This window comes from Exiguobacterium antarcticum DSM 14480 (assembly GCF_000685865.1).
Classification (GTDB): domain Bacteria; phylum Bacillota; class Bacilli; order Exiguobacteriales; family Exiguobacteriaceae; genus Exiguobacterium_A; species Exiguobacterium_A antarcticum.
Genome location: NZ_JMKS01000003.1, coordinates 807401 through 1038086, shown reverse-complemented (window position 1 = coordinate 1038086; position 230686 = coordinate 807401). Strand labels below are relative to the sequence as shown.

The window sequence follows — 230686 nt, the reverse complement described above, 5'->3', positions numbered from 1 at the left end:
CGACGGTAGATCAGATTTTTGTACGAGACCTATCAGAAGAAGGGGTTGGGCTAGCAGTCCGAAATCGGCTCCATAAGGCAGCAGGTGGTCGGATCATTCGCCCGTAAAGAAGGAGGATACTGAGATGAGCACACGTCGTGTATTGTTTATCTGTACAGGAAACACATGCCGAAGCCCGATGGCGATGGCGTTACTTCGTTCAAAAGTCGCTGATCAAGAATTTGATGTCCGTTCGGCTGGATTACGTTCGATGCAAGGATTTGATGCTTCTGAAAACGCGTTGCAGGTCTTGCGTGAACGGGGTATCGAGCTGGAACATTATACGCAAGTGTTTGACGACGTCCTCGGACGTTGGTCAGATATCATCTTGACGATGACACGGAGTCATAAGCAAGAAGTCGGCGAGCGGTACCCGGAACTGAAGGACCGGACGTTTACGCTGTATGAATACGTGACGGGACTTGAACGGGACATCAATGATCCATACGGTGGATCGATGAATGTCTACCGGCAGGTCCGAAACGAACTCGAACCCCTCGTCAACCGTCTTGTGTTAAAATTAACGCAGAATGGAAACGGAAGAAAAGCACCGGACAACCGGAAACTTCCGAAAAAACAACCTAAACAAACGGGGGAATAGTAACAATGAAAGTAGCAATCGGAGCAGACCATGGTGGTTTTAAGTTAAAAGCAGAACTGACTGAACTCTTACAGGAGCTCGGAATGGATTATACGGACTTCGGTACCTATTCATCCGACTCAATCGATTATCCGGACGTCGCGATTCCGGTCGCGGAAGCGGTCGCGAACGGTGAATTCGACCGCGGGATTTTAATTTGCGGGACGGGGATCGGAATCGGTATCGCTGCGAACAAAGTCAAAGGCATCCGGGCAGCACTCGTCCATGATACGTTCAGCGCAAAAGCGACACGTCAGCACAACAACTCGAATATCTTGACGATGGGCGAACGTGTCATCGGACCGGGTCTTGCGCGTGATATCGCGAAGATTTGGCTTGAGACCGAGTTTGAAGGCGGACGTCACGAAAACCGTGTCTGCAAAATCTCGGATTATGAGGTGAAGTAAATGGATATAGAACAAATCAAACAAAATCTGGAGGCTTCGTTGACCGAGCTGAATGAACGTTTTCCCCTCAAAGGAAAATTGCTTGTGATTGGTTGTTCGACAAGCGAAGTCATCGGCAAACAGATCGGTAAGGCCGGTTCACCTGAAATCGCAGAAGCATTGTTTGACGTGTTCGACGCATTCCGTCGTTCGCATCAAGTCGATCTTGCGTTTCAAGGATGTGAACACATCAACCGTGCGTTGACACTGGAGCGGCAAATCGTCGAACGTTTAGGACTTGAAGCCGTGACGGTCGTCCCAGTGCCGGAAGCCGGTGGCTCGATGGCAAGTGTCGCTTATCAACGGTTTTCTGCTCCGGTCGTCGTCGAGACGATTCAGGCGGATGCCGGCATCGATATCGGCGATACGTTCATCGGGATGCATTTGAAACCGGTCGCGATTCCGGTTCGTCTGCCGCACCGTGAAATCGGTGAAGCGCACGTGACGGCCGCCGTCACACGACCAAAACTGATTGGTGGCGCTCGCGCTAAATACGAATGATTTGCGCAAGGGGTTGCACTCCCCTTGCTTTTTTAATGTGTTTTTAGAGGATGCACGTGATCAATTATTCGTGTTAAGATAGTCCTATCGAAATGAATGGGGGAATTCAGATGGAACAAACACCGCTTACGTATCTGAAACAGCAAGATGAGGAACTCTTTTCGGCCATGCGCAAGGAACTAGGACGTCAACGCGATAATATCGAGTTGATCGCTTCAGAAAACTTTGTCTCACAAGCTGTCATGGAAGCTCAAGGCAGCGTGCTGACCAACAAATACGCAGAAGGTTACCCGGGCCGTCGTTATTATGGAGGTTGTGAATTCGTCGATTTAGCAGAAAACTTGGCACGCGACCGCGCAAAAGCGATCTTCGGAGCGGAACATGTCAATGTGCAGCCGCACTCAGGTGCACAAGCCAACATGGCTGTCTACTTCACGATTCTTGACCAAGGTGATACCGTCCTCGGGATGAACCTCTCACACGGTGGTCACCTGACACACGGTAGTCCTGTGAATTTCTCCGGTGTTCAATATAACTTCGTCGAGTACGGCGTCGATCCAGAAACAGAGATGATCGATTACGATGTCGTCGCGAAGCTTGCGGAAGAACACAAACCTAAACTGATTGTTGCGGGAGCATCGGCTTATCCGCGCGTCATCGACTTCAAACGATTCCGTGAAATCGCGGACAGCGTCGGCGCTTATTTGATGGTCGACATGGCGCATATTGCAGGACTCGTCGCAGCAGGTCTTCACCCGAACCCGGTCGAACATGCGCATTTCGTCACGACGACGACGCATAAGACACTTCGTGGACCACGTGGTGGAATGATTCTTTGTAAAGAAGAACATGCAAAAGCAATCGACAAATCGATTTTCCCGGGGATCCAAGGTGGCCCACTCATGCACGTCATCGCAGCGAAAGCCGTTGCGTTCGCGGAAGCACTGGCACCGGACTTCAAGGACTATATCCAACAAGTCGTCACGAACGCAAAAGTCCTCGGAGAAGAGTTGACGGCACGCGGTCTGCGGATCGTCTCGGGCGGCACGGACAACCACCTGTTGCTCGTCGACCTGCAACCGCTTGGCATCACAGGGAAGCTGGCGGAACATGCGCTGGACGAAGCCGGCATCACGGTTAATAAAAATACGATTCCGTTTGACCCGGCAAGTCCGTTCGTCACGAGCGGCATCCGGATCGGAACGGCGGCGATGACATCACGTGGTTTCAAAGAACCCGAGATGAAACAGATCGCAGAACTGATCGAGCTTGTTCTGAAAAATCCAGAAGACAACGAAACACTGACAAGTGCCCACAAGCAAGTCGTGGCTTTGACAGGTCGTTTCCCGCTTTACCCGGAACGCGGTTAAGTTTCGGATGCCTCAAGACCACCTCGACCTTTTCGAACGATGAGAAGTGCGGGGTGGTTTTTCTGATGCAGCCGGTTGGATTCGAAAAGGAGGAACACACCATGAAAATCCTAGTAGTCGAAGATGATCCAAACATCCAGCAACTGATTTGTGAAACGCTTGAAGCGGATGGACACGGTGTCCGGGCGACGGCGGATGGCAACGAAGCAGCACGTTGGATCGGAGAAGAGGTATTTGAAGCCACGGTTCTCGATGTGATGGTCCCGGGACGAAGCGGCTTTGAATTATGCGCTCTGTTACGAGCAAGTCAGGAAATTCCGATTTTGATGCTGACAGCACTCGGCGAGCTGACGGATAAACGGGAGGGATTTACAGCCGGAGCGGACGACTACATCACGAAACCGTTTGATCCGGAAGAATTGGTATTTCGTCTTCATGCCGTCGCGCGGCGTTATCAAAAAGCGGGCATGCCCGTCATTCGGTTTGGTGACGTCACGATCGATAAACGGAGCCAACAGCTGATGATCGGCACGACCCAACTGACGATTCCCCGGCGTGAATTTGAACTGTTGCACCAGCTGGCCAGTTTTCCGGGACGGGTTTTCAGTCGCGAGGAATTGATTGAACACGTCTGGGGACTCGACTTCATGGGGGACGACCGGACGATTGACGTCCATATCAAACGACTGCGGAGTCGCTTGGAAGGAACGGACGCGATCGAGATCCGGACGGTCCGCGGACTCGGCTACCGATTGGAGACCCAGTCATGAAATCGTTATATACGAAGATTGTTGGTCTCGTTTGCCTCGTCTTGCTGGGCTCGGCCTTGATTGCTTTATTGATCAGTAATCTGTTGTATTACACCATCTTACAAGCTTCTTATAGTAAAAAGGTCGAAGAGGCGGTTCAGACGTCTTTTGCCTATTATGAACAACATGGGGACCAACAGATCGACTCGTTTTACGAAATGCTGAGTGCGACCGGCTTTCAATTATATGTCGTCTCGGATACAGGAGAAATCGAGCGCTACGGTAATCCGTTTCGGGATGAGACGATCGCACCTGACATCGTCGAGATGGTTCGGGACGGTCAAGTCTATCAAGGGATGCGGGAGTATCCGTTTCATCTGTTTTTACTCGGACTGTTTGATAACGAAGTCATCAATACGTATGGCGCGGCCTTACAAACAGACACGGGAACGGACGCTGTTTTCATCCGTCCTGATTTAAGCCGGCAGATTCGTGAGTTGCATTTGTTCGTCGGTGCCTTTCTCGGGTTACTCGTCCTGATCAGTTTTCTGCTGCTTGTCTTTTCAATTCGTTATCTCGTCCGTCCGATCAAACGATTGACGAAAGCGACACAACAGATGACGACGGGAGATTATTCCGTCGCGGTCGCGACGACGGGACAGGATGAAATCGGGGAACTGTCGCGTCGGTTTGACGAGATGGCGCAAGCCGTCGCAAAATCCGATGCGGAACGAAAAACGTTTGTCGCGAATGTCTCCCACGAATTCCAATCCCCACTGACGACGATCAAAGGGTACGCCGGACAACTTGAACAGACGGTGCAACCGGACGACCGGGCGAAACTGGTGACGATTGGTCAGGAAGCAACGCGGATGGCGGAACTGACACGGCAACTGCTTGTACTCGCCCGACTAGACGAAGGACGGCAACTGACACGGAGTCCGATGGAGCTTGGTCACGCCATTCAGTCGACGTTACAGACACTCAGCTATCAACTGGACGAACAAGGGGTTGCCGTCGCGCTGGATGTACCGGACGGGACGCGTATCCTTGCGAACGAGCTGGCACTGGACCATATTTTCCACAACATCATCCGCAATGCACTGCATGTCTCGACCGACGGACAACTGATTTCGATTCAAGCCGAGACCACAGGAAAGACGGTTACGGTCCGGATCAGGGATGAAGGACCAGGGATGACGCCTGACATGATCGAACATGCCTTCGAACGATTTTATCAGGGAGACGCGGCGCGCGGGGCGGCCGGGACGGGACTCGGTCTTGCGATCGTGCAGGAAACGATCCATCAACTCGGTGGAGAGGTCTTTATCGAGTCGACACTTGGAATCGGAACGACGTTTGTCTTAACTTTTCCCCGAGCCGAGTAACTTGTTCATGTTCCGTTCATCTTCCCCCTCTAAGATAAGACTTGTAATGAACAAGCAGGAGGGATAACAGATGAAGATGGGGTGGCGTGAATTAATTCGGATGAAACAACGGTTCACCTTGATGGCAATCGTGACGACCTTGATCGTCTTATTGATTTTAATGATTTCCGGTCTTGCGGACGGACTGGCGTATGATAACGGGGCCGTCGTCCGGAACTTACCGGTCGAACAGATGGCGCTCAGCCAAGACGCCGAAGGACAACTGACACGATCGTTTTTAGATCAAGCCGATCAGCCGTCCGGAACGGAAGCGTTAGGGGTCCAAAGTATGGTCCTTGAGAAAAAGAATGGCACAAAAGATGATGTGACGGTATTTGCGTCTCCAGCCGACACGACCTATGGACCAAGCCAATTGTCGGAATTGAAGACGAGACAAGTCTTGGTCGATACGGAGTATGCAAAACAAAGCGGAACAAAAGTTGGTGATACGATCACGGACTTCCGGACGAAGACGACGTTTGAAATCGTCGGGACGGTCAGCGATGGACGGTACAGTCATGCACCGGTTCTCTGGACGACACTCGAGACGTGGAACACATGGCAACACAAGATGAAGACAAGTTATGTGTCAGCGTTCCTCAGTCAGGTTCCGATCCAGTCGGACCTTGCGACGTACACGAAACAACAGATCGTCGAGCAAGTGCCCGGTTATGCGGCAGAACAAAATTCATTCCAAATGATGCGGGTTGCCCTCGTCTTGATCGGTTCCCTGATTTTGACCGCCTTTTTCTACATCTTGACGATGCAGAAGATGAAACAGCTCGGCATCTTAAAAGCGATCGGGATCCGGACACGAACGATCGGACAAGGACTCGTCTTGCAAATATTTGTTTTGACGGCCGTCTCGTTTTTAATCAGTCTGCTTTTGACCTGGACGATCGGTCAGCTCTTGCCGGACGATTTACCGTTCCGGTTTGAATGGGCAACGAGTTTCGGATATGGGGGTTTGATTGTCGTGACCGCCTTACTCGGTGGATTGATTCCGTTACGTGCCTTGAAAAAACTCGAGCCGGCTGATGCGATGGGAGGAATGACGGGATGATTAAGATGACGCACGTCGAACAAACGTATGGAGAGATGAAGGTTCTGCACGACATCTCATTTGAAGCTGAGACAGGTGAGCTGATTGCCCTCGTCGGACCGAGTGGAAGTGGCAAAAGCACGTTACTCCAATTGCTTGGTCTACTGCAGACGCCTTCCAGTGGTGTGATTCAGTTTGATGGCACGAATGTCAGTGATACATCGGACGAGGGACGACGTCAGATGCGACTCGAAGAAATCGGCTTCATCTTCCAAGAGTCACACCTCGTTCCGTTTCTGACGGCAGCAGAACAACTCGAGCTCGTAGCGGAAGAAGCAGGTCGAACGATTGATCCTGCTGCCCGATTAGACGTGTTTGGCTTACACGATAGACACGATCACTTACCCCACGCCTTATCCGGTGGGGAACGGCAACGGGTGGCGATTGCCCGCGCCCTCGTCAATGATCCACGCCTCGTCTTAGCGGACGAACCGACGGCGAGCCTTGATTATCAAAACGCACAACAGGTGATGGAATTGTTGCGTAAGCAGGCACATCAGTACGGAAAAACCGTCATCGTCATCACCCATGACGAACGGATGCTGACGTATTGTGACCGTATTTTGCGGATGGAAGATGGACAGATTCAAGAAATCAATTAAAACAGGATACTGCTCTGACTTTTGTTTTCACACTAAAAATAAAAGTTAGAGCAGTATTTTTGATATACTGAACTGAACACGAATAATCTAAGGGTGGATTTAAACGATGAACTTATCTAAATTCATACAGTCGGAACTAGAGACGATTAATACTGCACAAATTACGAAATGGTTGGAAGATAAAAGTTTATCAAAACGTGATTATAAACGCCTGATTGAAGATTTCAAAGCAATTGTCATCATGGAACAAGCGGGTTTTTATGAACAGGCCGATGCACGATTCATGCAATGGAAAAACCTGCCGTTACCGGCAGAAATCTACCGTTATCGATTAGCGATTGCAGGAAAAATCGGCGGGAAACGATTAATCCGAAAACGCTTCTCGACCTTTCCTGCTGCGGTACAAAACCATCCGCAACTCAAGCCATGGAAAAAAAATCTTCATTCCAATCCGTTGTGGTTAGGCGGGATCGTCGTAGCCGGTCTATTCGTCATCGGGGTCACTCAATTTGATTTTTCCGAGGAAGCTGCGCCGAAAAAAGTTTCGGAACAAACGAACGTCGAACAAAAGCTGGCGTCTTTAGAAAAAGAAGTCGAACAGTTGAAGCAAAAAAATGAGAAGCTGGCGACGTCTGAAGCAAAAAAGACGGAAACCCAAAAGCCTAAAGCCGATCAATCGAAAGAAAAGCAAACAGAGGAGCCGCAGGCGTCAACGAAGGACCCGAAGCAAGCCCTTAAAGAGGCAGTCTCTTCTGTTCAGTCCAAAGAGTATGAAACGGCGAACCAACTATTGACCGGAAATGTCCTGACGAATAAAGAGACAGCCGGTATGGCGCGTTTCTATAAGTTGATTGCAGCCGGAAAGCTGAAGGAAACAAAACAAAGTGACTACATGGCCTACCGGAATGACTTTCCGGAATCCGGTTACATGAGTGATGTCTTATGGATGCAGGCTGTTTACGAACAAAAAAATAAAGTCGGAAACTATAAAACGACGTTACAGGAATTAGCGAAACAACCGGACAACGAATGGTCTTATGCTGCGAAGGCAATCCTGGAAGGGAAGAGTACGCTAGGGGATTGATTCGAAGAAAACAGTTCCCAAGCGGTCGCTTTTTAGAGTACAATGCGAAAAGAGAATGGAGAGGAGATGCAAAACAATGAGTAAAGTACATGTATTTGATCACCCATTGATTCAGCACAAGATGACGATCATGCGTAAAGTCGAAACAGGAACGAAACAATTCCGGGAGCTTGTCGACGAAGTGGCTTCATTGATGGCATATGAACTCACGCGTGACCTTCCACTTACCGACGTTGAAATCGAGACACCGGTCACGAAAACGACGCAAAAGATGATCGAGGGCAAGAAACTGGGGATCGTTCCGATCCTTCGTGCCGGTCTTGGGATGGTCGACGGAATGCTTCGGATGATGCCGAACGTCAAAGTAGGGCATATCGGTCTTTACCGTGATCCGGAAACACTTGAGCCGACAGAATACTATCTCAAATTACCGACAGACGTCGCAGAACGCGATTTCGTCGTCGTTGATCCAATGCTTGCGACAGGCGGTTCTGCTGCTGACGCAATCTCCTCTTTAAAGAAACAAGGCGCACAAAGCATTAAGCTCGCGTGCCTCTGCGCAGCACCTGAAGGCGTCAAACGCATTCAGGAAGAGCATCCGGATGTCGATATCTATCTCGCGGCACTCGATGAGAAATTAAATGACCATGGTTACATCGTTCCTGGACTCGGGGATGCGGGTGACCGTCTGTTTGGTACAAAGTAACCGGCAGAATCAAAGGCGCTTCCTGCGAAGGGAGCGTCTTTTTTTGTAAACTCGTCACGGACGTGCACTGCGCACGTGACATGGAATATGTTTTAATGAAAACAGAAGCAAGAAGGAGGAAGTCCGTATGCCCATCAAAGTCATGCCGATTTTCGGCACACGACCGGAAGCCATCAAAATGGCACCGCTCGTCAACGTCTTAAAGAACAATCCTGCGTTTGATGTCCATGTCACGATCACAGCCCAGCACCGGGAGATGCTCGATCAAGTCTTGGAGCTGTTCGAGATTACGCCCGATTACGACTTGAACATCATGAAAGCACGGCAGACCTTGGTCGATATCACGACGCGAGGTCTTGAAGGGCTCGACGCCGTCATGAAGGAAGTAAAACCTGATCTTGTTCTTGTTCATGGCGACACGACGACGACGTTTGTCGGAAGTCTCGCTGCCTACTACAACCAGATTGCCGTCGGTCATGTCGAAGCTGGGCTTCGTACATATGACAAGTACTCACCGTTCCCGGAAGAAGTGAACCGGCAGTTGACCTCGACGCTGGCCGACTTGCATTTTGCACCGACCGAGCAGGCAGCGGCGAATTTAGCGTCGGAAAACCGACATGCGGGCGTTTTCGTGACCGGAAATACGGCGATCGATGCCCTGCAAACGACGGTCCAACCGGATTACGTCCATCCCGTCCTCGAACAGATCGGTTCGAAACGACTCGTCCTGATGACGGCCCACCGGCGTGAAAATCTCGGTACGAAGATGCATCAGATGTTCCGGGCGATCCGGCGTCTCGTCGATGACCACCCGGATATTCATGTCGTCTACCCGGTCCACTTGAATCCGGTCGTCCAGGAAGCAGCGAATGATGTTTTTGGAGGACACGACCGCATCACCTTGATTCCACCGCTTGACGTCTTTGACTTCCATAACTTTGCCAGCCGGGCCCATCTCATTTTGACGGATTCCGGCGGCGTTCAGGAAGAAGCCCCGTCACTCGGTGTGCCGGTTCTCGTCTTACGCGATACGACGGAACGTCCGGAAGGCGTCAAAGCGGGAACGTTGAAGCTGGCCGGAACGGATGAAGAAACGATTTACCGTCTGGCGAGCGAGTTGCTTGAAGACGAAGCGGCGTATAAGAAGATGGCCCGGGCCTCGAATCCATACGGGGACGGTCATGCCTCAGAACGGATTGCGGCGGCGATTTTGCAACATTTTAATCAAGGACCGGTAGTAGAACCGTTTCGGGCAAACTAGTTTGTGACACGAGTTATTCTTCATGAACGTTCATGACAGGTGAATCACTCGATGTTCTGATCTTGATTCAGTGATGGAAGCAGGATGATTTTGACCGATGCGACTTGCGTTTTGCCCGAGGAAAGCGAGATGAGAAAGCGAGGTCAAGTCACTCACCTATAGAAATGAATATATGGTTTTTGTTAAAAATAGCTGACATATGACCTCGAAACGACAAAACGACCGATGACATTTTACGCTGTGACAACGGACACACGAGACCAATTGGAAATCGTCCGCCGTAGTTGTTACAAACAGATGTCAGAGGCGTTTTTTCGTCCCGAAACGGAAGCGTTTACAATTGTGAATAAAAATTGTTTTTTCACAAAATCGACACAAATCAAATTTAGACGACTTGTTTCTCATTCCGAAACACGATATAACGTTACTGTTCAATGGTTTTGTTCACCTAGTGAACCATCTCGCTAAACGTTGATAGCACTACATATTTTCTTCACATCTTCGTGAAAAGAGTGGCATGGGATACCTCTGTGAAAACCTTATCAATTGTTGATATACAATGGTTTTGACGCTCCATTTTAATTGTGAATTCATTTGACTATGAAATGGTTCTCATTGTATTCTTGACTAGTATGAAAATCCGCAAATTGTGGGAAAGAAAAAGAGCTCACAACTGGGAAAAGGGGGTCGTCTCTAGTGCGCCAAAAAGGGCTCGCGACGAGTATGGTCATGGCCTCGCAAATTTCGACGGCACTTGCCGCACCGATCGTCATCGGCTTTCTTGTTGGGAACTATGGGGAACAGCAGGACTGGTGGCAAAAGATGGGCGCGACGTTTTCAGTGTTCATCGGGATTTTCATCGGAATTCTCTGCATGATCGCAATGATCAGGCACTTGTTAGGAGACAAGACATGAACATCATCCTTCAAGATGCGTTGTATCGTGCGTACTTAAGATGGTTCGGACTCTACTATGGAATCCTTGCCGTCCTGTTACTTGTCGGTTATCCGAGTGATCCAGTGATTTATGGGCTGGCATTAGGTGGGGCAGGTAGCTTCATGATTTTGACGCTTCAGCGATTAAGCGTCGATCGAATGTATCGTGTAATCGAGCGGGGGCGTAAGCCAATGTCTCGAGGGACCGTATCACGCATGGCGGTCGCGGTACTCTGTGTGATGATCGGTTTGAAGTATGAAACCGAATTGTCATTAACTGCGGTGGTAATAGGCCTTCTCGCCGGCCACGTCATACAATTTTGTGAGTTTTTTACTCACGAACTTAAGCGGGAAAAGAGGTGAATAGTCAAATGAACCACGAAATGCCACTTTACGAAATCCCACTCTGGGGCGACTTCGTTCTGTACGGTAGTTGGACAAACTTGATCACAGTGCTGATTGCAGCTGCTCTCGTTTTCCTGATTGCCGTGGCCGGTACGCGACGTCTTGCGATGAAGCCAACCGGTTTTCAAAACACGCTGGAGTTATTCCTCGAATTCGTTCGCGGAATCATCAGCAGTACGATGGACTGGAAAACAGGGGGTCGCTTCCTAACTTTCGGAATGACACTGTTCCTATTCATCATCGTGTCCAACTTAATGGGTCTTCCCTTTAACGTTGTGACGGGTCACTACATTTGGTTCAACTCACCAACTGCGGATCCGTACGTGACACTTGCACTTTCATCTATGGTAGTGGTCATGAGCCATTATTACGGTGTGAAAATGCGCGGCTTCGGCGCTTATGCGAAAACGTTTATGACGCCGATGTTCATCATCACCATCATCGAGGAGTTCGCAAACACGTTGACACTTGGTCTTCGTCTTTACGGTAACATCTTCGCGGGTGAGATCATGATTGGTATCATTCTCTCGATCGGAATCATCTCTGGAACGAACGATTTCCAATTCTTCGGACCAGTCGGTGTCATCCTGTCAGCGATCCCAATGATTATCTGGCAAGGATTCTCGCTCTTCATCGGAGCAATCCAAGCGTATATCTTCCTTATCTTAACGATGGTTTACATCGGGCATAAGGCAGCGCACGACCATTAATTCGAAGGTAAAGCATCTGCTTTTCCGATAACGGTACGACCAAATTTCGAACACAATCTAGGGAGGCAATTCATCATGGAACTTATTGCAACAGCGATCATCATCGGACTCGGCGCACTTGGCGCAGGTATCGGTAACGGTCTTATCGTAAACGGTACAGTATTAGGACAAGCACGTCAGCCAGAACTCAAAAACGAACTTCGTCAAACAATGTTCATCGGTATCGGTCTCGTTGAGGCACTTCCAATCATCGGTGTAGCGGTCGGTTTCCTTCTCCTCAACTCTTAATCCGTATTTAATCTTACGTACAAAGAACTGAGCTACATAGGGCGTTATTCGTTCAGCAAGAGTGAACCGTCACGGGAGCTTTGGCTCCCTTATGTAGATATTGAAGTAGGACCAACCACGAGGGGAGTGTAATCGAATGAATCTCACGTATCTTGCGGCAGAGGCAGGCGGCGAAGGCAGCCAACTCTTACTTGCCAATATGATCGTCACGATCGTCGTTTTCCTCTTGCTCCTCATCCTCTTGAAGAAATTCGCATGGGGCCCGCTCATCAACATGATGAAAGCGCGTGAAGAGCATGTGGCGAGCGAGATCAATTCGGCTGAAAAAAGCCGGAAAGACGCTGAAGTCTACGTAGAACAACAACAAGCAGAACTTAACAAGGCACGTACGGAAGCACGTGACCTTTTAGAAGCATCACGCCGTCAAGCTGAGGCAGAACAAGCACGTGCGATGGAGCAGGCACGTGTTGAAACAGAATTGAGCAAGGAAGAAGCCCGCCGTGCAATCGAACGTGAACGCGCTGAAGCACAAGCTGCTTTGAAGAACGATGTTGCTCTTCAAGCAATCGCTGCAGCACGCCACGTCATGAAAACACAGCTTGCGACAGACGAAGCAGCACAACGTGCACTCGTCGATCAATTCCTTGCTGACACTAAGGGCACGAACTAATGCGTGACCACGTAGCGGGACGCTACGCAAAAGCGCTCTTCGATCTTGCACTTGAGCACCATGTGCTCGAACAAGCAGAAGCTGATGTGCGAACGCTCGGCGAAGTGCTCCACGCAACACCAGAGCTCGCATCGGTGTTAGACAACCCATCGATTTCTGCAGAAGAGCTGAAGCAAGTACTTCATACGAGCTTCACAGGCTTCAACACGATTGTCTTGAATACGATCCTCGTCATGGTCGAAAACGACCGCGCGGCGGAAGTATTATCATTGCCGGAGCATTTCATTGCGTTGTTAAATGAGCACCGTAACGTTGCGACAGCAATCGTAACAAGTGCATACAAACTGTCAGACGCAGAACTCACGAATGTGAAAGAAACGTTTGGCCAAAAATCAGGTAAAACGCTTGAAGTAGAAAATGTTGTTGATACGAACGTAATCGGTGGACTTCGTGTTCAAATCGGTTACACGACATATGATGGCACGATCGAAACGAAACTAACGCGACTTGAGCGTGAGCTGTTAAAAGCGTAAGAAAATAGGGGTGAAACGCATGAGCATTAGAGCTGAAGAAATCAGCGCCCTGCTTAAAGCGCGTATCGCGCAGTACGGTTCTACGATGGAAGTGAACGAGACAGGTACAGTCATCCAAATCGGTGATGGTATCGCTCGTGCACACGGACTCGACAACGTCATGTCGGGAGAGCTCGTAGAATTCGCTAACGGCACAATGGGCTTGGCGCAAAACTTAGAAGAAGGCAACGTCGGTATCATCATTCTTGGTGACTACCTTGAAATCAAAGAAGGCGACTCTGTTCGCCGTACGGGCCGCATCATGGAAGTACCAACAGGAGACGCACTCCTCGGACGTGTCGTCAACCCGCTCGGTATGCCGATCGATGGTCTTGGTCCAATCGAAACAGAACACTATAACCCAATCGAGCGTAAAGCTTCTGGTGTTATGGCACGTAAATCGGTTCACGAACCACTTCAGACGGGAATCAAGGCAATCGATGCCCTCGTTCCAATCGGTCGCGGCCAACGTGAGTTGATCATCGGTGACCGTCAGACGGGTAAGACGTCGATCGCCATCGATACGATCATCAACCAAAAAGAAGAAAACATGATCTGTATCTACGTCGCAATCGGACAAAAAGAATCAACGGTCCGTGGTGTTGTTGAGACACTCCGTAAAAACGGTGCACTTGATTACACGATCGTCGTTTCGGCAGCAGCTTCACAGCCGGCGCCACTTCTTTACCTCGCACCATTCGCTGGTGTAGCGATGGGTGAACACTTCATGGATCTCGGCAAGCACGTTCTTGTCATCTATGATGATCTTTCAAAACAAGCAGCGGCATACCGTGAGCTTTCGCTTCTTCTGAAGCGTCCACCAGGCCGCGAAGCCTACCCGGGTGATGTCTTCTACCTTCACTCACGTCTCCTTGAGCGTGCAGCGAAATTGAATGACGGACTGGGTGGCGGTAGCTTAACAGCACTTCCGTTCATCGAGACACAGGCGTCGGATATCTCGGCTTACATCCCGACAAACGTAATCTCAATCACGGATGGTCAAATCTTCCTTCAATCGGATCTCTTCTTCTCAGGTGTCCGTCCAGCGATCAACCCGGGTCTCTCGGTATCGCGTGTAGGTGGTTCGGCTCAAGTAAAAGCGATGAAGAAGGTAGCGGGTACGCTCCGTCTTGACCTCGCCTCTTACCGTGAGTTAGAAGCCTTTTCACAGTTCGGATCTGACCTTGATAAAGCGACACAATCGAAGCTTAACCGTGGTGAGCGGACAGTAGAGGTTCTGAAACAGGATCTCAACCAACCGTTGACTGTCGATAAGCAAGTCATCATCATCTATGCCTTGACTCGTGGTCACCTTGATGATGTTGCCGTTTCAGATATTCGTCGTTTTGAAAAGGAACTCAACCTTTGGCTCGATCAAAACCGCAAACAACTTTGCGATGAGATCCGTAAAACAGGTAACCTTCCAGCTGACGAAGAAATCGTTACTGCAATCTCAGAATTTAAGAAAACGTTCCAGCCGACTGTCTAAGAGGTTTCTCTTAGGCTCGGCCGGACGCTCTTGATACTAACAAGGTGGTGAATCGAAATGGCATCGTTGCGCGAGATACAAATGCGGATCAACTCGACGAAAAGTACGAAACAGATCACGAAAGCGATGAACATGGTTTCGGCGTCGAAACTGAACCGCGCTCAAGCACATAGCGCGAAGTTCCAGCCTTACATGCTGAAAATGCAGGAAGTGCTCGGAACCATTGCGAATGGCACGACAGGTGCTAGCCATCCGATGCTCGAAAAACGTCCTGTCAAAAAGACAGGCTATATCGTCATCACATCGGATCGCGGCTTAGCTGGTGCATATAACGCCAACGTGCTGCGTGAAGTCTACCGGGAAATCAATGAAAAGCATACTACGGACAGTTACGTCTTGTTCGTGGTCGGTAAAGTCGGTGTCCAGTTCTTCCGTTCACGCGGAATCACGGTCACGGACGCGATCACAGGACTAAACGATTCTCCTTCGTATGTCGATGTCGCAGAAATCGTGAAGCGTACAGTGAGTGCGTTCACGCTCGGCGAAATCGACGAACTCAAGCTGTGCTACAACCACTTCATGTCTGTCATCAGCCAGGAAGTGAAAGTCGAAACCCTTCTCCCACTCGGAGAAATCGAAGCTTCGTCTTCGACGACTTATGAGTACGAGCCAAGTGAGGAACAAATCCTTTCTGAACTCCTTCCGCGTTATGCGGAGAGCTTGATTTTCGGTGCGCTTCTTGACGCGAAAGTAGCAGAACATGCGTCACGTATGACAGCAATGCAAAGTGCGACAGATAACGCAGATGACTTGATCGGTCGATTGACTCTCGTCTACAACCGGGCTCGACAAGCTGCAATCACGCAAGAAATCACAGAGATCGTCAGTGGAGCCGCTGCCCAGCAGTAATCCACTCGGCGTAATGATAGCTAGGAGGAAACACGATGAACGAACTCGGTTTAAAAGGCCGCGTCGTCGCGGTCATGGGACCTGTCATCGACGTTAAGTTCGACGGACACTTGCCGAACATCTACAACGCGCTTCGTATTCAATATACGCCGCAAACAGTAGAAGAAGTGGCTATCGACTTGACGCTTGAGGTCGCCTTGCACCTTGGTGACGATGTCGTCCGTACCATTGCGATGGATTCTACGGATGGTGTACGCCGTGGAGTGGAAGTACTGGACACTGGTGCTCCAATCTCGGTACCTGTCGGAGAAGCAACGCTTGGTCGCGTCTTCAACGTACTCGGTAACCCAATTGATGAAAAAGAACTCGATGCAAGCGTGGAACGTCTTCCGATCCACAAAAAAGCACCGACGTTTGATAACCTTTCAACAAAAGTTGAAATCCTCGAAACAGGAATTAAAGTCGTTGACTTACTCGCGCCTTACATCAAGGGTGGTAAGATCGGTCTCTTCGGTGGTGCCGGTGTAGGTAAGACCGTCCTCATCCAGGAATTGATCAACAACATCGCGCAAGAGCACAGCGGTATCTCGGTATTCGCAGGTGTTGGTGAGCGGACGCGTGAAGGTAATGACTTGTACCATGAGATGACGGATTCAGGCGTTATCAAACAAACGGCGATGGTCTTCGGTCAGATGAACGAGCCGCCGGGCGCACGTCTTCGTGTTGCCTTGACTGGTTTGACGATGGCGGAATACTTCCGTGATGAGCAGGGACAAGACGTTCTTCTCTTCGTCGATAACATCTTCCGTTATACACAAGCAGGTTCAGAGGTATCGGCCCTTCTCGGTCGTATGCCATCTGCCGTTGGTTACCAGCCGACACTTGCTACAGAGATGGGTATGCTCCAAGAGCGTATCACGTCAACAAACAAAGGTTCGGTTACATCGATCCAAGCGGTTTATGTACCAGCCGATGACTATACTGACCCGGCTCCTGCGACGACGTTTGCTCACTTAGATGCAACGACGAACCTTGAGCGCCGTCTCTCTGAGATGGGGATCTATCCTGCCGTGGATCCACTTGCTTCTACATCACGTGCCCTTTCACCGGAAATCGTCGGCGAAGAGCATTACGGCGTAGCACGTCAAGTTCAGGAAACACTTCAGCGTTACAAAGAACTTCAAGATATCATCGCAATCCTCGGTATGGACGAGTTGTCTGAAGAAGACAAATTGACTGTACACCGTGCGCGTCGTATCCAGTTCTTCTTGTCGCAGAACTTCCACGTAGCTGAGCAGTTCACAGGACAAACAGGATCGTACGTCCCGGTTAAGGACACGATCCGCGGCTTCAAAGAAATCCTCGGTGGGAAACACGATGATTTGACGGAAGAAGCATTCCGTCTCGTCGGTCCGATCGAAGATGCGATTGAAAAAGCGAAGACGCTTGTCTAAGTGACAAAGCATAAGGGGGACTTGAGATGAACACACTTCATGTCAATATCGTCACCCCGGATGGCGAAGTGTATGATGGCGATGTCCGTATGGTCGTTGCGAAAACGATATCTGGTGAGATCGGGGTTCTCCCGCACCACGTACCGCTCGTAACACCACTCGACATCAGCATCTTGAAGTTGCGCCACGAAGATGGCGGACGCACGTTGATCGCTATCAGCGGTGGCTTTATGGAAGTGCGCCAGGATACAGTGACGGTTCTTGCGGAAACGGCTGAAGCAGCGGATAAGGTCGATTATGACCGCGCCTCTGCTGCAAAAGTCCGTGCAGAACGTCGTCTCCAGGACACGAAATTATCAGATCTTGAGTTCAAACGCGCTGAGCTTTCATTGAAACGCGCAATCAACCGTCTCAACCTAAAAGAGTATGGTCGCGATTGAACCAAGTAAAAAGACCCGGTTTCCGTCAATGGAAATCGGGTCTTTTTTTTGATGACTGGTCAATAAAATCCGTTGGGACAACCGTTCTCATAAAAGAGTGAAGGCATTCAGGTTTAACAACGGTCAAAAACGTAAAAGTACACTATATGTGTCCTCTTCACACATTTTTCAATCTTATTATGCGGAATTTTCCATAATCATCTTCCAATAATATATTTTATACGCTAAAATAAATTATCTTGTGTCATTTTGTTTGCGCAATCATTCATTGTATGAAATCATGGTAAGGTTGGGAAAACCTAAAACAGAAACAGAAGAGGTGCAGGAACAGTGACGTCAATCGGTTTAAGTGCATTAGTCAGTATGCTCGTCTATCTCACGGCGATCGTCTTCGCCTGGTGGGCACTCCTTCCGGTCAAATGGGAGAAGTTCCTGCAACATCCTAAAGGACCACAGGCGGTTGCCTTGCGAGTGTCACTTGCCATTGCGCTCGGTTCACTTGTTGCCCGCTTTTTACTCGATTATTCCGGATTCGCACAGCGTCTCCAGTTCTTAGTCGGGTGAACTTGTAACTTCATTGTAAACCCTAAATTGGAAATCTGATTTAGTATGGAACAGGATAGTAATCTTATAATGAAGAAACAAAACCATTGTAAAGCTGAAAAGTCGTGTTGGATTTGGAACGAGAGATAAACTACAGTGTGTTTCTCTTCTATCATGCGTTGGTCTTCAACTATGATTCACACCAATCGCGAATTATAAATAGTAGAACAGAAACGAAAGCAGAGGAGTATGAGTAATGGAAAAAATTGTTGTCCGTGGCGGACGTAAACTAGCTGGAACGGTAAAAGTAGAGGGTGCAAAAAATGCAGTCTTAAAAACATTGGTCGCAACATTGCTTGCTTCAGAAGGAACATCAGTCCTTCAAAATGTCCCACGTCTTGCAGACGTCTATACAATCAATAATGTCCTACGTAATTTGAATGCAGAAGTGATATTTGATGCCGAAGCAAACACGGTGACGGTTAATGCGGAAGCAGAACTAAAAGATGAGGCACCACTTGAATACGTTCGTAAGATGCGTGCGTCGATTCTCGTCATGGGACCACTCCTTGCTCGTCTCGGTCGCGCGCGTGTCGCGATGCCGGGTGGCTGTGCAATTGGTTCACGTCCAATCGATTTACACTTAAAAGGTTTTGAAGCAATGGGTGCGAAAACGATCATCGGGAACGGGTTCGTTGAAGCACAAGTCGATGGCCGTCTTCAAGGCGCAAAAATCTACTTGGACTTCCCATCCGTCGGTGCGACTGAAAACATCATGATGGCAGCAACACTTGCTGAAGGAACAACTGTCATCGAAAATGTCGCCAAAGAACCTGAAATCGTGGATCTCGCTAACTTCTTGAACGCAATGGGTGCAAAAGTCCGTGGTGCTGGAACAGAGACGATCCGTATCGAAGGTGTCGAAAAACTTCATGGTGGCAACCACTATGTCATTCCAGACCGGATCGAAGCGGGTACGTTCATGATTGCAGCCGCCATCACAGAAGGTGACGTCGAAGTCATCGGGGCAGAGCGTGAACACCTTCGTCCATTGATCTCAAAAATGGAAGAGATGGGCGTCAAGATCTCGGATACAGAAGAAGGACTTCGTGTCATCGGACCGAAAAAGCTTGTTGCGATTGATGTCAAGACGATGCCACACCCTGGTTTCCCGACAGATGTCCAAGCTCAAATGATGGCATTGGTCTTAAAAGCAGAAGGTACGTCAGTCATCACGGAAACGGTCTTCGAAAACCGCTTCATGCATGTCGAAGAATTCCGTCGGATGAATGCCGATATCAAGATTGAAGGACGTTCATCCATCATCACAGGCGGCATCCAGCTCCAAGGCGCAGAAGTTCTCTCAACGGATCTTCGTTCAGGAGCAGCACTTGTCACGGCAGGATTGATCGCTGAAGGCGAAACACGTGTCGGAGCCTTACACCATATCGATCGTGGATATGTTGATTTCCACCTTAAATTACAAGCACTCGGCGCAGATGTCGAGCGGATTACGGAAGAAACGGTTGCGATTGAAGAAACAGCAGCTACGAAGCTTTAAGCTCTTATTTCATTCCCTATATTCTTGACGACTTTCTCAAAAAGAAAGTCGTCTCTTTTTGTTTTGCTGTGCTAGAATTGAAAGGTATGTATACATAAATGGGTTAGACGTCCAAACGACGCTCTATATTTTGGAATAATAGCCAGTGGATAAAGGAGATCACGCGAGATGTTTTTTACAAAGGATATCGGGATTGACCTAGGGACGGCAAATGTCGTCATTCATGTAAAAGGTAGGGGCATCGTGCTCGATGAGCCATCGGTTGTCGCCATTGATAAAGCAACAGGAAAAATTCATGCCGTCGGAACCGAAGCGCACCAGATGGTCGGTCGGACACCAGGAAACATCGTCGCAATCCGTCCACTTCGGGATGGAGTCATTGCCGATTTTGAGATGACAGAAGCGATGTTACGCCATTTCATCGACAAGATTGAAGTCCGGAGTATGTTTGGTGGCGTCCGGATGTTGATCTGTACACCAGCGAGCATCACGACGGTCGAAGCCAAAGCGATTCGCCAGGCTGGAGAAAAATCGGGTGCCAAAACCGTTTTCCTCGAAGTCGAACCAAAAGTCGCGGCAGTTGGTGCCGGAATGGACATTTGGATGCCGGCTGGTCATATGGTGATTGATATTGGTGGCGGTACGACGGATGTCGCCGTTCTTTCGATGGGAGATATCGTCTGTGGCGAAACGATAAAAGTGGCGGGTGACCGGTTTGATCACGATATCATTCGAGCGATCAAGGATAACCATAAACTCATCATCGGGGAGCGGACGGCTCAAAACGTCAAGATGACGGTTGCAACCGTTTCAGACGAAGGGCGTCAAGAAGAGATGGACATTCGTGGTCGTAATCTCGTGACCGGTCTCCCGGACAACATCACGATTTCTTCACAAGAGATGCACGAAGCGTTGGCGGAAGCGGCGATGGAAATCGTCGAAGCGACGAAACGTGTCCTCGAGAAAACACCACCGGAACTGGCAGCAGACATCATCGACCGTGGCATCATCCTGACCGGTGGTGGAGCATTGCTCGACGGGATCGATCAGTTACTCGCGAAGGAACTGGGACTGCCGGTCTTGATCGCAGAAGATCCGATGTTATGTGTCGCGCGCGGGACAGGCATCATGCTCGATCACTTAGGAAAATAAGATAAATCAAAACAAGGGGTCATTCCAATCGCGGAATGACCCCTTGTTGTATGGAAAACGTAAGAAAAAGTGATAATTCTGGAACCAATCTTTCCTGATTATTGCGTACTCCGCATGAATGCCTGATACGCTTCAAAATCATGGTAGACGATGGCACTCGGCGGCAGCGAACTGTTCATCGTCTGATTGATCAGTTGATTGAGTGTAGTCCGTGTCTTCCCATAAAAGGTGATGCTCGGTGTTTCCGGCAGTTCCGTGAATTCCAGTGCATAGGACAGACGGTGCTGATGACTCGCGGCATATAAGGCATCGGTCATCGTAATCGCGGCAAGACCATTTCCACCGCCATAGACCGTCCTGTAACTCATTAGTGTTACTTCGTCGGCCAGTTCCATCGCCCATTCACTGAGCGGGCGTCCGGAGACGTCAGTGACCGTATGGAACCAAAAGGGTAAGAACAGTTGCAACGGAAGCCCGCGAAACGCGCTGACATCATGAAAAGCAGTCAAAAGTCGTTGATAAGAAGCGATGACGGCAGATTGGTCCGTTTCCCAGGCCGGTAAGGCATACGGCTCGAGGTCGACACTGATGCCGTCCGGACGCTCCATCGTTTCCTGCAGATAGACGTTGATCCAGGCTAACGGATCTTCGACGTTCGGCCGGTTCGTCGTCCCTTCATTCGTAATCCAACTGGGCTGACCGAATAAGAAATAAACTTCGATTCCGGCAAGATGTGCTTTTTCAACGAATGTACGGTAGAGAGTTCGATCACCCTCGACAGCGACATGCAGGTAGACACGTTTCATCTGTCTGTTTGCCAGCTGTGTGACTTTCGTTGAAATTTGTTTCGCTTCAGGAATGGACCACATCACGGTATGGCGCGTGACGGTGACGGCCGCTTCGGTTCTGGCAGGCAGAAGCGTAGCAGCCATCGTAAGACAAATCAGACTGATGATGAAGCGTTTCATATCGTTCACTCCCTTATTGAGTTACCTTATTATCGGTCGTCCAGCGTGATTTGGATATAAGCCAATAGTCCGGGTGTCCTTAGGGTCAGTTCGAATACTATACATTTTACTTTATGAAGTGTATATTAGAAGTTGTTGTATTGAACCGGAATTACCATTAAAAAGGAAGTGATGCCACAATGCCATTATGGAAACGAAATTTAGTTGTCGTCTGGATCGGTAGTTTTTTGACCGCTGCCGCCTTGAGCTTAGTGTTACCGTTTTTGCCCTTATTCATCGAAGAACTGGGCGTGAATGGTCGCCAGGAAATCACGACCTGGTCCGGGGTCGCGTTTGGTGCGACATTCCTCGTCGCAGCGATCGTCTCGCCGATTTGGGGACGGCTCGCGGATAAAAAAGGACGGAAATTGATGTTGCTCCGAGCGAGTCTCGGGATGTCGATCGTCATGTTCTTGATCAGTTTCGTCCAGGATGTCTATCAACTGGTCTTCTTACGGCTTGTCATGGGTGCGGTTTCCGGATTCATCTCGGCCGGAATCACCTTGATTGCGTCACAAACCCCAAAAGAGAAAAGTGGCTGGGCGCTCGGTACATTATCAACCGGTGGGATTGCCGGTGGCTTGCTCGGACCTCTGATTGGAGGATTCCTTGCCGATATGATTGGGCTTCGACCCGTTTTTCTCTTTACGAGCATTCCGCTCTTCTTGACGTTTCTCGTCACGTATTTCTTTGTCAAAGAAGATTTCGTTCCTCTACAGACGAAGTCGATGGCGTCAGCCAAAGAAATCATTCAATCTCTGCGTCATCCAGAATTGATCCTAAGCCTCTTCTTGACGACGTTTTTGATTCAGTTCGCCGCTCAATCGATCAGTCCGATTTTGTCGCTCTACGTCCGGGAACTCAGTCCCGGTACGGAACGGCTGGCGCTGTTATCCGGCATCGTCGCGTCAGCTCCTGGGATTGCCGCCTTGCTGGCGGCGCAGCGGCTTGGTCGCCTGTCGGATAAGATCGGGGCGGAACGTGTCCTGTTCTACGCTTTGCTGATTTTTGCGGCCTTCTTGATTCCGCAAGCCTTCGTGACGGATACGAGTCAATTGATCATCTTACGGATGGGAATCGGTTTTGCGACAGCGGCGTTGATGCCGTCCGTCCAAGCGTTGCTTCGGAAACATACACCGGCGAATGCGGCAGGGCGGATCTTCGGTTATAATCAGTCAGCCCAGTTCATGGGGAATTTCCTTGGACCACTGGCAGGTGGTCAGATTGCCGGTCACTTTGGTTTTGAAGCGTTGTTCCTGTTCACGGGTCTGATCGTCCTCACGAATGCGGTCCTCGAGCGGACACAAACAGCCGTGCTCAGCAAAAAACATTCATGACGTATAGGAAAAAGGCTGTTTCGATTTTCATCGGAACAGCCTTTTTGATGTATTATCAGCGGATTGCGGGTCGTCAGGACAACATGAAGAATTCATCGAGCTTCAGTTGCTGGGACGTTTCAAGTGCTTTCATGATTTGACTCGACTGGGCCCGAATCTTATAGTCAGCCGAATAATGGAACAGACCATTATCGAGTTCGGTCAGGGCAAGGGGTTCGATCAATGTTTTGGGATGGACGACATCCGTCAGCTGTAAGGACAACTCGATTTGGTGATTGACCGGTAGACGGATCGATGCGTAAAAATGAACGGATCGGTTCGTACTCCGGGTGATCAGGATCGGGGAGGAACCGACATTGACATCCTTTCCGTTTAATCGCGTGATCGAGATGTGCCCATGGAGCGATGGTAATGGTTTTTTCGGCGATTTTTTCATCGACTCCATCGGCACGAGAACAGCCTGTTTCAGAACAACCGGTAACTGCTCGATACCAACTGGCCGGCTGAACAGATAACCTTGGACGGCGTGGCATTCGAATTCCCGGAACTGCTCGAGCTGCTCGAGCGTCTCGATTCCTTCGGCGACGACGGTCAGCTGAAACTCCTTGGCTAGATAAACGATACTTTTGATCAAGGGCGCCGGACTGTTGTCTTCTTCGAGTTGAGCGACAAACGACCGGTCAAGTTTTAGGCTGCTGATCGGATACGTACGCAGACTATTCAAGGAAGACACGCCACTTCCGTAGCCGTCGAGTGTCAGTTCGATTCCCAGCTGATGGAGCTGTTGCAACGTTTCCTTGATGAACTCACTTTCCTGAAGCAAGGCGGTCTCCTGAAGTTCGAGCTGGAGATACCGGGCGGGTACTTGATACCGGTGTAGACAAGTCCGGATCGTCTGAACAAAGTCCCGATGGAGCAACTGCTTGGAAGATAAGTTGATGGAAATCGGGACGACCGGTAACGCGTTGTGCAACAAAGATTGGAGGGTCTGACAGACGGTTTCAAGAACCCATTCGCCAATCGGTAAATAACAGTGTCCTTCCTCCGACAAAGGAATGAAATCTTGTGGGGGAATCCGTCCCCATTCTGGATGGTCCCAACGAATCAGTGCTTCGCACGTCAAAATCTGACCGCTCCAAATATCGACTTTCGGTTGGTATTCAAGAAACAATTCTTTTTGTTCGATGGCATTCCGTAAACTTTGTTCGAGTTGATGCCGCCGGTAAATTTCTAAATCGAGTTGTGACGTATAAAATTCATAAGCGGGTTGTGGTTTAAGTTTCGCCCGGGACAACGCCCGATTAGCGGTATGGAGTAGTTCGGTGGCGGTTGTCTCCTCAGTTTGAAACGGACTGATGCCGATCGCGAGTTCTGCTGCGAGCTCGTACCCTTCAATCTGAAAGCGGGTCGTGTTCACCGAGAGAAGATCAAGACACGTTTTTTTCAATTGTAGTTCATCAAACGGTTCTGTCCATAAAGCGGCGTAATGGTCGCCGGCAAGGCGGGAACAATACATGTCCGGTAACTGTTCCGTCAAGAATTGGCTCGTTTGCCGTAACCACTGGTCCCCGATGTCAAAGCCGATCTGTTCATTGATCTGGTGCAGCTGATTGAAATCGAGCGATAAAATCGTAAAGGGATGTTTTTTTCGGGTCAGGTGCTCGATTTCCTCGAGGAACAACATCCGGTTCGGCAGGCCGGTCACGTGGTCATACAGCGATAACTTCCGGATGTCCTCTTGTTGTTGCATGAGGGTGCTGTCGGGCACATCGTCCTGCTGTGAGCGGTCCGTCTTCTTCGTTCCGTCAAGCGGCGTGTGCCGGGCTGTTTCCCGGAACAAAAAGCTGAACAGTTCCTGACGCTCGTCCTCAACACGGACACCTTGACACTGCACCTGTTGCGTATAGTGTTGTTTTTGATTCATCCGTAAATGACAGGAGACTGTGGACGAACCCTCTTTTTGCAGGAGAGTCAGTTGTTCTTTGAATACCGATCGATCGTCCGGATGGATTTCGAGTAGAAACTCATCGTAATCGAGTGACGCCAATCGATGATGCGACACATCCAATAAGGTTGCGAAATGAGTCGAGAGAGACAGCCGGTCAGCCGTTGTTTCATACTCGAAAAAGGCGAGACCTGGCAGCGACGCCGTCAACTGTTCTTTTGCAGACAAACGGGTATGTTGGAGTCGGAGTTCAAGATGTTGCGAGATGTCTCGCGCAATTCCGTAAATCCCGATGATGACATGATGTTGATAGATTGGAATGTTGGTCACGTTCATCGTCAACACATGACCTTCACGATGCAAGACGTCCGCCGTGAAATGGATGGTTTCGCCACTTAAGGCCCGTTGTTTGAGTGGGGCGATCCGTTGCGCTTCTGCCGGACTGATGAAGTCGCTGAAATGCTGGTGTTGGAGTTGTTTTCCCCCGTATCCTAAAAGAAGCGAAAGTTTTTGATTATAAGAAACGATCTGACCGTCCAGATTCAACGTATAGACGGCATCCGGATGATTCTCTAAAAAATGTGTCGCGTCGACAAGCTGTTTGAAATCCAAGGAGCCATTGATGAAGGATTCTGTATTCTTCCTTTTGAAGAAGGGCATCATCTCACCTCGTTTCGTATCGTCATAGTGTGATTATAACAATTTATGGGAGTTGGAAATATCAAATCTGTTGAAAAATAAGCAAATGTTTTTGAACGAAAGGGGTAGGTCTTTCGATGCATCTACGTTTTTCATTCCCTTATTTTGAAAAAAACATCGAATTTCCAAAAAATTGACCGATATACTATAAAGAAGAGAATTGAACAATAAGTCAATGAGGAGCCAACACATATGTTACGAGGAATGTACACGGCATCCAATGCCATGCAGTCGTTACAACGGCAACAAGAAATGTTAAGTAACAACCTGGCGAATGCCCGGACGCCTGGATTCCGCGCCGATCAGGCATCCCTTCGGACATTTCCGGAGATGATGATCCAGCAGTCGGCTGTCAATGAACAGTCAGGCATCCGGTCACGCGGAACGGTCGGGAAACTGGCGACAGGTGTCTTCATGCAGGCAGCGACGCCGAACTTTGCCCTGGGGTCGATCACGGAGACGGGAAATGCGACAGATATTCAAATCAGTTCCCTCGAAGGAGCTGCCTTGTTTACGGTTCGCCATGCGGACCCGACGACCGGTGAAGAGGAAACCCTTTATACGACAAACGGTCAGTTCGCCGTCGGACAGGATGGGTTCTTACGGACGACTGAAAATGATATGGTGCTGGGTGAGGATGGACGACCGCTGAACGTCGTCAATGAAGACTTCGTCGTCAGCGCAGACGGTGCCGTCACGGACGGGAATGGGCAAGCGATCGGGAACCTGGGTCTTGTCGTGACGGATCAGCCGGAGACACTTGAACGGACAGGGAACGGATTGTTCCGGTCACCGGATGCCTTGAACGCGGGTGCCGTCAAAGTGGACCAAGGTGTACTCGAATTAGGAAACGTTGAAGTCGAGCAGACGATGACGGAGATGAACGCCGGTCTCCGCCAGTTCGAAGCCAACCAAAAAGTCATCCAGGCCTATGACCGGACTGCTGAAAGAGCTGTCTCGGAAATCGGACGTGTCCGTTAATCAAGGAGGAAATCCATGCAATCACTTTATACATCCGCCAGTACGATGGCACAGCTCCAGAAGCAGCTTGATACGACAGGACATAATTTGGCGAATGCCAATACGAATGGTTATAAACGACGTGAATCGCAGTTTAATGAACTGCTTGTGCGTAATCTCAACAACCAACCGGGAGGACTTGCAACGGGTCCGTTGACGACACCAGCGGGACTTCGCCTTGGCGTCGGCGGTTATGTTGCCAATGAAGCAACACGCTTTACGATGGGGACGTTCCAAAATACGGGTCGTAATCTTGACGCAGCTCTCAGTGATCCGCATCACTTTTTTGGTGTGATCGATGCAGATGGTGTCACGAAGTTTACGCGGGACGGCAATTTTGAATTGTCACCGCAAGCAAACGGACAAGTCCTGTTGACGGATGATGCGGGACGGTCTGTCATCAACCAGGCTAACGAACCGATCACGTTACCGGACAATGCGACCTCGATCGAACTGAACAAAGACGGGAACATCACGGGTATCCTGAACGGGGAACGGCGTGTCCTCGCCCGGATCGGCGTTGCCGATATCCCGAACCACGGTGAATTGACCGAAGCAGGAGCAGGGCTCTACACGGCGACGGGGCAATATCAGAATGCAACAGGTAATCCGTTGACCGTCGGGACCCTTGAGACGTCAAACGTCGACATGGGAACAGAGATGACGAACTTGACGCAGATTCAACGGGCGTACCAGCTCAATTCAAAAGCCTTGACGACATCGGACCAGATGATGGGAATCGTGACGTCGCTTAAATAAGTCAGTTGGATCAATAGCAAAGGGGCTGACTCGAAAGTAAAGACGTCTCTCGATTAAAATGAATGAAGGGAGGTGGATTTCCGGTGTTTGATCCGGAAATCCACCTCCCTTTTCTTTCGTGAACAATAAGAATTTGCATAGAAACGGCCGATGACCCCGTGAAAAGATGGGATCATCGGCCATTTGATTGATGGAGGACGGAAACGTTCATCCGCGGTTTACCTTCCGCCCATGGAAAGCGAGGATGTCGAAACCGTCCGTCACAAGGATTGATTTTGGCCTGACTTATGAGTCAGTCCCTTTGTCGTCTGCATTATTCTTCGTACGTCAGGATCGTCGAGATGACAGCAATCGGAAAGCGGATCGTAAAGGTAGATCCGACACCGACCGTCGATTCGACGTCAATCGTTCCGTTGTGATGTTTGACGATTTCTTTACAGATTGATAAACCAAGTCCGGTCCCACCGATTTTGCGGGTTTCCGAATTGTCGACACGATAAAACTTATCAAACAGTTTCGACATCGCTTCTTGTGGAATACCGATTCCGTGGTCACGAATCGTGATTTCTGCGAATCCATCCTGATTTTGGATCTGGATCGCGATATCCCCACCGTCCGGTGAGTACTTGATCGCGTTGCTCAGCAGGTTGTTCAGCAACTGTTTGATTTTTTCGGAATCGGCATCGATCATGATCGGACCTTCTGCCTCGAACGTCAACTGATGGGTCGTATGTGACGCATCATGGAAATCAATCAGTTCGCTGGCGAGCTGGACGAGATCGAACGTCGCCATTTGGTAACGTTGTTCGCTTGATTCCATCCGCTGAACGTCAAGGAAATCATTGACGAGAGTCGTCAGGCGTCCGGTTTCCGAGTGGATCGTCGTTAAATATTTGCGTTGTTTCATCGCATCGATTTCACGGTTCAGCATCAGTTCCGTAAAGCCATAGATGGAAGATAACGGTGTCCGGAGTTCATGGGAGACCGTCGAGACGAACTCTTCTTTCATCCGGTCCGCTTCCGTCTCTTTTGTGACATCACGCAAGACGAGCATCGTGCCGACCCAAACCTGATTGATTTGAATTTTTTCGGCATAGATTTGAATGTAGGCATTATGAGAGCGAATCGAGACGACAAGACTTTCGCTCGGCAGGTTTTGTTCGACGATCTGTTCGATGTACTGTTCGAACGGTTCCGGCTCATCGATGATCGACGACAAGGCCGACATCGCTTGACGGAACGACGACAAGTTGCTTTCGTCCTGGTACTCCGTCTGGACTTCCGGGAACAGTTTCATCAACGGTTCGTTGACGAGCAGCTCGTCGGATTCATGTTCGATATAGACGACGGCCTCGCGAATCGAGTTCAGCAGTTGGCCCGTCTTGTTTTTCTCGTGCATCATTTTTTCGTAAATCCCCATCCGCATCAAGGAAAGCGACAACTGATGCGAGAACGAGAGGATATCGCCCATTTGTTCCGGTGTGAAGGCATCGCGGTAACGGACGAGATAAACGCAGGCGATGATTTTTTCTTCGTTCGGATCAAGAATCGGAACAGCGACTTCATACATATAATATGGATACGGCAAGGGACTGTCGTGTGCGACTTGTTTCGACGAGTGGACCGGTCGTTTCAAGACACGCGCCCGGTGGAACAGCGACTGGTCGTCTTTGACCAGTTGACCGACCATCTCTTTTGTCATCCCGTATTCGATCGTCGAGCGGACATCATGCTGGTCAAGGAACAATAAGGCACCGATTTCCGAGTGGGTGATCGAGACGAGCTTCTCGATGATTTCCGGGTAAGCGGTCAGTGTCTCGCGGGAGGCGAGGGTTTCCGTCAACTCGTTTCGGTACTTCAAGTGCTGTTCGCTTCGTAACGTGATTTCAAGGGCTTCTTCAAGTTCTTCCTGCTGCGCCTGCAGTTCTTCCTGCTGGGCGACGAGTTCTTCTTGTTGTGCTTGTAATTCTTCATTTTTCGCGAGCAGATGGACCTTGTTATCGGCGATGGACGCTGCCATCTGATTAAACGAAGTGGTTAAGGTATACAGTTCATCCTGACGTTTTGGTAACGGGATGGCGGCAATGTCCTCACCGCCCGCGAGTGAGGCACTGTCACGTGATAATGTATTGACCTGCTTCGTCACCCGGCTGATGAACGGGCGGACGAGTAGGAGCAGGATGATGACGAGGACGACCAGGTTCGATAACCAGATGATCTGGGCGACACGCATCTCATCTAACAGACTGGTCTTCGCTTCGACTTCCTTTCCTTGGATCAAGGTCAGGTAGTTCGCGAGCAGCGTATCGATTCCCGCCGCATCGGCATCGGTCGTCAATTGACTGTTCGTCCCTTTTAAGGTGCCGTTTTGATTAAACAAATCGTCACCGTTCGATAAGGAAGCAAGTGTTTTAGGGTCGAGGAACGCTTCGTCGATGGCTCCCTGTTTTTTACCTGCGACATATTCCGTCAGGAGCGGTAGAGCAGTCCCAAAATAATCGTCATAGAGGGTCCGTGTTGCGGCGGCATATTCTTTTCCTTGGGTATAGATGGCATTGTCTTCGAACCACGTCGTTAAGCGATCGATTTCACGCTGATTGCTTTTGATTGTATCGAGCATTTCCGGTGTTCCGAACAGCACATACGATTTTACGTTGCTCTGCACAAGTGTCCATTCGTTGGCTAATGCGTTAGCATTTGTCCGGCGTTCCCGTAGATCGTCGAACGTCGCATTCGTTTGATCGATCTTGCGTTCGGTGTAGTTATAGACGATGGCTGATGTCAGGCTGAGTGCGATGAAAACCATATAAAAAGCGAACATCAATTGTCGACCAATTTTTTGATTAATCCATTTCACGTATTTATCCTCCGTATGTGGTTTTGTTAGGTTCAAAAAATTAATCCAGTATTTTAATAGTACTTATTAGAAGCGTCTCCATCAAACTTTAACACTTAAAGATGCAAAAAAGATATTCTAATTACTAGTTTTTGTGCAGAAGATCAAAAAGGGTGAGCAATCGAAGGGAATCAGCACTCATAGTCGCTTAACTATTTTTTGAAAATAAGGATTAGAAGAACCGGGATAAAGGGAAACTAATGAAGGAGACGCCATTATTTTAATCATAAGGAAGTGACAAGATGCAAAAAATGTTTGAGAACAAATGGTACCGTGGTGCCTGGTGGATCATGACGCTATTGATCATCGTCTGGGTCGGCAATCATGTGACGTTTTTATTCCGACCGTTAGCGATTTTATTGCAGATGGTCGTGCCCCCACTGGCGATTGCCGGTATTCTCTACTATGTTCTGCTCCCGATCGTCGAACTGCTCGAGAAGAAGATGAAGCGGCGACCAGCCGTGATTGTCGTCTTGCTCGGATTGATCAGTATCTTGACGACGCTTGGATTCATCTTTGGTCCGATGTTATCGGATCAGATTACGGAATTCGTCAACTCGATTCCGACGCTTGCGTCACAGTTCCAGCGTCAGCTTACCGATGTCCGGGACCAATTACAAAACAGTGCCTTTTTCTCACGTTTCTTAGGGGGACAGGACGATCTGTTTAATAAGTTTTCCGGAAACATTTCCGAATACGCTTCGTCGTTCCTGAAAAACATCGGAACCGGTGTCGGCGGATTCGTCAGTGTCATCACGACGACGGTCGTCACGATCATCATCATCCCGATCATGTTGATCTATATGTTGCTCGATGGGGATAAGTTAAAAGGGAACCTCGTCAAGATGATGCCTTACGAATACCATAAAGAAACGAAAAAAATCCTCAGTGACGTCCACTTGACGATCATGAGTTACATCCGTGGACAAGTCATCGTCAGTATCGGTGTCGGGATCATCGCCTACATCGGTTATCTGATCATTGGGATTGATTACGCACTGTTGCTTGCCCTGTTTGCGACGATGACGAACATTATCCCGTTCCTCGGACCGGTCATCGGAGTCGTACCGGCACTCATCGTCGGGTTCATCCAGGATCCGATTCTCGCGGTGTATGCGGTCGTCGTCATGACCGTCGCCCAGCAGATCGACTCACACATCATGTCACCGCTCGTCCAAGGGAAGACGCTGGATGTTCATCCGCTCACGATCATCATCGTCTTACTGGTTGCCGGTAACATCGCCGGTTTCTTTGGTGTCCTGCTCGGTGTACCGTTCTACGCCGTCATGAAAGTCATCATCTTGAATATCCGCCGTCTGTATCATCTGCGTTCACAGAAGAAGATGGTCGTCGCGGAAGACGAGAAGTCGTTTAGCACGATCGTAACGACAAAAGACTGACTTTGAATTTTTGGGTCAGTTCGGTCATACTGAAAAGGTAGTGTATCGTGTCACGAAAGGGGTATGCGCCAGATGGATCAACGTCATGTAGAAGAACAGGCCGATTTATTAGCACTCCAAAAGTTTCAACACAATTTCGAGAATAGTCTCAAGTCGAGTGTCATCTATGTGTTACGGGATGAAGCCTTGACGATCGGGGAGATTGAACAGCGTCTCGATCAATCCCACGGTCAGATTCTTGAGCAACTGCAGGAACTGATTGAAGATGGACTTGTCCTTCAACAGATGTCAGAAAAGGTCCAAGGCTTAGCGTATTCCTTGACGGGACCGGCGGAAGAACTCGTTCGCCAGTTCAAGGAATCGATTTCCTGGAGTAAACAGCACATCACGTACTGATTGAATTTACCCTTGAGCAGATGCTCGAGGGTATTTTTTTGTTAATGCAATTGTGAAAAAATGTATAATTATTAGATTTTAAAAGACATACTAATACTAAAGGAAAGATCTAGACGTCAAAGTAGGGGAGATGGAGCTGTAATGAAAACCATCCTGTTGTATGTCCTGATACCAGTCTTGTTCATCCTGTTGATTGTCAAATGGGTTATTCCGGCGATTAGCTGGGAGGAAGAACAACGACCTAGCGAGCAGAAACCTGCGCAAACGATTCTACAGTGGGAAGAAAAACAGCTCAAACAGTTTGATCTGGAAAATCGATTAGGTGTCCGTTACACACTGGGTGGACTGGAAATCGAGACGTTGGAAATCGAACGACGTGAGACAGTCCGAACGACACCGCTGTTGCGTGTCGCCATCTCGAAAGAAAAAACAGTCCGAATTGGCGCAGCTTCCGACTGTTTACTGGCACTGACGGTGACGATTAAAAATCAATCGAATGATCCGATTGAGCTGTCAGAAAAAATCGGAGAGTACGAAACAGGTGGAAAAACGGTCCCGGTCATGCATGAGCAACATCCCCTCGCTGGTTCTTATCGTGCTGGAGAAGAACGAACGGGAATCATGTTTATCCCGACAAATCAGAAGCAAGTGACGGCCGGACATCTTGATTTGCGCTACAAAACGATGTCGGGCGAAAAACAATTACGGATTTCGCTTCATCAACCAAAAAACTGAGCGAATCATGCAGACATCTGCACGATTCGCTCAGTTTGATTATTTTTGAACGGCACTGAAGGCTTCTTCTGATTCAATCCCGGCTTTGTTGACGGCCGTGATGATGAATCGTCCTGTAGCGTCTTTTGGTAACGGGAAGGCTTTACGTTCGATGGATTCTGTCGCACCTAACTTTTTCCGTTTCCCGTCCTGTTCCTGATACACGTTGTATTGTACGACTTCTTCATCCTTAGATGCATACCAGTTGACGAAACCGCCGGATACTCGGACGTTCGTCGCCGGTTTCGGCGGTGTTTTGACGGGATCTGAAGCCTTTTCGTCCAGTTCCGTGAAGACGACGAGACGATTGTCGTATGTGCCTTCGTTCTCATCGTAAACACCAATGCAAGTAATCAAGTTCAAGTTACGTTGATCGGACGCTCCGAAGATTTTTTCGAGTGGCGCGTCGAGGTGTCCGTATTCGACGAGTTTTTTGACACGGAAAACAAGTGTCCGTCCAGACTCATCCTTGATTTTGATCGTGTCGCCTTTTTTGAGATCGTCGAGACGGTTAAAGACGGCAGGTCCGGTCTTCGTGTCGGTATGCCCATCAATGACGGCGTTGCCGACGTCACCGGGACGAGGTCCGAACTTGTACCAACCGACTTGTTGTTCATTTTTCGGAGTTCCCATGGCGCCTTCTTTATCCAAACCAACCTGCTCGACGTTCGTTTTGACGTCGATTTTATCGATGGTTAATGTTTTTGGAAGTTCGACTTCATTGGTCGAAAGACTTTTGAATTCTTTTTTGAAGATTTCTGATGGTTTGAGTGGGTCTTCCTTTGTCTCGGAAGATGCCGCAGATTCTGTTTTTGCATCGCCTTGTGTGATAGTTGTTTTCGTTTCATCTGTGTTCCCGAACAATATAAAAATTAACGTACCGATTGAAACGAGCATCAAGAGGATGCTGACCGGTAATAACCATTTTTTCAAGACACGTCACTCCTTTCCGAGACAAAGTCTCTTACGCAGAAAAAGGATAGTGCCGAGGCGCTATCCTTTTTAGTATACCCAATTTCTTATGCGTTTTGACGTTTGCGAGCAAGTACGATTCCAGCTGCTCCGAGAGCAAGACCGAAGAGTGCGATCGCGCCAGTCGTTGCTGCTGTATTGTTGTCACTCATACCGCCGTTACCTGTGTTCGGCATTGAGCCTGGTGTACCGTCCATGAACTTCTCTGGTGATTGTTTGACGATTGCTTCACCGAGGTTCGCACCGACGCCGTACATGTAAGCGTAAGACTCACGGAACGTGTCGACCGATCCTTTGTAATCGCCTTCGGCATATTGCATGAACGTATCTTGGACGTACGTCTCATGACCAGAAACTGCTTCTTGTGCTGCTTTTGTCGGAAGGTTTTCTTGCGTCGCTGCACCGAGGAACGCGCCGAAGTCATTTGAGAACATTTTGAGCATCTCTTGTGCGTCACCCATCAATTTTTTGTCATCGTTGATCGCTGCTGTGACGAGGTTCGCTTGTGCTTCGATGTGGTTTTTCGTCCAGACTTGCTCGAACTGATCGGCACCCGCTTGACCGTAGACCGATTTCATAGCTGCTTTGAAGTCTGCTGTGTGCATGTCTTCAGCCCAGTTTGCAGCATCGTAGTCTTTCGCTTGATCGACGCCAGCTGTCATGCTGATGTTCGCAAGAGCGACGTGCTCCGCTGCGAGACTGTTAAGTGTTGACCGGAGGTCAGCTGCTTTTGTATCGGCTTTCGTGTTGTCGAACTTCTCAGGCATTTGTGTTGTGATCGCGACTGAGAGGGCTTTTGAGATGTCATACATGCGGCTGTAACCTTCACGGAACGTGTTGTACGATCCTTCGTAGTCACCGGCTGCATATTGTTGGAATGTTTTGTAGACGTCTGCTTCATGGGTACGGAGGACTTCTTCCGCTGCTGCCTTCGGCAACTTACCTTCTGTTGCTGTATCTAAGAAACTTGAGAGATCTTGGACGAACTCTTCCGTCTCTGCTTTTGACGCGTTGATGCCGTCTTGGTCGTCTGCTTTGACGGCCTTGACGAGATCTGTCGTGTATTTGTTATGGTCGACGAAGATTTTCTCGAACTGTTTCGCGCCTTCTTCACCGTAGACCGATGCGATCGCAGGTGTCATGTCGAGGGCGTTCTGTTTGAGTGCTGCTTCGTAATATTTAGCATCTTTTGATCCGTCATATTGTTTTTTCATGTCCATGACGGCGAGCACGAAGTGCTCAGAAAGTAACTGATCAAGTGTTGCACGCAGGTCAGCGGCTTTCGTGTTGACCGTGACGTTTTTCGCGTTGTCCTCATGCATCATCTTGTCATCTGACGAACCGCCGGAAGCGAATGCTGCCGTTCCTGGTAATACGAGTGCTGCTGCCATGGCTGTTGCTGCGAATTTTTTAGTATGTTTCATCTTGATATCATCCTCTCAAATTTGGGTGCATCTAACATGTATTTGGTAGTTGTTGTCTGTATCGTTCTGAACAGCATACGCGCCCGGATTTTATTTGGATTGAAAAATCGATAAAGTTTTTTTGAAAAAGGGTTCGAATCCACTTTGCTTCCTTATATAGAAATTGTGAAACTTTTTTTACAAGTTCATCGTTTGTGCATGTTACACTTGAAAAAAGAACCGATTTGTAGCTAAACTGCAACTGTTTAATACCAGGTACTAATATGCTATACTGTTCTTTAGACTGAACCAATGAAAGGTGATCAAGATGGTACAAAATCAAGCAGGAACGGACCAGCCGACCCGTGAACGTCTGAAACGTAATCAACAGATAAAGAACGAGCAACAACAAGAGCAGGAACCAAAGCAGCGTAAAAAAATACGCGAGTATTCCTCACGCCGCGTTCCGATCATTGCGCGTTTGTTGATCATTCTTCTTCTTGTCGTCCTTGCGTTAGTCATCGGTGCGATGGTTGGATATGCGACACTTGGTGGTGGCGAAGCGATGGATGTCCTCAAGCTCGACACATGGACCCGCATCACCGATTTTTGGACGAAATCTTAAACTAACCAGTGATTGGAGCTGTGTGATATGTATACGATTGAACAAATCAAGGAAGTGATTCCGCACCGTTATCCGTTTTTACTCGTCGACCGGATTTTAGAAGTCGAAGAAGGAAAACGGGCCGTCGGCATCAAAAATGTCACGGCAAACGAAGAATTCTTCAATGGTCATTTCCCGGATTACAATGTCATGCCGGGTGTCTTGATCGTCGAAGCCTTGGCACAAGTCGGTGCCTTTGCTGTCCTCAAGATGGAGCAGAATCAAGGCAAACTGGCTTTTTTTGCCGGAATTGAGAATTGTCGTTTCAAGCGTCAAGTCGTCCCCGGCGATCAGCTCAAACTGGAAGTCGAACTGACGAAACTGCGTGGACCAATTGGTAAAGGGCGTGCTACAGCAACAGTCGATGGGGAAGTCGCCTGTACTGCTGAACTGACTTTCGCGATTAAGTGAACATGTGATGAAGCGCTGGCTGATTCCATTGGCGATTTCGTTGCTTGTCATTCCTGGTTGTCAGCGTGCGGACAAGGTGGAGACCGCTTCCCCGACGGTCATCATCGATCCTGTCAAACGCGCCGGACAAACAGAAAACATCTCAGCTCAGATCTCGACGACGGAAAACGATCGGATGCGCCTGACGATCCGGACGGCAAACGATATCCGACTCGACGACCAACAAGTCGACATTCGTCTGGATGTCGCCAATCAGTCGATTCCGTTCCCATTTGTTTCATTCGAAGCGAAAAAAATGGGTGAAGTCAGAACCTATACGTCGGATACGACGATTGAAGAGCAAGTCTTTGATGAAAACCGTTTACCGGTACTCATCATTGATGCAGGTGCAGGACGTGGGATTGAAATCCCGCTCGAAGTCGTTCGCTGAACCAAAAGAAGCATACGATAGCCATGTGTTCCCCGGTTATCGTATGCTTCTTTTTTTGTCTGAACGGATTGAAATCTTGTTATTTTTTTAAAATATACTGGTTTATTTTGCCTGCTTTGTTTAAAATTTAGGTAGCACATATTTAAGGAATGGAGCGAAAACAAACATCATGCGAAAAATCGGAATGTACATACTCGCTTGTTTGCTCGTCTTTGGTGTCATCACACCTGCACAGGCAGAGACGGCATCAACATGGGACGTCAAAGGAACGGGGACGAATCCGTATACACTGACCTTTACAGGAGAAGGTGTCGTCAATCTCGAGTCGGAAACGGAACTTGTCTTCGCGGACGGTCTGACAGGACAAGCGATTGATATGACGAAAACACCAACGGTCACGTTCACGGCAGAGACGGCACCAATCGTCAAAATCATCTCGGAGGATCAAACAAAAACGGTCTTGATTGAGTTTGGCCGTGAAGTCAAAGAAGAACCGACTCTAGAGGAACCGGTGACGGCAGAACCACCTGCAGAAGAGCCGATCAAGGAAGATCCTCCTGCAGAGGAGCCCGTCAAAGAGGAGCCCGTCAAAGAAGAACCAGTGAAGGAAGAACCGAAGCCGGAGACGGAGCAACCGGTCGCAACGACAGGGACGATCAACGGAATCATCTGGTACGATGAGAACGAGGACGGCATCCGTCAGGAAAAAGAGACACGGATCAATGACGTGCCGGTCTATCTCTTGAACAAAGAATACGACGTGGTCGAAGAAGTCTATACGAAAGACGGTTTGTATACGTTTACGGATATCAAGCCAGGCACGTATTACGTCGAAGTGTATGGCATGGATATCGGCTACTACTACACGTCCCCTAAGCATCAAGGGACGGATCCAACGATTGATTCCGACCTGGATGATGAAGACCTGGCACGCGTCAAACTCAAAGCAGGTGACATCGTTCAGATCGATGCCGGTCTGTACGGTCAAGATGAGGAAGAAATGGACTTTGCGAATCTCTTGCTTGTCACGAACTTCTTAGACGCGAATGAAGACAAGATTCCGGGTTATTCGGAGCAGACGATTCCTGCGACGTACACAGTGACGGATGCCATCACCGGAAAAGACGTCTATACGGAGAAAATCGGAAAAGACGATGCTTTGATGATCGAGATGACACCAGGAACGTATACGATTAAAACGGAAGTGGCGGCCGGGTACACGGTCGAAGCGATGCACCATGTGTCACTGGACGATTTGATGGATTCACTTGACTTGGGATTGACGAAGGCAAATGTGAAAGCATTAGCCGTCGGGATGGCCGGTGAAGAGGAAGAAGAATTCCCGGAATACGATGAATTCCTCAAACTGTTTAAACGCAAAGCAACGACGGATTCGGTCACACTAACGGAAGATACGATGGGATATTTCCTCGTCGCAGAAATCGCCAAGGCGAAACCAATCGTCGAACCGAAACCAAAACCGACCCAAACGTCCGTCAAGACGGTCGCAGCACCGGAGACGAGTGTGGCCGATCAAAAAGCAACGAACACGACGTCAAACGAACGTCTCCCGCAAGCGGGGGAAGATGAACCATTCCCATATGCAGCAACAGGAGCAGGTCTTGCAGTCGTTGGACTGTGGTTGTTGTTACGACGTGCTGGATAAGACAAAAGCCCTCTGGACCGTAATGGTTCGGAGGGATTTTTGATGTGTGTATCGATTGACACACACGCACACACGTGTGTATAGTAAAGGTATCAAATGAATCGGAAAGAGGGATAACGATGTTAACGACAAAACAGATCAGTGAATTGTTACGCGTATCAGAAGAGACGGTCCGCCGTTGGATCCGTACGGGAGAGTTGCACGCCGAGCAGGATGGTAAAGGCTATTTGGTCGACGAATTAGCACTCAAACGTCTGGTCGATGAGAAGTCACAAATTCCGGGCAACGCGATGAACAAGGTCCTGCCGATCATCAACGACCTGTTTGGCCCGGAAGCGGCGAAGTTTGCCAAGTCGAACCTGTTTGACCCGCTCCGTCAATCGATGGATCAATCGGCACCGCCACGTCCGGAAGCTTCACCGGAATCGGTCGCAGAAGAACTGAGCCAGCTGAAACGGAAAAAACGTCGCCTCGAACTCGAACACGAACTGAAGCTGCTTGAAATCGAAGAGAAGATTGCTGTCCTCGAACAAAAAGCATCACGCCTCTGATTCAAAATAGTGGAACGATTCCGGTCAACTAACCGGGGTCGTTTTTTTGTAGGTTGAAACCCTGGTATAAGCAAACGAGTACGGCTTAAGGACGCGGCTGTGCGACAATAAAAATATGATAAGTAGAGGAGATAAAGAGATGTTCAAACGTGATATCAAGAACCACTGGCAAGTGACCTATCAACAAAATGGGTATCCCCATGTGCAGCAAGGCTGGGTCCTGTCACCGGACCGGAAAGATGAGTTTGATCCGTTCATCCTGATGGCGGAAGATTGGTTCAAACGCGGGACGTTTTCCGATCATCCCCACCGAGGTTTTCAGACGATTACCTATGTCATCGATGGCCGGCTCGAACATATCGATAATCATGGCGGACATTCGATTTTAGACGCCGGAGACGTCCAGTACATGAATGCCGGTTGGGCGGCGCGGCATGCGGAAGAAGCGGTCGACGACGACTTGATCCATACGCTCCAACTCTGGCTCAATCTGCCGAAACGTTTGAAGGAGACGACGACGTCGTATCAAAACGTCCTGCTGGAAGAGGCACCGGTCGTTGCGTTCGACGGGGGACAGGTCAGGGTTTATGCCGGGGAGATTGCCGGCGTGACGGGACCACTCGACAGCTTGGTTCCAATTACGATGAGTGAGGTTTCATTGGCTCCGGGAGCAACGTATCGTCATGTCTTACCGGCGAACCATAATGCTTTTTTGTATGTCTTAGCGGGAGAACTCGAAGTCGGATCAAGCCAGACGCGACTCGCGAAGACGATGGCCGCGACATTGACGTTTGACGAACAGGCAGAAAATAGTGAACTCGAATTGACCGCTGTCAGCCGGACAAAAGTGCTGATTTACTCCGGTCAACCGATCCGGGAAGAGACGATTGCCTACGGCCCGTTCGTTATGAACACGGAAGACGAGATTCGTCAGGCGTACCGGGATTACCATGACGGGAAATTTGGACCACCAGCCGTCTTATGACAAAAAAAGACCAGTCCCGCATGCGGCACTAGTCTTGTTTGATTGATGTGCGGACACCGCTCGACCTCAAGGAGAGGTAGAATCGGTCGTCCGTTTTTTTTTACGACGCCAATACCAGTAGCCAAGTCCAAGTGTAATCGGGATGGCAGCCAGGTAAGGATTGGCTTCTAGATAACTGATGATCTCAAACAGCGCGAACCATCCACTGAGTAACCCGAGGATGAGTAAGATCGTCCGAATCGCTTCAGGAAGCTTGCGGATACGATATGCGAAGAGACATACGAGGCAAAAGATGATAATCGCCACGAGCATTCCTCCCATTCCCGTATCCAGTATAGCGTATTCGAAAAGCTTTTTCGATGCACAAATCGCTTTCGCTCCCGTATAGTGAAGACAGGGAAACTGACGAAGGACGTGATGAGATGCAAGTAACAGTAATTGGAACAGGGTACGTGGGTCTTGTGACCGCGATTGGACTAGCCGATGCGAAACATGATGTGGTTTGTGTCGATTTAAATAAAGAACGGATGGAGCAACTGTCGAACGGGGTGGCTCCGATCACCGAAGAAGGAATCGAAGGGGCGTTACAACAAAATCAAAGTCGTCTGACCTTCACGACGGAGTATCCGGTGTCTGACCTGTACCTGGTAGCCGTCGGGACACCGGAACGGGCTGATGGGAGTTGTGATTTATCGGCAGTCGAAGCGGTGGTTAAGTTAATCCATTCGATTCAGCCGCATGCTGCTGTCGTCATGAAGTCGACGATACCACCGGGAACGACGGAGAAGTTACAGATGGCCTATCCATCGTTACGTTTTGCGATGGTTCCAGAGTTCTTACGAGAAGGTACAGCGATTCGCGACATGCGAAACCCGCATCGTGTCATCATCGGGACACACGATCAACAGTTAGCAAGTGATTTGACGGAGTTATTCAAGACCAATGCGCCGATCGTGCATGTCGATCCGACGACGGCCGAGCTGACGAAATATGCGGCAAATAGTTTTTTGGCCGTCAAAATCAGTTTCATCAATGAGATTGCGCGACTTGCAGATATCGTCGGAGCAGACGTCGAGGACGTAGCGCATGGGATTGGTCTCGATCCACGAATTGGTCCTGCCTTTTTAAAAGCGGGTGCTGGTTATGGAGGCTCTTGTTTTCCGAAGGACATCGCGGCGTTGACGACACTGGCGCAACAGCACGGTGAGCATCTGCATGTGATTGAAGCAGCAGACCGGACGAATGAGGCGCAACTGGAATACGTTTTACAAAAAATCGCTCCTAAACGAGGGCTTCGTGTCGCGTTACTGGGTCTTGCCTTTAAGCCGGGAACGGATGACTTACGTGATGCTCCGGCGTTACGTTTAGCGGAGCGTCTGACTAAAATGGGCGTCATCGTTACAGGATACGACCCGGCAGCCAAGACGTTGCTTGATCAAAAAGACACGATTGAAGAAGCGGTTACAGGTGCTGAGATTGCAGTCATCATGACCGAGTGGGATGAAATTAAGCATGTCACTCCACGACGACTTACGGATAACATGAAAACAGCACGTCTGATTGACGGTCGAAACTGTTGGGCATTCGTCGAAGAACCGGGGAACGTCCAATATGAAGGAATCGGTCGTCCGAACAAAACATTTTCGAACAATCCAACCTCTTGAACTGTCAAATAGGATGAGTCCACCGTGGATTCATCCTATTTTTTATACAGAAAAGGAGACGGACGTATGAAAATCGATTACTTTACTGTCATGCCAAGCGGTCCAAAAGGCGCACTTGAAACGCATTGCCTGACGAACGGAAACTGGTACCAACGGATTAGTGAAGAGTGGGAACGGGCGATTCATTACGGGGCGGGAGTGATCCGGATTAAAGACAAGGGAGCTGAATTACGGATTCCGATTGAATTCGGACTCGGCTACGTCTTACAGTACTTACGGCAATTCGTAGCAGCAGAACGACATACGATCGATCACGCAAGACGACAATTGCACCAGCAACTCGAATGGATTGGACGTGGTCTGCCGATCCAGTTGCGTCGTTTGGAAAACATGATCGAACTAACATCTGACGCCGATCATCGGTTTCAACGTGAACCGTTTTTGGAAGCCGTCGAACAAGCCAATCAAAGTGTATCTTGATGTAGAAAACCACCACTTGGGATAAAGTGTGTGGTTTTATTTTATTTCACAAAAATATTGACTTGCATGAAATTCTATATATTTGTAAGCGTTTTCTTAAAAAGGGATGGTTAGATTTTTAATTTCCATATACAACCTGTAAATATATTTTACTAGTTACTACTATTCCCCTATTTTTTACAAAAAACCTATTGTCGTTAGTTTCTGAGTTTTGTATATTTGACCTGTAGCTAAGTGCTTCACTTACTTACAAGTGAGACTTGGTACGAACCTACCACATACGGAATGTCCTTATAAATAAGGCGTTCGACAACATTTTTCTGTTCATCCCAAACTGGATACATAATGGATCACTGACGATCGTCTACTGAGCTAGGCGATGGATCGGCGTGTGAAACAGAACGTATTCCTCCGAAGAAAACAGAACAAATGTTGAATGGTTTAAAGTAAATATTTTCAAATATTTTACTTTAAGTGTAGGTCATCTGGTTGGGATTGTCGCATTTAGTTTTGAAAGATAAGAGGAGGAATTGTAAACATGGCTTACACGAAAAAATCAAACAAATTGTACGCTGCTGCAGCTGCTCTCGCAGTCACTGCATCTGTCGTCGCACCGGTTGCTGCTGACGCGGCTTCAAAGGTCTCTGTTAAATACATCGCACCAATCTTGATGAAACATGCGGGTGGTTCGAAGTATGCCGTCAAGAAATTGATGTTGCCGACAAAGGTCAAAGTCAAGCTGACAAACGGCAAGTACGAAATGCGTTCAGTCAAGTGGAGCGGGTCCGTTAAGTTTGAACAGAAGTACATCAACAAGTACCAAGTGCTTTACGGTACAGTTGCCGGAACTTCGAAAAAAGCAATCCTCAAAGTAGAACTTCAGAACTATCCAGTTGATGTCCTCGAACCAGTCCTCGAACCAGTTGCAGTCGGAGGAAAAATTGTTCTTCCAAGCACGATCAGCATTCGTTACAAATCAGGCATCGTCGTCAAACGCCCGATCAGCAAATTCAATATCAAAACACCGGACACATCAAAAGCCGGTAAATATAAAATTGCTTACTCCTATAAAGGTGCGAACTCTGTCGTGACAGGTTCGATCAACTATGAAGTCAAAGCAGCTGACATCACGAATGTCATGGGAAGCGTCGATGATCAGACACTTTCTGTTAAAGCAGACGTCATGTACGCAGCATCAGGCGCGATGGCTGACCTCTTGATCTACCCGGGTAAAGATATGTCGAAAGCACCGATCGTCGCGAAAGGAACGCTCTCAAACGGGAAATTCATGGCTTCGCAAGCAGGAATCCCTGAAGGCACACACAGCTATGTCGTGAAAGTCGGCGATGTGAAATCACCAGCAATGGACTTCACGATCGCAAACACGATGTTGACGTCTGCAAAATCCATCGGCAACAAAAAAGTCGAAGTGTCGTTCTCACGCGCGGTTGATAGCGTTTCAGTCGACAACTTCAAAATCGCCGGCGGAACAGTTACAGCTGTTAACCTCAGCCCGGACAAAAAATCAGCACTCCTCGACGTGTCTGGTCTTGACTACGACAAAGACTACACAGTGGAAGCGAAAGGTATCTTGATCGGCGGCGTCGCACGTGATCTTGGTTCAATGAGCTTCATGACACAAGGCGTCGAAAACCTCTGGATGCTTGAAGTCTCACCAAAAGCGTCGACAATCGTCGCAAACGGTGCTGACAACACAGAAGTGACGTTCTTGCTCAAGGACAAAGCAACTGGTGAAGTCGATCAGAATGCAGACGACATCGTTCTTAAATTATCGACATCATTCGGAGCGCTCGCGAAAGATCGTGTGACGATCCAAGATGGTAAAGCAACGGTCCTCCTTACTTCAGAGTTCAGCAACACGGATCTCGAAGCGATGATCAGAGCAGAAATCATCGAGACGGCAGCAGGCGATTACAAAAACCTCATCGGTAAAATTTCTGGAGAGACGAAAGTCAAATTCAGCACAATCGCTGTGACTCCGGCTCCGATCGAGATGATCAACGTCCTTGCAGCGGAATCGAATCAAGCCGATCGTGTGACGGTGTTCCTTGATAAAGCCGTTTCGCGTGAACTCTTACTCAAATCATTCGGACTCGATAAAGTCATGCAAGGTCTTCATGAAGAAGATTACTTGGCAAACGACAACATCCAAATCGAGCAGTTTGATGGTATGAAGCGTGTCATCGGGGTCAAAGCGATTCCTTCAAACCCGAAAGCGTTCGAATTGATCTTGGACAAAGAAACACCACTCCAAGACAACGCAGTCGTCAAATTGACAGCGAAAATCACGAGCAGTACGGATACAGAAGTCAAATCAAAAGCTAGCTTCAAATTGACAGATGCTCGTCCGGCAGAAGTAACGTCGGTCAAAGCAGTTGGTCTGAACCAACTCGAGGTCAAGTTCTCTGAAGCTGTCGACTCTGCGAAATTCAAAATCGATGGACAGTACGGTGAGAAGTACTTCACAGTCCTCCATTACGGATTTGACAACAAAACAGGTGTCGATCGCCGCGATACAGTCCGCATCATGTTGGATGACGACTATCCAGGCGTCAAAGAAGGCTACTTCGCTGCAGGTAAACACTCACTTCAAGTCTGGGATACAATGGACTTCGCTGCACTTTCGGATGAAAGTAACATCGGAACGACACAAAACCTCGACTTCACGGTTGCGGCAGATACAGTCAAACCGACTGCCGGTGTCGTCGTTGAGTCACCTGAACAATTCCGTGTGATGTTCAGCAAAAACCTCAAAAAAGCAGACATCGAAGATCTGCTTGGCGATGAAATGAAATTTGAGCGTTACAACTCGAACACGAAGAAATACGAAGATTTCAGTGAGTATGTCGATGTCACTTCTTACGACAAACTGACGGGCGAAGCCGTCATCGAGTTGAAACGTGACTGGACGGACCTCTACGATACGATCAACACGAAAGAAAACTACTACAACGATAAGTTCCGTATCACACTCGAAAAAGGTGCGATCCAGGCCGAAGCGAACGGTGAGAAGAACGACGCGTTAGTACTCGACCTCAACTATGCTGGTTCACCACTCAACACACCAGATCTGAAGAGTGCTGAGATCAACACGATCGACCGCGTGACGATGACGAATGACTTCGTCGTCATGATGAGCGAACCGGTTAAAATCCGTGACTTGGATCAGTACAACACGCCACTCATCAATTCAGACGGTGTCGTCTATCCACCAAAAACAACGGTTGAATTCATCGGTAAAAACAAAGATGGAAAAATCGTTACGATCGATGGTTCAGTCGTCAAGTATACAGATACGACAGACATGAACTTCCAAGTGAAGGCGAACGAAAGTCTCCAACGCCTTGTCGACTTGGAAGGATACGGCGAAGAGTGGAAAGTCGTCGTCAAATCACTTTCTGATGATGTCGGTAACACGGTCGCAACAGCGACACATGACTTCAAACTCATGAAAACACCAGTGAAACCGGTCTTGACACCGTTTGAAATCGTTAAGGTTTCAGCGAACGAAAAAGACGAAAAAGATGTCATCCGCGTCAAGTTCACAGAGGGTGTTCAATACTCTGGTATGTACGATGCGACAAGCACAGCGAACTATGTCCTGAACGGAAAAGCACTTCCGGTCGGAACAAGCATCTCGCTTGCTGACTCGGACAACAACGTATCGAACGGACTGGATATCGTCAAAATCAAAGTCCCGGCTGGTACACTCAAAACGTTGTCGAACGTCATCGTCGTCAACAAAGATCTTCAGTCGTATGACAACTCTGTCTTGACTGGCGGTTATGAAAAAGCAGTTCTTCTTGGATTAAACTAATCCATGCAAACACCTTTCGTCCAGAAATGGATGAAAGGTGTTTTTTTTGTGGTGATTAGTGCAATCGATTGCATTTTGCGAAATCTATTGACTTGTTTTATTAAAATACAGATGATGGGCATAATGGATTAATGGTAAATTATGTGATGTCGTTTAGTAGTTAAAGGGAAAAACAATCAAATACATACATAAAAAAGGGAGATTATATCGATGAAGAACACGAAAAAAGTATCAGTCGGATTACTCGCTACTCTCGTAGCAACAAGTAGCTTCGGTGTAGCACCGAAGCAAGCAGCAGCCTATACATCAGGTGAAAAGCTGGACAACCATGTCATCTTCCAAAGTTTCAGTCTGTACCAACCGTATGACAGCAACATGTACCGGACGCTCGCAAAAAAAGGTGACTTATTGAACTCATGGGGTGTGACGGACGTTTGGATGCCACCAGCTTACCGTTCGTTTGACATGGCACGTTATATGGAAGGATACGCAATTGCCGATCGTTATGATTTTGGTGAGTTCCCGCAAGGTCCAGGTGGAACGACGGCAACGAAATACGGAAAAGCCAGTCACCTCGAGATGATGGTCGATATGTTACATGACGACAACATCAAAGTTCAAATGGATTTAGTACCGAACCAAATGCTTGGTTTGAACCAGCGCGAAGCGGTCTTTGTCCGTCGTGCGACAAGCTCAGGTGAGCCGTTCGCAAATCCGTATACAGGTGGACAAACAACGAAAACGCTCGCGACACCATACCTCGCCTATACAAAAGGTGGCGGAATGGGGCAAGCGAAATACGGTTACCTCAAAGAGTGGAACAAAACCTTCTTAAACGGAACGTCATTGCAAGGTCAAGGTACAGGGCGTGTCATGACGGACAAAGCCGGTAAACCATACCGTTACTTTGGACCAAACAACGAAAAAAACTATCTTCCGGAATGGTTGGTTGAAGCGTCTAAAACACAAAGTTTGAATGTCGTCGATACATATCTTGCGGCAGATGGCTGGTATGAAGTATCACCACAAAACTGGAAACCGATGTTGTCGCAGTATGCAAAAGATCCAGGCTACCTCGCTTATATGAAAGAAAATGGTTTTGCGACAAAAGAAGCACTCCTTGCGTCAGCTGACAATGCAACGATTGCCAAGTTGACGGAAGACTACATGAAGACACAAGCTGTCTACGGATACGGATCGGAAGAACGTTCGTATCAGAATGACAACTCAGGCATCGACATCGAAGATCAGTTCCTGTTCGTCGATGAAGCAGGCTCACCACTTCAAGCCTACAACAAGACGATGACGAATAATGACGAGTTCCTGCTTGGAGTAGACTTGGCCAACTCGAACGCAGAAGTCATTAAAGAGCAAAAGAACTGGATGAAATGGATGCTTGAGACGTACAAGTTCGACGGCTTCCGGATCGATGCGGCGTCCCACTATGATACGGCGATTTTGAAGGCGGAAGCAGAAGTCGCAAAAGAGCACTTCGGTAAAAAAGAGCATTTGAGCTACATCGAAAGCTACAAGTCAGAGCAAAAAACATATATGAAGGCAAACAATGATGAACAGCTCATCATGGATTCACCGCTCTACTTTACGATGCGGAATGCACTCGGAAACGAAATGTCAAAACGTCCGTTAAGTGCCATCGCAAGTGGTTCAACCGTCAACCGGGCAGGAACAGGATCGACGGATGTGTCCGCCAACTGGTCATTCGTCAATAACCATGACCAAGAGAAAAACCGCGTCAACCAAATCATGCTTGATCTCTACGGTATCAAAACAGGCGTCCAGTACGCAGCAGGCGAAGAGCCGAAATCGTTCGAAAAAATGTACGATAAAGACACTGAGAAAAAAGCACTTAACATCTACAATGCTGAACTCGCAAGCACGAAGAAAAAATATTCGGTCGATAACGTCGTCGCACAATATGCATACTTGCTGACCAACAAAGACACAGTCCCAACCGTCTATTATGGTGACATGTATCAAACGGATGCTTCATATATGACGAAACAAACGCCGTATTATGATGAAATCGCGAACTTACTGAAAGTCCGGAAACAATATGCATACGGCGCACAAAAAGTCGTGTCGCACGCAGCGAACACGTCAAAAGTTGCTGGAGATCACTTGATTTCAAGCGTCCGTCTCGGTAAAGACCGGAATACGGGTGTTGCGACGGTCATCGGTAAAAAATCGACACTCAACACGACGATCAAAGTGGATATGGGGAAACAGCATACGAATCAAGTCTTCGTCGATGCAAGTGGTGTCAGTAAGATGAAACTCGTCACAGATAAAAACGGGATCTTGACGGTTCCGGTCAAAGGCATGAGAACAGCAGAAGTGAATGGATACCTCGGTGTCTTCGTTCCGCAAACGACAAAAGCACCAACAGCAACGATTGAAAAAGCAAGTGTCTACCAAGGAAAAGGTATCAACCTGAAAACGAAAGTCGCAAATAGCTCATCTGCTGTTTCGTCGATCCGTTACCAAGTGGCAGATGCGTCAAAAGCGACAGTTGATACAACGGGACGTCTCGTTGGTAAAGCAGCTGGTAAGACAACGGTCACAGCGACTGTGACACTAAAAGATGGTTTCGTCTTGACGACGACATTGCCGATCGAGACGAAAGTCAATAGCGTTACGCTCAAAGCAACAGGAAAAACATTGAAAAAAGGTCAAGTGACGACGATTAGTTATTCGGCAGCGACAGATAAAATCAAATCCGTCAGCTACGCATCTCTTAACAAAAAAGTCGCGACTGTCTCGTCAAAAGGTCAAGTCAAAGCAGTGAATAAAGGAACAACTTCGATTCGCGTCACGTATACGACGGTCGGAAACTACAAGGTCATCAAGACCTTCAAAGTCAGCGTCAAATAATCATCAAATCATCACCCTCGAGGTGATGGTTTTTTTTGGATTCCAGTCAATTGAACGAATTAGGTAAATACTTTTAAATATTCCACATTATCCCATAAATAAAAGGTATATTATAGGTGTATAGACCTAAGACGATTGAAGGAGTGCAGAAATGAAAAAAATTATCACAGGTAGCCTAACGGTTAGCTTACTTATAGGATTTGGTTTAAACGGAGAAGCGACGGACAAACAAAAAACGGTTAGCAGCACGCAGATCAATCAAGCAAAAGAAGTACCGACATTCCATGGTAGTTACGTCGGAGCACCGATGAAAGGACGATTTGACGAAGATGGGTTTGACGTCTGGTATATGGATTCGGCCGACTTTGTCGCAGACGGGACACATCTTGAGTTTAAGCTCGACTGGGATATTTACGGAACGGTCTTCACGAGTAAGCAGACGCCGATGCCGGCCGTGTCTACAACCGGTACTTCCAACGCAATGATGAGACGATGTACTTCCCGCTCAGCTGGAAAGGGCGTCAGTACTTAATCTTGGAAGGTTATCCGGGGGATACTTATTCCGTCCCGTTCAGTGTCTCAAGGTACGAACCGGTTGATTTGACGAAAGGTTCGTCTGTCACAACGAAGGCGAGCACGGCACTGATCGTCAAAACAAAACCCGGTAAGATGCGTGCAAGTAGTGTCGGTGCCAAGTCGGTTCAGTCATTAGCACCTGAATTACGACTCGAAAAATTGACGTATCGATCGGCCGCGGAAGCGAACCAGGCGAAACAGAAACTTGAGCAATCAAGTGCGACGGCGTACGTCGAATACGATACGCCGGTTCAAGCGTTTGGCGCCGATGCGTTCAAGCACCATCAGTGGTCACTCGTGAACACAGGACAGAAAAAAGGGCTCAAAGGAGCGGACATCGGTTTCACGGCGATGCAAAAACGGATTGCGAAAAAGAAACAGTCGACGACGCTCGTCGCTGTCATTGATTCAGGCGTCAACCCGAGTTATGCCGATTTCGCTGGCAAGGTCCGGATGGATCTCGGATACGATTTCGTCAATCGTTCGAAGACGGCTTGGGATGATAATGGACATGGTTCGCATGTCGCAGGTATCATCGCCGCCGGTAGTGACAATACGTACGGAATGACAGGAATCAGTGCCAAAGCTTCGATCATTCCGATTAAAATCTTGGACGAAAGCGGAGCCGGTTACACGTCGGATCTTGTCAGCGGCATCAATCATGCGGTCAAAAAAGGCGCGAAGGTCATCAACCTGAGTCTTGGTGGTTACGCGTCATCTAAATCGGTCGAATCGGCACTCGCTTATGCGAAAAGCAAAAATGTCTTAGTCGTCGCTGCTTCTGGTAACGAGGCGAAAAAGGCATTGTCATACCCGGCGCGTTCAAAATATGTCCTATCGGTCGGTGCGACAGGGAGGACGGATAAACGTGCCTCATTCTCGAACTATGGGACGGGACTCGATCTGGTCGCACCGGGTGTTTCGATTCCAAGTTATCTCGCAGACGGAGAACTCGCCTTTGCGAGCGGGACCTCGATGGCAGCACCGCATGTCGCGGCAGTCGCGAGTGTCTTGTACAGTCTGAAACCGACGATCAAAGCGGCGGACGTCGAAAGTATCCTCAAGAAATCAGCGAAGGATCTTGGCTCAAAAGGGTACGATACGACATATGGATCGGGTCGTCTTAATGCCGACAAAGCAGCCAGTTACATTAAATGAAGCAAGGCGAATCCGTTCTTTCAAAGGATTCGCTTTTTTTTACGATTTATTTTAAATTTCCGGAAAAAATTCTGATGAAAAATCAAAAATTAGGTGTTTATCGTAAAAATTTCCATTATACTGGATGCATAGGACAAAAGGCGGATAGAGGAGTGAAGAAATGCAAAAATGGTTAGTCGGCTTGACGGTTTTCGGTCTACTGGGAACAGCCGTACCGATTCAAACAGAAGCAGCGGGTACAGGGGCTAAAAAGTTACCATCGCTTGACTTGGAAACGAAGAAAGCCTACATCAAAGGTACGTTTGATAGCAAAGGCAAAGCCTTGTTTTACTTTGATACAAAAACCTACCTGACGGGCGGCACTCACCTCAAATTTGCAGCGGACGTGACGGAAGCGGTCACGGTCTATGATTCACAAACGAACTATAAACAACAACTGGTCTACGGACGGTACGATCAAGTCACGAATCAGTCGCTGATCTTCCCACTCAGTTGGAGCGGGCGTCAATACATAGAGATTGAAGGAAAGAAAAACACATCGTTTGTCGTCCCGTTTAAACTCGAACGCCTGCAACCACTTCGGGAGTTGATTGGTCAATCGGGTACGGTAGCAAAATCGAGTAGCCTGGTCGTCAAAATGACAGGACCAAGCAGTCAAAAACAACAGTTGTCCGAGAAAACGGATGCCGTCAAACGGGAGACGATTGACGCAGGACTAAAGCTCGAGAAGTTCACGTACCGGACGGTCATGCAGGCACTTGCCGCAAAACGTCAACTCGAACAAACACGTGGCGTCGCCTATGTCGAACTCGATAGTCAAATGCATGGACTCGGAAATGACGTCTTCAAATCGTATCAGTGGTCGTTGAACAATACCGGACAACGGGGTGGCGTCAAAGGAGCCGATATCAATTTCGAGGCGATGAAAAAGCGGATTACTTCGAAAAAACAATCGACGGTCCTCGTCGCTGTCATCGATACCGGGATCAACCCGACGTACGCCGATTTTGCCGGACGGGTCCGGATGGATCTTGGCTATGATTTCGTCAACCGCCGTCAGCTCGCCATCGATGATCATGGTCATGGTTCACATATTGCGGGGATCATCGCAGCGAACAGCAATAATACGTACGGGATGTCCGGCATCAATGCCAAAGCATCGATCATCCCGATCAAAGTGCTCGGGGAAGACAACTACGGTTCCAACTCGAATATCGCCAAAGGAATCCTGCATGCGGTGAAGAAGAAAGCCAAAGTCATCAATATCAGTATCGGAGGCGGGTTCTCGTCCCGGGCGATTGAAGATGCTCTCGCCTATGCGAAAAAACAAGGAGTCCTTGTTGTGGTCGCGGCAGGGAATGAAGGGACGAACAAGCTGTCTTATCCGGCACGGTCACAGTATGTGCTCTCGGTTGGGTCATCCAACCGGTTCGACAAACGGTCGGCCTTCTCGAACTATGGCGAAGGACTCGATTTGATTGCACCGGGACAAGACATTCCAAGTTACCTCAGTGACGGGGTGTCGGCCTTCTGGAGCGGGACATCGATGGCAGCACCGCACGTCGCGGGTGTCGCGAGCGTCCTCTACAGCTTGAAGCCGACGATCAAGGCATCAGAAGTTGAAAGCATTCTCAAAAAATCCGCGCAAGACCTCGGAAAAAAAGGCTATGACACGTCGTACGGGTACGGACGTCTCGATGCTGATCGGGCGGTTCGATTACTGAAATGAAGAGAGTAGGAACAGTATGAGATTTTTGAAACAACTGGTGTTGGTACTGGTCATCGGTGTTCTGTGCTTGAGCGGGACACTCGACGGACAAGCCGCTTCCAAGGAAGAACAGCGCGTATTAAAAGAGTACCGGTCGTTTAAATTCGGTCTGACCGTAACGCAAATTGCCAAAATCATGTACGGTACATCGTACAAACAACATTTGAAACAAACGAATGGCGCGACGGTCTTTAAGAAAAAAGCAAATTGGACTCAGAATGAACAAGGCTACCGTTCGCGGGGATATTCATTTTATGACCAATCGAAGACGTTACCACGACTGATGATGTTTGAATTCCACACGAAAAAGAATCAGAAGACGTATTTCCTGGTCCAAAAAACATTACAGTTTGCAGCGGACACGAATAGCGGATTACGGGAAAGTACCCGGACACTTAAACATGTGACGTATATTCGAGGAGATGAAACAGAAACAGAACTCGACGAGCTGTTGTCCGGTAAAGGTCTCGGTCAGGTAGCGATGCGCTGGTCCTGGGACTTTACATCCGTCCAGACCAAACAGGAACGAAAAGAATACAAATACCGTGGTCAGATCAAAATCTATACGTTTAAAAGTTCAAATCCGAAAAAGCAGATTGAAGCGACGATGAAGTTTGATCATGCGAGCAAACAGTATAAATTGAATAACTATACAATTCTACCGATTAAAACGAAGTAAAAAGGAGCAGTCTTTCATGCCAAGAGGAATGTTGAAATATATGATACTAGTGGCGCTATTGACTTCGACTGTCATCAGCAGCCCTGTCGATGCGGCAACCAAACAGGAAAAACAAGTCACGATGGATTTTACGAAATATAAGACGGGCATGACAATCGCCGAATTTGCAAAACAACGGTATGGCAAGACCTACAAAAAACACCTGACGAAAAAGAAGGGACGAACGATTTTAAAGGAAAAGTCACCAAAAGAAGAGACGTCTAAGGACTTGGACTTCGTAATTTACTTCGTTCCCGGTAAAGAGGAAAAAAACTATATGACGTTTTTGTTTGCAGCCAAGCCGAAAGATAAAGTCTACCGTTTGGCATTAAGGTCCCTTGATTTCAGCGGGAAGAATCCGATGGGCGTTCGGCAAAGTGATAAACAGCTGAAGCGAGGTAAACGAGTTGAGTACGATATGACGGAACAGCAACTCGACAAAGTACTGACAGGAAAAGGTCTGGGTGATTGGATGACATGGTCGACAACAGATTTCAGTCATAGCTTTTCAAAACAAGAGCTGAAAAAAATGGGTCTTGGTGAAGGGAAAACAAAGGTCTATATTTTCCGGACAAATCATCCGAACAAACGAGTACAAGTCAATATGACGTTTGATTCCAAGAAAAAAACCTACCGTGTCAATTGGGTGGAAAATATATCGAGTACTCAAGTACTCTACTAATCCTAAAACAGAAAAGAGTGAATACACATGACAACAACATTCGGTAAACTCACAATCGCGGCACTCATCGCCGGCTCAACACTCATCGCAGGAACAGCAGAAGCAGCAACGAAAGAAGAAACGCAAGCAACCGTCCAGTTTGAAGCTTTGAAACCAGGCATGACAATGGAGCAGGTCGCAAAAGTTCTTTACGGAAAAAGTTATAAAACACAATTAACAAAAAAAGACGGTTCGACGATGTTGAAGAAAAAACCAGAGTTCTCGGATAAAGAAGATGGACAGAAGTTTGTGGCGTATGACTTTCATGATACGAAAGTGAAAGTGGCACCAACGTATACTTCGCTGTCGTTTGTGACAAAAAGTAAGGATTCAGTCTATCGTCTGACATCGAGAATGATTGAAGTCACGGCAAAAACAAAACTTGGTGTGCGTGAAAGTAAGATGCAACTGACTAAAGGTGCCAAGTTGACAGAAGGCATGACAGAAAAACAACTCGATGCCGTCTTGACAGGCAAGGGACTTGGCGAATGGATGGACTGGGGACACTTTGATTATTCTACGGTCGCTTCAAAAGCAGATATCAAGCTCGGTCTTGCTGATCCGGTCATGATGAAGTCATACGTCTTCCAAACGACCGATCCGAAAAAACGGATGGTCGTCAGCATGGACTACAACTTCAAGAAAAAAATCTACGAAGTCTTTATGTACGAGAAAGTATCAGCAATGGAGTCATTGCTCTAATTCAACGAAACATGAACTATCTGTATTGATCTTGATCGAAAAGAGTTTACCATCTGGTAGACTCTTTTTTTCATCTTTTCCCGTTTTTGACAAATCACGGCCGATTTTCAGTATACTCGACTGTAAGATCGTTTTTATTGAACCGATAGTAACGAGAACTAATGAAGTTACATAATAAACAAGCAATGAATATAGAAGGGAATGTGGAAAAGTGGAACGTGTCAAAAAAAGAAGGAAAGTCAAAAAACGCTGGACACCGTTAAAAGTGTTACTGTTGATCGCCTTAGTGCTGGTCGTCGGAATCGGAGGTTTCATCGGCTATACGTATTACCAGGTCGACCAGACCGTCAAAAAAATTCAGTCGCCGGTTAAAAATACAGGGGATGAAGTCGTCGAGAAACAAAAACCGGTTTCCGTCTTGTTACTTGGAGTCGATCAACGTCCGGGCGAGCGGGGACGGAGTGATTCAATCATGATCATGACGCTCAACCCGACACAAAACGAAAGTCGTTTGATCAGTATCCCACGCGATACAAAAGTCGATATCGTCGGTAAGGGGACAAATGATAAAATCAACCATGCCTATTCGTTCGGCGGACCGGAGATGGCGATCAAAACAGTCGAGAAGTTCCTTGATATTCCGATTAACTATTATGCGGAAATCAACATGGAGGGATTCACGTCACTGGTTGATGCCGTTGGGGGTGTGACCGTCAACAATGACTTGGATTTCAAAGTCGGTGAGAAACAATTTACGGTCGGGAAAATCAACTTAAATGGTGATGAAGCTTTGAAATACACCCGGATGCGTTATGAAGATCCGCGTGGCGACTTTGGTCGTCAAATGCGTCAACGTCAAGTCATCGAACAAGTCGTCGCTAAATTATCGTCGGACGTCTCCGTCAGTAAGTTCAATGCGATCATGGATGTCGTCGGGAAAAACGCACAGACCAATGTGTCGTTCAAACCGATGCGGACGCTTGCTTTTGACTACATGGATGCGTTTAAAAACCAAAAGAACTTAAAGCTTGAAGGAACAGGCGGAAAAGAAGCGGATGGTATTTATTACTGGCATCCGACCGATGATTCACTGGCCCAAACGAAAACGGCCTTGCGTTACTCGCTGGGCCTGGAGTAAACAAAAAGGGACAATCCGAAAAATGGATTGTCCCTTTTGTTGTTACAGATTTTGTTCAGCCAAGCGCACACGGCTCGTACTTGTTTCTGTTTGTTCAAACCGTTGCAGGCGATAAGAATTACTTGTTACAAGACCAGTCATCTCTGTTTCGAGTTGGAGGGGAGCGAGTGTCGCCAGTTCAGCATTGGTGATGGCGGTTTCAGCCCAGTCGATCGCGATGACCTTGTTGTTTTGAAGTGTAAAAAAATGATTGCCGTAAAACAGATACGTGTTCACCTCGTCTGAAAACGTCCGTTCCGGTGGACCATAAGTACTATTTAAATCTTCTGCGGTTTTGCCGATAAGGTCAATGAGCGTCTCGGTGACAAAGCTTGTATCGAGATTGTCACTGACCCACGTCAATAAGGATTCGTCGGCAATTGCGTCTCCTTTTAGAGACTTCGTCGTATCGGTATTTTTGATATAACCCGTCAATTCATCCGTCAATTCAACCTTACTGATGGAATCGGTCGTTTCAAGAACCCGGTAACCATCGCCAAAGTCAGCTTCATATAGTAGATCGGTCAAGGCGGAGTCACTGTAGATATTGCTATTTCGACTTTTGACGTAAAGGACATTTGGTTCTTCTTTGATATCCGGTGCGGGTTCTTTTGTTTTTTCTTTTGATTTTTCAACAGTGACCGGTTGTTCGATCGTTGACTTCGGTTTGCTGGAAGACGGGCTCGCGATGTAGTTGGAATAGACATACGTTCCGCCGGCACCAAGAAGGAAACATAGGATCAATAAAGCAACCCAGCCCCAGGGGATTTTTCGTTTAGCGCGTGGTTCTGGTCTGGTTTTTACTTTTTTTCGACGGGTTGCTTCTGGTTCACGGTGCGTACGCGATAAGGATGGAGCAATTTCTTCTTGTTCTTCTTTCGATTCGACCGGTCCATCTTCTTCCAAGATGGGACGGGCGACGAGTGTTCCATAAAAATCAGCCAATTCCTCATGGTGTTTGCCGGCTAAAAAGGCTGACCATTCGTCGGCGGTCACTGTATCCTGCTTGAACGGAACGAGTGGTGTCTGGCCGGTCAAACGAATCATCGTATCCGTTAACGATTCTGTCGAAGCAAGGCTTAAACGAATCCGTTCATGAAGACGGCGGATGTCTTCTTCCGAGTGCGATGTATAGTATTGAAGGGCTTGCAGAGAGCGATGCATGAAGATCTTCCTCCTATGTTGATATCCGGAAATTCATGTAAAAAGAAACATGTCATTCTTTATTATACGCAACAAATTTCAAAAAACGTATGTTATTTCCTGAAATTTAATCAACCATTTCCCAATTTTTTGTTATACTGAGTTCTAGTTGATAAAAAAAGACACCGTATTAGACAAATAAAGGAGAATAATCAAACCATGAATGAAACGATCAGCTTACAAGAATTATTTTCAATTTTGAGAAAATCGCTTTGGCGGATTCTCGCACTGACCATCGTCGCAGCCGTCATCTCATTTGCCGTCAGTACCTTTTTGATCAAACCGACATATCAAGCCGGTACGCAAATTTTGGTCACACCGAAAAAACAGGAAAACGATGTGATTGATGCGGCACAAGTCCAATCGTCCGTCACACTTGTCAATACATACCGTGTCATCATCAAGAGTCCCGCTATCTTGGAAAAAGTTCAAGCAGAAGTCGAAAACGCACCTGACAATATCGGTACTTTGAACAATATGATTACTGTCGAGAGTGAACAAAATTCACAGGTTATCAATGTATCCGTCCAAAATACGGATGCTGCCCTTGCATCAAACGTTGCAAACTCCGTTGCAAAAGTCTTTAGTGAAGACATCACGGAACTGATGAACGTCGATAACGTCAAAGTATTATCTGTTTCAGGCATTCCGACTGCTCCGGTCAGTCCGAATATCATCTTGAATACAGCAATCGCCGCAGTGGTTGGCTTCTTATTAGGTGTAGGACTTGCTTTCTTACGTGAAGTACTTGACCGTCGAATTCGGACAGAGGAACAAGTGCAACAAATTCTTGACTTGCCTGTTTTAGGAAGTATCCCGGATATTGACAGCAAAGTCTTCAAGTCATCAGCGAAAGCAACAAAGAGAGAGGCGGCAAAACAATATGGCTAAGAAAAATAAGATGAATAAAGATGCCCGTAATCTGATTACGGTTACTCAACCGAAGTCGCCGATTGCAGAACAGTACCGGACCATCCGGACAAATATCGAATTCATGGCAGTGGATAAAGAGATTCAAGTCATGCTTGTGACATCAGCGACACAAAGTGAAGGGAAGTCGACGACTTCTTCGAATCTCGCGGTCGCCTATGCGCAACAAGGAAAAAAGGTCCTGATCATCGATACCGATATGCGTCGTCCGACGGTTCATTACACGTTCCGGGTCGCCAACGGTCTGGGATTATCGAGTTTACTAACACGACAAGCCGAGCTTGAAAAAGCGATTCTTCCGACAAAAGTCGAAAATTTATCGATCTTGACGGCAGGACCAATCCCGCCGAACCCGGCCGAATTGTTATCGTCCAAGGCGATGGAAAACCTCATCTTAAAATTACGGGAAGAATACCATGTCATCATTTTGGATGCTCCACCGTTACTGCAAGTCGCTGACAGCCGGATCACATCTAAATTGACAGATGGTGTCGTCCTTGTCGTCAGCTGTATGACATCCGATCGTCAACGTGTTCTCAAAGCAAAAGAACAGCTCGAACTGGCGGAAGCGAAAATTCTTGGTGTCGTCTTAAACCGTCGTGAACTGACAGATGATTCAGCGTATCAATACTATTATTCCTATGAATAAGGGGTGCCATCATGGTTGATCTTCATTGTCATCTTTTACCGCTGGTCGATGATGGTCCGGCGAGTGTCGAGCAAATGTTACAGCTGGCCGAGCAGGCAGCAAGCGAAGGGGTGACGCAAATCATCGCGACCCCACACTTGTTTCATCCACAGTTCGAGACGGAAGACGTCGATGTAAAACTGAACGTCGATGAATTAAACGTCCTGCTCCATCAACGAAATATTCCTATCACCGTATATCCTGGGCATGAGATTCGTTTGACGGGTGAGTTGATCGAAGAAGTTCAAAAGGGTATGGCGTTGCCACTCGCAGATTCCCGTTATCTACTGATCGAGTTTCCTTCGACCGGAATCCCGTCCTATGCGCGACAAGTGTTTGCCGAATTAATTTCTGACGGCTACGTTCCCATCATCGCGCATCCGGAAAAAAACAAAGCGATCATTCAAAATCCAACATTGTTGTTTGACTTGATTTCAAATGGGGCGATCAGTCAGGTAACCTGTGCCAGTCTGATCGGGAAGTACGGCAAAGATGTCCAACGGTTTGCCGTTGCCTTACTCGAAAACGGACTGGCGCATCTTGTGGCGTCCGACGCCCACCATACTGAAAAACGTCCGTTCTATTGGGAACAATGCCGAAAATATTTGGAGCATGAATTAGAAGACTGGTTGTATGAGGAAATTTATGAAAATAATGAAGCGGTTCTTTTGAATCAGCTCGTGACAATTAATCCTCCAAATTCGGTTGAAAAGAACTGGAAAGGTCAGTGGGTGTAAAAGAAGTCATGTCAAGAAAATGTAAAGAGAGTGAAAAGACACTCTCTTTTTTCTATGTTGACGTTTACATTATTAAAAAATGGAAAACTTTATGGAATAAATAGCAATGGATGTGTTATCTTAATTTACATAAAGAATGCCAAATTGATTATATTATGGCTCATCACCATAAGGTGTGGTTGACACATAAAATCCATCGGATTTTAAATCGAACATAGAAAAAAAGCGAAAACCCCGGTATCGTAATTGTTGTCTAGACAAACCACGATTGGAGTTTTCGCCTTGTCCCAACAGTTTATCAAATTAATTCTTCCGCTTCCAGCCCTTTTTCAAATCCAGATGTCGTCCGATGAAGAACCGCACGTATTTCCTGTCATTCCTGATACACATGAAATCCCTTGTCCGCTATGCGAAAAAAAGACCATCCTGCATTCGAAAAAACGTCGTCGTTTTCGACACGGTCATGCGTGGGGAGTCGGTGCCTTGTGGATCGAACTGGATGTCCCACGTCAAAGATGCCTCTCTTGTGATTTGACGTTCGTATATGACTACGGTCTCGGACTCGTCCGTACTTCTACCGAAGTGTTCCGAAAAGGCATCACAGAACGGTGCCATGGCCGGACAATTTCAGATGTTGCGCATGAATATGAACTTCCTTATACGACTGTGGAACGGTGGTTTTATCAGTACGCTTCAGTGGATACAGTGGGACAGGCGACACACATCCTCGTCGATGAGTTCGCCACGAGAAAAGGACACCACTATGCGACGATCGTTCTTGATGCCAAGACTGGACGTCTTCTGTCTATCGTCCCGGGCCGGGACGTATCGGCGATTACGGCTGCGCTTCAAGGTGTACTGGGAGATGTTCGTTCTGTCGTCAGTGATTTTGCACCTGCGATGGCGAAGGCAACTACTCGTGTCTTCCCGAATGCAGCGCATGTGCTGGATCGTTTTCATCTCATCCAGTTCTTTACGGATGCTCTTCGCCGCCGGCGTCGTTTTTTGAACGAGGCAAGACGCCATCATCATGTTCGTGTGATTGATCGTGCTCTCGCTTGTCGTCCGGAAGCATTGGCTCTTGAAGATCGAGAGGTCGCCCATTCTTGTATTCTAGAAGACTCGTTTACCCGGGATCTTTATCAAGGACTCCAACATATTCGATATGTGTTGAAAGCAACGTGCGACGGGCAGGCATGCCGAAGACTGAAAGACTGGCTGGAACGTTATCAATTTCATCCATGCGGACCTCTTGCGAAAATCGCGAAAGCGATTCGTGGCCGTGAAGAAGCGATGCGTCAAACCATTGTATCGACACTATCGAATGGGAAAATGGAAGGGACGAACAATAAGATTAAGCTCATTAAACGTCGTGGTTATGGCTACCGAAACCTCGAACGATTCTTTTTGAGATTGCGCCTTGAGCTTGGTCGTTAAAATAGCAACCACGTGTTATGGTGATGAGCCTATATTATGGGAATCTGAAATTAGAACTGGGAGTTGATTTCATGAATCGTGTAAAAAAGGCGGTTATTCCAGCTGCTGGACTTGGCACACGCTTTTTACCGGCAACAAAAGCAATGCCGAAGGAAATGTTGCCGATCGTCGATAAGCCGACGATTCAATATATCATCGAAGAAGCGATTGAATCGGGGATTGAAGATATTTTAATCATCACTGGTAAAGGCAAACGGGCCATCGAGGATCATTTTGATTCCGTGCCGGAACTCGAAGCGAATTTAATCGCGAAAAATAAATCGGAGTTGTTGCATCTCGTCGAAGCAACGACGAACATCAACATTCATTTCATCCGTCAATCGAAACCAAAGGGTCTTGGTGATGCGATTTTACAGGCAAAAGCATTTATCGGTAATGAACCGTTCGTCGTCATGCTTGGGGATGATATCGTTCAGGCAGACGTCCCGTGTACACGGCAATTAATCGAACAGTATGAGATTACGAACAGTTCGATCATCGGTGTCCAACCGGTTGCGGATAAAGATACGCATCGTTACGGTATCGTTGATCCGAGCACAAGCATCTCTGCGAACTTACATAAGGTAAAATCATTTGTTGAAAAGCCGGCACAAGGCACTGCACCATCAAACTTAGCGATTTTAGGCCGCTATTTATTGACACCGGAAATTTTTAAATACTTAGAAACACAAGAAGTCGGATCCGGTGGTGAAATTCAATTGACCGATGCGATTACGCGACTGAATGAAATGCAACGGGTTTTTGCTTACGAATTTGACGGTAAACGGTACGATGTAGGCGAGAAACTGGGCTTCATTCAAACGACACTCGAGTTTGCTTTGAAACGGGAAGATTTGGGAGACGACGTCGCCAAGATGATGGCAGACTTACTCGCCGAACGGGCGAAGGCCTCTTCGCTTGTCTAAATTCTTGTCTCATCGATCATAAAGAGAAAGGAGACTGTCCTTTGAAATTCTACTATTATTACCGGACTGTGACTTTAGCGTGCATTGATGCTGTCGCTTTAGGAATCGCGATGGGCTTTACCTATTTTTTCTTATACCCGAAAGAACTGTTCGATTTGATTGATAGTAAACTATTGCTTCAATCAGCTGCCGTCTTTGCCTTACTGTTTGTCTCGTTAGCCTTCTTAATGAAGCTTTACCGTGTCAACTGGAAGTATGCAAGTATTCAGGAGGCGCTGACTTTATCGTTGTCACTTGGTGCAAGTTCGATTGGCTTAATGGTCTATCAAAATTTTATCTTTGGACAAGTGCTCGAACGGATCACAATTCTTAGTTTTTGTATTTCTTTATTATTGCTCGGAGCGATTCGTGTTGCGCTACGACTACTTGGAATCGGACAACATTGGCGAAAATATGCGTTACCTCGTCGGATGGTCAAGTCACGTAAACGCACACTTGTCATTGGAGCTGGTCGAGCGGGACGTTCGTTAGTCCGTCAATTATATGCGTCACCGTTTCATGAGTTAAAGCCTGTTGCTTTTTTGGACGATGATCCTAAAAATATGCATTTTATGATTCAAGGGATTGAAGTTGTTGGAACAACAAAAAACTTAAAGTCTGTCATTGAAAAACACCAGATTGAAGCGATTGTCTTGGCAATCCCGTCATTGACACAGCAACGACGGATCGAACTGATCACGGAAGCGAAAACGCTTTGTAAAAACGTTCAGACGTTACCGATGATTGAGGAATTGATTACGGGTAAGGTTTCTGTCAGTGCGATTCGTGATGTTTCCATTGAAGATTTACTTGGTCGTGAACCGGTGGAACTCGATATTTCAGGAATTAAATCAGAGATTGAAGGACGAACAGTCCTTGTGACAGGAGCTGGCGGATCGATCGGATCAGAAATTTGCCGACAAATCATTCAATTTAATCCAACAACGATTTTATTACTTGGCCATGGAGAAAACAGTATTTACCTGATTGAACGAGAACTACGTGGACTCCAGTTTCCGATTAACTTAGTCCCGATCATTGCCGATGTTCAAGATCGAACTCGACTAGAAGAAGTATTTGCGACACATAAGCCACAGGTTGTTTTCCACGCAGCAGCGCATAAGCATGTCCCGTTAATGGAAGCCAATCCTTACGAATCAGTCAAAAATAATGTATACGGAACAAAAAATGTCGCCGAAGTAGCTGACTTATTCCAAGCAGAGCGTTTTGTCATGATTTCAACCGATAAAGCCGTAAATCCAACAAACGTCATGGGCTCAACAAAACGGATTGCCGAAATGGTTGTCCAAGAACTGGGGCGTCGTAGTAAAACAAAATTCGCTGTCGTTCGTTTCGGGAATGTACTAGGTAGTCGTGGATCGGTTATTCCACTGTTCAAGTCACAAATTTTAGCAGGTGGACCGGTTACTGTGACTCATCCAGAGATGACACGCTTCTTCATGACAATCCCGGAAGCAAGTCGTTTAGTCATTCAAGCCGGTATCTTAGCGGATGGTGGAGAAGTGTTTGTTCTTGATATGGGTGAACCGGTCAAAATTGTGGATCTTGCAAAAAATATGATTGAACTCAGTGGTTTTACAGAAGACGAAATGCCAATTGTGTTCTCAGGGATTCGCCCGGGTGAAAAAATGTATGAAGAATTACTAAAAGACGGCGAAGTGGATCCGGAAGCAATTTATCCAAAAATCTTTGTCGGTCGAACACGACAAAAAGAACCGGTCATGAACATTTTAAATTTAGTTGATCGCCATAAGAATACACCACTGCAATTAAGAACGGTCTTACTCGATATTGCGAACGATGTAGTTGTGCGTGAAGAAAATTTAGTTTGATAAACCGTATATAAAAAGGAGGAATGAAATTTGAATTACTTAAAAATCAAACGTCCCCTTGGGTTTTCGATTGCCTTTGTTGCTTGTTTAGTATTAATTCCTGTCTTTATCCTGATTATGGCTGCAATTAAGATTGAATCACGAGGTCCAGTATTTTTTAAGCAAAAACGAGTTGGTCTGAATAAAAATCATTTCAACATTTTAAAATTCCGAACGATGTATATCGAAACGCCAAATGATACTCCAACACATTTGTTGGCAGATCCAGATGTATACATTACACGTGTTGGTAAGATTCTACGGAAAACAAGCCTCGATGAATTACCACAGCTCTTTAACATTTTGAAAGGTGAGATGGCATTCGTGGGACCACGTCCGGCTTTATGGAATCAATACGATTTAATCGACGAGCGAGATAAATACCAAGCGAATGATACATTACCCGGTTTGACAGGTTGGGCACAAATCAATGGTCGTGATGAACTACCGATTGAAATTAAAGCTAAGCTTGATGGAGAGTATATTCAACGAATAGGAATCCTGATGGATACACGTTGTTTTATTGCAACAATCTTTAGCGTTCTGAAAAGTGATGGAGTAGTTGAAGGTGGTACCGGGAAAATTGCAGTAAAAGAAGCAGCTAGTGCGAAGGAGTAGTAGTCAATGAAAAGAGTATTGATTACAGGAGAAAACAGTTATGTTGGCAAAAGTCTTTTTGAATTTTTGAAACTTACTCCAGAAAAATATTCTGTAGATTTTGTTTCATTAAGAGACAACAAATGGAAAGCTAAAGTTTTTTCGAAGTATGATGTAATAATACATTTAGCCGCAATTGTTCATCAAAATGAAAAAGATAGATCTTATGAAGAATATATCAATATAAATTGCGACTTGACAAAAGAACTTGCTGAAAAATCTAAAAAAGATGGAGTAGAACAATTTATCTTTTTTAGCACAATGAATGTATTTGGAGTATCCAAAGGTAATATCGATAAAAATACACCTTTAAAACCTAAATCTTATTACGGAAAATCAAAATTAAAAGCTGAAAAAGAGCTATTAAAATTGCAAAATAATAAATTTAAAATAGTAATAATTAGACCGCCCATGATTTATGGTGAAAACTGTGTTGGTAACTTTGATAATTTATTAAAATTATCAAAAATAACTCCTTTTTTTCCGCATGTCATAAATTATAGAAGTATGATTTATATTGATAATTTAATTTTGTTTACAAAAAAGATTATTGATAATCAAGAAGAAGGAATATTTCACCCGCAAAATAATGAGTATGTTACCACAACATTTTTAGTGGGGAAAATTTCTAAATACACTGGTAAACGTATAATCTTTATAAAAGGTTTTTCACAAATTATATCCTTTCTAAATAAATATTTTAATCTTTCTCAGAAGATATTTGGAAATCTAACATATGATTTTGAATTATCAAGATATCATGAACAATACTGTATGAAGAGTTTTGAACAATCGATAGAGAAAACAATCAAAAATATGAGGTAATTTGAATGAAAAAAGCAGTTTTAGTAAGTTGTTTTAACTACTATGATAATCGTCTTAAGTTTGTAGAAGAACAATTGATTAAAAAAGGTTATGAAGTTTTTTATATCTATTCTGATTTTGATCATATAAAGAAAAAAAAGTTAACAAGCTATATAAAAAAAGAAAATCATATAATTCTTAATGTTCCTAAGTATATTAAAAATTTTTCTTTCAAAAGAATTCTTTCACATTTTATTTTTTCCAGAAAAGTGTACGCAGAACTAAAAGAAAAATCACCAGAACTTGTATATTGTATGATTCCACCAAATTTTTTGAGTTATTATGTAATGAAATATAAAAAAAATGATAAAAAAAATAAAATAATATTTGATATATACGATTTATGGCCAGAGTCTTTCCCTGTTAAAAACAATAAATATTTAATTGATAAACTTATAAGACCGTGGGGGCTTATACGTGATTTTAGTTTGGAAAGTGCGGATTACATAGTCACCGAATGTGATTATTACCAATCAATATTAAAATTCAAAAAAGAAGATAATGTGAATACGTTACATTTAATGAAAACAGAAACTGATATAGAAAAGAAAGAAATATTAAAACAATTAAACTCAGAAAAAACCACTCTTGATTACGATCAAATAAATGTTGCGTATTTAGGTTCATTAAATAACATAATTGATATCGAAAAAATTATATTTACGTTAAAAAGTTTAAATACCAAAAGAAAAGTAAGATTTAATTTGATAGGTACGGGAGAAACTAAGGAGCAATTATTAAATAAATTAAGTGAAATAGGAATAGAATATGTGGATTATGGAATAGTATATGATTTCGAATCAAAAAAAAGAATTCTTCAAGAATGTGATTTTGGAATAAATATGATGAAAGATAGCGTAACAGTAGGCTTAACTATGAAATCGATAGAATATTTTCAATTTGGATTACCCTTATTAAATAATATAAAGGGAGATTCACAAAAAATTGTATTAGAAGAAGCTGTTGGATTTAATATTACGGAAAATAATATGGAAAATATAATTAATGATATTTGTAATTTAAGTTTAGATGATTTAATCGAAATGAAAAAAAAATCTAGGAGAGTTTATGAAAATTATTTTTCATATGAAGCTTTCTCAAAAAAATTAAAGTGGATTTTAAAAGATATTCAATAGAATTACGAAGGAGAGAATAAATAATTGGAAAACCAATATGGGTTAATAGAGACTATAAAAAACGGAATATCACTAATATATACAAAATTATTTTATTCAAATGCTAGATTAATTAGACTGCCTGTATACATAAGAGGAAAGAAAAAAATAATTTTCCAAAAAGGATTAACAACTGGTTATGGATGTAGATTTGAAGCTTTTAATATAAAGGGATCTAATATTCAAAAAATATTCATAGGTTCAAATTGTAAGATGGGTGATCATGTTCATTTAGCTGCTGGTGAAAAATTAATTATAGGTGATAATTGTTTAATGGCTTCTAAAATTTATATTAGTGATATTAGCCATGGACAGTATAATGGATCATCATTTAATTCTAGTCCCAACGAATCACCGGATCAAAGACCTTTATTCACACAGCCTGTACATATCGGAGATAACGTTTGGATTGGTGAGAATGTTTCAATATTACCTGGGACAACAATTGGAAATGGATGTGTAATTGGTGCAAATGCTGTTGTGAACAGTAATATACCTGATAACTGTATTGCTGTAGGAATTCCAGCTCGAGTAATTAAAAAATATAGTTTTTCTGAAGAAAGATGGATCAAATTTTCAAATGAAGAAAAACAAAATAGCGAGGTAGCAAAGTGAAGGGATTATTCTGTTTTGACGGTCCGATGTATAAAGATGTGAATGGAGTATATTGCAACACTACAATCACTTCAGAGATGTTCAAGCGCTATTTTCATGTTGTAGATGAATTAGTAGTTGTTATAAGAACATTAAACTTAGACATAACATACGAAGAAGCAAAAATGAAAAAAGTTGAATTGGAAAATATGACTTTCGTAGAAATAGGCAATTTAAATTCTCCCAAAGGTTTTTTATTTGAAAGAAATAAGTACAAAAAAATTATTGAAACTTGTGTCAAGGAGTCAGATTTAATCTTTGCTAGGATGCCAAGTATTATTAGCGACATGACTCTTGATATAGCTAAGAAATATAAAAAGAAGTACTTAGTCGAAGTAGGAGGATGTGCCTGGGATGCTTATTGGAACCATAGTTGGATAGGAAAAGTAGTTGCGCCTTATATGTATTTTAATGAAAAAAGACATATTAAAGACGCTGATTTTTCAATATATGTGACTAAAAGATGGTTACAGAGTAGATATCCAAGCAGAGGTATTCAAGCAACTGCTTCAAATGTGTATTTGAAAAATGTGAAAAAAAATGTATTAGAAAAAAGAATTGAAAAAATAAAGCAGAAAAAAGAAGAAACTTTTGTAATTGGAACTACTGCAGCAATTAACGTGAAATATAAAGGACAACAATATGTTATTCAAGCGATTTCTAATTTGAATAATAAAGGATATAACTTTAGATACGAATTAGTAGGGGGCGGAGAAGAAAAATATCTAAAAAAAGTAGCATCTAATTTTAATGTGGAGAATAATATTCAGTTCAAAGGATTAATGTTACAAGAAGATGTAATGGATTGGCTTGAAAGCATTGATATGTACATACAACCGAGTAAACAAGAAGGGCTACCTAGAGCACTGGTAGAAGCATTAAGTATGGCTTGTCCAGCTATGGGTTCTACTACAGCAGGAATACCTGAACTTTTACAACGAGAGAACATTTTCTCAAATGGATCTGTAGACGAAATAGAAGAAATACTAATCAAGTATCATAACTCAAAAGACATGTTAATAAATAATGCTAAATTGAATTATGAGAAATCCAAAGAATTTCAGTTGGAAAAATTAAATGATTCTAGGAATAAAATATACGAACAATACAAAGAAGTGTTATTGAAAGAAAAAAGTGTAGTTTTTGAAAACCAAGGAGGTGCTAAAAAATATGGTGAGAATATTAAGTAAAATCAAAATTTATTTAACGAAATATAAAATAGGTAAATTAATTATACTTTTTTATCATTATGTTATTAGTATTCCTTTACTATGGGCATTTGCATTAAAATACTTGTTAATAAAAAAATCAATAGTAAAACCTATTTTTTATGAAAATGATTATGTGTTTAACGAAATGAAATATAATAAAAAATCACTTTCTAGATTTGGTGACGGAGAAATTTCTTGGATATTCGGAGAATCTAAAGGATCATTTAATCAAAAAAATTCAAAGTTACTAAGTGAAAGACTCAAGGAGGTTATTGAGTCCAAAAATGAGGGCATCTTTATTGCAATTCCCCATTTCTTTGAGAGTGATTTAAAACATTATTCTTTAAAAAGAAGAATATCCCGTAACGCCCATTTGGCAAGCTCAAATAAAAAGTGGGAGAAAATAATTGATAAAGAACGCAAATATGCAGATGCATTGATTACAAGAATTTACTTGGGGTTAAAAAACACAGACAGTAAAAAATTGTTTGCTTCGTGGAAAAGTGTATGGGAAGACAAGAATATTGTCATAGTCGAAGGTGAACAAACACGTTTTGGCGTAGGTAATGACTTGTTAGATAATGCGAAAAGTGTAAAGAGAATAATAGCTCCTAGTGAAAATGCATTCAGTAAATATCACTCTATTCTTGAGACTACAAAAAGACATAGTAGTAAAGATACGCTATTTTTAATCTCTTTAGGCCCTACAGCCAGTATATTAGCATATGATTTGGCAGTTTTAGGTTATCAAGCTATAGATATTGGACATTTAGACATTGAATATGAATGGTTTATAAAAAAAGCCAAAAAGAAAATAAGTGTTAAAGGAAAATATGTAAACGAAGCAGGTGGATCATCAAACGAAGAACTCTCTTCTGATCTTATCAAGGAATATAGTTTTGAAATAGTCGAAAAGATATAAAAAAATAAAAGGAGTTACTATGATATTTATATCAAATAAGATAAAAAAAAATGAACTACCAGGATTATACGTTGATATATTTGTATCGTGCTTAATGTTTTCAACAATTGTACTTTTGGATAATTCATTGTCTTCATTAAAGCCCATTGGTGTAATGTTGTTAATTGGAACTTTTTATCTTTTGTATAAAGCCAGAAAAAATTCGCAACTCTTAATTTTTTTTGGCTTAATTACTTATGTAAATGTTTCGGTTGCGTTTGGTGATTTATTACAAGTGAAAGATACACTAGGATATGAAACTTTATTTTGGCAAACGTCGTTAAGAAACTCTGAATTTAATGTTTTAGCTGCGAAAAGTTTATTGTTAGTCATATCGGTAATAAATTTATTTTTAAATTCAAAATTTATAAAAAAAATTGAAGTTGAAAGGAAAATTGAGAAAAAAGATAATAAATACATTTTTTTTGGTGGACTAATTGTACTATTTACTTTTTGGTTTTTTGGTTATGGTGGATCTATGGGGAATACTTATGAAAGTAATACTCGCACAATTTATGAATATAGTATCCTAGTGTTCATTGTAGTTTGGTTTTACAGTGGAAACTCTAAAGTACATCAGTATCTATTGTATTTTTTCGTTGCTCTTTATGTTATTCAATCTTTAATAAGAGGCGATAGATCTTCAGCATTCCCAATGCTGATTGCATTAATTTTAGTAAACAACTATAAAATTAATTTAAAATATTTATTTTTGTTAGCCTTCTCAGGAATAACGGTTTCTAATATTGTATCCGCTTATAGATTATCGTTTTCTATAAATGATTTTTTTAATGTATTCATGACTAAGTACGGATTATCTTCATTATTGTCTGATACCGTCTCTCAATCTTATTACACAGGTATAAGTATAATATTTTCTGGGAATTTAATTGAAAATTCAAGTAAATATTTCCCTAACTTCTTAGCTGGAATTGTTTTTGGTGGAGGATTTAATAATGCAGATGTTGGTGCTATTTCTTATAATTATGCAATAAATAAAGGCGGAGGATTCTTTTTTTCTTGGTTTTATTTTTGGTTTGGCATTTTAGGAGTACTAGTTGCTGCTATATTTTTAGGTTACTTATTAAGGATGTTTTTTGTAAGTAATAATAACTATTTGAAGCTTTATACTATATGTTTAATATCCATGACATTAAGATGGTATCTATATACTCCATTTGTATTATTTAGAACTGTTTTGTTTATATTTACTTTATTATTAATACTATGTTTTGTTATAGAGAAATTAACTGTAAGAAAAAAAAATAAATTTTTGAGTTTAGGTGAAGCAGGGATTAAACATGAAATTAAATAATATATATTTAAATTCTATTCTTTCTAAAGTTTTTTTGATATTTTTATCGTTCGTTAATTCTATAGTGATAAATAGATATTTAGGACCGGATTTAAGAGGAGAGTATGCTTTACTGCTAAATATTTCTAATATTTTAGCGGTGGTATTAGGATTTAATATTACCTCCTCTTATCCATATTTTTTAAGAAAATACAAAGATAATATTCTAGAGAAAATAAACAACATTGTTCTTTTTCAAACATTTAGTTATATAGCAACATTGTATTTTATATATTTATATGGATCTAGTCCTGAAGTGATGATATTACTAACGTTAAGTATAATTACTCAGCTTAGTAATCAACTTGATTTTATCAGTATCGTAAAAAACATTAATAAAAGAAATAAAATCGTTACTGTATCGGGAATAATACAAACACTATTATTAATCACGATGTACTTTCTAACTAATGAAAATTTATATTACATTGTTGGAACCTTAATTTTCTTCCACTTATTCAAAATATTTATGTATATGTTATTTAATAAACCAAAAATCACTTTAAAATTAAATTCTAAGTTAATGACCCGTGAGGTATTAAAATTCAGTTTTTTTCCTATGCTTACATCTCTACTAACAATTTTAAATTATAATATGGATGTAATAATATTAAAATTTTTTGTTGAAAACAGAGAAATTGGATTATACAGCTTGGCGGTTACTCTTGCTTCGATGTTATGGATTATTCCTGATGCTTTTAAAGATGTACTATTCAATAAGACTGCCCAAAATGACTCAATTGATGCTCTTAAATTTAGTATAAAGATAAATTTATATTTTAGCTTTATCGTGATAATAATTTTTTCTGTTTTTGGTAATGGTTTTATAAGTTTTATATATGGTGAAGAATTCTCGAAAAGTTTTTTAGTGTCTTTAATTTTAATATCAGGAACTATTCCGATGATTTTCTTTAAATTAATAAGCACTTTATATCAAGCTGTAGGAAAGCAACATTATAGTTTCTACACTTTAGCTTTATCTGTGCTCATAAATTTCGTATTTAATGTAATAACAATACCTTTTATGGGGATAATAGGCGCAGCGATATCCTCTGTATTTTCATATTTAATATGTGGTCTGATTATGTTGAGTACATTTAAAAAACTGTATAATATTCGATTAAAAGATTTTTTCATAGTGAATTCAAATGAACTAAACATATTAAAGAAAAAATTTAATAAATAATACCTAAATGGAACGGAGGATTTTTTAATGAAAGGTATCATCTTAGCTGGTGGAAGTGGAACAAGGTTGTATCCCCTTACTAAATCGATTTCCAAACAATTACTACCGGTTTATGATAAACCGATGATTTACTATCCGATGTCAACTTTAATGTTAGCTGGAATTAAAGAAATACTAATCATTTCGACACCAGAGGATACACCACGCTTTGAACAACTGCTTGGTAATGGAGAAGAACTTGGACTCTCATTGTCATATAAAGTTCAGGAATCCCCTGACGGTCTCGCTCAAGCATTTCTAATAGGAGAAGAGTTTATCGGAGAGGATTCTGTTGCTCTTGTGCTCGGCGATAACATCTATTATGGTCACGGTTTTACAGATTTACTTCAAAGAGCAGCTTCTTTAAAAGAAGGCTCAACTGTTTTCGGTTATCAGGTTCACGATCCAGAACGTTTTGGCGTTGTTGAATTTGATGATCATCAAAATGTGATTTCAATCGAAGAAAAACCTGAAATCGCTAAAAGTAATTACGCTATTACTGGACTTTATTTTTATGATAATCGAGTCGTTGATTTTGCTAAATCGTTAAAACCTTCTCCAAGAGGAGAACTCGAAATTACAGATCTAAACAAATGCTACCTTGAAGACAATTCCTTACGTGTCGAGTTACTCGGTCGTGGATTTGCATGGCTCGATACAGGAACACATGAATCGTTGCTTGAAGCGTCGACGTTTATCGAAACGATTGAAAGACGTCAGAAACTAAAAATCGCTTGTCTTGAAGAAATCTCATATCGGATGGGGTACATTTCTAAAGGACAGTTGATTGAATTAGCGCAGCCACTACAAAAAAATGCTTATGGGCAGTACTTGCTTCATGTTGCGAAAACAGTGAAAGATACTTCTGAAAAGAAAGCAGGTCTTACTTTATGAAAGCAATAAAAAGTAAATTAGAAGGTGTTCTTTTGCTAGAACCTAATGTTTTTGGAGATCATCGTGGTTTTTTCATGGAGAGCTACAATCGCCAAGTTTTTCATGATTTAGGCATTACACATGAGTTCATTCAAGATAATCATTCACTTTCTAAAGAAGCCGGTGTGCTACGCGGTATGCATTATCAGTTGGAACCAAAAGCGCAAACAAAGCTCGTTCGAGTGGGATCAGGAGCAATCTATGACGTAGTGGTTGATATGCGGATTGGTTCACCGACCTATGGAGAATGGGAGGGATTTATTTTAAGCGAACATAATAAACGTCAGTTGCTTGTTCCAAAAGGCTTTGCACATGGTTTTTGTACGCTGACTGAGGATGTCAATGTTCTCTATAAAGTGGATGAATTGTATTCGGCTGAACATGATCGTGGCATTCAGTGGAATGACCCTGAATTAGATATTAAGTGGCCAGTGACAAACCCGATTCTATCAGAAAAAGATACAAAACATCCAACGTTGAAAGATGCAGAAAATAATTTTAAATGGAGTGAATGATTATGAATTTAATCGTTACTGGTGGTGCTGGTTTTATTGGAAGTAACTTTGTCCGTCATATGCTCAATACATATCCTAACTATACAATCATCAATCTTGACTTGCTAACCTACGCAGGAAACAAAGAGAGTTTGGCTGATTTAATCGATAATCCTAAACATGTTTTTGTGGAAGGAAACATCACAGATCGTGATTTGTTAGATCAACTAATTACAGATTATAAAATAGACGGCATAATTAACTTTGCTGCTGAGTCGCACGTGGATCGTAGCATCTTGAATCCAGAAGTCTTCGTCGAAACAAATATTCAAGGAACATTGGCATTGTTAGACGCTGCTCGTAAGCACAAGTTGAAGAAGTATGTTCAAGTCTCAACAGATGAAGTGTACGGTTCGCTTGGAGCTGAAGGATACTTCACGGAAGATACACCGCTTGCACCAAATAGTCCATATTCAGCCTCTAAAGCTGGTGCAGATATGTTAGTCCGTTCATATTTTGAAACATACGGTATGGATGTCAATATTACGCGCTGTTCAAATAACTATGGACCGTATCATTTCCCAGAAAAATTAATTCCTTTAATGATTACGAATGCAATGGATCAAAAGAATCTCCCGATTTATGGAGATGGTGAAAATATTCGTGACTGGCTTCATGTAACCGATCATTGTGCGGCAATTGATTTAGTTTTCCACAAAGGTAAATCCGGTGAAGTTTATAATGTTGGCGGACATAACGAGAGAACAAACAATCAAATCGTTGATTTAATTGTTGACCGCTTAGATGTTTCGAAAGACTTGGTAACATATGTTGAAGATCGTTTAGGGCACGACCGTCGATATGCGATTAATCCAATCAAGTTAGAGACAGAACTAGGATGGAAGCCAAAATATACGTTTGATACAGGAATCGTTGAAACAATTGACTGGTACTTAGCAAACGAGGCTTGGTGGCGTCCACTTAAAGAAAAAGCAGAACTCGTGAAATGAAAAAAACTATCTTGATTACAGGTGCCAACGGACAATTAGGTACGGATTTAGTTCATTTAGTCGACTCCTCATTGTATGAAGTCGTTGCTTTTACGAAGCAGGGTTTAGATATTACGGATTATCCAGTTGTTGAAGAAACAATTCAACGAATCAAACCGGACTGGATTCTGCATGCAGCTGCTTATACAAACGTCGAAGCAGCTGAAGATGAAGGGAAGGAAATGAATTGGCTCGTCAATGCGACAGGTACAGAAAATGTTGCAAATGCAGCCAAGCAAGTTGGAGCAAAAATGGTTTATGTCAGCACGGACTATGTATTCGATGGCACAAAATCAACAGAGTATGAAGTGACAGATCAAGTTAACCCGTTGAATGAGTACGGCAAAGCTAAGTTGGCTGGAGAACAGGCTGTACAAAGTATTTTAGGAAGCGACGGATATATTGTAAGAACTTCATGGGTATTCGGTGTTCATGGTAATAATTTTGTTTATACGATGATGAAATTAGCTCAGACACGTTCTGAACTCAATGTAGTTGCTGATCAATTTGGTCGGCCGACGTTTTCAGAAGACTTGGCACGATTTATGTTATATCTTGTGGGAGATTCTAAAATTCCAGGTGGAATCTATCATTTTTCTAATGACGAATCCTGTTCGTGGTATGAATTTGCAACAGAAATTTTGGCAGATACCACTACAACAGTAAATCCATGTAATTCAGATGCCTTTCCACAAAAAGCAAAACGTCCGCAAAATTCAATCCTCAGCTTACTTTCTATAAGCAAGTTGAATTATACAGTGCCAACATGGAAAAATTCTTTAACAAGATTTAAAGAAAAAACTCTAGAAAATAAGGTGTGAAAATAGTGAATGTCACTTCGAAAATTTTAGTTACAGGTGCCGCTGGTTTTATTGGTGTGCATTTATCAAATCAGTTAACGAATCATGGTTATAGTGTAATAGGTTTGGATAATATGAACACCTACTACGACTTAAATTTAAAAAAAGACCGACTAGCTCAGCTAAACGATAATAAAAATTTTACGTTTGTTGAATGTGATTTAACGGATAGAGAGCGTATTAATAAAATTTTTGAAGAACATCGACCGGCAATTGTCATCAATTTAGCAGCCCAAGCAGGAGTCCGGTACTCCATTGAGAATCCGTATGCCTATTTAGATTCCAATCTAACCGGATTCCTTAATATCTTAGAGGCTTGTCGGAACTATCCAGTCGATCATTTGCTATATGCCTCGTCTAGTTCTGTATACGGTGGGAACAAGGTCGCGCCGTTTTCGACCAATCATAATGTCGACCATCCAGTCAGTCTTTATGCTGCGACAAAAAAATCGAATGAATTGATGGCACATACATACAGTCATCTCTACAATATCCCGACGACAGGACTTCGATTCTTTACGGTATATGGTCCATGGGGGCGTCCAGATATGGCGTACTTCTCCTTTACAAAAGATATCATTGAGGGGAATCCAATTAAAGTGTTTAATCATGGGAAAATGGAACGTGACTTCACCTATATCGATGATATTGTAGAAGGAATCGTCAAACTCATTCCACGTGCACCAGAAAAGAATTCGGATTGGGATGAAAGTGTCGACGAATTGGGTGCGAGTTTTGCTCCTTACCGTGTTTATAATATTGGGAACAATAGCCCTGTCCCATTAATGAAGTTCATTAATGTACTAGAAGAAAAGATTGGTAAAGAAGCGAACAAACAGTACATGGAGATGCAACCAGGTGATGTTCTTCGCACTTACGCAGATGTTTCAGAGTTAGAGCGTGATATTGATTTTAAACCAAGTACAAGTATTGAAGAAGGTCTTGGCAAGTTTGTTGACTGGTATAAAGAGTATTACAACGTCAAATTATAAGGAAGGAGAGACTTGAAATGAAAATTACAGTAGCAGGAACAGGATATGTTGGTCTTTCCATGGCTGTCTTACTCGCACAGCATAATGAAGTTACATCGATTGACATCATTAAAGAACGTGTCGAGCTTGTCAATGACCGGAAGTCGCCAATCGTTGATGCTGAAATCGAAAACTTTTTACAAAACAAAGAATTGAATCTTCATGCAACCACAGACAATTTCGAAGCATATAAAGATGCTGAGTTCGTCATTATCGCGACTCCGACAGATTACGATCCGACACGGAACTACTTCAACACGCGGACCGTCGAGAGCGTCATCGCGACAGTCCTTGCCATTAATCCGGATGCGACAATGGTCATCAAATCGACGGTACCGGTTGGCTACACACAAGAATTAAAGGAGAAGTTCGATACACCGAACGTTATCTTCTCACCGGAATTCTTGCGTGAAGGGCAGGCATTGCATGACAATCTCTATCCATCACGTATCGTCGTCGGTGAACAATCGGAACGAGCGCAACAGTTTGCTAATCTGCTACTTGAAGGAGCAATCAAAAAAGATGTGCCGATTCTTTTGACGGATTCAACAGAAGCTGAAGCCATCAAGTTGTTTTCCAATACGTATCTTGCGATGCGTGTCGCGTTCTTTAACGAACTCGATACGTATGCGGAAGTCCGCAATCTTGATACAAAACAAATCATTGAAGGTGTTGGGCTCGATAGCCGGATTGGAAACCACTACAATAATCCATCGTTTGGATATGGTGGGTACTGCTTACCAAAAGATACAAAGCAACTCCTTGCGAACTATGATGAAGTACCAAACAATATCATCGGGGCGATCGTTGAAGCGAACCGGACACGGAAAGACTACATTGCGGATACCATCATCAAACAAAATCCGAAAGTCGTTGGTGTGTATCGTTTGACGATGAAAACAGATTCAGACAACTTCCGCGCTTCGTCGATTCAAGGCATCATGAAACGGATCAAGGCAAAAGGAATCGAAGTGACGGTCTTCGAACCTGTATTGAAGGAAGATACCTTCTACAATTCTCGTGTCATTCGTGACCTTGAAGCGTTTAAGCAAGAATCAGATGTCATTCTTTCGAATCGGATGCATCCTGAGTTGAGTGATGTTGAAGATAAGGTGTATACGCGTGATTTGTATAGCCGTGACTAAAAGAGATTCTTTGTAGATTGTTCTAAATAATAGATAAGCCCTTATTTCGGAGACGAATGAGGGTTTTTTTATATCAGCAGATTAAATAATACCAGCATGAAGCATAAATTTCTTGAGTTGAATTTTTGGCGTTCGATTGGATATGTTTTTTTATGGATCGAATGAATAACATAAATCTTCTGTTTGATTAAAGTCAGTTCTTCAAGAAAAATAAAATCGTGGAATTTTATAACGAAATGAAGAACAGAATTGTTTTTGAAAATGCTTCGAGTCTAACGGGAAAAGTAGTTGTTCTTCTCAACTATGAGAAAAACAACTACTTTATTTTTAGTCTGAAGCCGAATTTCGATTCAACTTTTTTGTTTTATTCTGCTTCTGCTTTTGAATCATTTTAACGAGTGATAAAAATATCATCTGTCCATCTGTCGTGATCGGGAAAAAGTTAAATACATTTGCTAAACAAAGTATTTTTACCACTACCCATGCTCCGCCGTCCCCTTCGACCCATATACCAAAAGAGAAAAGAAGTAATGGTGCTGAAGCTGAAATGATCAGATTTTGCCAGTCTACATGAGTATTGTGATAACGGACCGTCGGAGTCAGGAAACGGTCGAATGTCACGCGTGGCTGACGTCGGAAGAGAAGCGCAAAACACCAATGGATACCTTCATGAATGGAAACGACTATACCAATCAACAGTACATAACTGATCAGGAGCAGCAGTGTCTCAGCTGTCATGTCGAGCAGAAGTCCGTCGTGTCTGCATGAATAATCCAACTAAAGTGAACAGTACGATAAAGGCGAGATACATGAGGAGCGCCTGTAATGTCAGTGAGAAATGTGTATTCAGTTCTTCTTTCGTCATCACAGTAGAAATTTTCAGACCAGTCATTGTTGTCACAACGCTGGTTTCATTAATTTGGAAAAGCTCATAAATATAATCAATCAAAAAGATGACCGCCCAGATGACAGTCCCTACACCAATCAATTTTGTGATTTTCATTTTGCCACCTCGTATTCTTTTTTTAGTATGAGATACAATACACCGAGCAAGAACAATAATGCAGGGTATAGCGCCCCGTCTATGCTGACAAGTACTGACAGGAGAACAATTAAGATAATTGTTAAGACAGAAGCAATCGTCTCATTGATATTGCTTTGTGATTTCGGAAACAAAAACCCTGCGATTGTTGCCGCAAAAAAGATATTGATCCCGTACAGATAGGGGTTCAAACTATTTGTTTCCACAATCCCGACATATAAGGCAGGGGCCATTAGAATGATCGACACTCCGAGGAGAGAGCCAAGCTCCATCAACGGATGGATGCGGTATAACCGATACAGTTTGCGTACCGCCAACGTCGCATCGGCGTACGTGATCGTTACGATTCCTAAAATCGGTAAAAGGAATAACCACAGTTGCATCGTTCCTGCCCAGCCGACCTGATAGAGCGCCCCGGCTGACATGACAGCTAGTAATGCCCAGAAGTAAAGGAAGTTTTTACTTCGAATAATGGCCGGCATGGTTGTTGCCAGCCCAATATTAAAAGCGGGCAAGCCCAATTTAAAGTAACTCTGACGCACGTAGAGGTGATTGCGGGAGAAGAAAATGGTTTGCAGTAGATACGTACCTCCGCCCATCAAGAGACTTCCTGCTAGTACGAATAGGGTTAGCGTAAGAATAGAGTACGGCAGCGTGCTGACCCAGACATCGATTTGAAATCGTGTCTTGATTAAATGAAAGGTCACCAAGCCGATCAGACATAAATCGAGGACGAATCCCAGGATGATGCGCTTGAGTCCGGACATTTTTTGTAATAGGGCTGCGTATAAAAAATCAAGGATCCAAAAGCTTGCGATAAACACAGTATGTAGCGTCAAGAGAACAAGCAACGCAACGCCCCATTGCATCGGAATCAACTTCAGTGCCGGTGCCACGATAATCATCAATAACTCAAAAAAGACAAGTGCGACACTCAACTTAAACAAGCGTTGACTGACGTTGACTTCCCGTTCAGAAAAAGGAAGTGTTTGGGCGAAAAATAAAGAGTTCCGATTCAATGAAACTGTTGCGTTCAATAGAATGAACATAAACGTGCCTAAAATGAAAACCACGTTGAAATAACTGCTTAATGTCATTTTTCCTGCCAACAAGAGCATCGTCTGGTCGGCTTCTTTCGCATTGGTCGTCAACGTCGAAAGTTGGACCATATTCAAATAAAAGTATCCGAGGTAGGCTGCCGTCAGCAATAGGAGTAATCCATAACGGTTCCACCGGCTACGAAAGAACGGACGATTGAACAAACCGTGAAACGTATCATTATAGAAGAACTTCAGAAGACATAAAATGTTTTTGAACGATGTCGAGCTTCTCACGCAAGACCTCCTCTTGTTTTATGACTTGTGTCAATTCTTCGGGAGTGCCATCAAAGTGGACTAGGGAGCCGTGACGCATGAGTCTGACGTCATTCGGAAAACGATCAATCGTGTTCCGTTCATGCGATACGATGATGATTTTCTTCGTCTCGCCTACCGCTGCAAACAGTTCCTGTACCAGAAGGGAGGTATCGAAATCCAGTCCGCCGAAAATTTCATCCGCGATTATATACTCAGTATTGGCAGCGAGTGCTGCAACAATTTGAATTTTTTTCTTCATTCCAAAGGAGTACGATTCGATGGTTTTATGTTGTCCATCCGCTAAATCGAGTAGTTCGATTAAGATGGGTGCTTTCTCATACTCACTTGTCTCGTATCGACTTAAAACGAACTGGACATATTCTTTACCTGTCATGTATCCAGGCAAATAAAAATCTGATGGCAGATAAAAGAACTTTGATTTATATGCTTTGCTACCTGGAGATAATTCATCAATCAAAATCTCACCACGATCTGCTTCGAGTAAGTGGGTCATCATATTTAGTAACGTCGTTTTTCCACTACCGTTTGTTCCGACGATCACAGAGACGCCGGTTTTAGAGAACGTTGTTGATAATTGATCAATAATACGATTTGTTTTAAACGACTTCGTTAACTGTTTGATTTCAATCATTTTCTCGCCTCCTAAGAAAAACGGGAGCCCGAAGAGCCCCCGCTTATTAAGTACGTTACGAGGCTTTACAGCCAATCCCCATTTGCCAAATCTTTGGCCAATTCAGCTTCACGTTTCCGTTAAAGCTGTAGCCGCGGCTTGTGCAATAAAAGGCATATGCAAAAATTCCAACTAAAAGGACTAACGCAAAAACCATCCAGAACCATTTGTTTTCGATCATGTTAAAGAATTTTTCTTCCAATGATAACTGATACGACACGAACATTGCAGACATCCGAACGCCTCCTTCCTCTGTAAAGATAGAAAGTCATTCCCCTTGATGAAACATGGCATTAGTTTTTTTGAGGGAAAACTAAAACTTTCTTCCACCTGATTGTAACAAGAATTCCAATATTAGGAACGAGTCCTTTTGGAGCATCTTAGTCAACGAATAATCATGACTTTTCTACCGAGGATTTCTCTAATACTAGTAAGTCATTAACTTGTTTTTTAAATATCTGAATGGAATGTCCTACAAAAAGTAAAGATTATTCTCATAGTAGAATTAGATATATTATGGAAAATGTGTTTGACATTACGTATTAATTGAGAAAACGATGACATAAACAAGTATAGTTTTTTAGTTTGGGTCAGATGGTCTTCAGGGGATTTTTAGAGGATGGAAAATTTGGGATGTTCCTGTGAGCTGAGGGATAGGCAAGTGTTGAAGTAGTGATCATATATTCGAAAAGACGATAAAACAAAAACGGGCTTGGATGAAGTGAAATTTGAAGAGACCGAAAAAAGCTGGACTTTTTGTTTGATTAAGGAGTTCAGCCTTTGGAGTATGAGAAGCGCATAGTTAAGCAGTTTTTAATCTATATGAGTGATACAGCCTTTACTTGATTAAAGGAAGGGCTATTTTATTACTTTTTTTAAAATGATGCATGTCAGACTCACTAGTGCGATAGAAACAAATGCTATTTACAGTTTAAACTAATTGATGAAGTTGTCCGATAATAGAGTACAAGATTAGGCAAAATCATTAATGACTTGATGAGAGGACTGTACAAATATATGCTCAATGTTTTTAAAAAATCAAGCGAGATTTTAAAACCACGTGCACACGTTGTTTTATCAGGCTCTCTGAATGAAGATATGAATTTCTTAGAAGGGCACCCTGATGCCATTTTTATATTAAATACAAAAGGTGAAATATTAACATGCAATAGTAAATTGCTTGTTCTCTTAGGGTACAAAAGGGAAAAGCTAAAAAGCTTTTTAGAAGAAGTAGTCCCACCGACTTATCGGGAAGAGGTAAAAAAGTCTTTTCAAAGTACTCTTAAAGGAAAAACGGTTCATTATTCAATTGTAATTCGTCAGCAGAATGGCCAATTGCTTACAACGGAAATCACAAATATTCCGTACTATCAAGAAGGTGTAATTAGCGGAGTATATGGGATTGTCCGTGATGTTACGGAAGAACAAACCTTTAAAAAGAATTATGCGGACTTGGTAAAACGAAATGAAGAAGAAGTATGGCGTTTAGCCACGCATGATCATGTTACAGGACTGCCGAATCGTTTTTATCTTATGAATACAGCTGAACAATGGCTTAATGAAGAGAAAAGTATGACTGTACTAGCAGTGAGTTTTAATCAAATTAACGAGATAAACCGTACTTTAGGATACGCGTATGGGGATTTATGGCTTCACGCGACGGCACAGCTCTTGAAAAACAACACACCTAAAGAGGCGTTCATCGGACAGTTGATAGGTGATGACTATGTAATTTTACTTCCCGAGTTAATAGGGTTCAATAAAGAGGAATGGATCGAAACGCTTTTATCGTTCAATAATCATAAAATTAGTTTGGAGTCGTACGAATGGTATGCCAAAGTTTCATTAGGAGTAAGTAACAGTAGTCCTGGTGAAGGCGAAAAAGCCGAAACTTTAATCCGCCATGCTAATATTGCTTTGGATCGATCTAAGAAAAGTACTACTAAAGTCCATATTTATGATGCCTATTTAGACATTGAGGCATTTAAACGTTATAAAATCTATTCAGACTTACGCTATGCGGTTTTGAGAGAAGAATTGTTTTTGGAATACCAACCAAAAGTAAATGCATGGACTGGGAAAGTAGAAGGTGCAGAAGCATTAATTCGCTGGGATCATCCGAAATGGGGTCGTATTCCTCCGAATGATTTTATTCCACTTGCAGAGGAAAGTTCTATACATCTGAAAATTGCTGATTGGGTCGTAGAAGAAACATGTAGACAACTATCGGAATGGAAAAAGCAAAATCTTTTACTAGTACCTATCTCAATAAATGTTTCACCAAAAAGATTATTACATGGTGATTTTGCAGAGGTTGTCTTTAAAAACTTAAGAAAACATAAGTTACCTTCTTCCTTGTTTGAAATTGAGATTTCAGAAACAGATATTTTATATGAAAATGTAAAAATCTCAGAAACACTTCGTCAATTGCATGATAAAGGGATAAGTATTTCTTTGGATGATTTTGGAAAAGGATATTCCTCTATTTCTTATCTACAGGACTATCCGATTGATACGATTAAAATAGATCGTAAGTTTATCAAGGATATTGATTCAGAAATTCGCGCACGTTCTATCGTAAGATCAGCAATTTTTATTGGTCAAGAGTTTAGATTGAATATTGTAGCGGAAGGCGTAGAAACTGCTGCGCAATTACAAGTGCTTCGCGGATTAGATTGTCCTACTATTCAAGGCTATTTATTTAGTCAACCTTTACTAGAACAAGATTTTGCAGAAGTACTATCACGGCAACTGTTACTACCGAAAGAAGAGATTACTAATAAAGAGATTGCTACGTTATCCTTGCAAGCAAAATTGACAATTGATCGTATTGACGAAGTGCCGGTGAAGATTGGCTCCTCTGTCATCATGATTTGCAGAACTAATTTGAAAAACTTAACGTTTTATTCTAACATTCGTTTTCCTGTTAAAGAGGAAGTGGAGTATAGATTAACTGTAGAGTTAACGGATAGATTTCAGGATGTTTCAATCCGGCTTCACGCTATGAAAGAGCTCTCCAACGGATTACTGGAATACGAAGGATACTATACAAGCATTCATCAATCACATATCGTCATCACTGCCTTTCAGAATCTTAGATGAAGTAAAGCTTTATAGTGCCGCTGACCTTTAGTCAGATCCATTTTATTGTTGTATGCAAAGTTAGTCTAATTAACGATATATATAACTGAACAGTTTTCGGATCTGAACTATATGGTATAAGATAAGCTCAACTAAAAATGAGAATGAGCGTTTAATCATTTGAGGTGATTCAGGAAACACTGAAGTCGATAGTACCTTCTAGCTGCCTTTTAGTTTAATAAAGATTAAATTGTCTGATTAACAAGATAAGAAAGAAACGATTAAATAGTGTGAACTTTCCGGGGTGTTTACATTTTAAAAAAGTTCAGGGGTAGAGTTATTATATTAATAGGATTGAAGAAAAAATGGACAGGGAATTGAGGGGAAAACACTTTATAAAAGGAGGTTCTTCTCATGACCCACTTCGACTATTTGGAACAGTATCTTGTCACGCATACCACTTATAGCAAACAGACCATCAAAGCCTATCGCAGTGATCTCCGGCAAATGAAACATCATTCCGTCGATTGGTCGGTTAAGTCTCTTCAAACGTATTTTGACCAATTGATTGGGCAATACAAACCGGCAACGGCGATGCGGCGGTACCATGCATTGACAGCACTTGGGAACGAACTCGTCCGAGCAAAACGTCTGCGGAAAAATCCTATGAGACAAGTCCATGCGATCGTTCATCAGCAAGTGACACAACGCGAACATCATCCACTTGAAGAAACGATCCAAACGATTCGTCAAATCAGTCATCCTACTTACCGTCTCTTCTTCGAATTAATCAGTCAAACGGGCCTCCGCTTCATGGAGGCCCGTTTGTTGTCGATCGAAGATATTCAATTTACGACGTTGACGTTACTCGTGCGACACGGGAAAGGGCGACGCTTGCGGACCGTTCCGCTTGGGGAAAGACTGGCTCATAAGTTAAAAGTATTTTTGGTTGGACGGACGACAGGACTTGTTTTTCGTTCTGTTCAAGGGAAAGCGATTAACGAACAGGAGGCTCGCGATACGTTAAATCAGCAGTCATTTGCTATGCGCGTGTGTAATGCAAAATAGGAGTGCAGACTTGTGCGACGGAAACGTACACAGTTCTGCACTCCTTTTGCGAAAAAAGAAAAAGACTTGCCAGCACCCACAAATTCATCCTAACGTTTAAGTTGCGAAACAAGAACGTGAAGGAGATGAAAGGAATGCTAACAATGTCTGAAATCAATTGTATCAAATTTTTAAGGAACCATAAATCCTATTCCATCAATAAGATTGCGAAAGATCTTAACCTGAACTGGCGAACTGCTAAAAAATATGCCGATGAGTCTTTTCTACCAAAAGAAAGTCATTCTTCAAAGCGTGGCATGATGTATGGCACCCGTTGGGGCGAAATGATCGAGGACTGGCTACAGGAAGATGCGATGATGAAAAAGAAACAACGACGAACCAATAAAAAACTATATGAGACATTATGTACATATGGATTTGAAGGGTCCTACCGGACCGTCTGTCAATTCATCAAAGAATGGCGCCTAGGTCGCGATGTAGAAAACGATAGTCGATTCGAGCGGTTGGCCCACCCGCCCGGAGAAGCACAGGTAGATTTTGGCGTCATGGAAGTCGTGAAGGACAGTCATGCGGTCGATGTGCATTGCTTGATCCTATCCATGCCGTATAGCAATCGAACAGCTGCGGTTGCATTACCAGCAGAGAACCAAGAATGTTTCCTGACCGGATTGAAGAGACTGTTCGAAGAAATCGGAGGCGTGCCGCAACAATTACGAATCGACAATCTCCCAGCAGCCGTCGCTAAAGTACGGACAACAAAGGAAGATGCCATTTATACGGACGCTTTTCAGCAATTCGTAACGCACTATGGTTTCCAAGTTCAAAGCTGTAATCCGTATAGTGGGAATGAGAAAGGAAGCGTCGAAAACAAGGTTGGATATGTCCGTTACAACTTCCTGGTTCCTTCTCCCGTCATGAATGACTTCGAATCATTGAACAGACGCCTCGCATCATCCCTCAGGGATGACATGGAACGTATACATTATGAAAAGAAAGTACGTATCAAGGATCTCGTTGTGGAAGAGAAAAAGCATCTCCTTCGACTGCCGGAAGAAGACTTTCCGGTGTTCAAGGAGGAACTGTTGAAGGTAAACAAATATGGAGAAGTGACCATCGATCAAACGAAGATTCTCGTTCCATCTGGTTCTCGACATGGACAAGTGAGAGCAATCCTAAAATGGGACGATATGAAAATCATTTCTCGTCACGGAGAAATCCTGTACGAAGAAAAGCGACCTTATATGATGACGAAACGGGCGTTACCTTGGGAAAGCATTCTCAACGAATGGTACAAAAAGCCGCGTAGTTATGGTCATTCACGCCACGCAGAGTACCTCCCTGGACGAATTCGAGAGTATCTGAACATCCAGAATCTGATGATACGGAGAGAAAGACTGGGATGGCTACGATCTAGATTAGTCCTGCATTCAATCACTGAAATCGATGAACGATTGTATGAGCTACTGAGCCAGAGCGATGCCTATTCTGACATCGAAGAGCATCCCTACGATGTCGACTGGAGTAAGTATGACAGTTTGAATCGACCATGGCAGAGTGAGGTGCAGCCGTGAATCTAAAAGAGATGTGCAAATCCCTTCGGCTCGCTTACGTCGCTGAAATTTACGAATCGATTCCGATGGAATCGTCCGAGACGTTTCTCACGACACTTTTTGAAATGGAGATGAGACTTCGTGAAGAAGCGAAGGCAGAGAGGCTCATAAAAAAAGCAAAATTCATCAACAATAAATCACTTGAAGACTATCGCTGGCATGACAACATCTACTTTCCTCGTCATCTCAAGAAAGAAGAATTGATGTCGCTCTCTTTCATCGATCATCAGCAAAACGTAGTGCTCACAGGTGCCCCCGGCACTGGTAAGACACATCTTGCGATTGGTTTAGGACGGGAAGCTTGTCGTAAAGGAAAAGAAGTACGTTTCTTTCGTGTTTCGGAGCTCGTAGAGCAACTCACCAAAGCATGGCGTGATGGGAAGCTGAGTAGCTTCCATACACGCCTCGATTCTGCGGATCTTATCGTCTTGGATGAAATGGGCTATCTTCCATTATCCAAAGAGTCAGCAGAGCTCCTGTTCCATCTCATTACAGACTGGTACGAAAAGAAAAGTATCATCATCACATCGAATCTAGAATTCAGTCAATGGAATCGTGTTTTCGCAGATCCTAGATTAACGTCAGCACTCGTTGATCGTGTGATTCATCATGCGCACATTCTGACCTTCACAGGCGATAGTTATCGTGTCACACATGCATTATCAAGAAATTAAATATTTACTGGCAAAGTTCTGTACTTTTTTCTGCAATTCACTGCACAAACCTATTGCAAAATACATGCGCGGACGATCGTTGCATCCGCACGACTTGCGTGTCTCCTTTGCAACGTACCTCTATCAGACAGGCAATCGTAAATTGCTTGAGATTCAGCGGTTACTGGGTCACGGTAGTTCCCGAACGACAGAAGGCTACATCATCAGTCAGGAAACCAAGCTCCAGCAAATCATCGATGCGTTGTCGGCGTGAGCTGGTTGATCGAGGACCGGGCGACTTCTGACGACGGCAGGATATACTGTTGCGTCGTCCTGACATCACTATGACCGAGCAGACGCATCACGGTCAGTAAATCGGTTTGATGCTCCCGGTAAAGCGTCGTCGCGAACGTCACCCGTAAGTCGTGTGGTCGCAGTGTGCGGTTTAGGACCCGTTGACTGGCGAGACGGAGCTGCTTCCGTGTTTGATTCGGATCAAGCAGTCGTCCATTATCGTTTTGAAACAAATGACCGTCGTTCGGTTGCTGGTCGAGATACCTTATCAGGACAGTCGTCAGCTCGTCATGGAGCGGGACATAACGTGTTTTCTGTCCTTTGCCGTGACGGACAAACAGTTGGCGTTCGGTCAGGTCGAGATCCGTCCGGTATAATTGTCGTGCTTCATTGAACCGAAGACCAGTATGTAACAGCAGGAAGTAGAAGGCATAGATCGTTTCATCTTGAATCGTCTCGATGACACGGCGGGCATCCGTGTAGCTGAAGGCAGTCCGGTGTTTCGGGAGTGGTCGGGACGGTTTTTTGATGTGGGTTAACGGATTTTTTGCCAGTGACCGTTCGGTGACGAGGGCGTCGAAGAGGGTTGCTAAGGCATGGATTCGCCGGGCGACGGTCGTTGGAGCGTAGAGTTGTTTCAAATGGGAGATGTAGCGGTGCAGGGAAGGGATATCTATGGTTTCCGCGTGGGCACAGAAATGCCGGACGTCGGCGCGATAGGCTTTTTTCGTCAGAGGACTGTAGCTGGGGGATTGGTCGATGATCATGAGTAATCGTTCCAAGTAAAACGTCATCATAGGAGGATCTCCTGAACCTTCCGTTTGAGTTCTGATTTGAGCGAACGCAGACGAGCAGGTGAGTAGCCAAGTGCCTCTTCATTTCCATGGAGCAGGGCTTGGAGGATCGTGAATTCCTTGATGGAAAGTTCCTGTTTCAGCTGGTCGAGTAAGTAGGCGAATGAGACTTGCTGCTGACGGGGAAGTTCCGGTAACGTCTCGACGGCGACTTCACCCGCCAGTGTCCGGTTACGGGTCGCCAAGTAATCGAGCATCGCCCCTTTGGCACGAATCCGGACGAAGGTGACGGTCATGACTTTGCCTTCTTCGATTGATTTCCAGAGCCGAAGTAGTGCTGCTTGGCGGCATTCATCGTGTTCATTCGGGTGAATCGAGAGACGCGACAGGAGGGAATTGACGAGGGGGATCCATTGTTTGAGAGCTTCGTTCATGAAATCGTGATCCAATCTGAGATATGCATATCTTATGTATTCCGCGGTAGTTTTAGTATAAGTAGAGTTATCCTGAAGCGAGTGGCGGAAACAGAAGGTTTTTCAAGAAGAATGATGAGTGGAATGGGGAAAATGAAGGGAATTGGCATTTTAAAAGATGAGAAAACCGTTGGCATGATTCAAAAAAGACGATTTGAAAACAGAGGATAACTCTACTTATCCTAGGGGGTGTTCGGAAAGATCATTATAGTGTCTTAGTATCTACCTGTTTTTAAAACTGATAATTATTTTTAACATCTATGTAAGGATAAACCACAAAAATTCTTATGCATGAATTACATTTTTGTAATGAAAATCCTTACGAATTTGTAATTTATGTATATATTTTATGTTTTTTTGATATAGTGACAATTGCCAAGGGAAATAAAATAGAGAAGGTGAGAATATGAAGATTAAATCGAGTAAAGTATTAGCTGGATTTTGTACGATGAGCTTATTAGCTACCTCTGGAATTAATGTGTATGCAGAATCTAACGGGAATGATTCCGATGAAAATATGCTTATTAATTCTTTTTCATTAAGTTACAATAATACAAGTGAAGATCTAAAGAAAAATCTTAAAAAGGCTTCTCTTTCTAACCAAGTAGAGAATTTAAGTCTAAATCAGAGAAAAGAAGTAATAGATGAAATCAAAGATTCAGTTTCTGAAGAAACTTTAAATGATTATAAAATAGAAATGAGAGAAGAAGCTAATTCTAGGATTACATCTACTTTGTCAAATTTAAAGGTAGGAGAAAAGAGTAATCAAACCTTGTCGGATGGAACAGAGATAGAGATTGGCTCTTCTGATATTTCAGAGGAAACGGATAACAAGGGTGGATTTAGTACGAAAGCTGTGCAACCGGGAAATACCGTAGAAGAGACTAAAAAATATGGAAGCAGACGTTATACTGCTTGGGTTAAGCTTAAAAGTTTTGGAGTTACAATTGCTACTTTAAAACTTGTAAATCATTATTCAATAGGTACATACGGTTTGAAACTTAACTCTGTAGATGCCACAGGAACTAATAGTTTTAATACTTTTTCTAGTGTAAAGGTAGAGAAATTATCTATGCCGGATCGTTATGCGAAAAAAGTTGGTGAAGATATCAACGGTAAAGGTGTCTATACTATCAATGGATACTTAAATGGAGGATACGTTAGCATAACAAGTACTATTAAATTGATTAGTCATGATAAGACATCTAAGAAAGCTCGTGTGTATCAAACTTTAAAATTTGAATCTTGAATATAGGAGGAAATATAAATGTATACTGAAGTTAATTTCATCTTTGGTCTAATTAAAATTTTATTAATGTTAGTGGCGTTTCCATCGATTTTTTACGGACTTTACCTCTTGAGAAAAATTTCGAACAAATAATAGAGTTTTAACTTATTGATAAAAATATGAATCGGATCCGAGAGAACATTCGTTAAGTATGTCCTTTTAGGATTCGATTTTTAAATTTTCGATAGAGAGAGGAATACGCTGAACCCAGTATATTTTAACGACGTTGTAGTACCTCTCAAACGGAATACGTCTTAGTGTTTCGTTGTATACGTAATGGACACTAAAGGATAATTGAAATTTTGAAACGTATTCTAATCTACTTGACTTACTTTAGTTGGATTAACAATTTTTGCGAACTATTGCATCGTTCACTTAAGATCAATCTATTTTTATTATGTAAACAATAATGAATTTACGAAACAAAGAGTTATTTAAAATAAGTAAGAGTTGTAAGAAATACATCGATGGTTATATGCCTTATTGAAAGAAGTGAGGCTTTGCTTCCACTTAATTAAAATTAGATTGTTTCCTGATGAAAGGAGCAGTTTTTTTGGATAATCGTAGATTAAAGATAGATATTCACAGTGTGAGAGTAAGGAAGAATAATTAGTGATAATGATTTCGCTATCAATCAATTTGAAATATATACTTTATGTATGTTTTAAGGAGAACAAGGGTAACTGTAACTGTTAGCTAGAGGAAGCAAAACTGACATTTACGGAGGCTGAGAAAATGAAGAAACTTGACGGATTTCCAACATCGTACTGGCGTACTTCGGTTGAAGCTTCGACGTATCCGAAACTCGAAACAAATCTAACAAGTGATGTCGTCGTCATCGGGGCAGGTATCGCCGGACTCGTCACAGCCGTTCAACTGATTGAACGGGGGTATGACGTGACGTTGATTGAAGCAGACCGGATTGCAAGCGGGACGACCGGCTATACGACAGCCAAAGTCTCATCGCAGCATGGTTTGATCTATGACGAACTAATCCAGACGTTTGGCGAAGAGAAGGCACGGCTCTATCACGAAGCGAACGAAGAGGCGATTCGTTTCCTGCGAGATCAGACGACACGTCTTGCAATAGATTGTGAACTCGAGGAACAGGATGCGTATCTGTACGTCGCGTCCAGTGGGCCAAAACACAAGCAGCTGATCAAAGAAGCGGATGCATACAGTCGGCTTGAGATCAACGGCGGCGACGCGACAGACGAGGTTCGGGGGAAGTTACCGTATCCGGTCGAACAGGCCCTCGTCATTCGCAATCAAGCCCAGTTTCATCCCGTCAAATACTTACTTGGTCTCGCCCGTTATTTCACGGAACAAGGTGGGAAGCTCTATGAACAGACGCGGGCGATGTCCGTCGAGTCAAAACGAACACCAACTGTACTGCTTGAATCCGGTCACCAAATCGAGGCGAAAAAAATCATCGTAGCGACGCATTTCCCGTTCAACGACATCAAAGGACTCTACTTCTCGAAACTCGAAGTTCATCGTTCGTATATCGTGTCTGGACTGGTACCGGACGACTTCCCGGACGGCATGTTCATGAGTGCCGACCAACCGAGCCGGTCGCTCCGGCATACGCAGACGGCTGACGGGAAACGGCTTGGCCTGTTCGGCGGTGAAAATCATCTATCCGGTCATCAGACGAATACACAACCCAACTATCAGGCATTGGCGCATTTCGCCGAAAGTGAGTTTCATGTCGCCGAGATCGACCAGTTTTGGTCGGCCCAGGATTTGATTTCGCTCGATAAGGTGCCGTACATCGGACAGATGACGAGTGACGATCCGAATATCCTGGTCGCGACCGGATTTGCCAAGTGGGGGATGACGAACGGAATTGCGGCAGGTCTGCTTTTGTCCGATTTATTGACAGGGACGCAGAACCGCTTTAGAGGACTGTTTGACCCGAACCGGTCGAAGCTGAACAAGCAGGATGCGAAACAGTTCGCGAAGAACAATGCCGATGTCGCGATTGAGTTATTGAAGGGGAAAGTGACCCGCGCCAGTCAATCGGCGGACGATCTCGGCAATGATGAAGGCGGGCTCGTCCGGCATGCCGGAAAGACAGTCGGAGGATACCGAGATGTTTCCGGCGAGTTGCATCTCGTCAAGACGACCTGTACGCACATGGGGTGCGACGTCAAGTGGAACAACGGGGAACGGTCGTGGGATTGTCCGTGTCACGGCTCGCGTTTTGATTATGAAGGGAATGTCTTAGAAGGACCGGCTGTCAAACCGTTGAAAAAATTGAATTAACCCCAAACCGTCTCTGTTACTAGAGGCGGTTTTTTGATTGGGATGGAAGAATTATCTTGAAAATTTCTTTTGTTGGAGACTTAATAGTTTTACGACCGGGTGACCATATAATTATTTACTGATATCAGAATTTAATATTCATTTCATTTTTCTATGTGCTATAATTACCTGGTATTAAAAATATTTAAGCGATTAACTATATCGGTCGGGTCGAACTTCATGTGGATGTTACGAATTCACCGTCACGGACGCCGTTTACAGGTTTCATATCAGTTTCATCATTCCATAGTAGCGTCGTGAGCGCTGTACGAATTCGAGGAGGAAGCAACACATGAGTAAAGAAAAAATCGCCCAGCTTCGCAAGACCGTTTCGCCTTTTGAGAAGGCAGACGTCAAATCCAGCGTCCGGCAAATGATCAATACGATCTTGCCATTCCTGCTCGCTTGGTTCCTGGCCTATCAGGCATTGCAGATTTCCGTTTGGCTTGCCATTCCACTTGCAATCGTCGCAGCGGGTTTCGTCGTCCGGATGTTCATCATCTTCCATGACTGTACACACGGCTCGTTCTTCAAAAACAAAAAGGCCAATGCGATCGTCGGGACGATCACAGGTATCCTGACCTTGTTCCCGTATGAGAAGTGGAAACGTGAGCACTCGATTCACCACGCCTCAAGCGGGAACTTGGATAAACGGGGTGTCGGTGACATCTGGGTCATGACAATCGAAGAATATATCGAAGCATCAAAATGGACACGTCTGAAATACCGTCTGTACCGGAATCCGCTCGTCATGTTTGGTCTTGGACCACTCTTGTTGATTCTCGTCGTCAGTCGGTTTAACCGGAAGGATGCCCGGAAGAAAGAACGCATCAATACGCATGTCATCAACGCGTCCCTGATTGTTTTATACGCGATCATGATTTACTTCGTCGGCTGGCAGGCCTTCCTGATCATCCAAGGAACAACGATGTTCACAGCAGGCGTCCTCGGGATTTGGTTGTTCTACGTCCAGCATACGTTTGAAGACTCGTACTTCGAGGATGAAAGCGAATGGGATTATGTCAAGGCCGCCATCGAAGGCAGTTCGTATTACGAGTTACCGAAAGTCTTGCAGTGGGTGACAGGGAACATCGGTTTCCACCATGTCCACCACTTAAGTCCGCGTGTACCAAACTACAACTTAGAAAAAGCCCATACGGCGACACCGCCGCTTCAAAAAGCAACGACGATCGGCTTGTTCTCAAGTCTGAAGTCGCTTCGCTACAAGCTGTATGATGCGAAAAATAAAACGTTTGTAACGTTCCGTGATATCAAGCACCTGCTTCGTGAACCGAAAACGTCGGCGATGTAATGAGCTGGACCTTACTTCTTTTAATAGAAGTGAGGCCTTTTTTTGTCGCGACACCTACGACTTTTGCCGTATGCCGCCTGCTGTGATCCGTGGTACGATGGCAAGTATTGAAGGAGGGATGATGGATGCGTCGTCTACCCATTGCATATATCCTAGCAGGAGTCATCTTACTTGGATTATTCGGATTCAGTTCGATGAGTTATCAACAACAATCCCTGATTCCATTTCTGACGAACCATATCCCACTCGGTTGGGTCTATGCCTTTTCATTCGTCTCGTTTCATTATGAAGTGCCGATCAGCGTCGCAGCACTTGGTCCGGCGGCGTTCGTCGAGTTTTTTATTCGGAAAGGGATGCACGCCAGTTTGTTCTTTATCCTCGGGACGAGTCTCGTCCATGTCTTACGGAGTCGGGGATACCGTCCGTTACCGGCCGCCTTTTTTGCGGCGACGACGGCGTTCACGGTCGGTATCTTTGATGAATTCCATCAACAGATGACCGGTGGACGGACACCACTTGTCGGAGACGTGATCATTGACGGGAGTGGCGCTTTGTTGGGAATCCTGCTCTACACCGGAATTCGTTTGTTTTTAAAAGCTGACCGCATCGTCAAGTCGGAATATCAGCAATCGAGTTGAACACAAAAATACCCGGTCGCCTCAGTTAAGTTGAGGCGACCGGGTATTTTAACGATCAAAAACGTTGGACCCATTCGATTTTGTATTGTGTCCGACCGAACTGTTTACGAAGCATCGTATCGGCTTTTTTCCGCGCTGCTGTGTGGTCACCAGCCTTAATGATTACACGGTCCGTATCTACAATTTCATCCTGCTCAAGAACTTGATATTGAATAGTATATTCCTTATTAAAAAGTCCTAATAATCCCAAGAAAATCACTCCCATATTCTTCATTCTAGTAGTTATTATATGGTATTTAAGAGGGAATAGCAATTTAAAAAAATGACTATTGTCGCACCTGTTACTAAAACGTATATGGTTCTAAAGAATCACAGGTCTAATATTTCAAATGTTACAAAGAATGTTGGTATATCTAAATAAATAGCGTTTAAAAGTAATTTTTAGCTAAGTTATTTATAACTACATTGGGTCTTTAGACATACTAAGAAAAAATATATTTTCATCTTAAAAATATATTTAAATATAATGATTCGAACGATTAACAAGAATTGCCTTGGAACTCTTATGGGATTACCGGTATGATAAAGGCAAGGAAAAAAGAGGTGAAGAGATGATGGACGAAACAGAACAAATCAAACAGGGCAACCAATCGATCTCAAAACGAGAACAACTTTATTTTTGGTTGCTGTTACTGAGCACGCTGATGACAGGGTGTGGTCTAGTTATCGGGATCCTTGCACTCGGAACGATAGGTATCGCTCTAGTCGGGATGCTCGTCCTGTTGCTGGTGCTCATCTGGATGCGTCAGTGGATCCGTGTGATGACGATACGGACAGACGGGATTTTTCTGAGTGAAAAACAACAACCGGTAGTGTATGAACAACTTCGTCAAGACGCCAAGCAATTGGGTTTTTGGAAAGTACCGGAGGTCATCTTGCCCCATCACCGGACCATCACACGACCACGAACGATGGGGTTGTTTCAAAAGTATATGCTTGTGTTACCTGCTGATTATAAGCTGGATGAAACGACACGTTTTGAAATCTTACGGGAACTTGTCCACTTGAAGCAGAACCACGAAGAGAAACGGATGTTGTTGTTACTCGGAAGCTGGGTCCCCTTTTTACGGAGTGCCTACGTACGAGCCTGTGAGGAGACGGCAGATCGTCTCGCCTTGGCGCAGCTGGAGGAAGAAAACCGGATTCCAGCCCTTGTCCGGTCGGTCGTTGGTCCGGCGATATGGAATCGGTTGGATTTGACAGACTACATAGAAGAAAAACAGCAAGCCCCTTCACTCGCGATGATGCTCAGTGAACTGTTCCGCACTCAACGATCCGTTTCACGGCGGTTAATGACGGCTGGACTAAAGACGCCGTCCCGCGCGCCGCGCCTGGCGACTGGTCTGTTCGTCAGCTTGAGTTATGTTGTGCTCGCAAGCCTCGTCTTTTTCGCAACGACGTTTGCGACACCAGGCTGGCTGACGAACTGGACAAAACCCGTCGAACAGGCAGTCGGCTCAAAACAAGACTTAGGCGAAACGAAACTGATGGCGGCGATTCAAAAAGGGACACTCGACGAGATCAACAAGCTGATTCCGACGAGTGACATGAAAGCCGTCGATGCGGACGGGGATACGGCGCTCCATTACCTCGGGTACCGGAAATCAAGTGAAGGGTTAAAAGGCGTCTTTGATGCCTTGCTCGCTGCCGGGAGTGATGTCGATAGCGTCAATGAGTTCGGAGAACGCCCGTTCATCACCGCTGTCTATAGCAACAATAAGGAGCTGGTCGAGCTTTATCTGAAACGAGGCGAAGCAATCAACCAGCAGGACGACGAGAAGTACACCCCGTTGCATCATGCGGTCGAGGGGGAAGGGACGCAGACCGTCAAGCTGTTGCTCGATCAGGGAGCAGATCCGGCGCTGAAAAATGCCGATGGGTATACCCCCCTGATGATGGCTCAGGAGTATGAACTCGATGACATCATCGTCCTACTGAAACAAACCCAAACCCAGACCCTATGAAAAAGGACGATCTCCCGCTTGGGAAATCGTCCTTTTCGTGATTATTTTGATTCTACTTTTGTATCGATGATGCGGCCTTCGATTTTGTAATCGACTTCGCCGAGCGACTTCGTGAAGTCACGGAGGTTTTCCCAGTCCGAGAGACCAAGATCCGTTACGCGGCCCGCTTTATACGCGACTTCGAACGGTGTCAGACCGTCTCCACCTTTTGCTGTGAACGCATTCGTCGCGATGACGTACGTTTTCGCAAGGTCGATGGCTTCAAGCGTTCCGTTGTTGTTGACTTCCATCTTCGTGACACGGTCACCTTTTGCGAGTTTGCTGCTGTATTCGAACTTCATGCCCGATACGTGGAGGAATCCACCGTTTTCGATCGGTGCGACACCAACACTGATTTCAAGCAGGTCTTTGATTTCCTGACCTGTCAATTTCGCTGTTGCTAGTGTGTTACCAAACGGAAGCGTCGTCAGGACTTCACCGACCGTGAGTGGTCCGGCGTTGATCGCTGCCCGGATTCCACCGCCGTTTTGCATCGCGATGACCGTTTCGGCATTGTATTCTTTTGCTTTTTGGAGCATACCATCTGTGATCAAGTTACCGAGAGCTGTTTCGCTGTTCCGGACACTGACTTCTCCACGCGGGTTGACAAGTTCGTTGACGATGTTCGCACCGACTTCCTCATTCTTCAACTCTGTGATTTGATCTGCGTATGGTTTGAGGATCTCTGCTGCTTTGACGTCTTCTGCTGCTTTTGAGACGTCGACCAATGAACCTTTATACTCCGTCAACTTCCCTTTGTAATCGAACGTCAAGTTAAGATTGCCGAGGAAATCGCCGTATTGATACGCTTGGGCGATGATCGTTGGTTCTGTTTTACCAGGAACGACCGTCTCATCGACGACTGTCCCGCTCTCGACATCGAATTTTTCGATTTTCGTATGCGAGTGACCGCCGACGATGACGTCGATCCCGTCAACGTTCCGTGCGAGCAACTGGTCGTTATCGACTGCTGGGTTGTCGTCAAAGCCGATGTGTGTCAACGCGACGATCTTGTTGACGCCACGATCTTCGAGCTTCTTGACGGCAGCTTTCGCACTGGCGATGTAGTTCGCGAACGCGACTGTACCTGGGCTCGAGATCTCAGCGGTCTCTTCTGTCGTCAAACCGAAGAATCCGATTTTTTGACCTTTGTACTCTTTGATGACACCTTGATAGATTTTTCCTTTTTCAGGACCGGCTGTGATCGTTTTTGACTGGAGACCAGCAAGTAACTCGTTTTTGCTGAAGTCGACGTTCGCTGTGATGAACGGGAACTTCGCTTTTGTGACGAAGTCTTTTAAGGCTTGGTGGTTGTCTTGGTCTCCGAGATCGAACTCATGGTTCCCGAACGTCATCAAGTCGTATTTCATGTAGTTCATGAGCTCGAGATCGGCTTGTCCTTGAAACTTGTTGAAGTAGAGTGATCCTGAGAAGACATCGCCTGCATCCAGTAAAAGGGACGGTGTACCGTCTGCTTTATAGGCAGCACGCAAGTCTTTGATGACCGTCGCCCGTTTTGGTGCTTTGTCGAGATTTGCGTGTGTATCATTCGTATGCAGTAAGCCGATTGAGAAATCGTCCTTATTGACGTCCAAGACATTGATTTTTGCTTTGAGGGTGATCGTTTTACCGAGACGCGTGTAGCTCGCGACGGCATATTTCGTTCCGGCTTCGCTCGTGTCGACCTTCGACCAGCGGACCGGTTTATCATAGACACGGCCTGTCGCATAGAGGACAGCCAGTGTTTTTGGAAGCTCGGGTTTGTCACCGACATAAATCGTCTGTTCCTTGACGCTCTCGACGAATTTCACGGCATAGTTTTGGATGAAGATTTTGATTTCGATCGGCGATTTCTTCTTGCCATACGTCCCTTTGACCGTCTGATAACGGTTGAAGATATGACGATCATAGCTCTTCCACGTAATCTTCTCGCCCTTATATGTAGCAGGTAATTTGACTGGGGCACCTTTTGTGAAGACGAGTGACTTGAGTTTGACCGTTTTGACTTTGACATGCGTTGCTGCGGAAACAGTAGTCTGCGCAACCGGCACGATTGCCGATGTCGTCAGGGCGACAGCGACGGCTGCCGCGTAAAGCGGTTTTGATTTGTACATACGTAGAAATCCTCCTTCAAAGTGGGTGTATGAATACAAGGTCGAAATGCGATCGTTGACCTCTTCTTCTACTATAAGTCGTTCTGTCCATCTGTTGCGATAAAACTTTTGTAAACTTCGTAAATTCTTAGGTCGGACGACATGACAACCTACTCAAGACGTTTGATTTCGTCCGATTTTCTAGTCAATTCGACCTAAAGTAATAAAATGATAGCGTTTTCATTATAATCTGTCTGCGGGAAAAAAGAAACGAAAATATACATCGAAACGTCAAACATTCCCATTATTTGATAATCTATTGGTGGGATTCAGAGCGGGAATTTTGTATGATGAAGAAATGAGGAAATTGCGGGAGGAGAACAACGAGACGATGAAAGAGACAATTCAAGGGACAGTGATCATAGTCATTTTATGTGTGATGAGTATTCTGTTGATCTGGGGATTGTCCTCTCCCCCGACGACGATTGAATTTCCACTTCCATACCATTCACAACCGGCGTTCAGCGATGTCTTTGACATCGTTGAAGCGCTTTTTTTTGTTACCCAGAAAGCTACAGTTTGGTGTCGGTTTGCCCAATAGATTGACACGATTTTTAACGATGGCTAGAATTGATTAAGTGTATGGCACCTGCTGCCTGCTTTTTTAATAGGAAAAGAGTGCTTTGAAGAGAAGGGAGGAATATGTCAACGTGCAGACAAGGAGTCTGTGCACGGTCCATCGTTCGTTTGAAGATTCGCGAATGGAGTCCGTCTTTTTTAGTGGATGCAACTGAACTAAAATACATGTACCTTTACAGATCGGAAGGAATTTAATTATGTGGAAAGAAATGAAAAGTATCATCCGCGAACAGGTGGAGAATTTTCCTCTGATCCGCCGTCTTGCTCGTTATGAGATCAAATCGGCGCACGCGGAACAACGGCTTGGTCTGTTATGGGAGCTGCTCAATCCCGGCTTACAAATCTTCATTTATTGGTTCGTCTTTGGGGTCGGACTGAAAGGGAATAAAAACGTCGACGGGGATATCCCGTTCATCGTCTGGCTTTTATGTGGGATCGTCGTCTGGTTCTTCATCAATGACGCCTTGCTCCGCGGATCGAACTCGATCAATAACCGGCTCGCGATGGTGACGAAGATGCGTTTCCCGATGAGTGCGATTCCGTCTTATGTGATTTTGTCCCGGATGTATCAGCATTTTGCGATGCTTGTGATTGTCTTTTTCGTCATCATCCTGAACGGAATCCCGATTACGTGGAAACTGCTTCAGTTACCTTATTATATGGCGGCGACCTATATTTTCGTCTACGCCTTCTCCCTTTGTTTCTCGACATTGATTACGCTCGTCAAAGATATTCAGCTGTTCCTGCAATCGATGATGCGGATGCTGTTTTATCTGACACCGATTCTTTGGAACATCGAACGCTTCCCGGATGTCTTACATGGTGTTCTGCGTCTGAACCCGGTCTTCTACCTCGTTGAAGGATACCGTGCCAGCTTACTCGGAGGTGCCTGGGTCTGGCAGGAGTGGCCGACCGGACTTTATTTCTGGAGCGTGACATTGCTCTTGTTCACAGCCGGAACGTTTTTACACATCAAGTTCCGTAAATCATTCACCGAGCTCGTTTAAGGAAGGAAATCGCCATGTCTATGATAAAACTCGACCATGTCACGAAACGATTTGATATGGTCACGACGACCAAAGAAAAGTTTAAGCTGTTATTTAAGAATCAAAGTAAAAACGTCAAGACGTTTACGGCGCTCCGTGATGTGTCCATCGACATCGGATCGGGTGAAGTCGTGGGTCTTGTCGGAATCAATGGATCCGGAAAATCGACGTTGTCGAACTTGATCTCGGGTATCATCTACGCGAATGAAGGAGAAGTTTCGATCAATGGGGAAGTCGCGATCATCGCCGTTTCCCAAGGTCTGAAAAATGTCCTGACAGGTCGTGAGAACATCCATTTGAAATGTTTGATGCTCGGAATGGATGACGCCGAAATCGAACGCCGGATGCCGGGCATCATCGATTTTGCGGACATCGGGGACTTCATCGATCAACCGATCAAAAAGTATTCCAGCGGGATGAAATCGCGACTTGGATTTGCGATTGCCGTCAATGTGGATGCCGATATCCTGATTGTCGACGAAGCCTTATCGGTCGGGGATCAAACGTTTTATAACCGCTGTATCGATAAGATGAACGAGTTCAAAAATGAAGGCAAGACGATCATCTTCGTCAGTCACTCGCTGAGTCAGATCAGAAGTTTCTGTGAACGGGTCATCTGGCTTGAGTACGGACAAGTCAAACAGGATGGGACGACGAAGGAAGTCGTGCCGGAATACAAGAAGTTCCTGACCGAATACAAAAAGCTGACGAAAGAAGAGCAGCATCAGTACCGGAAGGATCGTCTAAAGGAACAGGCACAACAGGCGAAACCAGGGAAACAAAACGTGGATGCGGAAGATACCGTCAAACATCCGGGGTGGATCTTGTCAGGCATCAGCCTGCTGGTCATCGCAGCCGGCAGTCTAATGGTCATCGATGAGACACCGTCCTTCGTCACTTTCAGCGAAGCGTTATCTAAATTGTTTTAATAGAGAGACCATGGACGTGATCGTTCATGGTCTTTTTCTTGATGAAAACAGGGAATAGCTACTAGAAAAAAGAAATAAGAACAAGTAGAAGTAAGTACATGAGCGGAGGGCTGTCATGAAAAAAATCAGAAAAGCCATCATCCCGGCAGCGGGACTCGGGACGAGGTTCCTGCCGGCGACAAAAGCGATGCCGAAAGAGATGTTGCCGATCTTGACGAAACCAACGATTCAATACATCGTCGAGGAAGCGGTCGCTTCGGGGATCGAACAGATCATCATCGTCTCGGGACGAAACAAACGAGCGATTGAGGATCATTTTGATCATGCACCGGAACTTGAAAACATTTTGCGAGAAAAAGGAAAACTCGAATTGTTAAAAGAAGTGGATGCCTCGACGACGATGGCTGAGATTCATTATATCCGCCAAAAAGAACCAAAAGGACTCGGACACGCGATTTGGAGTGCCCGTCATTTTATCGGTGACGAACCGTTTGCCGTCTTACTCGGTGACGATATCATCGTCTCGGAAGAACCTGGTCTCAAACAACTGATGAATCAGTATGAAGAACTTGACGCATCGGTCGTCGGGGTCCGGCACGTTCCGACAGAAGACACCCACCGCTACGGCATCATTGATCCACTGAATCAGACCGGACGCCGTTATCAGGTCCGACAGTTCGTCGAGAAGCCAGCACAAGGAACGTCACCTTCCAACATGGCCATCATCGGACGGTATATCCTGACACCAACGATTTTTGAGTTCCTCGCCAATCAGGAAGCGGGGGCTGGTGGTGAAATCCAGCTGACGGACGCGATCGAACGTTTGAATGGACAAGAAAACGTCTACGGTTACGAGATCGACGGGAGACGTTTTGATGTCGGAGAAAAGATGGGTTACGTCGAAACGACACTTGCCTTTGCACTCGAAGATCCAGAGATTCAAGCGGATGTCAGAGCCTTGTTACGTCACCACGTCGAAAGCTGGACGGACTAAAAAAACAAAAACAACAAAGCTCGTCAGTGAGCTTTGTTGTTGAGTCGACATCAGTCAGGTTTGTTTCGTATTCATGTAGGTTTTTACGTGGGGTGCCGTATACGTACGGAACCGTTCGAGTAATCGTTCCGGTTCCGATTCGACCAGCAGCATCGAAGCATGTTCTGGAATCAAAAATCCCTGTGTTTCCATCTGTTGGAACAGCGTGACGAGCGGGTCATAATAACCGTCGATGTTTAAAATACCACACGGTTTTTCATGTAAGCCGAGCTGAGCCCAGGTAAAGACTTCAAAAAATTCTTCCATCGTTCCGGGACCACCCGGTAGAATGATGAAGCCGTCCGCAAGTTCAGCCATCTTCGCTTTTCGGTCGTGCATCGATTCCACGAGATGGAGTTCCGTTAGATCGGGATGGGCAATCTCTTTTTCCTGTAAGAAGTGGGGGAGAACTCCGATTGCTTGTCCGTTTGCTGCGAGTACGGCATCGGCGACAGCCCCCATCGTTCCGACGCGTGAACCACCATAGACGAGATCGAGTTTTTGGTGAGCAAGGGCTGTACCGAGCGTCGTCGCTGCTTCCCGGAAAATCGGTGTTGCTCCGTCTTTTGAACCACAAAACACTGCAAGCTTTTTCATTCTTATGTCCTCCTTGTTAAAAATCGTCTTCTGTCAACATATCATATCAAGACAGTTCGAATAAGAGGGATTTTGTAACGTTATCACGAAAATGATTAGGTAGAAACACGTCAAAGTGAAGGAGGAAAAGATGAGACCAAAAACCATCGTATGGCTCGTATTGCTGATTGCGGCAATCAATCTTACAATCGGGATTTGGATACCGGAATCACCTGCCCGGACAACGATCAGTAGCGTCTTGCTTGGGCTGGTCGTCCTGCTGGGAGTAGGATATTTCATTGTGCTGCGCCGTTCATCAAAATAAAAAGGAACCCGTTTCGTTTGCTTAAATGCAAACAGAGCGGGTTTTTTAGGTCATGAGCCAATTAAAACGGAATGAAAGAATATTCTAAAAAATCTATTTTTATACACGCATTCGACATAAAGTCGGATTAAATGTAAAAAAGATACACGTTTAGTGACCTAAGACCTAGGTCGAAAGATACATTAAGTGTAAATAATGTGCAAAATGAGTGAAATATTCGTATTCGAATATCCGAAGGGGGTCTAAGGATATATGATGTTGTTACAAAGCTAGACAAAAAAATTAGGAGGTTGTTAATTATGAACTTAAAAAAGAAATTAATTTTATTAAGTGGAAGTACATTCCTTATGTTAGGTTTAGGAATTGCAAATACTTCAAATGTCTCATCGTTTGGGAAAGACCTTCTCCCACCAGAACATGCCGTGAAGCAGGTAGCGAAAGATCTTCTCCCACCAGAACATGCCGTGAAGCAGGTAGCGAAAGATCTTCTCCCACCAGAACATGCCGTGAAGCAGGTAGCGAAAGATCTTCTCCCACCAGAACATGCCGTGAAGCAGGTAGCGAAAGACCTTCTCCCACCAGAACATGCCGTGAAGCAGGTAGCGAAAGACCTTCTCCCGCCAGAACATGCCGTGAAGCAGGTAGCGAAAGATCTTCTCCCACCAGAACACGCTGTGAAGCAGATAGCAAAAGACCTTCTTCCACCAAAGCATTCGATAAAAAAATTAGGATGATACTCTGTGGGAGAATAGAGAATAAAAAAATTACTCCTTACTATGATAAGGCATTGTTACTTTATTATTTTGTATGAGAATCTGCTTATATTCTTCCATTCCTAAGATATCGAATAGTGTATAAGCTTTCTGGTAGGCATCATTAATATCATATAAGGTTGAACCTGACATTTCTAAAATGTACCCTTTTTGATAAAAAAGTTGGCCTAACAAAGACATATCCTTAAATCTTAAACTTAAATATATTCCTTCTTTAACATAATTGAGAGCCCTCTCATATTTAGCTAAAGAAACTAGTATCTTTGAAATGTTATATAGCAATCGAATTTTCTCTACTAACAGTTCTTCGCTGTCAAAGCTAAACGAAAGTAATTCTTCATATGTTTTTAAACTGTATAAAAAATTACTGTTTTCTTGGTAAATCGTAGCAATTGAAGATTTTATACGAAATAACATTTTAGGTGAATAATAGATCTTAATATAGTTATCTGATAAACGTTGTAATTGAATAATACAAGTTCGATAATCAATTTTACGTAATCTAAATGCACTTAAGTGTAAATAAAAAGAATACAAAGATCTCAATTCTTCGCTTTTATCCAGATGCTCTATATTTTTTTTTGATAATCGAAAAATTTCTTCATATTTTTTATTTTGAAATTTAGTTAATAATTCGTCGTCAATAATTTTGATTGTTTCAAGTGTATTAGACTGATTTAAAAACGTTGTTAATGGAACTTGTAGTCTTACTGAAAGTGCATAGAGCAAATCAACGGTCGGAGAATGTGTTCCACTTTCAATCTTACTGATTTCCGCTTGGCTGCAAATTCCGTTCGCCAAATCCTTCTGAGTCAGATTGTGTTTCTTCCGAAGGCGGCGAAGGGCAAGACCAATCTGCGGTGACGTGAATTGATCCATCGGGTTCTGTCCTTTCTGTCCAGTGGATTTGAGAAAACGATACCTTTCTTATTATAAAAGGGAAAGGTGTCCGATACCAAGTTTTTACTTCGAAAATTCGTCAACGTGTTGTCCACCATTTTATCCGAAAGAAAGGGGTAACTCCTATGAACTTCACCTTTAAAGAATCGCGCCGGACGATGACGTCTTACGGCTGGTGCTTAAATGCTGCTAACGTCTCGGTCGCACCCTTAACTAGTCGAGAAATGGACCGGATCAAACCACCGGCGAAACGCGAACTCAAAACTTCATAATAACGTCTCTCGACGACGTGGCTTCATTCCGTCAAAGGTCTGAAGCCCTTTTTTAAAATCATCTACTGAAAGGAGCATGGACATGATCGGACTAACGATTCTTTCTGAAAGTGAAGGCTGGCTCCACCAACTTGATCCTACTGATGCGCTTGTTCAATTTTGTGAGCAACACCGTTTTTCAATGGATCGTTATGATTACGATCAGCATACCTTTTTGGATTTACTCGACTATATGGACTTTCAAGAGTTTGAACATTATCTGTTCATCTTGCGTGGACCGGGTGAACGGACCTTACGACTCGTCGCCTATTTACAACAACGTATGTTACATGTCCAGTTCCATTTGGTGAATGAACGAGGCGATGTCTTGTTTGGTGATCCGTATTTCTTAGAAGGACGACAGGTCCCACTGGATGTATCCATGATTCACGAACAACCGATCGAACTGCAGGACGCGATGATGTCCTTGTTCACAGGAGTCTATCCGGATACAGCAACTCGTCAGCCACAACCGTTACGCCACGTGTATGTCGAACACACCGCATTGCTGGATTCGATTGAACCTTCCTTGTTTGATCAAATGACGATCAACAGTTTGTTGTATATCGATCAGTCGACCCGACATGACTTGCCGGTCATCGAACTGATGAGCCGGACACCGGTCCTGCTCGCGTTTTCGGATACGTTGCCGTTTCCTATCAAAGAGCGCTTGGCGACTTTTGAACGGGAGGCGTTGCAAGCTACGATGGAGCAGTGGCACGAGACGAGTGTCGTGTCTAATCCCGCGCACCATATTGGCATCCTGGATTATGCGACACTTGCCGGAATGTCCGTCTCGCACCGTTTATTCATCTGTAGTGACGGGATATTCGCGGATTACGGAAAACGGATCTCACTCAGTTCGACGTTTGATTTAAACGTCTGTCAGTTACGCGAACGGCAACAGATGCAAATGGATCCCTTGGCTCCAAACCCGGAAATCAGTCTGTATCCTGTCCTGTTTCAGCTTGCCTCGGCCTTTCAGGGGACAAGTCAGTTCGTGACACCGTACAGCGTACTCGAGTTACCCCGGACGGATGGAAAGATTGGACCATTGTCCATGATCGGCATTCAAAATTCAGAAGGGTGTTTTGCCTTCGAATTGATGACGAATCAGTTGTTTGAGACGGATGAGGTGTTCCTCGCGATACTCGAGGCAGATCAGAAGGAACGGTTTGATGTGTTGCCGGAAAGGCTCGGTGCGGACTATGAAGCAGCGATTCAGACGTACAAGGAGTTGATTTATCATGGATAACCCATTATTATTTGGCCCGTTTTCACGAAAAGGGAGCTATTCACGTGTTCAAGTCCTCAATAATCTGTTTGCTGACGATCGGTTCGTCGCCCTTTACCAAGAAACATCCGCGTTACCGGAAATCGATGAATTGATGTTGTATCGTCGTTACTTACAAAAAGAAGATCGCGTTCTGTTATATGGGGCCTTTTCACCGAATTTATTTAATACCTTATGTCAGGAAGGGTACGATCTTTATCTCGTCGAACCGGAACTGAACCGGATCGCCGGAATTTCTTCTCGTTATTTGAATCGCGTCTATGGACTGAGTAATGAGCTGATTGATGTGATGGGAAGCGGTGCCTTTGATAAAATCGTTTTACCCGGAACGACGATTGCACGATATTCACGGGGAGAACTGTTATTGTTTTTCCGAAACGTACGACAGCTGTTGACGACAGAGGGACAATTGCTCGTCAACATCCATAATGCAAACTATTTGAAACAACATGTCCAACCGATCGCTTCACGACGAATTCAAGATTGTACGTTATTTTATGGTCAGAAGGTCGACAACAATCGACTGATCTTTAATCTGTATCTGAAATCAGGAGAGGATGAGAAGGTCAGCTACATGGTCGAGCATCTGTATGAGCCGGATACATTATTTGAGTTCGCGAAACTGTCCCGTTATACTGGACGAACCTTATACGCCGGTAAAACGGTCACTATTCTGGAGTTGGATAAACTCGGGTGAAAGAAAAAGATTCTGTGTCCATCGGGCACAGAATCTTTTTTGACAAAAAAATTCCTCAAATTGGATATAAATATTTTGAATACTAGTTTAACTAGGTCTAAAGGTGGGGTATTAAAGAAAGCAGTACTTAATAGTCAGTTTTACGATGCCAACATACAAACGGAGGATAGGTAGATATTATGGATGAGAAGACGGCACAAGCAAAAACGTTACAAGCCAGTTGTTTATCCTTTATCACAGCATTGTTTCCAGAAGAAACGTTTCGGTTCATCGAGAAACAAGTTCTTCCGGACGCTTTTGGTCATACCGGAACGCATCTGACGTTCAAGTCAACCGAACGGGAACTGAAACTCAGTTTTGTCAGTCAAGCACATAGTCGCTTTGAACGCGTTTTTTTGGCAGAAAAAACATCGAAATCCCCTTTTTTTAGCCGAATGATGGAAGCGACATATGAAGAAGGACAGTTGTACATTCATCATGTCTTGAAGTCCGATTAAGGTGTATGAAAAAACACGATGAGACGTGTACAGGAAGAATCCTGTTCGCTTCTCATCGTGTTTTTGTGCTGGGATTTAAACTTTGATTGATTGTAATCCTTGTTGCAAGGCTTGATTGATCGACGTTGCCATCTGGTCCCGCACTTCTTGAGTAAGTAGACGCCCGTCAAAATAGACTTCGGTCGAAAGTGTTAGGTGGACGAGGACATCTTCTAGGACGAGTTTGAAATCAAGTGGTTGAGTCGGCTCGAGAGACTGAGCCATGAACTCCTGCAACGAAGGATGTTGGACATACTGAGGGTCAATCAGATCAATCACTGTCGTGTTCAAAGCAAGTGCAAGTCGTTCCAATGTTTGCGGACTTGGCATACGCTGACCACGTTCGTAGGCAGAAATCGATGTGACGGTTTCTCCGCATCGCTCTGCCAAATGTTTTTGGGTGTATTGATGTTGTTTACGTAATTGCATGATTTTTTTTCCGAGCGCACGTTTCACAGGGCTCAACTCCTATTCTTGATTCCTTGCATATAGTACTAAATAACCATTTTCATTATAGCGCAAACCTATAAAATGTAAAAAAAAGTTTTTATAAAAAAATAATTGCATGATTATGTATGTAATGGGTCGAAAATTCAGAAAACATTTATTGTTTTGGAGAATTTAGGAATCGCTAAAAAAAGAACATGCTATTCTAATACAAGAGAAATAAAGGAGGTAGACATATTGAAAAAAATTCCTTGGTCCGGTTATGTGACATTGTTGATTGTCATCATCTTGTTCATATCGAGTTCGATGCCGTATGAAGAGCAATCCTTAAAACCCGGTTTGTCCCGATACTTGAATTTAGATTTTGTTGAACGGTTGCGGTTCATTTCGTTTGATTATCACGGAGAGGTTAGTGTCGCAGCACTGGGGGCGTCCGGATTCGTCGAATTTTTTATTCGAAAGGCTGCTCATGTCTCGATTTTCATCGTCCTTGGGATCGCGCTGATTGATCTGACCATACGGTTGCTTCGTCCTTACCTGTTGGCGGGACTATTTGCGTACACGGTAGCCGTCACGATAGCTGTCTTTGACGAGTTCCATCAGATTTTGACAGGCGGACGGACGGGACTGATTCAAGATGTCTTGCTCGATGGAACCGGTGCCTTGGTTGGTATTGTATTGTATTTTTCATTTTGGAAAAAAAAGACAAAAAAACATTTAGCCCGGATATAAGTCTTCTGTCCTAGTTTTTTTAAAAGTCAGCAGGTGTTCACGCGGTGAGGTCGAATCATTAAGGCTAACACGATTAACAAAAGGGAGTGAATCGCATGCAAGGACCTCATCTATTAATCACGAGCGCCGGTCGTCGCGCGAAACTGGTCGAATACTTTGTCAACGAATTTAAGACGGGACGTGTCAGCACTGCGGATTGTAATCCATTAGCACCAGCATTATACATGACGGATCAACATTACATCGTACCGAGGATAGATGAGGTTGATTACATCGATCATTTATTACAATTATGTCAGGCGGAAGGTGTGACCGCGATCATGTCACTGATTGATCCGGAACTCGGTTTATTGGCACAAGCGGCTGAACGTTTCGAAGCACTGGGTGTGACGGTTGTCGTCTCGCCTTCTGAAGCGTGTCAGCTCTGCTTTGATAAATATACAATGTATGAGTATTGTCTCGGTCAAGGAATCGCCCACGCGAGAACGTATCAGGCACTGGAGCCGTTTCGCGAAGCGCTTTCTTTAGGAGAAGTCCACTTACCGGTATTCGTCAAACCGCGTAGCGGAAGTGCCAGCATCGAAGTCAGACAGGTCGAGACGTTCGAAGAGGTGGAGCAGTTATTTTTGAAGAATACGGATTTGATCGTTCAAGAACTACTGGTTGGTCAAGAGCTTGGTGTCGACGCCTATGTGGATTTGATATCGGGCCAAGTCACATCAATTTTCATCAAGGAAAAGTTGACGATGCGGGCCGGGGAGACCGACAAAAGCCGTTCGGTTGTCCGGGAAGATGTTTTCGAATGGATTGAACATGTGTTAGAAGATTCCGGGCTGGTCGGTCCACTTGATTTTGATCTGTTTGATGTTGCGGGGACGCTGTATCTGTCAGAAATCAATCCACGGTTTGGTGGGGGGTATCCTCATGCGTATGCGTATGCGTGTGCGTGTGGTGTCAATTTCCCGGCACAACTGTTCCGCAATTTACTGCACCAAGCCAACCTGCCGCAAATCGGGCAATATGCAGGTGATCTGTATATGTTAAAACATGATGCTGTCACGTTGATTTCAGCGGTCGAACTGCAACACATCAAACGGTAAGCGCCAAAAAAACGAGGCTGACTCAAAATTGAGGGCGTCTCTCGATTAAAATGAATGAAGGGAGTTGGATTTCCGGTGTTTGATCCGAAAATCCAACTCCCTTTTCTTTCGTAAACCATAAGAATTTGCATAGAAATGGCCGATGATCCCGTGAAAAGATGGGATCATCGGCCATTTGATTGATGGAGGACGGAAACGTTCATCCTCGACTCCTATGGGAAAAGGAAACACGATTAGCGCTTCCGTCAGGATCCGTCAGGAATAGGTAAGGCCCGGCATGACCGCAAAGAATGCGGGCTGCCGCGGCTTACCTTCCGCCCATGGAAAGGGAGGATGTCGGACACGTCCGTTAGAAGGATTGATTTTGACCTGACTTATGAGTCAGCCCCTTTTTTTGTGAAAACAACTACGTTAAGAAATCGAAATCCGGGCTCGTTTCAAACACTGGACCGCCGATGTCCAGCTCCCGAATAAGGCGTTGATGGTCGACGTGCTTGGGACAGACCGTCCTTCAGCCCACTTCCGGTAATGGATGATGCTGAGAGAAGGGAGCTCGCGCTGGGCTTGTGTCAACGCATCGAGCACATCCTCTTCGACCCACTTCCGGCGTGGTGGTGCAATGTCGAGGCAAGTGAGGGCATCGACCCACGACCCATACTTTCGGGCAATCGTCGCGACCGTCGGATGTCCGTTTTCCTGCGCCCAAATCGAATAGGTCTGGGTCGTTAAGCGCGGAAGGACGTCCGATGCTTCGAGGAGCGCGTTGATGATGCGTTCTTCCGTCATACAGATCGAACGAGTCATCTCGATATGTGCTTCCTCAAGGGCCCGTGACCATGACCCGAAACGTAGATTGATTAACGTCAATGAGGGACCATGTTTCGCTTTTGCCCATTCCCGGTAACTGTTGCTGTGGAAGGGATGCAGACGTTCCGATGCTTCTTTGATGAACGCAAGGATTTCCTGATCGGAATAGTACGGGCGGATCGATGACAATCCAGCAGCATGTAGCGCTTCACGCCATGAACCAAACACGTTGATGATCGTCGTGATCGACGGGATTTCTTTTCCGGTAGACCAGCGGGCGTACGTTTTTGCATCTAAGGCAGGATAGGCGATACTCGCTTCGATTAAGCTATCGATTACTTGTTGTTCTGTCCATTTCTTCATGATGTCATACCCCTTTCGTGTAGGTGTTCGTCTAGGTGTGGGTACTTTCTTGTGAGGTCGTGCGACGGCGTGTCGCATAAATCAAAAAGCTGAGCCAGATGAAATAAAATCCGCTTGGTCGAATCAGGACACTTTCTGTGAACTGCAGCAACAGCAACCAAAGGCTGAGTAACAACAAGATGACCGATAAGGAATCGTCGTGACGGTAATCCCGAATGAACCGGACAAGAATCAAGAGGAATGAAGCGAGATACAGCAACAGACCGATTAACCCGAATTCATATAGATAGACGATCGGTGTACTGTGGAACGTATAGAGTGTGCTTGGTCCGAGTTGTTGTTCGAGTCCGACGACAGAAGAACCTAGACCGTGTCCAAACCAAAGTCGATCCGTGGAAGCGCTCAGACCGGCTTGCCATAACGCACTACGTCCGTTGAGACTGATCAATTGCGCAAACAATGCATTGTTGAAAGAGATGGAACCAATCAGAATACCGGCACCTAACAGGTAAAGACCGGTGACCTGGTACCGCAATCGTTTTTCTGGAATCAGCAAAAGGGTCGTCAACAACGCGAGCAAACAAAATGAGTAAATGCCAGTCTGAGAAGCACTTAGTAATAAACCGATGAAAATCAACGACAGGACCAATCCGAAAAAGACGAGCGACCGAAGGCTACGTCGAGCGATTGCTTGTAAGACATACATCCAGGCGATCAGACCACCGGGGACGAGCCAGGCCGCAAACGCATTCGGATTATTGGTCAGACTGGCCGACCGGAGAAAACCACCTTGTTCCCCGACATAAAGCTGTGATAGGGAAATCGGACCGAGTCGTAACGATTGGATGTTATCAATCGGTACATATTCCTGTCCGAACGAAACAAGTAAGGCATAAGCTGCAAGACATAAGGCTTGGTATAAAAGAATGAGGTTCAACAGTTGAAACCAACGAGCGAATGGACGAGCCGTGAGCGATAGGACGATGATGACAAAAAGCCACGTCGTAAACAGATGGAGTAACGAAAGCGAAGAAGCGGTAGCTGGACGAAACAGAAACATGATGGTGTGAAACGTGACATACAGTAAAAATAAGGTAACGAGTCGTTGTGTCCAAGCACGTGGTGGGAAATAGATGGGACGGGTGACGAGATAAAAAACGATAAATAGAACGAGATAGACGAGTGTGATCAGTACATTCCAGTGATTCGGCAGGACTTCATCCGTGAACGATAACGGACGTGTCCATAAATCGATCGTAATCCAAAGTGTCAGGATGAATAAGCCAATCGATTCAGGTATATTGACTGATTTTAACATCATTACTAGTATTCATCCACCCTTCATATAGGACTTATTACCGATTTTACGGGTTCTTAATCATCAAATTTGTATTTACCCTCAAATTATCGAACATCATGCACATTTAGCGGATGATTTTGATGGAACGGCGATCATTTTTATGTGAATCGTCTTTTTTTCGTGAAACAATCTTTTTCGATGAACTAACGATACGCAAGCATGATGACTCCTCAAAAAAATATAATCATTTCCATCAAGCTCTAATTGTTTTGGTAGCCGTTTGGAAATAAGGTGTAACCATAACCAATGTCCAGCGAACGTGTCAGGTAACGAGAAAGAGGTGAACCACGTGAATTCCATTCATCAAAAAAAGACATTCAGCGACCATGTGACGACATTAAAAAAAGGCTGGTGGATTTTTTGCTTACTGGCCATGTTATTAGCGGGTGCCGGATATGCCGTCAGCACCTACGTGATTCCGCCGACGTATGAAGCGACCGCTTACATCCTTGTCGTCCCGCAGGCAAATGCGGAAACGACATCGACGACGACGCTCGTCAGTACCTATCAGGATATTTTAAGAAGCCCCGAAGTCATCGATCAAGTCGCCCAGAAGATGGACGTGACCGATAAACGGATCTTCGATTTGACGGATCGCCTGACCGTCGCAAGTAACTTGGATTCCCAAGTCATCGCCTTATCGGTCACCGATCGGTCGGCCGAGCAAGCGGCGATTCAAGCCAATACGATGACAGAAGTCTTTCAGGATTATGTCCCACAGTTGATCAAAACGAGCAGTACGGAAGTCTTCTCGACTGCCCGGATCCCGACTAAACCGGTCTCCCCGAACATCCTGATGAACACGGCGATCGGCGGAATCCTCGGTCTCTTATTCGGTTTATTGATCGTCTATTCTCGGGCGCTCGGAAAAAAGTCAGTCACTGAAGAAACGAAAGAAACCGCCTATCCGCAAGCTGTCAGCCGTCCGAGCCGTTCTTGACTCGAGAAAGGAGGAGCAAATCATGCAACCCCCACCGTTTCAGCAGTACCGCAGACATGTCAAGATCGGTCTGCTCCGGTTGATCGACGCTGCAGTCATCATCGCAGCGACCGTCGTGACCTTCTATTTCTTTAACCCTCTCAATCTCACGGCAAACTTTGAACTGATGGATGCCATCGAAATCGCCTTGATTCAATGGGTCGCACTGACGCTTGTCGCTCACTGGATGCGCTTTTATCAAATCATCTGGCGGTATGCGAGTCTTCGGGACTTAGGTGTCTTACTCGTCGTCGTCGTCGCGAGCAGCTTCGTCCTACTCGGACTCGAATATGCATTATTCGACTTTGCCGTCGAACGAGCCGTCTTTCTCCAGACCGGTCTTGTCCTGAATGGGATCTTGTTCGTCCGACTGTTGATCCGCGGACGCAGCCTTGAGCTGAAACGAGAAAATCGGACGCTTGGGAAACGGACCTTAATCATCGGTGCCGGTGCCTCAGGACAGATGATCACGAAAGAGTTGAAACAGAAAAAGGCGCATATCCTGAACGTCGTCGGACTCCTCGATGATTTGCCGGAACTAAAGGGGATGATGATCCATGGTGTACCGGTCATCGGTACGATCGAGCAGCTCGAATGTATCATCGAAGAATTCAAAATCGAAGCCGTCGTCCTGGCGATTCCGTCCTTGTCCTATCCCGACCGGGTCAGCCTGCTGAACCGGATCAAACAGACGAAGGTCGAAGCGCATACGTTACCGATGCTCGTCGAACTGGCCTCCGGTCAAGTCTCCGTCAATCAAATCCGGGAAGTATCGATCGCCGATCTACTCGGACGGGAGCCGGTCGAACTCGATATCACGGAAATTGAAAAAAGCGTCAGTCAGGCGACGGTCCTCGTGACGGGTGCGGGTGGGTCGATCGGATCAGAAATTTGTCGCCAACTTGTGAAGTTTAAACCGGAACACCTCATTTTACTGGGTCATGGTGAAAACAGTATCTATCTGATCCGGCGAGAACTCGAAGCAGAAACGGAAGGGATTACGTTACATTCGGTCATCGCCGATGTCCAGGATGCGGACCGGATGATGGACGTGATGCACCGCTTCAAACCGGATCTCGTCTATCACGCAGCCGCCCATAAACATGTGCCGCTGATGGAGGATAACCCAAGTGAAGCGGTCAAAAACAATGTCTACGGCACACGTAACGTCGCCTTGGCAGCAGAAGCAGCCGGCGTCAACCGGGTCGTCATGATTTCGACCGATAAGGCGGTCAATCCGACGAGTGTGATGGGGGCGACGAAACGGATTGCCGAGATGGTGATCCAACAGATCGCAAGGAACAGTCAAACGACCTTTGCCGTCGTCCGGTTCGGAAATGTCCTTGGGAGCCGCGGGTCCGTCATTCCTCTCTTTAAGGAACAAATCGCAAAGGGTGGTCCGATCACCGTGACCGATCCCGCGATGACCCGTTACTTCATGACGATTCCAGAGGCAAGCCGGCTCGTCATCCAAGCGAGTGTTCTCGCTGAAGGGGGCGAAGTGTTTGTCCTCGATATGGGAGAACCAGTCAACATCACGACCCTGGCCCGCAACTTGATTCACTTGAGTGGTTTTACGGAAGAGCAGATTCCAATCGTCTACAGCGGTATTCGTAAAGGTGAAAAGTTATATGAAGAGTTACTCGCAACGGAGGAGGTCCATGAAGAGCGGGTCTTCGAGAAGATTCTCGTCGGGAAGACATGCCCGTTCGGATCGATTGATCCGTATCTACGCAACATCGCGTCAGCCATTGATGATGAACAAGCCTTACGGACGTATCTACTAGAAGCGACGAATCGAACCGACAAGATGCCGGAAACGATTCCACCGGCGATTCGGATCGCCCGGGAATGAGGGGGAGACGATATGAAATCAGCCCGGCAACTATCACGTTTTAATCTCATCTTCATCGCCGATACCGCTTATTCGCTCCATCAATGGATGATTTTGACGCTGTTGATCAAATGGAGTACACCACTCAACATCGGTTACTTCAATTATGCGCTCGCCTTGACGGCACCGATCGTCATGTTTTGTTGGCTGAATGCCAGTACGATTTTGACAGCGGAACGGTCGGGGTTAAAAAACTTCAATTTGTTCATCAAAACACGATTTTCCTTATTGACGGTCGGCGTCTTTGTCCTTCTCGTCGTCTATTATTTCTTCGGAGAAGCCGACATTCTGTGGCTGACGTTACTCGTCTACCTGAATAAGTACATGGAGTCGTTTGCGGATCTCGCCTACGGATTCTTACAAGGACACATGGCCTTCAAGGAAGTCGCTATCTCGAAGATCTTCCGAAGTCTTGTCAACGTCTCGGGCGCGGCCTTGATTCTGTTCACGACCCATTCGATTCATGGTTTCGTTCTCGCTTTGGTCGCCGGCAACCTGATCATGCTGATTCTTTACGATTTACCGACCGTCCGGCGTGTCGGTCATGGATTCGAAAACCAGCTGATGAGCGAGCGGTATCAGACGGGACGTCAACTGTTCATCAAAGCCGTCCCGCTCGGCTTCGTTGCCTTGTTGATTGCCTTGAATGCCAACATTCCCCGCCTGTTCGTCGGCCATGCGATCGGGACGGAAGAACTGGGCTACTACGCGAGTATCGCCTATCTCCTTGTTCTGGGCAGTCTTTTCATCCATTCGCTTGTCGCCGTCTTGTTGCCAAACTTTTCATCTGAAAGTGGTGAACGGCAAAGTTTACCGGAGCTGCGGAAGCTGACCCGCTCGATGCTACTGATGACGAATACGGTCGGGATCTTACTCATCATCGGATCAATCTTTTTTGGGAAGTGGGGACTGACGATCTTCTACAATGCTTCATTCGTCCAGTACCATACGATTTTTGTCCTGATGATGATCGCGTCGCTCTTTTTCTATAACTCGACCGTCGTTCAAGCGTTGTTGACCGGATTTCAGCAATTCCGGGTCCAGACGATCGCCATCTTCGGCAGTGTCGTCGTCAACATCGTCGCCTGCAGCATCTTGATTCCGATGTATGGATTATACGGTGCGACGACTGCGTATGGTTTATGTGCCGTCACCCAGATCGTTCTGTTGATTCCGGCGCTCTATCGTTCATTGTATCCCCGGAAACTGGCACTTGCGATCGAACAAAGTAGCTAAAGGAGGAGAAAACATGCGGCCGATCCTGATTGTCGTTGTCCTTGAAGCATTGATCAGTCAACTGGTCCGACCGCTCTTTTTGACTTCTGAAGGTTACGTCGCGACCGTTCTTGCCGTCAACTCGGTCCTGTTGATGTTTTATCTGCTGAAACAGGCGGACACGACACCGCTGTTTCTGATTTTCGTGACAGCTTTCCTGCTCCGGTTGACGTTGATGTTAGTCGATTTGGAACTGTTCCGGCTCCCACCACATAGCGGTGACGATACGGAGGCATTCCATTTGGAAGGGTTGTTGATCTATACCGATCCGACGATGTTCAATGAAGTCGTTCGGGGTAGCTATTCGAAGTTTCTTGGTCTCTTTTATCTCGCCTTCGGACCGGAGCGGATGTTGGCCCAGTATTTTAATGTCATTCTCGGTGTCGTCTCGATCGTCATCTTTTCGAAAACCCTGATGTTACTGAAGTTACCGATGCATTACGTGCTGATTGTAACTGGGATGTTCGCTTTCTTCGCGCAAGGGTTGTTGCTCTCACCCATCCTCTTACGTGATCAACTGGTGGCGATCGGGATCGTCTATACCTTGTACTATATGGTGCGCTGGACGATGCACAAGTCGATGATGGATTTGGCACTCGCCTATACGGGCTATTTCATCAGTACGATGTTCCATTCAGGGCTTGCAGTCGGGATTCTGGTCCTTCTCGTCTACTTTTCCTTCTACAATCACGAGACGCAGCGGATGGATTTCGAAGCGTCGAAAGTCCAGCGTTTACTCGTCCAGGTCGTCATCGTCGGTTTTATCGTCTACAGCTTCCAGGAAGTGTTGTTCGCGAAATTCACCCATGTCTCACAAAACGGGCAACTGTTCAGCGGGATGAGTTACGACCGTGGGGGTTCCGCCTATCTGAACGGACTGACCGTGACAGGACCGTTCGACATGATCTTGTACGCACCGCTCCGGATGATCTACTTCCTGTTTTCACCGTTTCCGTGGCAATGGTCGAGCGTGATGAACATCGCGATTTTCTTCGCGGACGCGGTGTTTTATCTCGTGCTGTTTGGTCTGACGATCCTGCACCTGAAGTATCTGAAACAACATCCTTTTGGCAGTGTGCTTCTGTTCATGTTGCTTCTGTTTCTCGTCAATGCCGTCATCTTTGGCCTTGGGACGGGGAATGTTGGAACGGCGATTCGCCACCGCTACAAACTGTTTCCGATGCTGTTGATTGTGTATACATCGATTCATTACATCCGCTATCAGGTGCTTCATCACTTCGAGGAGGTCGAGAAACGTGCAGAATAAAACGATTTTAATTACCGGGATTGCAGGATTCATTGGATTTCATGCGGCACGTCGTTTTTTAGCAGAAGGGTACCGGGTCGTCGGGCTGGATGAAGTCAACGATTATTATGATCCGACGCTCAAAGAGGCTCGGTTGATCGAACTCGATCCAAGCCGTTACACGTTTTACCGCGTTTCTCTAGAAGATACCGAAGCGGTCGATCAGATCTTTGCGACAGAACAGATTGATTTGGTCCTCCATCTGGCGGCCCAAGCCGGTGTCCGGTACAGCATCGATCGGCCGGACGTCTACATCACCTCGAACATCGTCGGTTTCCTGTCGATTCTTGAAGCCTGTCGTCATCATCCGGTCGAGCAACTGATCTACGCCTCATCGAGTTCCGTTTACGGTTCGAATACGAAGATGCCGTTTGCGACGACGGATGCGGTCGACCATCCACTCAGTCTCTACGCCGCTTCGAAAAAAGCGAACGAACTGATGGCGCATACGTACAGCAGTCTTTACGGGATCAAAACGACCGGTCTTCGCTTCTTCAGCGTCTATGGACCGTGGGGACGTCCGGACATGGCCCTGTTCAAGTTCACGGAAGCGATCGCGAACGGTCAACCGATCGACCTGTACAACTACGGTGAGATGGGACGCGACTTCACGTATGTCGACGACATCATCGAAAGCATCTATCGGCTGATGCAGACGGAGCCGGTTGCGGATCCCCAATTTGATAAAGCGAATCCACTTCCCGACCGAAGTTTCGTCCCGTATCGTGTCTTCAACATCGGCAGTCATAGCCCGATCCGACTGAACGAATTCGTCGCCTTGATTGAACAGCGGCTCGGTAAAAAAGCCATCAAACATGAATTACCACTCCAAGCGGGTGATGTGCCGGAAAGTTTTGCGGATGTGGAGTCCTTGTTTGAAACAATCGGTTATCGTCCACAGACGACGATCGAAGCAGGCGTCCATGCATTCATCGACTGGTATGAACAGTATTATCGGCTGAAGGAGGGAGTTCAAGATGGCGCTTAAAGAAGAGTTGTATTATAAATCCCCGATATTCATTCAGAATATCTTAACTTCTCTTTACGGGAAAAAGTTGATGCAGGAACGATATGGTATGGGTTATGAGGAAAAAATCAAAGAATTAAGAGAAAAAGATCGAACGATCGACTACCGGATTGAACAGCTCGAGCGATTGAATGCCTTTCTGTTATTCGTTCAGACACATACACCGTACTACCAAAAACTGTTTCAAGAACATGATATTCGACTCCCCTTCACCTCACTGGATCAGTTACAGACGATACCGGTGCTTGAGAAGGAGACGCTCAGGCAACAAAACGCAGCATTCCTGTCAAACATCGACGCCCCGGTCCGCGGGCGGACTGGCGGTACGAGCGGAAAATCACTTCAAGTCGCCTTCATGCGAGAGGATGTCCAAGAACGGATGGCGCATCTCGATTACTTCAAAGAGTTACATGGATTTTATTCCGGCATGCGGCGGGCGAGTTTCACGGGTCGGACCTTGACGGCGGTTGATCAGAAAAAACCGATCTTCTGGCGGATGAACCGTCCGTTGAATCAACTGTTGTTATCGATTTTCCACATGAAGGAAGAAAATTTACCGGCGTATATCGAAGAGTTGAACCGGTTCCGACCGGCGGCACTTGACGGGACACCAACGGCGATGCTTGAAATTGCGCTGTACATGCTCAAACACAAGATTCAACTTGATTTTAAGTTGACCGCGATCTTTCCAACAGCGGAAACGGTGACACCCGAGATGCGGCGCCTGCTCGAAGAAGCCTTCCAAGCACCCGTCTTCGATCAGTACGGTTCGTCGGAAGGGGCACCGATCATCTCGGAGTGTCGTGAGCGGAAGCTGCACCTCCATCACGAGACCGGCATCATTGAACCATACGGAGAGGGCGGGGAAGTCGTCGTCACCTGTTTTACGACCCGCGGGACGCCGCTGATCCGTTACCGGATCGGCGACCGGATGACGCTGAGTCACGACCAGTGTACCTGCGGCTTGAATGGTCCGATCATCGAGTCGATTGACGGTCGCGGCACGAGCTATATCGTCAGCGAAAAGCGGGGCAAAGTATTCGAAGGAGACATCACGACGATTGCCCGCGAATTACCGAACTCGGTCTTACGCTTACAAGTCGAGCAGTACGCGCTGAATCAAGTGACGCTCCGCTACATTCCGGATGAACAATTGTTTGTACCGAAACACGAAAAGATCTTATTACGCGAGATGCACAAGCTCCTCGGTTCCTCGATGCAGGTGACGCTCGAGCCCGTCCGGCAGATGAAGCAGGAACCGAATGGTAAAACACTGATCGTCAGGCAGTCGATGAAATAGGAGGAATCCATCATGAATAAGGCAGTCAAACACATCATAGATACGACAGCAGCCGAAACACGATCACTCCCTATCGCCAACCGTTCGATTGCCGTCGTCGGCCTCGGCTACGTCGGTCTTCCCGTCGCCGTCGCCTTTGGTGAAAAAACGGAAGTCATCGGCTTTGATATCAAGGAGCAGCGGGTCGCGGAACTAAAAGAAGGCATTGACGCGACACTCGAACTCAGTCCATTCGTCCTGAAGAATGCAGAAGTCGAGTACGTGACGGACGCAGGAGCCTTGCAGGCAAGCGACTTCATCATCATCGCCGTCCCGACACCGATCAACGCCCAGAACCAGCCGGACTTGACACCGCTCCTTCGTGCCTCGCACCTCGTCGGACGACAACTGAACAAAGGCGACATCGTCGTCTATGAATCAACGGTCTATCCCGGTGCGACCGAGGAAGATTGTATCCCGGTCCTCGAGGAAGCATCAGGACTTCAGGCCGGTGTCGACTTCTTTGTCGGCTACTCGCCGGAACGGATCAATCCCGGTGATCACGAGCATACGTTCAAGACAATCAAGAAAATCGTCTCCGCTCAAAACGAAGAAACGCTCGACATCGTCGCGGAAGTGTACGAAGCGGTCGTTGAAGCCGGTGTTCATCGGGCCTCATCGATCAAGGTCGCGGAAGCAGCAAAGATCATCGAAAATACGCAACGTGATTTGAACATCGCCTTGATGAACGAACTGGCGATCATCTTTGATCGGATGAACATTGATACACTCGAAGTCCTCGAAGCCGCCGGGACGAAGTGGAACTTCCTTCCGTTTCGCCCGGGGCTCGTCGGTGGTCATTGTATCGGCGTCGATCCGTTCTACTTGACGATGAAGGCGGAATCACTCGGCTACCACCCGGAAGTCATCTTGGCGGGACGCCGGATCAATGACACGATGGGGCGGTTCATCGCAACGTCGCTCGTCAAGAATCTGATCAAACAAAACATGCCCGTCCTCGGGGCTCGCGTGACCGTCCTTGGTCTATCGTTTAAGGAAAACGTCAGTGATATCCGGAATTCAAAAGTCGCGAACCTCGTCAAGGAAATCGAAGAGTTCGGGATTGAAGTCCAAGTGGCGGACCGGCTCGTCGCAAAAGAAGAGGCACAACGAGAATACGGCATCCATCTCGTAGACCTGCCCGACTTAAAACCGGCCGATGTCGTCATCTTCGCGGTCTCGCATGAAGAGTACGTCGAAGGCAACTGGCTGCTTGCGCAACACCTGCTCAAAGTCGGTCGCGGCATCGTCATCGATATCAAAGGCATGTTGACACCAGCAGACAAGCCGGAAGGGGTGCATTTATGGCGACTCTGAAAATCCTCCAAGTCTGCGCCCTTGATACGACGGCGGAAACGATGCTCCAGCCCTTGTTGCTCGCTCTCAAAAATGCCGGACACGATGTCGGGATTGCCTGCGCCGATACGGGAGCGGCGGCAAAACTGGCCGCCCAAGGTTTTACGATGCATGATATCCCGATCGAACGGAAAATCGACTGGACAAGTAACTGGAAGACGATTCGTTCGATCGTCCAGATCTTAAAAGATGAACAGTACGACGCCGTGCATGTCCATACACCGGTCGCGGCGGCGCTCGGACGGGTCGCTGCCAAACGGGCCGGGACGAAACACATCGTCTATACGGCGCACGGTTTTTATTTCCACGAACAGATGGGGCGGGTCACCTATCAGCTGACGTACTCCGTCGAGAAATGGCTCGCCCGGTTCGCAACGGATTATCTGTTGCTCCAAAGTGCCGAAGATTATGAACTGGCGAACCGGAAACGGTTCAAAAACACGACGCGTCTGATGCACCTCGGAAACGGGATTGATTTGACCCGCTTTTATCCCCGTCCACGTCAGACGGATGGTGGGTTCACATTTTTATTCATCGGACGGATCGTCGAAGAAAAGGGCATTCTTGAACTGCTGAATGCCTTTGAAGAGGTCGTCGCGTCACAACCGGACGTCCGGCTGATGATTGCGGGTGAAATGATGGCAAGTGAACGGGATCAGACGACGAAACATACGTTCATGAAACGGATCCGCGAGATTCCGAACATCGATTATCTCGGTTTCGTCGAAGATGTACCGGCGCTTCTGCATCAAGTCGATGCCTTTGTTCTTCCCTCACATCGTGAAGGCGTTCCACGCTCGATCATCGAGGCGATGGCGACGGCAAAACCGGTCATCGCGACGAATATCCGTGGTTGCCGAGAAGAAGTCATCGAAGGGACGACCGGTTATTTGATCGAGGTTCGGGATGAACAGCAGTTGGCCCGACGGATGCTCGATCTCGTTCAGAATCCAGACGCGGCATCGGAAATGGGACGGGCCGGTTTTGAACGGGCGATGAAACACTTTAACGAAGCAGATGTCATCAAGCGGCAACTCGATCTCTTTTCGACCTTATAAAAAGGAGGACGCCACCATGAAACGGACATTCGATTTCACAGTCAGTCTACTCGCCATCATCGTCCTGCTGCCGGTCTACCTGTTCGTCGCCCTCTTCATCTACACGAAGCTCGGACGCCCGATTTTCTTCAACCAGGTGCGTCCCGGGTATAAAGGTGAACTGTTTAAGATCTATAAATTCCGGACGATGTCGAACGAGACCGATGCGGATGGCAGACTTTTGCCGGACGCCGAGCGGATTCCGAAATCCGTTGAATGGATTCGGCGGTTGAGCCTGGATGAAATCCCGCAGTTTTTTAACATTCTCCGGGGACAGATGAGTTTCGTCGGACCACGCCCATTGCTCGTCAGTTACTTGAACCACTATACGAAAGAGCAGATGACGCGACATGATGTTCTGCCCGGCTTGACCGGTTGGGCGCAGATTCACGGACGAAACGCGACGACCTGGCAAGAACGGCTCGAGCAGGATCAGTGGTACGCAGCAAACCAGACGTTCCGACTCGATCTGTATATCCTCTTGAAGACCGTTAAGATCGTGGTCTTATCAGAGGGGAACTCGACCGATCATCAGACGGGGATGGGTGAATTCAAAGGTCTCGATGGGGGTGTCGATCATGATGTCGTTAAGCGCTGAACGATTGATCCATGATCCGCGGGAATGGAATGCCCTCGTCGCGCGTTACGCTTTAGATTGTTATTACGAATACGCCTATTTTGAACTGGCAGAAGAAAAAGCGGCCGTACCAGAGATGTATATCTATCCGACAGAATTCGGCATCCTGATTTACCCATACCTGAAACGAACAATCGATGGAACGAATCTTCAAGACATCACGACTCCCTACGGTTACGGTGGACCGGTCTTCATCGGAGTGTGGTCGACTGATCAAGTTCAGGAGGTCCGACGTCACTTTCTCGAGTACTGTCACGCCGAACAAATCATCACGGAAACAGTCCGGTTTCACCCGGTTCTCAAGAATGACGAACTGGGTCAAGCCTGGTGTGACCGTACCCAAGTAATCCAACAGACGGTGACGATCCAATTGACGGATCCGATAGACGTAATTGAAAAGCGTTTTTCCTCGATGACCCGGCGGAACATCAAAAAAGCCCGGCGTGAAGAAGTGACGGTCCGGGTTGCCCGCCCGGAAGAATATGCAAGCTTTATCCATCTGTACCGGTTGACGATGGATAAACGTCAGGCCGATGCCCGCTATTACTTCAACGATGATTACTTTCAGCAACTGCAAGACGGACGCTTACCGGCAGAATTGCTCGTCGCCGAACGACACGAAACGATCATCGCTGGCTGCATCGTCCTCTACGGACAACAATTCGCCCATTATCACCTCGGGGCGTCTGATCCAGCGGAGCTCGCCGCCCGACCGAATCATCTGTTGTTCGCCGAGATGATCCGCCGGGCAAAACACCTCGGAAAAACCGCCCTTCATCTTGGTGGCGGGACGACACGGGAAAATACCGACAGCTTACTCGCTTACAAACGTTCCTTCAGTGATCTGCAGACCGTGTTCAGCCTTGGAACATCGATCTTAAATCCAGTGGTATACGAACAATTATCGAACCGGCACTTGAAGCATCACGGATCATCATCGCAGGACTGGTTTCCGTTATACCGGACCCCAGTGCGTCAGCTGTCACGAATAAGGGGGGAGTCATCATGAAACGCATCCCATTATCAATCCCGCATCTCAGTGGTCAGGAAATACAATATGTCACGGAAGCACTCGAAACGAACTGGGTGGCGCCGCTTGGTCCGAACGTCGAAGCCTTCGAAGCGGGAATCCGCGCCTATAGTGGGGCAGAGGCTGCACTTGCGACGAGCAGCGGGACGGCTGCCATCCATTTAGCGTTAGCGACGCTTGGCGTGACGGTCGGAGATGATGTCTTCTGTCAGTCCTTGACCTTCATCGCCTCGACGAACCCGATCAGGTACGTCGGTGCACGCCCGGTCTTGATTGATTCAGAACCGGACACGTGGAACATGTCACCTGCCGCCTTGCGCCGGGCGATGATTCAAGCGGCGACACGTGGCCAGCTCCCTAAAGCCGTCATCGTCGTTCACCTGTACGGGGTCGTTGCAAAAATCGAGGAGCTTGCAGCGATCTGTGAGGAATACGATGTACCGTTGATCGAAGACGCAGCGGAATCGTTAGGGTCGACCATCAATGGTCGGATGACAGGGACATTCGGTACGTTTGGTATCTACTCGTTTAACGGCAACAAGATCATTACGACGTCAAGCGGCGGGATGTTGGTCTCGTCTGATACAGGTTTGATCGAACGGGCGTTTTATCTCGCGACGCAGGCCCGACAACCGGTCTTACATTACGAGCATACGGAAGTCGGCTTTAATTACCGGATGAGTAACGTATCGGCTGGCATCGGACGGGGACAACTCGAGGTGATCGAGGACCGGGTCAAAGCACGCCGGACGATTTTCAACCGCTATGTCCGAGCGTTTGACGGCGTCGAGGCACGTCACTACCAACAGGAAATCACCGGTAGTCGGGCGAATCGGTGGCTGACGGCATTGACGGTACCCGGTGGAATGGAGCAGCGGGATCAATTGATTCAACAGTTGCAACAAAAAAATATTGAGTCGCGTCCCGTATGGAAACCGATGCACCTGCAGCCGGTCTACCGGGATGTGCCGTACATCACGGCGAATGACATGGACGTCAGCCGTCGTTTGTTTGAAGAAGGGATCTGTCTGCCGTCTGCTTCGCAAATGACGTTTACCGAGCAGGCACTGGTCATCCGTTCGGTTCGTCAAGGACTCATTGAAGACGTTCGGCGAAATGTTCAGCTATGAATGTATGGGAGGGAGACATCGTGATGAGCGATTTGGAGGAAGCGATTGAAGCACTCCGTCTCGCTGCGAACGGGAAAAATGAACTGACGGCAAATACCTACTTTCGCTGGCAACTGAATACACAGTATCCAAGCGTCGCAGAAATCCTGATTTTATTCGGATCTTGGCAAATTGCTCTCGAACGAGCCGGAATCGGTCACGTTCGTGTAGCCTTTACCAAATCGGATATCATCGAGGCCTTACGCGCTGCGAAGGAGGAACTGGAACCCTTCACGAGTGCGACGTACCGTGAATGGGCTCAGCAACATCAGGCGCCGAGCTTGACCGATATCGTCCATCAATTCAACTCGTGGCAGCAGGCATTATCGGAAGCAGAAATCCTAAAGGAACGGGTGCAAGAGATGGAGCGCCGGATCATCGAATCGTTACTCGAAGCACAAGAACTCTTACCTGTTTTGACAAGTCAGACCTATACGAAATGGGCAGCTGGAAAAAACCGCCCGACCGTCGCGACCATCGCGAGACGGTACGGATCCTGGAGTAATGCGTTAGAAATCATCGGTATCGAACAACCGCGTAAACGCTGGACGGAAGAGGAAGTCCTGCGTATCCTGACAGAAGCAGCAGATGAACTGGACGGTTTGACGATTGCCCATTATCAACAATTCAGTGCGGGACGGGATACGCCGAGTATCGGTGTCATCACAGCGTTATTCGGCAGTTGGAGTAACGCCGTGATGATCGTCTCAGACCAGCGGCCATCGTAAATCGACTTGATCCGAAAGAGAAGGGGAAATCAACATGAGAAAATGGAAGTGGCTGATCTTAACGCTGTTTGGTATCGGGTTGCTCGTTTTTTTCGGATCAGGTGGGTACGTCTATCATCAGGACAGTCAGACGGTTGAGGAAGGGAAAGTCGATGTCCCGGTTCAAGCGAGTGTCGAAACGGCAGCATCGAGCCAACCGGATACGGACCAACCGGATAAGGATAAGCAGTCAGACAAACCAACCGAATCGAAAGCATTATCGTTTTTATTGCTGGGTGTCGACCAACGCGGCAATGAAGCGGGCAGAAGTGATACGATCATCGTCGTGACCGTCAATCCTGCAAACGGTACGAGCAAGATGCTCAGTATTCCCCGTGACTTGAAAACGGAGATCATCGGCAATGGTTCAACGGATAAGATCAATCACGCCTATGCGTTTGGTGGACCAGAGATGGCACGCGAGACCGTCGAACATTTACTGGATCTGCGAATCGACTACTTTGCAGAGATCAATCTCGATGGCTTCACAGACTTAGTGGACGCAGTCGACGGGGTGACGGTCGAAAATGATATCAATTTCTCTTATTACGAGATGCAGTTCCCCAAAGGAGAGTTAGCGTTAAACGGCAAAGAAGCACTCGCCTATGCGCGGATGCGTTATGACGATCCGCGAGGCGACTTTGGGCGACAGATCCGTCAGCGGCAAGTCGTCCAAGCCGTCGCGGACAAGTTGACGGCAGGTTTTTCACTGGTCCGTTTCAATGACGTCTTGCGTGTTCTTGGTAAAAACGTCAAGACCGACATCCCGTTTCCGGTCGTTCGGAAACTGGCAACCGATTACCGGACCAGTTTAAAAAACGTCGAGACCCTGTCCCTTGAAGGAAGTGGTGGAATTGAGGCGGATGACATTTATTATTGGCATCCGACGGACGGTTCCCTGAAACAGGTCCAAACGACGTTACAGACCGAGCTTCAATGACGAACATTTTTCTTAAACAAATCGGGGCTGAATCAAAAAGGGCTTACTTTTTCTTTTACGCATCGCGTGAATTGAATGATTTCTTCCCAAGTAAAGAGGAGGATTCAAAAAGAATCATTTTTTCTCCACTGGCTTGTTTGTCTTTGACAGCGCAAGCCGACTTGCGTTTTTTCCTGCAGGAGTCTCGTGCATCACATGATTTTTTTGAAATGAAAGCAGGGAGGCGGATTTTGATATCCACCTCCCTACTTTGTATAAAACCGATGCTTAAGTGAACCTGAACGGTCTGTTTTAATTTTTGGAACGGATGGAATTACGGGCGGGTACTAATTTGATTGCAGAATAGATAAAATAGACGGTCGTCATGATTGCTGCTGCACTCCAAACGAGTTGATAGTTTGCACTTGTCGTACCGAAACGAAGTCCGACGAGCGCCGGAACGATCAACGTCAACCAGCTGAGTACGATGGCGACACGTGCCGTCAAGGCATCGATTGGCATGTTCAGCCCCATACCAAGGAAAAAGAGTCCCCAGAGAATGACCCAGAATAACCATGTCGTCCCACCCATCCAGTCACCGGTACTGAAGCTGACACCAGCATAAAAGAGGGCGGCGATGGCGACGAACAAAGAAAACCAACCGACGCCACTGCCGTCGAGTCCAAATAAAAACGTGATCCCGACATACAGGTACGTAAACGCAAACAGATAGATGCTCGCATATCCGAAGGTCAAAGCGGGATCACCGGCTGCTTCAATCACGAGCCATGTCGCGATGAACGTCTGCAGTAAACCGGTCAATAAGCTGAACAGCCCCGCACTTTTTAGATCGACTTTCCCGAATAACGACAGACTATTTAAAAAGAGCGCTACGCCCCCGAATAACAAACTTACATTTCCCACATGAATTCCTCCGTTAAGACGTCAGACGTCTGATTGTTAGCTTAACCATATGATGAATTCGCTTCCAATGCAAGTAAATTTTTAAGGAGAAATCAAACGAAAACAGACTCTTGCGATCACTTTCAGAAGAAAGCGAACCCAAGAGTCTGTTCTTAACGATTGAGGACCGAGCGTAACGTCGTTTCTGTTTGTGGTAACGTTCCTTTTAATGTAACGAGACCATAACGCGTCGACCCTTTTTTGATGAAGAAGACACGTGTGTAAGCAGATTCCGGCGTGTATCCCGTCTTGCTGGCGTAGACACGCGTGTCTCCCGGAAGCGACGTGTTTGTATGGTACCACGTCAATGTTCGTGCATACGGTCCTTTAACGGCGGTCTGGTACGATTTACGTCCGCTGACCGTCATCAAGTAGCTGTATTTGGCATAGGTGTTGGCAAGCTTCTGCATATCAGCTGCCGTCGTGTAGTGACTTGGGTGATAAAAACCGTGCGGGTTCATGAAATGACTCGCTGACATACCGATGCCGCTCGCCCGATTGTTCATCAGCGAAACGAATTTGGATTCAGAACCAGCTGTCCGGACCGCGATGGCTTTCGCTGCGTCATTGCCGGACCGGATCAGCATCCCGTTCAACAGTTGGCGCATCGTGACTTTGTCACCGGACCGGAAACCAGCTGAACTGCTGCCGGCAGGGACGGATAACATCGAATACGTTAAGGTGAACGTCTGATCAAGCGTTCCTTTTTTGGCAGCTGCGTCATAGGCGACGACAGCTGTCAATAATTTCGTCGTGCTTGCCGGGTAACGACGGGCAAAACTTTCTTTCGTCAGCTCATAGCCGGACGATCCGAGTTTGAAGTACCGCATCGAAGCAACTGGATAACTTCCACTTGACGAGGCAGGTGCACTCGTCGTCAGTTTTTTAGCGACCTGGTTTGAGACATAGTAGTAGTTGACCTTCCCTTTGACCTTGTACCAGCCATTCGAGTAAGAGACGGCATTGAATTTTGACTTGTATGTAGCATGCCGTTTGATATTTTTAGAAGAGGCCGTACTTGGCGACGTGCGGACATTGGCTCCTGCCGTCGAGTAGACGATGATTTTGTACGTCTTGACGGAACTTGTCCCGACTTTGGCTGCGACTTGGTTCGACAGATACCGATAAGCATTTCCGTCCTTGATCTTGTACCAGCCGTTTGAATAGGAAACGGCAGTGAACTTCGCTTTGTACGGGGCCCGACGTGTGATCGTCGCTGATGAACTCGTGCTTGGTTTCGTCCGGATGTTCGCACCAATCGTCGATGTGACGATGACCTGATAGCTGGCAGCTTGGGCAGGTAAGGCTGGGAGACATAATGTAATAAGTAGGACGAGTGTCAAACAAATCCTGAATAATGACTTCATAAAAATCTCATTCCCTCCTTTTGCAAAATATGTTCTTATCATAAAGCAAAAAAAGGAAATTCTCTTTTTTTTCAAAAAAATTACTTCAGCATACACCACAGGCATGAAACCCGGTAACATAGGGAATGAGAGCAAAAGACACGTCACAGGAGGGAAACAAATGAAAATAGCAGTCATCGGTTTAGGGGACATCGCACAAAAAGCCTATCTGCCCGTTTATGCAGAACGGACAGATCTAGAGGTCTATCTCGTTTCGGCAGATCAAGAAAAAGCCGAACGGTTACGATCGGCATACCGTTTCGCTGGGACGTATCATTCGATCGAAGATGTCATCGCAAGCGGCATTCAAGTCGCGCTGATCCATTCGGCGACAAAGGTGCATGCGAAGCAGGCAAAACAGTTACTGGCAGCAGGTATCCATATCTATATCGATAAACCGGTTTCGCTCGAAGTCGAAGAAGTCCGGGCGTTGACGGAACAAGCGGAAGAACAGGGGCTACATTTCATCACGGGATTCAATCGCCGGTTTGCCTCGGCGCACCGTGCCTTGCTTGAAGTCAAAGAGCCGAACGTAATCGTCATGCAAAAAAATCGGACTTCCTTCATCGAAGATGCGAAGACGTTTATCTTTGACGATTTTGTCCATGTCGCGGATACGCTTCGTTTCTTGACGGGACGCGGGAAAATCGAGAACCTGCAAGTCCGCGGCAAAAAAGAGGACGGTCTATTACACCATGTCACGATCCAGTTCGAAGCAAACGGCATCACGGCGATCGGGATCATGAACCGGAACAACGGGGTGACGGAAGAACGGGTCGAAGTGATGGGACCACACGAAAAACGGATTGCAACGGATGTGACATCGGTCGAACAGATGACGAAATCAGGTACGTTACGCGTACCACTCGATAACTGGGAACCGACGTTAAAACGACGTGGGTTCGTCGAGATGGTCGATGCGTTCATCGAGACGGTCCACGGGCATCCGTCAGCATCCGTCACGGGAGCCGACAGCTTAGCGACGCACGAGCTCTGCGCGGAAGTCGTCAAACGGTTGGACGAATTGTAAGGCATACTCAAACCGGTCCTGTCGTCCGGGACAACACAAAAAAACGAACGGGTTCTCTCATTTGATTGAGAGAACCCGTTCGTTTTTTGTATCATGTTCTGCTTAAATTTTTTTCAATTGATAGACCAATTTTCCGCCGGGACCTTCGAACGTTAGTGTAAAACCGGATCGGTTAAAGACGTAACTGACAAGACCTTCCGATAAGGCGAGGCGGGCGGACAAATCCGGTTCAAACCGAATCGATTCCGTATCATTGCGTGGTGCCTCAACCATTCCAAAGTCTTGATAGTCAATCGTTGCAACCAGCCCATCACGTTTCGCGAAGGAGACGTCAATTTGTCCGGTCGCAGGAAACGATCGTTCTTTCAGACCGGTATCGAGTGTACTCCGTTCGATTTGATAGGTACCTTCGACTTGTTTCAGCTGAACAAGCATCGCTTCTGCGCTTAATTGAAGGGACTTTGCCCGGAGCCGGATTGGATTGTCTTGCGCCAAGGCGAGTTGGTCGATCGTCCGGGCAATCTTAACGACTTCTTTGAAGTGATAGCTCGCTAATGCCGTTTCAAGCTGCACCATCAGTTTGGCAGGATCGTGCATCGTATCTTGGCGTGTCGATTGATCGACGGCTTGCGTGTACTGTCCGAGCTCGAGTTCGGACTGGACGCCGGATGGCGGCACTTCTGTACAACCAGCCAACAGGACACAAAACAGAATGATCACGAATTGTTTCATGCCTTCACCTCCGTGCGGACGATATGTGTGATTTGCAGATGATCCGTATGTAACCGAACGTTGTACCGGACATCATACGTGACCAGATGTTGACCGGCTGATCGGGTCAGTTGATACGTCTCGACCGTCTTGATTTGAAACGATGCGCCATTTGAAACAAACCGTTCGAAGTCAACGGTGTGCGGACGGGGAGGAATCGGGCTGTCAGACGCAGCTTGAATCGTCTGTAAGGCGGCGACTTCCGAATGAAACGTCTCGAGCGTCGCGAATTGAATCGCCGAGAACGTCTCAAGCGTATCCGTTGTTTTCGAATAGGTGGCGGTTTCCGGCACTGTTTTCGTATACTGGCGGACAAATTTCAGGACGTCGTAAGACGCCGGTGGGTCTTCTGACGAATAGGTTTGGTTATAGGCAGACATTTCATCGGACCAGTCTGCTATCGGTGAAGCCTGAACAGGCGGAGCAAGCGTCGTGTGCGTGGATTCCGTTTGCGTCAGCCCGTACCAGGTGCCGACAGATCCAAGACCGATGACGAACACGGTGATGAAGGATAACAAGCGTCGACTGGACGAAGGGGGATTCGGTGGGTCCAGTGTTTTTATTTTTTTGAGGACAGGGTGTTTGCAGTAGGAACACGCTGTCTCGTCTGTTTCTAAAGGGGTTCCGCAAAGTGAACAACGTTCCATTGACAAGCCCTCCTAACGAACTCAAGAGTATATTGGTTAAGATGAATCGTATTTTTGAATATCTTATTCAGAATAACATTAATTGGAAATCAAATCAAAAGCAGATCGTCTGTAACCTTTGAATTCAGACGGGGGGACGCCAAAAAAGGAGTCACTCTTTTTTCACGCGCTTTCCTCAGGCTTATGTCTCTGACAGCGTACGTTTACGCTTTTTCCTGTAGGCGTTCGCGTGAAGCGAGTGATTCCTTTTGAACGAGATAAGGGTGGCAGACTTGTCATCTGCCACCCTTATTTTTTGTATAGAGAGTGACGTTTGAGTCAGTCTCTTTTGCTGTCATGTTAGCTGGTAGCACTACTCAAACGGAATAACTGCCATCCGGTTGTTCGGTTACGTCCAGTGCGTCCTCTGCAAAAAACGTATCAACGACACGTGATGCGGCCAACCCGTCTTCCATCGCGCAATAGGCTTCGCGGAAAGTGTCGAGTTGCGACTGGTAGTCGTTCGCCAGTCGTTTGATATCGGATAAGGCTTCGATGAACGCATCTTCTGTTTCAAGAATCGGTCCTGGCAAATCCTTGTAGTAGTCAAGATAAAAACCACGTAAGGTATCGCGATACAAATCAAGATCGTACGCATAAAAGAACATTGGCCGGTTCATGTTGGCGAAATCAAAGAACACGGACGAATAGTCGGTAATCAACAGATCCGTGACTAGATACAGTTCTTGAATGTCAGGATAACTCGTGACATCGATGAAGCGCTCACGGTGTTCAGCTGGAATGCTCGGCTTCTTCGTCACGAGGACGTGCGTCCGAATCAGGAAGACGTATTCGTCACCTAACGCTTCTGCGACACGGTCAAAATCAAACGGATAATCAAAGAAGAACTTCCCTTTGCCAAGCGACTGATGATCACGGAAGGTCGGCGCGTATAAGATGACCTTTTTATCGTCCGACAATTGCAGTTTCGTCCGGATCGTCTCGATGGTCTTCGGTTGATTGTTCGAGAAGAACAAATCGTTCCGGGGATAACCGGATTCGAAAATCGGTCCGTCGTAGCGGAAGGCACTCTTGAAGATCGTCGACGCATACGAACTCGGTGACAAGAGGACACTCCACTGGTTAATCGAGTTCGTGACCCGGTCGACATAGCCTGCGTCCCGTCCGTGAATCTCGTCTAAATCAAACAACATCTTCTTCAGCGGCGTTCCGTGCCAGGTCTGGATATAGGTCGTCTCTTCCCGGCGTCTGAAGTAATGCGGGAAGTTTTGGTTGTTGACCCAGAACTTTGCCGTCGCCAGATAATAGAAATAAGCGGGCGATAACCGTTTGATGACTTTAGCGTTCGGGTCACCGAGGTAGAGACGTTTGTGATAGACCCAGACGACTTTATAGTCGAGGTTCTGGTGTTTCAGTTCCTCATAGATATAACGTGGACTGTCGGAATATTGTTTACCGAGTCCACTCTCAAAGACAACGAGTTTCGGGTCGACCGGCAATCGTTGCATCAACCGGTATGCAAATTTCATTGATGGGAAGTAGAACCGGCTTCGACGATACAGGCGGAAAAGAATGTTGGCCGCTTCTGCTGTCTGAATCTGTTCGATCCAACTCCGTTTCTTTTTATAATCGACGATCGTCTGCAGAATTTTTTCCGAGTACGACGATTCGACCGGTTGCAAGAATGCTGCAGCACGTGCCTGATATTCAGGTGCCATCAAAAATGAACGTGCGGCGGTCGCCTCAAGATCTTCAAACAGTTCATCAAGCGTCGATGAAATCCGACCAGGCAACTCCTGTTCCAAATCGAGATAAGAACCTTTTGGTCCGATGAACCGAATCGGGTCGAACTGGAAGTAATGAACCGGACGATTCAAGAAGCTGAAATCGAACGCAACACTCGAATAGTCCGTCACGAGGAGCAGGCTTTCTTTCATCAAGCCTTGGACATCGCGTTCGCCTTGATGAATGACGGTGATCGGTAAGTTTTCAAAGTGACTCGTGTATTGTTGCATGTTCGGATGGAGACAAAAGACGATTTCGAGTTGCTGCTCTGCAGCGAACTTGTGGAGTCGATCACTTGAAAGCAGCGTTTGGTACTGTTGATAATACTCCGACTCAAAAAATTGGAGTGGAGTTTGTAACCACGAACGCCATGTCGGGATGATCAACATCTGGCGTTTGACCTCAACGTCCTTTCGAAGCAGGGCATCGAAACGGGACAGACCGGTAATCCGGACTTCACGTTCCGGGTAGCCCATGTCTTGTGTCACCAGCCGTTTTTCCCGTTCTGAACTGACGAGGAATAAATCCGTATCAAAGGCCGGTGCAAATTTTCCGTACTGGTCATCCATATTTTTGGTACCAAGGACACCATGTTGGATGAAAATCCGATCCGCTTTCATCTTCCGTTTAAACGGTTCGGATTTTAGGGGATACAGGTATTCCGCATGGTGTGTCCCAATGACTTTTTTCGCCATCAAGGCATGATAGATATGTTCCTTGGACTTGAACGGTAACGCATGACCAAGTTGTTCGACTTGATCGTATTCGTTCGAATCGGGATCGATGACATAATAGACAGGACGGTCCGGGTATGTCTCACGCATATATTTAAAGAAATGATACCCATTGTCTTGTGCTTTGTAAGGACGTTCCCCGACGAGCCAGGTATTCTTTTCGGCAAACAGGCGATACAGGGGTGCAAATTTCATCATGTGGTTCAAATACGTATAATTGTCATTGGTGAATTCGGTCATCTCAAACGAGAGATTCCGATGACCGACCGTGAAGTACGGGATGATATGCATCGTCGTCGCCTCGCCCTGACCCCGTGTCTCCGGCGTCAATTGACGTGTGATGTAACGCGCCCGTCCGAGACGAAGCAATGTCGATTCAGCTCGGTGATAATACTCAAGCGCGACAAACGCGTCATAGATTCCTTCCTGCAGGACCTGATGTTCGCGGTGCAGACGGGTCCAGTCGATGACGGTCCGGTACGTATACCGGTAGAGACCAAATTTGTCGGCACTGCGGACATTGTCATAAACCCAGTCAATCGGCACGGGAATCTGCTCACCCGTTTCCCGGTGAACGAGCTGTAACGTTCCTTTTTGGATAAAGGCATGCCGAGTGAAGATTTTCCCTTTGATTTCCGTTTGATCGGCGACGGGACAATCAATCAAATCGATTTGCATCTTCGGTTTGACTTTTGGTTCTTTATTCAACAAAATCCGCAGATTGCCTTTGAGGTCTGTATACAGGTGGGCGGTATGTTGGAAATCCGGATCAATCAACGGCTTTAAGGGAGCGGCAATCCGTGTTTCCGAAAAACGACCGAGAATGATTTCACGTGTGAAGAGCTCATCGGTAATCGTGGCGCGACTCGGTAAGCCGTTTGTTTCCCACTTCTCGAGCGTCGTGGGTTGGAAATCGGCTAGATGTTTCGAAAATTTGAGCCAAAACGAAAAACGTCCGGAAGGTAGATCGGATTCCATTTCCGTTGTATCTTCGGACTCATCTGCTTCTACTGCGGTCAGTTCGTCTTCCGCTATTTCTTCAAGCGATGCCGTTTCTTGCTCGGTGAGACTCTTGTTTTTCAAAACGCGGTCGACGAGAGTCGGCAACACGTCATGCGTCAGTGAAAATGAAAAATGACTGCCGCCTGTCGTATGGGTATTGCGTAATTCGATGACCTCATTTAACTGGTGATCGCGAATCAGCAAGGATTCGACCATCACCGCCGGGTCAGACAGTTGACCGGTAATGGTATGTTCTTGGAATGTCGAGTCAAGTTGCAAAACTTGTTTGAACTTGGTGCGACGTGAAGTTGTTTTTTTCGGTTTTGGCAAAATCGAATTTCCGAATCGTGCCATCCGTAGTAATGTTTTTGAAAGACTCACAGAATAGGACCTCCTCATGAAAAAATCGTTTGTTTTCGACGTCGAAAACAAACAAAACGTGTCGTGTGCATGACAATTATCATATCATATTTTAATTTTTTTGGATGGGAAAAATTGAGACACATGAATTGGGAGGAATCCGAATGCATCACTTCATCTGCATCGACAGCTTCAAAGGCTGTTTGAGTTCGTCTGACGCAGCGCGTGCCATCCGGACGGGTATTTTAAGCGCGGACCCTGACGCGACGATCGACTGGAGTCCTGTGGCGGACGGGGGCGAAGGGACGCTTGAAGCGTTATCCGCGAATGGATTTCGAGAACTAACAGCGACGACGATTGACTTAGCCGGTCGTCCGATTCAGGTAACCTATGTCCAAAAAGGTCAGACCGCCGTGATCGAAGTCGCGACAATCTGTGGGCTGTACTTGAAACGATCGGAAGAGGCTGCGCTGTTACTAGATACACGAGGTGTCGGGCGGCTTGTTCGACACGTCTTAGAAACGAATGTCTCGGAGATGTTTCTTGCCTTAGGTGGCACGGCAACGACTGACGGGGGGCTTGGTTTTTTGTTCGAACTGGGCGCTGACCTGTTGACGCAAACCGGCCAGCCGATTCCTTGGCAGACGAACCCGCTGCTTGAGACGAAGCAGATCCGATTGCCGAAAGAGATTGACGGCTTACATGTCTTGGCGGACGTCACCGCGACGTATGCCGGGAAAAGGGGGGCTGCCCACGTGTTTGGACCTCAAAAAGGATTGACGGTACAAGAAATCGAACAGTTGGATACGCGTCTGGGAGACATCGGAAAACAGCTTGGAATCGATCGGGTGCCGGGAGCGGGTGCTGCCGGAGGACTGGGCGGAGCGGCTTACGCACTTGGTGCTTCAATTGATTCGGGAGCAGCCTATATCTTACGGGTGATCGATGCAGAAGAACGCATCAAGCGAGCTGATTATGTCTGGACAGGAGAGGGGCGGATTGATCGCCAAACAATGATGGGAAAACTTCCGGCAACGGTCGTCGCTTTCGCAAATCGCTCGAGCGTCCCGTGCATCCTGCTCGCAGGAGAGGTCACCGAACGGTTGGAACAAGCATCGGTATGCGAAACGATTCATGACCCGGACGAAGAAACGACGCTTGACCCAGTCATCACGAAAAAACGGCTGACGCGACGTGCGGAACAAATCGTCCGACGGCTCATGACGAGATGAACGGGACAACAAAAGACAATTTCTTTAATTTAGGGGAATGGTTGGAGGGAACAGGAATGAAGGACTGCGGCTTAGGGTAAAAGAAGTTATACTACTCTATCAATTGGAAGGCAGGTCACAATCATGATCAATCAGTCGATTCAACTCTCGTTTCGGCAAGTGCGGGCACTCGTCGAACATACATTATTGTTATTTAAGGAGCTCGACCAACAACTCGCCAATCGGGGATATGAGCCGATTCTTCCGGACGTCGTCCAAACGGAACATGGATTAAGTATCCATCAAACAAAGGACAGTGCAGAATCCCTTGTCCCGCATTTTCTGACACGGTCCTACACCCGTCAAAATGAGAAGGTCTCAAACCATGCGTTGATCGTCTCGGTGCAATATACCCATCCGTTACACGAACGATTTGATCCGATCGTTCTAGTCGGGGACGTGATGTTCAAACAGGCGAAACAGACGACAAAATTATTACTCGACAAACCGTGGTTGTTAAAATATGCCGCCTTTGAATCGACGGCGGCTGCTTCTTTTGAACCGACCGGAAAACGTTTCCGGACGCAACCGATCGAAGAAATCGAGTGGCTGGACGTCTGGGGACATCCATTCACGGAAATGCGGGATGTCGAAGACGTCAAAGTATTGGCGGAAGAAATGATCAAAGGACACTTAGAACCGGGAACACCTTGAGTGGATCTGGATGAATCCGACCTCAAAAAAGTTCTATTTCGATGGATCATCGAAATAGAACTTTTTTTGTGATTTGTTGGTTAAATCGACTTTAGACAGGGACGACGATCCGCTCGATGGCGGCCACCAAATCAGTCGGGTTCGTTTTCGGCGCAAAACGAGTCACTTCCCCGTCACGCGTCACTAAAAATTTCGTGAAGTTCCATTCGATATCCTGCTCGCCCGTCGTGTTTGGTGCAAGTGCCTTCAGCTCGGCGAACAGAGGGTGTGCCGTTTCACCGTTGACGTCGATTTTTGAGAAAACAGGGAATGTCACGCCGTAGTTCATTTGGCAGAAACTTTGAATTTCTTCATCTGTCCCCGGGTCTTGAGCGGCGAACTGGTTACAGGGAAAACCGAGGACGACGAGTCCTTGTTTCCGATAATCTTGATGGAGTTGCTCCAGTCCTTCGAACTGCGGTGTCAAGCCACATTTACTTGCTGTATTGACGATCAGCCAGGCTTGTCCCGGATAATCCTGTAACGTTGCTTCGGTTCCGTCAATCCGTTGAAAAGTCTGTTCTTGTAACATCTGATGATTCCCCCTTATGGTCTTAAAATCAGTGTACCAAACGGGTTTGAATTTCGCCTGAATAACGGCTGTCCGATGACAAATCTGTCACAATCAAGTGTCAGCACACCTGAATTTCTGCAAAATTTGGTAGACTACAAAATACTTTGGAAGGAAAGGAGAGATGCCACATGAGAAAGATGTTGAAACAATCGCGTGTTGTCATGATCGTGACGCTTTGTCTTGTCCTGATCACAAGTTGTATGGTTTTGCTGACCCTCGGATTCGAACGCGATATTGTGATTCTTGTTTCTGGAGTGGTTGCCCTTTGGGTGACGATGCTAGCTCCTTTGACGGTCCAGACCAAATGGAATGAACAATCTTAAGTCTTGTTTGTTCAAAAAAACCGTAGCCCGATTTCCTGCTGAAAGGATGTGTTCCATTCAGATGAAGGATGGATGGTTTACAGCGGACGGTTGAACTAACAAAAACATCCCGGCACCGAATCGATGGATTCAGTGTCGGGATGTTTTGTTGTATGGTTTAACGCGCGAAGACTGGAATATCGAAGACAGCCGTGTAACTTTCCATCTGTTGATAGAGGTTATAGATCTGAGTCGTTTGTTTGACCGCCCAGCCCATATCCGTCGCGTACTGGTGAACACCAGGGCGCATCGGACTCCAACGCATCTTGTAGAGTGTGTTTTGATCATATTGATTATGCACATATTTCGTACTGATGAATTCAGCACCACCGATGATGGCGGCTTCCGGTGTGAACCAGCCTTGGCTGTAAGCATAGGCTGCGCCTGTGTTGATGGCGTCGTAATCGTACGCACCGATGCCGTACATGTTATAGACAGTCCGTCCGTTCCAGACGACACCTGTTGCAAGTGTTGAAGTCCCATTACCGGTCTCAAGCAAGGCATGTGAGATCAAGTATGCTTCATTCAACGAATACTTTGCTCCCGCATCGATGAAGGCTTGTCCGCAGCTCCCTGTCGTACACTTCCCGAAGATGCCTTTTGTCGCGAGGATCTTGTTCAGTGTCGCAGCCGTTGCGCCTGTTGATTTTGATAAATCAAGGAATTGATAGTAAGCCGATGATTGGCGATCGACTTTCAGTGGATCCGAAGCGTTACGGACATCCGCTTCGAGCGCGTTCAACCAATAAATCGTTGAATAGCGTGTAGTGGATGTATAGACACGCGGATACGTCGTGTAGAAGCCACTGACGTTTTGATAGACCTTGATCATCGTGCTCGGTTTGAACTGACCGTAGACGTGACTCGCAGTCGTCGCACCAGACCGGATGTTGAGTGGTGTCGTCGCTGTGACGGTTGCAATCGTTCCGTTGACAGGATCGAGGGCACCACCGAGTCGAACATAATCCGCACTGACATACATCAGTTTTAAAGCGTACAGGTCCGTCTGGGGTGGTGGGTTCAGTTTCATCTGGGCACTGATGAAACTGTCAAACGTATACGGCGTCGCAACTGAATTGTAGATATTTAATTTCGACGACGTCATGACGAGTGTCCCGTTGTACGCATAAAGCGTCTTCCCTTCGTAAGAAACTTCATACCAGTTGCCGATTTTCCCTGTGACGGGTAATACCGTATCAATTGGAATCGAGGTAACTAGCTGATACGCATCACCGACATAGGACCGGAGCGAAGTCGTGCCGGTCGCCCGGACAAACGATTTTTCGATCGGCTCGTAACTGATTGGTGAAGTCGATTGCCCCAGTTTAATGTAACCTGTTTTTCCGTTGACGGTTACTTGGTGCCACTGTGCGTTTGCAGACGTCGTGACGAGCGTTTTTGTCGTGTAGACATTGCCTTTGTTTAAAGTTGTGATCGTGCTTGCGGAATCTTTCGCATCACTTTTGACAGCGATTGGTGCATCAAGCAAGAACCGGGCTTCCGGAATTACTTTTGTTTCCGTAAATTCACTTAATGTCGAAACAGCGGCATAACCGCTTTTCCCACCATAGGTGATCTTCATCCAATTCCCGACTTGTCCCGTTACGGTGATGACGGTATTACCCGGAATCGTCGTGACGGCAGCGTAAGAAGGACCGGCGTACGAACGAAGCGGCGTCGAACTAGATGTTTTATACTTCGTTGCTGAGACTGCTTTGTAAGCGATCGGCGTTCCTTGGTTGACGCGAACGTAACCCGTTTTGCCGTTGATCGTCATCCGGTGCCATTGTTCGGAACGACCGTTCGTGACAAGTTGTGTCGTATAGTAGACGTCACTTGCCGTCAAAGTCGTTAACGTGTCGGCTGTCGAGTGATGCGATGTTTTGACATCGACCGATTTCGATAAGACGAATCGAGAAGCGGGAAGTGTCTTTTTCGTGATCAGTTCCGTCATCGTGTTCGCAGGCACATAACCTGTTTTTCCGCTTGACGAAACTTTATACCAGTCTTGGATTTTTCCGATGACCTGGATGCTTGTCCCATTCGTAATCGTTGCGATAGTCGCATACGAATTACCCGCATATGTATGCAATGCTGTAGTAGCCGTAGCCTTCATCGCCATATTTTCCGGTGCATAGGAAACCGGTGTACCTTGGTCGACCGGGATGTAACCTGTCTGACCGTCTTTTGTCACACGGTGCCATTTCGACGAACCGTTCGTAACGAGTTGATTGGTTTGGTAGATATCGTTTGTTCTGAGCGTCGTGATCGTCGTCGCCGTTGCTTTTGGCGCGGCTTTCATCGCGACGTCTGTTTTAAGCTTGAAGTCCGTTGTTGGAATCGATTGTGTCATCACATGATCGGTGAAGGTCGCACCTGACGCGTAACCTGATTTCCCGTCGAACGATACTTTATACCAGTTTCCGATTTGACCTTGGATCTTGATGACGGTACCACTTGGAATCGTTTTGACGACACCGTAAGAAGGACCGGCATACGAGTGAAGGGAAGTCGCCGTCGTTGTTTTCAAAGAAAGATCGTGAGCTGTATAATACTTGATCGTTTTTCCTTGATTGACTTTGACGTAACCACTCTTGCCGTCTTTTGAGATTTTGTGCCACTGTTCGCCCGTCGAATTCGTCACGAGTTGGGTCGTGTAGTAGACATTGCCTGTTTGTAAACTGACAAGTGTCGTACTAGATGAAAGTGGTTTTGTTTTAATCTCGACTGCAGTTGATAATAGGAAACGAGATGATGCTAATTTCACAGTCGTCGTGTATTCAGCAAGTGTTGCGGTTAAGACATAGCCTGTTTTCCCATTGTATGTGACACGATGGTAGAGACCGGATAAAGCGGTCGATTTGACGATGGATCCGCTTGGAATCGTCACGAGTGGGCGTTTTGTGCCAATCGTCGTATCGTACAAAACTGTCGAAACTTTTGTCTTGAAGGTTGTTTCTGGAATCGTCGTAATTTCTTGTTTCGATGAACCGACGAATGCTGCCTTATGCATGTAGCCTGACTTTTTAGCATACGTGACATTGTACCAGTCACCAATGCGTCCCGTCGTCTGAAGCGATGTCCCGGTTGGAACGACGAGCTGGCGGGGGTAAGCAGTCCCGGCATACTGACGCAAAATGTAACCATCTGTCGTCGTCAACGTCGTTTTTGATAACTTCGTGTAGCTGATTGGTGTTGCGTTGAGCGAACGAACATAAGCGGTCTGACCGTCATACGTCACGCGGTACCAAACTTCGCCCAATGAATTCGTGATCTTTTGTGAGCTGTAGTACGCATCCTGTTCATTTAATGTCGCGATGACAGAAGCTGTCGTCGACGCTGATTTGTGAAGCGTCGTCTTTTTCGAGACGAGAAAACGTTGTCCCGTGATGCTTTCTTTCTTGTCGTATGCTACTAGATATTTTGACGCGACATATCCCGTTTTTCCGTTGTATGTAACTCTTCTGAAGTAGCCAGAAGACGACACATACGTGGATGAAACGATAGTTCCGGTCTTGATCGTCAACAAGCGTTTCCGTGAAGATGTCGTTTTGTCATACAGATAAGTATCGGTAGACAAACGATAGGTCGTTGCTTTCGTCGTCGCGGCCTCAAGTGAGGGGCTGTAAGAAACGAGAATGCCGAGGACCATAATGAAGCTGACCAGCATCTTCAAGGTTTTCGTGAATAGTGTCGTGTTCAAAGATCGTATCCTCCTAGTTAGAATTTGTCCGAAGACGTATCGGGCTCTAGGATGTCAATTCTGAGGTGTGAAATTAATTTGCCTATTCTTACTATCGACAATAAAACATTTATCTACAGTATATTTAGATTTTTTTTGAAAAAAGGGGTTTAGTTTTTTGAAAAACCCTTCTGTTTCAGGAAACAGAAGGGAATCGAATCATTCGATGATCTGATGGAGGAGTTCCGAGAGGTTCGTTGTCGGGCGTTCACACTGAAAGTCTTGGCACAGATAAGCAGTTGGGCGCGAATCGATGAGATCATAGTCCGCGATAAAGGGGGCGACTTTTAGAAGCGTCTCTTTTTTGCCGGCGAGCACCGAAAGTTCCGGCAAACGTCGTTTATGAAGGTCTGCCAAGAACGGTCCAATCGTTTCGAGTGAATCCGTCAACATGATTAATTCTTTTGGTTCTAACCAGGTCCGGACATAGGCACTTAATAAACTTGCGAAACCGGTTGGCTGTGACGCGACTTCCAAAGCAAGTGCCGAAAAGACGTGCTGGGCACACTCGCGATAATCCGTTCGCCCTGTCAGCTGTGACAGACGAATGAGATTCAAGACAGCGGTGCTGTTTCCAGCCGGCTTCACACCGTCATATATATCTTTTGGGCGTACGAGCAGCGTCTCCTCCTCGACAGAAGTAAAGAAAAAGCTACCCTGCTCATCACCAAAGTCCTGAATCATTCGATCCGTCAGGCGGAGTGCTTGCTGGATATAAACGGTCTGTTGCGTCGTTTGATGTAATTCCAGATAGGCTTCCGTCAAAAAACTGTAGTCGTCCAGAAACCCATTTCCTTGGATGTGACCTTCCCGATAACGGACGCGCAACCGATCGTCATCCATCAGATGGGTCTCGAGGAACGTCAAAGCGCGTATTGCGACATCCGTGTAGTGGTGGTCATCAAACACCCGTCCCGCCTTCGCATAGGCGGAAATCATCAAGGCGTTCCAAGCCGTCAGGATTTTGTCATCTCGAAATGGGCGGATGCGTTGACTGCGGACATGGAGTAAGGTCTGTCGTTCTTGTTCGAGTTGGAACAATGTTTTCTGAACGGTCCGTCCGTTATCGTCTGCAAATTGTTGAACGGATTGATTGGTCCGTCGAAAGACATTCCGGCCGTCGAAGTTTCCTTGCGGCGTAGCTTGATAAAACCGTGGGAAAAGGGCGTCTTCGCCAAGGACATCGAGGAGCTCGTCATAGGTGAACGTATAAAACGTCCCTTCACGCCCTTCGCTGTCCGCGTCTTCTGCAGAGTAAAAGGCACCGTCCGGAGACAACAAATCGCGTTCGATGTACGTAAACACTTCTTCCGCATACTGTTTGAAGCGTTCACGACCGGACACTTGATACGTCTCGATGCATAACGTCGCGAATAAAGCATTGTCATACAGCATTTTTTCGAAGTGCGGAACGTCCCATCGTTCATCGACTGTGTATCGACAAAGACCAAAACCAATCTGATCGGTGATTCCACCATCGCGCATCGCCGTCAGCGTCCGCATGACCATCTGCAAAGCCGTTTCATCTTCTGCGAACCGGTAGTAATCAAGCAGGAATGTCAGCAGTGATGGGGATGGGAACTTCGGCGCTTCGCCAAATCCTCCATTCTGGACATCAAACTGACGCATCGCTTGATCAAATGTGTCATGAATCAGTGTGTCGTCCAATTGACCTGTTGTGTCAGCGGACGTCACATCCGTCAATGCTTGAATGAGTTCATTCCCAACACGTTTGATTTTTTCCGGGTCCGTCCGGTAATGTTCACTCAGTTGCAAGATGACCTGGCGAAAGCTGGGACGGTTGAATTGAGGTGTCTTCGGAAAATAGGTCCCGATGTAAAACGGAGTCTGATCAGGTGACAGAAAAACGCTTAGGGGCCAACCGCCTTGGCCGTTCATCAGTTGTGCTGCCGTCATGTAAATCTGATCGATATCCGGACGTTCTTCACGATCGACTTTAATCGAGACGAAACGCTCGTTGAGCATACGTGCCGTCTCTTCATCCTCAAAACTTTCATGCGCCAGGACATGGCACCAGTGACAGGTCGAATAACCAATCGATAAGAAGATCGGTTTGTTCGTCGCTCGGGCGAGGGAGAACGCTTCTTCTCCCCACGGGTACCAGTCAACAGGATTCGTAGCATGTTGAAGCAAGTAGGGACTCTTTTCATGGATCAATCGGTTCGTCGCCATCTCTCTAAAACCTCTTTTCTTCTATAATAATGTCGTTAGGAATAGCGTTCACTTAACGATACCGATTTTTTAAAGGCGAATCAACGTCGAACCGTTTTTGTGAAAATAGATATTCCTAGAAAAAGATTGACTTTATAAAATAAAATGTGATATAATAAATTTTGTCATGAATCGGGGATGATCACTCATGTGAGAATCCATCACTAAATACACAATTTAATAATCAGGTCAGGATTTTTAGACCTTACTGACAAATGAGTCAGACATAAGTCATCGCTTTTATTTTGTCCTTCTTCTGTTCATCTAGAAGAAGTTGACCCAGCAAGATAAACCTTCCATTCGATACTTTTCAGCTCATTCCGAGCGAAATTCTAAAAATCCCAGTAAATACGCAACGTAAGGCGTAACTTGATTCTTGCTAAAACGCTTGATTCAGCTGGCGCGGCCAAGGAGCCGTAACAACGAAAGAGAGGTAGGGCTTTCGTCGTTTCAGGTGTTTTGATCACCTGTATCCTCGATTCTCATGACACCTAAAAAAACAGACACGCTGAGAAGGCGTTTTTTTTATGTCTTTTTTTAATCCTTGTAACAAACAAAAGGAGTGAGGATATATGTAAAGACGAATGATTATTTTTTGTAAGCGTTAACAATTAATTCTTTTACGAATATTAGGGTCTTTTTTTACATAAAACATACACTGTTAGCAAATATATCTGATAATATAAAGAAGTGTCAGAAAATTCATAGGGGGTCAACATCATGAAGAACGGCAGTACGTTTGGGAAGTGGGCATTGGTCGGAGCGTTAACAGCAGGAATTCTTCCACAAGCAGGAATCACGGTCGGGGCAGAAGGCGAAGGCGTCATCTTGTCCGAGTACATAGAAGGATCGAGTAACAACAAAGCGATCGAGATTTACAATGGTTCGGGGCAAATCATCAACTTAGCTGATTACACGCTTGTTCAATATACGAATGGTGGACCAACGGAAGCAAAAATCACGCTCTCAGGGACGATTGATCCGGGCAAAACGTTTGTCATCGCGAACTCAAGTGCGAATGCGGACATCAAAGGGAAAGCACAACAAACAACAGGATCATTGAATTTTAACGGAAATGATCCGGTCGCCTTGAAAAAAGGCGATGTCGTCCTCGACATCATCGGACCGGTCGGATCAAGTACCGACTTTGCAAAAGATACGACACTCGTCCGGAAGACGAACGTGACATCAGGATCAAAAACGTACGAACCGTCGCAGTGGACAAGCTTCCCGGTCGATACGCTGACGGATCTCGGAACACATGCTGCTGAAGCAGGAGACATCTTAGTCGCACCAACAGCATCACCGGTCGGAGAAGTCGAACGTGGTGATCAGGTCACGTTGACAGGTGAAGGAAAAATTCACTACACGATCGACGGTTCGACACCAACGGCAGAAAGTCCGGTTTACTCAGGTCCGATCACGATCAATGACGAACTGACGATTCAAGCAATCGCAATCAAAGACGGCAAATCGTCGGCCGTCTCGACATTCAAATACTACATCGCTCCGCCAATCACAAAAATCAGCAGTATTCAAGGTGTCGCCCATACGTCTCCATACGCGGATCAACTCGTCCGGACGACAGGTGTCGTCACATATATCGTCGATGCAAACAACTTCTACATGCAAGACCCGAATCCAGATAACAACAGTAAAACATCAGAAGGTGTCTTGGTTTATGCGAAAAACCATGGTGCTGCCATCGGACAAACGGTCGCAACGACAGGTTACGTCAAGGAATGGCTGCTTGGCGGATACAGTGACAAATTCGATACGGATCTTGCCGTTACAGAAATCAGTACGGTCAATCTCGTCAAGGGTGCCTTGAATACAGGATTGCCAGCAAGTGTCGTTCTCGGGGAAAATGGTGTCTTGATTCCGACGCAAGTCGTCGATAATGATTCGTTTGCCGAATTCGATCCAGCAGAAGACGCAATCGATTTATATGAAAGTGTCGAAGGGATGCGTGTCGCACTTCCGAACGCGGTCGTCACAGGTCCACAAGCGAACCGGACGATTCCAGTCCGGACACAGACGGCGAATAAGGACTACACGAAACGCGGAACACCTATCTTAACGGCAGATAACGTCAACCCGGAGCGTCTGTTCGTCGAGATGGGAAGCAGCTCATACCGTGCCAAATCAGGTGATCGTTTTGAAGGGACGATTGAAGGGGTCATGAGTTACAACTATTCGGCCTACAAAGTTCTTGCCAAAGCAGTGGATTTACCGACATTGATTACGAGTGAAGTCGATCGCCAACCGACGAACATCGAAACGGGTGACTCGCGTCTGACCGTCGCCTCATATAACGTCGAGAACTTTGCTTCGACGGCAAATGCCGGGAAGGTCGACCGTGTTTCAGAAGGAATCGCGACTTTCTTAAAAACACCGGATATCGTCGGATTGACGGAAATGCAAGACAACGACGGAGCAACAGACAGTGGGACAGTCGATGCATCAAAATCGTTTGAGACATTGATTGCCGCGATTGAAGCGAAGACAGGTGTTCGTTATGCGTATACGGATATCGCACCGGAAGATAAAAAAGATGGTGGACAGCCAGGTGGAAACATTCGTGTTGGCTTCTTGTACAACCCGGCACGCGTTTCACTTGCGCCAGGTGAAAAAGGGACAGCAACGGAAGCGGTCGCGGTTGAGAATGGTAAAGTGACGAAAAACCCGGGACGTATTCAGCCAACGGATCCGAACTTTGCGAGTTCGCGGAAACCACTTGTTGGAGAATTCATCTTCAAGGGTGAGTCATATCACGTCATCGCCAACCACTTTAACTCAAAAGGTGGCGACGGAGCAGATTTCGGTAAAAATCAACCGGTCGTTCGTAAGAGTGAAGTCCAGCGCCATGCGATTGCCAAAATCGTTCAAGATTTCGTCAATGAGCTCGAAACAGAAGTGAAAGATTCAAATGTCGTCGTTCTCGGTGACTTAAACGACTTCCAGTTCTCGAAAACACTTGATATCTTAAAAGGGGACAACCTCTGGAACACGGTCGATGACCTTCCAAAATCTGAACGTTATTCATACATCTATAACGGAAATGCCCAAGTGCTCGACCACGTCTTGATTTCAAAAAATCTAAAACCGTATACCTCTTCTGATATCGTCAACATCAACTCGGATTATATGGAAGCAGACGGTAGTGCAAGTGACCATGACCCGGCAATCATCTCGATTCAAGGGATGGAAAGTGCTGTTGCGGTCAACGGAAAAGCGGAAATTGGAAAATGGCGTGCCGTTCAAAAAGGAAAACATATCTTCATTGAACGTCAACTTGCTGGGAAGTGGGATAAAGCGAGCGAAACCCATGCCGATCAACAAGGGGATCTACTTGAATTACGTGTCTCCCAGGGTCGCCCGTATATCCAAGTGAAAACGAAAAAAGGAAAAACGATCTGGCTCGAATTATCAAATGGTTATAAATTAAAAGAAACAACGAAATACTAATAGCAAAATAAAAAAAGCGGACTTAATTGTCCGCTTTTTTGTCTGTTCGGATAAAAAGTGAGAAAAAAGACAGCAGACTGATGGAAAGAGTAAGTAGTAAAGCGAGGTGTAAAGGGATCACACGGAACATATAAGTGAAGTGGATGATGATCAATAATAGAATGATGGCTAAGCCAGCAATGAATTGTTTACGCAATAAGTGACCGACACCTGGTACAAGAAGTTCAAAACCAAATCGCTGACTGATATGGACTTCTTCGTGAGCATTGGCAAGACTAAAGGATACCGTCAGTAAGACTAAAATCAACCATCCGGAAAACAAGTATTGTTGAATCGGCAGAAACGTGATCGATTCATAGATGAAATAAAGCAGAATCATGGCATACTCCTTTGAAGTTAATGGTATAGGGCAGAGTTTGTTTTTCCTTACGAAGTTTAATGATAGCGAGGCTTTTCTGGAACGGCAACAACAATTCCATTGAAACAAAATAAAAGAATCTTCACACATTTTAACAACAGGTAAAGAATAGTTTATTTTATGTATGATAATGAGATAAGAATGTGATGAATAAAGACGTCAGACCTCTTTTGGGCGAAAAGGTAAGAATGTGTCGAATCTGTGAAAAAACAAACGCAATCATGTGATTTGATGCCAAATAGAGACTCACGCTGTTCGAAACGATGAATTTCTTTTAAAATTAGGGGAATGAGACACATGAGGAGGCGAAATACACATGAAAAAGTGGTTAGTGCTCGGAGTAGCAGCGGTCGCTTTCTTTAGTTATGAGAACACGCCGATGGAACAAGCAGAAGCGGAGTATCCGAAAAGTGGAGGAACGCTGATTGATCGATATACAAGTGAATACCCGGGTTATGACTGGGAAGTCAGGCGGACGGCAACAGAGGAGTTCGTGGCGTTGACGAAAGACGGCAAGGATTACGGAAAGTACCGTTCGAAAAACGGTGTGACGACGCAAGGGGCTGTCTTGAACAAAGATACGGAAGCGACGCTTGCGAAAAAAGGCTGGAAGGCCGTCAAGTCGTACCGGAAGGGGAATACGAATTATTTGTTGAACCTCGATCACGCGGCGGTCTATGAAAAAAATGACCGGTACGTGACGTATTTCTTTGACCAACATGACGGCAATAAGGTCAAAGCGACACTTGCGATTCCAAAGGTTGTTGAAGCGAAGAAAAGTGGTTTCTATGGAACGGCTTCCAGTGCGTTACGGACAACCGATGAGAAGTTGATGTTGCGTCTGATGAACTGGGACCGGGCCGATTATAAGCTCGGAGCCCTTACACCGTATAATGCATTAAAACCTGTCACACGAGCCCACAGTGAGAACATGGCGAAAAATAATTTCTTTTCCCATACCGATCCACAAGGACGCGACCCGTTTAAACGGATGAAAGAAAAAGGGATCCGCTTCTCGGCAGCTGGAGAAAATCTGTCGATGGGCTATCCGAATGTCTTTGCGGCACACTGGGGCTTGATGAATTCAAAAGGACACCGCGACAACATCATGAACAAGACCTTCAAACAGGCGGATGTCGGTGTATCGTTCCGTGACAACTCGCCGTACTTCACGATTAATTTCCGAACGCCTTGAAACACTAAATAGTAAGCATAACCTCAATTTTGCGAAAGCAGGATTGAGGTTTTTTTGATGAGAAGAATACTGTCCTGTTTGCTGTCCCGTCTTTTTCCACTCGCTTTTCTCGGGCGGAACGCAAGCCGTGGTCATCTGTTCGATGACCGGGTCTCGCCTGTTCCTGACGGAAGCGAAGCTTCCTTTTCCCGTAGAAGTCGAGCGGAAGCCGTGACGTCAGATTTACGATAATTGTTTCACTCAAAAACCCTCTCCATCATTTCCATCCTTGAAAAAAGGACGTGGAGAGATGTAGAGGGTTTTTATGAGGCGTTCATGAATCGATCGGAAAACTTAGATTATTTTACCCAATCCGGTTTACTGAATCCTTTGAATGACTTTTCAATGACGGCATTAAAGTCATCCGATTTGACGACAGCCGTCAAGTCTTTTGCCAGTTGTTTATCTTCATTAGAAGTTTTGATGGCGACCAGGTTGCGATACTGCTCATCCATTTTTTCAAGTGCCAGTGCATCGAGTAAATCAAATTTCGCTGCTAAAGCAAAGTTTCCTGGAACGGCAGAGATATCGACACTATCAATGGCACGTGGTAATTGGGCCGCTTCGAGCGGTTTGATGACAAGTTTTTTCGGATTCTTGACGATATCTTTTTCAGAAACCGTCAACGGGTCCGTGTCAGCTTTCAATTCAATCCAACCTTGTTCAGCCAGCAGGTTCAGTGCGCGGGCCTGGTTCGTCGGATCGTTTGGTGTCGCGACTTCCGCTCCCGTTTTGACATCATCAAGAGACTTGTAGGATTTGCTGTATAGTCCCATTGGAGCTGTCGGGACGGTAATCAGTCCTTTGAGATCGAGGTTCTTTTCCTTCGCAAATGTCTTCAGATAAATCGAATGTTGGAACAAGTTGGCGTCGATGTCACCGCTGCCAAGCGCGATGTTCGGTTGAATATAATCCCCGAACTCAACGATCTCAACGTCGTACCCTTTCTTTTCAAGACCAGGCTGAATCGCTTCTTTCACCATGTCGCTGTAAGGACCGCTTGTCGCTCCGATCTTAATGGATTTGTTTTCTTCTTTGGCACTGCTGTCGCCACAACCGGCAAGAATGCCGGCTCCGAGTAATCCTGTTGCTAAAAAGGCATAACGTTTTTTCATATTCATTCTCTCCCTTACGATTCTCTATTTGTGGTTAACGTTTATCAGCACGGCGGGCGAGTACGTTGCCGAGCCCTTGAATACTTTGAACAATGATGACGAGGACGACGATCGTCACAATCATGACGACATTGTCGTACCGGTAATAACCGAAGCGGATGGCAAGGTCACCGACACCACCGCCACCGACGATACCCGCCATGGCGGAAAAACCGATCAAGCTGATTGTCGTCAAGGTAACGGCTTGGATAATCCCGGGAAGCGCTTCCGGTAACAGGGCACTGATGATGATCCGGAACGGTGTGGCCCCACAAGCTTCGGCTGCCTCAATCAATCCCGGTGGAATCTCACGGAGTGATGTCTCGACCAGTCGGGCGAGGAACGGGATGGCGGCAACACTCAGGCTGACGGAAGCGGCTGTCGGTCCGATCGTGTTATCCAGTAACAGTTGTGTCAGTGGAATTAACGCGACGAGCAGGATGATGAACGGTAACGACCGAACGATATTGACGAAAAAGTCCAAAATACTTCGAACGAAGACGTTTTGGAAAAACAGTCCCCGGTCCGTGATGAAAAGTAAAATTCCGAGTGGAATGCCGACGACGAGAGCGAAGCCCAGTGAAATCCCGACCATTAGGGCGGTCTCGGCTAAAGCTTTTGTAAGATCCGGTAACATGGTTTCGATTCGTTCAAGCCACATCCTGGATCACCTCAAGTGTGTGGAGTTGTTCTTCAAGCCATGTCAGGGCCTTATTCACGTGAAGCGTCGGACCGGTCAGGCTGACGATCAGGACTCCGAAGGCGACGTTTTGGATATAATCGACCTTGCCGTGGAGGATGCTGACGGAGATGTCAAACTGTTTAATCGCTTCCGACAACGTACTTTCACCGGTCTTTTCACCCGTGAATTGCAGGCGGATGATTTTTCCCGGTGTCGTCCGAAGTATCCGTTCCGGCAACTCGATTTGCAACGCCGTATCGACATAATGTTTTGTGACCGCGTGTGCAGGTTGACTGAATATGTCATAGGTACTTGCGACCTCTACGACTTCACCGTGCGCCATGACGGCAACGCGATGGCAAATCTGTTTGACGACTTCGATCTCGTGGGTGATCAAAATGATCGTCAAGCCGAGCCGTTCATTCAAGTCCTTCAGGAGATCGAGAATTTGTAAGGTCGTGACAGGGTCCAGTGCCGAGGTCGCCTCGTCACATAACAGGACACTTGGATTGTTGGCAAGCGCACGCGCAATCCCGACACGTTGCTTTTGACCACCACTGAGTTGGCTCGGGAAATTCGTTTCGAATCCTTCCAGTCCGACAAGGGCGACGAGTTCCTTGATCCGGTTTGGAAACTCACTGCGTTTGACGCCAGCTGCTTTTAAAGCGAACGCGATGTTGTCGGAAACGTTCCGGGATTGAATCAATTGGAAATGTTGAAAGATCATCCCGATCTTTAGGCGCAACTCCCTTAGACTACCTTTGGATAAATCGGACAGTTTGACACCGGATACTTTGACCGTCCCTTGGGTCGGTGTTTCGAGTCCGTTGATTAAACGGAGTAATGTACTTTTTTCGGCACCAGATTCGCCGATGATGCCAAAGATTTCACCTTGTTGAATCGTTAAGTTGACATCACGTAGAGCGAAAATCGGTGTCCGGTCCCGGACAAACCGTTTGGTGATTCCTTTGAATTCAATCATCTGTCTTTCCTCCCTATACAAAAAAATCGCCTTTTTCTAGTTAAGAGCAACCAGAAAAAAGCGACGAAGTGTAAGATTTCGTAACTTATCTCTCAGAATGAAACATTCTGTAGGATGTGGCACCGTTCCTTAAAGGTGGTTGCCGGACGTCGTTGGGCCTATTCCCTCGGTCGCTCTCGATAAGTAGTTATGCTGTTGGGATTTACTTTAACGGAAATCATTCCCATCTGTCAAACGTTTTTTCAGAATTATTCCGCAACGGTCTCTGAAAACAGATGTAATTGACCAATCCGTTGGACGGCTTCGACCAATCGTTCGGCGTCGGCAATCAAGCTGATCCGGACATATCCTTCGCCGTATTCACCAAAGAAATGTCCCGGTGTGACCGCGACATGCGCCTCGTCCAGTAAGTGGTCGGTGAAGCTTTGTGAGGTGAAAGCGGATGGGACCGGCAACCAGACGAAGAACGAACCACCCGGGACCGGACCTTCCCAACCGATTTCTTTGAGTTGGCCAAACAAGGCGTCACGGCGCGCTTCATACAAGGCGCTCAGCTCACGGACGCACGTCTGGTCACTCGAAAGCGCGACGGTCGCTGCGTGTTGGATCGGTGTGAAGGCGCTGACGTATAAGTGTTCCTGGTACGTTTCAATGCTTGCGATGACGGATGGATTACCGATCGCAAAGGCAATCCGGAAACCGGACATGTTAAAGCGTTTGGATAACGAAAACAGTTCGATGCCGACGTTTTTTGCACCCTCTGTCTGGAGGAAGCTTCGTGTCGGACCGTCAAAGCTAATGCCGCCGTAGGCTAAGTCATGGACGACGCAGATGTCGTTGGCGTCAGCGAAGGCGACGGTCTGCTCAAACGCTTCTGCCGTTGCCGTCGCACCGGTCGGATTGCTTGGATAGTTGAGGAACAGCATCCGGGCGCGTTCGACGTCCGTCGTATCGAGTAGATTGTAGTCAGGTAAGAAGGCATTTTCCGCAAGGAGCGGCAGCGTGATCGGATAAGCACCCGCCAGTGCTGCACCAGACAAGTAATCCGGGTAACCGGGATCCGGGACGATGACACCTTCACCGGGGTTGACGATCGTTTGCGGCAAAGCGACGATGCCGGCTTTGCTGCCGAGCAGAATGGCGACTTCAGAAGCGGGATCGACCGATACACCAAATTCTTTTTGATAAAAGTCGGCAACGGCCTGCTTTAAGAAATCATGTCCACGAAATGGGGGATACTGTAGGTTGGTCGAGTCGTCAATCGCCTCTTTCAAGGCATCTAGAATATGTACAGGTGTCGTTTGGTCCGGTGTTCCTTGACCAAGCGTAATGACGTCATGACCAGCGGCTTTGACGGCACCGATCCGCTGGGCGAGTTCGGCAAAGACCGGAGCGGGCAAACGATCAATCGCAATCGATGGGGCGAAGTGTTTCATCTGTGTTCCTCCTTGTTAGGTATTGTCGTCAAGGATAACGAATTTTCAGAAAAAATAAAAGAGTTTTTTAATAATCGTTGATAATTGGTAAAAATAACCGATGGTCTGATTCTTTTTGATACACTAAACAGGAACGGATCTGTCTAACGAAGGAGATGAGCGAGTGAACCAAGCCTGGTGGAAAGAAGCCGTTATCTATCAAGTGTATTGGCGCAGTTTTAAGGACTCGAACGGAGACGGGATGGGGGATTTGCAGGGAGTAATCGAAAAGTTGGATTACATCGCGTCGCTCGGTGTGGATGTCATTTGGTTGAACCCCTGTTATACATCACCCGATGTCGATAACGGATACGATATTTCCGACTATTACACGATCATGGAAAAGGCGGGCACGCTGTCCGATTTGGAGGAATTGATTGCGGCAGCCCATGAGCGGGGCTTAAAACTGATTCTTGATCTCGTCGTCAACCATACGAGTGACCAACACGCTTGGTTCGAGGAGTCGCGAAGTAGCAAGTCGAGCGAAAAGGCGGACTGGTACATTTGGCAGGACGGGGTAAAAGGGACACCTCCGAATAACTGGCGCTCCTATTTTGCACCGAGCCCCTGGACGTGGGATGAGACGCGCGCGCAATATTATTTCCATTCGTTTGCCTCCGAACAGCCGGACTTGAACTGGGAGAACCGAGACGTGCGCCAAGCCATCTATACGATGATGCGTTGGTGGACAGACAAAGGGATCGATGGCTTCCGGATGGACGTCATCAATTTGATTAAGAAACGAGCGACGTTTGATGATGTGGAAAATCCACTCGATTTGTCTTACTTAGGCAATCAGCCGGGTGTCCATGACTTTTTACAAGAAATGCACCAAGAAGTCCTTGCCGGAACGGATCTCTTTACGGTCGGTGAGATTCCATTCGTCGGACCGGAAGATGGTTTACTGTATGTCGGGGAAGACCGGAACGAACTACGGACACTGTTTCATTTCGAAGTGGCGGATGACATGGAGACGATGGACTTACCGCGGTTTAAACAAATTCAAAAACAATGGTATGAAGCGTTGTATCCGCACGGTGTAGCATCCCAGTTCCTGAACAATCATGACCATACCCGTCAGGTGACGCGGTTCGGGAGCGAACGGTATCGGATTGAAAGTGCGAAGTTACTAGGACTGATGTTGCACACGTTACCCGGTATCCCGTACATCTATCAAGGCGAAGAAATCGGGATGACCGGTATCCGATTTTCTGATCCAGACGCCTATCAGGACGTGGCGTTTCGGAATCAATACGCAGAACGCATTGCAGCTGGAGAATCGCCCGGTACGGTCCTGTCTTCGATGCAGATGCGGGCACGGGATAATTCACGGACACCGATGCAATGGAGTGCACGCCAATCAGCAGGGTTTACGGAGTCTACCAATCCTTGGATGACGGTCAATCCGAACTACCTCGACATCAATGTGGAGGCAGCGGAACAAGATCAAAACTCAGTTCTCGCCTTTTACCGCATCCTGATTGCCTTGCGGAAAACACATCCTGTCATGGTCTACGGTGTCTATCGTGATTTAGCGATTCAAGATCCGTATTTGTATGTTTATGAGCGGGAACTCGACGGTGTGACATGGCGTGTGATTTTAAATGTCCATGATGAACCGGTCACGACGACGTTTGCTTTACCGGAAGAACAGTTACTGCTAACGAACCATGAAGTGCACGATCACAAGCAGTTCGCGCCGTACGAAGCACGTCTGTACCAATACAAAGTACATTAAGGCATATACAAAAAAACGGACCTGTTCTGCTCCTGATCGTAACTCGATCAGCAGGGAAAGGGTCCGGTTTTTTTGTGGACATTTGTCAGGCATAGCCATTTCGTTTTTTTGAAGACAACAGCTGTTCGAACCGATCAACGGCTTGTCGCATATCAAAGCTCGGCGCGATGACGAGCGGACCGTGTCCGACCGCTAACACGTCAGGTGTTAATTCGGTCAGCTGATGGGCAGACTGAAGTGCCACTTCCTTATCCCATGTCGCAAGAGACGGGAAGGGGAACTGCCAGCGTGTATCGCCGGATACGGCTAAGCCACCTTGTGTCTGAAAGGCATCCCCCGCAATCAGTGTCCGACTGCCTTCATGCCAAAGGGAAATCGAGCCGGGCGTATGACCGGGTGACGCGATGATACTTAAACTGCCGATCTGTTGACCGCTCTCAAGTAAACGGTCAGGACGCGTTTTGATGTTTTTCGGAATACCGCCTTTAAGAGGCGTCGTTTCGCCTTCGCGTAAGGAGTCGTCACCACTGAGCAGGGCGGCATCCCGGTAGCTGATCGAGACTTCAGCGAGCGGGAACGCACTCGCTAAGAAATCCAGAGAACCGACGTGATCCGCATGCGCATGCGTCAAAATGATGGACTGTAACGGTTTATCAAAAGATTTGATGACGGAATAAATCGCTTTTGCATTCAGTGAGATTCCCGTGTCAATCAAGGTTAAGCTGTCTGCCTCTTCAAATAAGTAACAGTTGACCGGGAAAAAGGACGGGGTCGTTTGCAGTTGATGAAGTCGTTCGATCGTTGAAATATGCATCCAGTTACACTCCCTCGTCAAAGTATTCGCTTCTTTTTCAGTATCGCCTGTTTTGATACAGCCGTCCACAAAAAAAACTCCCTGATGAGGGAGTAAAAAATGGTCAGTATGTGACTTCAAAAACTGCACCAGCATGTTCCGAGTCGTCACCGTCTGCGGCCGTCGTAACGAGCAAACGGTCTTCATACAAAATCGGACATGTCGGATTGGAAACAGGAAATTCTACATGGTCGAGCTTTTCGCCTGTTTCAAGATTCCAACGTGTCAGGCATGAGCCTGCATAATGGGCGATGAAGACGTGACCGTCCGTGTCTTTTGTCATACCGTCCGGGAATCCGTCTTCCTCTTCCAAATCGATCGCAACACGACGATTCGTTAACGGTTGATCCGCTGCATAATCAAAGGCGTAGACTTTTTTAGTCGGTGTATCGATATGATAAAACGTCTTTCCGTCATCCGACCAGACGAGACCATTTGAATTCGTGAGGTTCTCGAGTAGGACATCGACTGAACCGTCATGACGCAACCGATAAAGCGAAGCGGTCTCACCGTCTTCTTCATTGATACTACCGGCTACATATTGACCAGACGGATCAAGTTTCCCGTCATTCATTCGGTCGGAGTCAGGAAGTGTCAATTTCGTTTCAAGCGAAAGATGCCCTTCTTTTAAATCAAATGTACCGAAGCCGTGGGCAGATGTGACCCGAAGGAAATCAGGGGCATCCGTCAAAGCAATTGATGTGATTGCACTTGGTAATTGATACGGTTTTAGTGCTTCTGTCGTTAAGTCATATGAAAAGAAGAGTTGATTCGGAATATCAACGAAATAAAATCGTTTTGTTTTTTCATCATAGACCGGTGATTCACCTGTCTTACATGAGACATCGATAAAGAGCGATACTGTCATTTCATTTCCCCCTTCAAGTGCTGTTACCTCTGATTAAGCGTGAATGAATTCGAGATGCAACTGGAACTTGACGTCACTACCGACTAGGACACCACCGGCTTCAAGCGCAACGTTCCACGTCAAGCTGTAATCTTCACGTTTGATTTTCCCATCTACTTCAAAGCCGGACCGTGTATTTCCCCAAGGATCGACACCACTGCCTTCATACTCGACCTTAAACGTTTCTGTCCGCGTCACGTCCTTAATCGTCAAATCACCGGTTACTTCGTATTCGTCACCCGCGTGTTTTTTAAACGATGTCACGCGGTAAGTAATGTTCGGATACTGTTCGACATCAAAAAAGTCAGCTGATTTCAAATGGGTGTCCCGATCGTTACTTCGTGTGTCAATCGTTGCGACGGGAATCGTCACGACGGCAGATGCATTTTCTAAATCATGGGCTTCACCGCTGACATCAAACGTAAAATCACGGAATTCACCTTTTACCTTTGAAATCATCATATGTTTGACTGTGAACGTGATGGAGCTGTGGTCTTGATCGAGCTGATAGGTGGTCATGTTCGATTCCTCCTCGTTCGATTCACTTCAGGTACGCATTTAATAGTTCCTTTTTATCTTAAAAACAAAACATTAAATTAAATATGTCATTTTTTTACTTAAAAAGTCATAATGTATGATGGAGGTGTTTTGTGAAAACTAAATTATGTATTTTTATATTGTTGCTAGGTGTAACGATTCAGCAAGAAAAAACACATGCTGAGACGATTTCTAGAGGTGTCGACTATACGACGAAACAAGAAAATACGTCAGGTATTCCACAGACGATTCAACAAATTACGGTAGCACCGGGGTTAGGTAATCGCTTTGCGACGATGAAAGGGCGTGATCATGTACTAGCCACCGAATCACTGCCTTCTCAAGTAAGTCGATCTACTGCATCCGGAAATCGTGTAGTTGCTGCCGTTAATGCTGATATGTACAAAGTTGCAAGTGGTTTACCAATTGGCTTACAAATCCAGCAGAATGCAGTACTCGTCAGCCATAGTGTCAAAGAGTCTGCACTTAAATTTCCTTCGTTTGTCATAAATGGACAAGGAAAACCGGAAATCGGTTCTTATGGCGTTGTCGGAACATTAAAGTCTTCAGCACGGTCCCTGACAATTCATTCTGTTAACCGAAATGAAAATCTGGATAATCGAATTGGTATTTTTACAAATGCCCACCATGTATCTAAAAAAATCAATTTCGTGGGATTATCGGATGCGATGAAAAAAGAAGTGGCAATCGTGACGATGAAGGGAAGTTCGGTTAGAGCCTTTAAATTAGGACAACGCTATTCGTGGACAGTAGATCGGGCAGAAACGACTTTTCGATCGAATATATCGATTCCGGCAGATGGAGTCGTATTGGTGGCGTTCGGTAAACAAAAGAAACCGTTACTCGACTTGGTGAAAGAAAAGCATGTGACGACTCAGTTCAATCTCATTCAAATGTCAAATCTACAAGTAAGAAATGACATTGAGGAGGCCGTTTCCGGATACAACTGGCTTGTCAAAGAAGGAATTGGTCTAGATCTGAATGCACTTTCTGAAAATCATGATCGTTTCTTGATGATTGTCCGAAAGGCACGGACATTGATTGGTGTGACAGCGGATCAAACGGTTCATATCGTAACAGTGGACCAAGGAAGAACGACATCAAAAGGATTCACGATGCTCGAAGCAGTTGCGCGGATGAAGCAGTTAGGTGCTGTTTCAGCGTTAGCATTTGATGGAGGCGGATCGACGGAGATGGTGGTCCGACGGGCCGGTGAGTTTCCGGTTCGAACAGTAAACGTTCCGGCAGATGGAAGAAGTCGATCCATCACAAACAGTTTAATCGTTTCAACACGCTATGTTCCGGAAAAAAAAGTCGCCTATATGATTATTCCTGAGCAACCGGAGTTGTATGTGGGTGAAACGCGTCAGTTGACCATCAAGTTGACCGACAGAAACAGTCAACCAATTGATGTGAATCAGAAGAAAATAATATTATCCGGTACAGGTGTTAGCGGGATGACTGTAAAAGCGCCACTTCAACCCGGAAAGTGGACAGGACAATTGGCGGTTGATCAAATCAAACGGTCGGTCACGATCAATATCACGAACCGTTTATCAGGAATGACCTTTAACGGCGGAAAACCCCTACTTCTAAAAGTCGGTCAGAAGGTCCGCTTGACGAGTGATGGATGGTTGAATGGCCGGAAAGTCACGATTCCATTAAATGAAAAGAAATATCAGCTGAAACAACCAATCAGCACGATTTCTAATGATGTTTTGACAGCTAAGAAACCTGGGAAAACCGTACTTACATTATCAGCAGGCGGACAAATGGTATCACTTCCGATTACTGTGACGGCACCGACAACTTCTACGAATCAATCAACGGTGATTGATTCCTTTGAAAGCGGCGTCTATCTATCGAAATCGCCCTATGTATCCAGTTATTCGACAATGTTAAGTACAGAGCAAAAGTCAGCAGGTCGGTCAGCGCTTAAGCTGACATACAACTATTCCGGTTGGTCCAAGCAAAATGGAGCCATGTATATCACGAACGCGAAGTGGAAGATTACTTCGCCTGCAACAAGATTGTCCCTTGATGTATATGGTGATCAGAAAGCACCATGGTTACGTGCGCAGTTGAAGGATGCGGGAGGACGAAGTCATACGGTCGATTTCGTGAAACGGGTCGACTGGACAGGGTTCAAAACTGTTCAAGCAAAGCTGGATCCGACATGGCCTGCCCCAATTCAGATACAATCGCTGTATTTTGTAGAAACGGACGTAAAGAAAAAAGGAACGGTGCAAAAAAGTAAAGTGTATCTCGATCAATTGAAGGCATGGCGCTAAACATACACAGTATGAAGTGTTATACTAATATTAAACAAAAGCTGCTCCGACTTATGATCGGAACAGCTTTTTTTGAGGGAAAACCTCTATTTTTTTCAGCGGCTTTTTACTAACAGATTTACCGCTTCCTTGACCAATTCTTCGGTATCACCTTCACCGGACTGTTCGGCTTCTTTCACGCATTCAATCAAGTTCGAGCTGACGACGACACCAATCGTCCGGTCGATGGCAGAACGAGTCGCCGACAATTGCGTGATGACGTCCCGGCAATCCTGTCCTTCTTCCATCATCCGTAAAATACCACGGAGTTGTCCTTCGATCCGACTGACCCGATTTTTCATTTTACGATCGTAATCCATTCATTTTCCTCCATTCTAAGATGCAATCCGTCTATTCGATACCTTTATGCTATGCCCATCACGGTATTATTGTCAATCTAGCCGCTTTCGAGCTATATTTTTTAGTAGAATAGGGAATATGGATGTGGTGGACAAAAATTGAGAAAAAACTAAAACTAAAACGATTTTGCGTCAGCTTGCGTATACTATATGATAAGGCTGACTGATCACAAGGAGGAGAAGGATGCATACTCAATCCGATGAATCGCTTTATCATCAGATGCGCAGTGGAGATGAACAAGCTCTCGAAGTGCTGTACGAAAAGTACGAAAGGCTATTGTTCTCATTCGCTCATCGCTTTACGAACAATGATCGATTATCAGAAGAAGTCATTCAGGAAGTCTGGATGAAGATATGGAATGGACGGGTCGACTTTAATACCGATAAAGGGAAATTCTCCTCTTGGATATTAACGATTACCCGCAACGCCGCGCTGGACTGTTTAAGACGTGAAAAACGACAGCCGACGATTGAAGTCGAAGAGCGCGACGGCGGATACGATGAACCAGTCGAACGAACGGTCATCCAGCGTGAAACCGCATCTGAAGTCCGAGATGCCGTCAGTGAATTGAAACCAGATCAACAAGAGTTAATTGAACTCGTTTATTTTACAGGGTTAACGCAACAACAAATTTCAGATCAATTGAAATTACCGCTCGGAACGGTAAAAACAAGAATCAGGAGTGCAATTCAGGCACTTCGGAAATTATTAGACGGGAGGGAACGTTGATGGAAGAACGTTGTCATGATTTAATTGACTACTTCAACGGAACATTATCGGCTACCAATCGCGACGCGTTCGAAGCACACTTGGCGACTTGTGACGATTGCAAACAGACGCTTCAAGAGATGCAAGAATTGATGCTGCCCATCGCGGAATCACTTCCGGAACGACCGATACCGACAGGCATGAAATCAAGAATCCTTGGGGAGGTTCTCGGATCAACGAATGAACCGATGACACCTGCTTCTGCAGAATCAGCGCGCAAGGAAAACCCCCAAGTGTCTGAGCTGGAATCGGCTCGGACGCAAAAACAGAAAAAACGTGCGGTCCCACTGGGTTGGTTGATGAGTATCGCAGCGGCCTTAATCCTGTCGCTTGGTGCCAACGCGTACTTCCTGTCACAGGAGGACCCTTCTCCGACAGAAGAATTCGCGATGGACGAAGTCAAAGGAATGGGAAACTTTGAAAGTACGGCATCCATTAAAGGATCGAGCATGATTTTCACGAAAGACGAAAAAGAATACATGCTCGTCCAACTAAAAGATTTGCCACCGCTAAAAGAAGGTGAATTGTACCAGCTGTGGACGATTCAAGGAGATACACCACGCGCGAACGGTGTCATCGAAAAAGACGGAGAAGCAGCAGCGGTCTTCCCGCTAAAAGGAGACGGAACGATTGATGCCGTCGCCATCACCGTCGAACCAGAACCAGATCTAGAAAAGCCGACCGGCGAAGTCGTCGCGTCCGTTGCTCTATAAATCGATACGATAGTCAGATGCCGGAATCCCGGCATCTTTTTTTGTCTTTCTTGAGTTTAATCTTCTATTTTAGAAAAAACAGACCCATTCTTACGAAATTTCATGAGAAGACTGAAGAAATGAGGGGAAGTAGACGATACTAATAGGAATGTCAGTCCAAAAGAGAGGCACTTACCATGAATGAATGGATCATCTTAACGAAACACTATGAAGAGACATTGGTCATCCTATCGGTCATCGTCGCCATCGTCGGATCCTATGCCTCACTTGAATTAAATCGTCGACTCGCAAAAGCGGTCTCTTTAAAAAAACGAGCTCTATTTTTGTCATCCATCACGATGGGACTGTCCATTTGGGGCATGCATTTCGTCGGGATGGGGGCGTTTGAATTAGCTGTACCGGTCAGTTATGACTGGGTCTTGATGTTTTTATCCATCGTTCCTGCTGTCACGGCAGCCTGGATTGCGTTTTATTTATTATATTATTCGGAATTGACGCGTCAGAAAGTCATCGTCGCAGGCACATTGGTCGGAATCGGGATTGCGATGATGCATTATTTAGGCATGATGGCGGTACAGTTTAACGGAGATATCCGGTATGATGCGGCATTGTTCACCTTATCGATCCTGATTGCCGTCACAGTGGCGTATGTCGCCTTGCTGCTTCTGTACATGACACGTCACGTCAATAAAAAACGGATCCTGATTCCCGTTGCGGTGTTGATGGGATTTGCGATCTCGACGATGCACTATGTCGGCATGTTAGGAACGACGTTTTGTATCCCAGAGTCGTCGGCACTTGAGATTGCGGACCGCCCGGTCACATCGAATATTTTAGGTGACGTCGCGATTCCCGTCTTCTTCATCATCATTTTGATCGTCGGTCTCTATATTCACCTCGAACGACGTGCCTTGCAGATGATGGCCTACACGGATCATTTAACGGGATTGCATAATCGCCGTTGGCTCGATTATCATATGGAAAAAGTTGATGCCCAGTATAGCCGGACCAAACAACACATGACGATGGCGTTACTTGATTTGGATGGGTACAAATGGATTAATGATACATTTGGATTCGATCAAGGGGATACGGTGATTCGCCAATTCGCAGACCGAATCAAAGGATTGCTGGGGGAGGATGAAGCTTGTATTCGATACAACGGAACCCAGTTTTTCTTGATTAAAAACATTCCTCCAGATCAGTTAGAAGAAGCATTCACGCAGGTACTCGAAGCGATTCGACAGCCGATTGTACTGGAAGGTCAAGAAATTCATCTGACAGCGACGATTGGCATCATCGTTCCGAATGTAGACGATACGTTAGAGATGCGGATTGGTCAGATGGAAAGTGCGTTACGTGCCGGGAAAAATGAAGGACGGGACCGCTTCGTCATCTATGATGAAACCCGCCATTCCGATCGCCGGGAACAGCAAATCGTCGGTTCGTTACGTCGGGCGATGACGGATTTCAAGGAATTTAATCTGGTCTATCAACCGAAAATCGCTCTTGCGACAGGAAAGGTCGAACAGGCGGAAGTCCTGATTCATTGGAATCATCCGAAATTCGGGTTCATTTCACCTGCTGAGTTCATTCCGCTTGCTGAAAAATACAGTCTCATTCACCGTCTGACACAATGGGTGCTGCAAGAAACCGTGAATCAGATGGAACTATGGCGTGAAGAAAATCATTTCATCCGTCAAGTATCCGTCAATCTCTCAGCGATGCATTTTCGGTCCGAATCGCATAACTTGATGATTAAGGAGATCGTTCATCATTCGTTAAAGAATGGGGGAGAACTTCAGTTACAGCTCGAGATCACGGAAACCTCTGTCATGGAGAACCTCGACCGTGCCTTGTTGATGCTCGGAGAGTTGAAGCAGTTAAGTCTGACGATTGCACTGGACGATTTTGGCACTGGTCTGTCGTCACTGACCCACCTCAAGCACCTGCCGATCGATATCTTGAAGATCGACAAGTCGTTTATCGATGAAGTGCCGCATGACGAACGAGGAACAGCAATCACGGAGATGATCATCCAGCTTGCGAAAAGTCTTGGGATCGAAGTGGTCGCGGAAGGTGTCGAAACGCTGGAACAACACGAGTTCCTGAAACGGCTGGGCTGTGATTATGGTCAAGGGTATTATTATAGCCGCCCGGTCAACGTCAAGGATCTGGATCAGCAGACGATCGAACGAACGGTGCTGGATGTCGTTTGAGAACACATCGCTTAAATCCAGTGCGCTCTTTTTTACGTATACTAGATAAGCATGCAAGGAATATGCGTGCGATCATGGGGGACGCAATCGCTTCATGAACAGATTCCGGGCAGGGATTTGTTCGACTTGTGCAAGATGCAGACAGAATCGCAGTACATTTAGATAGACGACTCCGCCTTCTACTCGACACACTACCTGTCTGTCCATCACAATACAAAGGCAGCTTCCACAAGGGAGGCTGCCTTTTTTGTATGGGGTTATCGATTGACTGTCAATTGGCAACCGGTTTGATCCGTGACAAGGACGTTCGTATTGAAATATTGACCGTCACTTTTTAGAATCAATGATTTTTTCTCAGCGTTGTAGTCAAGGGTCATCTCTTGATCGAGAAAATGACTGGACCATCGTTTGACGAGGACGGGACCAACATTTGAGTCGATCGTCATATCTTCGCTTGTTGCGGCTGGTACTAGACGTATGCTGAAGATACCAGAGTTCCCGCAACCGCAGCCCTCAGTATCGTAATAAAGATGCAATTGACCTGCTGTGTCACCGCGTAACTGATCAATTCGATCGAGGGCGGTTTCTGTAAATGTGATGTGCATGACATTCACTCCTTTTGTTCAGTATACGACGAAATGAGTGAGAAATAACGTTACTTGCTCACGTGGACTTGACGACGCATCCGAACGAGCAGGAAGACATATCCGGCAAGCAAGACGACGACGCTTCCAAGCACGACTGTATCGACAAGTCCGTTATCGGACTGGAAATTGATTGCGATGTATGCCCAAACGAAGACGAGTGGATAAATCGGATCGCGGTTGGCGAACATGAACAATAACGCGACGATAACACCCACACCCAACATGATCATCGTCCAACCGGCGTCACCGATGCCGAGCAACGAGTTGATGTTTTCTGTATCAAGCGTCAAGAAGATGTTGGCGATCGTCGCAACAGACACCCAACCAAGATATAACGAAAACGGTAATTTAAAACGTAACGCTTTTGTCTCGCGGTCAATCTTCGAGTAGATGACGATCAACGAAAGTAACAGACCGACGATGACGACGACGGACAATGGAAATAGTTTGAAAGAGAACGTTACAATCCAAGCCGCATTAAAGAGACAGCTGATCAAGAACCAGGGTCCGATTTTTTTGGCGATCTCATGTTCCTTGAACTTCGGAATCGTCTGCATGATTAACCAGACGAGTAAAACAGCATAAATCAATCCCCAAATCGAAAAGGCGTAACCTGCGGGTTTGAACAAGGTTGAAATCGTATCCGAGATACGACCTGTTTTTCCACCGTCTAACGCATTGACCGCAATCGTAAAGACAAAACCAAGCCAGTTGAGCCAAATCCATTTGTTTTTCAAGTCAAAAACCTCCTTTAATCTCTAAAGGAGGTTTACCCGGATTAGTTACTCTTTAGACATCAGCGTCGGCTCGTTGGATTCAAAAACGACATCCCGATGGCCGGGTTTCCGGTATGGGAACCGAGGACAGGCGTCAAATGATCGATCCGAATCGTCACATCAAACCGTTTTTCGAGACTCGTTTTCCATTCGAGTGCTAAGTCATAAGCCGCTGCGTGGAACAAGGAGACATCGGTGACGGTACCACTTTCAAGCATTTCGACGAGGTGATCATACAGTTTCGCATGCGCTTTTTTGAACGTCCGGACCGTCTGATACGGAACGATTTTTCCATCTTCAAAATGGAACAAGGGACGGAGCTGCAGTAAGTTGCCGACGAACGCCTTGGTTGAGGAAATCCGTCCACCCGCCTGCAGTTGATCCAGATTGGCGACAGTGAATTCGATATGGTGATCGAAGCGGCGTTCAAGGATGTGCTGTTCGATCTCTTCAACCGACATGCCGGTTGCTGCAAGTTCCATCGCTTCTGCCAACAGTTGACCTGCCGGGTAGATGCCGCAACGGGAATCGATCGCAATCAACCGGAATCCAGCAATCTCAGCTCCTTGGACGGAGGCATTATACGTTCCGCTGAGTTCGCTCGATAAATGGATCGCAAAACCGATATCATAGTGCTCTTTTAAACGTTCGTAGTGCTCGGTGAATGTTCCGATCGAAGGTTGGCTTGTCGTGATCTTATGCTTGGCGTCGATCCATTCATACACCGTTTCCGCTTGGACGTCGACGCCATCGATAAAACTTTCGCCGTCCTTCATGACGAGAAGCGGGACGACGGTCAAATCATCGCGTGCAGAAATCGAGTCCGGTAAAATGGTCGTACTGTCTGTAATCCATGCAATCTTCATGCTGTTTCCTCCTTGTTTTAGTACCTGATATTAATTGTAGGTGCAAGCGTTATCGCTGTCAAATGAACCTTTGGGAATTAAAACATTTTAGTTGATTAACTGATGGGATACGCTATAATCGGTACGTAATTAGTAAACTTTAAGTCATCTTATACTAAACTGAGTGAAAGAAAGGAGGGCGTGGATTGCGGACGATTGGCAATAAAATCAAGAATCTGCGTCTTCAAAAAGGTTTGACGCAAGAGGAGCTTGGAGAGAGAACGGATTTGAGTAAAGGATACATCTCACAAATTGAACGGGAGATCAGCTCCCCTTCGATCGAGACGTTGTTTAGTCTCTTGGAAGTACTCGGCATCTCGGCAAAAGATTTTTTTGATGAGGATACGTTAAATCAGAAAGTCGTTTATACAGAAAAAGATGTCACGAGTTATGCGGATCCGGAGCAGGGGTATCATGTGACCTGGCTGATTCCGGAATCGAATGAGAAGGAAATGGAACCGGTCTTGTTGCATTTGGCACCCGGAGGCGCATTTAAAGCCTATGAACCGTCGGGGTCAGAAACGTTTGTTTTCGTTCTCGAAGGACGCGTCACGTTACGACTGGGACACGAATCCTTTATTGCGACACAAGGCGAGACATTCTATTATAAAGCTTCTGAAATTCATCAATTACGAAATGAGTCGGAGACGGATACGAAGGTACTCGTCACAGCAACTGATTCGTATTTATAAGGAGGAACAGGACTTGGCAGATAACACCATCATCCAATTTACAGATGTGACAAAACGTTTTGACGATCAGACCGTCCTTGATCGGGTCAGTTTTGAAATCGAACGGGGGAAATTTTATACGTTGCTCGGACCATCCGGTTGCGGGAAAACGACCGTCTTACGACTGATTGCTGGATTTACCGAGGCGACAGAAGGCGATATTCTGTTTAATGGTAGACGAATCAATGACGTCCCGGCGAACAAACGACAAGTCAATACGGTCTTTCAGGACTATGCCTTGTTTCCGCATCTCAATGTTTTTGAAAACATCGCGTTTGGTTTACGGATCAAAAAGATGAAGGAAGCAGAGGTCAAGACGCGGGTCCTCGATGCCTTGAAGTTCGTCAACTTGTCCGGTTATGAGAACCGTGAAATCACGGAAATGTCAGGTGGACAACGTCAGCGCGTGGCAATTGCCCGGGCAATCGTCAACGAGCCGGAAGTCATCCTGCTTGATGAACCGTTATCAGCCCTTGATTTGAAGCTTCGGACGGAGATGCAGTATGAACTACGCGATCTGCAACGACGTCTTGGCATCACGTTCATCTTCGTCACCCATGACCAAGAAGAGGCGCTTGCGATGTCGGATGAAATTTTTGTCCTCAACCATGGTCTGATCCAACAGTCCGGTACACCGACGGACATCTACGATGAACCGATCAACCGTTTCGTCGCTGACTTCATCGGCGAGTCGAACATCATCCCGGGACGGATGTTGACCGACTACCGTGTGTCGTTTGCGGAAAACGAGTTTGATTGTGTCGACCGGGGGCTTGAATTGAATGAACCGGTTGAAATCGTCATTCGTCCGGAAGACTTGGAAATCACGAGCGTCGCCCAAGGGAAATTACGTGTCACCGTCGATTCACAACTGTTCCGCGGTGTGCACTATGAGATCGCTTGTATGGATGACGTCGGAAACGAGTGGCTTGTCCATAGTACAAAAAAAGCGATCGTCGGCGAACAGATTGGACTGACGTTCGATCCGGAAGCGATTCATGTCATGCGTCTAAATGAGACGGAAGAGGAATTCGATAAACGACTTGAGTCATATGACGAGGTGCTGTGATGCAAAAAACACGCAACTGGTATCTGATTCCGTATAGTTTTTGGATCGCGTTGTTCGTCATCGCGCCGATCGTCCTGGTCGTCTATTATTCGTTTCTCGATCTCGAAGGTCATTTTTCGCTCATCAACTATCAAAAGTTCTTTACTTCGACCTATCTGACGATGACGTTAAGCTCCTTTTGGTATGCCTTTTTGATTACCTTCTTTTCGCTCGCCATCGGTTATCCGACGGCTTATCTACTGACAAAAACGAAACATAAGCAATTATGGTTATTATTGATCATCTTACCGACTTGGATTAACCTCCTGTTAAAAGCGTATGCTTTCATCGGTCTATTCAGTACCTATGGATGGGCGAATCAGACGCTTGAGGCCATCGGAATCGGTCGGAAACAGATTTTGTTCACGGACTTCAGTTTTGTATTTGTTTCCGTCTACATCTTCATACCGTTCATGATTTTACCGATCTTCAATGCGATCGAAAAATTGAATCCGTCCCTCGTCTTTGCGGCGCGCGATCTGGGAGCATCCAACTTCATGACGTTCCGCCGTGTCGTCTTCCCGTTGACCCTCGACGGAGTGAAATCAGGCTGTCAACTCGTCTTCATTCCGGCCTTGTCGTTGTTCATGATTACACGACTGATTGCCGGGAATCGTGTCATTACACTGGGAACGGCGATTGAGCAACAGTTTCTTGTCACACAGAACTGGGGCATGGGCGCGACGATTGCCGTCTTCCTGATCATCGCGATGGCGATCATTCTTGCTTTGACGAGTACGAAACGGAAGAAAGGAGCGACAACGTGATGAAACGACTCAAATTAGCGAATCTATACTTGATTGGTGTCTTCATCATCTTGTACGCACCGATTTTCTATCTCGCATTTTATTCTTTTAACAGTGCCGACAACATGACGAATTTTGATTCCTTTACGTGGGACTGGTATAAAGAAGTGTTCCAAGACTCCCGTCTCTTGATCATCGTCTTGAATACGCTGGTCATCGCGCTGTTGTCAGCGGCGATCTCGACGATTATCGGTGTCTTAGGAGCGATTGGAATTCAAGCGGTCCGTAAGAAACGAATCGAGACGTCACTGTTGACGTTAAACAGTATTTTGATCGTCAGTCCGGATGTCATCATCGGTGCGTCCTTCTTGATTTTCTTTACGATGCTTGGCATTCAGCTTGGCTTTACGTCAGTCTTGTTGTCACACATCGCGTTTTCCGTCCCGATTGTCGTCATTCTCGTTCTTCCGAAACTCCAGGAGATGAGTCCGACACTCGTCGATGCAGCGCGTGATTTAGGAGCAAGCCGATTCGACGTCTTGACGAAAGTCATCTTACCCTACATCACACCAGGGATATTTGCCGGGTTCTTTACGGCACTCACGTATTCGCTGGATGATTTCGCCGTGACATTCTTTGTCACCGGAAATGGTTTTACGACCTTATCCGTTGAAATCTATTCACTCGCACGACAAGGGATTTCCATGAAAATCAATGCGTTGTCGACGGTGATTTTCTTGTTTACGTTTTTACTCGTCATCGGCTATTACTTCCTGAACCAACGTTCTGCGATGAAGCTGTCCCGACCGGAGGTGAAATGATCGATGAAAAAACTCATTCAATTGTTCGTGGCGATTTTTCTGATATCCGGCATCATCTTGTTTGCCTTAAACCGATTAAATGCAACACAAGGGTACTCCGGTAAAAACGTCTTAAACATCTATAACTGGGGCGATTACATTGATCCTGAATTGATTGATCAGTTTGAGAAGGAATCGGGAATCAAAGTTGTCTACCAAACGTTTGATTCAAACGAAGCGATGTTGACGAAAATCGAGCAAGGAGGCACGACGTATGATGTCGCGGTCCCGTCTGATTACGCGATTGCCAAGATGATCGAAGAAGATCTGGTGGTCCCGATCGATCAGGAAAAAGTGCCGAACTTAAAAAATATCGATTCCCGTTTTTTAGATTTATCGTTTGATCCAGGCAACCGCTATTCGATTCCTTATTTTTGGGGAACGGTCGGAATCGTCTATAATCAGAAATTGATTGGCGGAAAAAAACCGACGAGCTGGAAGGATCTTTGGGATCCAGCGCTAAAAAATCAGATTCTCCTCGCAGACGGAGCACGTGAAGTGATGGGGATGAGTCTGAACAGTCTCGGCTACTCGTTAAACGAGACGGACGAAACCAAACTTCAAGCGGCGAAAGCCAACTTGATGAAACTGACACCGAACGTCAAGGCGATCGTCGGTGATGAAATCAAGTTGCTGCTCGCGAATGAAGAAGCCGGAATAGGTGTCGTCTGGTCCGGGGATGCCAATGAAATCATAAGTGAAAATGAAAATTTGAACTATGTGATTCCGAAAGAAGGATCCAATGTCTGGTTTGATAACATCGTCATTCCGAAGACAGCAAAAAACATCGACGGTGCTCACCAATTCATCAACTTCATGCTTGAACCGAAAAACGCCGCAAAAAATGCTGACTACGTTGGTTATTCCACGCCTAACACGGCTGCTTTGAAGTTGCTTGATCGTGAAGTACGTGAAGATGAACGGTTTTACCCGGACAAAGAAGTCACCGATACACTTGAAGTATATGAAAATTTAGGTAAAGAGATGTTGGCACATTATAATGAACTATTTTTAGAGTTCAAAATGCATAAGAAATGACGCAAAAAAAGTTGTTACCTATTCAGGTAGCAACTTTTTTAAAATATTTTTTAAAGAAATGTATTTAAAATGAATATTATTTCGAAAATGGGGGAATGAGATATCTATCAAAGCATTTCAAGGGGGAGCACATCATGAAACAATTTTTAGGTCTTATCTTAACTGCTGCACTTACCATGAGTCTTGTCTCAGGTCCTTCATATAACGAATCCGTAGAAGCGGCTAAGCCAACAGATATCGACTGGTTGAAACAAATCAAAACGAGTGCTTCAAAGGCAGCATCAACGGATAACAAAGTAAAATTGGAACAGACGACATTGGCGCAAGTACATAATGCGTACAAAGGCGAAAAAAACTCGACATGGTGCCAAAGTGGTAAAGGATTAGTCACGCCTAACAAAGCCATTCATTATTGTTCGACGTTTGGTGTACCCGATCGTAAAGCAAAAGTTTCAGCAATCGTCTATAATCCTAAAGTGCTCAGTCGAACGGTTTCTGTCAAGGAAGTAAAAAAAGCATATCCTACCGCGAAGCTCGATCAAGCTTTTAATCTGATGACAGTTTCAACAAAACAGGTCAACATTTATCTAAATTTAAATTCTGACCGTACACAAGTCATGTCAATTCTAGTAAAATATAACTAACGAACAAAGGATGACCTTTTAGGCCATCCTTTTTATTGAATCTTTTTATAAATCGGCACGAGTTGTGCGTAGGTATTTCGAATCAGATTTACTAATTCATCGTATGACATCGCACTGACTTGATCAGCGGGGACATGACGGCCGATTAAGAATTCTGCCTTCTTCACATCACGAAACCGGACAAGCCCTTGTTCAAGACTTGTTTCTTCGATTCGTTGCGCGTCTTTTTTCATATGGTCATATGAAATGACGAAGTCAGACGGAAGTGTATGCAAAATGTGCTGGTGTTGCAATAATTTAGTAGCATACTGCGATTTGTTCGGAAGTTCATAGATATAGGCAAGCCAGATGAAAAGATGATCATCAAATAAGCCGACTTGAAAATGGGGAAGCATCTTATAACCACGTTTATTTGGTGAGAATGCCATCCATGTATCATTTGGTGGATTCACTTTCCGGCGGGCGTGTTGTGCGATATGGACATAGATGTCTTCGGCAAGATGAACTGTCAAGTCAGGTAAAACTTCTTGTCCAATCTGTTTAAAAACAGGCTGTATCCGTTCCCGGATTGCCTCCATCCGTTGCTCCAGTCCATCAATCTGAAATGTCTCAAACGCTTCTTTCGTAAAATGAGTAGTCACTGATTTATCACCTCTGTCTAATAGTGTAACAAATCGGAGTATTAAAAATAGACTTCGATGCTCAAATAATGAATAATTAAGATGTGTTTTCCATATATATACAAAAGTGTTTGAGGAAGGGGAAGTCAACGTGCGTCGTTTTCAACAATATCTCCTTCGAAGCTGGGTTGTATTTTTTCTTGTCGTCATTGGAATAGATTTACTGGCGAAATCAAGGGATTACAGTCCCAGCATCGATTTTTTTACATTTACGCTTGTCGTTGCACTCTCTACCATCTTTGTCATCGATCCCGTCCGCCGAAGACATATGAGTTTTACGTTCCATTTTGGGTTTGTCCTGTTTACGTTCTTGACATACGGATTACTCTCGGCCATCTGTGTCGGACAATTGACGATGTTGATCTATCAGTTGCGAACGGTCCATACGGCCATCGGACGCCGACGGATGCTACATAACTACCCGTTTAATGTCACACTTGAATTATTACTGATCTTACCAGCGGGACTTGCCTACAATGCGTTAGGCGGTACGCACGGACAAGAATTTGCATTGATCGGCAACATTGGACCCTTGCTCGCCATGGTCTTGATTTTATGGTTGGTCTTATTGTTCCAATATAAATTGTCCCACTTTTTACTGGGTGAAAATATCCCGAACAATGTCATGTTACCATTACTCCGGTTTGAAGCAGTCGTCATCGCGGCTGAGTTATTGTTTGGTATCTTCAGTACATTGATGGTCCAAAACAATGGGAACAGTGGACTTGTCATGACGGCGTTTGCGTTGTTCATCATCAAGCGGTCACTCGGGAGTTCCGTCCATGCGAGCGACCGGATCGAACACTGGGAACAAATCGAACGCTTAAAAGAAGCAGCCTGGAAGGACGGGGACGCCCAGTTCATCATCGAACGTTACTTACGGCAGTTGAATCATTTTGTCCGTCCAGACATTGCGTGGATCAAGTTTGATTTTAGTGAAGGGAATCCGATTTATTATTCGTTAAAGGATGGAAGGAAATTAAAGGCCGATCACGTTCAAGGTATCATCATCGAAGAGATCATTGAAGAAAAAGACGAAGTCTTGTTATATGGGATGCAACAGGAATGGGACATTCGGTTATACGATTGTATCCCAGAAGAAACCCAATCAATTTTATTCATTCAACCGGAAGCGACGGAAAAAATCAACTGTTCGTTATTTCTAGCATCCGAAGCAAGTGGTGAATTCACAAAAGATTTTGGTTATGAGCTGTATCGGGCTCTTCGTGTCTTGTCCTGGGCCGTCGAACGGGCACAGGAACGTGAGCGTCTCTTGACGGACAGCCGGACCGATGCGATGACGAAATTACCGAACTACCGCGCCTTACAAGAATGGGGCGATCGGCGGATCCGTCAACGGGACTTATATCCGTTCTCGGCGTTAATGATCGATTTAGACCACTTTAAACAAATCAATGATACGTATGGACATGAAGTCGGTGATGTCGTCTTGTTTGAAGTCGCCAAGCTGTTGATGCAGGCGACGCGTATCACGGATCTTGTGGCACGTTACGGTGGCGAAGAATTTGTCGTCTTGTTACCGAATACCGATCTTGAGTCCGCGCAAATCGTGGCGGAACGGATTCGCGAGACGTTACATGCCAATCCGGTTCGAATTGAAGACAATCAATTAAAGATTACGGCAAGTATCGGCATTGATACATTAAACGAGTTAGGTGATCTAGCGAGCCTGATCCGGAACGCAGACCGAGCGATGTACATCGGAGCAAAGTTCCAAGGACGGGACCGTGTCGCGTCGTATCAAGAATGGAAAGAACGTGTGATATGAAAAGAACCGTCGACGATGTCGACGGTTTCAGATCGTAGACAAACCCTCATTTCAACGTTGAAATGAGGGTTTGTCTTATGTAGTCGTAAAAAGTGATGTTGAAAACAAGGATTCCCACCGGAATCCCATGACCAGTTCGCCAATTTTTTGAGGTTCAGGGCACTAAAAGTAAGCATCGCTTGTAGCGTTGTTTTTTTCAGACCACGATATCGGGCCCAACGCATGCCATGCTTTTCTTTTGCGTCTGCGAAGACACGTTCGATGGTCTCCTGTCGTTTTCGATACAATGCCCGGTTCACAGAAGTATGCCGCAAATGCTCCACCTCATCCATTGCTTCCTGCCAGATATGGCGTAGGATCATTTTTTTATTCTCTTGGCTCTTCGTGCACTGTGAAAGAAAAGAGCATGACGCACAGATCGTTGGGTCAGAGACGTATTCCCGATGCCCCTCTCGATTGGTCGTCCGATAACGAAGAACTTGATTGTCGGGACACAAATAACAGTCATAGTATTCGTCGTAATAGAAGTCTTTCGTTTTGAACATTCCCTTCACCCCTCTGGGGCGTGTATAAGGAAAAACCGGTAAGATGTTTCGTTGAAGGAGATGATGTGCGAGCTGGACTGTCTTGTAAGCAGAATCGGCTACGACGGCGAAGGGCTGATTGAAATGATAAGTGACGGATTCAAGAAGAGGTTCAAGCATTTTACTATCATGTACATTTCCAGGTGTGAGGATCAATCCAAGTACGAATCCGTTTCGATCACAAGCTGTATGACAAGAATAAGCGAATAGTCGTTCACGTTCCCCCTTCACGTAGTAACCACTCTCGGGATCTGTTGTACTTTCCTTGATTTCGCGTGTTTCAAGACGGCTCTCCTTGGGGGCGAAGGGCTTTTTTCCATGCAGTACCCGATCCTCGTTGACTTCCAGGTCGAGTTCTTCTTTATACTGTTGGATAGCGCGACGGACAATCTTTTTCTTCTTGAACTTCCGTTTATTTGCGTTCGCCTTGATGTGTGTGGAATCCATGAATAGGACCGAAGGGTCCACGAACCCAGCTTCGACACCTTGTGAGAGGATACGATAAAAGATGGTTTCGAACACATCCGTGTCCTGAAACCGCCGGACGTAATTTTTTCCGAAAGTAGAGAAATGAGGCACTTTCTCATCCAGTCCGATTCCGAGAAACCACCGATATGCGACGTTCGTTTCAATCTCCTTGATGGTCCGACGCATCGATGGAATACCAAACAAGTATTGGAGAAGCGCCATCTTAATCAATAAAACAGGATCGATACTGGGTCTTCCGTTATTTTCACAATACAGTTTCTCTACTAAAGGATAGATGAATTCAAAGTCCATGGCCTGATCTACTTTTCGAACGAGATGGTCCTGCGGGACCAATTGTTCCAATGTGATGGTGATGTTCTCAGAACGATGATGTTGGCCTCTTTTTCCCATCATAAGAATTCCTCCTCTTTCGAATATCTATGCTAGTTGTATACCCGGAAGCGTGAAAGAAAAAGCGTTTGTTCGCTCGAAATCGCTTCCTAGGGAAAAACAAGCAGGAGCGACCCAGCAGCGAAGCGATGCGGCGCGATGCTTGTCCCAGGAAAACGATTCGAAGCGAACAAAAAAAGCGGTTCTTCCCGATTAAGAGAAAAACCACTACTTTGTCTTCAGTCTGGAACCGTCGACGATGTCGACGGTTCTTTTTTGCTGTAAACAGGCTCCGAGGTGGTCTGAATAGGATAGGGAACAAAAAGAGGAGAAGAATTGCGCAAAAAAAGCCTCATTCCAGGTGCGAATGAGACTCATGAAGGGATGTGTTTAAAATGAAAAATAAAGGCAAGATTATTGGGCGTGTTGTTTACTGATTCGAATTTCACTTTCAATGGCATGAATCGCAGCTGACCATGAACCGTAACGGTGAAGTAAGGCTTTCGTAGAAGGTTTATTATTACGTTTTGCCCATTCACGGTACGCTTCGAAAGAGAGCGAGAAACCAACTTCTTCAATCGCTTGTCGGAGCGAAGCCGCGAGTTCGGCTTTCGAATAGGTGACACTGGCTTCTAAGCCGGCAGCCGTACAGGCATCATGCCACGATCCGAACATTTTCACGATATGATAATGACTCGGTGCATGATGAACGGATTTTCGCCACATCTGGTATTTCTTTAATGTAATCGTGGATCCGACGTCTTGGGCATAACGGTGGAATGATTTTAAGATCTCATCTTTTGTATATTTTGGAGCACGTTCGAGTTCTTCCGGCTGCTGATCGATGTGCCATTCGTATCCTGCTGCAGATAATGCTTCCGGCCAAGAACCAAACTGGCGAATGATGGTCTCCGGCTGAGGCCATCCATGTTCGATGGCATAGCGACGATAAATCGTCCGACGGGGACGGTCCTGAATCAGTTCGCCTAAGGCCTGGATCGCGTGGATCATTTCCAGTTGTTCTTCCGTCCATGTTTGTTGACTCGTAAGTACACGTTGTTTCAAGGGTGAGTCCTCCTTCCTAGTCAATCGTAATAGTTGAGGCAAAAGTCCTCTGTATAGAATATATCGGCACATTTCCATTAATTATGAATAATTACCGTGAAATACTGTAAATAAAGTGAAAATCATTCTTCAGCTAAGTATAAATGGAAGCAATTCAAATGAAAACAGAATGTTAACAATTTTTAATGTTAATTCTAAAAACAGTACATTTGTCTCATATGGAAAAAAAGACCAGACTCGCATGGGGCGAGACTGGTCTGGAGTGGTACTTATTTCCCTTCGATGTACGTCCATTTGAACGAAGTATCCGCACCGACTTTGTGGTTAACGATTCCTTTGACGTAAGGTTTACGTAAGAGAGAAGCACCGCGTTGGTACATGACGGAGATGGCTTGGTCGTCTTCAAGCAAGACTTTCTCAGCGTCTTTGAGTGACTGCCAGCGTTTCTCAGCATCCGTTTCCTTCATCGCTGATTTGATGAGTGAATCGTACTGATCGCTTGAGTAACCACCACGGTTGTAAGGTCCACCTGTCATCCACATGTCGAGGAACGTCATTGGATCCTGGTAGTCAGGTCCCCAACCAGCGAATGAAAGTTCGAATTCACCTTTTGATTCAAGCTCTAGCTTGTTCTTGAACGGTTGTTGTTTGATTGTGACTTCAAGACCTGGCAGGTTTTTCTCCCACTCGCCTTTGAGGTACTCAGAGATTTTTTTCGAGTTGTCATCATCGTATGAAAGAAGCTCAAGCTTGACCGTTTTCTTACCGACATCTTTCAGGCCTTTTTCGAATGAAGCTTTTGCAGATGACGCGTCATATGAACCGAATCCTTCGTTTCCGTCACGGAAGTCTTTTCCATCTGGACCTTTAGCGAATTCTTTTGGCACATAGTAGTAAGCAGGGATCGATCCGTTGTTTAAGAGGACTGCTGCCATCTGTTCTTTGTCGTAACCTGAATCGATTGCTTTCCGGATGTCTTTGTTCTTGAGCAGTTCGTTTTTGAAGTTCATTTGGATGTAGTACATCGATGCGTCAAGTCGTGTATCGAACTCATCGCTGTCTTTATACTGATCGACGAACTCACTTGTCAAACCGACTGTATCGATGTCACCTTTTTCATAGAGGTTGACTGAAGTCGAGACTTCTTTAACGACTTTGTAGTTGACTTCTTCAAGTTTAACCGTGTCGGCATCCCAGTACTGATCGTTTTTCTTGTAGCTCCAGCCAACTTCTGTTTTCCAGTCCGTGAGTTGGAACGGTCCGTTGTAGAGGAAGTTTTCCGGATTCGTCGCGAAGTCTTTTCCTTTTTCTTCGACGAATTCTTGTTTAAGCGGCATGAATGAACCAAAGCCCGTCAACGCTTTGAAATATTCAGCAGGTTGCGTCAATTTAACTTCCAGTGTCTTGTCGTCAACAGCCTTGACACCGACGTCAGCTGGTTTTCCTTTACCTGTGTTGTAAGCTTCCGCGCCGTCGATGACATACATGATGTACGCATATTGTGAGCCGCTCTTCGGATCAAGGACACGTTTCCACGCATATTCGAAGTCTTTTGCCGTGACGTCACTGCCGTCCGACCATTTTGAATCACGTAATTTAAATGTGTATGTAAGACCATCTTCAGAGACGTCTACACTTTCAGCGACACCTGGTGTTGCTTCTTGTTTCTCGTCAAGACGGAACAGACCTTCTTGGACGTTGTTTAAAACCGTGAATGAAACGGAGTCTGTTGCGACGGTCGGGCTAAGTGCCGGGATATCAGAACCGCTTGTCAGGTTGAGGACTTGTTTGTCCGCCGCTTTTTTCGTATCTGTCGAACCAGACGTTTCTTTCGAATCATCTGTAGAGCTACAAGCTGCAAGACTGGATCCGACGATTGTTAGAGCACCAACGAGTGCAAGTGTTTTTTTCTTCTTCATAATAATAAGTTCCCTCCCAAGAATGAATATATATGATTGAAAAATGAGTACCGATTAGAATAGCGATCCGGTGTCCTATAAAAAAATAAGAGGGGTCATCGCCTTTTATTTTGTTGAAGGAAAGCACCGGATCAACTTGTTACCAATAATAAATACAATATTCAGAAAAATCAATAGCTTATTTTCAGATTATTTCAAAATCATTAAAATTTCGTGTGTTATCAACGTTTTTTTTGTAAAAATAAATTTTATTGAAGGATAATATTGGGAGGTAAAGAGGATTATGAAAATTAAAACACGCTATCAGCAATAGCGTGTTTGAGGTGGATCAGTTGAGTTGATCGAGGAAGGAAAGTGCTTCTGCGACATGATCTTTGACTTTAACGGACCGCCATTCCTGAATCAATTCACCGGATTCATTGATTAAAAATGTGGAGCGAACGATTCCATAATATTCCTTACCGTAGTTTTTCTTGAGTTGCCAGACACCATATTGTTCACAGACGCTGTGGTCGACATCCGATAGAAGTTCGAAAGGAAGTTCATATTTCGAGATAAAGTTCTGATGCCGTTTCTGGCTGTCGGCCGAGACACCGAGAATGACCGTATTTTTAGCAGCAAAGGCTTCCGTTGCATCACGGAAATCACAGGCTTCGGTCGTACAGCCCGGTGTAGAATCTTTTGGATAAAAGTAGAGAACGACTTTTTTTCCGCGGTAATCGCTCAACGAAATCAGTTCTCCCTGTGCATTCGGAAGGGTAAAATCAAGTGTGCTCATAGTAGTTCCTCCTTAACCGAGTTCCATGTTTAATTGGTCGGCATATTTTTCAAGCTTCTTTTGCAGGCTTTCCTTTAAGGGGTCAAGGGCAATCAAATATTTTTCAAAATCCGTGCCGGCTTTTGCCGTTCTCAGCAACAAGGCTTGTTCATCCCGATACCATTCCGCATAATCCGAATAATAATCGACGAGAACTTCCGGATTGCCTTCATTGCCAAGCGCTTGACCGTAAATCATCAGGATGTTGCTGTTCATCTCAAGCGCCATATAATCCGTCTGGGCATTGACGCGTGTGAAGACTTCATCCTGTTGATCCTCCTTCGTATTACCGACGGCTTCTGCGGCTTTCGCGTTGACACCGTATTCATCGGCATTAAAGGAATCGAACATCGAGGCGAGCGTCGTAAAGACGGCAGGCTCAAACGTCGTCGGGACGATGACGACTTTCCATTCATCCTCCTGCTTCAGGAACAGCTTTGATGCGCGGTTCGGAAGGGGGGCGCCGTCTTCATCGTCAAACTCGTGAATGATATACGCCACGTCCCCTTCCTGAAAACTTTTGACGACCTTACCCGGTTTGATGTTTAAGTTGTGGGCACCCAGCATGGCAGGGCGGAGTAATTTTTCATCTCCTGTATATTCAACCCGGGCAAGGGCTTTGGCGTCAGCCGCACCGGACTGCCCGACGGTTTGTTGGTACGTCTTGTAGACATCGAGGACGTCTTGACTTGCCTGTTTCGTTTGTTTCGTTTCCGTTGACTTCGGGGATTCAGTATCAGTAGACGGAGCAGAATCGTTTCCACATCCGACGAGGATGATACTCGTTGACGCTAATATCGTCAGCAATCGTTTCATTTTCGGTTCCTCCTAATGAAAAACATCAATACTTTGTGTCTTCACCATACAGGAAATTCGCTTTTTTGAGTAGGGAATAGGTACACTAAACTAAAGGAGAGTGGGTTCAAGATGAAAATTCACGTAACAGACGAAGCATTACAATACTTCAAAGAAGAGATGGAAGCGAAAGAAGGCGATACGATCCGTTTCTTCGCAAAATACGGCGGTTCAACCGATCTGACGCAAGGATTCTCAGTCGGAGTGCATATGGAAGCGGTAGACCGGGCGGCGGTCGAAGAAGTCGTCGACGGAATTCATTTTGTCGTATCGGATCAGGATGACTGGCTGTTCCAGGGGCAGGACGTGCAAGTATCCGTCCAAAACGAAGAGATTGTCTTTTCCCAAGCGAAACAATAAGTGGCAAATGAAGGGGACCAAATCGGTCTGCTTCATTTTTTTTGTCTAGAATAATTGTAAGCGGCGACATGCTTCTGTACAATGGAGAATGTAAGCGATTAAAAGCAAGTATAAAGGGGGAATAGAGATGATTCCGTACAAACACGAACCATTCACGGACTTCTCACAAGAAGCAAACAAGAAAGCGTTCGAAGAGGCGCTTGAACTTGTATCAAAAGAGCTTGGCAAGGATTATCCACTCGTCATCGGGGGAGAACGTGTGACGACAGAAGATAAGATCGTTTCTGTCAATCCGGCAAACAAAGAAGAAATCGTCGGACGCGTCTCAAAAGCAACACAGGCACACGCTGAAGATGCGATGCAAGCGGCAGTCAAAGCATTTGAGACGTGGAAATTCGTTAATCCGAGTGTTCGTGCGGACGTCTTATTCAAAGCTGCGAACATCATCCGTAAACGGAAACATGAATTCTCAGCCTATCTTGTCAAAGAAGCAGGTAAACCATGGAACGAAGCCGATGCCGATACGGCAGAAGCGATCGACTTCCTGGAGTACTATGCACGTCAAATGCTTATCTTAAAAGAAGGTAAAAAAGTTGAAAGCCGTCCAGGCGAATACAACCGGTACGACTACATTCCACTTGGTGTCGGTGTCATCATCTCACCATGGAACTTCCCGCTTGCGATCATGGCAGGAACAGCGGTTGCTGCGATCGTGGCAGGTAACCCGATTCTCTTGAAACCTGCATCAACGACACCGGTCGTCGCTGCAAAATTCGTTGAAGTGATGGAGCAGGCGGGTCTTCCGGCTGGCGTCTTGAACTTCATCCCGGGACCAGGCGCAGAAGTCGGCGACTACCTTGTTGATCATCCGAAAACACGTTTCATCAGCTTCACGGGTTCACGTGATGTCGGACTCCGCATCAACGAACGGGCTTCGAAATTGAATGACGGTCAAATCTGGCTCAAACGTGTCATCGCGGAAATGGGCGGGAAAGATACGATGGTCATCGATGAGTCAGCAGACCTTGATTATGCAGCAGACATGATCACAAAAGCGGCGTTTGGTTTCTCTGGCCAAAAATGTTCAGCTTGTTCACGTGTCGTCGCACTCGATTCAATCTATGATGAATTGCTTGCGAAAGTCGTCGAGAACACAAACAAACTCAGCATCGGGAACCCGGTTGATGTGACGAACAACGTCGGACCTGTCATCGATGCAGCGGCTTTCAAAAAAATCACGTCATACTTTGACGTCGCCAAACAAGAAGGACGGATCGCAGCTGGTGGTACGGCAGACGATTCGACAGGTTACTTCGTTGCTCCGACGATCGTCGCGGACGTTCAACCAACGGACCGTCTGATGCAAGAAGAAATCTTCGGACCTGTCGTTGCCTTCACAAAAGCAAAAGACTTCAAGGAAGCGATCGACATCGCGAACAACACGGAATACGGGTTGACGGGTGCGGTCATCACACAAGACCGGACGAACCAGGAGTATGCACGTGCGAACTTCCACGTCGGTAACCTCTACTTCAACCGTGGCTGTACGGGCGCAATTGTTGGCTACCAACCGTTTGGTGGGTTCAACATGTCGGGAACGGATTCAAAAGCAGGTGGACCGGATTACTTGACACTCCATCTTCAAGCAAAAACTACTTCTGAAATGTTCTAAAATGGTGTTTAATAGATGAAACGGGTATGCAACCTGCATATCCGTTTTTTTTTTTTAGAAAAGGGGGAGCAAAGGATGAACGGAATGTGGTTCGCGATTTTGTTGTATCTAGGTTTGATGGTCACATTAGGGGTCGTCGCGTATTACCGAACCAAAAACATGAACGATTATATGCTTGGAGGACGGACGATCGGACCTGTCGTCACAGCATTGTCCGCGGGGGCAAGCGACATGAGTGGGTGGCTGTTGATGGGATTACCCGGCGCGATGTTTGCAACTGGTCTGTCCAGTGGTTGGATCGTCATCGGCTTATTACTCGGGGCTTATGCCAACTGGTTACTTGTTGCACCACGTCTGCGTGCTTATACTGCCCACGCCGGGGACGCCATCACGATTCCCGACTACTTTGAAAAACGATTCCACGATAAAAGTGGTGTCTTGCGTACAGTTTCAGCTGGAGTTATCTTAATATTCTTTATAATGTACGCGTCAAGTGGTTTTGTGGCCGGTGGCCGTTTGTTTGAATCCGTATTTGGGTTAGAGTACACGACCGGTCTTTGGATTCTGGCTGCCGTCGTCATCGGCTATGTCTTCCTCGGCGGATTCCTCGCGGTCAGTTGGACGGACGTCGTCCAAGGAATGATCATGGTCATCGCCTTGTTGATCGTTCCAGCCGTTACGCTGGCGCTCAGCGGTGGGATCAATGAGACGCTTGAGACAATCCGTTCGACAGACGGTTCGAAACTCGAGTTGTTCAAAGGGCAGACTGTGATTGGTATCGTCTCTTTGCTGGCCTGGGGACTCGGTTATTTTGGTCAGCCACACATCATCGTCCGTTTTATGGCGATTCGTAACCTTCACGAGATGAAAACAGCTCGTCGGGTCGGGATGATTTGGATGACGTTTTCAATCGTCGGAGCGATGATTACGGGATTGTTCGGGTATGCTTACTTTACACAACAAGGTGGCACGCTCAACAATCCGGAGAACGTCTTTATTCAATTGTCGCGCGATCTCTTCCCAGGGTTCGTGACCGGTTTGTTACTCGCAGCGTTACTTGCAGCGATCATGTCGACCATCTCAACGCAATTGCTCGTCTCGTCGAGTGCCGCAACAAACGATTTCTATCAACGTTTCCTGAAACGAAATGCATCGGATAAAGAGTTGATGGTCATGGGACGCGTCATGGTCCTTGTCGTCGCACTCCTTGCGATTGCTTTATCGTTTGGTGCTCAGAAATCGATTCTGACACTCGTGGGTTATGCCTGGGCTGGATTCGGAGCGGCCTTTGGACCGGTCGTCTTGTTCAGTTTATTATGGCGTCGGATGAATAAAACAGGAGCTCTTGCTTCGATGGTGACGGGATCCGTCGTCGTCATTGCCTGGATTCTAGTCAAACTGTATGTCAAAGACTTACCGTTTTATATTTCGGAGATGTACGAGATGATTCCAGCCTTCCTTGCGTCAACGGTGGCGCTCGTCGTCGGTAGTCTGTTGACGAAAGCGCCAAGTCAAGCAATTTATGATGAGTTTGATGAAGTACAAGCTCAACTGAAGGGTACTGAACCGGAGCGAAAGGTTGTCTGATTGAACTGAAAATGAAATGATTCAGTGGTTGTTCTCTATGGAGAGCAACCACTCTTTTTTATCGAAGGATCAAGGAAAGAAACGTAAGATCATTGATTCATGATTAAACAATATTTTTTGCGGCAAGATATATTAATTATTTTGGGATAAAGTTGGCTCATCACCATAACACGTGGTTGCTATTTTAACGACCAAGCTCAAGGCGCAATCTCAAAAAGAATCGTTCGAGGTTTCGGTAGCCATAACCACGACGTTTAATGAGCTTAATCTTATTGTTCGTCCCTTCCATTTTCCCATTCGATAGTGTCGATACAATGGTTTGACGCATCGCTTCTTCACGGCCACGAATCGCTTTCGCGATTTTCGCAAGAGGTCCGCATGGATGAAATTGATAACGTTCCAGCCAGTCTTTCAGTCTTCGGCATGCCTGCCCGTCGCACGTTGCTTTCAACACATATCGAATATGTTGGAGTCCTTGATAAAGATCCCGGGTAAACGAGTCTTCTAGAATACAAGAATGGGCGACCTCTCGATCTTCAAGAGCCAATGCTTCCGGACGACAAGCGAGAGCACGATCAATCACACGAACATGATGATGGCGTCTTGCCTCGTTCAAAAAACGACGCCGGCGGCGAAGAGCATCCGTAAAGAACTGGATGAGATGAAAACGATCCAGCACATGCGCTGCATTCGGGAAGACACGAGTAGTTGCCTTCGCCATCGCAGGTGCAAAATCACTGACGACAGAACGAACATCTCCCAGTACACCTTGAAGCGCAGCCGTAATCGCCGATACGTCCCGGCCCGGGACGATAGACAGAAGACGTCCAGTCTTGGCATCAAGAACGATCGTCGCATAGTGGTGTCCTTTTCTCGTGGCGAACTCATCGACGAGGATGTGTGTCGCCTGTCCCACTGTATCCACTGAAGCGTACTGATAAAACCACCGTTCCACAGTCGTATAAGGAAGTTCATATTCATGCGCAACATCTGAAATTGTCCGGCCATGGCACCGTTCTGTGATGCCTTTTCGGAACACTTCGGTAGAAGTACGGACGAGTCCGAGACCGTAGTCATATACGAACGTCAAATCACAAGAGAGGCATCTTTGACGTGGGACATCCAGTTCGATCCACAAGGCACCGACTCCCCACGCATGACCGTGTCGAAAACGACGACGCTTTTTCGAATGCAGGATGGTCTTTTTTTCGCATAGCGGACAAGGGATTTCATGTGTATCAGGAATGACAGGAAATACGTGCGGTTCTTCATCGGACGACATCTGGATTTGAAAAAGGGCTGGAAGCGGAAGAATTAATTTGATAAACTGTTGGGACAAGGCGAAAACTCCAATCGTGGTTTGTCTAGACAACAATTACGATACCGGGGTTTTCGCTTTTTTTCTATGTTCGATTTAAAATCCGATGGATTTTATGTGTCAACCACACCTTATGGTGATGAGCCATAAAGTTACAATTATTTTTAGAGATGGGAGGCGGAACGATTGGATTCGATCATAAAAAGAAAAGTCAAGGAAGCGACGTATTTGACTGCGGAGAAAGCATGGAGCTACCGACCGATTCTTCGTTATTTTTACATACAGCATGAACGGATGCGGGAGTTTTTATTTCCGGAAGAAATACTCGATTATTTAACACAACATGAGGGATTCCAAGAGTATACACTTGAAATGGTACAGCAGGATTTAGAGTCACTTACGAAATGGGGGAATCTCATCGCGAGTCAAGATCATCGTAAGGCAAAAACGATCGAAGAGTATAAAAAGAAAAATGCTCGATATCAGTGTACGCCTTATACAGTTGAATTTGAGCGGATGATGATAAATCTTGAACAGATGGGCGATACGTTTGGCGGATCACTCGAGAAGACTCAATTCGAACGTTTGTATCAAGTCCTTCTGAAGATTGAGCAATCAGAAAAGCAATCAGCTGAGGAGTCAGCTCAGTTATGGGAAGACGCCATGACGTATTTCCGGCAAATTACCCGAAATACTTCAGATTACATTGCTTATATCCATAGTGAGAAAGTCGCGGAAAAAATGAAGACGGAAGCATTTCTCGTCTACAAGGACCGTTTCACGATCTATTTACGTGACTTCATCGTCGGTTTACAGCGGACGTCCAATCAAATTCAGGAATTGCTGACGGAGTTTTCGAATGACCGGTTGCAACAATTCTTCGAGAAGGTCGTCCTTCATCAACGACAGACGTTTCGCGTCGAGGCAGAGGAAAGAGACGTCTTGAGGGAGCATCAAGAAAAGTGGCAAAACCTGAAGGAATGGTTTTTAGGATCAGCCTATGGAGAAAGTGAATTCGAACGCCTGCAGGAACGGACGAATGAGGCGATTCGACGAATTACACGGGTCGTACAACGGATGAGTGAACGACATCAACAATTTCGGAGTCGTCGGCGCGATTATGAACATTTGGCTAAGTGGTTCGAGCGTTTAGCTTCGATTGAGGAAGCGCATGAACTTTCATCTGTCGTATTCGGTATTTTTCATACAAAACACTTAGTAGGGGATGCGATACCAACCGACGATCTATATACGGATATTTGGGAAGAACATCCGATCGAACATATCGTGAATGAACGGACAGTTCCAACACGGGATACGAATAAAGCAGCAGCAATCATCGATCGAAGAGAAGAGATTCAAGCGGTTCAACGAGAACATCTGCTGCAACTTGGTCGTCAACGTCAAGTCATCGAACAGTATATGGATGAGCGGTGGTTGCGTATCAAGCAGTTGCCTGTCATCGAGCCATTCGTACGTAAACTGCTACTGAACTGGGTCGGAAAAGCGATGTTGCACGAAGATCACTTGGTACAGACGGAATTCGGAAGGACGGTCCGGGTGACGATTCAAAAAGAACGTGTCATCTTGCGCTCTACCGATGGCGACCTTGAAATGCCAGACGTCCATTATGAATTTTTGGGAAAGAGAGGTGGAACTGATGCAACAAGATGAGCGGATGGAAGAAGCACTCGGAATTTTATTTGAGCAGTTTTGGGTGTTACGTACCGATGAACCGCTGGTCTATCATCGCCTACGTGAACAGGAACATCAGTTGAAGCGTTATGTTTCGGAGAAATTCGGCTTTGATTTGATCGTTCATCAGCATTTCATCAAGCTTGAGAAAATCCCTGTCGATCCAAAAGTATGGATGGGAATCAAATCTTTCGTTGAGCCGATGGATTACGCAATCTTTTGTTGTGCACTGGCATTTACGGAAGGGAAATCAACGGATGAACAGTTTTTACTGACGCATCTAACCGAAGAAATCGAAGAGATGTACCCTGGTGAACTTCCGATCGACTGGACGAATTATCAGCACCGGAAATCACTCGTACGGGCATTAAAGCAACTGGATGCGTTGAAATTGATTCGAACAGTTGATGGAGAAATCGATGCCTTTGCGATGAATGATACGGAGGAAGTGCTTTATGAGGTAAGTGTTCACGCACGTTATTTCATGCGTTCATATCCGGAAGACTTGTTTCAGTATGATGCGATTGACGCGATTCTTTCGAGCGAATGGTCACGACAAAAAGAAGACGAAAGACGGAAACGGGTTTATCGGAAATTGATGTTATCACCGGTCGTCTATCGTGAAGGGAAGGACGACCTGGACTTCGCTTACATCCGAAACTTTCGGAATCGCCTTGTTGATGAGTTTGAGCGATATACACCGTTTCGATTAGAAGTGTTCAAAAATGCAGCGCTTCTTGTCTTACCGGAAGCCAAACAGCGCTATACGTTGTTTCCGGATAAGAAGGGGATTTCTACGGTTGCTTTGCATCTGGCGACGAGTCTGCGGCAAGAAGCGATTGTTCCTGATGAGATGGGACAGATACGGATGACATTGTTTGAGTTCCATGCGCTGATTGAGCGGACAAAACACGAACATGATGCGAAGTGGTCCAAACAGTACCGCGAAAGTACGCCACGTGTGATTGCGAAGGAATTGATCCAGTTACTACAAAACTGGGAACTTGGAAAAATCGAAGATGAATCGGAGACGGTCGTCATTCATTCCGGATTTGGACGAATGATCGGTACATGAAGGTAAAGGAGATGAAAGAAATGAGAGCTATGAATCGCTGGCAAATGAATCGTGCAGGATTGCTGAACTTTTGGTATTACACAGAACAAATCTTTGATCTTTCGGACGGTAAGATGTTACTTCGCGGAAGTAATGGATCGGGAAAGTCTGTTACGATGCAAAGTTTCCTACCAATTTTACTAGACGGTAAGAAGTCACCAGACCGTCTTGATCCATTTGGTTCACGTGCAAGGAAGATGGAAGATTATCTGTTAGGTGAAAAAGAAATTTCAAACCGGGAAGAACGGACCGGCTATTTATTTCTTGAATACAAACGAACAGACTCGGAACAATATGTGACGACCGGCATCGGTTTACAGGCAAAGCGCGGAAAACCGATGAAGTTTTGGGGATTCGTCATTACGGATAATCGCCGGATTGGTGAAGACATCACGCTATATAAAAAAAGTCGCCAAGGTGAGGCGGAACAAAAAATTCCTTATTCCCGAATTGAACTCGAACGCATGATAGGGGAAGGCGGTCGGGTTGTTCAGACGCAAGGGGAATATATGCAACTCGTAAATAAACACGTCTTTGGTTTTGAGACGATGGAAGCGTACGAAGAACTGATTAAACTGTTGATCCAGTTAAGAAGTCCTAAATTATCTAAGGACTTTCGTCCGACGGTCATCTATGAAATTTTAGAAGCTTCTTTGCCGGCATTGTCCGATGAAGATTTACGTCACCTATCGGATACGATCGAGCATATGGATCAGACAAAACAGCAACTCGAACAGTTAAGCAGAGAAAAAGAAGCACTTACTCGACTAAGCAAAGGGTATGACGTCTATTCGGAACGACAGTTGGCAGACATGTCTCAAGAATATGAACTGGCGAAAGGGCAATCGATAGAGGAGACAGAAAAGCAGAATCTCCTTCTCGAACGCATCGTACACCACGAGCAGCAAGTCACGCATGCAACCTCTGAAAAAAGTAGGTTTCACTTGAAAAAGGAGACGTTAGAGCGACAGCAACAACGCTTACAGGCACATAAAGTATGGAGTCTAGAAGCAGAGCGAAAACGAGAACAAGACAAAAAGCAGAAGCTTGAACAAAAAATTGAGCAACAAGAGCAAAAACAGGAACGAACGCGTCAAAAGATGCAGACGTTCAAAAAAAGATTGGATGAAGAACAGATCATGCTACGCAAGACTTCAAGTGATATCGAGGATGGGTTGTTCCACCTTGAAGAAGAGGCAGAAATGGCTTCGTTTCAGCGACATGCACTCAATATGGCGGACTACGAACGACAGGAGAAAGCATTTGATTTTATGGTTTGGCAAAATGAAGTGGCGGCACACATCTCACGGTTGAATGATGGTGTCGAACACGTGCGCGACTTCGAAGAAATAAAAGTACGGCTTCAACTGAAACAAAAAGAATTGGCGCAAGAAGAGCAATTATTTGATCAAAAGAAGCGTGAACACGATGATTGGCAAAAGACGTTTGATCAAGAGTTAGAAACCTATATCGCGGACATCCACGTGTGGTTACAACAACATGATTCATTCTCGGTAGATGAAAAAAGTATTCAGTATATCGAACGAACATTACGCAACGAGTATGGGACTGATACGATGGAGAACATCCGCCGACACATCCGACCAGCGATTTCTAATTTTCAGAACCAGATCCGTGATGAGGTCGCGGATAACAAATCGAGACGCGACACGCTTCTTCAACAACTGACAGTTAAGGAAAACGAACTGCAGACATGGAGACAAGAAATCGATCCTGAACCACCTCTTCATCCGAATACGAAACAAGCGCGTGAATCGATGCATGAACAGAACATTCCAGTCGTCCCGTTTTATTCCGTAGTGGATTTCAAGTCGGGGATATCTGACGAAATCAAATGTCGAATCGAGGCTGCGTTAGGTGATAGTGGTATGTTGGATGCGCTGATCACGGATATACCGGTCGTACACGATCGCGCTTTGAAGGCGCATCCGCATGAAATGGCGTATACATTAGCTGATTATTTGAAACCCGTCTCAAATGAGCATGTCGCTGTCGGAAAAATCGATGAGATCCTTCGAAGTATTCTGATCGATGCCGGTGAAACGATGATAACCGAGGACGGAATCTACAGAATTGGTATGTTGACAGGACATGCCGTCGGAATTGAGTACGTCCGTTATATTGGACGCGAGGCACGAAAGAAGTACCGTGAAAAGCTGATGACCGATCTGCGTAACGAGATGGATGAATTATCAAACGAACGATTGTTGGTCGAGCAAGAGATAGAGCGCTTGCTACAGCAACTTCAGGATTCCGAGGAAGCATGGAATGATTTCCCGCTGGACCGAGAATTACGAACAATCCAGGAATCTATCTGGGAAACAAAAAAAGAGATGGAAGGGCTAAAACGTCAAGCGGAACGGATGAATGAAGTACTCAAAACATTGAATGAACGATTCAGCAAATTGCGACACATCGTTTTAGAGGAAGCACGCTTTTACGGTATCGAAGCAACGAGCCAAGCGTTTAGAACCACGCTCCAGCATGCATACTCCTACAAAGATGATCTTCGAGAACTCAAGCAGTTGCAACGACAGTTCCTGCAGATGGAGCGTACGTTGGAACAGATCCAGCTGGATTTACACGAGACAGAGCAGGATCTCGATGAACAGACAGGAGAACTGTATCAACTTGAGGCAGAACACGAACAGGTACAGGAACTGATTCAACAAATCGAACAACAACTGCAACAAGAAAATGCCGAGAACATCCGTCAGCAAATCCAAGACGTCCAAGAACAGTTGAGGGGCGTAGAAAAAGACTTGGAGAACATAACGATCTTAGCGACGACACATGAGACACAACTCGTGGTCGATCAAAAAGAACGATTGCGTCAAGAACCAATCCAATTATTTCATCAATGCTTACATCAGGCGTGGGAAGAAGTGTTACACGAACTCTTTCACCAAGCAGAGACGGACGGTAGACCGGAAGAGATGCAGTTCGTAGAATGGACCGAGAGTCTCTCGGCGCGATATGGTCATCGATTGAACATCACTCGATCGAAAGCGGATGAACTATTATCTAAAACGTTCTACGAATTACAGAGCGACTTAATGGAGTACCGAATGCGAGATTACACGGAAGAGCGTCGTCTGCCAGAGTGGATGCAGGAAAGCGAAGAAAACTTCCGGCACGAAGTGGAGACGTTCAAGCAAAAAACAACCCGTCGTGTAATCACGCTCGATTTGAGAGGACAACAGGTCAATCCACGTCTAGTCAAACAAACGGTTGAAGAAGAATACACACGACAACAACGCATATTGAATGAAGATGATCGCGAACTCTACGAAGAGATTCTCTTCAAGTCAGTCGGGTCCAAATTACGTAGTCGGATTCGTCGGGCAGAAAAATGGACGACACAAATGAATCAAATCATGGAAAATCGGAATATCTCATCCGGTATCACATTCTCGATCAAATGGAAGCCACGAACAGCTGAGGCAGAGGATGAGCTGGATACGAAAGATCTCGTCGCCATCTTGAAGCAAGATGTTCGGTTGATGAAGGACGAGGATTATGAGCGGATCACGACCCATTTCCGTTCCCGAATCAATCGTGCGCAACGTTTGATGAAAGAAGAAGGCGCGGGGCAAACACTGTTGCAAATTTTGAAAGAAGTATTGGATTACCGGAAATGGTTCTCCTTCATTTTGTATCATGAACGAACGAATGAACCGAAGACGGAGCTGACGAACAATAAATTCGACAAGTTCAGTGGTGGTGAAAAGGCGCTTGCCATGTATATCCCATTATTCACGGCCTGTTATTCCCGATATCAAGAGGCGGCAGATACGGCGCCATATATCATTTCGCTTGATGAAGCGTTTGCGGGTGTCGATGAGAACAACATTCGTGAGATGTTCGAAGTCGTCAAACAACTCGATTTTGATTTCATTATGAACTCACAAATCCTTTGGGGCGACTATGACACGATCGATCATTTATCAGTCTACGAATTATTACGTCCTCAAAATGCAGATTACGTAGGTGTATTGAAGTATTACTGGAACGGTAAACAACGGGTCTTGATGGATGAGTGATCGGAAGATGGAAGAAGCATTACACTACTTTCAGCAAGCGAATAATTTCGAACGCCTCTTTCAACAGTTCCGAAAAAAATATTCGTCTTATGGAAGAGTTGGAGGAAGTATATCGATTCAGACCTTTCCTCCGGAGGATCAACAGGCCATCGCACTTTTCTTAAGTGAAGACGTCGAAGACTTACGACACCGAGGGACAGTGACATTACTTCGCTTCGAACGACGACTGCAACAGTCACGGTTTGAAGGGATCATGCTACCACAATTACTAGAAGCGTATTTTGATGTACCACTTCAGACGAATCATGAAGTTCGCTTTTTGGCGGAGCAACAAAAACGTCGCAAATGGAGTCGTCTAAGGAGCGCGTATCCGGAATTGATATATTGGTTTAATCATCTCGAAAGAAAAACACCCGATACGTTGATCGTGCATCGAACAAGTGACCTTCCTCGTTTTGAGCAATTGTGCGAGCAATTAGAGAGACTTGATCAATCACTCCCTTTCGAATATGAACGTATTCCACTTTATGCGCAGCGCATCACTGGAGATCCACATGCACTGGATCGTGATACAGAACTCGGTAAATTGTTCATCCACTTACTTCACGTTAAAGACGGTCGATCCGGTGCGCCTTTGATGGATTCGGAAAATCTTAATGAACTGTATCTTCGTTTTCATTTGTTGCGAGACGACGTTCTGAATTTCGTGACATGTACGAATCTATTGGCTGATACGGATGGCGTACAGCATGAAATGTGGGAAGGGGCAGCTACTAGACGCAGCGTACTCAATGTTCCGATACGCGAACTTTTAAAGGTTGACCGGATTTACGGCGAAAAGCGAACGGTGTGGATCGTTGAGAACTCAGGAGTCTTCTCTGAGCTGCTCGATTTCCTACCTGATATGCAACTCGTATGTACGCACGGTCAATTTAAATTAGCCGCTTATCGGTTACTCGATCATCTCGTTGCATCCGGTCATCACTTACGATACGCAGGAGATTTGGATCCGGAAGGACTTCAAATGGCGGCTCGGCTCAAATTACGATATGGTGATCGCTTAACATACTGGTGTCTAGACGAATCAGCATACCTTCACTCTAAATCAGGTGTCCTACTATCTAATGAACGGCTTGCAAAGCTTAATTCCATACAAGATGGAGTGTTAGAAGGTGTCGTGGAGCATATGCGAGCTGAAAAACGAGCGGGGTATCAAGAAGCATTACTTGCTAGAATGATAGACGAATATCAAATGGTTCAACTGAATTTTGATGACAAGAACTAACAGAAAATAAAGGTAGTAGCTAATGCAAGATCTTACTTCTATCTTTTTGTTCGAGTTCTCCGTTTAGGTATGCATGCATCTGTAGAATAAAGAGTAACGCAGTTCATTTTAATTTGAATATTCAGATTTTTTGTTTTGCTTCTCGACAGCTTGGGTAATTCATAACTAGAAGCTTTCTGCCCGGAAGCTTTGCTACCCCCATAAGGACGATGGTGCGGACCTCCCCCCGATGCACCATCGTCTTTTTTGTCTGGACAAAAAGTGCTATGATTAGAAATAGTGTAAAATATATTGAAAAAGTTCCGGAGGTGGAATCAGATGGCCAAGATTAATGAAGAACAAGTCCGCCATGTGGCGCATTTAGCACGTCTCGCCGTAACAGATGAAGAAGTCCAACAATTTACCGTTCAACTCGAGAAGATTCTTGGGTTCGCTGAACAATTAAATGAACTCGATACGACAGGCGTCGAACCGACGACCCACGTCCTCGATTTAAAAAACGTCTTGCGAAAAGACGAAGTACGCCCATCACTTCCGCGCACGGAAGTAGAACGACTCGCACCTGATTGGGAAGACGGACAAGTCCGTGTCCCAGCAGTGTTCGAATAAGGAGGAGACCACCGTTATGTCACTTTTTGAACATGGTGTCAAACAACTGCACACACTCGTCAAGGATGGCGAAGTTAAGGTTTCTGAACTTGTCCAGGAATCATTTGACCGGATTGACCGCATCGATGGAAAAATCGGAGCGTTTCTGTCTCTGAACGAAGATGCTTTCGAACAAGCGAAACGAATGGACGAAATTGCAAAACATGAAGCGAGCCCGCTGTTCGGTTTGCCGATTGGTGTGAAGGATAACATCGTCACAAAAGGCATGACGACGACGTGTGGTTCGAAGTTCCTTGAAAACTTCGTCCCCGCACACGACGCAACAGTCGTCGAACGTCTACATGAAGCAGGAGCTGTGACGATCGGAAAACTGAACATGGATGAGTTTGCAATGGGATCGTCAAATGAAAATTCGGCCTATAAACCCGTTCGCAACCCGTGGAACACGAAACACGTCCCAGGCGGCTCGTCCGGTGGTTCAGCCGCTGCTGTCGCAGCAGGAGAAGTCTTGTTCAGCTTAGGTTCAGATACAGGCGGTTCAATCCGTCAGCCGGCTGCATACTGTGGCGTCGTCGGTTTAAAACCGACATATGGTCTCGTCTCACGTTTTGGACTCGTTGCCTTCGCCTCGTCACTCGACCAAATCGGACCGTTGACGCGGACCGTCGAAGATAACGCCTACTTGCTCAGCGCGATCGGCGGTCATTGTGAGATGGATTCGACGTCAGCAAACGTCACTCCGACCGATTATACACAAGCGTTGACAGGAGATATCAAGGGCTTGAAGATTGCCGTTCCGAAAGAGTATTTCGGAGAAGGAATCAGTGAAGGCGTCAAAGACAACATCCGTACAGCGATCAAGAAACTGGAATCGCTTGGCGCGACGGTCGACGAAGTATCGCTGCCGAACTCGAAATATGCCCTCGCGACGTATTACTTACTCGCTTCTTCGGAAGCCTCGTCGAACCTAGCTCGTTTTGACGGAATCCGTTATGGTGTCCGTGCCGAGGCAGACGCGCTAGAAGACGTCTTCAAGTATTCGCGCGCACAAGGTTTTGGCGATGAGGTCAAACGCCGGATCATGCTCGGGACATACGCCCTCAGCTCAGGATATTACGATGCGTACTATAAAAAGGCCCAACAAGCGCGGACGTTGATCAAACAAGATTTCGACAACGTACTCGCAAACTATGATGTCATCATCGGACCAACTGCACCGACGCCAGCGTTTGAGCTTGGTGCTCAAAATGATGATCCGGTCACGATGTATGCCAATGATATTTTGACGATTCCAATCAACTTGGCTGGTGTTCCGGCGATTTCGGTTCCAGCTGGTTTTGTTGATGGATTACCGGTCGGTCTACAAATCATCGGAAAACACTTTGACGAGGCGACGATTTACCGTGCTGCGCATGCATTTGAGCTTGCGACAGGTGGATTCGCGCTTCCGAAGTTATAAGGGAGAGTCCAATATGAACTTTGAAACGGTCATCGGTATTGAGGTCCATGCCGAATTAAATACAAATACGAAGATGTTTTGTGGCTGTGCCCGCGAATACGGGGCAGAAACAAATACAAAAACATGCCCGATCTGTCTCGGACACCCAGGTGTCCTGCCGAAAATCAATGAAAAAGCAGTCGAACTCGCGGTTCGTGCAGCGATGGCACTCAACTGTCATGTCGCGGATCAAACGAAATTCGACCGGAAAAACTATTTTTATCCGGATACACCAAAGGCCTATCAGATTTCTCAGTTCGATCAGCCGATCGGTTTTGACGGCTACATCGATGCGGAAGTCGACGGCGAAACAAAACGTTTCCGGATCGAACGCGTCCACCTCGAAGAAGATGCCGGAAAGATGAACCACACGGGTGCCAATCATTCGGTCGTCGACTTCAACCGGACCGGTGCACCGTTGATCGAAATCGTCAGTGAAGCGGATATGCGGTCACCAAAAGAAGCGGTTGCCTATCTCGAACGGCTAAAAGAAGTCCTGCAATACGCAGGTGTCTCGGACGTCAAGATGGAAGAGGGCTCGTTACGGTGTGACTGCAACATCTCTGTCCGTCCATACGGTCAAGAAAAGTTCGGCACAAAAACCGAACTCAAAAACTTGAACTCGTTTGGGAATGTCCTGAAAGGTCTTGAGTATGAAGAAGACCGTCACCGTAAATTGTTATTATCCGGCGGCGTCATGCGCCAAGAGACGTTACGTTTTGACGAAACGAAAAAACAAACGGTCTTGATGCGTGTCAAAGAAGGAGCGTCCGATTATCGTTACTTCCCGGAACCGGATCTCGTGAAGCTTGTCCTCGATCATGACTGGAAAGAAGCGATCCGTGCCGGGATTCCAGAATTACCGGACGCACGTCGTGTCCGGTATCAGGAAGCGCTTGGCTTGTCCGCGTATGATGCGAAACAATTGACGGTCACACGTGAGATGGCTGAGTACTTCGAAGCGACGATTGCAGCGGGTGCGGAACCGAAAGCAGCAGCTAACTGGACGGTTGGTGAAGTTCAAGGTCACTTGAACAAATCATCAGAGACGTTTGAAACGATCAAGCTGACGCCGACCCGTCTGGCAGCGATGATCGAATTGATCGCCGGCGGCACGATTTCGTCGAAAATCGCGAAACAAGTCTTCACGGCAGTCATCGAACAAGGTGTCGAACCGCGTGCCTATGTCGAAGAACAAGGACTTGCTCAGATTTCGGATGAAGGATTGTTACGAGGATTGATTGTCGAGATGTTCGAAGCAAATCCAGCCGTCGTCGAAGAACTCGTCAACGGACGTGACCGGAAAAAAGGATTCATCATCGGTCAAATCATGAAGAAAACAAAAGGGATGGCGAACCCGGCCCTCCTCGATCAACTGTTCTATGAGGAATTAGAAAAATTACAATAAGTCATCCAGAAGTGACTGTTTCTCGCCTGGCATCAAGGTGAAGAAGCAGTCGTTTCTTTTTTTTGCCTTTGTAATGTGGCAGAACTTCATGTAAAATAAAACAGTTATGTATCAAATGGATCGGTTGAGTAAAAAAGGAGAAAATCTTATGAGACCTAGAGCGCGAGTGATTTATAACCCGACTTCCGGGAAAGAGATGGTAAAGCGTAATCTGCCGTATATCTTAGACCGGCTGGAAGCAGCGGGTTATGAGACTTCCGTCTATTCGACGAAAGCGATCGGTGACGCGACGTATGAAGCAGCACGGGCCTGTGAAGCCGAATTTGACCTTGTCGTTGCTGCAGGTGGAGACGGTACGTTAAACGAAGTGATCAGCGGGATGGCATCGTATACGGTTCGTCCGAAGTTAGGTGTCTTGCCAGTCGGAACAACAAATGATTTTGGGCGGGCCATGCGAATTCCGCTGACGATTGAAGGCGCGATGGACGTCATCTGTACGGGTTATACGATGCCGGTCGACATCGGCAAGATCGAAGGGACGACAGGAACGCATTACTTCATCAACATCGCAGGCGGCGGGATCATGACCGAACTATCGTACGAAGTCCCGTCAAAACTCAAGACGGCGCTCGGACAGTTGGCGTATTACGTCAAAGGGATGGAAAAGCTCCCACAAATCCGTCCGACGTATGTCGAGTTGGAACATGAACGTGGCATCTTTAAAGGCGAAGTCATGCTCTTTTTGACATCGAACACGAATTCCGTAGGTGGGTTCGAGAAACTTTCGCCGAATGCTTCCCTCAATGATGGACGTTTTGATTTATTCATTTTGAAAAAATGTAATCTCGTCGAGTTAATCCGCGTGATGCGTTTGGCGTTAAAGGGAGATCATTTCTCTGATCCATGTATTGAACATGTGACGACGTCATTCGTCCGGATGAAAAATACATCCGAGATGAGCCTGAACATCGATGGTGAGTTCGGTGGAATCTGTGAAGGTGAGATGACGAATCTTCGGTCGCATTTTGAAGTCATGACGCCGAAGTTCCGGATCGACGAGATGGAAACGATCAATTTACAGCTACAGGCACAAGAACAGGAAACGAATCTCGCGTAAAGCGCGGGATTTTCTAGGAGGAAAACAATATGATTCCAGTACAAAAAAACGATGAGCACGTCGTCGATATCGTCGACTTGACGCACGACGGTTCAGGGGTTGCCCGAATTGACGGCTACACAGTCTTCATTCCCGGTGCCTTGCCGACGGAACAAGTCAAAATCAGAATCACGAAAACGACGAAATCATATGGTTTTGGACGGATTATCCGTCAAAAGACAAAGAGTGTCGATCGTGTCGAGCCACCATGTCCGGTCTATAACCAGTGTGGCGGCTGCCAACTGCAACACCTGTCATACGAGGCGGAACTCCAGTTCAAACACAATCGTGTCCGTGACGCGTTTGCCCGTCTTGCTGGTCTTGAGATTCCGGTCCACGAAACGATGGGCATGGAAGATCCGTGGGGTTACCGTAACAAGGCACAAGTGCCTGTCGCGTTCCAATCGAACAAGTTAATGGCTGGTTTTTATCAAAAACGGAGTCATCGCATCATCGATATGGATTATTGTTTGATCCAGAACAAAGAAAATGACGAAGCGATTCAAGCTGTTCGCAAAGTCTTGGCAGATCTTAAAGTACCTGCTTACGACGAAAAGAAAAACAGCGGTGTCATCCGCCATATCATGGCACGTCACGGCTACCATACAAACGAATTGATGATCGTCCTCGTGACGAAAGTCAAACAGTTACGTGGTGTCGATAAAATCGTCGAAGGTATCTTAAAAGCGGTCCCGAATGTCACTTCGATCCAGCACAACATCAATCCGGATGAGACGAACGTCATCTTAGGAAAACGGAACATCGTCTTACACGGACCATCTGTCATCCGCGATCAAATCGCCGGATTGACGTATGAAATCTCACCGCATTCGTTCTTCCAGGTCAATCCGTTACAAACGGAAAAATTATACGGAAAAGCGCTCGAGTACGCACAATTGACAGGCGATGAAATCGTCGTTGACGCATACTGCGGCATCGGTTCGATTTCGTTATCCCTGGCACAACAAGCAAAACACGTCTATGGCATCGAAATGGTCCCGCAAGCCATCGATGACGCACGTCGGAACGCGAAAGCCAACGGAATCGACAACGTTTCGTTTGAATATGGAACAGCTGAAACGGTCATGCCGGCGCTCGTCAAAAACGGGATCAAACCGGATGTCATCGTCGTTGACCCACCACGTAAAGGCTGTGACGAAGAATTCTTGCGTGCTGCTGCTGAAGTCGCACCAAAACGTATCGTCTATGTCTCATGTAACGCTTCGACGCAGGCGCGTGACGCGAAGTTGCTTGTTGAGCTTGGTTACAAACTGATGGAAGTCACACCGGTCGATATGTTCCCGCATACGACGCATGTCGAGAGTGTTGCGTTGTTCGTTCGTGAAGAAAACTAAGTAATCTTAAGTTAAGAAAAAACGAGATCTCCTTTTCCGTAAAAGCGGACAAGTGGATCTCGTTTTTTGGTTAGAATGGAATGAGTTTACCGGGTCTGAGGTGGGAAAAGAGCATCGATGACCCGTTGACTGGCTTTCCCGTCGTCCAAGCTGCAAAATCGCTCTTGAAATACTTTGTATTTATCCGCGTATTGTTTGGAGTTTGCCGTGATGTCTGTGATATAGTCGATCACCTGATTACTTTCTTTTAACAAGGGTCCGGGAACGACTGCTTCAAAATCAAAGTAGAATCCACGTAAGACAGACGCGTACCTCTCCAAATCATACGTAAAGAACAGCATTGGTCGATTCAAGTGGGCATAATCAAAAAACACGGAGGAGTAATCTGTGATCAGAAGATCGCTGATGAGATAAAGTTCGGCAATGTCGCCGTATGATGAGACGTCATACGCAAAACCGGCATAAGCATCGAGATCCAGATGTTCAGCAATCAGATAATGCATCCGCAACAACACGATATAGTCCTGACCGAGACGTTCCTGCATCTGTTGTAAATCAAGTTGAAGGTTAAACCGGTATTGGCCTTTCGTCACGAACTCGTCGTCGCGCCAGGTCGGTGCATATAAAATGACTTTTTTGTTCGCCGGCACGTCCAATTTCCGCTTGATCGTCTCTGCCTGTTGATCCCGATCAGGAGCATATAAGAGATCATTTCGCGGATACCCACTTTCCAACAGCGTGCCGCTGAAACCAAAGGCACGCTTGAAAATCTCGCTCGAGTAGGTATTCGGTGAGAGCAGATAGTCCCACTCCTGTGCCTGTTGATAAAAATTCTTTTTGTATTGTTCTGTAGTCGTCCCTGCCATATGGACTTCTTCCATATCAAGACCGAGTCGTTTCAAAGGTGTCCCATGCCACGTCTGCAGGTACGTCGTTGTTCGCCGTTTCTTTAAGCTGAGTGGCTGACGGGTGTTGAAAATCCAGTACCGTGCGCGTGCCATGCAGTAATAATACTTAGGACTATTGCGTAAGACCCAGTCCGGGCAGGACGCTTTGACGTCAGCGGTCGGTTCCTTCGCAAAGATCCAGACGAGTTTCAACTCCGGATGCTGCTCGCGGAGCTTTAGATACAGTGCTTTCGGATTGTCAGAATACCCGCGTCCTAAAAAGCTTTCGAATACAACAAGATTTTTTTGGATCGGAAGCTTCTGGAACAGGCGGTATAAAAGCAATCCTTTATGAATTTTCTTACGGCGAACCTTAGTAAGTAGCTGTGTCATGTCATACTCCTTCTAAAAAATAAACTTAAAAATGATGTTGTCTATAGTGGGTCGGTGTCTCACCGGTCGTCTGTTTAAAGGCTTGGCTAAAATGACTTTGACTCGAGAAGTGTAATTTTTTAGAAATCGTCAATAACGAATCATCCGTCGAACGTAACAAGCGTTTCGCTTCCCGGATCCGCTCTCGAATCACGTAACGGGCGAGTGGCAGTCCGGTCTCTTCTTTGAAGAGGACGGATAAGTAATTCGATGAGACATGAATTTCTCGACTGATCGACGACACCGATAACGGATCATACAGATGTTGCTGAATGTAACGGATGGCAGCCAGAACATGCGGCGAATGCCGTAACTCCTGAATCTGTTTGACAGCTTCGGCAAAGCTGACCGTAATCCGGACATGGCGGTTCCGGAGCTCCGAAATACTTTGTGCCGCTTCGATGGATTCAATCATCCGGTCACTGAGCATAAATGCTTCATCCGGTTCAAGACCACCTGTAATGGCCGCACGGGCACTCAACAAAACGGTACCGAGCAAAAGATTTTTTTCGGCACGTAAGGGTTGATGACGTGCCAGTGAGCCGAATTCTCCGTAAGCGGGCAGGGAATAGGTCGTCGCAAGCCGTTCGCTTTGTCCGGATGCAATCCATTCAATGATTTGTTGTTCCCGTTCCCATGCCTTGATGTAGGCGGTCGAAGTGGTATGCGAAGGAACATCCGCAATGAGTGGGATTTCTTGATCGACGACTTCCGATTCGACCCGGATATCACGTGCGACTAACTGTTGACCGGTTAACAGCCGGTAAACGAGATGTGCACAATCAATCAGACGATTTTCCGTCGTTCGCGTCAACGATTTATAAAACTGATGAAACGTTTCCTCTTGAATATGTGCCCGAAACAAGGCAGACTGCAACAAAACCGGACCAATCCGGTATTGACCTTGATCGAGGACAGGGATGAACAGATAAGCTGTTCCGTCCTTTAAAGTGTATAACAATGGAGTGATTTCCGGAGGCGGCCAATTCTGCTCGATCGTCAATTGGCTCGGATGGACGGGCGGAACTGGCTGGATGTCCAATCCTTCTCCTGTCGCAGATCGATAGGAGACAAAAAAGCCTGTCGTTCCATAAAGGTGTTCTGCCGTTTGGATTAAGTCGTCTTTTTTAAGGGACATCTTCGATTTCTCCTCTCCTATAAACGTGTTGTTTTCAGTTTACGTCGTGTCTAACCGATTGTATAGCAAGAATCGATTGAAAAACAGGACACCCGTTACCGAAGGAAATCGGTAACGGGTGTCCTGTTCGTCGGTTACTGCTTAGACGGTTCAGCAGGATGAGAAGCTTCTTGTAGCGAGATGTCCTCTTCTAAAACAGAGGAATCCTCCGAAACGGTTTCAGCACTGAGATTGACCTCGACGAGGGAAGAAGCGGCTACTTCCTGTTGCGAAACAGGAGAGGACTCATTCGTTTCCTCGAAAAGAGTATCTTCTTCATCTGTCGTTTCCTCATCGATCTGGAAATCGATCGTCAAGGCATGGAGTTCCGTCGCAATTTGAGCCAGATGGACGGCAGCCGTCGTGACCGCTTCAATCGTCGCATTCGTTTCCTGAATGCTCGAGGCACTTGTTTCGATCCCGGCAGCATTTTCTTCCGCCAAGGCGAGGATCGTTCCCATCGCGTCCGAAACGTCTTCTGTCGCTGTCGCCAAAGCACCGATATCGCCCGTCAAAGATTCAGTCCGTTTGGAGACATGCTGGACGGAACCTGCGATCTGTTCGAAATCGACGCCGGTCGTCTTGACCGATTCGAGTGATTGTTTCAGATCATCCATGACACCATTCATGGCCGCCATCGCAGTGTGGGTTTCGTGTTGGATGTTACCGAGTAACTGCTTGATTTGTTTGGCGGAATGATCACTTTCTTCTGCGAGCTTCCGGACTTCACTGGCGACGACGGCGAAGCCACGCCCTTGTTCGCCGACCCGGGCCGCTTCAATCGCTGCATTTAATGCAAGCAGGTTCGTCTGGCTCGAGATGGCCTGTAAGGTGCCAAGGATTTTCCCGATTTCATCCGAACGTTTTCCGAGAAAATCAGAGGTGTTCTGGATTTCCTGTTCAAGTGAATCGGAGTGTTGTAATAAATCCGTGATCGTTTGTTTGGTTAAGGCACTGCCACGTGTCGCAGCTTCGGCGACGGAAGCGACTTCTGTCAAGGTTTGTGTCGCAGCCGCTTGCATCGCGACAGAGCGTTCCTTCACACCATAGACAGCATGGGAAGAGCGTTCCGCTTGTTTGGTTTGTGTCTCGCCGGCAGCCGCGATTTCTTCCATCGTCTGTCCGATTTGGACGGAAGCCTTTTGAACATGTGTCGCATTGGATGATAAATCTTGTGACGCATCACGGACAGTGCCGGCAGAATAGGTCATCGCCGTAATCGTTTGGCGGAGTTTATGGCGCATCGCGTCAAAATTTTCACCGAGGTCAGATAACTCATCCCGGATCCATCGTTTGTCACGACGTGTCGTTCGTAAGTCGCCGCTTGCGATGGCTAATGCTTCATTGCGGAGACCGGACAACGGACGGTTAATCGAGCGACCGATCAGCCAAGCAATTAACGTCGCGAGCGCAATCGCAATGACGAAGTTGATCAAGGACTGCTTGAGCATCGCGTCTTTTGGTGCATATAACGAGGCATAGTCGAGAACGACTGCTAATTTAAAACCGGTCTTCGAAGAGAGTTGCCAGATGACGACTGATTTTTTACCGGCGACATCCATGATGGCAGAACCGGATTCTTGATTGATCATTTGTTTCGGAGCCTCAAAATACGGTTTACCGTTTTCGCGTAGCTGATCGACCTTTTTGAAGAAATGATTTTTATTCGGATGGGTGACGATTTGACCGTCCTTCGTATAACTAAAGACGAAACCGTCTTGACCGATCTCGATTCGTTTCATGTCTTCTGATAATCGATCGACACTTTTATAGACCGACAACACTCCTTTGATGTTAGCCTGATCGTCTAGCGTCGCTTTGGAAAAGCCGATGACGGATAACTTGGTTGCTTCATCGTAATATGGTTCGCTCATCGCGACAGTACTGGAGTTTTCAAGTGCTTGCTTGTACCAGACTTCCTTTCGGGGATCGTAACCCGACGCCGCGTCCTGTTTCGGCCAGTTCAAATAGCCACCTTTTACATCGGCATATTGAATGAATGAATTTTCGATTTTCGACGAACCGTACTTTTCGAGCACACTGTAGATATCTTTTGCTTTTTGGGAAGGTAGTTCGGTCGATGTGGATGTTTCACTTGTTTCTATGTAATTCGGTAGTTGACCATCGGCACGATTGAAGGGAAGACCAGCCAGCAAGGTCGTATCTTTTTTGGTGTCGTCGATGATACGGGAAAACGATTGTTCGAGTTGTTTCAAGGCTGTCTGAGAAGTCGAGTCGACGAGCCGTTCGACGGTCTGACTCGTCTGGTCGTAAGAAAACCAGGTCGAGACGCCTAATGTGAGGGCAGGTAATAAAATAAGTCCAATAAAAAGCCGACGTGTGATCGGAAGACGCATGTGTAATTCTCCTATCTTTTGAAATAGTCTTTAAAATCTGTCTATTCTGATTATCGGAAGGGTAGTACTAAATATGAAGGAATTGTGGGGAGATTTTCATGATTTGGGAACTGAACGTAACCAGAGTTCATGATAAAATAGGAGAGGTGTCACAGAGTGGCTAGGGAGGAAGAAGAAATGAACATTGCGTTTTTCTTATTACCAAAAGATGAAGTCAAATACTTAGATCCGGAGTCAACGGTCAGACAAGCGTTGGAAAAGATGAAACATCATCGTTTCACATCGGTCCCACTCGTTGACGATAAAGGAAAATATGCAGGAACCCTGACGGAAGGGGATGTCTTGTGGGCGCTCGAAAAAAATCTCGAACATGCGGACTATGATCATGTGTTACAGACACGATTGACGGATATCAAACAACGTGTCCGTTACAAGCCGGTCTCGATTACGGCGCAGATGGAAGAGATGATTGAAGTCATCACCGATCAAAATTTCGTGCCTGTCATCGATGATGGAAAACACTTCATCGGTATCATTCGTCGGCGGGATATCATCGATTATTTTGCTAAAAAAGTCGCACGGGAGAACGTCCAATACTAAAATCTAGTATGAAAAGCACTTATTTTCACGAAAAGTGAGGATTAGTGCTTTTTATTGACCCCTTTTCACTTCACGAATCTGTCGAATCGGACGATATAGAAACATAATGACAAATTAGGGAGGACGATGTGTTGCGACGTTTATCACCAGTCTCCATCGTAGAAGCATTCCGAAAACGCTCCTACTATAAAACGTTCTCATGGATGATTTTAATCATTGGTTTATTAGCATTATTGATCGCGACGCAACAATTACTCAAAAATCTAGAAGATGGGTATCAGTTTAAGCGTTCAAGTGAGATGATGAACATCTTTGATCGATTGAACCAAGTCGAGCGGAGTTTGACGGACGAATACTATCTCACCTTAAGTGAAAAAATGGAAAAAACAACTGCGCCACGTAGTGACATGTGGCAACAAACGAAGACGGAACTGACGGCACTCGAGCAACAGATCGAGAAGACAGAGACAGACGGTCCGGCGAAAAAGGGTATCTTGTCTGAAATCAATCAACTGCAAGCCGGCGGGTATGCATCGGACCATCAGTTTTTTCGAGCGGTCACTTCGTATAAAAGTGAGATCTTGTTCAATCAACTGTACTTAAGCGGAGAGAAGGGGACGTATTATTCGCTTTTCTCGAATTTATTTTTGATGGAGGAAGAGTTCGGACGTGCTGGTCAGTTCCTGTTAAGCGCTAATCGAGATGATCAGTTGGATTCGATCGAGCTCTTACGGATTCGACAAATACGTCAGGATGTCAACTTACGGAATGATACGCTGATTCAGTCCCTGTACGCGACGATGCGACCGGAAGAGACAGAACGCAGACGAGACATTTCAGTGATGAGCAATCAGATGTATGCGTATTTGCGGATGGTTGACGCGACGCTGAGTCAACCGAACAATCCACAATATGGAACGATCGATAAAGTATCAGGACGTTATCAAACGAGTATGTACCGTTTGTTCGATGAAGGAATTCGAAAGGTACAGGCAGAACTGACGGAGAAAGGAAACACCCTCATTCGAAATGCCTGGTTGATGTTCATCGTGACGTGTCTCGTCATCTTGTCGTTACTTGCGTTGACGCTCTCCTTATTACGTGCGTTCCGAAAAGATTTACATATCCTTCAGGAGGAAGCCGATTTCTTTGCGGAAGGTCCTCGTCAATCACATCATCATGTGCCGGAACAAAATGACTTCCACCCGGTCGTCGAGGCATTCCGGACGATGACGACGATCATTTCCGGCTTACTGGACTACAATGATAAAAAAACGATTGAAATCAAACAGAAAAAAGCAGAAATCGAATCACTGTTTTCACAAAATACGAATCCGATCGTCGCGTTGTCATCAGATTTTCAGTTACTGAGCGGCAATGATCGGTTTAAGCAATTGGCCCAATCGTCGGGCTTAATGACGATTGAGGAGTTGATTCACCCAGCAGACTTGAATCGTGTCCGTCGGGCATTGAATCGGGCAATCGAAGGATATAGCCAGACGATTCGTTGCCAAATGATTTTCAAAGAAGATATCCGTAATATGTTCGTCAACATCATTCATGTCCCCTCGAAAAATGACGGGGGAACCGCCCTCTACTTGACGTGTCACGATGAGACGGATCAATTCAAACGAGAAGAACGGATTACGCAGCTTGCGCTGTATGATGTTTTGACGGGGTTGTTGAACCGAAACGGTTTTGAGCAAAAGATGAGTGAAGCACTTGCGGCACCACAGCCAGGGGAACTCGTCACGATTGGTGTACGTCAGTTCAGACGCATCAACGATATTTACGGACATAGCGCCGGTGATCAGATTTTAAAAGAAGTCTCGAACCGGTTGCGCCATCATTTCATCGGGACGGGATCAGCCGCCCGAATTGGCGGAGACGAATTCGCCGTTTTGATTTTCCAACAAGAGATCGTCGATTACCGGGATCTTAAAACCATCATTGAACGTCCCTATCAAGTGGATGGGGAGACGATTGACGTCAATATCAGTATGAGTATGGTTCGATATCCAGACGACGCGGTAGCGGTGACCTCATTATTGTCATCCGTCGATATTGCGATGCAACATGCGAAACGAGAACAAGCCGGTGAACCGATTTGGTTTGAATCGTGGATGAGTGAAGAATACCGTGAATCGGTCGTGCTCGAATCGGAGTTACGGGAAGCGATTGCGCGCAACGAACTTCAACTGTTTTATCAGCCACAGGTGAATCTGAAGACGAAGGAAGTTGATGGATGTGAAGCATTGTTACGGTGGTTCCACCCAGAACGGGGGATGATCAGTCCTGCTGTCTTCATTCCGATTGCTGAACGGTCGATACTGATTGAAGAGATCGGCATGTGGGTCGTACAGGAATCGGTCAATCAAGTTCGACGCTGGGAAGGGACGCCACTCGGATCGATGCGTGTTTCCGCTAACCTGTCCGTCAAAGAACTCGTCTCGGGTCGGATCGTCGAGTTTCTGACGGACGTCAGAGATCGGTATCCAGGGATTGAACAACGGATGGAGCTTGAAATTACAGAATCCTTTGGGGTCTTCTCGGACACACGTGTGTTTGATGCTTTACAGACATTACATCGTCTCGGGTACCGGTTGGCAATTGATGACTTCGGTACCGGTTATTCTTCGTTGTCCTATTTAAGCCGTTTGCCGATTCAACGCTTGAAAATTGACCGTTCCTTTATCAGTGGAGATGATGCGTGTTCGAACGCACCGTTGATCGAAACGATCATTCGTTTGGCGCATACGTTAAAATATGACGTGGTTGCTGAAGGAATCGAACAAGCGGAACAAGGGGAGAGTTTACGGAAACTGGACTGTGAATACGGTCAAGGATTCTATTACTCACGTCCGATTCCGCCGGATGAATTTGAAATTTGGTATGACCGGTATCAAGAAGAAAGCAAACAGTCTGGCTGATGTGTTAGTGTTATCTGGCCGCAGGATGAAAGATGACCGCTCCCATTGAATGGAGGAAGCGGTCATCTTTTTAGTTTCATTGAAGTGCTAACGTCCTTGTCCTGACCTTGCTCTCCGGGCGAGACAAGCGCGCTGTCGTGTCTTGCCTGTCTCTGTCAGCGTGCAGAACACGCTTTTTCCCGTAGGGGTCAAGGGAAGTCAGGACGTCGATAGTACCTCCGTATTTCGAAAAAAAGCATGAATGGTGACAAAGGAAAAAACCGAAACGATTAGTCCTCTATCAAGAAGGAACAGATCGTTTCGGTTTTTTGCTTTCTTTTACTTTAAACGTCCGAATATGATGATTGAGAAACAGGCAAGAAGAAGACTCCCGCAGAAAATGGAAGTTTTGCCTGTAAATCAATCAAACACGATCGAGTGCAAGATCATCCGTTTCCGCCAAGTATGCCTTGATTGGTGCGACGGCTGCGCTGACCGTTCCAGGAGCAAATGGTGATTTCAACCCGGCACGTTCAACGAGCGTGAGGAAACTTTCTGAGCCACCGGCTTTACAGAGCTCGAGGTACGACTTCCAGGCTGCTTCGCGATCTTGCTCCATCCAGGCATAGAACTGGAAGGCACAGACTTGAGCGAGCGTATAATCGATATAATAGAACGGACTGCCGAAGACATGTCCTTGCTGATGCCACCAGGCCCCTGAATCGAGGTAATCATTTTCTTCATAATTGCGGTGTGGCAGGTATTTTTTTTCAATCGAACGCCATGCCGCACGACGCTCGGCAGGTGTGAGCTCCGGTTTACTGTAGATGACGTGTTGGAACTCATCGATTGCGACACCGTATGGTAAGAAGGTGACGCCGCCTGCGAGATGACTGAACTTGTATTTAGAAGTCTGGTCACCGAAAAACTCTTCCATCCACGGATATGCAAAGTATTCCATCGACATCGAGTGGATCTCACACGCTTCATACGTCGGGAAACCATATTCAGGCACTGTGAAGTGACGGCTCTCATAGACTTGGAAAGCGTGTCCGACTTCGTGCGTCAAGACGTCGATATCGCCAGCTGTCCCGTTAAAGTTCGAGAAGATGAACGGAAGTTTCTCATCTGCGATATACGTACAGTATCCGCCGCCCGCTTTACCTGGTTTAGCCGTCAAGTCGAGTGCGCCCCGCTCGATCATGTACTCGAAGAACTCATTCGTCTCCGGGGACATGTCGCGGTACATCTTCTTACCACCTTCGATGATGAATGCTTCTTCGCCTTGCGGGGTTGCGTTACCAGATGTAAAGGCAAATCCTTCGTCGTAATAATAAAGAGAGTCGACACCGATCCGTTGTTGCTGACGTTCTTTTAGAGAGGTTGCGATCGGGACGATCGTCTCGAGAATTTGCTCTCGATAGTTTTCAACCATCGATTGATCGTAGTCGACACGAAGCATCCGCGCATAACCGAGTTCGACGAATGATGGGAAACCAAGCGTCTTCGCAATGTCGGTCCGGACGTGGACCAATTTGTCATAAATCGTATCGATTGCTTCACCATGCGCTTGCAAATAACCATAGCGGGCTTCTGATGCTGCTTTTCGGACATCACGGTCAGGCGACTGTAAGTAAGGACCGAATTGAGACAAGTTCAAGATTTTGCCATCAAATTCGATTTGAGCAGAAGACATCAGTTTCGTATATTCACTTGCCAAACGATTTTCTTCTTGGAGCTTGGGAATGATTTCATCCGCAAACGTCTTCAGGCTTGCTTCAGCGAGTAAAAAGAGTTGCTTGCCCCACGTTGATTCGAGTGATGGACGAAGTGGATGAGCCGTCAACGTTTGGTAATAACTTGAGACATATCCTTGGTAGACGGGACCGGCTTCATCAAAGAATCCCTGCTCCGTTTCATAAAAATTATCCCGCGTATCGATCGTATGGCGAATCTCGACCAACTGGCTGGCAGTTTCAAATTGATTTCTAAGGGTATTAATCTCAGTGATGGCATTGTTTGCCGTATCGAGGTCTGTTGCTTCACGCAACCGGGCAATCGCGGCATGCATAGAAGTTTCAAGGATGTTTAGGTCAGGACGGACATATGTAAGTTCTGAAAATGTTAACATGTAAGCGCCTCCTTGTGATTTCTAACTATTATCACACAAAAATACTTGCAAAACCAGAGTTACAAACGTATGCTTTTTGTGAGAACGTGAGCGAGTTCGTATTGAACTGGCTCCTATAAAAAAATCGGATCTTCTTCAGGAAGACAACGATCGAGAAAGTAGAGGGATAGTATCATGGGATTCTTTAAAAAATTGTTTGGTGGTAATGACGCAGGAAACACAAAAATCGCTTCTCCTCTTACAGGTAAAATCGTCAGCATCGAGAACGTACCAGATCAAGTCTTCTCACAAAAAATGATGGGTGACGGAATCGCAATCGAGCCAACGGAAGGTAAAGTTGTTTCACCGATCAACGCAACAGTCGAAACGATCTTCCCAACAAAACACGCCATTGGTCTTAAAGGTGAAGACGGTCTTGAATTGTTGATTCACGTTGGATTAGATACGGTTAACCTAAAAGGTGAAGGCTTCACAGCACACGTTCAATCGGGCGATAAAGTCAAAGCAGGCGACGTCCTCGTTGAGTTCGACCTCGACTTCATCCGTGCGAACGCACCGTCAACGATTACACCAATCATCGTGACGAATCATGATCAATTTACACTTTCTGCTGTACCGGCTGAAGGCACATCTGTTGTCGCAGGCGAAACAGAACTTTTCAAAGCAACACATAAATAATCCATCACGCAACTGACCGGCTCCCTCGTCCTAGACGAAGGAGCTTTTTTGTCGTCTCCGTCCCGAGCTTACTGTTTTGTAAGATGAATGAAAGTCTAGCCGATTCTTGTCAGGGACGTACTCCCGTTACACTCGTGGTAACACGAAGAATACGGGAGGAACCACAAATATGAAATCGATCTTACATGCAGAACAGATTACGAAAGTCTACCAAACGAAAAATGCCCGGCACGAGGCACTCCATCCGACGACATTAACGATTCATCAAGCCGAATTCGTCAGCATCATGGGACCATCGGGTGCCGGAAAGTCAACATTGCTGAATCTTTTATCAACGATCGATCAGCCGACGGACGGGACGATTCATATCAATGGGGAAGACGTGACCGGGATGCGAGAAAAACAATTGGCACGTTTTCGACGGGAACAGCTTGGGTTCATCTTTCAAGATTTTAATCTCCTCGATACCATGACGGTCGAAGAAAATATTGCCTTGCCACTTGCCCTCCAACAGCTCCCCAAAACAGATATCCTGGCACGGGTGACAAAGGTGGCGCAAGAGTTAGGAATTGGTGACTTGTTGAAAAAACGACCGGTCGAACTATCCGGTGGACAAAAACAACGGACGGCAGCAGCAAGAGCAATCGTTCATCAGCCGTCGCTGATCTTAGCAGATGAGCCGACCGGGGCACTCGACTCAAAGTCAGCCACGGGATTGCTTGAAGCGATGGTCCGGTTGAATGAGCAGGGAGCGACGATCTTGATGGTGACGCATGATCCGATGACGGCGTCATATGCGGAGCGGGTCCTGTTCGTCAAGGACGGGGAGTTGTTCCGGGAGATTCATCAGTTCGGGACCCGGAAGGAATTTTTTGAGCAAATCATGGAAGTGCAACGGGAGCTTGGAGGTGCTGCACGTGAACTTGTTTAAGTTAGCATTCCGTAATTTAAAGAACATTCGTCAAAATATGATGTATCTCGGTGCCGTGACGTTTGCGATCTTAATCTATTATACATTTTTAGCGATTCGATCCAATGAAGCGATGTTGCAAGCTAATGAATTATACGAAAAATTAGGAACGGTCTTCACGGGATCTAGTGTGATTCTGGCGCTTTTCTCAGCCATATTCATCTGGTACTCGAGTGACTTTTTCCTACGACGCCGGAAACAAGAAATTGGACTCTATGCCTTGCTTGGTTTAGAACGTCAGCAAATTGCCAAATTGATGTTTCTTGAAACGATGGGATACGGCATCATCGGTCTGTTGATCGGTGTGCTGTTCGGAACGATCGCCTCGAAATATTTTGTCCAGCTGTTGGCGTACGTCATGGGCATGAACATTCAAGCCGATTTTTCGATGAATGCTGATGCAATCGGTCAGACGATTCTTGTCTTTTTAACGATTTTCCTCCTGATTGCTCTCCGATCAGCGCGGACGATTTATCGTTTTACGTTGATTGAGCTGTTTCAAGCAAAACAGCAGGTCGAAACGATGCCGAAAGTCCATCCGGTACTTGCCGTGTTATCCGTGACCTTGATTGCTGTTGGTTACTATCTGACCGGAAAACCGTTGCTCGAACACTTTACGCTCGTCGCACCGATTTTAATGGTGTGTATCATTGTCGGGACGTTTGGGACGATGAGTTACTTCACGATTTTTTTATTGCGTCTACTCAGTAAGCGTCTCCGGCATTACCAAGGCACGAATTTGATTTTACATGGACAATTGGTATCACGGATCAAATCCAATGCGGTCATGTTATCAACGATCACCGTCATCACGGCGGTGACGTTGACGACGGTCGGAACCGCAACATCGATCTACTATTACATCGATCGGACGGTGGAAGAACAGATGCCGTACAGTTTGTCGATTGCGGGTCAACGCGAAGAAGCGGAATCATTGATCCGTCAGTCGAATCAGACGATCGAGTCGCGGACGATGGTTAACGTCAAGAACGTCGATCATACGCTTCAGGAACTGCCGAACCCGCTGTCGTTTACGACGTCTTACCAGACATACGCGTTTGACGGAGAACCCGGACAGTTCAGTTACATCAGCTATTCCGACTATGAAAAGTTAGCGAAGAGTAGCGGAAAAACCGTTTTACCGGAGCCAGGTACAGGCGAAGCGATTGTCCTTGAGACCTTCAAAGGAAATAATCTGTTGAAAGAAACCGTCCGATCACCGATCGGGGTTTCCGTCAAAGATACGCATTCGTCCTTTCGGATTACCGGTGCGACGAATTTACCACTCACTCAACTGTATGCGAAAAAACGTTTGGCCTTTGCTGTTTCTGATGATGCCTTCGCGATGATGCCGGAAAAAGCAGCGATGCTGACGAACTATCAGTTCTCCGACGAACGGTCGGACGATGGACTGATCAACCAGCTGGAACAATTGTATGGCAAAAAAGCAGAGACGGACATGGCAGCGTATTACCCGGTCTATGCGATGACGACAGCGACGACGGGATTGCTTGCGTTTGTCGCCGGTTTCCTCGGACTGGTCTTTTTACTGGCGACCGGATCCATCATCTACTTTAAGATGCTCGCTGAAGCGGAGGAATCGAAACAACGTTTTGCGATCATCCAAAAGATCGGGGTGGATCAACAGGAGCAGACGGGAATCATTCGCCGGCTGGTCGGGTTCATGTTCTCGTTGCCGTATCTCCTTGGACTTGTCCACAGTCTGTTTGCGATGCAAGTCCTTCAAAAATTGCTGGACTATAATCTGATCTTACCGATGTCGCTTGCAATCGGTTGCTACACGCTTGTGTATCTGTTGTATTATCTCGTCACAGTGCGTGCGTATCACCGGGTTGTCATGTAATTCCAATGGACGGGAAACGAATAATCGTTTCCAGTCCATTTTTTGTCCGGTATCATGGAGGAAGAAGGAGCTGAATTCTCTGATGGAAACGATTTTATTAGTAGAAGACGATCAACAGATTGCCTTGTTGTTAAAGGAACTTTTGGAGCGGTACGATTTTAAGGTGGTACATGAGGACGGGCTTGGAGATGTCGTCGCCCGGTTCGAGGAAACCCAAACGGATGTCATCTTACTTGATGTCAACTTGCCGAAGTTTGACGGGTTTTACTGGTGCCGTCAACTCCGGATGAAGACACGTGCCCCGATTTTGTTCATCTCTGCCCGTGTCGGTGAAATGGACCAGGTCATGGCACTTGAATATGGTGCGGACGATTATATCGTCAAACCGTTTCAAGGAGCCGTCGTCATCGCGAAGATCAAAAGTCAGATTCGGCGGGCTTACGGGACGTTGTCCAATGAAAGTGACGAACGAACGGTCAGTAAAGCGGGCATTATCCTGTACCTAGACCGCTATATCGTTGAACATGGGGAACGCTCGATCGAGCTGTCGAAGAAAGAAGGACTGATCTTAGAAATGTTGTTGACGGCGAGTCCACGGATCGTCAGCCGGGGCGACTTGTTGGAACGGATTTGGGATGACGAAGCGTTTGTTGATGAAAATACGTTAAACGTCAACATCACCCGCGTTCGAAAACGTCTCACCGAAATCGGAATCGGTGGTCTCGAGACCGTCCGTGGAGTTGGGTACAAACTGGTCCTGGACAAATGAAGCTTTTTCTTAGACATACGATTCCGGGGATTCTCTTTTTTAGCGGACAGATGGTGGCATTATTCATTATTTTATGGTTATACGATTTGTATCGACCGGCAGCGTTTTTTTATATCGTACTTTTAAATGGCATCGCGCTCCTCATCTATTTGAGTTATCGGTTTTTTAGTATGTTACCGTTACTCAAACGTCTCCAGACACCTATTCATTCAGTCGCAGAACCGATCCGGGGGGATAGTGATGAACCGCTTGCGGCTGCCGTCGAACAGTTTTTAGAACGCCAGCAGACCGTTTTTCGGAACAGTCTTTTTGCAGAACGACGTAAGGAAAAGGAACGGCACCGGTATGTCGATCAATGGATCCATCAGATGAAGACGCCGCTTTCGGTCATTGAATTGATTCTCGAACATCCGGGAGAACAGTTTCAGACCGATTTACGTCATGAGGTGGACCGGATGCGGATTGGACTTGATCAGATGTTGTATTCCTCACGACTTGAAGCAATCGAAACGGACCTGAAGGCGGAACAGTTGAATCTTCGGACATTAGTGACGGGGATCATCAATCAAGAAAAACGACTCTTCGTCAAAAATCAGGTTTTTCCGAAGCTGGAACTTTCACCCGATTTATATGTGTATACAGATGCCAAATGGTTTCGCTTCTTATTGCTCCAGCTGCTCACGAATGCCGTCAAATATACGGCAGGTCATGGGCGGGAAGTCGTCATCCAGGCGTTCGAGCAGGGGGGGCAGGTCATCATGACGATTGAAGATGATGGGGTCGGGATACCGAAGCGGGATTTGCCGCGTGTCTTCAATGCCTTCTTTACCGGTGAAAACGGTCGACGGTATGGAGAATCAACCGGAATGGGACTCTACTTCGTGAGCCAAGTCTGTTTAAAACTCGGACATATGATTGAACTGGATAGTACGGAAGGGATTGGAACAGTGTGTCGTTTGAAACTCGTAGGAGGGAAGCAGGATGATTGAAGTCAAGCAGTTAGGGAAAGTTTATCCCGGAAAAGTGACGGAACAGCCGTTGACCGATATCAATTTTCGGGTCGAGGAAGGGGAGATGGTCGCTGTCATGGGACCATCTGGTAGTGGGAAGTCGACCTTGATCAACTTACTCGCGACCCTCGATCAACCAAGTTGGGGCTCGATTTTGATCGAAGGCATTGATACAGCGACCTTCAAACGAAAAGAAACGACACGGTTTCGTCGTGAGACGCTTGGCATCATCTTTCAGGAGTTTAACTTACTCGACTCGTTGACGGTTGCTGAAAACATGCTCGTCCCGCTCATGCTCGGTTCGAAAAAGACGAAAGAAGCACGAGAAGAAATGCAGCATCTCGCGAAACGATTACAAATTGATGAATTGCTGGATAAGCAGGTCGATGAAGTCTCTGGAGGTCAACGACAACGGACCGCGATTGGTCGTGCCTTGATCCATGCCCCTCGTTTGATGCTCGCGGATGAGCCGACGGGAGCGCTTGATTTTCAGGCGACGAAACACGTCATGGAGCTGTTGGCAGAATTAAACGCATCCGGGATGACGATGGTCATCGTCACCCATGATCCGACGGTTGCGTCTTATTGTAACCATGTTCTGTTCTTAAAAGACGGGAGTATTCAGACGGAGTTGTTCCGGGACGAACCACGGCGCGTTTTCTTTCAGCGTGTCATCGAATCACTTTCACTATTAGGAGGGGATGAACATCACTTATCTGCAATACGCCCTACGTAATATCAAACGTTATCAACGTCTGTATTATGGGTATGCCTTGACGATCATCGTCGCGATGACGATTGCGACAAGTTATTGGAATCTCGTCGTGAGCGAATCGTTTCAAAATATCGCCAAAGTCTTAAGTCAACTCAATCAAGTCATTGAATTGACGATGTTTTTTGTTTTTATCGCAGAAGTCATCATCTTATTTTTTAGTATTCTATTTATCTATTCAACGACCTACACGATGCTTGAGCATCGGAAAAATGATTTACGGATCATGCGGACACTCGGCAGTAGATTTTCGCATTTTTTAAAATACTTCATGATCGAGATTTTGATTGTCGGTGGCTTGGCGATTACGGCCGGAATCACGCTTGGTGTCGTTTTGACGAAATTGATGTTACTATCGATCGAAAAAGTCATGTTTCTCCCACGGTTGACGATCGAGATTTCTATCACCTCCTTTTTGGTCTTGATTGCGGGTGCATTACTTGCTCTATTGATCGCGACCTTCCTCGCGATTTATCGGTTTCGACCTGATCGTCCCGTCCGGACCCGTTCACGTTTTCGGGTCCGACTCAGTCTCATCGTTCAAATAGGAGCGATGCTTGTTCTTTTTTATGGCTATTTCATGGCGTTCACGAGACAAGAAGTCTTTTTGATCGTCTTCCCGTTCGTCATTTTCATCGGTTCGTTTTTTTTCTGCCGCCATGTCATCCCGACGCTCATGAAACTGTACCGCCCGCGGAGATTGTCTATCCGGAAGCTGATTGTTTCGGAAATCGCGATTCAATTACGGACGAATAGTACGCTCGTTGCGCTCGGAACGATTTTAACATCGTGTGCCTTGTCGGCCGTAGGACTTGTGTTTATATTTCAACTGATCGGACTCGACCTGTCGTCGCAAAATCAATTCGGACTCGTTTATTATGAGGAATCAATCACCCCTTCAGACCGTTCGAAGAAAATCGACCAGACGATGACGAAGACGTTTCCGGATAAGTACCGACAAGAGGTGCGACTCAAATCCTTTAAAACCCGGTACGTGATCCCGCTATCTGACTACAATCGGCTGATGAAACACCTTAGATATGAACAACGTACGTTGTTGAAGACTCAACAAACATTTTTGATTCCAGCCCGACCGGTTCAAGTCAAGGAAGTCACATCAACGATGAAAAAAGCGAAAGCTGAGATGGAGCAAGCCGGCTATATCTTGGAACCGATGGCTGAACACGGTCTCTTATTCGGTTACAATAATCGAATCGAAACATTGTTCGTCGTCAGTGACAAGGCATTTGCAGAACTCAATCGTCCTGTAGCAAGGATTCGTGTGTTTGATACGCCATCCTATACAGATCACGGAACGGACCGCTGGACGAGCTGGATGTCGATCGTCCGGGAGATTCAGTCGAAAGCCGAGTTGGGAAAAGATATAGCTACTCCTTATCAGCTGATCAATGAGACGGAAGATGAACTGGATGGTATACGGATCGTTCGTCTTGTTTCGTTTGTCGTCATCCTACTGACGGTCTGGTTATTCGTCATCAATGCGAGTTTTCTACACGTGTGGATGCAGATGACGGCCGAACAGGAACAAAAACGACTAAAGACGTTGTTTGCGCTTGGCTTCAGCAAACGGAGCATCCAGGTGTTTTTGTTCGTTAAATACGGAACCGTCCTGATGGTTCCTTACCTCATCTCGATTTTCCATGCCTGGTTGCTGTTTCAAGTCATCTTGTCGGGGTCTTCCTTGGAGATTGGTCCCTTCCTGCAACTATCGTTGATTTGGATTGGTATCGTCACGTTTTGTTATCTAATCAGCATCTTGCCGTTGTGGGTGCGTTATCCACGTCATCTGCTTAAAAAATCGTGCGAAAGTTCGATGTATCCGATACCTGATTCAAGGGTATGATAAAAGCATAGCGAGGAGGGGTAACATGCTCGACCATTCACCTTACCGGGGATACGGTGACCGCATCCGCATCTTACGAGAACGAGCCGGTATCTCGATTGATCAGTTGGCAAAAAATCTAGGGGTCGCGTCTTATTTCATTCGACGCACCGAATTAAGCGAAGTATATCCAACAAAAGCGTATATCGAGTCGTTGGCGGAAGCGTTGCACATTGATTCGAGTTACTTGGCACGGCATATCTGGACCGGAGAGTCCTTGAAGTTCGTTATGCAGGAAAAAACGCCATTAGAAGAAATGCGATTAGCTTACGAGCAGACGATGGGGCAGGATGAGACGATGATCGAACAGCAGCTTGATGAGCGGATGCGTTTATTTGATCTCATGTATGACGAAGACGTCAAACGAATCGAACAGACGATGAGTGCGACGGAGCAACGGATTTTCCATGAGCTTGTTGAAGCCGTCATGGAAGCAGGGGAATTGAAGCGTGAAGAAGCGACCGAGACGTTTGAATTGTTTACGGATAAGCTACCAACGATGCTTCAACTCGATGAGTACCTCAACCGTCTGACGGAAGGACTCGATGTCCCGGAAACCGCCTATTACACGAAGTTCAGTCAATCGAGCAATCGTGCCCGCTATCACCGGAAATGACCGAACGAAAAACGCCATCTCTTGAGAAAGAGACGGCGTTTTTTGATAGATGATCAATTAACGGTGTGGCGCAGGACGTGGTGCACGGCGTACTTGTTGTCGTGTCCGTCCGATCAGGAAACCGATGATGGCGTTAGCAATGATCAAGACCCACCCCACATAACCGAAGTTCAAGGTGAGGCTACCAAGCATCGCCTGCCATTTGAAAATCATCATGAAGTCTCCTCGAATCAGAAAACGAGCGACACAGACGAGCAAGACCGTCGTCCCACCAATAAAGACACCGACCCAGCTTCCATATAGACGTGAAGATTGGACTCGGACAGTGACGAAGGACCAATAAAACAGACTGACGATAAATGTCGTCCCTCCGTAAGCGAGGACAAGTTTCCATGTCTCACTTGCTTGCGGGAATTTCGTAAACATGACAAGGGACGAGACGATGGCGGCAGCTGTAAACAAAATCGCTGCCCAAAAACGAGACCGCATAACGTAGTTCCTCCTAAAGGCTTTTTCTCACCTAACGATAGCGGAAACGGTTCGTCTTGTAAACCACTACTGGCGACCACCTAAAATACGGCGTAATTGTTTTAATGGATTTGATCCGTAGAATAGAACGCCACCGCGGTAGAACTTTGTTCCGACGAAGAGCGCAAGAGCGATGCTGACTCCCATCAAGACGAGCGATAAGGCTACTTGCCAGACCGGGACTTCCGTCAGCATGACCCGTAAGAACATCAGCATCGGGGTGAAGAAGGGCACAAAGGACAAAATGACGACAGCTTGGTTCGTCGGAGCATTCAGGCTGAAGATGGAGACGGTGAACGCTGCGACAATCAACATGATGACGGGTAACGTCACCTGTTGAGCATCCTCGACCCGACTGACCAGTGAACCGAGTGCAGCGAGTAACGTCGCATAGAGCAGATAACCAAGTAGGAAAAAGACGAACAAGTAAACAATCGTCTTGACGCTGAGTGAATCAAGCGATAACTGGTCAAACAGGCTGCTGCTTTGTGCACTGTAATAACCGACTCCGACGAGTAACGACAGCTGAATGAGACTGACGGTTGCGATTGACGTGATTTTCGCGAGCATATGTTGGATCGGACTGGCTGCTGAAATCAACAGTTCCATGACCCGTGATGATTTTTCATTCGCGATTTCCGTCACGATCATTCCCCCGTAAATCGCGATCGTGAAGTACATCAAAAAGAGCAGGACATATACAAGCGCGGACGCTGCAAACAACTCATCTTCACTTTTTCCACCTGTCGACGTCAATTCTTGTTTGACATCAATCGGAGCAGCGAGAGACGCGAGTAAAGCGGGATCGACATCTGCCTCCGTGATGATCTTCTGATCCCGGACTTGCTTCAAGGCCGTCGATAGCTGTGTTTGCAGCTCTTGCTCCGGACTGGCACTAATCAGTGTGACACGATACGGATCATCGGACAATAAAGCGACCGCATCATACGTTCCTTTGTCGACGACCTGTCGCGACTGTTTGAGCGTATAGTCTTTTTCGGTAATAGCCGTTTTGATCCCGACTTCCTTTAAAACAGGGAGGATGTTGGTATCGAGTGTACTGACCACGGCGATTTTCGGGTCATCACCGGAGAACCAATCGATGATCCGTTCGATATTGCTGAAGCCGACGAGAAAAATAATCATCAGGACAGTCGAAATCAGGAAACTTTTAGCCCGTAATTTTTGAAACAGACTGAAACGATACAAGGTGAAGAATTTATGGTTCATAACGTTTTCCGACCTCCTCGATGAAGATATCTTGTAGTGATAATTGATCCCAGACGAATCGTTCGACACGGAATCCTTCCGTGATCAAATGACGTAACAATGAATCGGCGGCTTCTTTTGATTCGACTTGGAGGCTATGGCCGGTTCCATCTGATTCGACTTGAAGAATCCCGGGGAGCGCATCCCATAACAGCGGAGGTGCATCTGTCGTCAATAAGACACGTGTCTTTCCGTAGCCTGCTTTGATATCGGGGAGATACCCCGCGACGACCGGTTTTCCATGGTCGAGAATCGCGACATGTTCGCATAGTTCTTCGACGTGATCCATCCGGTGGCTCGAGAAGACGATGGTCGTGCCTTCTGCTGTCAATTTACGGACGGCCGTCTTTAACTGTTCGACATTGACGGGGTCCAGTCCGCTGAACGGTTCATCTAAAATCAATAAGTCGGGTTTATGTAGGACGGCGGAAATCAATTGAATTTTTTGCTGATTCCCTTTTGATAGTTGTTCGACCCGCATCTTTTCATACTGCGGAATCTGGAAGTAGTTCAGCCAGTCGAGCAAGGACTGTTTCGCATCTTTTCGTTTCATGTCACGCAACTCGGCTAAGAAAATCAATTGTTCATCAACGCGGATTTTCGGATACAAACCACGTTCTTCCGGGAGGTAACCAATTTTGGATAAGGGAATCGGTTGTCCTTTCCACGTAATCGAACCTTCCGTCGGTTTCAGCAAACCAAGTAACATCCGGAACGTCGTCGTCTTACCGGCACCGTTCGCTCCCAGCAAACCAAAAATTTGTCCTTCCGGTACTTCAAAGGACAGTTCGTCAACAGCCGTAAATGCTCCAAACCGTTTTGTGATCTGTTTAATTTCTAGCATAGGGATTAGTCCTCCTTCATCAAGATAGGTCGTACGTATCACGCCTCGTTTCCTAATACTTCTACGAAGAAAATGGGTAAAGGTTCCAAAGAAAGAAACCAGTCAAGCATATATATTTACTTTTAGTAAACTAGTTACTATTATTGTTTTGTAAGGAAGAATGAAGGGGAGACTTGTATGATTCATTTATTTGAACCGGCGAAACAACCGGGCGCACCGATTTTTTTATTGTTACACGGAACAGGTGGGACGGAACGCGATCTGATTGGACTGGTCCCGTTGTTGCATCCAGATGCCGGCTATTTGTCGGTCCGGGGCGAAGTGACGGAAAACGGGATGCCCCGTTTTTTCAAGCGCTTGGCAGAAGGGGTCTTTGACGAAGCAGATCTTGCGCTTCGGACAGAACGGCTCATCACCTTTTTACATGAATCAAGTGAAACGCATGGTTTTTCCGTCAATCAACTCATACCAGTCGGTTATTCGAACGGAGCGAACATCGCGGCGAACATGATGTTCGAAAACCGGTTGTTTGAACAGGCGATCCTGCTTCATCCGATGGTCCCGCGACGTGGTGTGACTTTACCCGAGTCCGCAGAAGTCCGAATTTTCATCGGAGCTGGATCGAATGATCCGATTTGCCCGGCTTCCGAAACAGAGGAGCTGGCTCGACTATTCGAACAGGCTGGAGCGGAGCTTGAGGTGATATGGTCGCATCATGGGCATCAACTTGTCATGCCGACAATCGAGGCGGCAGCAAGCTGGTTGGCTAAACAGTAACGACACGCAAAAGGCATGGGATTCAGGAGGGATTGTCCTGATGTTCCATGCCTTTTTTCGTTAAGCAGGATGATCACTTTTTGGACGAGAATAGACGATGAGGACACCACGTTCGACAAGTTGGGTGGCAAGCGTTTCAATCGCTTCTTGTGATGTTTTGGTTTGTGTGATGTGTTTATAAAGGTGACGGAGTTCGCGGCGCATCGGTTTGCGGATCAACCACATGCTGTCGATGATGAGACACCAGGTCAAAACCGTGTCATGACCGATGTAAAACTGAGTTTGACGATCGAGATAGCGAATCCACCATTCATCCCGAGCCATTTTCAAGACAACCCCTGTGATCAAGATGACGGCTAGAGCAAGCGGTACACTTTCATAGAAGGGAAGGTTCGAAAGGGTATCACGAAGTCCGGTCACGAAACTGAGCATCGTCCATCCAATGAGACCGATGACAAGCCAATAGCCAAAGTTGATCATACTTCGTTGTCGCATCATAAGTCGTGGTGTGAGAATTGGGGTAGACATCAGAATCACCTCCTTGTTAAATAATCGAATTTTCTGACAATTTATAGTTGTCCCTTTACTATAGTTACTTTTTCCCGAAACGTCTAGTCGTTAGACATGGAAAATGTGTTTCTTTCTTGACGAATTTCGTGTACGCTAAAAAAAGAAAGTGAACGGTTACATACAAGGGGGAGAAAAGATGGATCAAGTCGTATGGATTTCAGTCGGTATCGTCGCAATCGCTGTATTCTCAGCATCAAGCATCGCCGCGTACATGGGTGTCAAAAACCAAGAAGACTAAGAAAAATAGAGGTTCATTTTTTGGGATGGACGTCAAAAAAGGGAGGTTCCTCAAATCGGAATCTCCCTTTTTGTCATGAAGTTATTGTCTTAGAGGTCGGTTGACGTATCTTTTTTTGTCCGGTAGAAACTGTACAGGATACTGATGACGAGTACGGAAAGGGAAATCGAAACCGGGTTCTCGTAGAAGTCAGAGACAAGCATCCTTCCTCCGAAGATGACCGCTAGACCAACCCAGACACCAGTCCAAGCTTCCTTGAGTAAGACGATTTTTGTTTGTTTGGTGAAAGACCCCGATGTCAAGGGTAAACAATAAGGCGACTGATCAAGAAAAAAGTAAGGATCGCGCATTGTTTTTTTGGGTTCGCTCGAACTCTTTTTAAATTGTTATCTTATCGAGTTGATTTATTTTCTGTGATTTGGAGACGTTCAGCAAACGGCTTCAAGGCGTCACTCCAGCGCAAGTAGCCACCACCAACCAGATGTAGACCATCGTAGGTCATCCGGTTCTGAAGATAACCTTGTTGGTTGGTCAAGGTCGGTCGTAAGTCGATGAACGGCATGTCGACTGATTTTGCGAGCTGTTCGAGATTCCGATTCAAAGCTTCGACTTCCCGATTGACACGAACGGAATCGGAATACTTAGGAGCGACAGGTAACGTTGACTGAATGACGACATCGATGTTATTTTTTCGGAGTGTCGTCACGATGGTCGTCATGTTTTCCGTAATTATCGGAATCGGCGTGAAATGGCGGATGTCATTGATGCCTCCCATTAAGAAAACACGTTTTGGTTTCATCTCGACAATCAGATCAAGCCGAGTTAAAAATCCTTCCGTCGTATCACCCGGAATCCCGAAATTGACGATTGTCGGATCATCTAACAAGATCCGCCAGTCACCAAAATTAGTCATCGAATCACCTAACATGACAGCATTCGGTGATTTTGGGTATTGATAAGTATGGAAGAGACTATTCAAGCGGACATAGTTCGGATTTTTTGTGTATTGGAATGTCGTAATCGGTTGCGTACTCGTTGCAGGAAAGGCGGATTCGAATAACTCGATGGGCTTTCGTCCTAGTAAGAGGGCAAGGAGGACGACGTTTACGACGACCGATAAAATAATTAGTGCTTTTTTCATAAAACAATCGTTCCTTTCGAGGGAGTATAAGGGGTAGTGTAACATGAATCGAAACCCATGGTTTGACAACATCAAAGGATTTCTTGTCATTTTCGTTGTGATTGGTCATATGCTGACGGATCTACGGTTTGATTACGATGGGAAATTACTCGAAACAGTCTATTTAATCATCTATTCGTTCCACATGCCATTATTTATTATTTTAAGTGGTTACTTCTTCCGTGAAAATAAATACTTACGGGTGATCCAACTTTTTGCCGTCTATTGTGTCTGGCAAATCCTGATCGGTTCGTGGGCGACATTTAATGAAGGATTGCCCATCCTGTCAGGAGAAAATATCGGGACCCATCTTTTACGTCCATACTGGGCACTCTGGTATTTATTCGTCATGGTCGTCTGGTACATCGTCACACCGTACGTCGTCCATCTACGCGGGTATGTCTGGTTTGGCCTCGCCTTTGCCCTCTTGTATGGCTTTGAGCTAGAAAATACAGGATTTTTAGCCTTACGGAAATTAATCATGTTTTACCCTTACTTCCTCTTAGGGAACTACTTGTCGGAACATGAATTCATTCGCATCTTTGAAATGCCGAAAAACTTTAAGCGGAGGATGAATGTCCGATTGATTGGTGGTGTAGCGTTTGCGAGTGTCGTCGGTTTCCTTCTATATGAGGCATGGCGTGATACGCCTCAAGAAATCGTCGCCCTCGCCAATGCATTCAAACATCGCTTCCCGTATGTTGTCCAGTACGACAGTGATGCCTGGATCGGTGTCTTAAAACACAGCGTGATCTATTTCCTCTCGATTACGGCGTCGCTTGGATTCATGATGCTTGTCCCGATGCGTCGTCTGCCGCTCGTGACACGCGCCGGCGAACTCAGTTTATACGTGTATCTGCTCCACGTCTTCTTCGTCATGGCATGGCGGCAATACGTGACAGAAGCCTTTGTGCCGCAACCGTGGCTCGCAATGCTGATCGTCACCGGTGTTGCGTTATTGATTGTCGGCTTGATCATTCATCCGCTCGTCGTTCGAATCTTACGGCCGTTGATCGAGATTGATATTCGACCAATCGTCGAAGAACGACAAGACCTTTCAAAAAAAGGTTAAATGCTATACAATTTAAAGTAGAGCGATTAATTGATGAAGGGCGTGGATAGTATGTCATATAACTTAAATAACGCGGATGGTGTCGTAAACGTGTCTCAGCAAGTCATTGAAGTCATTGCTGGAGTAGCAGTTCAGGAAACAGAAGGGATTGCCTTTACACAGGACGATTCAAAATTACAGGAAAAACAGATGGTCAAACTCGTGAAAGTCGAAGATGTCGACGGTGCGATCACAGTCAGTCTGTCGGTGCATATCAAATACGGGATGTCGATCATCAAAACGGCTGGTAAAGTACAGGAACGGATTGCGCAAGACATGGAAAACATGTTGGCGTTCCAACCAAAAGCAGTCAACGTCCGTGTCATCGGTTTACTAAAAGGATAATCAAAAATGGACTTTTCGTCGCTGACGAGAAGTCCATTTTTTGAAAAAACGATTAAGGAAGATAACGTAACGCGAGTGAATCCGTTACTTTTGCCGTGTAGTCAAAGACGAACCGGATGGCGCGTTCGCTTTTGGCAGAGACCGTGACGGCTTCATATTGAGTAGTTGAGACGGTCTGATCGCCGCAGATTAATTCAAAGTCGAGTGGGTCGAGCTCAATCGACTGTTCACTTGGATTACGGACTAGGACGATGGCATCGACGGTCTGTTCACGTTTGAAGAGCGAAACCGGCAACAGCGACCAGCCGTCTGTTGGTGGAGCGGGGTGAGAAAAGGCGACTTGGCGAACAAGCCGTTGTTCTGACGTTGTCAACGTAACATCCATGACTAAATCCGATAACTGTTCATTTGAGAAGACCAGTTCGAGTGGTGTCGCGAGTGTCGTTATATCCACAAACTGTTCGTCTTCTGAAAATTCGAGCCACAGTGGTAATGTCGCCATCGGAAGTAAGACCGGTACTTCTTCGATCGTAAATGTTTTTCGGGCGACAAGCTGATCACCCGACAATACGAGGACAACCAAGTCATTGAGCTGGAAATGTTGCTCGAGCGTATTCTGGAACAGAGCAATCAATTGGAACGGTTCCGTCTGTACGACTTGAAACAAATGGATCGCCAGCTGACCAGGTCCAAGCTTCGGTAACTGATTCAAGGCATAACGAAAGACATATTCGTCTTCCTTGACGATCGGCATATCCTCAGTGAAGTAAAGGGCAGGTTGAATCAATAACGAATCAGTCGATGGTTGCATGAATCAGTCCTCCTGGTGTAGACGTCTCTTCCGAACGGCAAAGTCCGGAAACAACGTGTTTTTCAAAACTTAAGATGGCATACCGGAAATAATCCATTCCTTCTCGTTCAAAGATTCGGACGGGTTGTTCCTGCCCATAACTACGCAGATGAATTCCTTCCTTCAACGAGTTCATCGCTGTCAGATGGCTTGTCCATTGTTCATCCAGTACAAGCAACATGAAACGTCGCGCCGCTTCTTCCTGTTCTGCTAAGTGGACTGTCATCTGTTGTTCGACGGAGTCGATCAACGGTTCGAGTTGTTGTTTGACGCCATCGATCGTATCAGCTAAGACGAGTGTGATCGGCTGATGAAGGAGTTGTTCCAGTTCCGTCTTCAGTAAATCAATCGGCCACTCCTCCGGGACCAGTTCGTCTGTCAAATGATGTTCGAGATACGAATGAACCGTCCGAGCCGCAAATGGTCGGACGAACTGATCCAGTGTCGTCGAGTCAACGATTTGATTACGCAGACGATAGATGGCAAGACGTTGTTCGCTGATGACTTCTTCGAGTTGGACGAGATCGTCGCGGACACTCCGGTTGACGGATTCGCATGTCTCTTGCGCAAACGCCATCAATTGTTGGGCTTCTTTCGCACCGATGGGTCCTGTGACTGAACCCAGCTTCTTTTTTACGCGAATCAGGCGATCGCGTGCGAAACGCCGGGGCAGATCATCTTCTAGCGAAAGATAGAAGCGGGTCCGACCGGGATCACCTTGACGCCCGGCCCGGCCACGCAACTGATTGTCGATCCGGACGGATTCATGTCGCTCTGTCCCGATCACAAACAGACCACCTTGTGCTTTTGCCGTATCATCGAGCAGGATGTCGGTTCCACGCCCGGCCATGTTCGTTGCGATCGTCACTCGTCCCTGTCGTCCGGCGGATTCGATGATCCGTATTTCTTGATCAACCGTTTTGGCGTTCAAAATTTCGTAAGGGATTTTTCGTTCGTCGAGAACATGTGCGACCTTCAAAGACTGTTCGATTGATGTCGTTCCGATGAGGACCGGTTGTCCGGTCGCATACGCCGTTTCTGTCGCTCTGGCGATGGCCGTATATTTTTCAGAACTGGTCAAGAACAGGACATCTGGTTCGTCGACGCGGATTTTAGGACGGTTTGGTGGAATCGAGACGACGTCCATCCGGTAAGTCTTCAAAAATTCATCACGCGAAGTCGCAGCAGTCCCTGTCATACCGGAGACATGGTGATAGAGGCGGAAATAATGCTGGATCGTAATTTGGGCCGTCGTCCGATTTTCTTCCGTCACACTGACCTGTTCCTTCGCCTCGAGTGCCTGATGGAGACCGTCAGACAGACTCCGCCCTTCCATGAGACGCCCGGTGAACAGATCGACGAGGGCAATCTTATCATCCTTGACGATATAATCGACATCACGTTGTAAGACGACATGAGCCCGGAGTGCCTGGATGACATAATGAAACAAAACGGCATGTTCAGCGGCAAACAGCTGATCGATACCAAAAACCTGTTCAATCGTTTCGATGCCTTGATCGGTCAAGGCAACCGCTTTGACCTCTTCATCAAATGTATAATCTGCGTCTTCGATAAAGTCTTGGATGACATGGCGGACGAGTTGTTGCAACCCTTCATGAACCGTATCGCGTTCTGCCATGATGAGGGGCGTTTTCGCTTCGTCAATTAAGACGCTGTCGACTTCGTCAATCAAGGCGAAGCGAAGTGGACGTTGCAGGCGATCGTCTGGTCGCATGATGAGATGATCACGGAGATAATCGAATCCGAATTCTGTCCCGACACCATATGTAATGTCAGACGCATACGCGTGTTGTTTTTCTTCAAAAGATAAGTCAGCAGAATTGATACCGACCGTCAAACCTAAGAAACGGTGAATCTGACCGATTTGCTCGGCATCGCGTCTGGCCAGGTATTCATTGACCGTGATGACGTGGACACCTTGTCCATGTAAGGCCTGTGTGAAGCTTGCGAGCGAAGCGACTAACGTTTTTCCTTCACCCGTCGCCATTTCCGCGATATGTCCTGAAAGAAGCGACAGCCCACCGATTAATTGGACATCATAATGACGTAATCCGAGCGTCCGTTTACTTGCTTCCCGGACAAGCGCGAAGGCGGTTACCGTAATGGCTTCGATTTTTTCACCGGCTTGAAGACGGTCTTTTAAGGATTGTGTCAAACGTCGTAATTCTTCGTCCGTTTTTTGTTCCATTTCTGCTTCTAAGCTGTTAATTAATAAAACGGTTTTTTCGTAACGCCGCATTCTACGACTCTGTTCATCTATTAATTGTTTAACACGCTGAAACATAGTTAGTCACTCCTTCAATTCGACTATCAGACTCGTTTTCATTATAACAGTTAAAAATTGTAAAACGAATAGTAAAGAACGAAAAAAGTAAAACATTCCCTTGGATATGAAAACGTTCTCTAGTAAAGAGGATTTGGTTTTTAAGCTGTTTTTTTGATAACGCTTGCAAAGAAGGGAGGGAACAGGTAGAATAATTCTTGAGGCAAGTGCAATCGTTTGCGCAAATCATTCGATTTCTTGTCTTTCATGTACGATGGATGAAAGGATGGATGTCGGATGGCACCAACGATTGAAGCGGTCATTTTTGACTTAGACGGCGTAATTACCGATACAGCCGAGTATCATTATCTGGCTTGGAAACAACTAGGTGAGGAACTGGACATCCCGTTCGACCGGGATTTCAATGAAACACTAAAAGGCGTCAGTCGAACCGATTCGCTCGAGCGGATTTTAACACTTGGCGGAAAGCAAGATGCTTTCACGGAGCAAGAGAAGATAACGCTCGCAACGAAAAAGAATGACCATTACGTCACGTTGATCCAACATATCTCAGAACAGGATCTCTTACCGGGAATCATTGCGTTCCTTGATGAAATCCGTGCTGCTGGCTTGAAGATCGGAATGGCGTCGGCTTCTAAAAATGCGTTGACCGTCGTTGAGGCACTTGGAGTCCGACACTATTTTGATGATATCGTCGATGCAGCGACCGTTGCCCAGTCAAAACCACACCCTGAAGTGTTTTTACGGGCAGCTGAAGCGCTTGACGTCGCACCTGAATGTTGTATCGGTGTAGAAGATGCAGCCGCAGGTATCACGGCGATTCATGCAGCAGGTATGTATGCTGTTGGAGTCGGACCGGAAACGACGTTACATGAGGCAGACTATCGTGTCGATTCGACGGATTTGCTTTCCCTTGAGCAAATTCTAGCTAGTCGCTAATGAAAATCAACCATTCCCTGATGGTCGATTGTTTCATCTGATTGATCTCTTTTCATGTGAGTACAAAAGGACCGCTTCCCTGAGTGGTCCTTTTGTCGTGCCAAAAAGCCCTGATTCCGGGCGAGGAATCAGGGCTTTTTTGACTTACTTCCTTTGATCAAAGCGTAGCGAGAATCCCGTCTGCAATCGCTTGGGCATAACGTGTTTGATAAGCCGGACTTGCGAGTTTCGCACGATCCGCACTGTTCGACAAGAAACCAAGTTCTGCTAAGACTGCCGGGGCTTGAGTGTTGCGAATGACGGCATAATTGGCGAAGCGTACATTCCGGTTCTTCATGCCGGCATAACTCGTCAGTCGTTGCTGGATCGCTTGTGCGAGTTGAATCGAACTTGATCCTTTGGAATAAAAGCTTTCCGCACCTGACGCGCTCACCGCAGAAGAAGCATTGGTATGGATGCTGACGAAACGCGTTGTCGAAAGCGCATTCGACATCGCACTCCGGTCTCCTAATGTCGGATAATAATCATTCGTATACCGTGTTAACGTCAAATCGACTTTTCCTTCAAGGAGACCTGCGACTTGGCGCGCAACGGCTAGGACGATATCACGTTCTGCCAGTCCGGACCGGACGGCACCAGGATCATACCCACCGTGACCGGGATCGAGGACGATCAGTGGACGGTTGGAAGTGCTTGGTTGGAAGAGGGTCAAATACGTCGCTTCTACATAACCGCGACGACCATCTGCCGTTTGGACGGCGACGAAACCACGCGTTTTATGGAGACTATTCGTCACGACGAGTGGTGTTCCCCGTCCGAGTCGGGCGGTTTGTCCACTCAAGACGGAAGCAGCAGAACGTAAGGCGACTGTGCTTCCGGAATCAATCAAGACATACATCTTCGCGCCACTGTAGTCGGCTTTGCCGGCAGGTGTCGCAGCTGGCGAAGCCGTTCCTTTTTTCAAATAGGTTCCCATGACATAACCTGTTTTCCCGCCATACGTGACTTTATGCCAGTTCGAGCTGATGGACAGCGACTGGACGACCTGATTGCTTGGGATCGTCATCAGCAACGTGCCGGAAGTTGTC

At 46.2% G+C, this 230686-nt stretch carries 209 protein-coding genes and 1 riboswitch (2 of these 210 cut by a window edge); of the genes, 148 read left to right on the top strand and 61 right to left on the bottom strand.

Annotated elements, in window-relative coordinates; all coding sequences use genetic code 11:
* The 25 genes from P404_RS0106165 to mreB all read left to right on the top strand — a co-directional run.
* Positions 1 to 107: the final stretch of an L-threonylcarbamoyladenylate synthase gene (locus tag P404_RS0106165; RefSeq protein ID WP_014971416.1), read on the top strand. It extends 892 nt beyond the left edge of the window; 107 of the gene's 999 nt are visible here — the last part of the coding sequence; its start codon lies off the left edge, out of view; its stop codon occupies positions 105 to 107.
* A 17-nt stretch (positions 108 to 124) separates the two neighbouring features.
* Positions 125 to 640, top strand: coding sequence for a low molecular weight protein arginine phosphatase (locus P404_RS0106160; protein WP_012371560.1), 516 nt, complete (start codon positions 125 to 127; stop codon positions 638 to 640).
* A gap of 5 nt (positions 641 to 645) precedes the next feature.
* On the top strand, positions 646 to 1086 hold the full coding sequence (gene rpiB / locus P404_RS0106155) for a ribose 5-phosphate isomerase B (protein ID WP_026830278.1): 441 nt from the start codon (positions 646 to 648) through the stop codon (positions 1084 to 1086).
* On the top strand, positions 1087 to 1626 hold the full coding sequence (locus P404_RS0106150; protein WP_034774064.1) for a TIGR01440 family protein: 540 nt from the start codon (positions 1087 to 1089) through the stop codon (positions 1624 to 1626).
* Between the two features lie 110 nt (positions 1627 to 1736).
* Positions 1737 to 2996: a serine hydroxymethyltransferase gene (glyA, locus tag P404_RS0106145; RefSeq protein WP_026830276.1), complete on the top strand. Its 1260-nt coding sequence runs from the start codon at positions 1737 to 1739 to the stop codon at positions 2994 to 2996.
* Between the two features lie 101 nt (positions 2997 to 3097).
* Positions 3098 to 3766, top strand: coding sequence for a response regulator transcription factor (locus P404_RS0106140; protein ID WP_026830275.1), 669 nt, complete (start codon positions 3098 to 3100; stop codon positions 3764 to 3766).
* Positions 3763 to 5133 carry a HAMP domain-containing sensor histidine kinase gene (locus P404_RS0106135; protein WP_026830274.1) on the top strand — a complete coding sequence of 457 codons (1371 nt, stop codon included), beginning with the start codon at positions 3763 to 3765 and terminating at the stop codon, positions 5131 to 5133. The genes P404_RS0106140 and P404_RS0106135 overlap by 4 nt, the downstream gene beginning before the upstream one ends.
* Positions 5134 to 5203: 70 nt before the next feature.
* Complete coding sequence (locus P404_RS0106130) at positions 5204 to 6235, top strand: ABC transporter permease (RefSeq protein WP_026830273.1); 1032 nt, start codon at positions 5204 to 5206, stop codon at positions 6233 to 6235.
* Positions 6232 to 6876 carry an ABC transporter ATP-binding protein gene (locus tag P404_RS0106125; RefSeq protein ID WP_014971409.1) on the top strand — a complete coding sequence of 215 codons (645 nt, stop codon included), beginning with the start codon at positions 6232 to 6234 and terminating at the stop codon, positions 6874 to 6876. The genes P404_RS0106130 and P404_RS0106125 overlap by 4 nt, the downstream gene beginning before the upstream one ends.
* A 106-nt stretch (positions 6877 to 6982) precedes the next feature.
* Complete coding sequence (locus tag P404_RS0106120; protein ID WP_026830272.1) at positions 6983 to 7960, top strand: hypothetical protein; 978 nt, start codon at positions 6983 to 6985, stop codon at positions 7958 to 7960.
* Positions 7961 to 8036: 76 nt separating this feature from the next.
* Positions 8037 to 8666 (top strand): uracil phosphoribosyltransferase, encoded by a 630-nt coding sequence (gene upp / locus P404_RS0106115; protein ID WP_012371551.1) that lies wholly within the window; start codon positions 8037 to 8039, stop codon positions 8664 to 8666.
* Between the two features lie 127 nt (positions 8667 to 8793).
* Positions 8794 to 9927, top strand: a complete 1134-nt coding sequence (gene wecB, locus P404_RS0106110) for a non-hydrolyzing UDP-N-acetylglucosamine 2-epimerase (protein WP_026830271.1) — start codon at positions 8794 to 8796, stop codon at positions 9925 to 9927.
* A gap of 696 nt (positions 9928 to 10623) precedes the next feature.
* Entirely contained in the window at positions 10624 to 10842 is a 219-nt protein-coding gene (locus tag P404_RS0106105; RefSeq protein ID WP_014971404.1) for an AtpZ/AtpI family protein, read from the top strand.
* A complete protein-coding gene (locus tag P404_RS0106100) occupies positions 10839 to 11225 on the top strand; it encodes an ATP synthase subunit I (RefSeq protein ID WP_014971403.1) in 387 nt (128 codons plus the stop codon). Before P404_RS0106105 ends, P404_RS0106100 begins: the two co-directional genes overlap by 4 nt.
* Before the next feature lie 8 nt (positions 11226 to 11233).
* A complete protein-coding gene (gene atpB / locus P404_RS0106095; protein ID WP_014971402.1) occupies positions 11234 to 11977 on the top strand; it encodes a F0F1 ATP synthase subunit A in 744 nt (247 codons plus the stop codon).
* 75 nt (positions 11978 to 12052) lie between these two features.
* Positions 12053 to 12265 (top strand): F0F1 ATP synthase subunit C, encoded by a 213-nt coding sequence (gene atpE / locus P404_RS0106090; RefSeq protein ID WP_012371545.1) that lies wholly within the window; start codon positions 12053 to 12055, stop codon positions 12263 to 12265.
* A gap of 136 nt (positions 12266 to 12401) precedes the next feature.
* Positions 12402 to 12935, top strand: a complete 534-nt coding sequence (gene atpF, locus P404_RS0106085; protein ID WP_014971401.1) for a F0F1 ATP synthase subunit B — start codon at positions 12402 to 12404, stop codon at positions 12933 to 12935.
* The gene (locus P404_RS0106080; RefSeq protein ID WP_014971400.1) at positions 12935 to 13468 is read left to right on the top strand and encodes a F0F1 ATP synthase subunit delta; all 534 of its coding nucleotides are present in this window, start codon (positions 12935 to 12937) and stop codon (positions 13466 to 13468) included. Before atpF ends, P404_RS0106080 begins: the two co-directional genes overlap by 1 nt.
* A gap of 19 nt (positions 13469 to 13487) precedes the next feature.
* A complete protein-coding gene (gene atpA, locus P404_RS0106075; RefSeq protein WP_014971399.1) occupies positions 13488 to 14996 on the top strand; it encodes a F0F1 ATP synthase subunit alpha in 1509 nt (502 codons plus the stop codon).
* 57 nt (positions 14997 to 15053) lie between these two features.
* Positions 15054 to 15905: an ATP synthase F1 subunit gamma gene (gene atpG / locus P404_RS0106070; RefSeq protein WP_014971398.1), complete on the top strand. Its 852-nt coding sequence runs from the start codon at positions 15054 to 15056 to the stop codon at positions 15903 to 15905.
* Positions 15906 to 15940: 35 nt separating this feature from the next.
* On the top strand, positions 15941 to 17359 hold the full coding sequence (gene atpD, locus P404_RS0106065) for a F0F1 ATP synthase subunit beta (protein WP_014971397.1): 1419 nt from the start codon (positions 15941 to 15943) through the stop codon (positions 17357 to 17359).
* Positions 17360 to 17385: 26 nt separating this feature from the next.
* Entirely contained in the window at positions 17386 to 17799 is a 414-nt protein-coding gene (locus P404_RS0106060; RefSeq protein WP_012371539.1) for a F0F1 ATP synthase subunit epsilon, read from the top strand.
* A gap of 330 nt (positions 17800 to 18129) precedes the next feature.
* Positions 18130 to 18363, top strand: a complete 234-nt coding sequence (locus P404_RS0106055) for a DUF1146 domain-containing protein (RefSeq protein ID WP_014971395.1) — start codon at positions 18130 to 18132, stop codon at positions 18361 to 18363.
* Between the two features lie 235 nt (positions 18364 to 18598).
* A complete protein-coding gene (murA, locus tag P404_RS0106050; RefSeq protein ID WP_014971394.1) occupies positions 18599 to 19903 on the top strand; it encodes a UDP-N-acetylglucosamine 1-carboxyvinyltransferase in 1305 nt (434 codons plus the stop codon).
* Positions 19904 to 20071: 168 nt separating this feature from the next.
* Positions 20072 to 21055, top strand: a complete 984-nt coding sequence (gene mreB / locus P404_RS0106045; RefSeq protein ID WP_014971393.1) for a rod shape-determining protein MreB — start codon at positions 20072 to 20074, stop codon at positions 21053 to 21055.
* A gap of 98 nt (positions 21056 to 21153) precedes the next feature.
* Here mreB and P404_RS0106040 read toward each other — a convergent pair whose 3' ends face one another.
* Positions 21154 to 22023, bottom strand: coding sequence for a hypothetical protein (locus P404_RS0106040; protein ID WP_026830270.1), 870 nt, complete (start codon positions 22021 to 22023; stop codon positions 21154 to 21156).
* 179 nt (positions 22024 to 22202) lie between these two features.
* On the opposite strand from P404_RS0106040, the gene P404_RS0106035 reads away from it, so the two are divergent.
* Positions 22203 to 23399: a multidrug efflux MFS transporter gene (locus P404_RS0106035; RefSeq protein ID WP_026830269.1), complete on the top strand. Its 1197-nt coding sequence runs from the start codon at positions 22203 to 22205 to the stop codon at positions 23397 to 23399.
* A gap of 73 nt (positions 23400 to 23472) precedes the next feature.
* Here the strand turns inward: P404_RS0106035 and P404_RS0106030 are convergent, their stop codons facing one another.
* Positions 23473 to 25956, bottom strand: a complete 2484-nt coding sequence (locus P404_RS0106030; RefSeq protein ID WP_236624341.1) for a putative bifunctional diguanylate cyclase/phosphodiesterase — start codon at positions 25954 to 25956, stop codon at positions 23473 to 23475.
* A gap of 279 nt (positions 25957 to 26235) precedes the next feature.
* Between P404_RS0106030 and P404_RS0106025 the strand changes: the two genes are divergently transcribed.
* Complete coding sequence (locus P404_RS0106025) at positions 26236 to 27024, top strand: flagellar hook-basal body protein (protein ID WP_026830267.1); 789 nt, start codon at positions 26236 to 26238, stop codon at positions 27022 to 27024.
* A 15-nt stretch (positions 27025 to 27039) separates the two neighbouring features.
* Positions 27040 to 27822, top strand: coding sequence for a flagellar hook-basal body protein (locus P404_RS0106020; RefSeq protein ID WP_026830266.1), 783 nt, complete (start codon positions 27040 to 27042; stop codon positions 27820 to 27822).
* A 313-nt stretch (positions 27823 to 28135) separates the two neighbouring features.
* On the opposite strand, the gene P404_RS0106015 is transcribed toward P404_RS0106020, so the two are convergent.
* Entirely contained in the window at positions 28136 to 30679 is a 2544-nt protein-coding gene (locus P404_RS0106015) for a HAMP domain-containing sensor histidine kinase (protein ID WP_014971386.1), read from the bottom strand.
* Positions 30680 to 30960: 281 nt separating this feature from the next.
* On the opposite strand from P404_RS0106015, the gene P404_RS0106010 reads away from it, so the two are divergent.
* The 3 genes from P404_RS0106010 to P404_RS0106000 all read left to right on the top strand — a co-directional run bounded on the left by P404_RS0106010 (position 30961) and on the right by P404_RS0106000 (position 33249).
* Positions 30961 to 32118, top strand: a complete 1158-nt coding sequence (locus tag P404_RS0106010; RefSeq protein WP_026830265.1) for an AI-2E family transporter — start codon at positions 30961 to 30963, stop codon at positions 32116 to 32118.
* A 72-nt stretch (positions 32119 to 32190) separates the two neighbouring features.
* Positions 32191 to 32514 carry a winged helix-turn-helix transcriptional regulator gene (locus P404_RS0106005; protein WP_014971384.1) on the top strand — a complete coding sequence of 108 codons (324 nt, stop codon included), beginning with the start codon at positions 32191 to 32193 and terminating at the stop codon, positions 32512 to 32514.
* Positions 32515 to 32655: 141 nt separating this feature from the next.
* Positions 32656 to 33249: a hypothetical protein gene (locus tag P404_RS0106000; RefSeq protein ID WP_026830264.1), complete on the top strand. Its 594-nt coding sequence runs from the start codon at positions 32656 to 32658 to the stop codon at positions 33247 to 33249.
* Between the two features lie 39 nt (positions 33250 to 33288).
* Here the strand turns inward: P404_RS0106000 and P404_RS0105995 are convergent, their stop codons facing one another.
* Positions 33289 to 34221, bottom strand: a complete 933-nt coding sequence (locus P404_RS0105995) for a class F sortase (protein WP_026830263.1) — start codon at positions 34219 to 34221, stop codon at positions 33289 to 33291.
* Positions 34222 to 34307: 86 nt separating this feature from the next.
* Entirely contained in the window at positions 34308 to 35684 is a 1377-nt protein-coding gene (locus P404_RS0105990) for a hypothetical protein (RefSeq protein WP_026830262.1), read from the bottom strand.
* Between the two features lie 307 nt (positions 35685 to 35991).
* Between P404_RS0105990 and P404_RS0105985 the strand changes: the two genes are divergently transcribed.
* From P404_RS0105985 to P404_RS0105955, 6 genes are all read left to right on the top strand, one after another.
* Positions 35992 to 36288, top strand: coding sequence for a DNA-directed RNA polymerase subunit beta (locus tag P404_RS0105985; protein ID WP_014971380.1), 297 nt, complete (start codon positions 35992 to 35994; stop codon positions 36286 to 36288).
* A 27-nt stretch (positions 36289 to 36315) separates the two neighbouring features.
* Positions 36316 to 36738, top strand: a complete 423-nt coding sequence (fabZ, locus tag P404_RS0105980) for a 3-hydroxyacyl-ACP dehydratase FabZ (protein ID WP_014971379.1) — start codon at positions 36316 to 36318, stop codon at positions 36736 to 36738.
* Positions 36739 to 36745: 7 nt separating this feature from the next.
* Complete coding sequence (locus P404_RS17390) at positions 36746 to 37168, top strand: hypothetical protein (RefSeq protein WP_014971378.1); 423 nt, start codon at positions 36746 to 36748, stop codon at positions 37166 to 37168.
* Positions 37169 to 37337: 169 nt separating this feature from the next.
* On the top strand, positions 37338 to 38834 hold the full coding sequence (locus tag P404_RS0105965) for an SdrD B-like domain-containing protein (protein WP_026830261.1): 1497 nt from the start codon (positions 37338 to 37340) through the stop codon (positions 38832 to 38834).
* A gap of 119 nt (positions 38835 to 38953) precedes the next feature.
* Entirely contained in the window at positions 38954 to 39385 is a 432-nt protein-coding gene (locus tag P404_RS0105960; protein WP_012371518.1) for a helix-turn-helix domain-containing protein, read from the top strand.
* Positions 39386 to 39524: 139 nt separating this feature from the next.
* Positions 39525 to 40370 (top strand): pirin family protein, encoded by an 846-nt coding sequence (locus P404_RS0105955; RefSeq protein ID WP_026830260.1) that lies wholly within the window; start codon positions 39525 to 39527, stop codon positions 40368 to 40370.
* A 66-nt stretch (positions 40371 to 40436) separates the two neighbouring features.
* Here P404_RS0105955 and P404_RS0105950 read toward each other — a convergent pair whose 3' ends face one another.
* On the bottom strand, positions 40437 to 40682 hold the full coding sequence (locus tag P404_RS0105950; protein ID WP_236624340.1) for a hypothetical protein: 246 nt from the start codon (positions 40680 to 40682) through the stop codon (positions 40437 to 40439).
* A gap of 110 nt (positions 40683 to 40792) precedes the next feature.
* Between P404_RS0105950 and P404_RS0105945 the strand changes: the two genes are divergently transcribed.
* The 11 genes from P404_RS0105945 to P404_RS0105895 all read left to right on the top strand — a co-directional run bounded on the left by P404_RS0105945 (position 40793) and on the right by P404_RS0105895 (position 56025).
* The gene (locus P404_RS0105945) at positions 40793 to 42034 is read left to right on the top strand and encodes a UDP-glucose dehydrogenase family protein (RefSeq protein WP_026830258.1); all 1242 of its coding nucleotides are present in this window, start codon (positions 40793 to 40795) and stop codon (positions 42032 to 42034) included.
* 66 nt (positions 42035 to 42100) lie between these two features.
* Positions 42101 to 42514 (top strand): hypothetical protein, encoded by a 414-nt coding sequence (locus tag P404_RS0105940; RefSeq protein WP_014971372.1) that lies wholly within the window; start codon positions 42101 to 42103, stop codon positions 42512 to 42514.
* A 538-nt stretch (positions 42515 to 43052) separates the two neighbouring features.
* A complete protein-coding gene (locus P404_RS0105935) occupies positions 43053 to 46352 on the top strand; it encodes a hypothetical protein (RefSeq protein WP_026830257.1) in 3300 nt (1099 codons plus the stop codon).
* A 210-nt stretch (positions 46353 to 46562) separates the two neighbouring features.
* Positions 46563 to 49244: a glycoside hydrolase family 70 protein gene (locus P404_RS0105930; RefSeq protein ID WP_026830256.1), complete on the top strand. Its 2682-nt coding sequence runs from the start codon at positions 46563 to 46565 to the stop codon at positions 49242 to 49244.
* Between the two features lie 151 nt (positions 49245 to 49395).
* Positions 49396 to 49776 carry a hypothetical protein gene (locus tag P404_RS0105925; RefSeq protein WP_026830255.1) on the top strand — a complete coding sequence of 127 codons (381 nt, stop codon included), beginning with the start codon at positions 49396 to 49398 and terminating at the stop codon, positions 49774 to 49776.
* Positions 49737 to 50978, top strand: coding sequence for a S8 family peptidase (locus tag P404_RS0105920; RefSeq protein WP_026830254.1), 1242 nt, complete (start codon positions 49737 to 49739; stop codon positions 50976 to 50978). The genes P404_RS0105925 and P404_RS0105920 overlap by 40 nt, the downstream gene beginning before the upstream one ends.
* Before the next feature lie 160 nt (positions 50979 to 51138).
* The gene (locus P404_RS0105915) at positions 51139 to 52707 is read left to right on the top strand and encodes a S8 family peptidase (RefSeq protein ID WP_026830253.1); all 1569 of its coding nucleotides are present in this window, start codon (positions 51139 to 51141) and stop codon (positions 52705 to 52707) included.
* Between the two features lie 25 nt (positions 52708 to 52732).
* The gene (locus P404_RS0105910) at positions 52733 to 53425 is read left to right on the top strand and encodes a hypothetical protein (RefSeq protein WP_236624339.1); all 693 of its coding nucleotides are present in this window, start codon (positions 52733 to 52735) and stop codon (positions 53423 to 53425) included.
* A 16-nt stretch (positions 53426 to 53441) separates the two neighbouring features.
* Positions 53442 to 54146: a hypothetical protein gene (locus tag P404_RS0105905; protein WP_026830251.1), complete on the top strand. Its 705-nt coding sequence runs from the start codon at positions 53442 to 53444 to the stop codon at positions 54144 to 54146.
* A 27-nt stretch (positions 54147 to 54173) separates the two neighbouring features.
* Positions 54174 to 54887 (top strand): hypothetical protein, encoded by a 714-nt coding sequence (locus tag P404_RS0105900; protein WP_026830250.1) that lies wholly within the window; start codon positions 54174 to 54176, stop codon positions 54885 to 54887.
* Positions 54888 to 55098: 211 nt separating this feature from the next.
* A complete protein-coding gene (locus P404_RS0105895; protein ID WP_026830249.1) occupies positions 55099 to 56025 on the top strand; it encodes an LCP family glycopolymer transferase in 927 nt (308 codons plus the stop codon).
* A 42-nt stretch (positions 56026 to 56067) separates the two neighbouring features.
* On the opposite strand, the gene P404_RS0105890 is transcribed toward P404_RS0105895, so the two are convergent.
* On the bottom strand, positions 56068 to 57228 hold the full coding sequence (locus P404_RS0105890; RefSeq protein WP_026830248.1) for a hypothetical protein: 1161 nt from the start codon (positions 57226 to 57228) through the stop codon (positions 56068 to 56070).
* Positions 57229 to 57426: 198 nt separating this feature from the next.
* Between P404_RS0105890 and P404_RS0105885 the strand changes: the two genes are divergently transcribed.
* The 20 genes from P404_RS0105885 (at position 57427) to P404_RS0105790 (ending at position 77568) form a co-directional block, all read left to right on the top strand.
* On the top strand, positions 57427 to 58158 hold the full coding sequence (locus P404_RS0105885; protein WP_026830247.1) for a YveK family protein: 732 nt from the start codon (positions 57427 to 57429) through the stop codon (positions 58156 to 58158).
* Positions 58151 to 58846: a CpsD/CapB family tyrosine-protein kinase gene (locus P404_RS0105880; protein ID WP_026830246.1), complete on the top strand. Its 696-nt coding sequence runs from the start codon at positions 58151 to 58153 to the stop codon at positions 58844 to 58846. The genes P404_RS0105885 and P404_RS0105880 overlap by 8 nt, the downstream gene beginning before the upstream one ends.
* A gap of 11 nt (positions 58847 to 58857) precedes the next feature.
* Positions 58858 to 59622 (top strand): tyrosine-protein phosphatase, encoded by a 765-nt coding sequence (locus P404_RS0105875; RefSeq protein ID WP_026830245.1) that lies wholly within the window; start codon positions 58858 to 58860, stop codon positions 59620 to 59622.
* A 282-nt stretch (positions 59623 to 59904) separates the two neighbouring features.
* Complete coding sequence (locus tag P404_RS0105870; protein WP_034774026.1) at positions 59905 to 61059, top strand: ISL3 family transposase; 1155 nt, start codon at positions 59905 to 59907, stop codon at positions 61057 to 61059.
* Positions 61060 to 61130: 71 nt separating this feature from the next.
* The gene (gene galU / locus P404_RS0105865) at positions 61131 to 62024 is read left to right on the top strand and encodes a UTP--glucose-1-phosphate uridylyltransferase GalU (protein WP_026830244.1); all 894 of its coding nucleotides are present in this window, start codon (positions 61131 to 61133) and stop codon (positions 62022 to 62024) included.
* A 41-nt stretch (positions 62025 to 62065) separates the two neighbouring features.
* Positions 62066 to 63916 (top strand): nucleoside-diphosphate sugar epimerase/dehydratase, encoded by a 1851-nt coding sequence (locus P404_RS0105860; protein WP_026830243.1) that lies wholly within the window; start codon positions 62066 to 62068, stop codon positions 63914 to 63916.
* 30 nt (positions 63917 to 63946) lie between these two features.
* On the top strand, positions 63947 to 64573 hold the full coding sequence (locus P404_RS0105855) for a sugar transferase (protein WP_026830242.1): 627 nt from the start codon (positions 63947 to 63949) through the stop codon (positions 64571 to 64573).
* A gap of 6 nt (positions 64574 to 64579) precedes the next feature.
* Positions 64580 to 65437: an NAD-dependent epimerase/dehydratase family protein gene (locus tag P404_RS0105850; RefSeq protein ID WP_026830241.1), complete on the top strand. Its 858-nt coding sequence runs from the start codon at positions 64580 to 64582 to the stop codon at positions 65435 to 65437.
* Between the two features lie 5 nt (positions 65438 to 65442).
* The gene (locus P404_RS0105845) at positions 65443 to 66612 is read left to right on the top strand and encodes a glycosyltransferase family protein (protein WP_026830240.1); all 1170 of its coding nucleotides are present in this window, start codon (positions 65443 to 65445) and stop codon (positions 66610 to 66612) included.
* 24 nt (positions 66613 to 66636) lie between these two features.
* Positions 66637 to 67266, top strand: a complete 630-nt coding sequence (locus tag P404_RS18770; protein ID WP_026830239.1) for a DapH/DapD/GlmU-related protein — start codon at positions 66637 to 66639, stop codon at positions 67264 to 67266.
* Between the two features lie 26 nt (positions 67267 to 67292).
* Positions 67293 to 68495: a glycosyltransferase gene (locus tag P404_RS17385; RefSeq protein WP_236624338.1), complete on the top strand. Its 1203-nt coding sequence runs from the start codon at positions 67293 to 67295 to the stop codon at positions 68493 to 68495.
* Entirely contained in the window at positions 68476 to 69438 is a 963-nt protein-coding gene (locus P404_RS17380; RefSeq protein ID WP_051590465.1) for a GT-D fold domain-containing glycosyltransferase, read from the top strand. Before P404_RS17385 ends, P404_RS17380 begins: the two co-directional genes overlap by 20 nt.
* A 19-nt stretch (positions 69439 to 69457) precedes the next feature.
* A complete protein-coding gene (locus tag P404_RS0105825) occupies positions 69458 to 70792 on the top strand; it encodes a hypothetical protein (protein WP_026830238.1) in 1335 nt (444 codons plus the stop codon).
* On the top strand, positions 70779 to 72017 hold the full coding sequence (locus tag P404_RS0105820; RefSeq protein ID WP_026830237.1) for an oligosaccharide flippase family protein: 1239 nt from the start codon (positions 70779 to 70781) through the stop codon (positions 72015 to 72017). The genes P404_RS0105825 and P404_RS0105820 overlap by 14 nt, the downstream gene beginning before the upstream one ends.
* Positions 72018 to 72044: 27 nt before the next feature.
* A complete protein-coding gene (gene rfbA, locus P404_RS17375; RefSeq protein ID WP_051590464.1) occupies positions 72045 to 72950 on the top strand; it encodes a glucose-1-phosphate thymidylyltransferase RfbA in 906 nt (301 codons plus the stop codon).
* Positions 72947 to 73504 (top strand): dTDP-4-dehydrorhamnose 3,5-epimerase, encoded by a 558-nt coding sequence (gene rfbC / locus P404_RS0105810; protein WP_026830236.1) that lies wholly within the window; start codon positions 72947 to 72949, stop codon positions 73502 to 73504. Before rfbA ends, rfbC begins: the two co-directional genes overlap by 4 nt.
* Positions 73505 to 73506: 2 nt before the next feature.
* Positions 73507 to 74493, top strand: a complete 987-nt coding sequence (gene rfbB / locus P404_RS0105805; protein WP_026830235.1) for a dTDP-glucose 4,6-dehydratase — start codon at positions 73507 to 73509, stop codon at positions 74491 to 74493.
* Positions 74490 to 75353 carry a dTDP-4-dehydrorhamnose reductase gene (rfbD, locus tag P404_RS0105800; protein ID WP_026830234.1) on the top strand — a complete coding sequence of 288 codons (864 nt, stop codon included), beginning with the start codon at positions 74490 to 74492 and terminating at the stop codon, positions 75351 to 75353. The genes rfbB and rfbD overlap by 4 nt, the downstream gene beginning before the upstream one ends.
* 5 nt (positions 75354 to 75358) lie before the next feature.
* Positions 75359 to 76384 (top strand): NAD-dependent epimerase, encoded by a 1026-nt coding sequence (locus tag P404_RS0105795; protein ID WP_051590463.1) that lies wholly within the window; start codon positions 75359 to 75361, stop codon positions 76382 to 76384.
* A 17-nt stretch (positions 76385 to 76401) separates the two neighbouring features.
* Positions 76402 to 77568 carry a nucleotide sugar dehydrogenase gene (locus tag P404_RS0105790; RefSeq protein WP_026830232.1) on the top strand — a complete coding sequence of 389 codons (1167 nt, stop codon included), beginning with the start codon at positions 76402 to 76404 and terminating at the stop codon, positions 77566 to 77568.
* Positions 77569 to 77895: 327 nt separating this feature from the next.
* Here P404_RS0105790 and P404_RS18010 read toward each other — a convergent pair whose 3' ends face one another.
* Genes P404_RS18010 through P404_RS0105765 form a run of 5 tightly spaced genes read right to left on the bottom strand, consistent with a single transcriptional unit; the run spans position 77896 to position 80891 of the window.
* Entirely contained in the window at positions 77896 to 78306 is a 411-nt protein-coding gene (locus tag P404_RS18010) for a metalloprotease family protein (RefSeq protein WP_051590462.1), read from the bottom strand.
* The gene (locus P404_RS0105780) at positions 78296 to 78571 is read right to left on the bottom strand and encodes a hypothetical protein (RefSeq protein WP_026830231.1); all 276 of its coding nucleotides are present in this window, start codon (positions 78569 to 78571) and stop codon (positions 78296 to 78298) included. Before P404_RS0105780 ends, P404_RS18010 begins: the two co-directional genes overlap by 11 nt.
* Positions 78568 to 79944 carry a hypothetical protein gene (locus tag P404_RS0105775; protein ID WP_026830230.1) on the bottom strand — a complete coding sequence of 459 codons (1377 nt, stop codon included), beginning with the start codon at positions 79942 to 79944 and terminating at the stop codon, positions 78568 to 78570. Before P404_RS0105775 ends, P404_RS0105780 begins: the two co-directional genes overlap by 4 nt.
* On the bottom strand, positions 79889 to 80617 hold the full coding sequence (locus P404_RS0105770; RefSeq protein ID WP_026830229.1) for an ATP-binding cassette domain-containing protein: 729 nt from the start codon (positions 80615 to 80617) through the stop codon (positions 79889 to 79891). Before P404_RS0105770 ends, P404_RS0105775 begins: the two co-directional genes overlap by 56 nt.
* Positions 80618 to 80672: 55 nt before the next feature.
* Entirely contained in the window at positions 80673 to 80891 is a 219-nt protein-coding gene (locus tag P404_RS0105765; protein WP_026830228.1) for a hypothetical protein, read from the bottom strand.
* A 782-nt stretch (positions 80892 to 81673) separates the two neighbouring features.
* Here P404_RS0105765 and P404_RS0105760 point away from each other — a divergent pair.
* From P404_RS0105760 to P404_RS0105740, 5 genes are all read left to right on the top strand, one after another.
* A complete protein-coding gene (locus P404_RS0105760) occupies positions 81674 to 83758 on the top strand; it encodes a sensor domain-containing protein (protein WP_026830227.1) in 2085 nt (694 codons plus the stop codon).
* 393 nt (positions 83759 to 84151) lie between these two features.
* Positions 84152 to 84805, top strand: a complete 654-nt coding sequence (locus P404_RS17365) for a tyrosine-type recombinase/integrase (protein ID WP_081809572.1) — start codon at positions 84152 to 84154, stop codon at positions 84803 to 84805.
* Between the two features lie 134 nt (positions 84806 to 84939).
* Positions 84940 to 86376 carry an IS21 family transposase gene (istA, locus tag P404_RS0105750; protein ID WP_026829677.1) on the top strand — a complete coding sequence of 479 codons (1437 nt, stop codon included), beginning with the start codon at positions 84940 to 84942 and terminating at the stop codon, positions 86374 to 86376.
* Positions 86377 to 86387: 11 nt separating this feature from the next.
* Entirely contained in the window at positions 86388 to 87089 is a 702-nt protein-coding gene (istB, locus tag P404_RS0105745) for an IS21-like element helper ATPase IstB (protein ID WP_034773873.1), read from the top strand.
* 64 nt (positions 87090 to 87153) lie between these two features.
* Positions 87154 to 87342 (top strand): tyrosine-type recombinase/integrase, encoded by a 189-nt coding sequence (locus P404_RS0105740; protein WP_236624337.1) that lies wholly within the window; start codon positions 87154 to 87156, stop codon positions 87340 to 87342.
* Here the strand turns inward: P404_RS0105740 and P404_RS0105735 are convergent.
* Entirely contained in the window at positions 87320 to 88159 is an 840-nt protein-coding gene (locus P404_RS0105735; protein ID WP_026830225.1) for a tyrosine-type recombinase/integrase, read from the bottom strand. The genes P404_RS0105740 and P404_RS0105735 overlap by 23 nt on opposite strands.
* Positions 88156 to 88590, bottom strand: coding sequence for a sigma factor (locus tag P404_RS0105730; RefSeq protein ID WP_026830224.1), 435 nt, complete (start codon positions 88588 to 88590; stop codon positions 88156 to 88158). Before P404_RS0105730 ends, P404_RS0105735 begins: the two co-directional genes overlap by 4 nt.
* A 6-nt stretch (positions 88591 to 88596) precedes the next feature.
* On the opposite strand from P404_RS0105730, the gene P404_RS18765 reads away from it, so the two are divergent.
* From P404_RS18765 to P404_RS0105700, 5 genes are all read left to right on the top strand, one after another.
* Entirely contained in the window at positions 88597 to 88800 is a 204-nt protein-coding gene (locus tag P404_RS18765) for a hypothetical protein (RefSeq protein ID WP_236624336.1), read from the top strand.
* Between the two features lie 235 nt (positions 88801 to 89035).
* A complete protein-coding gene (locus P404_RS0105720; protein WP_026830222.1) occupies positions 89036 to 89878 on the top strand; it encodes a hypothetical protein in 843 nt (280 codons plus the stop codon).
* A gap of 774 nt (positions 89879 to 90652) precedes the next feature.
* A complete protein-coding gene (locus P404_RS0105710; protein ID WP_026830221.1) occupies positions 90653 to 92185 on the top strand; it encodes an FAD-dependent oxidoreductase in 1533 nt (510 codons plus the stop codon).
* 331 nt (positions 92186 to 92516) lie between these two features.
* A complete protein-coding gene (gene desA, locus P404_RS0105705; protein WP_026830220.1) occupies positions 92517 to 93536 on the top strand; it encodes a Delta(5) desaturase DesA in 1020 nt (339 codons plus the stop codon).
* Positions 93537 to 93661: 125 nt separating this feature from the next.
* Positions 93662 to 94174, top strand: coding sequence for a VanZ family protein (locus P404_RS0105700; RefSeq protein ID WP_026830219.1), 513 nt, complete (start codon positions 93662 to 93664; stop codon positions 94172 to 94174).
* Positions 94175 to 94229: 55 nt separating this feature from the next.
* Here P404_RS0105700 and P404_RS0105695 read toward each other — a convergent pair whose 3' ends face one another.
* Positions 94230 to 94424: a hypothetical protein gene (locus P404_RS0105695; protein WP_150111974.1), complete on the bottom strand. Its 195-nt coding sequence runs from the start codon at positions 94422 to 94424 to the stop codon at positions 94230 to 94232.
* 304 nt (positions 94425 to 94728) lie between these two features.
* Here P404_RS0105695 and P404_RS0105690 point away from each other — a divergent pair, with 304 nt between their 5' ends.
* A complete protein-coding gene (locus tag P404_RS0105690; RefSeq protein WP_236624335.1) occupies positions 94729 to 96198 on the top strand; it encodes an ankyrin repeat domain-containing protein in 1470 nt (489 codons plus the stop codon).
* A gap of 41 nt (positions 96199 to 96239) precedes the next feature.
* Here P404_RS0105690 and P404_RS0105685 read toward each other — a convergent pair whose 3' ends face one another.
* Positions 96240 to 98351, bottom strand: a complete 2112-nt coding sequence (locus tag P404_RS0105685) for a 5'-nucleotidase C-terminal domain-containing protein (RefSeq protein ID WP_026830216.1) — start codon at positions 98349 to 98351, stop codon at positions 96240 to 96242.
* A gap of 827 nt (positions 98352 to 99178) precedes the next feature.
* On the opposite strand from P404_RS0105685, the gene P404_RS0105675 reads away from it, so the two are divergent.
* The 3 genes from P404_RS0105675 (at position 99179) to galU (P404_RS0105665) (ending at position 101938) form a co-directional block, all read left to right on the top strand.
* Complete coding sequence (locus P404_RS0105675) at positions 99179 to 99976, top strand: ABC transporter permease (RefSeq protein WP_236624334.1); 798 nt, start codon at positions 99179 to 99181, stop codon at positions 99974 to 99976.
* A gap of 14 nt (positions 99977 to 99990) precedes the next feature.
* Entirely contained in the window at positions 99991 to 100944 is a 954-nt protein-coding gene (locus P404_RS0105670; protein WP_014971348.1) for an ABC transporter ATP-binding protein, read from the top strand.
* 115 nt (positions 100945 to 101059) lie between these two features.
* Entirely contained in the window at positions 101060 to 101938 is an 879-nt protein-coding gene (gene galU, locus P404_RS0105665; RefSeq protein ID WP_026830214.1) for a UTP--glucose-1-phosphate uridylyltransferase GalU, read from the top strand.
* A gap of 54 nt (positions 101939 to 101992) precedes the next feature.
* On the opposite strand, the gene P404_RS0105660 is transcribed toward galU (P404_RS0105665), so the two are convergent.
* Entirely contained in the window at positions 101993 to 102574 is a 582-nt protein-coding gene (locus tag P404_RS0105660) for an LOG family protein (RefSeq protein ID WP_026830213.1), read from the bottom strand.
* A 130-nt stretch (positions 102575 to 102704) separates the two neighbouring features.
* Here P404_RS0105660 and P404_RS18575 point away from each other — a divergent pair, with 130 nt between their 5' ends.
* Together P404_RS18575 and P404_RS0105650 are read left to right on the top strand one after the other, a co-directional pair.
* A complete protein-coding gene (locus tag P404_RS18575; RefSeq protein WP_162833762.1) occupies positions 102705 to 102878 on the top strand; it encodes a hypothetical protein in 174 nt (57 codons plus the stop codon).
* 299 nt (positions 102879 to 103177) lie between these two features.
* Positions 103178 to 103612: a ribosomal eL19 family protein gene (locus P404_RS0105650; protein ID WP_026830212.1), complete on the top strand. Its 435-nt coding sequence runs from the start codon at positions 103178 to 103180 to the stop codon at positions 103610 to 103612.
* A 30-nt stretch (positions 103613 to 103642) separates the two neighbouring features.
* Here the strand turns inward: P404_RS0105650 and P404_RS0105645 are convergent, their stop codons facing one another.
* Complete coding sequence (locus P404_RS0105645) at positions 103643 to 104530, bottom strand: helix-turn-helix domain-containing protein (RefSeq protein ID WP_026830211.1); 888 nt, start codon at positions 104528 to 104530, stop codon at positions 103643 to 103645.
* 146 nt (positions 104531 to 104676) lie between these two features.
* Between P404_RS0105645 and P404_RS18495 the strand changes: the two genes are divergently transcribed.
* From P404_RS18495 to P404_RS0105625, 4 genes are all read left to right on the top strand, one after another.
* Positions 104677 to 104823, top strand: a complete 147-nt coding sequence (locus tag P404_RS18495) for a hypothetical protein (protein WP_160166515.1) — start codon at positions 104677 to 104679, stop codon at positions 104821 to 104823.
* An 82-nt stretch (positions 104824 to 104905) separates the two neighbouring features.
* On the top strand, positions 104906 to 106117 hold the full coding sequence (locus tag P404_RS0105635; protein ID WP_026830210.1) for a hypothetical protein: 1212 nt from the start codon (positions 104906 to 104908) through the stop codon (positions 106115 to 106117).
* Complete coding sequence (locus tag P404_RS0105630; protein ID WP_026830209.1) at positions 106110 to 106853, top strand: hypothetical protein; 744 nt, start codon at positions 106110 to 106112, stop codon at positions 106851 to 106853. Before P404_RS0105635 ends, P404_RS0105630 begins: the two co-directional genes overlap by 8 nt.
* A gap of 179 nt (positions 106854 to 107032) precedes the next feature.
* On the top strand, positions 107033 to 107350 hold the full coding sequence (locus tag P404_RS0105625; protein ID WP_026830208.1) for a hypothetical protein: 318 nt from the start codon (positions 107033 to 107035) through the stop codon (positions 107348 to 107350).
* A 75-nt stretch (positions 107351 to 107425) separates the two neighbouring features.
* Here P404_RS0105625 and P404_RS0105620 read toward each other — a convergent pair whose 3' ends face one another.
* A complete protein-coding gene (locus tag P404_RS0105620; protein WP_026830207.1) occupies positions 107426 to 107845 on the bottom strand; it encodes a helix-turn-helix domain-containing protein in 420 nt (139 codons plus the stop codon).
* 228 nt (positions 107846 to 108073) lie between these two features.
* Between P404_RS0105620 and P404_RS0105615 the strand changes: the two genes are divergently transcribed.
* Both P404_RS0105615 and P404_RS0105610 read left to right on the top strand, forming a co-directional pair.
* Positions 108074 to 108568 (top strand): VanZ family protein, encoded by a 495-nt coding sequence (locus tag P404_RS0105615; RefSeq protein ID WP_026830206.1) that lies wholly within the window; start codon positions 108074 to 108076, stop codon positions 108566 to 108568.
* A 95-nt stretch (positions 108569 to 108663) separates the two neighbouring features.
* Positions 108664 to 109668 (top strand): ATP-grasp domain-containing protein, encoded by a 1005-nt coding sequence (locus P404_RS0105610; protein ID WP_026830205.1) that lies wholly within the window; start codon positions 108664 to 108666, stop codon positions 109666 to 109668.
* A 411-nt stretch (positions 109669 to 110079) separates the two neighbouring features.
* Here the strand turns inward: P404_RS0105610 and P404_RS0105605 are convergent, their stop codons facing one another.
* Entirely contained in the window at positions 110080 to 110838 is a 759-nt protein-coding gene (locus P404_RS0105605) for a hypothetical protein (protein ID WP_026830204.1), read from the bottom strand.
* Between the two features lie 31 nt (positions 110839 to 110869).
* Positions 110870 to 112159, bottom strand: coding sequence for an O-antigen ligase family protein (locus P404_RS0105600; protein WP_236624333.1), 1290 nt, complete (start codon positions 112157 to 112159; stop codon positions 110870 to 110872).
* 328 nt (positions 112160 to 112487) lie between these two features.
* On the opposite strand from P404_RS0105600, the gene P404_RS0105590 reads away from it, so the two are divergent.
* Genes P404_RS0105590 through P404_RS18760 form a run of 14 tightly spaced genes read left to right on the top strand, consistent with a single transcriptional unit; the run spans position 112488 to position 127289 of the window.
* On the top strand, positions 112488 to 113138 hold the full coding sequence (locus P404_RS0105590) for a YveK family protein (protein ID WP_014971334.1): 651 nt from the start codon (positions 112488 to 112490) through the stop codon (positions 113136 to 113138).
* A 22-nt stretch (positions 113139 to 113160) separates the two neighbouring features.
* A complete protein-coding gene (locus P404_RS0105585; RefSeq protein ID WP_026830202.1) occupies positions 113161 to 115032 on the top strand; it encodes a polysaccharide biosynthesis protein in 1872 nt (623 codons plus the stop codon).
* Positions 115033 to 115044: 12 nt separating this feature from the next.
* Positions 115045 to 116307: an oligosaccharide flippase family protein gene (locus tag P404_RS0105580; protein WP_026830201.1), complete on the top strand. Its 1263-nt coding sequence runs from the start codon at positions 115045 to 115047 to the stop codon at positions 116305 to 116307.
* A gap of 13 nt (positions 116308 to 116320) precedes the next feature.
* A complete protein-coding gene (locus tag P404_RS0105575) occupies positions 116321 to 117613 on the top strand; it encodes a hypothetical protein (protein WP_026830200.1) in 1293 nt (430 codons plus the stop codon).
* Positions 117603 to 118640 carry an NAD-dependent epimerase gene (locus P404_RS0105570; protein ID WP_026830199.1) on the top strand — a complete coding sequence of 346 codons (1038 nt, stop codon included), beginning with the start codon at positions 117603 to 117605 and terminating at the stop codon, positions 118638 to 118640. The genes P404_RS0105575 and P404_RS0105570 overlap by 11 nt, the downstream gene beginning before the upstream one ends.
* Positions 118630 to 119979 (top strand): phenylacetate--CoA ligase family protein, encoded by a 1350-nt coding sequence (locus P404_RS0105565; protein WP_026830198.1) that lies wholly within the window; start codon positions 118630 to 118632, stop codon positions 119977 to 119979. The genes P404_RS0105570 and P404_RS0105565 overlap by 11 nt, the downstream gene beginning before the upstream one ends.
* A gap of 12 nt (positions 119980 to 119991) precedes the next feature.
* Complete coding sequence (locus P404_RS0105560) at positions 119992 to 121335, top strand: nucleotide sugar dehydrogenase (RefSeq protein ID WP_026830197.1); 1344 nt, start codon at positions 119992 to 119994, stop codon at positions 121333 to 121335.
* Positions 121323 to 122432: a glycosyltransferase family 4 protein gene (locus tag P404_RS0105555; RefSeq protein WP_026830196.1), complete on the top strand. Its 1110-nt coding sequence runs from the start codon at positions 121323 to 121325 to the stop codon at positions 122430 to 122432. The genes P404_RS0105560 and P404_RS0105555 overlap by 13 nt, the downstream gene beginning before the upstream one ends.
* A gap of 16 nt (positions 122433 to 122448) precedes the next feature.
* Positions 122449 to 123069 (top strand): sugar transferase, encoded by a 621-nt coding sequence (locus P404_RS0105550; protein WP_014971326.1) that lies wholly within the window; start codon positions 122449 to 122451, stop codon positions 123067 to 123069.
* Positions 123050 to 124117: a lipid II:glycine glycyltransferase FemX gene (locus P404_RS0105545; RefSeq protein WP_026830195.1), complete on the top strand. Its 1068-nt coding sequence runs from the start codon at positions 123050 to 123052 to the stop codon at positions 124115 to 124117. Before P404_RS0105550 ends, P404_RS0105545 begins: the two co-directional genes overlap by 20 nt.
* The gene (locus P404_RS0105540; RefSeq protein WP_014971324.1) at positions 124114 to 125268 is read left to right on the top strand and encodes an aminotransferase class I/II-fold pyridoxal phosphate-dependent enzyme; all 1155 of its coding nucleotides are present in this window, start codon (positions 124114 to 124116) and stop codon (positions 125266 to 125268) included. The genes P404_RS0105545 and P404_RS0105540 overlap by 4 nt, the downstream gene beginning before the upstream one ends.
* 23 nt (positions 125269 to 125291) lie before the next feature.
* Positions 125292 to 126035, top strand: coding sequence for a hypothetical protein (locus tag P404_RS0105535; RefSeq protein WP_034774056.1), 744 nt, complete (start codon positions 125292 to 125294; stop codon positions 126033 to 126035).
* 34 nt (positions 126036 to 126069) lie between these two features.
* Positions 126070 to 127014, top strand: coding sequence for an LCP family glycopolymer transferase (locus tag P404_RS0105530; protein WP_014971322.1), 945 nt, complete (start codon positions 126070 to 126072; stop codon positions 127012 to 127014).
* On the top strand, positions 127011 to 127289 hold the full coding sequence (locus P404_RS18760; RefSeq protein WP_236624332.1) for a hypothetical protein: 279 nt from the start codon (positions 127011 to 127013) through the stop codon (positions 127287 to 127289). Before P404_RS0105530 ends, P404_RS18760 begins: the two co-directional genes overlap by 4 nt.
* 16 nt (positions 127290 to 127305) lie before the next feature.
* On the opposite strand, the gene P404_RS0105525 is transcribed toward P404_RS18760, so the two are convergent.
* Together P404_RS0105525 and P404_RS0105520 are read right to left on the bottom strand one after the other, a co-directional pair.
* The gene (locus tag P404_RS0105525; RefSeq protein ID WP_014971321.1) at positions 127306 to 127917 is read right to left on the bottom strand and encodes an AmiS/UreI family transporter; all 612 of its coding nucleotides are present in this window, start codon (positions 127915 to 127917) and stop codon (positions 127306 to 127308) included.
* 152 nt (positions 127918 to 128069) lie between these two features.
* Entirely contained in the window at positions 128070 to 129323 is a 1254-nt protein-coding gene (locus P404_RS0105520) for a serine hydrolase (RefSeq protein WP_026830194.1), read from the bottom strand.
* 160 nt (positions 129324 to 129483) lie between these two features.
* Here P404_RS0105520 and P404_RS0105515 point away from each other — a divergent pair, with 160 nt between their 5' ends.
* Positions 129484 to 130392, top strand: a complete 909-nt coding sequence (locus P404_RS0105515) for a Gfo/Idh/MocA family protein (protein ID WP_014971319.1) — start codon at positions 129484 to 129486, stop codon at positions 130390 to 130392.
* 102 nt (positions 130393 to 130494) lie between these two features.
* Here the strand turns inward: P404_RS0105515 and P404_RS0105510 are convergent, their stop codons facing one another.
* The 3 genes from P404_RS0105510 to P404_RS0105500 form a co-directional block, all read right to left on the bottom strand.
* Positions 130495 to 131124 (bottom strand): hypothetical protein, encoded by a 630-nt coding sequence (locus P404_RS0105510; RefSeq protein WP_026830193.1) that lies wholly within the window; start codon positions 131122 to 131124, stop codon positions 130495 to 130497.
* On the bottom strand, positions 131121 to 131810 hold the full coding sequence (locus P404_RS0105505) for a zinc ribbon domain-containing protein (RefSeq protein WP_026830192.1): 690 nt from the start codon (positions 131808 to 131810) through the stop codon (positions 131121 to 131123). Before P404_RS0105505 ends, P404_RS0105510 begins: the two co-directional genes overlap by 4 nt.
* Positions 131811 to 132166: 356 nt before the next feature.
* Positions 132167 to 135712 (bottom strand): CDP-glycerol glycerophosphotransferase family protein, encoded by a 3546-nt coding sequence (locus tag P404_RS0105500; RefSeq protein ID WP_026830191.1) that lies wholly within the window; start codon positions 135710 to 135712, stop codon positions 132167 to 132169.
* Positions 135713 to 135816: 104 nt separating this feature from the next.
* Here P404_RS0105500 and P404_RS0105495 point away from each other — a divergent pair, with 104 nt between their 5' ends.
* Both P404_RS0105495 and P404_RS0105490 read left to right on the top strand, forming a co-directional pair.
* On the top strand, positions 135817 to 136923 hold the full coding sequence (locus P404_RS0105495) for a glycerate kinase family protein (protein WP_236624331.1): 1107 nt from the start codon (positions 135817 to 135819) through the stop codon (positions 136921 to 136923).
* Between the two features lie 123 nt (positions 136924 to 137046).
* Positions 137047 to 137616: a hypothetical protein gene (locus P404_RS0105490; RefSeq protein WP_014971316.1), complete on the top strand. Its 570-nt coding sequence runs from the start codon at positions 137047 to 137049 to the stop codon at positions 137614 to 137616.
* A gap of 91 nt (positions 137617 to 137707) precedes the next feature.
* On the opposite strand, the gene P404_RS0105485 is transcribed toward P404_RS0105490, so the two are convergent.
* Positions 137708 to 138187 carry a glutathione peroxidase gene (locus tag P404_RS0105485; protein ID WP_014971315.1) on the bottom strand — a complete coding sequence of 160 codons (480 nt, stop codon included), beginning with the start codon at positions 138185 to 138187 and terminating at the stop codon, positions 137708 to 137710.
* Positions 138188 to 138357: 170 nt separating this feature from the next.
* On the opposite strand from P404_RS0105485, the gene P404_RS0105480 reads away from it, so the two are divergent.
* Positions 138358 to 138552 (top strand): hypothetical protein, encoded by a 195-nt coding sequence (locus P404_RS0105480; protein ID WP_026830189.1) that lies wholly within the window; start codon positions 138358 to 138360, stop codon positions 138550 to 138552.
* Positions 138553 to 138709: 157 nt separating this feature from the next.
* On the opposite strand, the gene P404_RS0105475 is transcribed toward P404_RS0105480, so the two are convergent.
* Together P404_RS0105475 and P404_RS0105470 are read right to left on the bottom strand one after the other, a co-directional pair.
* Complete coding sequence (locus P404_RS0105475) at positions 138710 to 142294, bottom strand: SH3 domain-containing protein (RefSeq protein ID WP_026830188.1); 3585 nt, start codon at positions 142292 to 142294, stop codon at positions 138710 to 138712.
* A gap of 198 nt (positions 142295 to 142492) precedes the next feature.
* On the bottom strand, positions 142493 to 144526 hold the full coding sequence (locus P404_RS0105470) for a thioredoxin domain-containing protein (RefSeq protein ID WP_014971308.1): 2034 nt from the start codon (positions 144524 to 144526) through the stop codon (positions 142493 to 142495).
* 759 nt (positions 144527 to 145285) lie between these two features.
* Here P404_RS0105470 and P404_RS0105465 point away from each other — a divergent pair.
* Positions 145286 to 148033, top strand: coding sequence for a chitobiase/beta-hexosaminidase C-terminal domain-containing protein (locus P404_RS0105465; RefSeq protein WP_026830187.1), 2748 nt, complete (start codon positions 145286 to 145288; stop codon positions 148031 to 148033).
* 22 nt (positions 148034 to 148055) lie between these two features.
* Here the strand turns inward: P404_RS0105465 and P404_RS0105460 are convergent, their stop codons facing one another.
* Positions 148056 to 148412, bottom strand: a complete 357-nt coding sequence (locus P404_RS0105460) for a hypothetical protein (RefSeq protein ID WP_026830186.1) — start codon at positions 148410 to 148412, stop codon at positions 148056 to 148058.
* 355 nt (positions 148413 to 148767) lie between these two features.
* Between P404_RS0105460 and P404_RS0105455 the strand changes: the two genes are divergently transcribed.
* Positions 148768 to 149646, top strand: a complete 879-nt coding sequence (locus P404_RS0105455) for a CAP domain-containing protein (protein WP_026830185.1) — start codon at positions 148768 to 148770, stop codon at positions 149644 to 149646.
* Positions 149647 to 149984: 338 nt separating this feature from the next.
* On the opposite strand, the gene P404_RS0105450 is transcribed toward P404_RS0105455, so the two are convergent.
* The 4 genes from P404_RS0105450 to P404_RS0105435 form a co-directional block, all read right to left on the bottom strand.
* The gene (locus P404_RS0105450) at positions 149985 to 150800 is read right to left on the bottom strand and encodes a MetQ/NlpA family ABC transporter substrate-binding protein (protein ID WP_026830184.1); all 816 of its coding nucleotides are present in this window, start codon (positions 150798 to 150800) and stop codon (positions 149985 to 149987) included.
* A gap of 34 nt (positions 150801 to 150834) precedes the next feature.
* Positions 150835 to 151500 carry a methionine ABC transporter permease gene (locus tag P404_RS0105445; RefSeq protein WP_026830183.1) on the bottom strand — a complete coding sequence of 222 codons (666 nt, stop codon included), beginning with the start codon at positions 151498 to 151500 and terminating at the stop codon, positions 150835 to 150837.
* Positions 151490 to 152503 (bottom strand): methionine ABC transporter ATP-binding protein, encoded by a 1014-nt coding sequence (locus tag P404_RS0105440; protein WP_026830182.1) that lies wholly within the window; start codon positions 152501 to 152503, stop codon positions 151490 to 151492. Before P404_RS0105440 ends, P404_RS0105445 begins: the two co-directional genes overlap by 11 nt.
* Positions 152504 to 152585: 82 nt before the next feature.
* A riboswitch (SAM riboswitch) is annotated at positions 152586 to 152689 on the bottom strand.
* A gap of 62 nt (positions 152690 to 152751) precedes the next feature.
* Positions 152752 to 153939, bottom strand: coding sequence for an aminotransferase class I/II-fold pyridoxal phosphate-dependent enzyme (locus P404_RS0105435; RefSeq protein WP_014971300.1), 1188 nt, complete (start codon positions 153937 to 153939; stop codon positions 152752 to 152754).
* 163 nt (positions 153940 to 154102) lie between these two features.
* On the opposite strand from P404_RS0105435, the gene P404_RS0105430 reads away from it, so the two are divergent.
* Complete coding sequence (locus P404_RS0105430; RefSeq protein ID WP_026830181.1) at positions 154103 to 155716, top strand: alpha-glucosidase; 1614 nt, start codon at positions 154103 to 154105, stop codon at positions 155714 to 155716.
* An 85-nt stretch (positions 155717 to 155801) separates the two neighbouring features.
* On the opposite strand, the gene P404_RS0105425 is transcribed toward P404_RS0105430, so the two are convergent.
* From P404_RS0105425 to P404_RS0105415, 3 genes are all read right to left on the bottom strand, one after another.
* The gene (locus tag P404_RS0105425) at positions 155802 to 156530 is read right to left on the bottom strand and encodes an MBL fold metallo-hydrolase (RefSeq protein WP_014971298.1); all 729 of its coding nucleotides are present in this window, start codon (positions 156528 to 156530) and stop codon (positions 155802 to 155804) included.
* 103 nt (positions 156531 to 156633) lie between these two features.
* Positions 156634 to 157437, bottom strand: a complete 804-nt coding sequence (locus P404_RS0105420) for an SMP-30/gluconolactonase/LRE family protein (protein WP_014971297.1) — start codon at positions 157435 to 157437, stop codon at positions 156634 to 156636.
* A gap of 33 nt (positions 157438 to 157470) precedes the next feature.
* A complete protein-coding gene (locus P404_RS0105415) occupies positions 157471 to 157995 on the bottom strand; it encodes a YceI family protein (protein ID WP_026830180.1) in 525 nt (174 codons plus the stop codon).
* Between the two features lie 131 nt (positions 157996 to 158126).
* On the opposite strand from P404_RS0105415, the gene P404_RS0105410 reads away from it, so the two are divergent.
* Positions 158127 to 160325 carry a phosphodiester glycosidase family protein gene (locus P404_RS0105410; RefSeq protein ID WP_150111973.1) on the top strand — a complete coding sequence of 733 codons (2199 nt, stop codon included), beginning with the start codon at positions 158127 to 158129 and terminating at the stop codon, positions 160323 to 160325.
* A gap of 95 nt (positions 160326 to 160420) precedes the next feature.
* Here the strand turns inward: P404_RS0105410 and P404_RS0105405 are convergent, their stop codons facing one another.
* The gene (locus P404_RS0105405; RefSeq protein WP_026830178.1) at positions 160421 to 160684 is read right to left on the bottom strand and encodes a metal-sensitive transcriptional regulator; all 264 of its coding nucleotides are present in this window, start codon (positions 160682 to 160684) and stop codon (positions 160421 to 160423) included.
* Positions 160685 to 160907: 223 nt separating this feature from the next.
* Between P404_RS0105405 and P404_RS0105400 the strand changes: the two genes are divergently transcribed.
* The 3 genes from P404_RS0105400 to P404_RS0105390 all read left to right on the top strand — a co-directional run bounded on the left by P404_RS0105400 (position 160908) and on the right by P404_RS0105390 (position 164424).
* Positions 160908 to 161453 carry an RNA polymerase sigma factor gene (locus tag P404_RS0105400; protein ID WP_026830177.1) on the top strand — a complete coding sequence of 182 codons (546 nt, stop codon included), beginning with the start codon at positions 160908 to 160910 and terminating at the stop codon, positions 161451 to 161453.
* Positions 161453 to 162205 (top strand): anti-sigma factor, encoded by a 753-nt coding sequence (locus tag P404_RS0105395; protein ID WP_026830176.1) that lies wholly within the window; start codon positions 161453 to 161455, stop codon positions 162203 to 162205. Before P404_RS0105400 ends, P404_RS0105395 begins: the two co-directional genes overlap by 1 nt.
* 176 nt (positions 162206 to 162381) lie before the next feature.
* Positions 162382 to 164424: a putative bifunctional diguanylate cyclase/phosphodiesterase gene (locus P404_RS0105390; RefSeq protein WP_026830175.1), complete on the top strand. Its 2043-nt coding sequence runs from the start codon at positions 162382 to 162384 to the stop codon at positions 164422 to 164424.
* Between the two features lie 257 nt (positions 164425 to 164681).
* Here P404_RS0105390 and P404_RS0105385 read toward each other — a convergent pair whose 3' ends face one another.
* The 3 genes from P404_RS0105385 to P404_RS0105375 are packed head-to-tail and all read right to left on the bottom strand — an operon-like array spanning position 164682 to position 166713.
* Positions 164682 to 165029, bottom strand: a complete 348-nt coding sequence (locus P404_RS0105385; RefSeq protein WP_014971291.1) for an iron-sulfur cluster biosynthesis family protein — start codon at positions 165027 to 165029, stop codon at positions 164682 to 164684.
* Between the two features lie 50 nt (positions 165030 to 165079).
* Complete coding sequence (locus tag P404_RS0105380; protein ID WP_014971290.1) at positions 165080 to 165808, bottom strand: TspO/MBR family protein; 729 nt, start codon at positions 165806 to 165808, stop codon at positions 165080 to 165082.
* Between the two features lie 59 nt (positions 165809 to 165867).
* Positions 165868 to 166713, bottom strand: a complete 846-nt coding sequence (locus P404_RS0105375; RefSeq protein WP_026830174.1) for a DegV family protein — start codon at positions 166711 to 166713, stop codon at positions 165868 to 165870.
* Between the two features lie 185 nt (positions 166714 to 166898).
* On the opposite strand from P404_RS0105375, the gene P404_RS0105370 reads away from it, so the two are divergent.
* From P404_RS0105370 to P404_RS0105345, 6 genes are all read left to right on the top strand, one after another.
* Positions 166899 to 167444 carry a helix-turn-helix domain-containing protein gene (locus tag P404_RS0105370; RefSeq protein WP_014971288.1) on the top strand — a complete coding sequence of 182 codons (546 nt, stop codon included), beginning with the start codon at positions 166899 to 166901 and terminating at the stop codon, positions 167442 to 167444.
* Between the two features lie 13 nt (positions 167445 to 167457).
* Positions 167458 to 168552 (top strand): ABC transporter ATP-binding protein, encoded by a 1095-nt coding sequence (locus tag P404_RS0105365; protein ID WP_026830173.1) that lies wholly within the window; start codon positions 167458 to 167460, stop codon positions 168550 to 168552.
* The gene (locus tag P404_RS0105360) at positions 168552 to 169358 is read left to right on the top strand and encodes an ABC transporter permease (protein ID WP_014971286.1); all 807 of its coding nucleotides are present in this window, start codon (positions 168552 to 168554) and stop codon (positions 169356 to 169358) included. The genes P404_RS0105365 and P404_RS0105360 overlap by 1 nt, the downstream gene beginning before the upstream one ends.
* A complete protein-coding gene (locus P404_RS0105355) occupies positions 169358 to 170158 on the top strand; it encodes an ABC transporter permease (RefSeq protein WP_014971285.1) in 801 nt (266 codons plus the stop codon). The genes P404_RS0105360 and P404_RS0105355 overlap by 1 nt, the downstream gene beginning before the upstream one ends.
* 3 nt (positions 170159 to 170161) lie before the next feature.
* The gene (locus tag P404_RS0105350) at positions 170162 to 171235 is read left to right on the top strand and encodes an ABC transporter substrate-binding protein (protein ID WP_026830171.1); all 1074 of its coding nucleotides are present in this window, start codon (positions 170162 to 170164) and stop codon (positions 171233 to 171235) included.
* A 134-nt stretch (positions 171236 to 171369) separates the two neighbouring features.
* On the top strand, positions 171370 to 171879 hold the full coding sequence (locus P404_RS0105345; protein ID WP_026830170.1) for a hypothetical protein: 510 nt from the start codon (positions 171370 to 171372) through the stop codon (positions 171877 to 171879).
* 32 nt (positions 171880 to 171911) lie between these two features.
* Here the strand turns inward: P404_RS0105345 and P404_RS0105340 are convergent, their stop codons facing one another.
* Positions 171912 to 172520: a YktB family protein gene (locus tag P404_RS0105340; protein ID WP_026830169.1), complete on the bottom strand. Its 609-nt coding sequence runs from the start codon at positions 172518 to 172520 to the stop codon at positions 171912 to 171914.
* 130 nt (positions 172521 to 172650) lie between these two features.
* Here P404_RS0105340 and P404_RS0105335 point away from each other — a divergent pair, with 130 nt between their 5' ends.
* Complete coding sequence (locus tag P404_RS0105335) at positions 172651 to 174348, top strand: GGDEF domain-containing protein (protein WP_026830168.1); 1698 nt, start codon at positions 172651 to 172653, stop codon at positions 174346 to 174348.
* On the opposite strand, the gene P404_RS17360 is transcribed toward P404_RS0105335, so the two are convergent.
* From P404_RS17360 to P404_RS0105305, 5 genes are all read right to left on the bottom strand, one after another.
* Positions 174321 to 175814 carry an IS1182 family transposase gene (locus P404_RS17360; protein ID WP_236624330.1) on the bottom strand — a complete coding sequence of 498 codons (1494 nt, stop codon included), beginning with the start codon at positions 175812 to 175814 and terminating at the stop codon, positions 174321 to 174323. The genes P404_RS0105335 and P404_RS17360 overlap by 28 nt on opposite strands.
* A gap of 390 nt (positions 175815 to 176204) precedes the next feature.
* Complete coding sequence (locus P404_RS0105320) at positions 176205 to 176855, bottom strand: homing endonuclease associated repeat-containing protein (protein WP_014971280.1); 651 nt, start codon at positions 176853 to 176855, stop codon at positions 176205 to 176207.
* Between the two features lie 269 nt (positions 176856 to 177124).
* Positions 177125 to 178774, bottom strand: coding sequence for a peptide ABC transporter substrate-binding protein (locus tag P404_RS0105315; RefSeq protein WP_014971279.1), 1650 nt, complete (start codon positions 178772 to 178774; stop codon positions 177125 to 177127).
* Positions 178775 to 179102: 328 nt separating this feature from the next.
* The gene (gene bcp / locus P404_RS0105310) at positions 179103 to 179552 is read right to left on the bottom strand and encodes a thioredoxin-dependent thiol peroxidase (RefSeq protein WP_014971278.1); all 450 of its coding nucleotides are present in this window, start codon (positions 179550 to 179552) and stop codon (positions 179103 to 179105) included.
* Positions 179553 to 179564: 12 nt separating this feature from the next.
* On the bottom strand, positions 179565 to 180407 hold the full coding sequence (locus P404_RS0105305; protein WP_026830167.1) for a hypothetical protein: 843 nt from the start codon (positions 180405 to 180407) through the stop codon (positions 179565 to 179567).
* Positions 180408 to 180518: 111 nt separating this feature from the next.
* On the opposite strand from P404_RS0105305, the gene P404_RS0105300 reads away from it, so the two are divergent.
* From P404_RS0105300 to putP, 3 genes are all read left to right on the top strand, one after another.
* Positions 180519 to 180806, top strand: coding sequence for a HesB/YadR/YfhF family protein (locus P404_RS0105300; RefSeq protein ID WP_014971276.1), 288 nt, complete (start codon positions 180519 to 180521; stop codon positions 180804 to 180806).
* Between the two features lie 127 nt (positions 180807 to 180933).
* Positions 180934 to 182478: an L-glutamate gamma-semialdehyde dehydrogenase gene (pruA, locus tag P404_RS0105295; RefSeq protein ID WP_014971275.1), complete on the top strand. Its 1545-nt coding sequence runs from the start codon at positions 180934 to 180936 to the stop codon at positions 182476 to 182478.
* Positions 182479 to 182553: 75 nt separating this feature from the next.
* Entirely contained in the window at positions 182554 to 184065 is a 1512-nt protein-coding gene (gene putP, locus P404_RS0105290; RefSeq protein WP_034774051.1) for a sodium/proline symporter PutP, read from the top strand.
* A 184-nt stretch (positions 184066 to 184249) separates the two neighbouring features.
* Here putP and P404_RS0105285 read toward each other — a convergent pair whose 3' ends face one another.
* Complete coding sequence (locus P404_RS0105285; RefSeq protein WP_034774026.1) at positions 184250 to 185404, bottom strand: ISL3 family transposase; 1155 nt, start codon at positions 185402 to 185404, stop codon at positions 184250 to 184252.
* 165 nt (positions 185405 to 185569) lie between these two features.
* Between P404_RS0105285 and P404_RS0105280 the strand changes: the two genes are divergently transcribed.
* The 9 genes from P404_RS0105280 (at position 185570) to rlmD (ending at position 199567) form a co-directional block, all read left to right on the top strand.
* On the top strand, positions 185570 to 187057 hold the full coding sequence (locus P404_RS0105280) for a TIGR02677 family protein (protein WP_026830165.1): 1488 nt from the start codon (positions 185570 to 185572) through the stop codon (positions 187055 to 187057).
* Entirely contained in the window at positions 187044 to 188153 is a 1110-nt protein-coding gene (locus tag P404_RS17355; RefSeq protein ID WP_051590461.1) for a TIGR02678 family protein, read from the top strand. The genes P404_RS0105280 and P404_RS17355 overlap by 14 nt, the downstream gene beginning before the upstream one ends.
* 29 nt (positions 188154 to 188182) lie before the next feature.
* Positions 188183 to 192256, top strand: coding sequence for a TIGR02680 family protein (locus tag P404_RS0105270; protein ID WP_034774274.1), 4074 nt, complete (start codon positions 188183 to 188185; stop codon positions 192254 to 192256).
* Between the two features lie 7 nt (positions 192257 to 192263).
* Entirely contained in the window at positions 192264 to 193541 is a 1278-nt protein-coding gene (locus P404_RS0105265) for a TIGR02679 domain-containing protein (RefSeq protein ID WP_160166513.1), read from the top strand.
* A 318-nt stretch (positions 193542 to 193859) separates the two neighbouring features.
* Entirely contained in the window at positions 193860 to 194150 is a 291-nt protein-coding gene (gene gatC, locus P404_RS0105260) for an Asp-tRNA(Asn)/Glu-tRNA(Gln) amidotransferase subunit GatC (RefSeq protein WP_014971273.1), read from the top strand.
* A gap of 16 nt (positions 194151 to 194166) precedes the next feature.
* Positions 194167 to 195609, top strand: a complete 1443-nt coding sequence (gatA, locus tag P404_RS0105255) for an Asp-tRNA(Asn)/Glu-tRNA(Gln) amidotransferase subunit GatA (protein WP_026830162.1) — start codon at positions 194167 to 194169, stop codon at positions 195607 to 195609.
* A gap of 13 nt (positions 195610 to 195622) precedes the next feature.
* Complete coding sequence (gene gatB / locus P404_RS0105250) at positions 195623 to 197056, top strand: Asp-tRNA(Asn)/Glu-tRNA(Gln) amidotransferase subunit GatB (protein ID WP_026830161.1); 1434 nt, start codon at positions 195623 to 195625, stop codon at positions 197054 to 197056.
* 148 nt (positions 197057 to 197204) lie between these two features.
* Entirely contained in the window at positions 197205 to 198173 is a 969-nt protein-coding gene (locus P404_RS0105245; protein WP_026830160.1) for a diacylglycerol kinase, read from the top strand.
* A 29-nt stretch (positions 198174 to 198202) separates the two neighbouring features.
* Positions 198203 to 199567 (top strand): 23S rRNA (uracil(1939)-C(5))-methyltransferase RlmD, encoded by a 1365-nt coding sequence (gene rlmD / locus P404_RS0105240; protein WP_014971269.1) that lies wholly within the window; start codon positions 198203 to 198205, stop codon positions 199565 to 199567.
* Positions 199568 to 199653: 86 nt separating this feature from the next.
* Here rlmD and P404_RS0105235 read toward each other — a convergent pair whose 3' ends face one another.
* From P404_RS0105235 to P404_RS0105225, 3 genes are all read right to left on the bottom strand, one after another.
* On the bottom strand, positions 199654 to 200847 hold the full coding sequence (locus P404_RS0105235; protein ID WP_026830159.1) for a CDP-glycerol glycerophosphotransferase family protein: 1194 nt from the start codon (positions 200845 to 200847) through the stop codon (positions 199654 to 199656).
* A 25-nt stretch (positions 200848 to 200872) separates the two neighbouring features.
* Complete coding sequence (locus P404_RS0105230; protein WP_026830158.1) at positions 200873 to 202024, bottom strand: helix-turn-helix domain-containing protein; 1152 nt, start codon at positions 202022 to 202024, stop codon at positions 200873 to 200875.
* A gap of 134 nt (positions 202025 to 202158) precedes the next feature.
* Positions 202159 to 204420 (bottom strand): methyl-accepting chemotaxis protein, encoded by a 2262-nt coding sequence (locus P404_RS0105225; protein ID WP_014971265.1) that lies wholly within the window; start codon positions 204418 to 204420, stop codon positions 202159 to 202161.
* Positions 204421 to 204597: 177 nt separating this feature from the next.
* On the opposite strand from P404_RS0105225, the gene P404_RS0105220 reads away from it, so the two are divergent.
* The gene (locus tag P404_RS0105220) at positions 204598 to 205020 is read left to right on the top strand and encodes a CBS domain-containing protein (RefSeq protein ID WP_012371366.1); all 423 of its coding nucleotides are present in this window, start codon (positions 204598 to 204600) and stop codon (positions 205018 to 205020) included.
* Positions 205021 to 205148: 128 nt separating this feature from the next.
* Positions 205149 to 207950, top strand: coding sequence for a putative bifunctional diguanylate cyclase/phosphodiesterase (locus P404_RS0105215; protein ID WP_014971264.1), 2802 nt, complete (start codon positions 205149 to 205151; stop codon positions 207948 to 207950).
* Positions 207951 to 208353: 403 nt separating this feature from the next.
* Here the strand turns inward: P404_RS0105215 and P404_RS0105210 are convergent, their stop codons facing one another.
* Positions 208354 to 210060, bottom strand: a complete 1707-nt coding sequence (locus P404_RS0105210) for a M3 family oligoendopeptidase (RefSeq protein WP_014971263.1) — start codon at positions 210058 to 210060, stop codon at positions 208354 to 208356.
* Positions 210061 to 210234: 174 nt separating this feature from the next.
* On the opposite strand from P404_RS0105210, the gene P404_RS0105205 reads away from it, so the two are divergent.
* The 8 genes from P404_RS0105205 (at position 210235) to P404_RS0105170 (ending at position 218642) form a co-directional block, all read left to right on the top strand.
* Positions 210235 to 210738: a PTS sugar transporter subunit IIA gene (locus P404_RS0105205; protein WP_014971262.1), complete on the top strand. Its 504-nt coding sequence runs from the start codon at positions 210235 to 210237 to the stop codon at positions 210736 to 210738.
* Between the two features lie 169 nt (positions 210739 to 210907).
* Positions 210908 to 211669: an ABC transporter ATP-binding protein gene (locus tag P404_RS0105200; protein WP_014971261.1), complete on the top strand. Its 762-nt coding sequence runs from the start codon at positions 210908 to 210910 to the stop codon at positions 211667 to 211669.
* Complete coding sequence (locus tag P404_RS0105195; protein WP_026830157.1) at positions 211656 to 213572, top strand: ABC transporter permease; 1917 nt, start codon at positions 211656 to 211658, stop codon at positions 213570 to 213572. The genes P404_RS0105200 and P404_RS0105195 overlap by 14 nt, the downstream gene beginning before the upstream one ends.
* An 82-nt stretch (positions 213573 to 213654) precedes the next feature.
* On the top strand, positions 213655 to 214341 hold the full coding sequence (locus tag P404_RS0105190; RefSeq protein WP_026830156.1) for a response regulator transcription factor: 687 nt from the start codon (positions 213655 to 213657) through the stop codon (positions 214339 to 214341).
* 50 nt (positions 214342 to 214391) lie between these two features.
* Positions 214392 to 215330, top strand: coding sequence for a sensor histidine kinase (locus P404_RS0105185; protein ID WP_236624329.1), 939 nt, complete (start codon positions 214392 to 214394; stop codon positions 215328 to 215330).
* Positions 215323 to 216087, top strand: a complete 765-nt coding sequence (locus P404_RS0105180) for an ABC transporter ATP-binding protein (RefSeq protein ID WP_014971257.1) — start codon at positions 215323 to 215325, stop codon at positions 216085 to 216087. Before P404_RS0105185 ends, P404_RS0105180 begins: the two co-directional genes overlap by 8 nt.
* A complete protein-coding gene (locus P404_RS0105175) occupies positions 216053 to 217987 on the top strand; it encodes an FtsX-like permease family protein (RefSeq protein ID WP_236624328.1) in 1935 nt (644 codons plus the stop codon). The genes P404_RS0105180 and P404_RS0105175 overlap by 35 nt, the downstream gene beginning before the upstream one ends.
* A 25-nt stretch (positions 217988 to 218012) precedes the next feature.
* Positions 218013 to 218642: a helix-turn-helix domain-containing protein gene (locus P404_RS0105170; protein WP_014971255.1), complete on the top strand. Its 630-nt coding sequence runs from the start codon at positions 218013 to 218015 to the stop codon at positions 218640 to 218642.
* 57 nt (positions 218643 to 218699) lie between these two features.
* On the opposite strand, the gene P404_RS0105165 is transcribed toward P404_RS0105170, so the two are convergent.
* From P404_RS0105165 to P404_RS0105155, 3 genes are all read right to left on the bottom strand, one after another.
* Entirely contained in the window at positions 218700 to 219131 is a 432-nt protein-coding gene (locus P404_RS0105165) for a hypothetical protein (RefSeq protein WP_014971254.1), read from the bottom strand.
* 66 nt (positions 219132 to 219197) lie between these two features.
* Entirely contained in the window at positions 219198 to 220400 is a 1203-nt protein-coding gene (locus tag P404_RS0105160; RefSeq protein ID WP_014971253.1) for an ABC transporter permease, read from the bottom strand.
* On the bottom strand, positions 220390 to 221283 hold the full coding sequence (locus tag P404_RS0105155; protein ID WP_026830154.1) for an ABC transporter ATP-binding protein: 894 nt from the start codon (positions 221281 to 221283) through the stop codon (positions 220390 to 220392). Before P404_RS0105155 ends, P404_RS0105160 begins: the two co-directional genes overlap by 11 nt.
* A 177-nt stretch (positions 221284 to 221460) precedes the next feature.
* Here P404_RS0105155 and P404_RS0105150 point away from each other — a divergent pair, with 177 nt between their 5' ends.
* On the top strand, positions 221461 to 222060 hold the full coding sequence (locus P404_RS0105150) for an alpha/beta hydrolase (RefSeq protein ID WP_014971251.1): 600 nt from the start codon (positions 221461 to 221463) through the stop codon (positions 222058 to 222060).
* 60 nt (positions 222061 to 222120) lie between these two features.
* Here P404_RS0105150 and P404_RS0105145 read toward each other — a convergent pair whose 3' ends face one another.
* The 3 genes from P404_RS0105145 to P404_RS0105130 all read right to left on the bottom strand — a co-directional run bounded on the left by P404_RS0105145 (position 222121) and on the right by P404_RS0105130 (position 224009).
* A complete protein-coding gene (locus P404_RS0105145; protein ID WP_014971250.1) occupies positions 222121 to 222588 on the bottom strand; it encodes a hypothetical protein in 468 nt (155 codons plus the stop codon).
* Positions 222589 to 222957: 369 nt separating this feature from the next.
* Positions 222958 to 223170, bottom strand: a complete 213-nt coding sequence (locus P404_RS18755; protein ID WP_236624327.1) for a hypothetical protein — start codon at positions 223168 to 223170, stop codon at positions 222958 to 222960.
* A gap of 89 nt (positions 223171 to 223259) precedes the next feature.
* Positions 223260 to 224009: an SGNH/GDSL hydrolase family protein gene (locus tag P404_RS0105130; protein ID WP_026830152.1), complete on the bottom strand. Its 750-nt coding sequence runs from the start codon at positions 224007 to 224009 to the stop codon at positions 223260 to 223262.
* A gap of 43 nt (positions 224010 to 224052) precedes the next feature.
* Here P404_RS0105130 and P404_RS0105125 point away from each other — a divergent pair, with 43 nt between their 5' ends.
* A complete protein-coding gene (locus tag P404_RS0105125; protein WP_014971247.1) occupies positions 224053 to 225120 on the top strand; it encodes an acyltransferase family protein in 1068 nt (355 codons plus the stop codon).
* 51 nt (positions 225121 to 225171) lie between these two features.
* On the top strand, positions 225172 to 225504 hold the full coding sequence (locus tag P404_RS0105120) for an Asp23/Gls24 family envelope stress response protein (protein ID WP_236624326.1): 333 nt from the start codon (positions 225172 to 225174) through the stop codon (positions 225502 to 225504).
* A 52-nt stretch (positions 225505 to 225556) separates the two neighbouring features.
* Here P404_RS0105120 and P404_RS0105115 read toward each other — a convergent pair whose 3' ends face one another.
* Both P404_RS0105115 and secA read right to left on the bottom strand, forming a co-directional pair.
* A complete protein-coding gene (locus P404_RS0105115) occupies positions 225557 to 226315 on the bottom strand; it encodes an SLAP domain-containing protein (RefSeq protein ID WP_014971245.1) in 759 nt (252 codons plus the stop codon).
* Positions 226299 to 228659, bottom strand: coding sequence for a preprotein translocase subunit SecA (secA, locus tag P404_RS0105110; protein ID WP_026830151.1), 2361 nt, complete (start codon positions 228657 to 228659; stop codon positions 226299 to 226301). Before secA ends, P404_RS0105115 begins: the two co-directional genes overlap by 17 nt.
* 276 nt (positions 228660 to 228935) lie before the next feature.
* Between secA and pgmB the strand changes: the two genes are divergently transcribed.
* The gene (pgmB, locus tag P404_RS0105105) at positions 228936 to 229598 is read left to right on the top strand and encodes a beta-phosphoglucomutase (protein WP_014971243.1); all 663 of its coding nucleotides are present in this window, start codon (positions 228936 to 228938) and stop codon (positions 229596 to 229598) included.
* A gap of 157 nt (positions 229599 to 229755) precedes the next feature.
* Here the strand turns inward: pgmB and P404_RS0105100 are convergent, their stop codons facing one another.
* Positions 229756 to 230686 carry the 3' portion of an N-acetylmuramoyl-L-alanine amidase gene (locus P404_RS0105100; RefSeq protein WP_026830150.1) on the bottom strand. It continues 554 nt past the right edge of the window, so 931 of the gene's 1485 nt are visible here — the last part of the coding sequence; its start codon lies off the right edge, out of view; it ends in the stop codon at positions 229756 to 229758.

Coding starts and splice junctions, on each gene's coding strand:
- P404_RS0105625 (WP_026830208.1), top strand. CDS start 107,033: ATGGATGAGAAGACGGCACAAGCAAAAACGTTACAAGCCAGTTGTTTA.
- P404_RS0106060 (WP_012371539.1), top strand. CDS start 17,386: ATGAACACACTTCATGTCAATATCGTCACCCCGGATGGCGAAGTGTAT.
- istA (WP_026829677.1), top strand. CDS start 84,940: ATGCTAACAATGTCTGAAATCAATTGTATCAAATTTTTAAGGAACCAT.
- P404_RS0105120 (WP_236624326.1), top strand. CDS start 225,172: ATGTCATATAACTTAAATAACGCGGATGGTGTCGTAAACGTGTCTCAG.
- P404_RS0106160 (WP_012371560.1), top strand. CDS start 125: ATGAGCACACGTCGTGTATTGTTTATCTGTACAGGAAACACATGCCGA.
- P404_RS0105900 (WP_026830250.1), top strand. CDS start 54,174: ATGACAACAACATTCGGTAAACTCACAATCGCGGCACTCATCGCCGGC.
- P404_RS0105390 (WP_026830175.1), top strand. CDS start 162,382: ATGAATGAATGGATCATCTTAACGAAACACTATGAAGAGACATTGGTC.
- rpiB (WP_026830278.1), top strand. CDS start 646: ATGAAAGTAGCAATCGGAGCAGACCATGGTGGTTTTAAGTTAAAAGCA.
- P404_RS0105955 (WP_026830260.1), top strand. CDS start 39,525: ATGTTCAAACGTGATATCAAGAACCACTGGCAAGTGACCTATCAACAA.
- P404_RS0105220 (WP_012371366.1), top strand. CDS start 204,598: ATGAACATTGCGTTTTTCTTATTACCAAAAGATGAAGTCAAATACTTA.
- P404_RS0105200 (WP_014971261.1), top strand. CDS start 210,908: ATGAAATCGATCTTACATGCAGAACAGATTACGAAAGTCTACCAAACG.
- galU (WP_026830244.1), top strand. CDS start 61,131: ATGAATCGTGTAAAAAAGGCGGTTATTCCAGCTGCTGGACTTGGCACA.
- P404_RS0105820 (WP_026830237.1), top strand. CDS start 70,779: ATGAAATTAAATAATATATATTTAAATTCTATTCTTTCTAAAGTTTTT.
- P404_RS0105180 (WP_014971257.1), top strand. CDS start 215,323: ATGATTGAAGTCAAGCAGTTAGGGAAAGTTTATCCCGGAAAAGTGACG.
- P404_RS0105150 (WP_014971251.1), top strand. CDS start 221,461: ATGATTCATTTATTTGAACCGGCGAAACAACCGGGCGCACCGATTTTT.
- P404_RS0105305 (WP_026830167.1), bottom strand. CDS start 180,407: ATGAAACGATTGCTGACGATATTAGCGTCAACGAGTATCATCCTCGTC.
- P404_RS0105165 (WP_014971254.1), bottom strand. CDS start 219,131: ATGCGGTCTCGTTTTTGGGCAGCGATTTTGTTTACAGCTGCCGCCATC.
- P404_RS0105400 (WP_026830177.1), top strand. CDS start 160,908: ATGCATACTCAATCCGATGAATCGCTTTATCATCAGATGCGCAGTGGA.
- P404_RS0105845 (WP_026830240.1), top strand. CDS start 65,443: ATGAAAAAAGCAGTTTTAGTAAGTTGTTTTAACTACTATGATAATCGT.
- P404_RS0105115 (WP_014971245.1), bottom strand. CDS start 226,315: ATGCAACCATCGACTGATTCGTTATTGATTCAACCTGCCCTTTACTTC.
- rlmD (WP_014971269.1), top strand. CDS start 198,203: ATGATTCCAGTACAAAAAAACGATGAGCACGTCGTCGATATCGTCGAC.
- atpE (WP_012371545.1), top strand. CDS start 12,053: ATGGAACTTATTGCAACAGCGATCATCATCGGACTCGGCGCACTTGGC.
- P404_RS0105890 (WP_026830248.1), bottom strand. CDS start 57,228: ATGCATCGCTCTCTGCAAGCCCTTCAATACTATACATCGCACTCGGAA.
- atpB (WP_014971402.1), top strand. CDS start 11,234: ATGAACCACGAAATGCCACTTTACGAAATCCCACTCTGGGGCGACTTC.
- P404_RS0105915 (WP_026830253.1), top strand. CDS start 51,139: ATGCAAAAATGGTTAGTCGGCTTGACGGTTTTCGGTCTACTGGGAACA.
- P404_RS0105455 (WP_026830185.1), top strand. CDS start 148,768: ATGAAAAAGTGGTTAGTGCTCGGAGTAGCAGCGGTCGCTTTCTTTAGT.
- P404_RS0106000 (WP_026830264.1), top strand. CDS start 32,656: ATGAAAACCATCCTGTTGTATGTCCTGATACCAGTCTTGTTCATCCTG.
- atpD (WP_014971397.1), top strand. CDS start 15,941: ATGAACGAACTCGGTTTAAAAGGCCGCGTCGTCGCGGTCATGGGACCT.
- P404_RS0105405 (WP_026830178.1), bottom strand. CDS start 160,684: ATGGATTACGATCGTAAAATGAAAAATCGGGTCAGTCGGATCGAAGGA.
- P404_RS0105780 (WP_026830231.1), bottom strand. CDS start 78,571: ATGAAAATCACAAAATTGATTGGTGTAGGGACTGTCATCTGGGCGGTC.
- P404_RS0105385 (WP_014971291.1), bottom strand. CDS start 165,029: ATGCACATCACATTTACAGAAACCGCCCTCGATCGAATTGATCAGTTA.
- P404_RS0105670 (WP_014971348.1), top strand. CDS start 99,991: ATGTCTATGATAAAACTCGACCATGTCACGAAACGATTTGATATGGTC.
- P404_RS0105765 (WP_026830228.1), bottom strand. CDS start 80,891: ATGTCTGCAATGTTCGTGTCGTATCAGTTATCATTGGAAGAAAAATTC.
- P404_RS0105990 (WP_026830262.1), bottom strand. CDS start 35,684: ATGAAACATACTAAAAAATTCGCAGCAACAGCCATGGCAGCAGCACTC.
- P404_RS0105880 (WP_026830246.1), top strand. CDS start 58,151: ATGGCTAAGAAAAATAAGATGAATAAAGATGCCCGTAATCTGATTACG.
- P404_RS17385 (WP_236624338.1), top strand. CDS start 67,293: ATGTATAAAGATGTGAATGGAGTATATTGCAACACTACAATCACTTCA.
- P404_RS18495 (WP_160166515.1), top strand. CDS start 104,677: ATGAACTTCACCTTTAAAGAATCGCGCCGGACGATGACGTCTTACGGC.
- P404_RS0105445 (WP_026830183.1), bottom strand. CDS start 151,500: ATGTGGCTTGAACGAATCGAAACCATGTTACCGGATCTTACAAAAGCT.
- P404_RS0105740 (WP_236624337.1), top strand. CDS start 87,154: ATGCGCGGACGATCGTTGCATCCGCACGACTTGCGTGTCTCCTTTGCA.
- P404_RS0106010 (WP_026830265.1), top strand. CDS start 30,961: ATGCAAAAAATGTTTGAGAACAAATGGTACCGTGGTGCCTGGTGGATC.
- P404_RS0105530 (WP_014971322.1), top strand. CDS start 126,070: ATGAGAAAATGGAAGTGGCTGATCTTAACGCTGTTTGGTATCGGGTTG.
- putP (WP_034774051.1), top strand. CDS start 182,554: ATGAACGGAATGTGGTTCGCGATTTTGTTGTATCTAGGTTTGATGGTC.
- P404_RS0105550 (WP_014971326.1), top strand. CDS start 122,449: ATGAAACGGACATTCGATTTCACAGTCAGTCTACTCGCCATCATCGTC.
- P404_RS0106080 (WP_014971400.1), top strand. CDS start 12,935: ATGCGTGACCACGTAGCGGGACGCTACGCAAAAGCGCTCTTCGATCTT.
- P404_RS0105190 (WP_026830156.1), top strand. CDS start 213,655: ATGGAAACGATTTTATTAGTAGAAGACGATCAACAGATTGCCTTGTTG.
- P404_RS0105940 (WP_014971372.1), top strand. CDS start 42,101: ATGAAAATCGATTACTTTACTGTCATGCCAAGCGGTCCAAAAGGCGCA.
- P404_RS0106100 (WP_014971403.1), top strand. CDS start 10,839: ATGAACATCATCCTTCAAGATGCGTTGTATCGTGCGTACTTAAGATGG.
- P404_RS0105700 (WP_026830219.1), top strand. CDS start 93,662: ATGCGTCGTCTACCCATTGCATATATCCTAGCAGGAGTCATCTTACTT.
- P404_RS0105225 (WP_014971265.1), bottom strand. CDS start 204,420: ATGCGTCTTCCGATCACACGTCGGCTTTTTATTGGACTTATTTTATTA.
- P404_RS0105355 (WP_014971285.1), top strand. CDS start 169,358: ATGAAACGACTCAAATTAGCGAATCTATACTTGATTGGTGTCTTCATC.
- P404_RS0105440 (WP_026830182.1), bottom strand. CDS start 152,503: ATGATTGAATTCAAAGGAATCACCAAACGGTTTGTCCGGGACCGGACA.
- mreB (WP_014971393.1), top strand. CDS start 20,072: ATGTTTTTTACAAAGGATATCGGGATTGACCTAGGGACGGCAAATGTC.
- P404_RS0105790 (WP_026830232.1), top strand. CDS start 76,402: ATGAAAATTACAGTAGCAGGAACAGGATATGTTGGTCTTTCCATGGCT.
- P404_RS0105420 (WP_014971297.1), bottom strand. CDS start 157,437: ATGACAGTATCGCTCTTTATCGATGTCTCATGTAAGACAGGTGAATCA.
- P404_RS0105460 (WP_026830186.1), bottom strand. CDS start 148,412: ATGATTCTGCTTTATTTCATCTATGAATCGATCACGTTTCTGCCGATT.
- P404_RS0105490 (WP_014971316.1), top strand. CDS start 137,047: ATGATCAATCAGTCGATTCAACTCTCGTTTCGGCAAGTGCGGGCACTC.
- galU (WP_026830214.1), top strand. CDS start 101,060: ATGAAAAAAATCAGAAAAGCCATCATCCCGGCAGCGGGACTCGGGACG.
- P404_RS0105985 (WP_014971380.1), top strand. CDS start 35,992: ATGGTACAAAATCAAGCAGGAACGGACCAGCCGACCCGTGAACGTCTG.
- atpA (WP_014971399.1), top strand. CDS start 13,488: ATGAGCATTAGAGCTGAAGAAATCAGCGCCCTGCTTAAAGCGCGTATC.
- P404_RS0106035 (WP_026830269.1), top strand. CDS start 22,203: ATGCCATTATGGAAACGAAATTTAGTTGTCGTCTGGATCGGTAGTTTT.
- wecB (WP_026830271.1), top strand. CDS start 8,794: ATGCCCATCAAAGTCATGCCGATTTTCGGCACACGACCGGAAGCCATC.
- P404_RS18760 (WP_236624332.1), top strand. CDS start 127,011: ATGACGAACATTTTTCTTAAACAAATCGGGGCTGAATCAAAAAGGGCT.
- gatA (WP_026830162.1), top strand. CDS start 194,167: ATGTCACTTTTTGAACATGGTGTCAAACAACTGCACACACTCGTCAAG.
- bcp (WP_014971278.1), bottom strand. CDS start 179,552: ATGAGCACACTTGATTTTACCCTTCCGAATGCACAGGGAGAACTGATT.
- P404_RS0105415 (WP_026830180.1), bottom strand. CDS start 157,995: ATGACCACCTATCAGCTCGATCAAGACCACAGCTCCATCACGTTCACA.
- P404_RS0105650 (WP_026830212.1), top strand. CDS start 103,178: ATGAACTTAAAAAAGAAATTAATTTTATTAAGTGGAAGTACATTCCTT.
- P404_RS0105515 (WP_014971319.1), top strand. CDS start 129,484: ATGAAAATAGCAGTCATCGGTTTAGGGGACATCGCACAAAAAGCCTAT.
- rfbC (WP_026830236.1), top strand. CDS start 72,947: ATGAAAGCAATAAAAAGTAAATTAGAAGGTGTTCTTTTGCTAGAACCT.
- P404_RS0106040 (WP_026830270.1), bottom strand. CDS start 22,023: ATGAAACGCTTCATCATCAGTCTGATTTGTCTTACGATGGCTGCTACG.
- P404_RS0105875 (WP_026830245.1), top strand. CDS start 58,858: ATGGTTGATCTTCATTGTCATCTTTTACCGCTGGTCGATGATGGTCCG.
- P404_RS0105850 (WP_026830241.1), top strand. CDS start 64,580: ATGAAAAGAGTATTGATTACAGGAGAAAACAGTTATGTTGGCAAAAGT.
- P404_RS0105630 (WP_026830209.1), top strand. CDS start 106,110: ATGGATAACCCATTATTATTTGGCCCGTTTTCACGAAAAGGGAGCTAT.
- P404_RS0105920 (WP_026830254.1), top strand. CDS start 49,737: ATGTACTTCCCGCTCAGCTGGAAAGGGCGTCAGTACTTAATCTTGGAA.
- P404_RS0106130 (WP_026830273.1), top strand. CDS start 5,204: ATGAAGATGGGGTGGCGTGAATTAATTCGGATGAAACAACGGTTCACC.
- P404_RS0105610 (WP_026830205.1), top strand. CDS start 108,664: ATGCAAGGACCTCATCTATTAATCACGAGCGCCGGTCGTCGCGCGAAA.
- P404_RS0105125 (WP_014971247.1), top strand. CDS start 224,053: ATGAATCGAAACCCATGGTTTGACAACATCAAAGGATTTCTTGTCATT.
- gatB (WP_026830161.1), top strand. CDS start 195,623: ATGAACTTTGAAACGGTCATCGGTATTGAGGTCCATGCCGAATTAAAT.
- P404_RS0105145 (WP_014971250.1), bottom strand. CDS start 222,588: ATGTCTACCCCAATTCTCACACCACGACTTATGATGCGACAACGAAGT.
- P404_RS0105965 (WP_026830261.1), top strand. CDS start 37,338: ATGCGAAAAATCGGAATGTACATACTCGCTTGTTTGCTCGTCTTTGGT.
- P404_RS0105505 (WP_026830192.1), bottom strand. CDS start 131,810: ATGGAACGTTGTTCACTTTGCGGAACCCCTTTAGAAACAGACGAGACA.
- fabZ (WP_014971379.1), top strand. CDS start 36,316: ATGTATACGATTGAACAAATCAAGGAAGTGATTCCGCACCGTTATCCG.
- P404_RS0106025 (WP_026830267.1), top strand. CDS start 26,236: ATGTTACGAGGAATGTACACGGCATCCAATGCCATGCAGTCGTTACAA.
- P404_RS0105535 (WP_034774056.1), top strand. CDS start 125,292: ATGAGCGATTTGGAGGAAGCGATTGAAGCACTCCGTCTCGCTGCGAAC.
- P404_RS0105450 (WP_026830184.1), bottom strand. CDS start 150,800: ATGAAAAAACGTTATGCCTTTTTAGCAACAGGATTACTCGGAGCCGGC.
- atpG (WP_014971398.1), top strand. CDS start 15,054: ATGGCATCGTTGCGCGAGATACAAATGCGGATCAACTCGACGAAAAGT.
- P404_RS0105560 (WP_026830197.1), top strand. CDS start 119,992: ATGAATAAGGCAGTCAAACACATCATAGATACGACAGCAGCCGAAACA.
- pgmB (WP_014971243.1), top strand. CDS start 228,936: ATGGCACCAACGATTGAAGCGGTCATTTTTGACTTAGACGGCGTAATT.
- P404_RS17355 (WP_051590461.1), top strand. CDS start 187,044: ATGCAACAAGATGAGCGGATGGAAGAAGCACTCGGAATTTTATTTGAG.
- P404_RS0105675 (WP_236624334.1), top strand. CDS start 99,179: ATGAAAAGTATCATCCGCGAACAGGTGGAGAATTTTCCTCTGATCCGC.
- P404_RS18010 (WP_051590462.1), bottom strand. CDS start 78,306: ATGACAGCTGAGACACTGCTGCTCCTGATCAGTTATGTACTGTTGATT.
- glyA (WP_026830276.1), top strand. CDS start 1,737: ATGGAACAAACACCGCTTACGTATCTGAAACAGCAAGATGAGGAACTC.
- P404_RS0105710 (WP_026830221.1), top strand. CDS start 90,653: ATGAAGAAACTTGACGGATTTCCAACATCGTACTGGCGTACTTCGGTT.
- P404_RS0105720 (WP_026830222.1), top strand. CDS start 89,036: ATGAAGATTAAATCGAGTAAAGTATTAGCTGGATTTTGTACGATGAGC.
- P404_RS0105580 (WP_026830201.1), top strand. CDS start 115,045: ATGAAATCAGCCCGGCAACTATCACGTTTTAATCTCATCTTCATCGCC.
- P404_RS0105350 (WP_026830171.1), top strand. CDS start 170,162: ATGAAAAAACTCATTCAATTGTTCGTGGCGATTTTTCTGATATCCGGC.
- P404_RS0105945 (WP_026830258.1), top strand. CDS start 40,793: ATGCAAGTAACAGTAATTGGAACAGGGTACGTGGGTCTTGTGACCGCG.
- secA (WP_026830151.1), bottom strand. CDS start 228,659: ATGTTTCAGCGTGTTAAACAATTAATAGATGAACAGAGTCGTAGAATG.
- P404_RS0105245 (WP_026830160.1), top strand. CDS start 197,205: ATGAGACCTAGAGCGCGAGTGATTTATAACCCGACTTCCGGGAAAGAG.
- P404_RS0105425 (WP_014971298.1), bottom strand. CDS start 156,530: ATGCATATTTCAACGATCGAACGACTTCATCAACTGCAAACGACCCCG.
- P404_RS0106135 (WP_026830274.1), top strand. CDS start 3,763: ATGAAATCGTTATATACGAAGATTGTTGGTCTCGTTTGCCTCGTCTTG.
- pruA (WP_014971275.1), top strand. CDS start 180,934: ATGATTCCGTACAAACACGAACCATTCACGGACTTCTCACAAGAAGCA.
- P404_RS0105660 (WP_026830213.1), bottom strand. CDS start 102,574: ATGAAAAAGCTTGCAGTGTTTTGTGGTTCAAAAGACGGAGCAACACCG.
- P404_RS0106005 (WP_014971384.1), top strand. CDS start 32,191: ATGGATCAACGTCATGTAGAAGAACAGGCCGATTTATTAGCACTCCAA.
- P404_RS17390 (WP_014971378.1), top strand. CDS start 36,746: ATGAAGCGCTGGCTGATTCCATTGGCGATTTCGTTGCTTGTCATTCCT.
- P404_RS0105510 (WP_026830193.1), bottom strand. CDS start 131,124: ATGAAACAATTCGTGATCATTCTGTTTTGTGTCCTGTTGGCTGGTTGT.
- P404_RS0105235 (WP_026830159.1), bottom strand. CDS start 200,847: ATGACACAGCTACTTACTAAGGTTCGCCGTAAGAAAATTCATAAAGGA.
- P404_RS0105210 (WP_014971263.1), bottom strand. CDS start 210,060: ATGTTAACATTTTCAGAACTTACATATGTCCGTCCTGACCTAAACATC.
- P404_RS0105575 (WP_026830200.1), top strand. CDS start 116,321: ATGCGGCCGATCCTGATTGTCGTTGTCCTTGAAGCATTGATCAGTCAA.
- P404_RS0105160 (WP_014971253.1), bottom strand. CDS start 220,400: ATGAACCATAAATTCTTCACCTTGTATCGTTTCAGTCTGTTTCAAAAA.
- P404_RS0105155 (WP_026830154.1), bottom strand. CDS start 221,283: ATGCTAGAAATTAAACAGATCACAAAACGGTTTGGAGCATTTACGGCT.
- atpF (WP_014971401.1), top strand. CDS start 12,402: ATGAATCTCACGTATCTTGCGGCAGAGGCAGGCGGCGAAGGCAGCCAA.
- P404_RS0105930 (WP_026830256.1), top strand. CDS start 46,563: ATGAAGAACACGAAAAAAGTATCAGTCGGATTACTCGCTACTCTCGTA.
- P404_RS0105345 (WP_026830170.1), top strand. CDS start 171,370: ATGAAACAATTTTTAGGTCTTATCTTAACTGCTGCACTTACCATGAGT.
- P404_RS0105555 (WP_026830196.1), top strand. CDS start 121,323: ATGGCGACTCTGAAAATCCTCCAAGTCTGCGCCCTTGATACGACGGCG.
- P404_RS0106150 (WP_034774064.1), top strand. CDS start 1,087: ATGGATATAGAACAAATCAAACAAAATCTGGAGGCTTCGTTGACCGAG.
- P404_RS0105170 (WP_014971255.1), top strand. CDS start 218,013: ATGCTCGACCATTCACCTTACCGGGGATACGGTGACCGCATCCGCATC.
- P404_RS0105925 (WP_026830255.1), top strand. CDS start 49,396: ATGAAAAAAATTATCACAGGTAGCCTAACGGTTAGCTTACTTATAGGA.
- P404_RS17365 (WP_081809572.1), top strand. CDS start 84,152: ATGACCCACTTCGACTATTTGGAACAGTATCTTGTCACGCATACCACT.
- P404_RS0105495 (WP_236624331.1), top strand. CDS start 135,817: ATGGGAAAAATTGAGACACATGAATTGGGAGGAATCCGAATGCATCAC.
- P404_RS0105905 (WP_026830251.1), top strand. CDS start 53,442: ATGCCAAGAGGAATGTTGAAATATATGATACTAGTGGCGCTATTGACT.
- P404_RS17380 (WP_051590465.1), top strand. CDS start 68,476: ATGGTGAGAATATTAAGTAAAATCAAAATTTATTTAACGAAATATAAA.
- P404_RS0105885 (WP_026830247.1), top strand. CDS start 57,427: ATGAATGAAACGATCAGCTTACAAGAATTATTTTCAATTTTGAGAAAA.
- P404_RS0105300 (WP_014971276.1), top strand. CDS start 180,519: ATGAAAATTCACGTAACAGACGAAGCATTACAATACTTCAAAGAAGAG.
- P404_RS0105465 (WP_026830187.1), top strand. CDS start 145,286: ATGAAGAACGGCAGTACGTTTGGGAAGTGGGCATTGGTCGGAGCGTTA.
- P404_RS18575 (WP_162833762.1), top strand. CDS start 102,705: ATGAGACCAAAAACCATCGTATGGCTCGTATTGCTGATTGCGGCAATC.
- P404_RS0106120 (WP_026830272.1), top strand. CDS start 6,983: ATGAACTTATCTAAATTCATACAGTCGGAACTAGAGACGATTAATACT.
- P404_RS0105435 (WP_014971300.1), bottom strand. CDS start 153,939: ATGAAACACTTCGCCCCATCGATTGCGATTGATCGTTTGCCCGCTCCG.
- P404_RS0105950 (WP_236624340.1), bottom strand. CDS start 40,682: ATGCTCGTGGCGATTATCATCTTTTGCCTCGTATGTCTCTTCGCATAT.
- P404_RS0105935 (WP_026830257.1), top strand. CDS start 43,053: ATGGCTTACACGAAAAAATCAAACAAATTGTACGCTGCTGCAGCTGCT.
- P404_RS0105545 (WP_026830195.1), top strand. CDS start 123,050: ATGATGTCGTTAAGCGCTGAACGATTGATCCATGATCCGCGGGAATGG.
- P404_RS0105520 (WP_026830194.1), bottom strand. CDS start 129,323: ATGAAGTCATTATTCAGGATTTGTTTGACACTCGTCCTACTTATTACA.
- P404_RS0105585 (WP_026830202.1), top strand. CDS start 113,161: ATGCAACCCCCACCGTTTCAGCAGTACCGCAGACATGTCAAGATCGGT.
- P404_RS0105175 (WP_236624328.1), top strand. CDS start 216,053: ATGAACATCACTTATCTGCAATACGCCCTACGTAATATCAAACGTTAT.
- P404_RS0105770 (WP_026830229.1), bottom strand. CDS start 80,617: ATGATTGAAATCAAACAGTTAACGAAGTCGTTTAAAACAAATCGTATT.
- P404_RS0105230 (WP_026830158.1), bottom strand. CDS start 202,024: ATGTCCCTTAAAAAAGACGACTTAATCCAAACGGCAGAACACCTTTAT.
- P404_RS0105600 (WP_236624333.1), bottom strand. CDS start 112,159: ATGATGTTAAAATCAGTCAATATACCTGAATCGATTGGCTTATTCATC.
- P404_RS0105605 (WP_026830204.1), bottom strand. CDS start 110,838: ATGAAGAAATGGACAGAACAACAAGTAATCGATAGCTTAATCGAAGCG.
- P404_RS0106140 (WP_026830275.1), top strand. CDS start 3,098: ATGAAAATCCTAGTAGTCGAAGATGATCCAAACATCCAGCAACTGATT.
- P404_RS0106125 (WP_014971409.1), top strand. CDS start 6,232: ATGATTAAGATGACGCACGTCGAACAAACGTATGGAGAGATGAAGGTT.
- P404_RS0105540 (WP_014971324.1), top strand. CDS start 124,114: ATGAAACGCATCCCATTATCAATCCCGCATCTCAGTGGTCAGGAAATA.
- rfbA (WP_051590464.1), top strand. CDS start 72,045: ATGAAAGGTATCATCTTAGCTGGTGGAAGTGGAACAAGGTTGTATCCC.
- P404_RS0105185 (WP_236624329.1), top strand. CDS start 214,392: ATGGTGGCATTATTCATTATTTTATGGTTATACGATTTGTATCGACCG.
- P404_RS0105960 (WP_012371518.1), top strand. CDS start 38,954: ATGTTAACGACAAAACAGATCAGTGAATTGTTACGCGTATCAGAAGAG.
- P404_RS0105480 (WP_026830189.1), top strand. CDS start 138,358: ATGAGAAAGATGTTGAAACAATCGCGTGTTGTCATGATCGTGACGCTT.
- P404_RS0106020 (WP_026830266.1), top strand. CDS start 27,040: ATGCAATCACTTTATACATCCGCCAGTACGATGGCACAGCTCCAGAAG.
- P404_RS0105395 (WP_026830176.1), top strand. CDS start 161,453: ATGGAAGAACGTTGTCATGATTTAATTGACTACTTCAACGGAACATTA.
- P404_RS0105635 (WP_026830210.1), top strand. CDS start 104,906: ATGATCGGACTAACGATTCTTTCTGAAAGTGAAGGCTGGCTCCACCAA.
- P404_RS17360 (WP_236624330.1), bottom strand. CDS start 175,814: ATGATGGGAAAAAGAGGCCAACATCATCGTTCTGAGAACATCACCATC.
- P404_RS0105375 (WP_026830174.1), bottom strand. CDS start 166,713: ATGAAGATTGCATGGATTACAGACAGTACGACCATTTTACCGGACTCG.
- P404_RS0105270 (WP_034774274.1), top strand. CDS start 188,183: ATGAATCGCTGGCAAATGAATCGTGCAGGATTGCTGAACTTTTGGTAT.
- P404_RS0105735 (WP_026830225.1), bottom strand. CDS start 88,159: ATGATGACGTTTTACTTGGAACGATTACTCATGATCATCGACCAATCC.
- P404_RS0105760 (WP_026830227.1), top strand. CDS start 81,674: ATGCTCAATGTTTTTAAAAAATCAAGCGAGATTTTAAAACCACGTGCA.
- P404_RS0105730 (WP_026830224.1), bottom strand. CDS start 88,590: ATGAACGAAGCTCTCAAACAATGGATCCCCCTCGTCAATTCCCTCCTG.
- upp (WP_012371551.1), top strand. CDS start 8,037: ATGAGTAAAGTACATGTATTTGATCACCCATTGATTCAGCACAAGATG.
- P404_RS0105485 (WP_014971315.1), bottom strand. CDS start 138,187: ATGTTACAAGAACAGACTTTTCAACGGATTGACGGAACCGAAGCAACG.
- P404_RS0105205 (WP_014971262.1), top strand. CDS start 210,235: ATGGGATTCTTTAAAAAATTGTTTGGTGGTAATGACGCAGGAAACACA.
- desA (WP_026830220.1), top strand. CDS start 92,517: ATGAGTAAAGAAAAAATCGCCCAGCTTCGCAAGACCGTTTCGCCTTTT.
- P404_RS0105645 (WP_026830211.1), bottom strand. CDS start 104,530: ATGGATCAATTCACGTCACCGCAGATTGGTCTTGCCCTTCGCCGCCTT.
- istB (WP_034773873.1), top strand. CDS start 86,388: ATGTGCAAATCCCTTCGGCTCGCTTACGTCGCTGAAATTTACGAATCG.
- P404_RS0105265 (WP_160166513.1), top strand. CDS start 192,264: ATGGAAGAAGCATTACACTACTTTCAGCAAGCGAATAATTTCGAACGC.
- P404_RS0105825 (WP_026830238.1), top strand. CDS start 69,458: ATGATATTTATATCAAATAAGATAAAAAAAAATGAACTACCAGGATTA.
- P404_RS0105470 (WP_014971308.1), bottom strand. CDS start 144,526: ATGGCGACGAACCGATTGATCCATGAAAAGAGTCCCTACTTGCTTCAA.
- P404_RS0105130 (WP_026830152.1), bottom strand. CDS start 224,009: ATGAAAAAAGCACTAATTATTTTATCGGTCGTCGTAAACGTCGTCCTC.
- P404_RS0105315 (WP_014971279.1), bottom strand. CDS start 178,774: ATGAAGAAGAAAAAAACACTTGCACTCGTTGGTGCTCTAACAATCGTC.
- murA (WP_014971394.1), top strand. CDS start 18,599: ATGGAAAAAATTGTTGTCCGTGGCGGACGTAAACTAGCTGGAACGGTA.
- gatC (WP_014971273.1), top strand. CDS start 193,860: ATGGCCAAGATTAATGAAGAACAAGTCCGCCATGTGGCGCATTTAGCA.
- P404_RS0105360 (WP_014971286.1), top strand. CDS start 168,552: ATGCAAAAAACACGCAACTGGTATCTGATTCCGTATAGTTTTTGGATC.
- P404_RS0105685 (WP_026830216.1), bottom strand. CDS start 98,351: ATGTACAAATCAAAACCGCTTTACGCGGCAGCCGTCGCTGTCGCCCTG.
- rfbD (WP_026830234.1), top strand. CDS start 74,490: ATGAAAAAAACTATCTTGATTACAGGTGCCAACGGACAATTAGGTACG.
- P404_RS0105565 (WP_026830198.1), top strand. CDS start 118,630: ATGGCGCTTAAAGAAGAGTTGTATTATAAATCCCCGATATTCATTCAG.
- rfbB (WP_026830235.1), top strand. CDS start 73,507: ATGAATTTAATCGTTACTGGTGGTGCTGGTTTTATTGGAAGTAACTTT.